The following is a 229374-nucleotide window of genomic DNA, read 5'->3' as shown; positions in this document are numbered from 1 at the left end:
GTTGCGAGAGGCAACGGCATCGCCGATCCGAAAGAGCTGGAAAGCGCCTTCGGGATTGCGCTCGACGCCCTGGGGAATGCCTGACAACAAGTCGTCATGGGAGAGTTCGCCGAAGTTCCTCGAAGCGGGCTTCAGATCAAAATAGAGTTCGTCCAAAGGAACGGTGCCGTGATTGACGACGATCTGGTCGACCGCGCGCTGCCTGAACACACCACCGTAGTCGCTGCCAACATGAGCGATGAGCTGGTTACCGCTCTTTTCTGCAGCTTCGAGCCGGTAGGTGACGGTGAACGTTACATCGAGCTTTTGCAGCGATCGCATGTAGGGAACCAGGTTCATGGCCATCACTTCCGGCGCGAACGAACGATCCGGCGTCATGATCTCGACCTTGCTGCCCGCCCTGGCAATGATCTCTGCCGCCTGCAGACCGGCATGATCGCCGGCATCGTCGTAGACGAGCACGTTGGTGCCGGGTTTCACATCACCCGAGATGATGTCCCAGGCGGAGACAACCAGTTCGTTGCCCTTCGAGAGAACCTCCGTGTGGGGCAAGCCACCGGTTGCGATGATTACGACATCGGGGTTCTCTGCCAGAACGACATCCGCATCCGCCCAGGTGTTGAAACGGAAGACCACGCCGAGCTTTTCGCACTGGCTCATGCGCCAGTCCACGATGCCGATCATCTCGCGACGGCGCTCACTCTGAGCCGTCAGACGGATTTGCCCGCCGGGATTGCTCGCCGCTTCGAAGACCACAACATCATGGCCGCGTTCACCCGCAACCCGCGCTGCCTCAAGCCCCGCAGGGCCAGCCCCGACGATCACCACTTTTCTGCGCGAATCCGATTTCGTGATCCTGTGCGGCATTGTTTCCTCGCGGCCCGTCGCCGGGTTGTGGATGCAGAACGCAAGCCCGCCCTGGTAGATGCGGTCGAGGCAGTAGTTCGCCCCGACGCACGGACGGATGTCGTCTTCGCGCCTCTCGATGATCTTGCGAACGATGTGCGGATCGGCCATGTGCGCGCGGGTCATGCCGATCATGTCGACCTTGCCGGCTGCTATCGCATGTCGGGCCGTTGCGACATCCTGGATCTTCGCGGCGTGAAAAGTCGGGAAACGCGTCGCCGTCCGGACCTCACCGGCGAAATCGAGATGCGGCGCGCTCGCCATGCCCTGGATCGGAATGACGTCCGCGAGGCCGGGATCGGTGTCGATATGACCGCGGATGACGTTCAGGTAATCGATGAGACCACTTTCCTTGAGACGGCGGGAGATTTCCAGTCCCTCTGCCTTTCCCGTCCCCCCGGGAAGGCACTCGTCGGCGGTATAGCGCACGCCGAGAATGAAGTCGTCGCCCACCCGATTGCGGATCGCCTTCAGAACGTCGAAACAGAAGCGCATACGGTTGTGGAGCGAGCCGCCGTAAGGTTCGTCGAGGTCGTTGGTGAGCGGTGAGACGAACTGGTCGATCAGGTGACCGTAGGCTTCCAGTTCTATGCCGTCCATACCGCCCGCCTTCATGCGCTCGGCAGCGTCTGCGAAATCCCTGATAATGCGCTCGATGTCCCAGTCCTCAATCTTCTTGGGAAATGCGCGGTGCGCCGCCTCACGGTGATGGGACGGAGCAAGGATGGGTAGCCAGTCGCCCTTGTCCCAACGTGTCCGCCGGCCGAGATGGGTGAGCTGGATCATGATGGCCGCGCCTTCTTGATGGACGGCATCGGTCATCTCGCGGATCCACGGGACGATCTCGTCCTTATAGGCGAGCAAGTTGTTGAAGACCGGCGGACTGTCTCTCGAAACAGCTGCAGAGCCGGCCGTCATCGTCAGCGCAACGCCGCCCTTTGCGCGCTCGACCGTGTAGGCGCGGTAGCGGCCTTTAGGCATACCATCCTCCGGATAGGCGGGCTCATGGGCCGTCACGATGATGCGGTTGCGCAGCGTCAGGTGCTTCAATTGAAAGGGCTGAAGCAGAGGATCGTTCGACATGCGACAGGCTCCGGTCGGGTGGTCTTGACGTCGATGCTAGAAGCGAATGTACACATATGTCAAGAATCAAAACACAAGAGCACAAAGCGACGACACTAGTGTACATTTCGTTGTAAGGCCGTGGCGGATTTGGTAGGACAGCCTCATGGAACAGACTACAGGCGACATCGAATGGAGAGGCTCGTACGAGGGGTGGCTTGCCGCGGCTTACGACTCTCTGCTCGAGGGAGGCGTCGATTCCGTGAAGATCCTGCCGCTCGCCAAGCGGCTCAATGTTTCCCGGACCAGCTTCTACTGGTTTTTCAAGGATCGCGAAGAGCTTTTGGACGCCCTCGTCTCGCGGTGGCGAGAAAAGAACACAGGCAATCTGGTGAAGCAGTCGGAGGCCTACGCGGAGTCGCTCGCGGAAGCCATGCTGAACGTCTTCGACTGCTGGCTGAGCCGTGAGCTGTTCGACTCGCAGTTCGAGTTTGCCGTGCGCAGCTGGGCCTTGCAGTCTCCGGCCGTGCTGACGGAAGTGCAGACGGCCGATCAGGTGAGGATGGATGCCCTTACCCGGATGTTCATGCGCTTCGGCTTCGGCGAGGAGGATGCGGATGTACGTGCACGCGCGACCTACCTGGTCCAGATCGGATACATTTCGATGCAGACCCAGGAGGACCTTGCGCTCCGCATGAAGCGCATTCCCCAGTACATCGAGATCCACACCGGACAGATCCCCGAGCAACGAGAACTCGATCGCTTCTTCGCACGACACGGATAGTGCCGCAACCATCTCGCCTCGAACGGTAGCCGGTCCGTCGGCGTCGTTGTTACCGGACCTCTATCGAAGAGTTCGGGCCGTTTCTCAGAGGCGACAAGCCCCCGCAGGTCCTTCGACAAAGCAATTCCGCCGCACAGTGCTGGGCGCCGTGAGTCCGTGCGTCATCCAGTCTGCCCCGAAAAGTTCCCGGCATTTAAGCGAGCCATAAGCTGAGCGCGCTATCAATTCCCTCGCGGCAAGAAATTCCGCGAGCATCGAAAGGAATCATAAAATGAACTTCCGCAGACATCTGATCTTGCCTGGACTGGTTTTCGCTCTTGGCGCATGGAGCGCTCCATCCTGGGCTGCAACGACCTCCCACGAGGGTCACCAGGCTGCCACTATCGAACTAACGCTGAACGGCCAGACGAAATGGCAAGGCGACGAGAACATGCTCAAAGGCATGGATGGTATTCGCAGCGCGCTCGCCACACGCCTCCCCGCCATCCACGATGCGAGCTTGCAACCGGCCGACTACAAGACGCTTGCCTCCGAGGTGCAGGCACAGGTCGACTTCATGGTGACAAACTGCAAGCTTGCACCCGAAGTGGACGAGCAGTTTCACATCGTCTTGGGTCACGTGCTCGACGGGGTGGCGGAACTGGAAGGCGACGCCGACCCGCGTAGCGGCGCAGTCCTCGTGGTGCAGGCGCTGAACGCCTATGGCACATACTTCGAGCACCCCAATTGGCAGCCGCTCGAGTGACCGTCAGCCATAGAAGGATTGTGCCAGCCTGGCGGAACTGCCAGACTGGAGAAGTGCCTGTCTGGCGGTCTTCCTCAGGCAGGCACAGTCTTGACGAACAGTGTTGCCTATGGCGGATGTGATGAGGCTCTTGCTGGTCGAAGACGACACGTTGTTGGGCCGTGGTCTCGTGGCGGGCCTTGGTCAGGGCGGCTTTGCCGTGGACTGGGTCCGCGATGGCGAAGATGCCGATGCCGCTCTTGCCACCACGAGCTATGACCTCGTGGTTCTGGATCTCGGATTGCCCGGCCTGGATGGGTTGAGCCTCCTGCGGCGGAGGCGGGCTGCAGGCGACAAGACGCCTGTTCTGGTGCTGACCGCGCGCGACACTATTGCAGAGCGCGTTTCCGGCTTGGATGCAGGCGGGGACGATTACATGATCAAGCCCGTCGACCTGGAGGAACTGCGCGCGAGACTTCGGGCGTTGCTGCGCCGGTCTGCAGGCGAGGCAACGCCAATTCTCCGATCGGGTCGCATTTCTCTCGATCCGGCGGCCCATACTGTGACGCTGGACGGAACACCGGTGCTTCTGTCGAATCGTGAATTCGCTGTCCTGCACGGGCTGATGATGCATGCAGGTCGCGTTATGACGCGTAGCCAGTTGGAAGAACAACTTTACGGCTGGGGCGAACAGATCGACAGCAATGCCGTCGAGGTGCACATTCACAATCTCAGACGCAAGCTATTCCCGGAGGTCATACGGACTATGCGCGGCATCGGCTACATCATTCCGGTCGAGTCATGACAGGTTCCTTGCGTCGTCGCCTTGTCCTGTCACTTTGTGGCAGCATGGTCACTGCCTGGCTGGCCACTGCCTTCTTTACCTATCATGATACCAGCAGCCTGATCGATCAGGTCACCGACGAGCATCTCCAGCAGTCCGCCGAGATGATGCTTGGCTTGGTTGAACACATTCCTCCGGACCTCATTCCGAAGGTTCTGACCGCCGAGCGCAGACCGGAACAGCGGCTCTCGTACCGCATCCTGACTGCAGGAGCACCCAGCGGAAACTACCCGCGGGAAGGAGACTGGCGCGCTGGTTTCAGCAACATCACGAACGATGGCGAGGATTGGCGCGTCTATCGTACGGACGACGGCGCCGCCATCGGGGTCGAGGTGGCGGTTCGACAAACTGTTCGCGAAGGTTTTGCCGCTAGCATTGCAGCCCATATTCTCCACCCGGTATGGATCGCCGCGCCGCTACTCGCTGTCGTAATATGGCTCCTAGTGCGATGGGGGCTTGGACCGCTCCAGAGGGTGACGGCAGGCGTCAGACAGCGATCGCCGACGGACCTGTCGCCACTTGCTCCTCAATCCGCTCCGATCGAAGTCCTGCCACTGGTCGAAGCACTCAATGCCCTCTTGTCGCGCCTGAAATTGGCCCGGGAGCGAGACCGGCGCTTTGCGGCCGACGCTGCCCATGAGCTGCGTACGCCGCTTGCAGCAATCCGGGCGCATGCTCAGGTGGCAAGCAGCACCGGCGATATCGCCGAATGCCACGCGGCAGTCGCGGAGGTGCTCACAGGCGTAGATCGCGGCACCCGCATCGTCGAGCAGCTTCTGGCACTGGCAAGAATCGACCACAGCACGACAGGGGAGTCAGCCCAACCGATCGACATGGTTGACCTCGTTCGCGATACGGTCGCAAGGATGGCGCCCCAGGCGGTCGCGCGCAACCTTGATCTGGCGTTTGAAGTGGAGCCGGACGTCGACGCAATCATTCGTGGGAATGCCGACCTTCTGGCTGGGATGGTGCGCAATCTCGTCGACAACGCCCTGCGGTATATTCCTGAGGGTGAGCAGGTTACAGTTCGGCTGTCACGGCGCAATGACCATTTGCTTCTACGTGTCGTGGATTCCGGACCAGGCATACCATTGGAGTTGCGTGAGCGAGTCAAGGATCGCTTCTTCCGGGTTAACGGCACTGCCGCTTCCGGAAGTGGACTCGGACTATCGATCGTCGCTGCCATCGCCGAGCATCACGGGGGGAATCTCACGCTTGGCGAACGATCCGGCGCCTCGGGTCTTGTGGCAGAGGTTTGTCTACCCCTGTCAAAGGGAGGCATCGAGGGTGTCCGCACATCGGATCCTTCTGGTTCCGTCCAATCGACCACCGGAAGCGTCGGTTTATCTTGACCGGTGAGATAATGTTCCGCCTCTGCGCCCTCGCAACCACTGGCATGGTCCGGCCGATGGAGGCGAGGCTGCGAATCGCGACCGATGTAGCGGGCGTTGAGCCTGAGCGACTGCTGAGATAGATCGTCGCGTGGACAGAATTATCCGCGGCCTGGTTCACCACCGATGGTGATGACGAGAGCGCTGCGATCGATCATGCAATCAACCCGATTGCGGCTCGATTAGACAGGTCTTTCGCCGTGTCTCAGCTGCATGTCCTGTTCGCTCGAGGCCATGCGAGGCGAGCCCTCCCGGCCGCGCGGCCACATCTGAAACGGTGTTCGCCCAAAGCCGAGGCATGCGGAAGGAAATTCCTGAAAGCACGCAAGGTTTATGAGCCTGTACCCTGCATTTTTGCGGGTCTTGCGCGATAACTACGTCAACCTTCATCCGTGTCCGGAGTGTATCCATGCGTTTTGCTTCCCTCGCCGCTCTTGCGGCTCTCACTCTTGCGATAGCCGTGCCGGCAAGCGCCGAGCGCCTGACAGAAAAGCCGCTCGTCGACGCCGCCTGGCTTCAGTCCAATCTCGGCAAGGAGGGTCTCGTCGTCATCGACGTTCGGGATGCAGCAAAGGACAAGCCGAACCCCTACATGGCCGCTCACATCCCGGGCAGCGTCAGCGCGCCTTATTCGACCTATGGCTGGCGCGCCAAGGTAAACGGCATTCCGGGCCAGTTGCCGCCGCTCGCCGACATCGAGGCAAAGATCGCCGCCCTCGGTGTTTCGAACGAGAGCCAGATCGTCATCGTCCCGGCCGGCACGGACTCCTCCGAGTTCGGTGCTGCGACCCGCGTCTACTGGACCTTCAAGGTTCTCGGCCACGATGCCGTGACCATTCTGGACGGCGGCTGGCGCGCCTGGCAGGCTGCCAACGGTGAGACGAGCGCGGACGTCGTTCAGCCGCAACCGGCCTCGTTCAAGGCCAATTTTCGCGACGAACTCTACGCCTCCACCGCCGACGTAGAGAAGGCGCGCGCGAGCGGTGATGTTCAGCTCGTCGACGGTCGCCCAGCCGAGCAGTTCGCCGGCAAAGCGAAGAGCCCGGTCGTCCGCCTCGCCGGCACCATTCCCGGTGCGGTCAATCTCGAGCAGGGCAAGCTCTATGACGCCCAGAAGGGGTCCTTTGTCAGCCCCGAAAAGGTTGCCGCCCTTGCCGGTGCGGCGGGTGTGAAGGAGGATGAACAGAGCATCGCCTTCTGCAATACCGGTCACTGGGCTTCGGTCGCCTGGTTCGGTCTCTCCGAGGTTGAAGGCAAGAAGAACGTGAAGCTCTATGACGGCTCCATGGCCGAATGGGCGTCCGATCCGGCCCGCCCCGTCACGCAGTAAGATCCTGCACAAAGGGGACCACATTCTCCGGGCGTGGTCCCCCGCCCTTCCGGGAGACAGTCCATGGCGAATGCCACAACAGCACCGACGCTGCCGTCCTTGGACCGCGCGCCGGTCTTCTTCATTTCCGCCGCCTTTGCCGCCATCGCCGTGGCGATCAGTGCGGCGGTGAGCCCGCGCCAGGCGCTCCTCTTCGTCATCGGTGGCCTTCTGGGTGTGACGCTCTACCATGCCTCCTTCGGCTTTACCGGCGGCTGGCGGCGGATGGTCGTCGAACGGCGCGGCCGCGCGATGCGAGTCCAGATGCTGATGATCGGGCTGACCGCGATCGCCTTCATTCCTTTGCTGGCGCAAGGCTCCGCCAACGGACTGGCACTCGCAGGCGCTTTCGCGCCGGTCGGCGTCTCGGTGCTGGTCGGTGCGCTGATGTTCGGCCTCGGCATGCAGCTTGGTGGCGGATGCGGCTCCGGAACCCTTTTCACGGTCGGCGGTGGTTCCGCGCGCATGCTGGTCACCTTGATCTTCTTCATCGTCGGTGCGGCTCTCGGCACCGCCCACCTGCCGTGGTGGCTGGCGCAGCCTTCCATGCCGCAGGTAAGTCTCGGCCAAGTGCTCGGTGTCCCGCTCGCGATCGCTATCACGCTCGCAGGCCTCGTCGCGGTCGCGGCGGTCACCGCATTCGTGGAGAAAAAGGCGCACGGATCGCTGGAGGCGGTGAAGGCTCCTAACGAGCCGTTCGCCGAGCGGCTCATCCGCGGTCCCTGGTCGCTGGTCGCCGCGGCACTGCTGCTTGCAGGACTCAATGTCGCTACGCTTCTCACCGCCGGCCATCCGTGGTCCGTCACCTTCGGTTTCGGCCTCTGGGGGCTAAGATCGCCCAGGCGGTCGGCGTCCCCGTCGAGACATGGACCTTCTGGAACTGGCCGGGGCCGGCACAGGCGCTCGGCGCCAGCGTTCTCGCCGACAACACCTCAGTCATGAATTTCGGCATCATCCTCGGCGCCGGCCTCGCTGCCGGTCTTGCCGGCAAGTTCGCGCCGAAGGCCGCTATCCCGATCGGCTCGCTCCTTGCCGCTGTGGTCGGTGGGATGCTGATGGGCTATGGCGCACGGCTTTCCTTCGGCTGCAATATCGGCGCGCTGTTCTCTGGTATTGCATCAGGCAGCCTGCACGGCTGGCTCTGGTTCGCGGCAGCGTTCGCCGGGAGTCATCTCGGCATCGCGGTTCGGCCGCTCTTCGGATTGGATGGCTTCAGAAAATGAGCAACCGTAATACGCTCCTCTTCGGCGCCGCCTTCGCGGTTGCCGCGGCTGCTGTCGCGGCTGACCATGCAAGCCACAGCAATAATCCGCCGGCGACACCGGCGGCAAGCCGGCCCGCAGAAGCCTCCGCTCCCGCGGCAAACCCGTGTTCAGCCGACAATCCCTGCTCGGCGTCGGCGCCCTGCGCGGCATCGGAAAACCCGTGTTCGGCGGCGGCCCCATGCGCCGCAGCAGCCCCATGCGCCGCAGCAGCCCCATGCGCGGCATCGGCACCGTGCGCCGCAGCGGCGCCTTGCTCGGCAGCCGCTCCATGTGCCGCCACCGCACCTTGCGCCGCCTCCCAACCTTGATCATGATTTCCGGCGAATAGCGCAGGAGACCGAGATGGCAAGCGACGATCAGCGGCGACAGGCCGCGCGCGAGGTCCTGTTTTGCGAGGCCGTCCTGCGCAAGACCGACGACACCGTCCTGCTCGACGTGCTGCGCGGTGCCGGAAAAATGACGGTCTGGCAGCATTATCCGCCCGGTGACGTCTTCGATCCGGAAAGCGGAGCGCAGTGGTATTATCATGCCCATCCGGAACCGGGTATCTCGGGCGAACACGGGCACTTCCACTGCTTCGTCCGGCCCGAAGGCCGTGAAGGGCCGGTCCACCACCTCGTCGCCGTCGGCGTGGACGCGCACGGCCGCCTGCTCCGCCTCTTCACCGTCAACCAGTGGGTCGTCGGAGATACGTGGCTTTCAGCCGAAGAGACGATCAATTTGTTGCCGCGCTTCGACGTCCAGCTTGGGCGCCCCTCCTATCTCGCGAACCGCTGGCTGACCGGCGTGCTGCGCCTCTACGGCCCGGAGATTGCCGAACTCATTAGAAAACGCGACAGGAAGATTGAAACGTGGCGTGGAGAGATGCCCGCGGCCGAGGTGCGCCAGGATCGGGCGCTCGAGGTTACTTCCGAGCTTACCGTCGATCTCGGCGAAACCACAAGAACGCTTCTGTCCGGCTAAGGTCCACCGTGACCGCGACCGCCGCCCCTTTTCGGACGGCGCGACGGCACGGCAAATCTCGAAGGACCGGGGTGCACGCGCACCCCGGACGCAATCAGGACAAAGATGAGCCGGGAGCGGAAGCGGCAGGGCTGACCATCGCACCGGCGAGCTGACGCAGGCTGACGGAGCCGAGTGCCTCTCCGCCCGCACCGACCACCACGGCCACATCACTTTCGGAAGCCGTGGCGATCGTGCGAACCGCTTCCTCAATGGTGGTGCCGACCGAAATCGTCGTTCCGTTCGGCGCCTGGCCCGGCGGCAGCGTCGTCATGACGGCCTCGACGGTCACGACCCGGCCACGATTAACCTCCTTGACGAAGTTCGCGACGTACTCGTCGGCCGGCGAGAGCACGATGTCCTGGCGCGTGCCCTGCTGAATCACTTCCCCGTCGCGAAGGATCGCGATCTGGTCTCCGAGCCGCAGCGCTTCGTCGAGATCGTGCGTGATGAAGACGATCGTTTTCCTGATCTCCTTTTGCAGGTCCAGGAGAACCGTCTGCATGTCGGTGCGGATCAGCGGGTCGAGCGCCGAATAGGCTTCGTCCATGAGCAGCACCGGCGCATCGTTCGAAAGCGCGCGGGCGAGACCGACGCGCTGCTGCATGCCACCGGAAAGCTGGTTCGGATACTTGCTTTCGAAACCCTTGAGGCCGACGCGTTCGATCCATTGCATGGCGATGTCGACCGCCTTGGCGCGGGGAACGCCCTGCACTTCAAGGCCGTAGAGGGTGTTGTCGAGAACCGTGCGGTGCGGAAGCAATGCAAATTTCTGAAACACCATCGCGGTCTGGTGTCGTCGAAACTCCCGGAGTTCGCGTTCGTTCATCTTCACGACGTCGATACCGTTCACCAGCAGCTCACCGGCGGTCGGATCAATCAAACGGTTGATGTGGCGGATCAGCGTCGATTTTCCGGAACCGGACAGGCCCATGATGACCTGTATGCAGCCGGACGGCATCTCGATGTTGATGTCCTTGAGACCTAGAACGTGCCCGAACTGTTCGTTCAGTTCGACTTTGGAGAGACCATTGCGGACGGCGTCGACATGCGTTGCGGCATTGGGCCCGAAGATCTTGTAAAGGTGACGGATCTTGATGCCGTCGAAATGATGATCAGCCATGGACAACCTCCAGGTGCTGCTGGAGCCGTTTGCCGAAGGCCTGGCTGACGCGATCGAAGATGATCGCGATACCGACGATGGCAAGGCCGTTGAAAATACCGAGCGTGAAATACTGGTTGGAGATGGCTTTGAGCACCGGTTGTCCAAGGCCCTGCACACCGATCATCGATGCGATCACGACCATGGCGAGCGCCATCATGATCGTCTGGTTGATCCCGGCCATGATCGTCGGTAGCGCAAGCGGCATCTGAACTTTCCTAAGCTTCTGCCAGCTCGACGACCCGAAGGCGTCGGCGGCTTCCAGCACATCCTTGTCAACCAGCCGTATACCGAGGTTCGTCAGGCGTATCATTGGCGGGATGGCATAGATGACGACGGCGATCAGGCCCGGGACCTTGCCGATGCCGAGCAGCATGACGACGGGGATCAGATAGACGAAGCTCGGCATCGTCTGCATGACGTCGAGAACCGGGTTGATCGTATTCTGCACGCGATCCGAGCGCGACATTGCGATGCCGATCGGAATGCCGATCACGATGGAGAGGACCGTGCAGACGAAAATCATCGACACAGTCTTCATTGTATCATCCCACATGTCGAAATAGCCGATGGCGAGAAGGGTGAAAACGGTGCCGGCGACGATCTTCCAGTTGCGGCTGGCGAACCAGGCGAAAGCTGCGATGAGCAGGAGGATGACCGGCCACGGCGTGCGCGTCATGAAGCGCTCCGACCAGATCAGAAAGTGCTGCAGCGGTTCGAAGACAGATTCGATGCCGTCGCCGTAGGCGCGGGTGAAGCTGCGAAAGCCTTCATCGATTGCCTTCTTGAGGTCACGCAGCGAATCCGGATTCATTGCCGGAAATTTGTTGAACCATTCCATGTCGATCCCCTTCCAGCCCCTGCCGATCTAGTGCCGACTTTTAGGCTCATAACGTCAATCCCGCTGCGAGCATTCGTTGCAACGGATCCGAGACAGACGAGAAGGACGGCACGTCGGGGACGTGCCGTCCTTTCCCGTTGGTCAGACGATCAGAGAGCCGCCTTGATCTTTTCGGCGGCTTCCGGCGAGACCCAATCCTTCCAGAGCGCTTCGTTCTCCTGGAGGAAGTGCTTGGCGCCGTCGTCACCGCTCGCTTGGTTGTCGGTCATCCACGCCATCAACTTGTTGACCGTGTCATTGCTCCAGGCGCGCTTGTTGAGATAGGCCATGACGTCGTCGCCAGCACGTTCGGCAAAAGCCTTGGTCACCAGCGTCTGCACCTTGTCCTTTGGCCAGTCGTTCTTCTTCGGATCCGGGCAATCGGCGACGGTGTTGCAGCGCTTCCATTCTGCAGCGTCGTAGGGAACGCCGTGCTCGAGCTTCACCATCTCGTACTTGCCGAGCAATGCGGTCGGGGCCCAGTAGTAGCCGAGCCAGCCTTCCTTGCGTTCGTAAGCCTTGGCAATAGAGCCGTCGAGGCCAGCCGCCGAGCCGGTGTCGACCAGCGTGAAGTTTGCAGCCTCTCCACCATAGGCCTTGTAGAGCTGACTGGTCACAACGGTGCCGCCCCAGCCCTGCGGGCCGTTGTGAACGGCGCCCTTGCTCTTGTCTTCGGGATCCGGGAACAACTCAGGATGCTTGAACGCATCGTCGATCGTCTTGATGTCCGGGTTGGCATCGGCGATGTATTTCGGGATCCACCATCCCTGAACGGCGGCATCGGAGAGTGCCACGGCGGCACCGATGAGCTTGCCTTCCTCGATACCGCGATTGACGACGTCCGGCAGCAGGTCGACCCAGCCTTCCGGCGCCAGATCCGGCTCGCCCTTCTCGGTCATCGACGTGATGGTCGGAACCGTGTCGCCCACGATGACTTCAGCGTTGCAGCCGTAACCTTCCGTCAGGATCAACTTGTCGAGTGCAGCAAGCACCTCGGCGCTTTGCCAGTTCATGCTGGCGATGGTCACGTCGCCGCATTCGGCGCGCGCAGCGCCCGTCATGGCCAAAAGGCCTGCGACGAGGCAGGTGGAAGCAAGAAGATGTTTCATGTCCGTTCCCTCTTCATTGCGGCATTTGTTTTTTTGCAACGGGGTGCCGCCTGGCCCCGTTGCTCTGCACGCGCGGAAACATTGCAGCTACGGGTCAATCTGACCCCGTCGTGCCTTCGTGTTTTGCGGGTGACCAGTGCACCACCATTGACAGGAGGTTTCAAGATAATCGAGGCGGTCGAGAAAGACCGCGCATGTGGCTTGCGCAAAGAGCTGCACGTCCGGCACATGTCCCAGCCGAGGCGTGCATGCTCCGACCGGGGGAGGAGATATGTCTGCTCGACGCTTGCCTGTTCCAGATAGAGGCTCCGAAATAAGAATTCGTATGCGGCCAGGCGACCAATTGGCAGCCGAGTTCATACATCTGCGAACAGCCTTCATAATATTCGAAATTCCCGGGCGTCGCTTGCCTGTGTTCGTCGTGTGAGGGGTAAAATTGCGACTTCGTCCCGTCAGGTGAACCCAACGGGCGGCATGCGTTTTCCCAAGATCGCGCAGAGGTGTCGTCTGTCCAAGAATAACGGCAACGCTCGGGCTAAACGACGCCTCTCGTGCCTCTTGTACCTTTGCCCGCAACGCCGATGCTGTCTGCGCCTCGACCGGGACCGCCACCGGGGTCACGCTGCCCGGTTGCAGGCCCGTGGCGAGCCCTTCTGCCCCACACGGAAGGTCTGTTGCCTCCGCGCTCGCGGCAAGCCCGGCTTCGAATTCCTCGCTCGCCTGTCGCCAATGGCGTTCGTGTTCACCGTCCGGTCGGCCCTCCTGCTCCCATATCTCGTAGGCTCGGCTACGGACGTGCTCGTCTCTGTCTTGCTTTTGCATGTCTATCTCCGATCTCCTTGGGAACAGCGGAGCGGACCGCGCTCCCCCACATCGACGCTTCGTATGTGTCCGCTCGCATCGATCGTTCTCCGTCCAATAGCGAGCATGCACAAACACGAAAGCTGAAACCTGTCTTCATGCCCCAATGTTCCCGGACCGGACTTCGTTTGGCACCGTGCCCCGCGGAACAATGAACGACGCAGAGGGTTGCCTTTGCGGCAAAGCTGCAGGGAGAAACGCGTGGCCGCACAAGGTGGATCGAGGACCGTCATCTATGCCGCTCTGGCGGGGAATGCGCTGATTGCGGCGACGAAGTTCGCCGCCGCGCTCTTCACCGGCAGTTCGGCGATGTTGAGCGAGGGCGTCCACTCTGTCGTGGACACCGGCAACCAGCTGCTAATGCTGCACGGCCTGCGCAGGGCCGCAAGCCCCCCCGACGAGACGCATCCACTCGGCTACGGGCGGGAAGTCTACTTCTGGAGCTTCGTCGTCGCGCTATTGGTCTTTGCGGTGGGTGCCGGCGTATCGTTCTACGAGGGCATCGTGCATCTGCTCCATCCGGTGCCGGCACAAAATATAACGGTCAACTATGTTGTCATTGGCCTGTCGGTGGTGTTTGAGGGATCTGCGTGGTTTTTCGCGCTGCGGCACTTCCGGCGCGAGAAGGGTCGTCAGAGCTACCTCGCTGCCGTCCGACGCAGCAAAGATCCTACCATCTTCACCGTGCTGTTTGAAGACTCCGCCGCCCTCCTCGGCTTGCTGATCGCCTTCATCGCCATCACCGCCGCGCACGTCTTCGAGATGCCTCTCCTCGACGGGATCGGCTCGATCGGTATCGCTCTTGTGCTCGCAGCAACGGCGATCTTTCTTGCGATCGAGAGCAAGGGTTTGCTGATCGGGGAGCAGGCGCTACCGGCGGTCCGGCGCCGCATATCGGAACTTGCGGCATCCGACCGCGACGTCGCCGGTGTCGTCGACATCCTCACGGTCCATCTCGGTCCGTCTGACGTGGTGGCGGCAATCGACGTTGAATTCCATGACGAACTCAGAACGCCGGAGATCGAAGCATCCGTGAACCGAATTCAGGAAAACGTTCGCTCCGAACTGCAGCAGGTTTCGTCCATCTTTATCAGACCACGTTCGCGACCATCACAGTTCGGATGATTGCGTCTCACTCTTGTGGCCCCGATGTGGCATCGGACCATTCCTGCAAAGTGCTTGGGGCATTACGCATCCTCGTCCTCAATCAGTTCCTCGCCACTCTCGGAGTCCATCGTCCGGTCGGTATCAGCTTCGGCATACCTGTTGAGAAGTCCGGCATCCTCGAGCGCCTCAATATCGGGCAGATCCCGCAGGGTCTCGAATCCGAAAGTGGAGAGGAAATGCTTGGTCGTCACATAGGTGTAAGGTGCACCCGGCGCCGGGCTTCGTGGCCCGGACGCGAGAAGACCTGCCGCCTTCAGGCCGGCAATCGTATCGCGGGAAATCTCCTTGCCGAAGATCTTCGACAGTTCACCACGTGTGACCGGCTGGAAGTAGCCGACGGCCATGATCACCGCAGCCTCGTGCTGGGAGAGCGCGGCACCGGCCGAACGGGTCGGAACGGCGGCAGCACGGATGGCCGGCGCGTAGCTCGCTCTCGTACGGTGTTGGAAACCGCCTGCGACAAAGACGATCTCGTACGGCCGATCGCGTAGTTCCTCACGAAGATCGTCAATCAGGAGATCAATGCTGCATCCGGAACCAACGACCTGCGCCAGGGTCTCGCGAGAGACCGGCTCGACCGAGGCAAAGATGACGGCTTCCACCCGCATCATCCATTCGCGCCAGCGCGCGGCCGGCGAGGTATGCGCGAGCTCTTTGTCGAACGCGGAGGCTTCGCTCCCCTTACGTCGCTTCACCGTCCGTTCGGCTGTTGTTGCGCCGGTCATCGTCACAACCCGTAGATCCGGAAGGTCGGACGACCGGAAAGCTCCCGGATCGCGCCGAACGCCTCGAGCCTTTCGAAGAGCCGACGGCCTGCCCAGCGGGAAAGACCCGTGCCCGGCAGCGACGCCGCGACAGCGTCGTCGGAAAGCAGTCGTTCAATAACGCCTTCCCGCCCTTTCGTTCGAACCTTCGGTGAAACAGTCATCAGGCTCCCGGCTCGCCGCTCAATCTCCGCTGCAAGCCGCAGCGCATCCGGTACCTGCAGGGCAAGCGCCAGACAGACGGCGCGGGCGAAACCCTCGTCACCCGGCCGGCTGCGGCCGCCGCCTGCGGCGCGGAATGCCGCCCCGTAGCGTGCCTGCGTGAAGAGCGGAACCGGCAGCTCCAGATGGATGAGCCGCGCGAGCACCCAGTCTGCCAGCCACCATGCGAGGACTTCGGCATCCGGCCGCATCGCAACGACCCGTTCAACGAGCGCGGCGATGACGATCGGCACCGCTCGTCGCGACTGCAACAATTCGTCGATGAAGGCGGGAACGTCGGCGAGCGCCTCATCCCAACGGAGGGCGAGCAGATCGGCGACTTCCCGAATTGTTGTTTCCGTCATCGCAGCCTTGCGCGATGCGAGTCTTCTATAGGCCACAAGAACCCGTCCTGCCGGTCCGGGATCTCCTCCGGGAGGACAGAGAAGCACGGCATCGCGAAGTGATGTTTCATCCTCCTTGCGTCCCATCAGGCGGACTGCGGCATGGGCCGACGCGAGCGCCAGCCGATTGCGCCAGCAACCCGCCCACGCGGGGGTTTCGCGTACGCGCTCGTAAAGCATCGTCAGTGCCGCGCCGGCCATGAAAGATGCATCCACCTCGCCATCTACCGTACCACGTGCCTGTGCCCAGATCGGCACAGCGGCGGGCCGGGACGAAGCAACGGTCGACGAATCAGTGAACGAATCCATGAAGCGCAGCATAGCGGAGATGTGCGCTTTTCAATACCGTTTGTGTTAAAAGCGCACAGCTTGCCGACGGGAAACTACGAACGATAATCGGACTTGGCTTCTTGTTTGGCCGCGCACGTGGCTGTATTCTATCCGCAACAGAGATAAACGCCCCTAAAATGCCCGAGAAAGCCACCACCACAACGAAACATAAGCCAAGCAGGAGCGACCGTCTACGCGGCGCCTGCGCACTTGACGCAGATACGGCACCGTCGTCCACAGAAGCAAACCGTGCGCACGGAATCCCGAAAGAGCCCGCATCCTCGCATACGCGTCGCGCCTATGCGTCAGACTGGAAGCATTTCGCGGCATGGTGCCGACGGGAAGCCGCCCCTCCCCTGCCCGCCGACCCACAGCTTGTCGCTCGCTATATCCGCGCCTGTGCTTCGGGTGAAGGGCGCCAGGACGGGCGAGCCAATTCCGTTGCCACGATCGAGCGGAGACTCTCGTCGCTGACATGGAACTATGCACAGCGTGGCTTAACTCTCTCCCGCCAGGACCAGACGATCATGTCCGCGCTCGCCGATGCCCGCAGCTCCGGCGGCCCGCCCGCCCCTCGCAAGGAAACGTTGACGCAGAGCGACCTTGCCTCGATGCTGGAAACCCTCGACCGTGGCAGCCTCAAGGGACTGCGTGATCGAGCCATTCTGCTGCTCGGCTTCGCTGGCCGCCTCGCCCGCGCCGAGATCACCGGGCTGGATGCCGGACCGGATGAGAGCGACGACGGGTGCGGCTGGGTTAAGTTCGGCCCCGAGGGCCTCACGATCAACGTCAATGGGAAGGCCGGTCAGCGGCAGGTCGAAATTGCATACACCTCCGACGAGGCTTCTTGTCCTGTCACGGCTCTCAGGCTCTGGATGCGGCTCGGCAGGATCACCAATGGTCCGATTTTCCGTCGGGTGCTCCGCGGAGGTAAGATCGTCGGGAAGACGCGGCTGCACGATCAGGAGGTGGCACGTCTGGTCAAACGCTCAGCCCTTGCAGCAGGCCTGAGAAACGGACGTACAGAGACCTCGTCAGCCGGGCTGTTTTCGAGCCGCTCGCTGCACCTTTGAGTAGATCCGGGCCCGCCAGATGATGCTCTATGGGCGGTACCTGTGTCGAACTCACGCCGCGGGCTCCCGCTCAAGATCGTGCTTGGCCGTCAAACGCGGCCGGCGTCTTTTCTCGTCCGAAAGACGGGAGAGGCAGACTGTCACCTTGACGTGAGCAGCCATGAACCGCTTTTTTGCTATATGAGAGCACTCGTGCTAGCGAAACGCTGTTGAAGGAATGGCAATGTCCAACGTTATCGAGTTCAAGCGGCCGCCGAAGCCAAAAGAAGAGAAGAAGGCAAAGCCGGCAGTTCGCAAGGCCTTGCTGTTTTCTGGGATTTTTCTGGCCTTCGTTGCTGTCTGGGCATACTACGCCTATCTCGCCTGACCTGGTGAACGATGGTCGCTGTTTCCGAGGTCCCTATCCCGTGGCTACCGGACACCCCATCTATACCGATGGTAGCGCTTGCAAGTCTTGCGGCCCGCCAATAGCTTGTCATCTCTTCCTCAAACCCGCCGCAGTCTCATCCCATGCAAGCCTACATCAGAAGCCTCGCCGATCGTCACCGGACAGAAGCCAGTGACCGACATCTCGCATTCTACCTGACCTTCGTCGCAGGCGCGGCCAATGCCGGCGGCTTCATGGCCGTCCAGCAATATACGTCCCATATGTCCGGCATGGTCTCGTCGATGGCCGACAACCTCGTCCTCGGCAATCTAGAGTTCTTCCTGGGTGGCCTTTCCGCGCTCGTGGCCTTTGTTCTCGGCGCCGCGACCTCGGCGATCCTGATCAACTGGGCGAAGCGCAAGGATCTCCATTCCCAGTATGCCTTGCCGCTCGCCTTCGAAGCCTTCGCCATGGCAGCCTTCGGGCTCTCGGGGCTGCTGGACGGTATCCTGACCGCGGTCACGGTCGCCCTCCTCTGCTTCATCATGGGCCTGCAGAATGCGATGATCACCAAACTTTCCGGCGCACGTATCCGGACAACCCATGTGACCGGTCTGGTGACAGACGTCGGCATTGAGATCGGCAAGCTCTTCTATCGCAACAGCCCCGAGGTGAAAGGCCGTCCGCCGGTGATAGCGGACCGGGACAAACTGCGACTGCTGTCGAGCCTGATCAGCCTTTTCTTCATCGGAGGCATCTGCGGGGCTGTTCTCTTCAAGACACTCGGCATTCCTGCCGCGGTGATCCTGGCTTTGCCGCTCATGCTCTTTGCCGCCTTCCCGCTCGTGAGCGATCTGCAGTCGATCCGGCAGCGCTGGACCTGATCGCTTCGCCCCCTGCTGGTTTGCTCTCACCGGAACCTGATCCAGGGCGGTGCTGGCCTTCGCACCTTGTCGTGACAAGAGCAGACAGCATTGGACCGACGGAGAAGACACCACGGCGCGCCTTGGCCGTCAGGTCCCTCAGATAACCACCCGCCGTATTGATGTGCCCTGCTCGTTCGAGGATGCAGGCCATGACGATCGCCGCATTCTCGGGTCCCATGGCTTCAGAGGCCTCCTGATACGCCGATGGGCTGACCCCTAGCATTGAGCGGACGACGACAGCAGCTGAAATGAGGTCGCGCCAACTGCTGATGACACCACCTTGGCCGTACATTGCGATATCCGGGCAGGCTCTGAGGACGAAACTAAGCGGAAATGTGGTCGGTCGTATCTCGGTTGGAGACGAACGGTGCGTGGATTCCTCCTCATGCGTTGTTTCAACAGCCTCTTCAGATTCATAGATGGATTCGGATTCTGGATTCTCTATGTGGCGCTCATTTTGACGATCATTGGCGCTCAAAACCTGAGAATTGAGATGAATTTCCAGCAACTTGACCACCTGAACGCGGAGTTCTTCCAATCCGTGGACCGCAGCGGTCAGTTCGTCGGCTGACGCGACGCGGCCAACCTTGGACGCGATGTTGGAGTAGTGCTGCTCAAGCGCCTGCCACCCGCCCGGAGTTTCTGCGGCGATGGCCGCGGACATGAGTTTGGCGACGTCCCTGCGCGCTAGGGAAAACCGTTCGCGCAGGACGCGGAGCCGCTGACGCTCGGTGGCTACTCGCTGGGCCAGTTGTGCGAATTCCTCGGCTCTCGTGAGAAGAGGAGCGAGGCTGAAGCCGTAGGCCTGCTCGATTGCGCCGCGGCTGTCCTTTCGCGCGAAGCGCTTGCCGTTGGGGCTGTCCTTGCGGATGACGATCCCCGCATCAACTAGGGCAGCGAGATGTCGGCGAAGCGTTGAACCTGCGATACCGTGGGCTCTGATGCTCAGCTGCGCGTTGGAGGGGAAGACGACAAGACGCCCGCATTCGCCGAGCTGCTGCTCGGGATAGAAGGAAAGCAGCGCATGCAGGATGGCAAGCGCTCGGTCGCCGAGACCCAACAATGTACGAGCCTCGCTGATGTCACGAAAGACATGCCATTTATCGACAGCGTTGTGCGCCGGGGGATTTGCCGAATCCAGCTGGCCTTTTAGCAAGGCAAGCGTCATCGGCCGCCGCCCAAAAGGCGTCGTCACACTTCCACGTTCCATTTTCTTTCACCTTTGATCAGGCAAAAGACGTCCGCTCACCAAAATCGGTGCCAAAGACTCTTGACTATGATTCGTGGAAATGAGAATCTCAGCTTGCTACACCTGAGAAGGGCTTCCACGACGGCAACGTTTGGGGGCCTTTTTCTTTTGCGCGCTAATCTCCTTCGTTCGTCATTTCGTCCATGAACTCGGCGTAGAGCCGGTCCAGGTTCTCCGACAGGTACTTGCCGAAGCGCGAGGCGTTCTTTGCCTTCATCGCGAGCGTGAACGCCTTGCCGGTATTCGATATCTGCGCGGAAACGCCTTTGTCGGCAGGCTGCCAGAGCAGCTTCGCGGCGGGCATTTCCGTCTTCTTAACGCTTTTTCCAGACCGGTTGAGAGCTGAAAACAGGGCATTGAACCGTTCGTCGCTTTCGAGGCTGGCAAAATCCGCGCCCTCAGTGAGGGATTGCACCCTCTCGCCGTTCGACGCCTTGCCAACCAACAGAGAAAGCTCGACCCAACGCTCGCGTCCAACGGACGGGGCAGGGCCAATCCGTTCGACGACCTCGCCCGGGATGCGGTCGGTGACAGACATCATCTTCGATACTGTTGCCTGATTGGCGGCAAGCGCTGAGCATATGACATTTCGGTCGTAGCCGAGATCGAAGAGCCTGCGGGCGAACAGGGCGCGTTCGATGAACGTCAAATTCGCCCGAGCGGAATTCTCCTGCCCCTGGGCGATGACGTGAGATTTGTCGTCCAGCTGTTTGACGACAGCGCGGACGGGCCGAGCGAGCTCGCGGGCTGCTCGCACACGACGGTGGCCGAAAACCACCTGGTAGCGCCCGCTGAGGGTAGGGTGCGGCCGCAGCAGAACGGGGGTATCCTGTCCCCGCTCCTCAATCGCATGCTTCAGTTCCTCGAACTGTTCGGATGCGTCTTCCAGGCGATCTGAAACGAATGAGCCCTCGATCAACTTCGGATCGATCTCGACAACCGCTTCGCCTTCAAGGAACTTGTCGGCCTGCTTTGCCAACTCGTCCAGCGACCGGATCATGTTCTTGGATGCGCCGCGCATGGGATAGGCGGTGTTGGACGGTTGCGACGTGGATGCGCTCTCGGGCGCGACCAATCCGGCCAAAAGATTTTTGCGTGCCATCTATTCTCTCCGTTTCTCGCGCATCGCTCTGAAAACAAACGCGAAAACCTCGTTTTTGTCAGCTGACAACTCAGCGGCCCCACGACTTGTGGATGAGGTCGCAGATTTCAGTGTTCACCGATTCGAGCGACTCCATTGCCCGTTCGTAGGTGGAACGGGTCATCTGGCTCTTGTCGATCTCATAGAGCGTCTGCTTGGTGATCCCGGCATCGGACACCGCCGTGGACTTGAGCATGTGGTTTTTCAGCACATATTGGTGGAAGAGCGTCTGCATGAATCCGACCATCTGGGCCTGTGGAACATCCATAGGCTCGTAGCGGGTGATCAGGTAGCGATACCATTCGAGATTGACCTCGGCGCCGGCGTCTCGGATCGGTTTCAGGATGCCACCGAGCATCAGCAGGAACTGTCCCATAGACATGACGTCGAGCATCTGGGGGTGAATGGTAATAAGAACGCTCGTTGCGGCGGTCAGGGCGGTGATGGTCAGATAGCCGAGCTGTGGCGGGCAATCGATGACTACGACGTCATAGCGATCGTCGACTTCCGATAACGCGCGGGAGATGCGCGTGAAGAAGGTCTTGCCCTCGTTCGACGAACGGTTCGACATGGCAAGTGGTGTGTCGTACTCGAATTCCTGCAGCTCGAGATTGGCCGGCACGATATCGAGGCCAGGAAAATTCGTTGGCTGGATGATGTCAGCGATCGAACGCTTTTCGTCATCGTACCGGATCGCCTCGTAGAGCGAGGGCATCTGGTCGAGTTCCGGCTGGAAGCCGTGGAGCGAAGAGAGCGAGGCCTGCGGGTCGAGGTCTACCGCAAGAACGCGGTGGCCCGTCAGTGCGAGATACTGCGCGAGATGGGCGGCAGTGGTGGTCTTGCCCGACCCGCCCTTGAAGTTCACGACGGCGATGACTTGCAGCCGCTCGCCCGGTCGCCGATGAGGAACATAGTTCTTCGATTCCGAGCGCCCATGCTGATCCAGGTAATGGCGCAGCTCGATCATCTGCTCGGCAGAGTAGGACCGTCGCCCGGAAGAAGATGTCTGGGGGAGGGGGCCTTTGCCCTCCAGGTGCAGCTTCTTCAGCGTGCTTTGCGACACGCCAATATAATTGGCGACCTCTGCCAGCGAGAATGAGCGGAGGTTCTTGCGTGCATTTGGTGGAAAACGCTGCACGCTGAGCAGGTGAAGTTTCTTGGAAATCAGGTCGCCCTGTTCGAGAATGAGATCCTCGAAGTGCAGGGAGTCGTCGGCAGCCAAGGATGGTTTGGTGCTCATTATGCGCTTGCTCTCAAATAACGGTATTCAGGCTATTCTTGCCCCTTAACCGTTATTATCTGCGATTCTCTGCCAGAGACAAGCCGGGGGGTCGGCTATCGGTGCAGGCGGACCATCGGCAACCCGGTCGGGCGTGGCGAGCGCGGCGGATTCGCCATATGTTTCCGTTCCTTAGGTCATAGCCGCACTGGAGGCTTTATCCAGGCGCGTCTCTGGTCATCGACAGCTGCGGCGCCTGGCTGCGCTGCGATTCAGCCCCGGCGTATCGAGAATCACCGCGACTCACCCGACTCACTAAGACCCGCTCTGCGGTTCCCCGCCATTGTGACGAGTTCCGTTGTTGCTTGCCAGTCACCCTCTGTCCGCCGGGCGGGAGACGCAGGGGAGATATCTCCAGGCGCCGTGCGGCGGCGGCGCCACCCCCGCGCGGATCCAGGAGAAGTATTGCCCGTCGGGTGAGCGTAAGGGGTGATACCAGGTCACCCCTTCGACGATGCTGATGGCGGACCGGGCAACGCTCTAGTGCCCGGCGCGATGGCAATTGTCCATATCGCGCAAAAACGTCGTCTCGGGACGTGTCAGCCCTTGCGGCGCCGGGCGAAAAGAGGGATGATTTTGATGCTTGCGGCGGCCGACCATCGGCTGGACTTGGCCCTTGCCTCGACCGAAGGCGAAAATCATGGAAAAGAGCACATTATCGTTCGTTAAACAGAGGCGACGGGCCGTGCGGTTTTCGTCCCGGTTTGGTGACAAACTGCACATAGTGCGCGGTACACCAGGGTGCACGCAGCACCGGTGAGGCCAGGAACGCCCATGGTCAGCCAAGGCACCAACGCCGGCTCTATCGGCGTGACCCAGCGTCGTCGACGATCGTTGTGAGCGGCGGATCGGAAGGGTTGCTGCCGATCTGCGGGCTCTTCGAGTCGGCGCACTCAAGTGATCTCGCAGCTGGGCCCGAGTGTCAGCAAGGCACGGCGGAACTCCCGTTCGCTCAACACCACTTCGCCAGCTCCGAGCGCACTGGCATGTCCGAGCGCGCGGGAGGTCAGGATCTGGGCAGTTTCGACGGCCCGGTCCAGCGCCAGGCCGTGCCCCAGTCCCGCGATGATAAGAGCCGCGAAGAGATCACCGGTCCCGGGCAGGGCGACCGGCAGGTGTCGCGTCGGATGACGGCTGATACCGTCGGAGCTGAGGATGACGCTTTCGATATGCCCGCCGGGCGTATCATCGAGAGCGCAGCCGGTGGCGATCAGTCTGCCCTGTACCGAGATGTGCAGAGCCTGCCTTGCCGCTTCGAGGTCGGCGAGCGTTGTGATCTCGCGGCCGGTGAGCCAGGTGAGCTCGAACGGGTTGGGTGTTGCAATATCTGCCATCGGCAGCAGTCGCGCGCGCATCACGTCGGCAATTGCCTCGGGTACATAGAGCCCGGGACCGGCATCACCCATGACCGGGTCGCAAAGATAAATGAGGTCGGGGTTTGCTGCCTTCGCCTCGGCCACGAAATCCGCGACCATGAGCGCCACGTCAAGCGAACCTATGTAGCCCGTCAGGATGAATGCCGCTCGCTCCGGCAGAGCCCGCTCCCGCGCGCCCTGCAACAGGTCGGAGAAGAACTCCGGCGGCAGGGCATGGCCGCGGAGCGTCGGATAATTGGGGGTGTTCGAGAAGACCACGGTGGGGATCGACGCCACCTCGAGCCCCGCTGCCTGCATTGGAAACAGGGCGGCGGAATTGCCGACGTGGCCGAAGACCACCTGGCTCTGGATCGAGATCACGAAAGGGGGGCGGGTCATGCGGTACCATCCAGTCTGTTGCTCCAGTCCTCGACCCGGCCGCTCTCCAGCCGGCGGACAGCATATTTGCGCCAGCCTTCGGCCAGCACATCGAGCGCGGCGATGCCCGCCAGTTCGCGCAGGTTCAGCCGGTCGACATAGAGCGCCTGCCAGAGTCGGCGCAGGGTCCAGTCGGGAGCGGTCCGATCGATCAGCTCCAGCCGGTCTCCGGACCGCACGACGCCGGGCTGCAGAACCCGGTAATACCAGCCGGTGCGGCCGGTCTGTTGCACTAGGCGAGCCATGTCCGGCACGTCGAACCGGCGGTTGAGTTTCCAGCAGGGTTGCCGTCCCTGGGATACCTGCAGGATGGCTGTGCCGAGCCGGAAGACGTCTCCCACTGCGACGGTGCTTTCTGTGAGACTGGTCGTTGAAATGTTCTCTCCGAAACCGCCGGGCGTGAGCAGCGGGGGCAGGGGGCCGAGCTCGTTGCGCCACGCGGCGTAGTGATCGAACGGATAGTGATGCATCGCCTTCTCGATCCCGCCATGCACGCGACGGTCAGCCTGTTCGTCGCCTTCGAGCCCTTCACGGCCGAGGGCGAGCGGCCGGTCCGGCGGTGTCTTGACGATTCCGCTGAGGGCACCGCTGCCGGGCAGGGGGCTGGCGCGGCCTGTCAGGAGTGTGGCCGTGATCATATCCGCAGCCCCCGCAACCATGTATTGAGCATGGCCTGTCCCGCGATCCGCAGGGAAGGGCCGTTCTCTTCTGCGGCGCGCCGAAGATCCTCGGGGCGGATGCCGGCGTGTGCAAGTTCCACGCTGTGGCCGATCAGCCAGCGTTCGAAGGTCGGCAATTCCCCGGCCTCCGGATGAAACTGCAATCCCAGCACGTTCGGCGCCAACGCGAAGGCCTGCGTGGCGCAGGCCGAGGTCGTCGCGAGGTTTTCCGCCATGGCTGGTGTCTCGAAGGCCTCGCCGTGCCAATGCAGGACCGAAACGCCATCAAGGGCCGCGAGCGGCCCCTTGCGTCCTGCCTCCGTCAGTTCCAGCGGAGCGAATCCGATTTCCTTGCCGGGCATGGGTGCCACCTTTGCGCCGAGCGCTGCCGCCATGAGCTGCGCGCCGAGGCAGATACCGAGCGTCGGCCGGCGGGCGGCGAGGCGCGGTGCGAGCCATTCGCGCTCCGCCGTCATGGATGGATAGGCCTGCTCGTCGTTCACGCCGATCGGACCGCCGAGAACCACGACGAGGTCGGCGTCCAGCGGATCGGGCAGGGGGTCGATGCCGGCTTCGATCAGGACAGGCCGATAGCCTTCATCCTCCAGAACAGGGGCAAAGCTGCCGAGGTCTTCGAAGGTCAGATGGCGCAGGATAAGAGCGGATTTCGACACGGATGTCCTCTTGCGTTTCCGTGCCGGTCTCGCAGATAACTGGCCCATACAGGAGTTCCAGTTTGTGGAATATTGATAGGCCGGATTGGTATGGCACGTGACCCGCTTTCCCTGGATATCGACAGGACACCTCGCGGTCCCCTCTTTCTGGCAATTGCCGACGCGATCATCCGCGATATCACTCGCGGCCGACTGGCGCCCGGTGTCCGCCTACCGGGAACGCGCGCGCTCGCGCGAGAGCTCGGGGTGCATCGCAATACCGTTGACGCCGCCTATCAGGAACTGCTGACGCAGGGGTGGCTTCGTGCCGAACCGGCACGGGGCACATATGTCGCCGAGGACCTGCCTCAGGGGATGGTGGCTTCGCGCATCGTGCCGCTTCCGCACCAGACAGCGGAAGTCCGCCCGGCATTGGCTTTTACCGATGGTGCACCCGACCCCAAATTGGTGCCGAACAAGGCGCTGGCGCGTGCCTTTCGCCGGGCGCTTTTGTCTCCGGCGTTTCGGGCCGGGGCGGACTATGGAGACGCGCGCGGCACGCTTGCCCTGCGCGAGGCGCTCGCCGCCTATCTCGCCTCCGACCGCGGCGTGGTTGCGGACCCTGCACGCGTGCTGATCGCACGCGGCAGCCAGATGGCGCTGTTTCTGGCGGCGAGAGCGGTCATCGAGCCTGGTCAGGTGATTGCCGTGGAGGAGCCCGGCTACCCGCTCGCCTGGGAGGCGTTCCGCGCCGCCGGGGCGAGCGTCCACGGCATACCGGTCGATGCCGGCGGGCTGTCAGTCTCCGCGCTGGAGGCTGCCCTGAGGTGCGATCCACGCATCAGGGCAGTCTATGTCACACCGCACCACCAGTATCCGACCACGATCACCATGGGCGCGGCACGGCGGCTGCAGCTCCTGGACCTGGCGCAGCGTCATGGTATCACGCTGATCGAAGACGATTACGACCACGAGTACCGGTTCGAGGGGCGCCCGGTCCTGCCCCTTGCGACCCGCGCGCCGGCGGACCTGCCGCTGATCTATGTCGGCTCTCTCTCCAAGCTTCTCTCTCCGGGTATCCGGCTGGGCTATGCCGTGGCGCCGGAGCCCTTGCTCTCTCGGATGGCGACGGCGCGAGCGGCGATCGACCGACAGGGCGATGCTGCGCTGGAAAGCGCACTCGCCGAGCTGATCCGTGATGGAGAACTCGGACGTCATGCCCGCAAGGCGCGCCGGATCTATCGCACCCGCCGCGATTTCCTGGCCGGGGCCTTGTCGCAAGAGTTGGGCACACGAGTGGCATTCGAACTGCCGGCCGGCGGGCTGGCGCTTTGGCTGCGGAGCGAGGACGTGAAGGTTGATGTCTGGGCCGAGCATGCCGCCCGGGCTGGCCTGGCCTTGTTGCCGGGTACGCGCTTTGCTCTCAATGGTCTCCCACCACAGGCTTTTCGTCTTGGCTTTGCGGCTCTGGACGAGGTGCAGATTCTCCGGGCGGTGCGGATCCTCGCGCGAAGTTGGCCTGGTTGAGCTGGTTAGCGGCGACCTCTTGGCGGGTGGACCATCCCGCCTGAACCGTTCGCCGCATTGTCCCACCGTGCCGGTGTTGATCTGCTCAAAAAAATAAAAAACATTTGCGCCGATCGCAGTATGTCTATAATCATAAAAAACATACTGTCTGGGAGGACAAATGAGCAGTCAATGGACATCGGTCCGTCGCATGATGAGCGGCGTGTGCGTGGAGCCGGGCGAGTTTCGTCTGCTGGAAAGAGATCTTCCGGTCGCCGCGCCCGATGGGTGGGTTCTCATCGACCTCGCCGCCGCAGGTATTTGCGGCACCGACTACCACATCTTCGAAGGAAAGCATCCCTATCTGGAATACCCGCGCGTGATTGGCCACGAGCTTTCAGGCTATGTGGCGGAAGATGCCGAGGGGTGGACGAAGGGTCAGCTCGTTACCGTCAATCCCTACATCGCCTGCGGCAAATGCCGGGCGTGCCTGCGCGGCAAGCCGAACTGCTGCATGGCGATCGGTGTCCTCGGAGTCCACCGGGACGGGGGGATGTGCGAGAGGATCGTGGTTCCGGCCGGCAATCTCTATGATGCGTCCAAGCTGTCGGAGCGAGACGCCGCCCTCGTCGAGTTTCTCGCGATCGGCGCACATGCCGTCCGCCGGTCCGAAGCGGCGCCCGGCGACCGGGTTCTCGTTACGGGTGCCGGACCCATCGGCTTGGGGGCGGCTCTCTTTGCGCGTCTGGCCGGCGCAGACGTCCACATGATGGACATGAGCGCGGAACGCCTCGAGGCGGCAAGGTCATTGGGTTTCACGCAGCTTCACCTGGCCGACCAGCCTCTCCTCGTCGGCGAACTTGAAGACGGCTTTGATGTGGTCTTCGACGCGACGGGGAATCCCAAGGCGATGGAGGCGGGTTTTCTTCACGTTGCCCATGGTGGAACCTATGTCCTTGTGTCGGTCGTCAAGGGAGATCTCACATTCTCGGACGCCGAGTTCCACAAGCGGGAAATGAAGCTCGTCGGCAGCCGCAACGCACAGGCGCCGGACTTCCTGCACGTGATCGAGGCCCTGTCCTCGGGTGCTGTCGAGGGCGGCAAGCTCGTGTCGACCGTTCTGTCTCTTGAAGAGCTGCCGGAGCGTCTGCCGGAGCTCGCGGCCGATCGGTCCGGCTTGATCAAGGCGCTGGTGGCCTTGCCGGCCTGGAGGTCGAACCATGAGTGAACTGATCAGGCTCGAGGCGATCGACAAACGTTTTCCTGGCGTGCATGCGCTGAAGGGTGTGAGCTTTGACCTCCTCGCAGGGGAAGTTCATGCTCTGATGGGCGAGAACGGCGCCGGGAAATCAACCCTGATGAAAGTACTGTCCGGTATATGGCAGCCGGACGGGGGAACGATCCGTATTGCCGGCGAAGAGGTCACCATTCCCAGTCCGCATGCCGCACAGGCGCTCGGCATCGGCATGATCCATCAGGAGCTTGCCCTGATGAACGACCTGACCGTCGCCCAGAATATCTTCATTGGCCGCGAGCCGCGCAAGCGCTTCTGGCGCCTCGACGAGGCGGCCATCAACCGGGCAGCCCAGGACATATTCTCGGCGATGAACATTTCCATCGATCCGAAGGCGGAAGTGCGGACCTTGTCGGTTGCGCAGCAACAGATGGTCGAGATTGCCAAAAGCCTCTCGCACCGGTCCCGCGTCCTTGTCATGGACGAGCCGACAGCCGCTCTGAACGACAAGGAAGTCCATGAGCTCTTCACGATCATCGAAAGGCTGAAGTCGGAGGGTGTCGGGGTCGTCTACATCAGCCACAAGATGGACGAGATCAAGAGGATCGCCGACCGGGTGACGGTCATGCGCGACGGTGCCTATGTCGGCACGGTCAGGGCTTCGGACACACCGATTTCAACGATCATTTCTATGATGGTCGGGCGCGAACTGGAAAATTCCGAGGTCGACATTCCCGACCTCACCAACGCGCCGATCGCCATGGAGGTCCGCGGGCTTTCGCGGGGAAGGGCGGTTCGGGACGTTGGCTTCTCGATCAAGGCAGGCGAGATTCTCGGCTTTGCCGGCCTGATGGGAGCTGGAAGAACCGAGGTCGCCAGACTGATCTTCGGCGCGGACCGGAGGGATGGCGGAGAGATTGTCGTTCACGGCAAAAAGGCTCCAATTAACAGTCCGAAGGATGCCGTGGCTGCCGGCATCGGCTATCTCTCGGAGGACCGCAAACACCTCGGTCTGGCGCTCGGACTCGACGTCACCGCCAATGTCGGCTTGCCCAATCTCGGACGCTTCTCCAACAGCTTCGGCGTGATCGCTGATGCCCAGCTCGGCGCGGTGACACGCGATTACGTCAAGAAGCTGAGTATCCGCACGCCCTCCGAGCGTCAGGAGGTCCGGCTGTTGTCAGGGGGCAATCAGCAGAAGGTCGTGCTCGCGAAATGGCTCCTGCGCAATTGCGACATCCTGATCTTCGATGAACCGACCCGCGGCATCGACATCGGCGCGAAATCCGAAATCTACAGACTTCTTCAGTCCCTCGCACGCGAGGGCAAGGCGATCGTCGTCATCTCCTCGGAACTTCCTGAGGTGCTCAGGCTATCGCACCGGATTGCCGTCATGTGCGAGGGGCGCCTGACGGGCATCCTCCCCGGCGGAAATGCAACGACACAAGAAGACATAATGCACCTGGCCACCCAGCGCCGGGAGGAAATGGGGGGAGAGGCAGCATGACGCTCACAGTACAGAACGGAAACGAGGCGAAGAAGCGGACATCCTCCGGCTTCCATCAGAAGCTTCTGGCTTCCGCCAGCCTGATCGTGATGCTGATTTTCTTCAGTCTGGCGTCCGACAAGTTTCTCCAAACCTCGAACCTCATCGGGATCCTTCAGGCGACGTCTGTCAATGGGGTCCTGGCCGTCGGGGTTACGATGGTCATCATCACAGGCGGTATCGATCTCTCGGTCGGGACGCTGATGACATTCACGGCGGTGATCGCCGGCGTCGTGCTGACATATCTCGGAATGCCGCTTCCGCTCGGCATCGCCGCCGCTGTCGGAGCGGGCGCGTTCTGCGGGTTCGTTTCCGGCACGCTCATCACCCGGATGAAGATCCCGCCGTTCATCGCGACCCTCGGTATGATGCTCATTCTGAAGGGATTGTCACTGGTCATCTCCGGGACGAAGCCGATCTACTTCAACGGAACCCCGGGCTTTTCGCAGATCTCGACCGGCTCGCTGATCGGCACCCTGTTTCCGTTTCTCCCAATCCCGAACGGCGTGCTCGTGCTTTTCGTCCTGGCGATCTTCGTGGCGTTCATTCTCAATCGCACGGCTCTCGGCCGCTACACCTTCGCTTTGGGTTCCAACGAAGAAGCTGCCCGGCTCTCCGGCGTGAACACCGATTTCTGGAAAACCTGCGTCTACAGCTTGTCGGGAGGGATCTGCGGGATCGCAGGCCTAATCATCGCGTCCCGTCTGAATTCAGCGCAACCTGCGCTCGGCCTCGGCTATGAGCTGGACGCCATCGCCGCGGTGGTCATCGGCGGAACGTCGCTGGCCGGGGGACGCGGGTCGATCCTCGGTACGATCATCGGCGCATTCATCATGTCCGTTCTTTTGAACGGGCTCCGGATCCTGTCGGTCGCGCAGGAATGGCAAACCGTCGTCACCGGGCTGATCATCATCCTGGCAGTCTACGCCGACATGGTTCGCCGCCAACGCATGTGAGGAGCAAGCAAATTATTTCCGAGAAGGACGATCAACGTCCCACAACGCAGTCTCAATCGTAGCAACGGCATATCGCCGAAAAATGGAGGAGTGAAATGATTACGAGACGTAGCATCATGGCAGCGCTGAGCGCGGCTGCCATCCTGAGCGCCGGAGGGGCGGCGTATGCTCAGGACAAGACCTATATTCCGCTGATTTCGAAGGGCTTCCAGCACCAGTTCTGGCAGGCCGTGAAGGCCGGCGCCGACAAGGCCGCGGCCGAATTCAACGTCGAAGTGACTTTCGAGGGCCCGGACAACGAAACCCAGGTCGACAAGCAGATCGACATGCTGTCTGCCGCACTTGCCAAGAACCCGCAGGCGATCGGCTTCGCCGCGCTCGACACCCAGGCTGCGATCCCGCTCCTGAAGCAGGCGCAGGATGCGAAGATCCCGGTTATCGCATTCGACTCGGGCGTCGACAGTGATATCCCTGCCACGACGGCAACGACCGACAACGTCGCTGCGGCAGCGCTTGCCGCCGACAAGATGGCCGAGCTGATCGGGGACGCCGGCAAGGTCGCCCTGGTGGTTCACGACCAGACCTCGCGGACCGGCATCGACCGTCGTGACGGCTTTGTGAACCAGATGAAGGCGAAGCATCCGAACATCGAGATCGTCGACATCCAGTACGGCGGTGGTGACCAGTTGCAATCGACCGAAATCGCCAAGGCGATCCTGGCTGCAAATTCGGATCTGAAGGGGTTCTTCGGCGCAAATGAAGGTTCGGCGATCGGCATCGTCAACGCCATCAAGGAAACCGGCACCAAGGGTGTGACCGTCATCGGCTACGATTCCGGTACGGCGCAGAAGCAGGCGATCAAGGACGGCGTCATGGCTGGTGCCATCACGCAGAACCCGGTCGGTATCGGCTACGAGACCGTCAAGGCAGCCGTCGCGGCGATCAAGGGAGAAAGCCTCCCGAAGACGATCGACACCGGCTTCTACTGGTACGACAAAACCAATATGGACAGCCCGGAAATCGCGGCCGTCCTCTACGATTGATCTAACCGGACCTGTCGGCCCGTCCTGTGCGGGCCGGCAGTTTCCCATTGCGGCAGAAATCTCATGAATCTCGGACTTGAAGGCAAAGTCATCGTCGTTACCGGTGGTGCGGCCGGAATCGGCGGCGCCATCACCGAAATGCTGGCGGAAGAAGGGGCTCGCCCCGTCATCTTCGCGCGGCGCCCTCCGGACCCTCAGTGGTTCGCCTCTCTCGGAGACAAAGCGTCATACGTCGAAGTCGAGCTTTCAAGCGACGACCAATGCCGCAAGGCGGTTGAAGAGACGCGCGAGCGCTTCGGCACCGTCTACGGTCTCGTCAACAATGCGGGCATCAACGACGGCGTCGGCATCGAGGCAGGGCCGGGGGCCTTCCGCGCCTCGCTCGAAAAGAACCTCATTCATTACTATACGTTGGTCCACCTTCTGGCGGACGATTTCCGCAAGTCCAGGGGTGCGATCGTCAACATCAGTTCCAAAACCGCCGTGACCGGCCAGGGCGGCACGTCGGCCTATGTCGCGGCGAAAGCTGCGCAGCTTGGTCTGACGCGCGAATGGGCCGCTGCGTTCGCAGGCGACGGTGTCCGTGTCAATGCGGTCCTCCCTGCGGAGGTGATGACGCCGCTTTACGAACGCTGGATTGCGACCTTCGACAATCCGCCGGAAAAGCTGGCGGAGATCACCTCACGCATTCCGCTCGGCCAGCGCATGACTGACGCGCGCGAAATTGCAGCCATGGTGGTCTTTGCGCTCTCGCAGCAGGCCCTGCATCTCACCGGACAGTGGCTTTTCGTCGATGGCGGCTATACCCATCTCGACCGGGCACTGGCGGGCGTGCGATAATGCGGGAGCAACCTGGAGCATGAATGGCGCGGACTGACGAACGGTTTCGAGAGGCGTTCAACGAAGCGCTCGACCTTTGCAAGACGATGACTGCAGGCGATCACCTGCCATCGGAAAACGATCTGGCCAAGCGGCTTGACGTCAGCCGCACGGTTGTGCGCGCCATTCTGGAAAAACTGCAGGACGCGAAGATCATCACCTGGGTCGGCCGGCAGAAGCAGCTTCTCAGGACACCGAGGGACAAGGATCGTCTGGAGGTCCAGACCGGCCAGATTACTGAGCAGCAACTCGAGCGGCAGTTTCTCGACTGGATCCTTCGCTTCGACGTTGCACCTGGAACGGCCCTGAACGTCGCGAAGCTCAGACGGCAATTTTCCGTCACGCCCCAGATGTTGCACGAATTCCTGGCATCGCTCAGCCGGTTCGGTCTTGTTCGGCGCCGACCGAAAGGGGGCTGGCAACTTCTCGGCTTCACGCCGGAGTTTGCGGTCGAGCTGTCGGAGTTCCGGATGATCCTGGAATTGAATGCGGTTTCTCATCTTGTGGGTCTGCCGTCTGACGATCCGATCTGGGCGCGGCTCGACGAGCTCGAGCGGAAGCATCGAGAGCTCGCCGCTGAGATCGACGAGCGGTTCCACGATTTTTCGTTGCTGGACGAAGAGTTCCACACGCTGATCGGCAGTGCGGTTCGCAACCGTTTCGCCGCGGAGTTCCAGAAGATCGTGGCGCTGATCTTCCACTACCACTTCCAGTGGGACAAGACGCTTGAACGCCAGCGAAACGAGGCTGCCATCGGCGAGCATCTGCGGCTGATTGCGGCATTGAAGGCGCGGGATGCGGCCGCCGCGCAGGCGGCGATGATCGACCATCTCAGCACCTCCAAACAAACTCTTCTTTCTTCGCTGCGCGTTCATGCGCTGGCCTGATACAGCATAGGGGGCGGAGGCTGTCCTCCGCCTTCCCTGAAGCCGGTTCAGCCGGCGAAGCGGTATTGCGAGAGCGTCTCGGCCTTCATCTCGATCGAGAAGCCGGGCAGCTTCGGCGGCATGTAGGCTGCATTCTCGATCCGGCACGGTTCGAGGAAATGCTCGTGGAGATGATCGACATACTCGATGACGCGGCCTTCCTTTGTGCCCGAGACGACGAGATAGTCGATCATCGAGAGGTGCTGGACGTATTCGCAGAGACCGACTCCGCCAGCGTGCGGCCAGACCGGTAGCTGGTACTTCGCCGCCATTAGGAGAACCGCCAGCACCTCGTTCAGCCCGCCCATACGGCAGCTGTCGATCTGGACGATGTCGATGGCGCCGCCCGCGATCATCTGCTTGAAGACGATGCGGTTCTGGCACATTTCGCCGGTGGCGACCTTGATCGGCGCGATCGCCTCGCGGATCTTCTTGTGACCGGCAATGTCGTCCGGGCTCGTCGGCTCCTCGATGAAGTACGGCTTATAGGGCGCGAGCTCCCTCATCCATTCGATTGCCTGTCCGACTTCCCAGACCTGATTGGCATCGATCATCATAAAGCGGTCGTCGCCGATCACCTCGCGGGCGATCCTGAGACGGCGTTTGTCGTCCTCGAGATCGCGGCCGACCTTCAGCTTGATGTGGGTGAAGCCCTCATCGACGGCTTCCTGGCACAGGCGGCGAAGCTTCTCATCGGAATAGCCGAGCCAGCCGGCCGAGGTCGTGTAGCAGGGATAGCCCTCCTTCTCGAGGATGGCGATGCGGTCGGCCTTTCCGGTCTCCGCCTTCCGCAGGATGTCGAGCGCCTCCTCGGGCGTCAGCGCGTCCGTCAGGTAGCGGAAGTCGACGATCGAGACGATCTCCTCCGGCGACATATCGGCGACGAGCCGCCAGACCGGCTTGCCGGCCTCCTTTGCCCAGAGATCCCAGACGGCGTTGACGACCGCGCCGATGGCGAGATGCATCGCGCCCTTGTCCGGTCCGATCCAGCGCAACTGGCTGTCGCCGGTGAGATAGTGCCAGAAGCGGCCCGGATTGGCCTTCACCCATTCGAGGTCGAGGCCGACGACGAGATGTTCCAGTGCGTCGATCGCCGCGCAGCAGATCTCGTTGCCGCGGCCGATCGTGAAGGTAAGGCCATGGCCTTCGAGTCCCGGCGTGTCGGTCCCGAGCACCACATAGGCGGCCGAGTAATCCGGATCCGGGTTCATTGCATCTGAACCGTCGAGGCTCTGCGAGGTGGGGAAGCGCAGATCGATGCTGCGCAGACTTGTGATCGTGGTCATGGCGTGCCGCCTTGTCTTTCCTGGTGCCGCTCAATCGGCTCTGAACGTCTGTTTTTGTGTACCGAGTCCCTGGATACCGAGTTCGACGGTGTCGCCGTCCCTGAGGTAGCGTGGCGGCTTCATGCCCATTCCGACGCCGGGAGGCGTGCCGGTGGAGATGACGTCGCCGGGATGGAGCGACATGAACTGGCTCAGGTAAGAGACGAGGAAGGCGACGCCGTAGACCATGGTCTTCGAGGAACCGTCCTGCATGGTCTCGCCGTTGACCTTCAGCCACATCGGGAGGTTCTGTGGGTCGGCGACCTCGTCCTTCGTGACGAGCCAGGGGCCGATCGGGCCGAAGGTGTCGCACGACTTGCCCTTGGTCCACTGGCCGGCACGTTCGGTCTGGAAGCCGCGCTCGGAAACGTCGTGGGAGACGCAGTAGCCGGCGACGTAATCGAGGGCGTCGGCCTCGGAGACATATTTTGCGGTCTTGCCGATGACGACGCCGAGCTCGACTTCCCAGTCGGTCTTTTCCGAGCCGCGGGGAATGCGCACCTCGTCATCGGGACCGCAGATGGCCGAGGTCGCCTTCATGAAGATCACCGGCTCGGGCGGGACGGTCGCACCGGTCTCGGCGGCATGGTCGGAATAGTTGAGCCCGATGCAGATGAACTTGCCGGTGCCGGCAACGCAAGCACCGATGCGGTCCACGGAAAGCTCCGGCAGCGAGGCCGGGTCGATTGCCGCGATCTTCTGCAGGCCTTCGGGGGAGATGGCCGCACCGCCGATGTCGGCGACATGGGCGGAGAGATCGCGGACCTTGCCGTCCTTGTCGAGGAGGGCCGGCTTTTCCCGGCCGGGCGGGCCGACGCGCATCAGTTTCATGGGAGTTTCCTTTCGAGAGGGGTTAGATCGTCCAGCCGCCATCGATGGCGTAGGCCTGGCCGGATGTATAGGTGGCGGTTGCGAGATAGACGGCGAGGCCGGCGATTTCTTCCGGGGTTCCGAGCCGTCCCATCGGCTGGCGGACGATGAAGGCGGCGCGTGCCGTCTCGTAGTCGCCCTGCGCCTTCATGCGCTCCTGCAGGGAGGGGCTTTCGACCGTGCCGGGGCAGATGGCGTTCACGCGGATGCCTTGTGCGACGAAGTCGGCGGCGACCGACTTGGTCAGCCCGATGACGGCGGCCTTGGTGACGGTGTAGGCGCAGCGGTTGGGCACGCCCTTCACGCTAGAGGCGACCGAGGCCATGTTGATGATCGAACCGTCACCCTTCGCGATCATGCCCGGCAGCACGGCGCGGATGGTGCGGATCATGGCGCGGACGTTGAGATCGAAGGCGAAGTCGAGGTCCTTGTCGGCCATGTCCAGCACGGTGCCGGAATGGACGAAACCGGCGCAGTTGAAGAGGACGTCGAAGGGACCGGTGGCCGAGACGACGTCTGCCACGGCGGCATCCTTCAGGACGTCGAGCACGCGGGTCTCGAGGGCCAGCCCTTCGGCCTTCGCCTCCGCGGCGAGCCCGTCGAGCGCCCCTTCATTAATGTCGGTCGCGACCACGCTTGCGCCCGCCCGCGCAAAGGCCAGCGCACTCGCTCGGCCAATCCCCTGGCCCGATGCCGTCACAAGTGCGCGTTTTGATTGAAGGGGGACGGACATATCTTCTTCCTTTTCTCTCATGGGCATTCAGGCCGCCTTCGGCCGGCGCTCGACAATGTGAATATGGTCGGCGGCGAGCACGACATCGCCCTTCTGGTTGACGACTTCGGTACGTTCGACGACGCGGCCGACCTCGGCGCGCTTGGGGTCGTCTTCCTTCGAATGGATCGTCACACGGGTATGAATCGTGTCGCCGATGAAGACCGGCCGGATGAAACGCAGCCGGTCGTAGCCGTACGAAAACGCGGCGGGGTTGATGACGCTCGCCGTCAGCCCGATGCCGATCGAGAAGATCATCGTGCCATGGGCGATGCGCTGGCCGAAGGGGGTCGTCCTGGCGAATTCGGCATCCATGTGGTGCGGAAAGAAATCGCCCGTGTGGCCGGCATGGACGACGAAGTCCGTCTCGGTGATCGTGCGGCCTGTCGTCACGCGCCGCTCGCCTAGGGTATAGTCTTCAAAGTATCTGAGCTGTTCCATCTCGGCTCCTCACTGCGGTCTGGCGGCGAGCGGGGTGGCGGGGGCGGCACTGGAGGCATAGAGCGCTTCGACAAGTGCCATGGTCATCCAAGCATCCTCGACCGAGGAGACGAGCTCGCGGTCCTCGCCGGAGGCGTAGCGTTGAAGATTGGCCATGCGACCGCCGAAGGCGTCGGGGAACCAAGTGCCTTCGAGAGGAACGGTGACCCATCCGTCGCCACCCTTCGGATAGATCTCCAGGATGTCCGGTTCGCCGCGCGGGTAGTCAAGGTTGACCCCCAACTGTATGTAGGCTGCTCCTTCCGTTCCGCAGACGCGGAACTCGCAGGCCTGATGACGGCGCCCGAACTTGTGGTCATGATTGATGGACAGGGCGCAGCGGATGCGTTCGCCGTAATCGAGGATCGCGGTCGTGCGCGTCTGGGCCATGCTATGGTTCGGGTGGCCGATCGACTTTGCATGCACGCCCTGCGGATCGCCGAGCACCTGCCGGATCAGATCGAGATAATGGATCGAGTGCATGGCGATCTCGACGCGCGGTAACCGTTCGAGAAACGCCCAGAGCTCCCAGGGCGTATCGAGTGCCAGATAGACATCGAAGTCGACGACCTCGCCCAACAGTCCCTTGGCGATCGCGTCCTTCAGCGCAAGCATCATCGGCGCGAAGCGAAGCTGGAAATTGACGGCAGCCTTGAGCCTTTTTTCCCGGCAGAGAGTGAGGATCTCGGTCGCGGCGGCCAGATCCGTACCCATCGGCTTCTGGATGAGCACTGCGGCGCCGTCGGGAAGGGCGGCGAGTACCTTGGCGTGGGCGGCCGGCGGCGTTGCGAGGTCGAAGATCGCGTTGTCGACCGCTGCCGCTTCCTCAATGGTCGGGTAGGCTTTCACGCCCCATTTGTCCGCGAGCGCTTTTGCCTTCTCGTGGTCGGGATCATAGAGACCGGCGACCGGGAAGCCGCCTTTTGCGTAGGCCGGGTAGTGTGCGTCGTCGACGATCGAACCGGCTCCGAAGGTCACGATCGGACTTAGGTTCGACGGCAGCCGCCATGACTGCGAAAGGGTCCTCGGATCGAAGGTCATCGGCTCCTCTCCCGGGTTCGGTCTCTGCGTGCGTCACGCATGGAAGAAGACCTCGGGCATCTGCGCCCACCACTCGCCTTCCTTGCGGGTGTCGAGCGGCTGCTGGCAGGGTATGCAGACCGACCACCATTCCTGGGTCTTCGGGTCGGCCGCCATCTTCGCCATGTCGGCGGCGTAGTCGGTGCCGTGATACTCGTAGAAGGAAAAGAGCAGGTTTTCCGGCTCCTTCAGGAAGATCGAGTAGTTCCTGATATTGCAGGCCTCGATCATCGACAGCACCTCGGGCCAGACGGCCGCGTGCAGGCGCTTGTATTCCTCGATCTTCTCCGGCCGTATGCCAATCACCATGCCAATACGCTGCATCTCATCCTCCCTCTAGCGAATGTCGCGACTGAATTCGGGTATGGCGCGGGCGGCGATCGCCTCCCAGTCCCACGCAATACCGAGGCCCGGCGTCGACGGGGCGAGTGCCATGCCGTTCTCGACGACGAGCCGCGACGTCGTGATGTCGTCGAGCTGCGGAATGTACTCGACATATTTGCCGTTCTGAACTGCGCAGGTGAGGCTCACATGCAGTTCCATCAGGAAATGCGGACAGACCGGCATGTCGAAGGCTTCTGCGGCATGGGCGACCTTGAGCCAGGGCGTGATGCCGCCGATCCGGCCGGCGTCGGCCTGAACGACGGAGCAGGCGCCCTTTTGCATGTATTCGCGGAAGTGACGGATCGAATAGAGCGACTCCCCGATCGCAATGGGCGTGATCGTGGAACGGTTGAGCCGCACATGGCCGTCGATGTCGTCCGCCGGCAGGGGTTCCTCGATCCAGGCGAGATCAAGCTCCTGCAGCCGCCCGGCCCGCCGGATCGCCTCGTCGACCGCAAAGCCCTGATTGGCGTCGGTCATGATCTCGTAGCTGTCGCCAACCGCCTCGCGAACGGCCGTGAGCCGTGCCAGGTCCTCTGTTCCGTGGGATCTGCCGATCTTGATCTTCGAACCGGTGAAGCCTTGGGCCCTTGCTTCCAATGCATCCTCGACAAGGGCCTCTGTCGGAATGTGCAGCCAGCCGCCCTCGGTGGTGTAGAGCGGGCAGCGGTCCTTGGCGCCACCCGCGAGCTTCCAGAGGGGCAGGTTCTGTTTGCGCGCGCGCAGGTCCCAGAGCGCGGTATCGACTGCCGCGAGCGCAATCGAGGTGATGGCGCCGATCGTGGTGGCGTGGGTCAGGAACTCGAGCTCGCGCCAGATCGCCTCGATCTGGTCGGCATCGCGGCCGAGAATGCGGGGTGCCAAATGATCCGCAAGCAGGCGCATGACCGAGGAGCCGCCGGTGCCGATCGTGTAGCTGTAGCCGGTGCCGACGGCGCCGTCGCTGTCGGTAATCGTGACGATCGGCGTTTCCTGGCTGACGAAGCTCTGGATGGCGTCGGTGCGTTCGACCTTCGGGCGAAGGTCGACCATTTTGAGTTCGATGCGCTCGATGCGTGCCATGTCAGCCTCTCAGTGTGCTGCCGGTTTCCCGGTCGAAGAGATGGGCCTGCGAGAGATCGAAGCAGAAGGCCATCGTCTCTCCGGAACGTACCGGACGCGGGTTCAGCATGCGCGCCACCCATTCGCCGGCGCCGAAATCGGCAAACACCAGCGTCTCGTTGCCAAGAGGTTCCGTGATCGTGACGCTCAGGTTCGCGGTGTGGACGTCAGTCTCATGACCCGAGTGGATGCCGTGGCCCGCCGGATAAAGGTCGTCGGGGCGCAGGCCAAAGGTCACTTTCTGGCCGGTATTCACCCTTCCGGAAAACTGTTTCGGCAGGGGCAGGCTTTCACCATTGGCGAAGACTACGCGGCCATCTGCAATCTCGGCATCCTTGAGATTCATCGGCGGGGAGCCGATGAATCCGGCGACGAATTTCGAGGCCGGGCGCTGGAAGACGTCCTCTGGCGTGCCGACCTGTTCGATATAGCCGTCGCGCATGATGACGATGCGATCGGCGAGCGTCATTGCCTCGACCTGGTCATGGGTGACGTAGATGACCGTTGACTGGACCTTGGCGTGGAGCTTCTTGATCTCGGTGCGCATCTGCGTGCGCAGCTTGGCATCGAGGTTGGAGAGCGGTTCATCGAACAGGAAGACCTCGGGATTGCGGACGATCGCCCGTCCCATGGCGACGCGCTGGCGCTGGCCGCCGGAAAGCTGCGAGGGCCTGCGGTCCAGCAACTGGGTGAGATCGAGCGTGCGCGCCGCTTCCTCCACCCGCGGAGCGATTTCGTCCGGTTTCATACCGGCGATCTTGAGCGAGAACCCCATGTTCTCGCGGACCGTCATGTGCGGGTAGAGGGCGTAGGACTGGAAGACCATCGCGAGATTGCGTGCACGTGGCGGCAGGTCGTTGACGACACGGCCACCGATCTTGAGGTTTCCGCCCGAGATCGGTTCGAGGCCCGCGATCATGCGAAGCGTGGTCGACTTGCCGCAACCGGACGGCCCGACGAGGGCAATGAATTCGCGATCGGCGACTTCGAGGTCGATGCCGTGAACCACGTCGAGGGCGCCATAGCGCTTGACCAGCTTTTCGAGGGTGACGGTTGCCATGGTCTATCCTTTGACTGCGCCGGAGGTGAGGCCGGAAACGAGATGCTTCTGCACGATGAAGGTCAGCACAAGCGCCGGGATGATCATCACGACCGCCAGCGCGCACATGCCGCGCCAGTCAATCGTGAATTCGGCGGTGTAGTCGAGCAGCCCGACGGGGAGTGTTTTGGAATTGGTGGACCGGGTGAGTTGCGATGCGAGCGCGAATTCGTTCCACGAGGTGAGGAAGGCGAAGATGCCGGCGGAAGCGATGCCCGGGCCCGCCAGCGGAAATTCGACCTGCCAGAAGGCCTGCCAGCGCGTGCAGCCGTCGATCTGTGCGGCCTCGGCGAGATCCTTCGGCACCTGGCGGAAGAAGCCGTCGATCAGCCAAATCGTGAAGGGAACGTTGAGCGCGACATAGACGAGGATCATGCCGAAATGCGTGTCGATGATGCCGAGCTTGGCATAGACGAAGAAGAGCGGAAGCGAGAGCGCGATGCCCGGCACCGTGCGCGTCAGCATGAGGCCGAGAAAGATTGCGGATTTTGCCTTGAAGCGGTAGCGGGCGAAGGCGTAGCCGCCGGCCATGCCGATCGCCAGCGAGATCGCCGTCGAGGTCACCGAGATGATCAGCGAATTGCGGAAATAGTCGATGATCGGGATGCCGCCCTGGCCAACACCGGAGAACATGGCGATGTAGGCTTCGAGCGACAGGTCCTGTGGGATCCAGACCGGCGGCTTTGCCATGATCTCGACCGTCGGGCGGAAGGAGGCGAGCACGATCCAGAGACCCGGCAGGCAGATGACGGCCATGGCGAGAAAGAGGCCGATCTTGTGGGCGGCGGAGAGCAGGCCGGCCTTTAGGCGATGTTGGGCGTTTTCGTTCATCTCACCACTCCGCGGCAATCTGGGTGCGGGCTGCCGCCAGCTTCCGGTAGAAGTAGACGGTGAAGAGAATAGAGAGCAGGATCGCGACATAGGCCATGGCGTTGGCGAGCCCCATGCGGGCGTCCGAATAGGCTGTTCGCGAAACCAGCGTCCAGAGAAGCTCCGTGCGCTTGGCCGGACCACCGTCCGTCATGATCTTCACGATATCGTAGGCGCGCGCTACGTCGAGCGAGCGGATCGTCATCGCGATGTAGGCAAACGGCATGACGAACGGCCAGGTCACGTATCGGAAGGTTTGCCAGGGCGTGCAGCCGTCCACGCGCGCAGCCTCGATCGGCTCCTTCGGCATCGCGAGCAGGCCGGCGAGGATGAGGATTGCGAAGACGGAGGTGGAGGACCAGACCTCTGCAATCGTGATCGCCCAGAAGGCGAGCTGACCATCGATCAGCCACGGGATCGCCTGGGTCGTTAGGCCGAGCGACTGCAGCGCATTGTTGATCAGCCCGACATTGTCGTTGAACATGAACTTGAACTGGAAGCCGACGAGGATCGGCGAGAACATCATCGGGAACATCATGATGGTTCGCAACACGCGTTGCCCGGACGTCGCTTTCTCGACCAGCATGGCAAGGCCGAGGCCGAGCAGCATTTCCATGTTGAGCGCGACTGTCAGCAGAAGCACGGTTCGTCCGAATGCGGTCCAGAACTCGATGTCGGTCAGGATGCGCGCATAGTTGCGGAAGCCGATGAAATTGTAGAGCGAGGCCGGCTGCGTCAGCCGGAAGGGCGTGAAGCTCGAATAGAGCGATAGCAGGAGCGGGATGACGACGACGGCTGCCAGGACGATGAATGCGGGCAGCAGAAGCAGGACGGTTGCCGGGGGTCTCCAGCCTTTCATGTAATGCCTCTCCTGTATCCTTTTGGTCTGATTATGGTCGCAGCGTCTTCCGCATGGCTTGCGAAATGCCCCTCACCCTGACCCTCTCCCCGCAAGCGGGGCGAGGGGACGACCACGGCGATGTCTCCTTCGCGGCGGGCGCGTGATCTATCCTTCTCCCCGTCTGAACGGGGAGAAGATGCTGGCAGGCGGATGAGGGGCAGTTTCTGCTTACAGCTCGCCCGCGTCCTCGAGGATTTCCGTCGCCTTCTTGGCGGCGTCGTCGAGGGCTTGTTTCGAGGTCTTGTCGCCGAGGATCGCAGCCTGGAGCTCCGGATAGACGGCGTTCGAGATCTCGATCCAGGACGGGGTCTGCGGAACCGGGAAGGCGTGCTGTGCCGCCTCCTGGAAGGCGCTCAGGACTTCCTTCTTGTAAGGATCGTTCTCGGCCTGCTTGATGTCCCATTCCCAAACCGCAGTGCGGGTCGGAAGGGGTCCGGCAGCGGCTTCGAGCTTTTGACTGTCCTCGTTGGTGAGGAACCAGACGAGGGAGGCGGCAGCGTCCTTGTTCGCGCAGCTTTCGGTGACCGAGAAGCCATGATGACCCGACCAGCCCGTCCGCTTGCCGGATGAGCCGGCCGGCTGGACCTTCACGCCGACATTGCCGGCGACCTTCGAAGACTTCGGGTCGTTGAAGAAGCTCGCCCAGCCAGGCCAATCGAGATTGACGGCGATGGTACCGGAGGCAAAGCCCTGGCCGAGATCGTCCCAGAGGTAGTTGGTGGTGCCGGCCGGGACGGCCTTGGCCTTGTAGAGGTTGACGAACCAGTCGAGCGCACGGACACCGGCTTCCGAATTGAAGGCGGGCTTGCCGTCCGCATCGAGGTACTCGCCGCCTTCGGCGACGAGCATTTCATAGAAGCGACCGTTGATCGCCTCTTCCTTGCCGGCGAACTGGGTGCCGTAGAAGTCCGGCGGGCTCGAGAAGAAAATGGCCTGATCCGTCACCTGCTGCCAGGTATCCGGCGGGGCGAGATCGTATCCGTACTTTTCCTTAAATGCCTTCTTCTTGGCTTCGTCCTGATAGAGGCCCTTCTGATAGTAGAGCGCTGAGACGTCGAACTGGGCGCGCGGCAGCATCACCAGCTTGCCGTCGAGCGTGGAGGCCTTGATGTTGGCCGGCACGAAGGCGTCGATCTCCTCCTTCGGAAGGAGCGCCGCCAGGTCGGTGTAGACGTCGGGATATTGCGGAGCGAAGGACGAGTGGTTCGATCCCACGCACCAGGTGATGTTCCCCGTTGCGATGTCTGACTTGATTTCCTTGTCGAGCTCGAAGTGATTCTTCTTCGACAGCACATTGACCTTGGCGCCGGTCAGCTTCTCCCATTCGGCGATGCGGGCATAGAGGGCTTCGTATTGCTGGCCGCCGATCAGCTTGGCGTCGATCGTCACACCGTCGAACTTGCCGGGCAGGTCGGCAGCGATGGCCAACCCCGCCGAAGCACATATCAGGGCGCCGGCTGCGACGCCGGTCAGAAATCTAGACATACTCTCCTCCCATGGGCTTATGCCTTAGCCCTCACCAATGAGAGCTTCATTCATATACAAACCAATCATTCATCCGTCGTCAAGCCGAAAGTCTTGTGAAGGGGTGACTATCCGTATATGAAGGAACGTATTCACTAGGGGGTGAAATGCGTGTCAGAAGACGAGAATGATCGCTACCGTGCGCCTGCCCTCGACAAGGGGCTCGACATTCTCGAGCTTCTTGCGGCCGTCGACGGTGGGCTGACACAGGCGGAAATCGCCAAGCGGCTCGACCGCAGCCCCAATGAATTCTACCGTATGCTCGACCGGTTAGTGAAACGCGGATATGTCACCAGGATCGATGGCGATCGGTTTACGCTGACGTTGAAGCTCTTTGGTCTTGCGCAGCTCCACGCCCCGGTTCGTCGCCTTGTGTCCTTCGCCGTCCCTTTGATGCGCGAGCTCGCCGAGGCGTCCCGCCAGGCGAACCAGCTGGTGGTCTTCGACCGCGGCAATCCGGTTGTCATCGCGCAGCAGGAGGCGCCGGGCTACTGGGGTATCTCGATCCGTGTCGGATCGCGCATCAGCCTGTTCGACACAGGTTCGGGACATGTCCTGCTCGCATTCCGCACGCCGGAAGAGCGCAAGATGATGATCGCCGAGTATCTCGGCAGTGGCGGCGATCAGAGCAAGGTGACGGCGGAATTCTTGGCCAGGCTCGACCAGATACGCTCGCGCGGCTACGAGATGATGCCGAGCGCCCAGACTGCCGGCGTCATCAACCTTTCCGCGCCTGTCCTTGGAGCCGACGGCAAGGCGATCGCCGCGCTCACCGTGCCTTATATCACATTGATCAACACCCCGGGCGCCCCGGACATTTCGAGCACCATTCATCTTCTCGCCGAGACCACCCACCGGCTTTCGGAAATGGCCGGCTCCGGTTTTCAAAAGGATTCCTGAGTCCGGGGGAATTCGTATTTGAATGGGTGATTTTTCTGTGGCATGGTCTTTGCACATAAAGAGGAGGACCCGCGGCATGATCGTCGACACCCATCTGCATCTCATCTACCGCGAACGGCTTTCCTATCCATGGCTGAAGAGCGTTCCGCCGCTCGATGCCGACTTCACCTACGAGCGCTATGCGCGGGAAGCGCGCAGGCTGGGCATCGGCGCGACTCTCCACATGGAAGTCGATGTCGCAGAGGAGGACATCGAGCGCGAAACGGCTCTCGTCGGTGATCTCGCCGGAGCGGAGAAAAGCCTCCTCGTCGGCGCGATTGCCTCCTGCCGGCCGGAACAGGCGGGCTTCGCCGACTATCTGGAGCGGGTCCGCGCCAACGGTTTCGTGAGGGGCTTCCGTCGCGTGCTGCATGTGGTGCCGGACGACGTGTCCGAGGGAAGCCTGTTTCGCGAGAATGTGAAGAGGCTCGCCGGGACGGGTCTGACCTTCGATCTCTGCGTGCTGCCGCACCAGATCGGGAAGGCGATCGCCCTTGCCGACCTCGCGCCGGACGTCCCGTTCATTCTCGACCACTGCGGCGTGCCCGACATCAAGGGCGGCGGGTTCGAAGCCTGGGAAGGACCGCTTGCGGAGATCTCCCGGCGGCCGAATGTGACGGTCAAGCTCTCCGGGCTCCCCGCCTACGGAGTGGAGGACTGGACGCTCGAGGATCTAAAGCCGTATTTCTCGCATGTGGCCGAGACGTTCGGCTTCGATCGTATGGTATGGGGCAGCGATTGGCCCGTCTGCACGCTCGGCGGGGGTCTCTCGACCTGGGTCGGGGCAACCCAGGCCCTGCTGTCCGGTGTCAGCCTCCAGGACAGGGAAAAGGTATTCTCCGCCAATGCCCGCAGGATCTGGCGTCTCACCTGAGACGGGCCGCTCCGGACCGCGTGGCCGGTAAGGGTGGGTGTCAGGGTTCATCAGCCCCGAAGCTTCGCCGGAAGTCGTCGTTCAGGCGCTCGATCGCATGCGCGACAGAGATGTCGCCCGAGACCGCAGCGTTGACGATGTGAGAGGCTTTCTCCTGGAAGGGCATGTAGCCGTTGTGGCGCGGCCGCAGCCATGCGCCCTCCAGCGTGCGGCGGGTCGCGCGATAGAAGTCGAGTGTCGCGGCATTGGCTTTGCCGTCGTCCCACGCCGCAGCGTGGCCGGGCTGGCCACCCGAGCGCCAGTAAGGACCGGCCTGGATCGCCTCGCCGGCGACCCAGTAGGCGAAGTCGATTGTTGCACCCCGATCGGCCGAGAAGGCGGAAACCGCAATGCCCGTGCCGCCGAGCGCCGAGCCGACCGGCCCGAGTGCCTCGCCGCCGGACAAATCGGCGAACGCGATGCGGTTGGCGCGGAAGCCTTCGAGCGAATAGCTGACGTAGCCGTAGATGAGTGGCGACACTGCGAAGGGTGATCCGACCTCGCCGATGAGGTCGAGGACCGCGATCGGGTCCGCGGCGAAGCAAGCCGGATCGACTAGGCTGGCAAGTTCGCGGATCATCTCCAGGGCGCGTTCGCCGATCTCAACATCCGCAAACGGTTTTTCCGCTGCGACAGAGCAGGGTCGCCCGAGTTGGCCGCAGAGCGTGAAAAAACCCATAAGCGAGTGCGGCGGAAGTAGCGGCAACAGCACTTCACCGTTACGGGCAAGATCGAGAACCTCGCTCCATTGTGTCGGCGCGATGCCGAGCCGGTCGGGGCGCCAGGCGAGCACTTGGGCTGCCGCGTCGATCGGAAGGGCCCATTGCCGGCCGCGCCAATTGTAGCTCGGAAACGAGGCGCCGACGCTGGCCTTCGCCAACTCTGCCAGGTCCCCGTGACGCCCGGGTATGTCGAGCGGTGCCAAACAGCCTTCCGCGGTGATCTGGCCGACATGCGGATGGTCGATCACGATCAGGTCGTATTGGCGGGCGAGCTCCTCGACCGGGAAACTCTCGAAATCCTGCAGCGAACGCTTGTCCCAGTCGATGGCGACGCCCGTCGTCGACAGCCAGTCGGCCGAGCAGGCGACCATCGGGTCGTAGCCGCGGGGATGGCTCCAGGTCATGCCTTTCAGGCGACGGATCATCGGTCGAACTCCGCGCGGATGGCTGCCGTGTGTTCGCCGACGAGCGGCGCGGCGCGTCCGCCCTTCGGACGCACGCCGTCTATCCGGACCGGGCAACGTGTCGTGCCGATCGAGATGTCGTCCTTTCGTGTCACGGTCTGCAGCATGTCGAGCACGGCGAAGCCTTCGCTGGACAGGAGTTCCTCCCAGTCGAGGACTTTCGAGCACCAGATGTCGGCGGGTTCGAGAATCGAAAGCCAGTGGCCGACGGTCTCCTCGGCGATCCGCCCGGCGATGATCGACTTGATCTCGTCTCGATGCGTGAACCAGGACTTCGGGTCGTCGCGGAAGGGCGACAAGGCGTCGAGGCCAATAAGATCCTGCAGGCGACCGATCGGTGTCATGGCGATCGCGAGATAACCGTCGCGCGCCGGATAGACGCCGTAGGGTGCCGAGAGATAGGCATTGGCGTTGCGGAAGGCGGCGCGCTTCGGCATCCGCCGGCCGTCGTTCAGGTGCGTCGTCAAAAGCTCGAACTGCAGGTCGATGAGGCTCTCGAGCAGGCTCGTCTGGACGTGCGCGCCCTTGCCGGACAGGCCGCGTCGGACGAGGGCGGCAAGGATCCCTTCGCAGGTATTGGCGCCCGCAAGCATGTCCGCAATCGAAAGGCCGACCGGCACGGGTCCCTGGCCATCGTCGCCGTTGAGCCACATCACGCCGGAACGGGCCTGCGCGAGAAGGTCCTGCCCCGGCCGCATCATCCACGGACCTTCCTCGCCATAGCCGCTGATCGAGGCATAGACGATGGAGGGGTTGATCGCCTTGACGGCCTCGTAGTCGAGGCCGAGCCGCTCGATGACGCCCGGCCGGAAATTCTGGATCATCACGTCGGCCTTCGCCAGCAGCTTGCGCAGGAAGGCGAGGTCCTCCGGGTTCTTGAGGTCGATGCCGAGGCTTTCCTTGCCGCGATTGATCGCATGGAAGAGGGTGGAGTCTCCGCCGACGTCGGTGTCGCTGAGATAAAGTCGTCGCGACAGATCTCCGCCGTCGGGCCGCTCCACTTTGATCACCCGGGCGCCGAGATCGAGAAGGCGCAACGAACAATAGGGACCCGAAAGGAACTGGCTCATGTCGATGACGGTGAGACCCGCCAGCAACGACTCGGATCTATCCTGCATTCCTCACTCCTCCCCGTCCAGCGGCGGGTCCTGCGGCTCTGTGTCAAAATTCTTATTTGAATTCTTCTTTCACATATGAGTAAACCCTGCAAGAGCAAACTCGATGCCAGCGAGCGAGGCGACGGTTTGACAGGGCACGCAAAACTTGGCAGCACTGACGGAGAAGAGGGGCGGAAGAGCGGATGGCGAGACGATCGGAAGGGCAGACACGGCTTGACGACGCGGCGCGGGCTGGCTGGCTCTACTACGTCGCCGGCCGCACGCAGGACGAGATTGCCGCGGCCATGGGGATTTCGCGCCAGAGTGCGCAAAGGCTCGTCTCGCTTTCCGTTGCGGAGAAGCTGATCAAGGTCCGGCTCGATCATCCGATAGCGGCCTGCATGGAGCTTGCGGAGGGGCTGAAAGACAAGTTCGGCCTGAAGCAGGTCGAAGTCGTGCCGTCATTCGACGGCGGAGGGGATTCCGCGACCGTCGGGGTGGCGGAGGCAGGCGCCGCCGAACTCGAGCGCTGGCTGAAACACACCGATCCGCTAATCCTCGGCATGGGAACCGGTCGCACGCTACGGGCGGTGATCGACCAGCTGTCGCCGATGGAGTGCCCACAGCACAAGATCGTGTCACTCACCGGCAATATCAGTCCGGACGGATCGGCGGCCTATTTCAACGTCATCTTCTCGATGGCCGATGCGGTGAAGGCGCCGCATTTCCCGATGCCGCTGCCGGTTCTCGTTTCCTCGCGCGCCGAACGCGATCTCCTGCGCAGCCAGCCGCTCGTCGCCCCGACGATCGAACTCGGATCGAAGGCCAATGTCACCTTCGTCGGCATCGGCCATATGGGGCTCGATGCACCGCTGCTGCTCGACGGCTTCCTGAAACGCCCGGAAATGGAGGCGCTCCTCGAAACCGGCGCGACCGGCGAGATCTGCGGCTGGGTCTTCGGCGCCGATGGCCGGCTTCTCGACGATCCGGTCAACGAACGTGTCGCCAGTATTTCCATCCCTCCGCGGGAGACCTCGACGGTCATCGGTCTCGCGCGTGGGCGGCGAAAGCACGCGGCAATCCTGGCGGCCGTGCGTGGCGGCCACGTGAACGGCCTCATTACGGACGAGGAGACGGCACGCTCTCTGCTGAAGGCGACTGCGGCGACGTCCTGAGTTGTAGACGCCGCCGCGCGGGACTTCGACCGGCGCCGGAGGATCAGAGTAGCGCGATCTTGCCGGTCGCGAGGTCGTACTGTGCGCCGACGACCTTCACTTTTCCGGAGCTCACATATTCCGAGAGGATCGGCGAGGCAGTCTCGAGCCGATGTGCCGCCAGACGCACGTTCTCCGCGATCGACGCGGACAGCAAGTCGGCGGGCTTCGCCTTTTCCGCCGTCTCCACCGCGGGCTTGATGTCGCGGATCATGTCCTGCAGGTGACCGGGCAGCGTGACGCCGTCCTGGATCACCTTGATCGTCGCGCCGACAGCGCCGCAATTGGAGTGACCGAGCACCATCAGAAGTGGTGTGTTGAGGTATTTCACCGCGTATTCGAAGCTCGCAAGCCCGTCATCGTTAAGGAAGTTGCCGGCAACGCGGACCACAAAAAGATCGCCCGGCCCCTGGTCGAAGGCAAGCTCCGGAGCGACGCGTGCGTCGGCGCAGCTCAGGATCGCGGCGATTGGATATTGCGCGTTCACACGCGCTGCCCGGCCGGCCGAATAGTCGTTGTTAGCCGAGGTATTTGCGGCATAACGGGCGTTACCCTCCATCAATCGCTCAAGCGCGGCATCCGGTGAGATCGCGTTCTGCGGTGTGGCCGTCTGCGACCACGCCACTGTCGGCGCAGTCATCGACATACCGGCAAGCGCCGCACCGCCGAGGAGCAGCCCGCGCCGGGACAGTTTCGTCGCATTCACGGAACACAGGTCACACATGACGACACCTCACAATGTTGGTCCATCGAAACTGAAAGGAAGTCTGCCTCGTCAACCACGACAACCAATTGTTAACCGTTTGGCGGGGATGACGCCATAACCTCTGGTTGATTATTGTCATTCGTGGCATGCAACTGCAAAGTCCAAACTTTGCAGGTATCGCCGATGAGCAGGTCATTGCCGGATGGTCGGGAGGCGGGATTTTCGCGCAGCGCCGTTGGCGTTGCGGTGCAAACGGATGTTCCGTCGCTTGCGGCGTCGCTGATTGGGCGGCCACTCTTCGGCGAAGCGCTGGTGTCCTATTGCGCGGAGATGATCCGTCCACCGGACGTGCTGTGGCCGATCAACAAGCTGTTCGGGCAGAGCATGCGCTACATTGTCTGCTTTGATCTCATCGGGAACTATGCGCGGTGGCGCCGCGATGGGACAGCTCCGCCGACCTTGACGGCCTTACAGCGGAAGGTGCCGGCGAGCGCGCGGCAGGTTGCGAGTTTCGTCGACGCACTTCGGCATCGAGGTTACGTGATTGCGGAACCCGGCGGAGACCGCCGTAGCCTTCATCTGCGTCCATCCCCGGCGCTTCTCACGGAAATCGCGCGCTCTCCGCTCGCTTTCCTTCGGGCCTGCGAGCACATTCTTCCGGCATCGCTCACCGACCGTATCCGCGACGACGAGATCCTGCTCGCCGACTGGCTCGGTCGCGCGGCGGAGCGGTTCCATGACGAGGATATCTATTTCTCGCCGTTCTCGACGATTGTTCAGTTCGCCGAACGCGACAGCGGCTATCCTCTGCTTGCCGCCGTCATGGGCGCGAATTATGCGGCACGGTCGGGGAGCACGACGTTCACGCTTCCGCTGACCTACGCGGCACTGGCGGAACGGTTTCGGGTTTCAAGGCAGCACGTGGGCAATCTCCTGATCGAAGCCAGACAGCAAGGTTGGTTCTCGGTTACCCAGGGCGGACAATCCGTTGCCGTATCCGTCGACCTGGTGCGGGAATTCGAAGGATGGGCAGCGAGCCAGATGGCCCTCTATCGCGTCATTGCCGAAGAGATCACCGGCAGGGAGTGACGACGGGGCGTTCCGCCCCAAAGAGAGGATCGTCGGACCGGTCGCCTTCGTCTTTTGTCATCGACACACCTGTCCGGCAGGCGAATTCAGGCTATGTCTGCAGACGATGACGCAAGGAGGACCTTTCGTGACCGTCAGACGCATCGTTGCCAATATTGCCTGTGTCCGACCCGAAGATGCAAAAACCTTCTACGGCGACATCCTCGGACTTGAGGTCGTCATGGATCACGGCTGGATCCGGACATTTGCAAGTGATGCCCAGGCGAGAGTGCAGGTGAGCTTCGCATCCGAAGGCGGTTCCGGCACACCAGTCCCCGACCTCTCGATAGAAGTCGACGATCTGGACGATGTGCTGGATCGCCTTTCGACGGCGGGCCTTCCCGTAGAATACGGGCCGGCGGTGGAGCCGTGGGGCGTGCGCCGGTTTTTCGTCCGCGACCCGTTCGGCCAGCTGGTGAACATCCTCGTACACGTCTAGAGTCGTACGCTGCTTGCGTCGGCCGCCAGCGGAGACAGAAGGCGCAATACCATCGCGGATTCCAGCAGCAGCAAGACGGATAACGTTGTTGAGGTTCGTGTTTCCAGGCCCGAGCGAAACTCGATGCCTCCGTCACTTGTCGTGCCGGAAGATCTTCACGATCTGGCGGCCGATCTCGTCGGGGGTCAGGCGGCCGGGGCGATACCAGCTGGAGACATTGTTGAGCAGCGTCAGCAGCAGCAGGCGGTAGACTCCGCGGTCAAGGGTCGGGTCGAGTGGCAGAGCGGCGATCAGACCGCGAAACACCAATTCGAAAGTGTCGCGCTTTTCCACCAGCCGTTCACGGATCTCCGGCGGGGCCGAGGCGAAGTCATTCATCAGTGGCATGGTCAGCGAATTGGGGTCGAGTTGGATTTCCATCATGGTGACGCAGGCCGCTTCCAGTCGTTCCCACGGATCGGAAAGCGGCGCGATGGCCGCGCGGATACGATCCTCCGCCACCTGCAGGGCGATGTCGTGGATGCGGACGAACAGCGCTTCCTTTGACTTGATGTAATGATAGAGCGAACCGCCGAGCAGCCCGACCCGCTCGCCGATATCGCGCACCGACGTCGCCGCATAGCCGCGTTCGGCAAAGAGGGTGGCGGCGGCTTCAAGGATATCGCGATGACGGTCGCTCAGGCCGCTCAGCTGCGATGCGCCCACCAGCGCGCGCCGCGGCACGCGCAGCTCCTCCCGGCGATCTCCGTCCGTCATTGCATCTCCCGGCATTCGTTCATCGTCCGACTGCAGCTCTTCAATGCTCATAGCCCAGACCGGCGCTTTTCCCAAATGCCCTTGCAACACTCTCCACTGGCTTCGCAAGCGCGAGAAGAATTTTGCACTTGCGAACTGTAACAATCGTTTGGTACATGTATCACCATCAGCTGAAGGAGGAGAGGTTGAGCGAGGCAATCAGGGAGGCCATGGACTTCGACGTGGTGATTGTGGGCGCTGGACCGGCCGGCCTTGCGACGGCGATCCGCCTCAAACAGCGCGCTCTGGAGGCGGGCCAGGAAATCTCCGTCGTCGTCGTGGAAAAGGGTTCGGAAGTCGGCGCGCATATCCTGTCGGGTGCGGTGATTGACCCTTCCGGCCTCGATGCGCTGTTGCCCGAGTGGCGGACCGACCCGGACCGGCCACTCACGACCGAAGTCACCGTCGACCGTTTCCATGTGCTCGGCCCAGCCGGCTCTGTCCGTCTGCCCAATGCGCTGATGCCGCCGTTGATGAACAACCACGGCAACTTCATTGGCTCGCTCGGCAATGTCGCCCGCTATCTCGGCGCCCAGGCCGAAGCGCTCGGCGTCGAGATCTATCCGGGCTTTGCGGCGACGGAAGTGCTTTACGACGACAATGGCGCGGTTGCCGGCATCGCCACCGGCGACATGGGGATCGGTCGTGACGGCGAGCCGAAGGACGATTTCACCCCCGGCATGGAGCTTCGGGCGAAATATACCGTGTTCGCCGAGGGCGCGCGTGGCAGCCTGACCAAGCAGCTTCTCGCCCGCTTCAACCTGACCGAGGGACGCTCGGTGCAGAAATTCGGCATCGGCATCAAGGAACTCTGGCAGGTCAAGCCGGAGACGTTCCGCAAGGGACTGGTGCAGCACTCGTTCGGCTGGCCGCTCGACATGAAGACCGGCGGCGGCTCGTTCCTCTATCATTTCGACGATCATCTCGTGACCGTCGGCTTCGTGCTGCATCTCGACTACAGGAATCCGACGCTCTCGCCCTTCGACGAGTTCCAGCGTTTCAAGACCCATCCCCTGATCCGCGACACCTTCGATGGGGCGAAGCGCATCGCCTATGGCGCTCGCGCGCTGACCGAAGGCGGCTACCAGTCGGTGCCACAGCTTGCCTTTCCCGGTGGGGTGCTCGCCGGCTGCGCGGCGGGCTTCATGAACGTGCCGCGCATCAAGGGCTCGCACAACGCCATCCATTCCGGCATGCAAGCCGCGGATGCCATGTTCGAGGCGCTCGCCGGCGGCCGCGCCAACGATACGCTCGAAGCCTATGAGGCCGGTTGGCGCACGTCGGCGATCGGGCGGGACCTGAAGCCCGTTCGCAACGTCAAGCCGCTGTGGTCGCGGTTCGGCACGGTGCTCGGTGTCGGTCTCGGCGGCATCGACATGTGGCTGCAGACGCTGTTCGGCCTTTCGCCCTTCGGCACGCTCATGCACAGGAAGGCCGATTTCGAGAGCCTGAAGCCGCTCTCGGAGGTCCCCCCGATCCGCTATCCGAAGCCGGACGGGAAGCTTACCTTCGACAAGCCGTCTTCGGTCTTCCTGTCGAACACCAACCATATCGAGGACCAGCCGGTTCATCTGAGACTTGCCGATCCCGCCATCCCGCTGACCCACAACCTGCCGCTCTATGGCGAGCCGGCGCGGCTCTACTGTCCCGCCGGGGTCTACGAGGTCGTCTATGACGACGAACCGGCGAAGACCGACCCCCGTTTCGTCGTCAACGCGCAGAACTGCGTGCACTGCAAGACCTGCGACATCAAGGACCCGTCGCAGAACATCACCTGGGTTCCGCCCGAAGGCGGCGGCGGCCCGAACTATCCCAACATGTGACGCCCAATCGCCAACAGGAAGAGAAACATGACCGCAATCTACATCGTCGACTACCTGCGCAGCCCCTTTGCACCCGCCTATCGCGGCGCCCTTGCCGGCGTACGTCCGGACGATCTCGCCGCCGGCGTCATCGAGGCGCTGGTCGACCGCTCCGGCATCGATCCGGTCGAGATTGAGGACGTGAACCTCGGCTGCGCCTTCGCCGAGGGAGAACAGGGCCTCAACATCGCCCGCTGTGCTGCGCTGATCGCCGGCCTGCCACAATCGGTCGGCGCCTCGACCGTCAACCGCTGGTGCGGCTCCTCCATGCAGGCGATCCAGATGGCGGCCGGCGCGATCGCGATAGGTGCCGGTGACGCTTTCGTCGCGGGCGGCGTGGAAAGCATGAGCCGTGTGCCGATGATGGGCTTCAACCCCATGCCGAATCCGGCCTGGAGCGACGCCCAGCGCATCGCCTTCCTAAACATGGGACTGACGGCGGAAAACCTTGCCGACCGCTATGGCATCTCGCGCGAGGAACAGGACGCCTATTCGCTGGAGAGCCAAAAGAAGGCGCTCGCCGCCCGTGCCGATGGCCGGCTGGCCGCCGAGATCGCGCCGGTTGGTGACGTCACCCAGGACGGCTGCCCGCGCGAGACGGATACGCAAAAGCTCGCCGGCCTCAAGACCGCCTTCAAGGCCGGCGGCTCGGTGACGGCCGGCAATTCCTCGCCGCTCACTGACGGTGCATCCGCGACGCTGGTCTGCTCGGAGGACTTCGTGAAGCGCCATAGCCTGACACCGCTCGCCCGCATCTCGGGCTATGCGGTCTCCGGTTGCGCGCCGGAAATCATGGGCATCGGCCCGGTCGAGGCGAGCCGCAAGGCGCTGAAGCGCGCCGGCATTTCCGCCGCCGACCTCGACGTGATCGAGATGAACGAGGCCTTCGCCGTGCAGGTGCTTTCCTGCTGCCGCGATCTCGACATCGATCCCAGCCGCGTCAACCGCGATGGCGGCGCAATTGCGCTCGGCCATCCGCTGGGTGCGACCGGCGCCCGCCTCGTCGGCAAGGCGTCCCTGCTCCTGAAGCGCGACGGCGGACGCCGCGGCCTCGCCACCCAGTGCATCGGCGGCGGTCAGGGCATCGCCATGGTTCTGGAGGCCGCGTAATCATGGCCGAGATCAGGAAAGCCGCCGTCATCGGCGCGGGCGTCATGGGTTCGGGCATCGCCGCCCATCTCGCCAATGCGGGGCTCGACGTGGTGCTGCTCGACATGGAGAAGAAATTCGCCGATGGCGGCGTCGCCCGCCAGCTCAGGGCGGGCGGCTTCATGGACCCGGCATTCGCCACGCGCGTCACTACTGGTTCGACGAAGGACGACCTCGCGCTGATCGCCGATGCCGACTGGATCGTCGAGGCTGTCGCGGAAAAGCTGGAGATCAAGCAGACGCTCTACCGCGCCATCGACGGCGTCAGGAAGAAGGGCTCGATCGTCTCCTCCAACACCTCGACCATTCCGCTGCATTTGCTGGTCGAGGGTCTCCCAGAAGATTTTGCTGCCGACTTCCTCATCACCCATTTCTTCAATCCGCCGCGCATCATGCGGCTGCTGGAACTGGTATCGGGCATGGCGACGAAACCCGAAGTCACCGCAACGATCCGTGACTTCGCGGATCGCGGCCTCGGCAAGAGCGTCGTCATCTGCAAGGACACGCCGGGTTTCATCGGCAACCGCATCGGCAACTACTGGATGGTGGTGGCGCAGAACGAGGCGATCGAACTCGGCCTCGATGTCGAGGAAGCCGACGCCATCATCGGCAAGCCGTTCGGCATCCCCTCCACCGGCGTCTTCGGACTGCTGGATCTCGTTGGCATCGACCTCATGCCGACCATCCTGCGCAGCCTGCAGAACGCGACGCCCGCCGGCGACGCGATGAAGGACTATGACGCCGAACCGGCGCTGATCGCCCGCATGATCGCGGAAAACCGTCTCGGCCGCAAAAGCGGCGCGGGTTTCGTGCGCCTTTCGCCCGACCGCAAGTCGCGCGACGTGACCGACCTCAAGACCGGCGACTACCGGCCGCAGAAGGCGGTTTCCTCCGAAAGCCTCGAGGCCGCGGGCGGCGATCCGCGCGCGCTGATGGAACATCCCGGCCTCGGCGGTCGCTATGCCTCGGTGGTTATGGAAAAGGCGCTCGCCTATGCCGCATCGCTGGTACCCGAAATCGCCGACGCGCCCGATGCCGTGGATGAGGCCATGCGCACCGGCTACGGCTGGAAGCAGGGTCCGTTCGAACTGATCGACCGGCTCGGCGCCGGCTGGCTGAAGGCGCGGCTCGAAGCGCGCGGCGTTGCCGTGCCCGCCTATCTCGCGCTTGCAGCAGAAAAGGGCGGCTTTTATTCGGTCGTCGGCGGAGAGCGCGCCAACCTTCTGCCTGACGGCAAGATCGAGCCGGTCGCCAAGGGTGACGGCGTGCTGCTCCTTTCCGACCTCAAGCTCGCCGGCAAGCCGGTCGAGGACTGGGGCGCGGCGAGCCTCTGGGATCTTGGCGACGGTGTGGCCTGCCTCGAATTCCGCACCAAGATGAACACCTTCAATCCGGCCCTGCTCGACGTCATCAACAAGGCTCTCGAACGGGCGGCGAAGGATTTCAAGGCGCTGGTCATCGGCAGCGATGCTGCCGTGTTCAGCGCGGGCGCGGATCTGCGCGTCTTCCTCGACACGGTGGAGAAGGGCGGTCGCGAGGCGCTGGGTGCCTTCATCGACCATGGCCACCGTACCTTCAAGTCCGTGAAATACGCCCCCTTCCCGGTGGTCGGTGCGGCAGCCGGTCTGGCGCTCGGCGGCGGCTGCGAGATCCTTTTGCATTGCGACGCGATCCAGGCCCATGCGGAGCTTTCCATCGGCCTCGTCGAGACCCGCATCGGCGTCGTGCCGGGCTGGGGTGGTTGCAAGGAAATGATGCTGCGCTTCTCGGCTTCCACCGCCGCCGTGCGCGGGCCGGTCGCTCCGGCGATTGCCGCCTTCAACCTGATTGCGCCGGCCAAGGTTTCGGCCAGCGCCTTCGACGCCCGCAACCTTGGCTTCCTGAAGGCCACCGACGGCATCACCATGAACCGCAGCCGGCTGATCAGCGATGCCAAGGCAAAGGCGCTCGCACTCGCGGAAGGCTATGTGCCGCCGGAACCGCCCGTGATCGCCATGTCTGGCCCGTCGGGCGCTTCGGCGATCCACAACATCATCGAAAGCGAAGCGCTCGCCGGCCGGGCCACCGTGCATGACGAGGTGGTTGGGCGCGCGCTTGCCAATGTTCTGACCGGCGGCCCTTCCGATCCGCTGAAACCGCTGACGGAAGACGATGTGATCGCGCTGGAGCGCGAGGCCTTCATCGACCTGCTCGCAACACCCGCAACCGTGGACCGCGTCAAGCACATGCTGGCGACCGGCAAGCCGCTGCGCAACTGAACAAGAAGAGGCAAGGACGCCCCATGGCTGGCTATATCCCTCCCGTCGACGACATCTCCTTCCTGCTCGGCGAGGTCTTCGACTTCGACGCGCAGGTGGCCGCCCTTCCCGGCTTTGAAGAGGTCAATACGGAACTCGCAGCGAGCGTTCTCGAAGAGGGCGGCAAGTTCTGCGCCGAAATCCTCGAACCGCTCAACCGTCCCGGCGACGAGGAAGGCTGCAGGCTGGAAAACGGGCTAGTGACGACGCCGAAGGGCGTGGCCGATGCCTACAGGGCCTTCGTCGAGGCCGGCTGGGGCGGACTTTCCGGGGATCCGGAATTCGGCGGACAAGGCCTGCCGCGCGTGCTGCAGATCCTGCTCGACGAGATGCTGTCTTCCGCCAACCTCTCCTTCGGCCTGTTTCCGGGGCTGACCCGCGGCGCGGTCGAGGCGATCGCACATCATGCGAGCGACGAACTGAAGCAGAAATATCTGCCGAAAATGATCTCCGGCGAATGGACGGGCGCCATGGCGCTCACCGAATCCTCCGCCGGCACCGACCTCGGCCTGCTCACCACCCGCGCCGAGCCGGTGGGTGACGGATCCTACGCGATCAAGGGCACGAAGATCTTCATCTCCTCCGGCGACCAGGATTTCGGCGGCAATATCGTGCATCTGGTGCTTGCCCGCCTGCCCGACGCGCCGAAGGGCGTGAAGGGCATCAGCCTTTTCCTGTCGTCCAAGTTCCTCGTCAAGGAAGACGGCTCGCTCGGTGACCGAAATCGCATGTCGGTCGGCTCGCTGGAGCACAAGATGGGCATCCACGCCCAGCCGACCTGCGTGATGAATTATGACGGCGCCATCGGCTGGCTGGTGGGCGAACCCGGCCGCGGCCTCAACGCCATGTTCACGATGATGAATGCCGAGCGCCTGTTCGTCGGCATCCAGGGGCTGGGCATCGGCGAGGCCGCAAACCAGAAGGCCGTCACTTACGCCCGCGAGCGCCTGCAGGGCCGTTCCGCCGACGGAACACGCGGTCCCGTGCCGATCATCGAGCATGCCGACGTGCGCAAGATGCTCTTGACCGGCCGCTCGCTGACCGAGGCCGGCCGCGCGCTTGCCGTCTGGACCGCGCTGCAGATGGATATCGCCGCCCGCCATCCCGATCCGGAAGCGCGCCGCAAGGCCGACGGTTTCGTCGCGCTCCTGACGCCGGTGGTGAAGGCGGCGTTTACCGATTTCGGCTTCGAGATCGCCGTCCAGTCGCAGCAGGTGTTCGGCGGCCACGGCTATATCCGTGAATGGGGCATGGAGCAGTATGTACGCGACGCCCGCATTGCCCAGATCTACGAGGGCACCAATGGCGTGCAGGCCATGGACCTCGTCGGCCGCAAGCTGCCGATGGACAACGGCAATGTGGTGCGCGGCTTCTTCGCGCTGGTGCGCAGCGAGCTTTCGGCGACGAAGGGGCGGGCCGAACTGGAAACGGTGAAGACTTCCGTCACCGAAGCCCTTGCCCGGCTGGAGAAACTGACGGAAGACTTGCTGGCCAGGGGCGCAGATCCGGTGGAGGCCGGAGCGAGCGCCACCGACTACCTGCGCTTCTTCGCGCTGGTGAGCTTCGGCTGGCTCTGGGTGCGAATGGCGGGCAAGGCCGCTGCCGATGCAACGACGCCGCTGAAGCAGCGCAAGCTTGTGCTTGCCCGCTTCTTCGCGGCCCGCCTGCTGCCACAGACTGCGAGCCTCGACGCGGCCATTCGCGCCGGCGCTGCCGATATCATGGCGCTCGACGCCGACCTGTTCTGATCGACCTTCTCCTTGGGAGGAGAAGAGCAATGTTGGCATGATGATGAGTCCGCGGCTGCTCATGTGTTCCATCGTGGGGCACATTTCCCGCCCAGATCAGCGTCAACGCGCGGGATGGCACGAATCAGAGATCAATCGGTGGATTGCAGACCCGGTCGCATGGCGCCCTCGCAACGTGTTCGATTCCTTCCATGAATATTGATCGCGAAGACAGCGACAAACAGGAGACGGTATCCGCCTCTCGCTGCACTATGAGACTTCCCACGGCGTCGGAGCAGCTTGAGGAACTTCTGGGCCATCTTGTCTCTTTCCCGGCAGGCCGCCCAAACACGACCTCGGCACATGGACCGTAGCCGACGACTGGTGTGGCCCCGTTCCGTCGCTCAGGCCGAGATCGAGATCTTCACCTGCGACGGCGGGCGATGGGCATCGGACAAGTTCACGGTATTCTCACCCGGCGGGCCTACATGGGCGAGCATGAGTTCAACAAGCGCACCAAGACCAAGCAACTGAAGCCTGTCAGCGAGACCGTTCCCGTTCCGGTCCCTCCATGGCAGTTCTGGGTCGGACGTGAATACTGAAGGTTTCCGATCCGGCGGTTTTGTTGAGCGTCCCGCAGCCGGCGTAACGAGGAATTCCCGGCGTTGATCCGCGCGGGCGACAGAGCGGCCGAAGCATTGACATCGGACGGCTCGTGTCGCTGCGATTGGCCGCCATCCATAGAGTCAGATCAGATTCGGGAGAGAGCCTGGCCGGTGTATTCCGGCCAGGCGAGTGTCGCTTCAGATGTCGCCGGAACCCATCTGTTGCGCGATGTAGTCGGCCTGGCGGATCGCCAGCGTCACGATGGTGAGCGTGGGGTTCTCAGCCGCACCGGTGGTGAATTGGCTGCCGTCGGACACGAACAGGTTCTTGATGTCGTGCGTCTGGCCATGCTTGTTGACCACGCCGTCCTTAGCCTTCTCGCTCATGCGGTTGGTGCCGAGATTGTGGGTGGACGGATAGGGCGGCGTCGGGAAGGAGCGGGTCGCCCCGACGGCTTCATATAGCGCCATGCCCTGTTTGTAGGCGTGATTGCGCATGGCCTCGTCGTTCGGATGGTCGGTGAACGAAACATCCGGGATCGGCATGCCGTACTTGTCCTTGAGTTCCTTGTGCAGGGTCACTCGGTTGCTCTCCTGCGGCATGTCCTCGCCGACGATCCATAGCCCCGCCATGTTGGCATATTGATCCATGGCCGAGGTGAAGGAGCGGCCCCAGCCGCCCGGATCGAGGAAGGCCGCCATGAACGGAATGCCGAGCGACAGCGTCTCCAGTTCGTAGCCGCCGACGAAGCCGCGTGAGGGATCATGCCTCGCCTCATCGCGGATGATGCCGGCCATGGTCGTCCCGCGGTACATGTGCACCGGCTTTTCGAACACGGCATAGACCGAACCGGTCGTATGGCGCATGTAGTTCTTGCCGACCTGGCCCGACGAGTTGGCAAGGCCGTCCGGGAACATCGAGGAATGTGAATTGAGCAGCAGGCGCGGGCTCTCGATCGAGTTGCCGGCGACGCAGACGATGCGCGCCTTCTGGCTCTTCAGATTGCCATCCTTGTCGGCATAGACGACCGCCGTCACCTTGCCCGACTTGTCGTGCTCGATCTTGACGACATGGGAATTCGGCCGCACTTCCAGCTTGCCGGTCGCTTCGCCCTTGGGGATTTCGGTGTAGAGGGTCGACCACTTGGCGCCCCATTTGCAGCCCTGGAAGCAGAAGCCGGTCTGCTGACAGCTGTTGCGGTCGTCGCGCGGCGCCGAATTGATCGCCATGTTGCCGGTGTGACATTCCTTGTAGCCGAGCTTGTCGGCGGCGGCTTTCAGGATCTTGAAATTGTTGTTGCCCGGCAGGCCCTCGATGCCGTTCGTGCGGGTCACGCCCATCTTGTCCTCGGCCTTGGCATAGTAGGGTTCGAGGTCGGAAAGCGTGATCGGCCAGTCGAGCAGATTGGCGCCTTCGACCTTTCCGTAAGTCGTCAGATCCTTGAACTCGTGCTCCTGGAAGCGCAGCGAGGCACCCGCCCAGTGGGTGGTGGTGCCGCCGACCGCCTTGACGATCCAGGCCGGCAGATTGGGGAAGTCCTTCGACACGCGCCAGCCGCCGCCGGTGGTGCGGTTGTCCAGCCAGGCGAGCTGGGCGAAGCTGTCCCATTCGTCGTTGATGAAATCCTCGTACTCATGCCGGCTGCCGGCTTCGAGAATGACGACGTCTATACCCTTTTGGGCGAGTTCGTTGCCGAGCGTTCCGCCGCCCGCACCCGAACCGATGATGACGACCACGCTGTCGTCGTTGAGATCGTAAGGCGCTGCCATGATTTCCTCCCAGGAATGTCAGATCGGCATGTGTGGAATGCGCCGCCGCTCCCATCCGCGATGGGCCTCCTCGGGCGACGATGCTGTCTCTTGGGCCGGCGTCAGAGCCACTCGAGGTCGTCGAAGCCACGCTCGATATAGCCGCCCTTGGAATAGGACTCGCCCTCGTAGCCGAAGATCGGCCACAGCTCCTTCTGGTTATAGAGGCTGACGACGAGGTCGCCGCGCACCGCCTGGAAGAAGGGGGTGGTCTCGATGTCGCGCAGGATGGCGACGCGGTCGTCCTCCCAGCCGAGGCCGCGATAGCCGCCAGCGCCCGCCCGCTTGTCGAGATCGGCGATGCCGTCCTCGATCAGCCGCTTGTGGGCTTCATCCTTGCCGGCGCGATCGTCGTGTCCCTTGACGGCGATAGCATAGAAGCGGTCGGCCAGTTGGTCGTGCGGATAGATGTCGCGGGCGAGCTTGATCAGCGTCGCCATGGTCTCGGGCTTCAGCGCCTTGGTCTCCAGCGCCCAGGCGGCCTGCGGACAGATCACTGCCGAGCCACTGATCACCAGCAGCGCGCCGGCGGTACCGCTGCGCTTCAACAGCTCGCGGCGGGAAATCCCATTCGATTTTTCGTAAAGCGTGACCACGTCATTCTCCTCCCAGGATCGTGTGGCAATGTCGGCGATGCCCTCCTCTCAGGGCCCCGTCGATGGGCGGCGCGGCTCCCCGCGCCTTCCCCTCTTGTCGGCAACGCCCATCAGGGTCCTCTAACCCGCCGGGCGATGCGCCTACTTGAAGCGCCCGTGGCGCTGCAGAACCTCGATCTTGTAGCCGTCGGGGTCGGTGATGAAGAAGAAGCGAGCCAGCAGGGCGCCGTCGCGGTTGAATTCGACGATCTTGCCGGGGTTGAGGCCGAGCGCGGTGATGCGACTGTGCTCGGCATCGAGGTCAGCGACGCTGACGGCGAGATGACCGTAGCCGGTGCCGAGGTCATAGGGCTCTTCCCGCCCCTTGTTGACGGTCAGCTCAAGCTCGAACTCGCTCTCGGCATTGCTGAGATAGATCAGCGTGAAGGTGTCGAAGTCCAGCCGTTCGGCAACGTCGAGACCGAGGGTTTTTGCGTAGAATGCCGTCGAACGCGCTTCGTCCAGGACGCGGATCATTGAGTGGATGGTTTTCGCCAAATGTGTGCTCCTTCGTTTCGCAAAGAATACGAAGAACCCGGCGGGGGCGGTAGCAGCGGATTACCGCAGCGGAAAAAATGTAGGAACGATTCTGGGCTATCCCCCGGTCGAAGACGTTTGACGGCCGCAGTGCCGAGGGCCATAGTGACAACAAAAAGCAGGAGGGAACCATGTGCGAGATCTATGCGGGCCAGGACCCTGGACGGTATCGCCCGATCAACCGTTCTGTCCGTATTGCCGGCCATTCCACCAGCATTCAATTGGAAGCGGCATTTTGGGTTCTGATCGACGAAATCGCGGAGACGCAGGGCTGTTCTACTGCCCGATTCCTGTCGGCCCTTCATGACGAGGCACTCGAGATCAATGGCTCGATTTCCAATTTCAGCTCGCTTCTGCGCACTAGTTGTCTGATTTACCTGATGAACAACAGCAAGGCGATGCCGGAACGCGTCCCATTCAAGATCATCGCGGCCAAATGATCGATGTTTCGGTTGATGGCCGGAGCGATTTAGCGCGCTGCCAGGGACTCTCTTTCGAATTGGATCCGAAGCCATCTCGATCTCGCAGTTCGTGAGTACGGCTGATCGAGCCCGCCGGCTGCCGATCTTGACGGCTACCGACCATGGCCTCTACGGGAGCGCACGTCGACTCCACCTGCCGGCGGAGGCCCTGATCGCGTGGACGGGTCGTTACGCCGGCCGCGGTGGTACGATCGGCAGGTCACGACCGACTAGGTGGTCCAGGCGCAGCCACTTTTCGAGCTGTCCTGTGATTGTACGGCTTCCGTCGAGTGTAAGCGAGCCGCACACAGCCTCTCGCCACGGACGATATCCCAGATAGACGTCGATGAGGATCGAAATTGGGCCGGCTACAATGGCATCCACGGGATGGCCCGGATCCTTGGACAGACATCCACGTCGTCAGGCTCCAGGACGAGCCAATGTAATCTCAGACCAGTCCGGCAGCGAGCGACACCTGACAAGTCGAATCGCATAACGACACGTGCGAGGGCAGCAGCGTCCGATTAATTCGCCGCCGCAGCGCCCACAGTCGACGCGTCTGCATTGGCCGTGCAGACCTCTGTCATTGCCTTAGCTGCTTATGTTCGATGTGTTTGCCAGCGCCGGGAATGGCCGCGAGGCACGCTCCGGAGCAGCGCGCCGGGGGGTAGAGCACAAGCGTCAATAGCGTGCTGCAGCCCAATATCAGAAAGACAGTTTCGGACATGTCAGCGTTTGCCTGCTGGAATGGGCGAACGCTACGGCAACGACGCGTCAGGTTCGATTGGGAAGGTGGTAGGGCGCTGCAAGAAAGTGATAATGCGCCGCGGCCGTCTGAGGAGATCGAATGACCCCTCGACAACCGCCCCGCTGTTCCAGGCCTTTTCCCACAATTGCGGTTGATTGATATAGGCCAACAACAATGTAATTATATCCGAATAGAAGAATAAAAGCGTCGTCGAGGATCGGTCCAGTAACGGGCCGACTGCGAACGAAGTTCGATGAACCGGTGGCAGGCAGCGATCGCCGGTTGATGCCGGATCGAACCGGATGGGAGGCAGGGATGGAGGTCATTGCCAAAGACCGGAGCACCGTGGAGGGCGCGAATTTCTCGAGCTACGAGGCTTTGCTCGAAGACTTCGCCTGGGACAAGGCCCGCTCCCTTCTCGACGGGCTGCCGGGTGGCGGCCTCAACATCGCCCACGAGGCGGTCGACCGCCATGTCGCTGGCGGTCTTGCTGACAAGGTCGCCATTCGTTGGATCGCCAAGGACGAGAGCCGTCACGACTTCACCTATGCCGACCTGAAGGACCGGACGAACCGCTTTGCGAATGTGCTTTCGTCGCTCGGTATCGGGAGGGGAGAGCGTGTCTACGCGCTTCTCGGGCGGGTACCCGAGCTCCACATCGCAGCGCTCGGGACGCTGAAGGCCGGCGCGGTCTTCTGTCCGATGTTCTCGCAATTCGGCCCCGAGCCGGTCAGGGCGCGCATGGAAATCGGCGACGCGCGGGTGCTGGTCACATCGGCCGCGCTCTTCAAGCGCAAGGTGGCCGGCTGGTGGCGTGAGCTTCCGGGTCTTGCCCATGTCCTCATCATCGACGGTGACGGCGAGGCGCCGCAGGGGATGTCGGACCTTCGCAAGCTGATGGCCGAGGCGTCGCCGCACTTCGAGGTGGCGCGGACCATGCCGGAAGACATGGCGCTCCTGCATTTCACGAGCGGCACCACGGGCCGGCCGAAGGGCGCGGTGCACGTGCACGAGGCGGTCGTCGCCCATCATGTCACCGGCCGGATCGCGCTCGACCTGCATCCCGACGACGTTTTCTGGTGCACGGCCGATCCGGGCTGGGTGACGGGTACCTCCTACGGCATCATCTCCCCGCTGACTAACGGCGTGACGATGATCGTCGACGAGGCGGAGTTCGACGCCGATCGCTGGTACGGCATTCTCGAGGCCGAACGGGTCAATGTCTGGTACACGGCACCGACGGCGATCCGCATGCTGATGAAGGTCGGCGCCGGGCCGGCGAAACGCCGTGATCTTTCGCGTCTTCGCTTCATGGCCAGCGTTGGCGAGCCGCTCAATCCCGAGGCGGTCGTCTGGGGCAACGAGACCTTCGGCAAGCCGTTCCATGACAACTGGTGGCAGACGGAGACCGGCGGCATCATGATCGCCAACTATGCCGCGATGGACGTAAAGCCCGGCTCCATGGGCAAGCCGCTTCCCGGGGTAACGGCCGGCATTCTCGAAAAAACTGCAACCGGCGTGCGCGAGGTGACGACTCCGATGACGATCGGACATCTGGCCCTTCGACCCGGCTGGCCATCGATGATGCGTGCCTATCTCCATGAGGAGGAGCGTTATCGCAAGTGTTTCCTCGACGGCTGGTATCTCTCCGGCGATCTCGCGATGCGGGATAGCGACGGCTATTACTGGTTCGTCGGGCGAGATGACGACGTGATCAAGAGTTCCGGCCATCTGATCGGCCCCTTCGAGGTCGAAAGCGCGTTGATGGAGCATCCGGCCGTCGCCGAAGCTGCGGTCATCGGCATTCCCGACGAGACGGCGGGGGAGGTGGTCAAGGCCTTCGTTGCGCTGAAGCACGGATACGCGCCCGGCGAGGAGCTCGAACTCGACCTGCTTGGCCATGCCCGGCGTCGTCTCGGTCCGGCCGTCGCGCCGAAACAGATCGCCTTCCGGACGAATCTTCCGAAGACCCGAAGCGGCAAGATCATGCGGCGGCTCCTGAAGGCCCGCGAACTCGGCCTTCCCGAGGGCGATATCTCCACGCTCGAGAGTGACGAAAGATGACCAGCGACAGCAGCCTCAAACCGCATCTCACCCGCGAGCATTCGCTGAACCTCCTGAAGCAGATGATTCGCATCCGACGCTTCGAGGACAAGTGTGCCGAACTCTACACCCAAGAGAAAATCCGGGGATTCCTGCACCTCTACGACGGCGAGGAGGCGGTCGCCGCCGGTGTCATTCCGCTGCTGGAGGAGAGGGATCGTCTGGTCGCCACCTATCGCGAGCACGGGCACGCACTGGTGCGCGGCGTGCCGATGGGCGCGGTGATGGCCGAAATGTACGGCAAGGCGGAGGGATGTTCCGGCGGCCGCGGGGGCTCGATGCATCTCTTTTCGAGCACCCGCAACTTCTATGGCGGAAATGCCATCGTCGGCGGCGGGTTGCCGCTTGCCGTGGGGCTCGCGCTCGCGGACCGGATGCGCGGCGAGGACCACGTCACGGCCTGCATCTTCGGAGAGGGCGCAGTCGCCGAAGGCGAGTTCCACGAGAGCCTCAACCTCGCCGCGCTCTGGGGCCTGCCGCTCCTCTTCGTCTGCGAAAACAATCGCTATGCGATGGGCACGGCGCTCGAACGGTCCGAGGCCGAGACCGACATTCATCGGAAGGCGGAAAGCTACAGGATCACGAGCGAGGCGGTCGACGGCATGGATGTGGTTGCCGCGGAGGCGGCGGCAAGGCGCGCCGTCCATGCAATCCGCGAGACCGGAAAGCCTTATTTCCTGGAGTTCAGGACTTACCGCTTCCGTGCCCATTCGATGTTCGATGCGCAGCTCTATCGCGACAAGGCCGAGGTCGAGGCATGGCGGGCCAAAGGCCCGATCGTCCGCTTCCAGTCGTGGCTCATGCAGAACGGTATCGTCCACGAGGCCGACATTGCTGCGATCGAGGCGGAGGTTGCCGGCGAGATCGCCGAGGCGGTCGCCTTTGCCGAAGCCGGCACCTGGGAGCCGCTCGAAACGTTGACGCGCGATGTCTATGCGGATGCGCGGCCGCCCGCGCCGGCTATTGTCGCGCCGTCGGCAGAAGCCGTCGAGATCAGCTACCGTGAGGCCATCAAGGCGGCGATCGTCGAGGCGCTGGAGCGGGACGAGAGAACCTTCCTGATGGGGGAAGACGTCGGGCGCTATGGCGGCTGCTATGCCGTCAGCAAGGGCCTCCTTGACCAGTTCGGGCCCGAACGCATCCGTGACACGCCGCTTTCGGAATCGGGCTTCACCGGTGCGGGGATTGGCGCGGCGATCGCCGGCATGCGGCCGATCGTCGAGGTGATGACGGTGAACTTCTCGCTGCTCGCGCTCGATCAGATCGTCAACACAGCCGCGACGCTCCGCCATATGTCGAACGGGCAATTTCCCGTCCCCGTCGTCATCCGCATGGCGACGGGCGCCGGCCGGCAGCTCGCCGCCCAGCACTCCCACAGTCTCGAGGGCTGGTATGCCCACATTCCCGGCATCCGCGTGCTCGCGCCGGCGACGCTCGAGGACGCCCGCGGCATGCTCTGGACGGCGCTTCAGGAGCCGGATCCGGTGCTGATCTTCGAAAACGTCATGCTTTACAATCGCACCGGGAAGCTTGCGGCAAATGCCGGTCCGGTCGACATCGACCGTGCCGCTGTCCGGCGTGCGGGCCGCGACGTGACGCTCGTCACCTATGGCGGGTCGCTGTTCAAGGCGCTGGGGGCCGCCGAACAACTGGCGAAAGAGGGCATCGAGGCAGAGGTGATCGACCTCAGATCGCTTCGGCCGCTCGACACGGACGCGATCCTTGCCTCGGTCGGCAAGACCCATCGGGTGCTGGTCGTCGACGAAGGCTGGAGGACGGGCAGCCTTGCCGCCGAGATCGGCATGCAGATCGCCGAGCGCGGCTTCTTCGACCTCGATGCGCCGCTTGCGCGCGTCTGCAGCGCGGAGGTGCCGATCCCCTATCCCGCCCATCTCGAGCAGGCGTCGATCCCGCAGACTGCGACGATCGTCGCGGCCGTCAAGGCAATGTTCGGAAAGGGCTGAGCATGGGCACCTTCCACATGCCTTCGCTCGGCGCCGACATGGAGGCGGGGACACTGGTCGAATGGCTCGTCAAGCCGGGCGCGACCGTCCGCCACGGCGATGTCATTGCCGTCGTCGAGACCCAGAAGGGAGCGATTGAGATCGAGGTCTTCGAAGACGGGATCTTCGAAAAGAGCCTCGCAGCGATCGGCGACCGGCTGCCGGTCGGTGCGCCGATGGCGGTGATCGCCCATCCCGGTGAGGTTGCCGTCGAAGCTCCGGCGCCGCCGGTTTCTGTGAAGGCGGCGGAGACGATCGTGACAGCCGTCGCCCCGCCGCCCGTTCCACAGGCAGTGTCCGTGGTTCCGGCGCCGCCGGGGATAACCGCACGCATTCTTGTTACGCCGGCGGCGCGACAGCGCGCGGAACAGTTGGGAATTGCGCTGGCGGAACTGCATGGCAGCGGTCCCCGGGGCGAGATCGTGCTTGCCGATGTCGAGGCCCGGAAGGGCCGGGAGGACACGCTGCGGCAAGGCGAGGCGGCCTCGACGGGCCAGGCGATGACGGGCATGCGCGCCGCGATCGCTGCGGCGATGGCGCGATCGAAACGCGAAATCCCTCACTATTACCTCGCCCACACGGCAGAGCTCACGAAGGCCGAGACATGGCTTGCCGCCTACAATGCCGGCCGGGACCCCGCAAGCCGATTGTTGCTCGGCGCTCTCTTCGTCAGGGCCGTGGCCGTCGCGGCAAAGAGTTACCCGGAGTTCAATGGCCAATATCAGAATGGCGCATTCGCGCCGGCGAGCGCAGTGCATGCCGGCGTAGCGATCAACCTCCGCGGCGGCGGGCTCGTCGCCCCGGCGATCCATGATGCCGACCGGCTGCCCCTTCCGGAGCTCATGGAGAAGTTGAAGGATCTCGTTGCCCGCGTGCGCGCCGGACGCTTCCGGGGCTCGGAACTGGCCGACCCCACAATTACGATCTCAAGCCTCGGGGACCGGGGCGTGGAGACGCTCTATGGCGTCATCTATCCGCCGCAGGTGGCGATCGTTGGTTTCGGCACTCCCGCGACGAAAGCTGTCGTCGAAGACGACAACATCGTGCCGCGACGCGTCGTCAGCCTTTCGCTCGCCGGCGATCACAGGGTCAGCGACGGTCATCGCGGCGCGCTTTTCCTCGGCACCATCACAGATCTGCTTCAGCGACCGGAGGCGTTATGACCGCACAGGACATCGAAAATGCCGTCAAGGCGGAGCTGCGGCGGATCGCTCCCGACATCGATCCGGCCGAGGTCGTCCCCGACCGTTCGTTACGGGAACAGTATGACCTCGACTCGATCGACTTCCTCAACCTGATGGCGGCGGTCGGCAAGCGGTTCGACCTGCCGATGCCCGAGGAGGACTACCCTCGTCTTGCGACCATCTCGGCCATCGTCGCCTATATCGCGGAGAAGACCGGTCAGCCGAAGTGAAAGCTCGTCCTCCGACTGAGCTGACCTCAGGTCGTCGCAGTCGAAGCTCCGATCTATGGGACAGACATTACTCGCCCGAATACGTGACTATTCCCGGCGGCAAGTGGATTGAGCGGCGGCCGTTCGTTTCCTTCAGCCAAGCGCGGCATGGGCGCAGAGTGCCTCGATCACGCCCGGAGCCTGGCTGCTGTTCAGCCCGGCGATGTTGATTCGGCCGGAGAGCGGCATGTAGATTCCACGTCGATGGCGTAGTTCGACGATGCGGGTCTCATCAATCGGCAGAAGCGAGAACATGCCCTGCTGGGTGGCAATGGCAGCGAGCGCAGGAGAGAGGCGGGAAAGGCCCTTCGCGAGGATCGTCCGCATCGAGGTAATCCGTTTGCGTGCGTCATCGAGTTCGGTCCGCCAGTCCGTCCGCAGTTCGGGATCTGTCAGAATGGTGCGGACGACGGCCGCGCCGTGGTCCGGCGGCATGGAATAGGCGCCTCGTCCGATGGTCACGAGGTGGGACTTCAGCTTGTCGCGCGTCTCCGGCGACGCAGACGTTGCATAGACCGCACCCGTCCGTTCCCGGTATAGCCCGAAGGACTTGGAAGCCGAAGCCGCAACGATCGCTTCGGGAACTCGGTCGAGCAAGCGGCGCAACGGAGCGGCATCACTTTCGATGCCGGTGCCGAAACCCTGATAGGCGCTATCGATCACCGGCACGAGACCCTTCTCGAGGGCCACTTCGGCGACCGCCGCCCAGGTGGCGTCGTCCATGACGGCTCCGGTCGGATTATGGCAGCTCGCGTGGAGGAGAATGGCGTCGCCCGGCTGCGCCTTGTCTGCAACTACAGAGATCATCTCTCCGGCGAGCAATCTCTGGCCTGCAACGTCAAACGACGGATAGGTCACCACCGATAGCCCTGCCGCCGCGAAGATCGCCGAATGGTTCGACCAAGTGGGCGTGCCGAGAAAGATCCGCGAGGAGCCGGAGCGTCGGAGCAGTTCCGCGGCCAGCCGCAGGGCGCCGGTCCCGCCGACGGTCTGGACACCGGCAGCGTGTCGTCCTTCACCAGCGACGAACGTCCAGAATGCCTCGATGAAGGTGCGGTCGCCTTCCGGCCCGACATAAGCCTTCGTCTCCTGCGTTTCCAGAAGGTGGGCTTCCGCCCGTTTGACCGCGCGGAAGACGGGGGTTCTGCCGAGCTCATCACGATAGACCCCGACGCCGAGGTCGACCTTCGCGGGGTTCGGGTCCGCCCTGAACAGGGGAGTCAGCGCCAGCAGCGGATCATCGGCTTCGCGGCTAAGGGTTTCGAACATAGGGTTTGCCTCAAAGTTGGTCTCGTGGAAATGACGGGTGCTGCGTCAAACGCGCATCCGCGGAACGTCGTTCGGATCGAGCCGCAATTCGATCAGCAGGGGTCGGGTGCGATCTTCGATTGCGGCGATGGCGGCGCCGAGCTCGTCAGCGGAGCGGACGGCGATGCCATGGCCCCCGAGGGCCTTCGCGATCTCGGCAAAGGATGGCCAGTCGAATTCGGTGAGTCCGGGGTCCATCTTGCGGTCGAGAAACTGGATGTGTTCCGCCCCGTAGGCGGAATCGTTACAGACGATGACGATCAGGTTCTGGCGCAGTCGCACAGCGGTGTTGAACTCGTTGATCCCGCCCATCATGAAACCACCGTCGCCGGTAAAGAGGACGACCGGCCTCTCGGGTGCGGCGAGCCCTGCGCCGATTGCTTCTGCGAGGCCGAGCCCGATCGAACCGAAATTGGCGGTTACCATGAAGCTCTTCGGGTCGGTCACCGATATACGGCACCAGACTTCGGTCATGAAACGTCCGCCGTCGGTCACCAGAATCCGGTCATCAGGGAGCGCCTTGTCGAGTTCTTCCATCGCCCAGACATAGTTGACGAAACCCGGTCCGGCTTTGTCGCGCTGCCCGGGCACATGGGTCGTCAGCGTTTCGGGTGTCAGTTCGCCGGTGAAGCCGCTCGGCGGAATTTCCGCCTCGTTGAGCCAATAGAGAATATTGTCCGCGGTCAGCGCACTGTCGGCCACTAGGGCCACATCCGGATGGAGGCTGCGGCCGATGAAGCGTTGTTCGACATCGACCTGAACGACCCGCTTGCCCTTCATCAGGCCGCCCTTCTCGGTGGTGAAATCATGCAGGCCGGAACCGAAGCAGAGAATGCAGTCGGACTTGGCGATCACATCATAGGCCGCTGGCGTGCTGAGCGTGCCGAAGATGTCCATGTTGTAAGGATGGCCGGAGAAGAGACCCTTTGCCTTCAATGTCGTGGCGAGCGGTGCTTCGAGCCGGTCGGCAAGCCGGATCAATTGTTCGCGTGCGCCGCAAGCGCCACCTCCGGCGAGGATCAGAGGCCGGCGGGCAGCGGCGATAACGCCGATCGCCTTGTTCAGCGCATCACCCTCCGGAACATAGGCCGGCGTTTCGAACACCTCGAAGCGATGGGGTTGATAGGGGTGTTCGTGCCACATGAAATCGACCGGCATGTTTAGGATGATCGGGCGCCGCTCGACGCGGGCGCGATAGAAGGCCCGCGCCACGTCGTATGTCGCAGTTTCGGGTGCGCGCATCTGCTCGAACCCGGCACCGGTCGCCTTCACCACTTCGCGCTGGTCGATACTCTGGACGTGGCGCGGATTCATGACGGGGGTATCGCCCGCCAGAAGCACCATCGGAATATTGCCGCGCGCGCCTTCGGTGAGTGCCGTCACGCAATTCGTGAGGGCGGGGCCATGCGTCACGGACGCCACGCCGACGCCGCCCGACACATGGGCGAAGGCGAGTGCCATGAGAACGGAACTCCCCTCATGGGCCGCCGGCACGAAGCGACCGTCGCAGCCCCGCGCGAAGTGGTCGACCATGAAGAGGTTTGCATCGCCCATGAGCCCGAACATCGTGCCGACGTCGTGGTCGCGCACCGCCCGCGCGATGGATTGATAGACATAGTCCGTCTTTGGCGTCATGGCCGATATCCTCCCGTCGCCGTTCTCCTTGGCGTGAAAGCGAGAATAGCCGCGGCGCTGTGCACGAGGTGTGCGACTTGCACGACGATCGGCGGAAAGTTCGCACAATATGTGTGAATACGACGACAAATCTGCATGGTATGTGTAATCATATCGTGAATGATGCGCGACACAGGAGAGCCGCCATGCTTATCGACCGCCATGACCGCCAGATTCTGCACGCCCTGCAGAAAGACGGCTCGCTGACCAACGGGCAGCTGTCCGAACTGATCAACCTGTCGCCGTCGCAATGTTCGAGGCGGCGGATGGCGCTCGAAGAGGCGGGTCTGGTCGCGGGCTATCACGCGAGGCTGGATGCAGCGAAACTCGGGGTCAAGGTACGTGCGATCGTGCGTGTCAACCTGCGAATGCATGACAGGGACACCGACAAGAATTTCTCGGCATGGCTGGAACGGCAGCCGGAAGTGCAGTCGGCATTTTCCGTGTCCGGCGACGCAGATTACGTCCTCGACGTGCGCGTGCGCGACCTCGAACGCTTTTCGGACTTCGTCCATGATCGCCTGCTGATCCAGCCACAGGTCGCACAGGTGCGATCTGATTTCGTGCTGAGGACGCTGAAGGACAGTGAAGTCCTCGAACTCGGAGACTGATTGCGCGAGCGAGCAGGCCGGAGGTGCCGTCCGATCACTCGTCGTCGCGCCCGGGCGGTACTTCGGCAATCAGCCTTTTCAGCAGCGCGTCGAGCTGGATCGTCAGTTCCGGACCGAGCCTGTGGCGCAGATCGCGATCATAAGCGATGGCGCGCTGACCGAGATCCGCAAAGGCGATGCGACCCTTGTCGGTAAGGCTCAGGATTTCGGCCCGCCTGTCCTCTTCACTCGGCGTGCGCAGGAGAAAGCCGTCCGCTTCCAGTGCGGAGACCGCGCGGCTGACCTTCGTCTTCTCGACATGGGAAATGACGCAGATGTCTTTTGCCGTCATCGCGCCGAACTTGCCGAGGTTGGCCATCACCCGCCATTGCGTGCGTGTCATGCCGTAGTATTCGCGGTAGATTGCCTGAAACGAACGGGATGTCACCTCTGCCGCCTGGTTCAACAGGTAGGGCAGGAATTGTTCGAGATCGAAATCCACGTCGTGTTCTTGGTCGGCCATTCCGGTTGTCCATGAGTCTGGGGCGCGAACCTGCCATAGCCCGCCGCTGAAGTCACGACAGCGGCCGGACGCGATCCGGATGGGCCGCCGCAAAGGCCGGGATCTCTTCCAAGCGAGCCGAAACAGTGTTGGTGCGTGTAAGATTTTCCAGGTTCACGCCCCACCGCCGCGCGTTGTAGATCTGCGGTACGAGGCAGATATCGGCGAGTGTCACCTGATCGCCGTAGCAGAAGCGGCTTTCCGACTGGCGCTGCAGCATGGCCTCGAAATCCGCCAGTCCTTCCGCGATGAAATGCTTCATCCACTCCTCGATGGTCGTGCTGCCAAGTGCGGCCGCGTGGCGGGCGACGCGCAGATTGCAGACCGGATGGATTTCCATGGCGATGGCGTAGCTCAGCGCTCGCACTCTGGCCTTCCCGACGGCATCGGTCGGGAGCCATCCGGCGGAGCGCGTCTCGTTCAGATATTCGAGGATTGCCAGGGACTGCGTGAGTTCGACACCGTCGATTGAAAGGGTCGGTACCAGGCCTTGCGGATTGCGCGCCAGGTTCTCTTCGCCGCGCTGCGCGCCGGAGAGAAGGTCGACCGCCTCGCCGGCGTAGGAAATGCCCAGCAGGTTGAGCCCGATCCGCACGCGGTACGCGGCGGAGGACCGCCAGTAATCAAACAGCATGACGTCGTGTTCGGCCATCCACGAAACCCCTTCTTGCGTTCCGTCAATCTTTACCTTGACAAAGTTGCGAATGCAACTATTTACTCTGGCTCCAGATACAGATCCGATCGGAGCAGACGATGAACCAGCATCCGCTCGCCGCCGACATGACCCGTGCGCTCGGCACTTCCGGCGCGCACGAAGGCTACATGCCGGGTTTCGGCAACGACTTCGAAACCGAGGCGCTGCCCGGGGCGTTGCCGCAGGGTCAGAACTCACCGCAGAAATGCAATTATGGTCTCTATGCCGAACAGCTTTCCGGCACGGCCTTCACGGCGCCGCGCGGACAGAACGAGCGCACCTGGTGCTACCGCATCCGCCCGAGCGTCAAGCACACGTCACGGTTTGCGAAAATCGATGTGCCATTTTGGAAGTCCGCCCCGCACATCCTGCCGGACGTGACTTCCCTGGGGCAATATCGCTGGGACCCGATCCCGCATGCGGACGAAAAGCTGACATGGGTCACCGGCATGCGCACGGTGACGACGGCAGGTGACGTCAACACCCAGACCGGCATGGCGAGCCATGTTTATCTCGTCACCCAATCCATGGTGGACGAGTATTTCTACTCGGCCGATGGCGAACTGCTGGTCGTGCCGCAGGAAGGCAAGCTGCGCTTCTGCACCGAGCTCGGTGTGATCGACGTCGAGCCGAAGGAAATCGCGCTCCTGCCGCGCGGGCTGGTCTATCGTGTCGAAGTCCTCGAAGGTCCTTGCCGCGGCTTCGTTTGCGAGAACTACGGCCAGAAATTCGATCTCCCCAATCGCGGACCGATCGGCGCGAACTGCCTTGCCAATCCGCGCGATTTCAAGTGCCCTGTGGCCGCTTTCGAAGACCGGGAAGTGCCGTCACGCGTCGTTCTGAAATGGTGCGGCCAGTTCCATGAGACGCATATCGACCACTCGCCGCTGGATATCGTCGCCTGGCACGGCAATTACTGTGCCTACAAATATGACCTGCGGACCTATTCGCCGGTCGGCGCGATCCTCTTCGATCATCCTGATCCGTCGATCTTCACCGTTCTGACGGCTCCTTCGGGCAGGAGGGCACAGCCAACATTGATTTCGTGCTGTTTCGTGAGCGCTGGATGGTGGCGGAGCACTCGTTCCGCCCCCCCTGGTATCACAAGAACATTATGTCGGAGTTGATGGGCAATATCTACGGTGTCTATGACGCCAAGCCCAAGGGGTTTGCGCCGGGCGGCATGAGTCTGCACAATTGCATGCTGCCGCATGGGCCGGATCGCAATGCGTTCGAGCACGGCTCGAACGAGCCGATGGTGCCGCAGTTCCAGGCGGAAACCATGAGCTTCATGTTCGAGACGCGTTTCCCGCAGCATCTCACGGAGTGGGCTGCGAAGCATGCGCCGCTGCAGGATGACTACATCGACTGCTGGGAGAGCCTCGAGAAGAAGTTCGACGGCACGCCGGGCATCAAGAATTAGACGGTCACGAGCCGGGTTGGAGGGACAATGAAGCTTGCCACCTTGAAGGACTCCACGCGCGACGGCAAACTTGTCGTCGTCTCCAGGGATCTCACGCGCTGTTCGGAAGTCGGTCATATCGCTCGCACCCTGCAGGCGGCTCTCGACGACTGGGCCCATGTCGGGCCGCGCCTTGAGCGCGTCGCGGAAGGCCTGGAGACCGGCTCGCAACCCTTCACACGCTTCCACGAGCATGATGCGGCCTCACCGCTGCCGCGCGCCTACCAATGGGCGGATGGTTCGGCCTATGTGAACCATGTCGAACTGGTGAGGAAAGCGCGCAACGCGGAAATGCCGGAGACATTCTGGACCGATCCCCTGATGTATCAGGGCGGATCCGACAGTTTCCTCGCCCCACGCGCACCCATCTTCATGCCCGAAGACGAAGGCCTCGGCATCGACTTGGAGGGCGAAGTCGCGGTTATCGTCGATGACGTCCCCATGGGTGTTTCGACAGAAGAGGCGAGACGTGCGATCCGTTTGGTGATGCTGGCCAACGATGTGTCGCTGCGGGGCCTTATCCCGGCCGAACTGGCCAAGGGGTTCGGCTTCTTCCAGTCCAAGCCTTCCTCGGCATTCTCGCCGGTCGCCGTGACACCGGATGAACTCGGCGAAGCGTGGGACGGCGGCAAGCTCCATCTGCCTCTTTCAGTGGACTACAACGGCAAGCCCTTCGGTCGCGCCAATGCCGGCATCGACATGACCTTTGATTTTGGTCAACTGATCGCCCATGCGGCGGGGACTCGATCGCTTGTCGCCGGCACCATCATCGGTTCCGGCACCGTCTCCAACAAGCTGGGCGGCGGTCCCGGAAAGCCGGTTTCGCAAGGCGGTGCCGGCTATTCCTGCATTGCCGAAATCCGCATGATCGAGACGATCGAGAGCGGCAGGCCCAAGACCCCCTTCATGAGGTTCGGCGACACTGTGCGCATCGAAATGAAGGACAAGAGCGGAAATTCCATCTTCGGCGCCATCGAGCAAACCGTCACAAAGCTTGAACATCAGCAAGGATAGACATCCATGGCAAAGGCATTCGCTTCCCAGGGCGACCTCACTGAAAAGAAGATCAGCTTTACCGAGATCGGCGACGGGCTCTATGCCTTCACGGCCGAGGGCGACCCGAATTCCGGCGTCATCATCGGCGATGACAGCGTCATGGTCGTCGAGGCGCAGGCGACGCCGCGTCTCGCCCGGAAGGTGATCGACTGCATCCGCACCGTCACCGACAAGCCGATCAGCCATGTTGTGCTGACCCACTACCATGCCGTTCGCGTGCTCGGCGCCAGTGCCTTCAATGCCGGCCAGGTGATCATGTCGGAGGCAGCGCGCAAGATGGTCGTCGAGCGCGGACAGGAGGACTGGGACAGCGAGTTCCAGCGGTTTCCCCGCCTGTTCGAGGGCCATGAATCGATTCCGGGCCTAACTTGGCCGACCACGACTTTCAATGGAAAGATGACGGTCTTTCTCGGCAAACGCCGGGTCGACATTCTCCAGCTCGGCCGCGCCCATACGGCGGGCGACGCTGTGATCCACGTGCCGGACCAGAACGTGATGTTCACGGGTGACATCGTCGAAGCGCATTCAGCCTGCTACTGCGGCGACGGACACTTTGCCGACTGGGGCGGCACGCTTGAGGCGATCCGCGCCTATGATCTGGCGGCGATCGCCCCCGGTCGCGGCGACGCCGTGGTCGGTCGCGACGCAGTAAACGGGGCGCTCGACCGGACGAAGGATTTCGTGGACTCGACCTACCGGCCGGTGGTGCGGATTGCAGCGCGGGGCGGTTCGCTAAAGGAAGCCTGGGATGCGGTTCGCGTTGAATGCGATCCGAAGTTCAAGGATTACGCGATCTACGAGCACTGCCTGCCGTTCAATGTGGCGCGCGCCTACGACGAAGCGCGCGGGATCGACCACCCGCGCATCTGGACGGCGGAGCGCGACCTGCAGATGTGGGCGGACCTGCAGGGCTGAGGCGTTTCCCGGAGGGAGGAGGGAATCATGGAAAACCCTATTACGGAGCGCTATCCGGTAGCGTTCCGCCTGTATCCTTATGTCAGATCGCCGGACCAGGATGCGGCGACGCCGGTCCGGCACAAGGTGATCGTCGTCGGTGCGGGTCCGGTGGGGCTTGCAACCGCACTCGACCTCGGCCGGCGAGGCATTCCCGTCCTTCTGCTCGACGACCACGAGGGGCCGGGGCTCGGCAGCCGCGCGATCTGCTTTGCCAAGAGGACGCTCGAAATCTGCGACCGGCTGGGCGCGGGCGAGGCCATGCTGGCGAAGGGGATACAGTGGAACATCGGCAAGGTCTTTCATGACGACCGGCTGCTTTACGAGTTCAACCTCCTGCCGGAAGACGGCCACGCTTTCCCCGCCTTCATCAATCTGCAGCAGCCATGGTTCGAAAAGTTTCTTCATGACGGCCTGGTCACGGCGCAGGAAGAGGGAGCCCCGATCGAAATCCGTGGCCGCAATCGCGTCGATACCGTCACCCGCCACCAGGATCACGTGTCCCTCGACATCATGACGCCGGACGGGCCGTACCGGATCGAGGCCGACTGGCTGGTCGCCTGTGATGGTGCGCGCTCCCCGATCCGGAACATGCTTGGTCTCGGCTTCGAGGGGCGTGTCTTCGAGGACAACTTCCTGATCGCCGATGTGAAGATGAAGGCCGATTTCCCCACCGAGCGCTGGTTCTGGTTCGAGCCGCATTTCAAGTCTGGCGACAGCGCGCTTCTGCACAAGCAACCGGACGATATCTGGCGCATCGATTTCCAGCTCGGCTGGAACATCGACCGGGCGAAGGAACTGGAGCCGGAGAACATCAAGGCCCGCGTCAGTGCGATGCTGGGCCCCGACGTCGAATACGAGCTCGACTGGTGCTCTATCTACACGTTCCAGTGCCGCCGCATGGCAAAATTCCGCCATGGGCCGGTTCTGTTTGCCGGCGACTCTGCCCATCAGGTCTCGCCCTTCGGTGCACGCGGCGCCAATTCGGGCATTCAGGATGCTGACAATCTCGGATGGAAGCTGGCTCTCGTCGTCAACGGTCTAGCGCCCGCGGCTCTGCTCGATACATATGACGAAGAACGCGTATTCGGAGCCGACGAGAACATCGCCAACTCGACGCGGTCGACAGATTTCATCACCCCCAAATCGGCGATTTCGAAGCTCTTCCGCAATGCGGTTCTCGATCTCGCGGAAACACTTCCCTTTGCCCGCACCGTGGTCAATTCCGGCCGGCTTTCGATACCCTGCACTTACGACGGCTCGCGGTTGAATGGACCGGATCTACCGGGTCTGCCTGCCCGGACGCGTCCTGGAAGCCCATGCCCTGACGCACCGGTCGGCACGGACTGGCTGCTGCGCCTGATCGGCGGTGTCTTCACGCTTCTTGCGATCAACACGGACGTTCCCGCGACATTCATAGCGCATGGCGTCGCGCTCAAGGTCCTGTCGGTCGAAGCTTCTCCCGACAGCGGGCTCCAGGAGCGCTATCTTGGGACCGCCGGAAGTGCCGTCTATCTGATCCGCCCGGATCAACATGTGGCCGCCCGATGGGATCGCTTTGATGCCGTCGCCGTCGGCGCGGCACTTGCCCGAGCCATCGCAAAGGATTGACCCATGCTGCAGACCAAGTCCAATCTTTCCCGGCCGGATGAGAGTTATGCGCTTCTGATCAAGGCGCATGAGGGGCTCTCGGAAGAAGAAAGTCATGCCATGAATGCGCGCCTGATCCTGATCCTGATGAACCAGATCGGTGATCACGGGGTGATCAGCGAAGCGCTCGAGCTCGCCAGAACAACCGGCATCAGGGCGTGACTGCGGCGGCCGCTCGCGCCGTCATGCCGCCTGACATCTGCTCCTCGTTCGAGCGTTCTCTTGGCGTCGGTCACTGGGCCTTCATGACGTCTCCGAGCGCCTCCACCAGCATGTCGGCGTTCTCGCGCGAGAACACCAGCGGCGGGCGGATCTTCAGCACGTTGGCCCGCGGGCCCGACGCACTGATGAGGACGCGACGCTCGCGAAGGCCGTTGACGATGCGGGTGGTCAGCGCCGCATCCGGGCTCTTCGTCGCCCGGTCGGCGACGATCTCGACGCCGATGAAGAGGCCGGAGCCGCGCACGTCGCCGATGGCCGAATGGCGGCCGGCAAGACCCTTCAGGCCGTCCATCAGGTAGCGGCCGACCTCCAACGCATTCTGCTGCAGTCCCTCGATACGGATGGTGTCGAGCACCGCCTTGCCGGCGGCGGCGGCGACCGGATTGCCGCCGAAGGTGTTGAAATAGCGTGCCCTCGGGCCGAAATCGGCGATGACCTCGGGGCGCAGCACGATGCCTGCCATCGGGTAGCCGTTGCCCATCGGCTTGCCGAGGGTCACCATGTCGGGCGCAATGCCGTGACGCTCGAAGCCCCACATGGCCTCGCCGGTGCGGCCGAAGCCCGGCTGGACCTCGTCGGCGACGAAGAGGCCGCCTGCTTCGTGGATGGCATCCACTGCCGGCTTGAGGAAACCCTTCGGGCCGGCAAAGATACCGTCGCTGGAAAAGATCGTGTCGGTGATCAGCATGGCCGGCTTGATGCCATGGCGCTTCAGGTCGGCGATGGCGGCGCGGACGTCGCGGCCGAACTTTTCCATCATCTCCTCGGGCGAATGGCGGTAGCTGTCCGGTGCGGGCACCGTGCGCACGTGCGGGCCGAGGGTCACGGATTCGCCGAGCGAGGGCGAAAACTCGGCAACCGCGCTGGTCAGGCCATGATAGGCGAGATCGGTGGCGATGATGCCGGTGCCGCCGGTGACGAAACGCGTGATGCGCACGGCGAGGTCGTTGGCCTCGCTGCCCGTGCAGGTGAACATGGCCTGGCTCAGGCCCTCGGGAAAGGTCGCCGTCAGCGTTTCGGCATAGTCTACGATGCCCTCGTGCAGATAGCGCGTATGGGTGTTGAGCACGGCGGTCTGTTTCGTGATCGCTTCCACGACGCGCGGGTGGCAATGGCCAAGCGAGGCGACGTTGTTGTAGGCGTCGAGATAGCGTTCGCCTGCGGCGTCATAAAGGAAGACGCCTTCGCCGCGCACGAGATGCAGCGGCTTTTCGTAAAACAGGCGGTAGGCGGGACCGAGCACCTTTTCGCGGCGGGCGATCAGCGCCCGTTCGCTTTCGCTCAGCCGTTCGAAATCCTCGCGCGAAAAAGCATTCACCATCGACATGATCAGCCCTCGGATAGGTTGGGCACAAGCCGTTTCAGCCCGGCCGCAGTGAGTTCGGCAGTGTTTTGCAGACCACGCAAGGCGGTGGCGTGGTTGCGCATGATGTAGGCGCTGTTTTCCGGGAATCGGGCCGAGCGCCACTCAGCGATGATGATCGACATGGCGAGGCGCGCCCGCGTGAGAAGTGGCAGAAGCGCCATCTCCGCCTCTTCGAGCGCGCGCGCCGACTGGTGGCCTTCAAGGAAAGCGCCGATGCGGGCGGCCCAGTTGTCGGTGGCGAGATGATAGGAGAGCGCGACCGCGAGATCGTTGACGACCGGTGCATGCACCATGTCGCCGAAATCGATGATGCCGACCACTCGTGTCGGCTCGGCCGGATCGAGGAGAATGTTGTGCGGGTTGAAGTCGTTGTGAATAATCTGCCGGCGCCTGAGCGCCGCAATCGCCGGTAGCGACCGTTCGAATTCGGCGAGCACGGCTTCGACCTTGCCCCGGCGCTCCGGTGCGACATGGTCGATGACGGCGGCGAGATCGAGCGTATGCGAGATGTCCCACATCAGCTTTCCCTCGGGTGCCCGCCCGGCATAGCCTTCCAGACCGAGCCCGAGTTCGGCCAGTGCCCGGCCGACATTGTGGCTCTGCGTCTCCGAGGCCGGCGTGCGGTATTGTAGTTCCCCGTCGAGGAAGGTGAGGAGGCGCATGATACGCGGTCCTTCCGCCGTGGACAGCGTCTCGCTGGGCTTGCCCTCAAGGGTCGGCACCAGCCGGGGGACGGGCACGGCGGGCGCTGCGGCTTCGAGGTGCAGCAGTGCGCCGTCCTGGAAAACGAGGGCGGCGGGATCTTCGGCAGGATTGGCGATCTTCAGGATGAAGGGTGTACCGTCCGTGCGGGTAAAGAGAAAGGTCTCGTCGCGCTCGCTGGACAGACGCTTGGCCGCACCCACAAGGCCATAGACGGTCGCGACGGCCTGCTGCGCATCGTCGAGCGATGTCGGTTCCCATGTCGCCGACATCGAATCGGTCTTTTTGTCGGCCGATGGATCGGTCATACTTGCTCCCATTGCATACGGCTTTCCCCGTCCCTGGACGGTTCTGCGACGGCGGGCGCTTGTGCCGGCCGACGGGGCGTTCCCCGTAGATCGCCACAATGCCATTTGTGCATACTTGAAACATGCATAAAAAGATGCATCAAGTATCTTGTTACTTTTATTTCCCGGATGAGTTCGATGGCCGAGTTTTCGACACTGGAATATGCGAACCTTAACAGCGTCGTCTACGGCGCCCTTTGCGATGCGTTGATGCAGGGGCGGTTCCAGCCGGGCGATCGCTTGAAGATCCGTGATCTTGCCGAACAGTTCGGCACCAGCGTCACGCCGATCCGCGATGCTATCCTGCGCCTTGCCAACGACGAGGCGGTCACCTTTCGCTCTCCGCGTGACATCCGCATCGCCGGGCTCAGCGAAGAGCGCTACCGCGAGATTCGCGCCATCCGCGTGCGTCTCGAGGGACTGGCGGCGGAAACGGCCGCGCAGCTGGCGACGACTGCGGATATCCAGGCGCTGGAGCAGATCTTGCGGGAAAACGAGGCGGCAATCGCCGCTGGCGACCGCCTGAAAGGCACCCAGCTCAATCAGGCCTTCCACTTCATGCTGCCGCAGATCGCCGGACTTCCGGTGCTCACCAGCATCTTGCGCCGCCTCTGGCTGCAGATGGGTCCGCATATTTCCGGGGCTTATCTCGCCGGCGGCCGGGCGATGATCGACCATCACTATCCGGTCGTCGAGGCGCTCAGGCGTCATGATCCGACGGCGGCCTCGATGGCCATCGTCGACGATATCCTTCTGGGTGGAAAGCCGATTCTCGAGTGCATCGAACGGGATGCAGGCCGGGAGGCCCGGCGCGCCTGAGGAGTGGTGAAAAGAGAGACTTGCAATTCGTCGACCGCTTATTATGATGTATCAAGCATCAAGAGGAGTTCTGTATGACCGAAGAATGCCGCTATATGTTGCTGACGGGGGCGAGCCGCGGCATCGGTCATGCGACGGTGAAGCTCTTCCAGTCGAGAGGCTGGCGCATGCTCACCGTTTCCCGCCAGCCGTTTTCCGAGGAATGCGCCTGGCCGTCCGCCCGCGAAAGTCACATTCAGGCCGATCTTGCCGATCTCTCGCAGATCGACCGTCTCGCCGCGACCGTGCGTGAACGGCTGCCGAACGGCAAGCTGCACGCGCTCGTCAACAATGCGGGCATCTCTCCGAAAGGGCCGGGCAGGAGCCGGCTCGGCGTCATGGCCACGGATGCGACTGTCTGGACGCAGGTGCTCAACGTCAATCTCGTCTCGACGGCGCTGCTCGCGCGCACGCTGATGCCGGAGCTGGAGGCGGCGAGGGGCTCGATCGTCAACGTCACCTCTATAGCCGGTTCGCGCGTGCATCCATTCGCGGGCGTTGCATATGCCGCGTCGAAGGCGGCGCTTGCGGCGCTCACGCGCGAGATGGCGCATGAATTCGGCCGTCGCGGCGTGCGCGCCAATGCGATAGCGCCGGGCGAAATCGAAACCTCGATCCTCTCGCCGGGGACCGATGCGCTGGTGGCGGCGGAAGTGCCGATGGGACGGCTGGGCGAACCGCGCGAAGTCGCGGAAACCATCTATTTCCTCTGCACCGATTCCTCCTCCTACATCAATGGAGCGGAGATCCACATCAACGGAGGGCAGCACGTTTGACAACGGTCAAGCGGGGCAAGTTACCCGTTGACCGGCGATGACCGGAATGCATCAATCGGCCGAAACGTTCAGGGGAAAGGGCGCGACGACCGGAGTGGCGGCAGCCGAAGGTGCAAAGCATCGGGTTGGCGGTCGGCGTGAATACGACACGGAGCCGGCAACGGCTCGATACAACGAAGAAAAGGGGAATGCCATGAAAACCATCTTGAAATCGGGTGTCCTGGCGGCGGCCGCCGTCGTTCTGTCGGCGAGCCTTGCTGCGCCGGTTCTCGCGCGTGACCTCACCGTCGTCTCCTGGGGCGGTAACTACCAGGACGCGCAGCGCAACATCTACTTCAAGCCGTTCTCGGAAAAGATCGGCAAGCCGGTGCTCGACGAGGCCTGGGACGGCGGGATCGGCGTCATCCAGTCGAAGGTCAAGGCGGGTGCCCCGAACTGGGATGCCGTGCAGGTGGAAGCCGAGGAGCTGGCGCTCGGCTGTGCCGACGGTCTCTATGAGAAGATCGACTGGGACAAGATGGGCGGCAAGGACAAGTACCTCGACAGCGCCGTCAATGACTGTGGTGTCGGCGCGATTGTCTGGTCGACGGCGATCGCCTATGACGGCGACAAGCTGGCCGAAGGCCCAACCTCCTGGGCGGATTTCTGGAACGTCGAGAAGTTCCCCGGCAAGCGCTCGCTGCGCAAGGGCCCGAAATACACGCTGGAATTCGCGCTGCTCGCCGACGGCGTCTCCAAGGACGAACTCTATGACGTGCTCGGCACGGAAGAGGGTGTCGCCCGCGCTTTCAAGAAGCTCGACGAATTGAAGCCGAACATCATCTGGTGGGAGTCCGGTGCCCAGCCGCTGCAGTTCCTCGCTTCGGGCGAAGTCGTCATGACCTCGGCCTATAACGGCCGCATCACCGGCATCAACCGTTCGGAGGGCAAGAACTTCAAGGTCGTCTTTCCGGGCAGCATCTATGCCGTCGACAGCTGGGTCGTGCTGAAGGACGCCGAGAACAAGGACGTCGCGCAGGACTTCATCGCCTTTGCGAGCCTGCCGGAAAACCAGGCGAAGCTGCCGGAGTTCGTTGCATACGGTCTGCCGAACAAGGAAGCGGCCGCCAAGGTGCCGGCGGAGTTCGCCAAGGATCTGCCGACCGATCCGGCGAACATGACGGACGCCATTCCGCTCAACGTTGATTTCTGGATCGACAATGCCGAAACGCTGACGCAGCGCTTCAACGCCTGGCTCGCCCAGTAAGGACATCCGTGGTGAAGGGCGCCCCGTCGGGCGCTCTTCCTGCATGGCCGGGTGCGTTCCGCAAGGTGTACCTTCGCCTCTAGCGATGGAGTCTTCCGTGGCCGAGTTCATTCGATTTGACCGCATCACGAAATTCTACGGCCCGCTCTGCGTGGTCGAGAACCTTGATCTTGCCATCGGGAAGGGCGAGTTCGTCAGCCTGCTCGGCCCGTCCGGCTCCGGCAAGACGACGCTTCTGATGATGCTCGCCGGCTTCGAGCAACCGACGTCCGGTAATATCCTGCTCGACGGAGCAGCGATCAACGCCGTGCCCACCCACAAACGGGACATGGGCGTCGTCTTCCAGAGCTACGCTCTCTTTCCCCACATGTCCGTCGGCGACAACATCGCCTTTCCGCTGCAGATGCGCGGTGTCGGCAAGGCGGAAATCGGCGAGCGCGTCAGCCGCGCGCTCGACATGGTTCAGATGTCGGCCCTGTCCGACCGGCGCCCGATACAGCTCTCCGGTGGCCAGCAGCAGCGCGTGGCGCTCGCTCGCGCCCTGGTTTTCGAACCCCGCGTCGTGCTGATGGACGAGCCGCTCGGCGCGCTCGACAAGCAGCTGCGCGAGCAGATGCAACTCGATATTCGCGATCTGCATCGCCGTCTCGGTCTCACGATCGTCTTCGTCACGCACGACCAGTCCGAAGCCCTCACCATGTCGGACCGCGTCGCCGTCTTCAACCGGGGCAAGATCGAGCAGATCGGCACGCCCCGCGAGGTCTATGATGAACCGGCGACGCGCTTCGTTGCCGAGTTCATCGGGGAGACCAACCTCTTCGAAGGTGTCGTGGAAACCGTACACGGCGCGGAGGCGACCGTGCGGCTTGCCTCGGGCGCGAAGATCGTGTCGGCCGTCTCCGGCAGCGTTGCTTCCGGCCAACCCGTCCTCCTGTCCATCCGTCCGGAGCGGGTCGATCTCAGCGAAACGCCGGGCGGGGCGCGCAATGTGCTGGAAACTGAGGTCACCGACTCCGTCTACCAGGGTGATCATCTGCGCGTGCAGCTGCAAAACCTCAGCCATCCGTTGATCGCCAAGCTTGGCCGGAGGTCGCGCGAGTTTCCGCCGGGCACCAGGGTCTTTGCGGCCTTTTCGGCGGGCGACTGTCGAGTCATCATGCCATGAGTATGGCTCCCTCCCGCACCAGGCGGTCGCTTCTCCTGCTCTCGCCGCTGATGCTCTTCCTCATCGGCTTCTTCGTGTGGCCGCTTTTCAGCATGATGTCGCAGGCCGTGTCCGATCCCGCCGTGCTGCGGCTTTTGCCACGCAGTGCGGAGGTTCTCGCCGACTGGGACCGCAAGTCACCCCCGACCATGCCGATGCAGCTCGCCATGATGGAGGACCTGAAGGCGGTAGACAACGACCAGGCGCTCGGCGACATGGTGCGTCGCCTCAATAGCGCGCGCCCCGGCTTCCGCACGCTCATGGGCAAGACCACGAGTGCGCTGAAGGATACCGAAAACCCGCACAGCGACCTCGTTTCCATCGATAAGCGCTGGGAAAAGCCGGAATTCTGGCTGGCGATTGCCGATGCGCTCTCGCCCTATACCGATCGCAACCTTCTCGCCGCCGTGGACCTTGGGCGCAATGCCGCCGGCGAGATCGAGCATTTGCCGCCGGACCAGTCGGTCAACAGTGTGATCCTCGCGCGCACCTTCTGGATCGCCGCGCTCGTCACCTTCGCCTGTGCCTGCATCGGCTATCCCTATGCCATTATCGCTGCCTCGCTGTCCGGCTGGAAGCGCGATCTGATGCTTGCCGCCGTGCTGCTGCCGCTCTGGACCTCACTCCTGGTTCGCACTGCGGCCTGGTTCATCCTGTTGCAGGAAAAGGGACTGATCAATGATCTCCTGTTGATGCTCGGCATCGTCGACGCACCGCTCGCGCTGATTTTCAACCGCACCGGCGTCATGATCGCCATGACCCATGTGCTCCTGCCCTTCATGGTGCTGCCCATCTATTCCGTGCTGATCACCATCCCGGAGAACCTGATGCCCGCCGCCGCCTCACTCGGGGCACCTCCGTTGCGCGCCTTTGTGAGCGTGCTGCTGCCGCTCAGTCTGCGCGGCGTCGCCTCGGGCGGGCTGCTCGTCTTCATCTCGGCGATCGGCTACTACATCACACCGGCGCTGATCGGCGGACCGGGCGACCAGATGATCTCGTCCATCATCGCCTTCTATGCCACCGGTTCCGCGAACTGGGGCATGGCCGGCGCGCTCGGCGTCGTCCTGCTCGTCGCGACGCTCCTGCTCTACAGCGTCTATGCACGGCTCTCCAGCGACGAGCCAGGGAGGAGCTGACGATGTCGACGAAGATCGCCAAGGCTACCTTCGCTACGCTGACGATTCTCTTCCTCGTCGCGCCGCTGATCGCCATCCTGCCGCTCGCCTTCACGTCGAGCGTCATCCTCACCTATCCGATCCCCTCCTGGTCGCTGCGCTGGTTCGAGGAATTGTTCTTCGCCGATGCCTGGCGGCGGGCGATCGTCAACAGCCTGATCATAGGAACGGGAACGACACTGCTGGCGACGGTCCTCGGCACGGCCGCCTCGCTCGGCCTGCGCAACCGGCTGCTCTTCTTCCGGGGCTCGATGCGCACGCTCTTCCTTCTGCCCATGGTCGTGCCTGCCGTCGTCCTTGGTGTCGGTTTGCAAGTGCTCCTGTCGGGATTTGGCCTCACCAACAGCTATCTTGGGGTCATCATCGCCCACACGGTCGTCGCCGTGCCCTTCGTGGTGGTGAGCGTCACGGGAGCGCTTGCGGGCATCGACGAGCGGGTGGAGCGTGCCGCCCAGAGCCTCGGCGCCTCGCCGACGACGGTCTTTCGCCGCATCACCTTGCCGCTTGCCATGCCGGGTGTGCTGTCGGGCGCCGTGCTGGCCTTCGCGACCTCGCTCGACGAGGTGGTGCTGACGCTCTTCGTCGCCGGCCCGAACCAGCGAACACTGGCGAGGCAGATGTTCTCATCGATCCGCGAGAATATCAGCCCGGCGATTGCCGCTGCCGCCTTCCTCTTTATTGCGGCGACAATCCTCTTCGGCCTCGTCGTCGTCCTGTCGCGGTCTATGCTGGCGAAGCGGCGCTAGGTCGCCCGTTGAATGTAGAGCGCCTCAGCGCGCGGCGACTGCCCTGCTCTGCGGATGGAAGCCCAGCTTTTCGGAAATTTCGCTTGCCGCCTGCAGCAGGCTCTCGAGATAGGCGCTCCGATTGCGCAGCCCGTCTTCACGCGGCGTGACGAGGCAGAGTGTTGCGATACAGGTGCCGTCGGCCTGATAGATCGGCACGGCAAAGCAATGGGTGAAATTCTCGACTTCACTGTTGAAGGTGAAGTAGCCATCACGGCTCGCCTGCCGGACCTGGGCGATGAACTCGGACGGCTGCATCTGCCGTCCGTCGGGGAGGACGAAATCCTCCGGCGGGATGAAATCGATGATCTCCTGATCGGTCAGGTGCGACACGAGCAGGCGGCCCGAGGCGGTCCAGGGGATCGAAACCAGTTCGCCGACATTGGACGAAATCCGGAAAGGCCGGATTCCCTCGCGCATCATGGCGACGGTATACTTCCTGCCTTCCAGCAGGCACATCTGTGCCGTCTCGCGGGTCTCCTCTGCGAGCCTGACCAGCATGCGGTCGCATTCGCGCATCAGGTCGAATTGCTCGGCATAGGCGGTGCCGAGGAAGTAGAGGCGACGGCCGAGATAGACGCGGCCGTCACCTCCCTGATAATCGAGCATCCCGTGGCTCAGGAGGAGATTGACGAGTTCGTAGACCGACGAACGGGGCGCCCCGATTTCGGATGCGATTTCGTTCGGCCGCATGGGCTGCCGCTTCACGCGGAGAAACTCGAGGATCTCGAAGGCGCGATCCAGTCCCCGGGTGCGTCGTGACACCATATCGCCTGCGGCCTCGGCCATGCATTTCTCCAATCGCTGTCAGGCGCGATCAGCGCGGTAAGCCACGCAATCGACCTCTACCTTGCAATCGACCATCATACGCGACTGAACACAAGCGCGTGCCGGCGGATGCTCACCGAAGTACTCGGCATAGACGCCGTTGAAACTCCAGAAGTCGCGTGGGTCGTCGAGCCAGACGCCGACGCGCACCACGTCTTCGACGCCGTAACCAGCTTCATGCAGGATGGCAATGAGGTTTTCGATCGCCTTGCGGGTCTCCGCTACGATGCCACCGCGGACGATTTCGCCCTTTTCCATCGACACCTGGCCCGAGACATAGAGCCATCCGTTCGCCTCGACGGCGCGGGCAAAGGGAAGTGGCTGACCGCCTGCACCGGTTTCGCCTGCACCGTAACGTTTGATCGTCATAGAAATCTCTCTTCTTCTTTCAGTTGAAACTGGATGTCTTCAGGAATTCGGCAAGCCGCTCCGTCTTCGGGTTGACGAACATCGTCTTCGGGTCGCCTTCTTCGCATATGACGCCCTGGTTCATGAAGATCACGCGGGTGGACACCTCGTATGCGAAGCGCATCTCGTGGGTGACGAGCAGCATGCTCATGCCGTCGGCGGCCAGACCCTTGATCACCTGCAGCACTTCGCCAACGAGTTCCGGATCGAGCGCCGATGTCACCTCGTCGAACAGCATCAGTCGCGGCGCCATGGCGATCGCGCGAGCGATGGCGACGCGCTGCTGCTGGCCGCCGGACAGCTGGCCGGGATAGTGATCGCCGCGCCTCGCCAACCCGACACGGTCCAGCCATTTCTCTGCGATGGCGCGCGCGTCGTCGCGGCTCATCTTCTTCACCTTGACGAGCCCGAGCATGATGTTTTGCAGGGCGGTCATGTGCGGAAAGAGATTGAACTGCTGGAAGGCCATGCCGGTCATCGCCCGTTGCCTTGCGATTTCCTTTTCGCTCTTGCGTTTGCGGACGCCACCGGCGTGATCGTATCCGATCTCCTCGCCGGCGAGGCGAATATGTCCGCCCTGGAAATCCTCCAGCATGTTGATGCAGCGAAGCATCGTGGTCTTGCCGGACCCGGAGGAGCCAATGATCGAGATCACCTCGCCTTCGTGCATGGTGCAGTCCACGCCCTTCAGCACTTCCAGTGTCCCGTATTGTTTGCGAAGACCCTCGATTTCGAGAAGTATCTTGCTCATGATGTGCGACCTCAGGACGGGACGGCCGTCTTGCGCTCGACGTATTTGCCGAAGCGCTCGATGCCGTAATTGATGACGAAATAGAGAAGCCCGGCGAAGAAATAGAACTGCAGGCTCATGAAATTGCGAGAGATGATCTCCTGGGTGCGCAGCAGGAGCTCTGCCACGCCTATCACGGAGAGCAGCGTCGAGGCCTTCACCATCTCGGCGGCGGTGTTGACCCAGGCCGGCAGGAATTGCCGAAGGGCTTGAGGCCAGAGCACATAGGCAAACGTCTGGCCGAAGGTCAGGCCGATCGCCTTGGCGGCTTCTGTCTGTCCCTTGGGAATGGCTTGAAGTCCGCCGCGAACGATCTCGCCGACATGCGACGAACAAAAGATCGCGAGCGCCAGGACGCCGGCCTGGAACGGCCCGAGCTCGATGCCGACGGTGGATAGCACGTAGTAGCTCGCCAGGACCAGCACGAGCACCGGCGTTCCGCGAATGACGTCGGTATAGGCGCGTACCACGAGGCGGAGCACACGGTTGCCGTAGACCAGCGACAGGCCGACGAGCACGCCGAGCAGCGAGCCGACGATGATCGACATGAGCGAGATCGAGACGGTGACGCCGAGACCCTTGAGGATCACGTAGCGCGCGAGCCAGAGTTGATCGAGGAAGGTTGAGAGATCCATCATGACTTCCACCTATCTTGGGACGGCCAGCCGCCGCTCGGCGACGCGCATGAGGGCCGCGAGCAGGGTACAGGTGGCGACGTAGAGGCCCGAGGTGACGATCCAGGTTTCGATCACACGGAAGGTTTCGACGTTGATCTTGCGCGCCTCGAAGGTGAGTTCCGGCACGGCGATTGCCGCAGCGAGCGACGTATCCTTGAACAGCGAGATCACGGTCGAGGACAGCGAGGGCAGTACGTTGCGGAACATGAGCGGTGTGATGATCGAGGTACGGATCTGCATCGGCGTGAGGCCGATGGCGAGACCGGCTTCGGTCAGACCCCTGGGGATCGACAGAAGGCCGGCGCGGAAGACTTCGGCGAGATAGGCGCCGGAGTAGATGGAGAGGACCGCGACGAAGCTCTCGATCTTACCGAGCCGTACGCCCATCTGCGGCAAAGCGAAATAGGCAAAGAGCACGAGGACCAGGATCGGCAGGTTTCGGATGACCGTCACATATGTCGCGGCCGGCGTCTTGAGCCACGCGTTTCTGGATACCAGTGCGAACGCGACCATCAGGCCGATCAGCGCGCCGATCAGAATGGAAACGAAAGCCAGGCCGAGGCTGAGAAGCAATCCTTCGAGAAGCTGGTCGAAGCTGCGCCAGACGGCGGCGAAATTGAGCGTATAACCCATGGCGGGGTCCTGCCATAGAAAGGAAACAAAGGACGAAGGGCATCGGCCCTTCGTCCCGATGACAGTGCCCGCGTCTTACTTGAACTCGACCGGGAAGCCGATCTGCGGCGGCGCCAGATCCTTGCCGAACCAGGTCTTGTAGGACTTGGCGTAGAAGTCGAATTCGACGCCGGTCATCGCCTCATGCAGTGCCGTGTTGACGAAGTTCAGCCAATCCTGGTCGCCGCGCTTGACGCCGCAGGCATAGGTCTGCGGGTTCCAGCCGTAGCCGGCATCCTTATAGCGCCCGGCATTCTGCGTCATGTACCAGGCAAGCGACGACTGGTCGGTCGCCGCAGCATCGGCACGGCCGGATTCGAGCGCCTGATAGATGAGGTCGACCGAGTCATACTGGTCGACATTCGCCTCCGGAAGCGCGGCATGCACCATGTCTTCGGCATAGACGTTCTGCAGCACCGAGATGGTAACCGAGGAGCCAGCGGCCTTCAGGGCGGCGTAGTCGGCATATTTGCCGTCGGCCTTCAGCATCAGGCCGACGCCTTCGCGGTAGTAGGGAATGGTGAAGGCGATCTGCTGGGCGCGCTCGCCGGTGACGGTCATGAACTGGCAGGTCAGGTCGACCTTGTCGGTGGTGATGTTGGGAATGCGGGCGTCGGAAGACTGGTTGACGAACTCGATCTTGTCCGGGTCGCCGAACAGGGCCTTCGCGACAATGCGGCCCATGTCGACGTCGAAGCCCTGGAGCTTGTCGTCGGCGCTCTTGAAATGCCAGGGCGCGTTCGTGCTGCCGGTGCCGAGCACGAGGTGCCCGCGCGCAAGCACTTCATCGAGCTTGCTGCCTTCGGCGAGAACTGGAGTGGAAAGGAAGGTTGCAGCGACCAGCGACATCAGGCCGGCGCGGTAGGAAATGGTCATGGCGTTCCCCTGGGAATCGAGTGCTTCTTCTGAAATCCAATATAGCGGACATATGTCTGTTTTACCGGATTGACATATCAACGCCCATGGAGGATGTCTTGTCAATAGCCATTGCGACGGAGTGCTAAGCAGTGGCACGTCCTTGCCGCGCTCCATCCATCGGAACCGAGATTCTCATGTCCTTTTCTCCCGAAGACCTGGCGGCGATCGACACGCCGGCCGTTCTGATCGACCTGGAGCTTGCCAGGCGCAACATCGATCGTTTCCAGCAGTATGCGGACAAATACGGGCTTCGGGTCCGGCCGCATATCAAGACACACAAGCTTCCGGCGATTGCCGAGATGCAGCTTGCAGCGGGCGCCGTCGGCATAACCTGCCAGAAGGTTTCCGAGGCCGAGGCCATGATTGCGGGAAGCGGTGCCATCACCGACGTCCTGATTACCTACAACATCGTTGGCGCCGAAAAGCTCGAGCACCTGAAGGCGCTCGCCAGGAAGGTGACGCTGTCGGTCGTTGCGGACAGCCGCGCCGTTGTCGACGGTCTATCCGCTGCTTTTCGAGGCGAACCGCAGCCCCTTGCGGTTCTGGTGGAGTGCGACACCGGTGCGAACCGCTGCGGCGTCCTCACGCCGGAAGCCGCTGCGGCGCTTGCTGCCAACATTCATGCGTCGCCCGGACTCGTCTTCGGAGGCCTGATGACTTATCCGCCGGCGGGCGGCGAGGCTGCCGTCGAACGGTTCATGGAAGAAGCGAAGAACCGCATCGAGGCACAGGGCATTGCCGTCCCCGTGATCACGTCCGGCGGCACCCCTTCGATGATGCATGCGGCGGAAGCTCCGGTGACGACCGAGTATCGGCCGGGAACATACGTCTACAATGACCGCTCGCTGGTATCACGCGGAGTCTGCGGGTGGGAGGATTGCGCCTTGAACGTGCTGGCAACCGTCGTTTCGGTTCCCGCACCGAACCGGGCGATCATCGATGCGGGCTCAAAGACCCTGACTTCCGATCTTCTCGGACTTGCCGGCTATGGCCATGTGCTCGGGCGCGACGATATCGCGATCGACCAGCTTTCCGAGGAGCATGGCCGATTGGTGAGCCAAGGGGCGATCGGTCTTGCGGTCGGCGACAAGGTGCGGATCGTGCCGAACCATGCCTGTGTGGTGACCAACATGGTCGACGCTGTCATCGTGAAGGGCGGCGGAGGGGCGAACCCGGAGAAATGGCCCATCGTCGCGCGTGGAAAGATCGTCTGACGCGGTCAGGGTTCGCCTCCCCCTTTGTTCTAACGGTCCGGCCGGAACACCGGCCGAACCGACTGCTCATGACCGGTTCGCGGCCGCGGCTTCAAGCGTCGCGATGTCGATCTTCTTCATCTTCATCATAGCGTCGAAGGCGCGCTTGGCCTCGCCGGGGTCCGAACTCGTCGTGAGTTCGATCAGCCGCCGTGGTGTAATCTGCCAGGAGAAGCCCCAGCGGTCCTTGCACCAGCCGCATTCGCTTTCCGCTCCTCCATTCTCGGTAACTGCACGCCAGTAGCGGTCCGTCTCCTCCTGGTTTTCGGTGAGGACCACGAAGCTGACCGCTTCGTTCGGCGTGAAGATGGGCCCGCCGTTGAGGCCAAGGAAGCGGCGGCCGAGGACCGTGAATTCGACAGTCAGTTCGGCCCCGGCCTGTCCGCCTGGAAAATCGCCGGGGGCGCTGTTCACCCTGTCGACGTGACTGTCGGGAAAGGTCGCAGCATAGAATTCTGCTGCTTTGCTTGCTTCACCATGGTCGAACCACAGGCAGGTAACGAGTTCGGTCATTTCCATTCTCCTCATCTCTTCGGGTTTCAGGTGCTGTTAGCGGTGCCGCGGCGAAGCGCAGCCTTCCTCGTCAGGCCGGCGGGGTGCCGGCATTGATCGCCAGTTGTGCGGCGAAAGCGCGTTGATAGGCGGGTCGCGCCTCGCCGCGGGCGACGTAGGCGGACAGGTTGGGATATTCATCGAGGATCCCCGACGACCTCAATCTGAGCAGGACCGATACCATCATCAGGTCGCCTGCGCTGAACGGACCGTCGAGCCAATCCGCTCTACCGAGGCATGCGGAAAGGTCGCCGAGCCGGTCGCGGATGCGATCATCGACGAGGCGCAGCCGCTCAGCGCACCAGGGCTCCTTTCGCTCGGCAATCCAGGTGGTCGCGCGATCGAGGATTGGCGGCTCTACCGTATTGAGCGCCGCAAACATCCATGTGATCGCACGGGCGCGGGCCTTTGCCTCCACCGGCAGCAGGCCCGCATGGCGCTCTGCGATATGGAAGATGATCGCTCCCGACTCGAAGAGGACAAGATCATCCTCTTCATAGGTTGGAATCTGGCCGAAAGGATTGCGGACCCGATGCGCGGGTTCCTTCATTGCACGGAAAGAGACGAGGCGGACGTCGTAGCTTTGGCCCACTTCCTCGAAAGCCCAGCGGATCCGGGTATCGCGTGCGAGCCCCTGACCTCCGTCTGGGGACCGTTCGAAGGCGGTGATGATCGGCTTCATCGGAAAGCTCCTTCATTTCGCGTGTCGGCGTCTCCGATCCTCCTCGGAGAAAACTGACCGACTGGTTTCGGGGCTACCTTGTTCAAACCCCATTCCGCTCTGCTCCGGCGCCGAAGAGCATCCGGATATAGCGACAGAGGTGATCGATGCTGTCCGCGGCAATGTCGGCCCCACCGGTGGCCTTCGCCAGGATGAAGGCGCCCTGGATAACGGCCTGGAAGTGCAGCGCGAGGGATTTCGCGGTCCAGTCGGGTGTCAGGTTGCTCTCGCTTATCGCCGCTTCGATGTCGGCCTCGAGCGTTGCCGCATGACTGGTGATACTGCTTGCGCACGCGTCACGGATGGTCGGAGCCGTCTCGTAGGTTTCCTGCACCATTGTGCCGACGAGGCAGGTGAAGTCCGGCACACCACCCTTGAGAAGTGCCTTGCGAAATTCGAGATAGCCGAGAACGCGGTCGAGAGGGGCTGCGAGTTTGTGATAGGGGGCACCGGCGAACAGCGCCCCGGTCGTTTCAGACCAGTGGTTTGCCGCGGCGACGCCGAGCTCGTCCTTGCTCTTGAAGTGGTGAAAGAAGGCGCCTTTGGTCACGCCGGCGGCGGCGCAAAGTTCGTCCACCGTGGTCGCGGAATAGCCCTTTGTGCGGATGACCGACAAAGCCGCATTCAGCAGCTTGGTTCTGGCATCCGGTTTGATCGCTGACTTGGGCATGTTTTTCTCCTCTGAGAAGGAGACATACCGACTAGTTGGTATGTTGTCAACAGCCGTCTCATTCGATTGCAGCTGGATCGCGCAAGTCACTTTCCACGACTTCAGAAGATCGCCCCATGTGCGGAGAGCCTGGAAACGGTTCTCGGTGGTGTAGGTGAAGAGATGAGAGATCGACGACGGAGGAACATCTCCGTGGCCGCTTGGTTAGGGCCGCGTACCTGGAACACGAAGATGGAGGAGCCTTCCATGCACGTCAAAGAGATGATTTCGACGCATCCTCAAGTTCAGGACGACGCGTCCGATTCCTTATTGCACTGCGTCGAGGAATGCTACGCTTGTGCGCAGACCTGCACGAGTTGCGCCGATGCGTGCCTGGCCGAGGACAACGTCAAGGACCTGATGCAGTGCATTCGGCGCAATCTGGATTGCGCCGATATATGCGCGGCGACCGGTTCAATGGCGTCACGTCGGACGGGCTCGAATATCGATGTCCTGCGTGCGGCAGTCCACGCTTGTGCGGAGGCGTGCCGGGTTTGCGCCGAGGAGTGCCGCAAGCACGCTTCGCGACATGAGCATTGCCGCATCTGCGCGGATGCCTGCCGGAGCTGCGAAGAGGCCTGCCGCAACGCCTTGCCACAGATCCACTGATCCTGCCGCCGGCGGCAGGGCACTGTCAGCGTATGTCGAAACGAACCGGCGCGACGATCGTCGTGCTGGCGCCCGGCGGCGGCGGAGGGACGGGAGAGGCGCGTCGAACAAGGTCCAGAACCGCCTGGTCGAGGGTGGAATGACCTGACGACCTCGAAAGTGACACGGACAGCACATTCCCGGAGGAGTCGATCCGGAAACGCACATAGGCCGTGCCTTCCTGATGAGCCGATCGTGCCGCCGCAGGATAGCGTTTTCTGCGTTCGAGATGTGCCATGAGCCGAGATTGCCAGCGCGCGGGAGAGATTGCCGCGCCCAGGCCGGTGGTGGTCTCGGAACCTGCGGTGCGTTCGGACTTGGTGACGTCGATCTTGGCTTTGCGGGTCGCCTGTGACGGCGGCGGTGCCTTGCGGGCGGGCGCCGGCTTCGGGGGCGCAGGGCGGGCGAGAGGCAGGGGAACTTCGACGTTCTCGAGAGCCGTAAGAACCTGTTGTTCGACCGGATTCGACTCGACCTGCCGCGGTGGCGCCGTCGTCGGTTCGAGGCTGGGGATGGCTTTCTCCGCCGGTGTGACCGGTTCCGGCGCCGTCGTATCGGTTGTCTCCAACGGTTTCAGTTCGTCGGGCGCGGGATCTGCTGCAGGGGAGATGATCTCCTCCGCGTCCACATTATCGGGAGCGATCTCTTCTTCCCGGCTTTCCGTCGCTTCCGGTTCTGCGGCGAGCTCGATCATGATCGCCGCCTGCGGGCCCGGATCGGCGCCGATCTCCGGGGGCGTATGCATCATGACGGCAAGAGCGGCTGCGTGAGCGGATGCAACGATCAGTGCCGCAGCGCCCCAGGCGAGACTGTCTCCGGCGAGACTGCGGCGAAAGTCGTTGTGCAAGACGGTCACGGCGCCTTTGCCTCATTGCGCGGCGCTGCACCGGCGCCTTCCGCGGGTGCAACTACGCTCTCGAGGCCAACGAGCGCAATCTTCAGGTAGCCGGCATCGCGCACGATGTTCATGACCTCCATGAAGTGCCCGTAATCGACGACCTTGTCCGCCCGAAGAAAAATGCGGCTTTCGCGATCTCCCTCGGTCAGTCGTTCGAGGTCCGCCCCCAGCCGGTCCCGGCTGACGGGATCGTCGCCGAGCATCAGCGAAAGATCGTCCTTGAGCGTCAGGTAGATCGGCTTTTCGGGCCGCGGAGCGGCCTTCGCCGTCGATGCCGGCAGGTCGACATTGACGTCGACGGTGGCGAGCGGTGCGGCGACCATGAAAATGATCAGAAGCACGAGGATTACGTCGATGAAGGGCGTGACGTTGATCTCGTGGTTCTCCGAAAGTTCGTCGCCATGGCTTTCGCGGATTCCTCCGGCCATCGACCTATTCTCCTGCGAATGTAGGCTTCGCGCGGCCGGCACCGGAGAGCCTGCGAAAATCGAGGTCGCGACTGACGATCCGTTCTATCCCGGCGGACGCATCGGCCAGCAGATGCCGGTAGCCCGTGACCGATCGCGCGAAGACGTTATAGATGACGACAGCGGGAATGGCCGCCACGAGGCCGATCGCTGTCGCGAGCAGTGCTTCGGCGATCCCGGGAGCCACGACGGCAAGATTGGTCGTCTGAGCCTGCGAAATGCCGATGAAGGAGTTCATGACGCCCCAGACGGTGCCGAACAGGCCGACGAACGGAGCCGTGGAGCCGATTGTCGCCAGCACGCCGGTGCCCTTTGCCATGCGGCGGCCCGCTCGTGCTTCGGTCCGCTCGAGAGCGGAGCCGACGCGGGCCTTCAGGCCCTCGCTGCCCACATGATCGATCGCCGGATCAGAGAGTTCGATTTCCCGCTGAGCAGCGAGGAGCATCTCGGCGATCGTGCCGCTGCGTCCCGCAAGCGCGGTGAGTGCGCCCGCCATCGTGGGGTTTTCCGACAGGAGACGCAGACCGCGGCTGGCACGATATCTTGCGGCTGCGAGCTGCAGCGTCTTCGCAAGCCATATGGTCCAGGTCACGACGGACGCGAAGACCAGAGAAATCATCACGGCTTTGACCACGTTGTCAGCGGCCAGGAACATTCCCCAGGGCGAGAGATTATGCGGCAGAGCGGAAGGAGGAACCTCGGTCATGGCGCCTTCCACGGACGGCTGCGCAGGCGAAGGCAGCGACTGCACGATGTCCGTCGATGTCGGACCACTCTGTTGCTGCGCGCGGGCTGTCGTCATTGCGCCATCGTTCCATAGAGCAAGACACGTGATGAGAAGAGCCATAGCGGCAAATGGGAGGGAACGGGTCCGCACCGTCAGGTCCTTTCACAAAAGCAGGTCGGTGACGCAATGGTCCAAAGGCGGGCCGTGCGACGGCCTCTGGAGACCTGATAATAAACATGAGTAAAAAAGACAAGTAATAACTCGAAAGAAACCACGAGCAGCCCCCGGGCGCTTCGGGCGGCTCTCCGCCATGATCACGATGCGCGAAAAGCTCGCGTTTCTAGGCCACGAGCCTGTTCAGCCGGGAAGCGCGATTCCACGCCGGGAGACGAGAAGTGAACTCGGTGAGCCGGCGATTTGGAGATCAGCGGCAACCGTAATAGCGTTCCCACTGCTCTATGAGGTTGACGCGCCGTGTTTCGCTGCGCGTGAGCTTGCCGAAGGGTGGGAAACATCCCCGTCCAAAAACGCTGCGCGCGCGGTCGGTTTTGAAACAATATCCTTTGGCGGCATAAATGGCATTCCTCTCGTACCAGAGTTCGTCACAACTCATCCGGCGATAATCCTGCGCGAACGCCTGTGCGGAGGGGATGGCATAAAGCGGAACGAGAATTGTGAGCATCGAGACTGCGGCGAATACTTTCTCCCGTGTCATGGCGAGATCCTCTTGGAGCCGATAGCAAGTGTATATTAGCACGGCCGCTCGAATGGCGACTGACACAGGTCAAGGCGAATAGTGGAGACAGGTCGCACAGGCGATCGGGTTCCCATCTCGCATTCAGACCAGCTGAGGATGCACGTCCACGTATTGCTCGAAACCGCGTCGCTTACGAGGGGTTTGCATCGCTCGGCCGCCGCGATTTGGTTTCTCGCGGCGGTCATGGTGCGTTTTGCCCGACTTCTTCACAGATCGACGATCTCGACCTTGAGTGAACTGACCATGCCGAGGATCTCTGCGCGCGACCCTTCATCGATGTTATTCCGCTCAAGCGTCGCGAGGACGTCGTTGACGGCGGCTGCAAATTCTTCTTCGGTAATGTTCATACCGCGATGAGCATCGGGCATCGTACGTCCCTTGTAACATTCAGGCCCGCCGCTCGCGGTTCCGAGGAAATCGCAGGTATGGCGCTTGACCTCCGCGACGACATCGGGGCGATCTAGGTAGGGTAGGAATCGCGCTCTTATAGTCGGGTTCGACAAGTGCGCCTCAACGAGGTCATCGACGATCTTGGTGATGCCGGCAGCGCCGCCAAGACGCTCATACAGTGATCTTTCCATTTTTGCCTCCCTGACAATCAGCGCTGTTTGCGTCCTCACTCTTACGTCCTGCACCGGAATCGTGACAACTTCAGAGTCTGAAGCTATTCTTTGCCGCCAGTCCGAAAGGTCCAGTGATGGCGGAGAAAAGAGGATACGGGCAATTTTGCCCGGTCGCGCTCGCAGCCGAAGTCCTTGCAGAGCGGTGGACGCCACTTGTCGTTCGTGAATTGCTGTGCGGAAGCGTGCGCTTCAACGACCTTCAGCGCGGACTGCCGCGGATGTCGCCGGCCCTGCTCGGGCAACGCCTCAGGAAGCTTCAGCTTGATGGTGTGATTGAACGGCGGCAGGCGGGCGGGCGGTGGGAATACACCCTGACCCCGTCTGGCAGAGAGCTCTCTTCGATCATCGAGGCGATGGGATCGTGGGCGCAACGTTGGCTGCGCCATGATCTCGTTGATCCGAGGAACCTCGACCCCGATCTCCTGATGTGGGACATCCGGCGAAATGTCGTGGGGCACATGCCGGACAGGGGTCGGCGGTATGTTACAGAGTTCGACCTCTCGGGCGTACCGATCAAGAAGCGCGCGTACTGGCTGGTTGTCGAGGGCGGCAATGTCGACCTTTGTTACAAACCGCCCGGCTTCGATGTCGACCTTTTCGTTACCGCGACATTGCTGTCCCTCACGGAAATCTGGCTGGGCCATCTTTCGATTTCCGATGCGACCGCGGATGGTCGCCTGCAGCTTGACGGGACAAAGGAAGATGTGGCGGCCTTCCGCTCCTGGTTCGTTCTGAGCACCTTTGCACCGATCGGCCGGCAGCCGATGGGCCAATCGGGACTGTTGGGCGGGGCTGTGCAACCTGGTTCGGCCAAGAGGCGGGATGACGGGTACGGACAGATACCCCGGTAGTCGGTGCGCAGACGCCCCGCCTCGCAGCGCTCGTTCATAGATGCCGTTATGTGGATCTCTGACGACACAGGCTGTCCTTCCTGCGGGCAATTATCAATGCACCGTACGGCCGAGCCGCAGTCTGGGGAAGCCGTATCGACGCTGGCGGGGAGCGATCGCGTCTGGTGCAGTACGGTGAGGGAATGGGCGGATAGCGGCGTCCGCCGCGGCTGAAGCCCATCAGATTGTCACATTCGTTAGTGGGTAACGCTGGTCACGAGCCAGTCGGTGTCCTCGACCGCTGCGAGCATCGCGCGCGCGTCGTCGATCGCTCCGCTTTCGCGAAGGGCGGTCAGGCTTTCTCGAACCGCGGGAGGCGTCTGACGGTCGGTTGCTGTCGCGAGGCGCATGAGTTGAGGCTCGAGCGATCTCAAGTCCGTCCCGAAGGTCCAGCCGCCTGTCTCGCGAAACTTGCTTGCCGTGTACTCATGGGGAGCGCTCGAATACCGGGCGAGCATGAGCTCGATCGGGTCCCCGTGGACCAAAAGTTGCACCTCTCTCTCGTTCCAGCCGAGCACTGGCAGATGCGTTGTAAGCAGGTAGTGGTTCGTATCGCTGCGACCGCTGAGGGATGGTATCGGCACAAAACTGTCGGCAAGCAGGACCAGGGCAGCGAGCCCGGGGCTCACGATCTGCGGCTGAAGCCATGAAGGAACCGCGCCGTCCGGATCGAGGCGGAACGCCGCCTGGATATCCGCGCGATCCGCGATCCGGGGAAGGCATCGCAGCGCCGTCGCGGAGAGTTTTTCGCGGTCGCCGGCATCCCACGCCGACAACACCTCTCGGACCACTTCTTCAAGTGGCGGGGTGACGGGACAACGAAAGGCATGATGCAGTACGGCCATGTCTTGCACGCTCCTCTGGCAAGGGCCGCCGGGCCGAGACCCGACGGTGATTGCATTGATCGCTGCGTTATGCTCAGCGCAATCTTACCGCTCCGACCTTACGGACCGCAATTGCCAAGCGTTCCGTTGACGATCGTCACGCCAGATCCAATGGCATTCGCGAGCGCCTGAAACCCGGCGGCAGCAACCCGGCTGGCCGCATTGTTTGCGGGCGCGGTCGTGATCTGGGCCTTCGGAATGCTCCAGTGACCGGGGGGCACGTTGTCGAAAACGATCTGCCAGGGGAACGGCAAGGGTTGGTCAGCCGGATTGGCTCCCACCGGGATCCCCGCATTGCCGACCAGATCTTGGTTGCCCGGAACCGGAGCGACCGTGTTCGGGAGGTCGACCTTCACGAAGCACTGTCTGGTCGGGAATGCCGCCTGTGCCGCGGCGTCGTTCGCGAAGTAGAAGAACGAGAGGGTCGAAGGGTTGCCACCCACGCCGAAGTTTGCGGCATTCCAGGTGACCGCGCCGGTCGTCGCATCCGCGTTGACGGCGCGGTAGACCGAATAAGCCATCGCGGGACTGGCGAGCCCGAGGGCTGCAAGTGCGGCAAAGGCGACGGCGAGGTGGTGGCGGAAACGAAGTCTGCTGGTTTTCATGACTGCATTCCTTTTCGCAACAGGGAGGATGGGCGTTCCCCGCACCATGCGAGAAGCGCTGACCGGCGAGGCCTCTCGCCGGCTTTCAATCCGGCGGCCCTCGTCGAAGGCGGCCGTATCTGTGGGGGTGTAGGGACGGCTTCAGGCCGTCCCGGTCTCGGGCTGGACGCGTTTGCCGATGCCAACACGGTCACTGCCGGACCGATTTGCCGCTGCGCGGCCTCGTTGCCGGCGATGCCGAGGGGTGCCCCCGGCATCGCCTCTCCTGGCGTCTAGTTTGACCGACGGCGGGGAGGAGCGCCGCCTCAGGACGTCAGGAGACGGTGATCAGGTTGTCGATGGCGAGAGTGGCACTGCGCGTCGTCAGGGCGCCGCCATAGGTCACTTCGACGGCATTGGTGACATCCTCGATGTCGATGACATCCCCGGTTACGAAATTGCCGAAGATGACCCAGTAGTTCGGGTGAGGCGTGAACACGGCCGTCATGTTCGGTGCCGCCTGCACGGCAAATGTGCCCGAACCGGACATGCCGACGCCGACGGAGGTCTGGTTCGGCGCGACATTCGGGAGCTGCTGAATGGTCAGGGAGCCGATGGCTCCACTGGCGCTCGGGTTCGCAAAGGTCGTCGCACCGTAGTTGTCCTGGGTCAGCTGGATGAGGTTCTGGCCGTTCGGATCTGCCGGCATGGTCTGCGACGCCGAGAAGTTGATCCCCGGCTGGAGCAGCCCGGTCTCGGACCAGACGAAGCTGTATTCGAGATTCCAGGTGAAGGTCACCTTGCTTTTCGGAGCGGTCGGGCGGGCAAACCAGGCGAGCGAGAAAACGTTGCCCGGAATGGTCATCGGCGGTGCCTTCTGGAACACGGCGAAGCTTCCGGAAAGCTGGGAGTTGTTGACGCACGTCAGAGAGTAGGTGGTCATTGGCTTTGCCTTTCTTCGAGGAACATCCCCCGGGGTTGAATGGGCCGGTACCGCCTCGGGGGCTGAAGCGATACCGGCCTTTGCCTCGCCGCTCGTGGATCAGGCGGGGAATCGGGAGTGGCGAGGATCTGCCCGGCAGGAGGCGGGCGCCGGGCAAGCTGGTTCGCCGTCAACCGGTCTCGACGATCTGGTTGTCGAGGCCGACCGAGATGGCCGCGGTTGCCGTCGGGCTCGTGCTCGTCGGGTCCGTCTTGAAGGTGACGGTCTGTGCCTGGCTCTCGTCCGAGATGGCGGGTGCCGGCAATTGGAAAGCAGTGCCGAACATCACCGTGACGGTGGGCGATAGATCTGGTTCGAGCGTCAAAGGTGAGAGGCTGACGGGGATCGGCACGAGAACCGGGGCGGGGCCTATGACAAGACCCACCGAACCGCCTACGGGAATGCCCGGGGCGAAGGTCACGGTGAGGACCCCTGCGGGTCCGCCGGGCGAGGGCGTGATCGTGAACGCTCCGTTGGCCCAGGCGACGGCGACGGTGTCGCCGAGCGCGACCGGCGTTTTCTCGGCGCTCGCCAGCTCAGCACCGGCGGTAAGCACGAGCATGCTCAGCGCGCCGGCTCCGCCGTTCCAGGTGAGGTTCACCGGCGGGGATGTATTGGTCGTCGCGGGGGACACGAGCGCGGTGATGGTCTGTCCGCTCGTCGGAATGTTCTTCAGAGCCGGCGGGAAGATGTTGAAATAGACGGAACCGGGAACGCTCGAAGTGTTCGTCGCGCTCAACTGGAAGGAGACTGCCCCGGTTGCGGGTGGGTCGTTCACGGCGATGCTGGAGTCGGTACTGGCCACCTGTGTTGACATTTTCGGGTCTCCTTTCGGCGAAGGGGGCTGATGGGCTGGCTACTACTTCCTTCAGTTCTCTCGTGTTGTGTGTGCTTAGCCTATGACTGTCCGCTATGGTTGTCCTTGGATGGGCGTCCCGAAAACTTGGACGTGCGTCCAAAATCTCAACCGCTGATAAGTGCAAGCAGCCAGTCGGAAAGGGATGAATCGGCGGCACCCGCCGGTGAGGGGCCCGGATGACGGCCGTCGCGGACGGAGGCGCGAGCCTCGCGCGGTGATATCCCGAACCGTTGCCGAAAGAGCCTGCTGAAGTGGGCCTCGTCGGCGAAGCCGGCGTCGTAGGCGATTTCGCCGATCCGGCGATCAGGGTGTCTCGGATCACAAAGGGCGGTCAGGCTTCGCCGCAGTCGCCTGCGGCGGATGTAGGTCCGCACCCCGCCGACATTCTCGAATTGTCTGTAAAGTTGGCTGCGCGAGACACCCAGATCCCGGGCGATCGTGTACGGCGTGAGATCGTCGCGATGGAGGTTCTCTTCGATGTGGCGGCGCAGGCGTTGCCCGATGCTTCTGCTTGGTCCGGGATGAGGGGTCGACACGGTCGAGGCGAGACAGGTCGCCAGCAGTTCTGGTATCGCGCCTGAAAGCGCCAGAGTCTCTCCGGAGGCCAGGCGACGCACGGCCGGTGCCAGCGCTTCCAGCATGCCGCGGACGATGATGCCCATGGCGCTGCCGCGGAAGAGGACGCGAAGTGACGCGGGTTGCTGGTCCGCAATGGAGGCCGGCAATGCCCATCTCGGCAGGATGAGATGAAGTGCGTCGGCCTCGGTCGTTGCGAAGGCGAACGATGCCGACAGGTCGAGGATAGCGATATCGCCCGGACGCAGCCGCTTGGCGGCAGGATGGGCGAGAGCGATCCCGCCGTTGAGCAGACACGAGACGACGATGTGGTCGAGGTCGTCGCGGGCGAGACCGGCCTGGTTCCGTCGGTAGCGACCGCCGGTGGCTCTGCTCCTGCACAGCAGGAATGTGCCGAAGTGATACACGGCAAGGTTGCCGTTGAAGAAGAGCGACTCCGGTCGCCGCGGCGGGACACACTCAAAGAGCACATCGAGAGCCGATCTCCATGCGCCGAAGGGGTCGTCTGTGTCGGCGGTTGTGAAGACCAGACTCCGCACCGCGCCATTCCCGCCGTCGGGAGGCGTCAAATCGTCGGCTGTCTTCTCGCCACTGCCCCTCATGGTTGCAGTGAAGGGCAGTTTCGCGAATCAAGCTACGACTTATAGAAGCAAGAGCTAACAGAAATTTGCGGGCGATCGCATGTGCCTGCTCACGGACGCCTGTTGCCGGGGAATGTCCGTATCCGCAATCGGCCGTCAGTCGCGGGGATAGCAGCAGCGTAGTGCTGTCTTGATGCATGCACGCGGCGAGGGAACAAAATCCCGGTCGCTTCGGTTCTCCGAACCGGAGGAGGATCAAACATGAACAAATCTGCATTGGTTTCTGTGCTCGGCGCCCTCGGCGTCGCGCTGCTCGCCGGCTCCGTTCAGGCCCAGACCGAACTCTCGCTCTGGTATCATGGTGCGGGCAATGCCGAGGAACGGAAGATCGTGACCGGCATAATCGACGACTTCAACGCGTCACAGAAGGATTGGCGGGTCAGTCTACAGGAATTTCCGCAGGCGGCCTACAACGAGTCGGTGACCGCCGCCGCGCTGTCGAACAAGCTTCCCGACATTCTCGACGTCGACGGGCCGAACATGCCGAACTGGGCCTGGGCCGGCTATCTCCAGCCGCTGCAGATATCGGAGGAGAAGCTGAAGAACTTTCTGCCAGGTGCGATCGGGAAATGGAACGGCAAGCTCTACTCGGTCGGGTTGTGGGATGCGGCGCTAGCCGTCTTCGCGCGCAAATCCGTGCTCGAGAAGAACGGCATCCGTGTGCCTACGCTGGAGAAACCCTGGACAGGCGAGGAGTTCACCGCGATCCTCGAAAAGCTGAAGGCGACGGGCGACTTCGAATATGCGATCGACCTCGGTATGGCGGACAAGACGGAATGGTACAGCTATGCCTTCACGCCATTCCTGGAGAGTTTCGGTGGTGGGCTGATCGACGCCAAGTCCTATGAGACCGCCGAGGGTGTTCTGAACGGAGATGCGGCGATCAGCTTCGGCGACTGGTGGCAGTCGCTGTTCGAAAAGAAACTTGCGCCCGGTACGTCGCAGTCCCCTGCCGACCACGAGACGGGCTTTCTCGATGGCCGCTACGCACTCCAGTGGATGGGCAACTGGGTTGCGGTCAAGGCCCTCGAAAAGTACGGCGACGACCTTCTCTTCCTGCCTGCGCCCGACTTCGGCAAAGGGCCTAAGATCGGAGCCGCGTCCTGGCAGTTCGGTGTTTCCGCCACGAGCGAACACCCGGAAGGAGCGTCCGCCTTCATCGAGTTTGCCATACAGGACAAGTACCTCGCACAATTCTCCGATGCGATCGGCCTCGTTCCCGCCACCTCGACCGCGGCCGAGATGACGAAGAACTACAAGCAGGGCGGACCGCTTTCAGTCTTCTTCTCGCTTTCGGAAAAGCAGGCGACGCTCCGGCCCGTGACGCCCGCCTACGCCTTTATCTCACCGGTCTTCCAAAAGGTGCTTGCCGATATTGCGAACGGCGCCGACGTCACCACGACGCTCGACAATGCGACCGACGAGATCAATGCGAACATCGAGCGCAACGGCGGATACAAGCCGAAATAGAGTATGGGTCCGGGGATGAGGGAACAGCCACGATCAGGCAAGCTGACCCGACAGAACATGGCGGGCTGGCTGATGGCCGGCCCTGCACTGGTCTTGATAGGCTTCTTTCTGGCTGCGCCCTTTCTGCTTGGTGTCGGGCTGTCCTTTACCGATCAGAGGCTGACGTCTCCCAACCCGACCGAATTCGTGGGGTTGGCCAATTTCTCGCGGCTGCTCGGTGTCGGGATTCTCCGTCTCGAGCCCGAGCGAACGGCGGATGGGGAAGTCCGCCGCGGCCCTGATGGTGCGCTTCAATTTCGGAGCGTGCGCAGTCTTACGCGCAACAATCCGGACTACCCGCAATACCGTGGCATGCGGGAAGTCAAAGACTTCGATTGGGGCGAGACGCGATACGTCGTGCTGGCCCGCGACCCTGTTTTTCTGAAGGCGCTCGCAAACACCTTTCTCTTCGTATTGGTGGTGACACCGGTTCAGGCTTCGCTGGCTTTGGCTCTTGCACTCCTCGTTAATCAGAGACGGCCGGGCATCAGCATCTTTCGGGCCATCTATTTCATGCCCGTGGTTCTCTCGGTGGTGGTCGTGGCCTTGCTTTGGCGCTTCATCTATGCATCGGACCACGGGCTTCTGAACAGCGTTCTCGGCCATCTCAGCTTTGCGCTCTTTCAACCGATCGACTGGCTCGGGCGTACCGATACGGCGCTCTGGGCGATCCTCGTCATGTCGGTCTGGCAGGGTGTCGGATTCCACATGGTCATTTGGCTTTCGGGCCTTCAGACTATTCCTCCGACGCTTTACGAGGCGGCGGACATTGAGGGCGCCAATTCCTGGCAAAAGTTTGCAATGATCACCTGGCCGATGCTGCGCAACACGGCGGTGCTCGTCTTCGTCGTGATCACCATGCAGGGCTTTGCTCTTTTTGCCCAGATCGATGTGATGACGCGGGGTGGCCCGCTGGATTCCACGCAAACGTTGGTTTTTCAGGCGGTGGAGCGAGGATATCGCCGGCAGGATATCGCTGCCGGTTCGGCGATTTCCGTCATTCTCTTCGTCATCGTCCTCAGCATCACGCTCGTACAGAGATACCTGACCCGGGAGCGCTCACCATGACACCAGGAAGACAGAAGAGCCGGTTGCTGATTGCTCTCGATTACCTTTTGCTGGTCGCGATCGCGGCCGTCTTTGTACTGCCGCTGCTCTTCATGGTCTTCTCGTCGCTGAAGCCGGACGACCAGCTTTTGCGTGATGCAACTTCAGTCAGGGCCTTCCTGCCCGTCGGTGACATCTCGTTCGACAATTATGCGGCGGCATTTGCGCGCGCGCCCATTGCGACCTTTGTCTTCAACTCCGTGATCGTCACCGCTACGACCGTGTTTCTGGCGCTCGCGCTCGGTTCTCTTGCCGGGTTTGCCTTCGTCTTTCTGAACTGGCGGGGTCGCGACGTTGTCTTTTCCGTAATCCTCGCGACCCTGATCATACCCTTCGAGACGATCGCCGTGCCGCTCCTGCTCGAGGTGAACAACCTCCCCTGGATCGGCGCAGACGGGCTGCAATGGGGATGGCTGAACTCGTGGCGCGTTCAAATCATTCCTTGGATCGCCGATGGTCTGACGATCTTTCTCTTCGTCCAGTATTTCAAGGACCTGCCGCACGACCTGATTGAGGCGGCGCGGATCGACGGGGCGAGTTGGTTGCAGATTTATTCAAGGGTGGTCATGCCGCTCTCCGGCCCGGTCATCGCGACGGCGGCGATCCTCAAATTCCTGGTGATGTACAGCCAGCAATATCTCTGGCCGCTTCTGGTGACGCAGTCGGAGACGTACAGGCCCGTCATGGTCGGCCTGCAATACTTCTTCCAGTTGCAAACACCCTGGGGAGAAGTGATGGCGTATCTGACGCTGATCAGCGTTCCGGTTCTGATTTTCTATCTGCTCCTGCAGCGCTTCTTTATCGCAAGCGTCGCCTCGACCGGCATCAAGGGGTAGAGCCCGCTTGAATGCAGCGAAGATCTCGCCTCGCGTCGCTTGCGGTCATATGATGGAGGTGGCGTACGCCCACTGGCGCGAACGGCGCGGTCGTGCATCTGGCAAGTTTTTGCCAGGCGCACGAATGATGTTGGCGGAAAATTGCCTGCCGTCGCCGGATTGTCGCGTGCAGCGTCAATGATTTCAAATGGTTGGAACTGGCCCATCAATTGCTACGGGTCTTACGTGCGGTTCGATCCGAGGAGGGCGGCTGCATCGTTGTCAAACTTGAACGGGAGGATTCTCAGGTGAACCCTAGACTGAAACGCGCTGCCATTGCGGCGATCGCCGGTACGTCCATCATGTTTTCCGCGGCTTCGGCCGGCGCGAGCGAATTCATAAATATTCTGACGGGCGGCACGTCGGGCGTCTACTATCCGCTTGGCGTTGCTCTTTCGAAGATCTACGGCGAGAAGATCGAGGGTGTACGCACGCAGGTTCAGGCGACCAAGGCATCGGTCGAGAACCTCAACCTTCTGCAGCAGGGTCGCGGCGAAATCGCCTTTGCCCTCGGCGATAGCGTCAAGCTCGCATGGGAAGGCAATGCCGACGCCGGTTTCAAGGCACCGCTCGACAAGTTGCGCGGGATTGCCGCGATCTATCCGAACTACATCCAGATCATGTCGTCGAAGGAGTCCGGCATCAAGACGATCGCCGATTTCAAGGGCAAGAGTCTTTCCGTCGGTGCGCCGAAATCCGGCACGGAACTGAATGCCCGCGCAATTCTCGCCGCTGCCGGCATGAGCTACGACGACCTTGCGAAGACCGAGTATCTGCCTTTCGCGGAATCGGTCGAGTTGATGAAGAACCGCCAGCTCGATGCCACTTTGCAGTCGGCAGGCCTCGGCGTTTCCTCATTCAAGGATCTGGCGACCTCGGTCGATGTGCAGATGGTCGCGGTGCCGGAAGAAATCGCCGGTAAGCTCGGTGCGCCCTATATCGCTGCGACAGTTCCGGCTGGTACTTACCAGGGACAGGATGCTGACGTGCCGACGGTTGCAGTCGTCAACTTTCTCGTGACCCATTCCGACGTCTCTGACGAGACGGCCTACCAGATGACGAAGCAGCTCTTCGAGAACCTTCCGGAGATGGAAGCGGCGCACAAGGCGGCGGCCCAGATCAAGCTCGAGAATGCGCTCAAGGGAATGCCGGTGCCCCTGCATCCGGGTGCCGAGCGCTACTACAAGGAAAAAGGCCTGCTCTGATAGCTGCGGGCGGCGGCGAACGCGACGATGGCCCGGCTCTGCCGGTGTCGCGCGTGCCGCCGCTCGACACGCTCGGATTTTCGGGAGGAATCCATGCACGACACGATCAATACACAAGAGCAGGCCGCATCGGCGGAACTGCACGGGCACGCCGCCGCAACCCAGGCGTTTCCAAAGACCTGGGACGGTCGCCTCCTTTTCGGGATTGCGCTCGCCTTTTCGGTTTTCCAGATCGCGACCGCTGCGCATCTGGTTGACCTGCCGAGCCAGATCGTGCGCGCCGTCCACGTCGGCTTCGTCACGGTACTGGTCTTTCCGTTGCTGGCCGTGGTTTCGCGGCGCGGGGGCATCGCCAAGGCGATTGCCTGGGCTATGGCCCTCCTCGGTGCGACAGTCGCCTTCTACCAATGCTATGAGTACAGTGAACTGATCATTCGCGCCGGTGATCCGCTACCGCGCGACATCGTGGTCGGCGTCGTTGCGCTCGGAGTTGTGTTTGCTGCTGCCTGGGCGCTTATGGGTCCGGCCTTGCCGATCATAACCGGCCTGTTCCTCGCCTACGCCCTGTTCGGAGAGTACCTGCCGCCGCCGCTCGACCATCGTGGTTACGACTTTACGCAGGTGATCGACCACATGGCCTATGGAACCGAAGGCATCTACGGAATTCCGACCTTTGTGTCCTCGACCTACATCTTCCTGTTCATTCTTTTCGGCGCTTTCCTCGAAAGGGCGGGGATGATCAAGCTCTTCAACGACGTCTCACTGAGCTTCGTCGGTGACAAGCGGGGTGGTGCAGCGAAAGTCGCGATCATTTCCTCAGGGCTGATGGGCACGATCTCGGGATCCGGAGTGGCCAATGTCGTGACGACCGGGCAGTTCACCATCCCTCTTATGAAGAAGTTCGGCTATCGCGCCGCCTTTGCCGGCGGTGTCGAGGCGACAGCCTCGATGGGCGGGCAGATCATGCCGCCGGTGATGGGCGCGGTTGCCTTCATCATGGCCGAAACGCTCGGCGTCGAGTATCACGAGATCGTCAAGGCGGCGATCATTCCGGCAATCCTCTATTTCGCATCGGCCTTCTGGATGGTTCATCTCGAGGCGGGCAAGTACGGCCTTCTCGGCCTTCCAAAAATGGAATTGCCATCGGCAAGGGCCGCGATCGTTGAACAGTGGTACCTGATCCTGCCCTTGGCGGCGCTCGTCTGGTTGCTGTTTTCGGGTTATACGCCATTGTTTGCAGGAACGGTCGGTCTTGCCTTCACCGTTCTGCTCATCCTCGGCAGTTCGGTGGCGCTCGGTCTTCCCTCTAGCGTGATCCGGGTCGTCTTCTGGGTGGGGCTCGGTCTTGTCGCGGCAGCCTTCTTCCAGTTCGGCATGGGTGTCGTACTCGCCGCTCTCGCCGTACTGATCGCCATCAACGCCTTCTCGCAGGGCGGTCGGGAGACGCTCGTCACCTGTCGGGATGCGCTGGCGGAGGGCGCAAAAACCGCCTTGCCCGTGGCGACGGCCTGTGCGCTTGTCGGTATCATCATCGGAACGATGACTTTGACGGGAGCCGCCAACACATTCGGCCAATTCATCGTCTCGGTCGGTGACAAGAGCCTGTTCCTTTCGCTCTTGCTTACCATGGTAACCTGTCTCGTGCTCGGCATGGGCATACCGACGATCCCGAACTACATCATCACGTCGTCGATCGCCGGCCCGGCTCTTCTGGAACTCGGTGTCCCGCTCATCGTCAGCCACATGTTCGTCTTCTACTTCGGCATTCTCGCCGACCTCACGCCACCGGTCGCGCTCGCCTGCTTTGCAGCGGCTCCGATTGCGCGTGAAAGTGGACTGAAGATCGCAATTCAGGCGATCAAGGTCGCGGCGGCCGGTTTCGTCATCCCGTTCATGGCGGTCTATTCGCCGGCACTCATGCTTCAGGACGGTGGAGCCATGGCGGCAGCAGTCGGCTATCCGGTAGCGGTCGCCTATGTCGTCGCGAAAACCGGCCTTGCGATCGGACTTTGGGGGGCGGCGGTCATCGGCTTCGTCGTCGTGCGGCTATCGGCAATGGAAAGACTTCTGGCTGCTGCCGCGGCGTTCACCCTTCTGGCCGCCTTGCCGATGACAGACGAGGTCGGTTTTGCTCTCTCGGCATTGTTCGCTGTCTGGATCTGGCGTCGAGGCCGGCAGGTGGCGGCAAGGTCGCTGTCGGGTGCGGCATGACCACATCGGTCTGCCTCATTGCTGGCGGGAAGGCGATGGTCGTTGCCGCCGGTGTCTTTACGCTCGGCTGGACCCACTCGGTCGAAAAGACCGAGTGGCAGGAACGCTGGTCGGCAACGGAAAAGGGGCTGGTTCTCCAGGAAGCCCGCGTCCAAGGTTCGGGCGCCGGAATGGAGCCCGGTGACGGCGCTCGCCGCGAGGGAAAATGGTGGGTGTGGACGCCGACCCTCCAACCACTTCCCGAACTGGTCCTCGCAGCTTCGGGGGCGACTGTCTCGGGTTGGCGGCTTTGCGATGCCGATGGGTGCCGTGAGCTCGCACGACGGGCGCAGGAGCCGATCGTTCTGCGACCTTGCGACTGACCAGGGTGCCCGGTTGTCCCACGTGCCGTGCTGACGAGAAGGATAGACGCAGCGGCTGTTCTCTATTGAGCGAGGAAACGCTACACTCGATGCAACAGACAGGTTCCAATCACGTCGGCTCGGTGATGGCGCGTAACATCGGCAGAATGACTGCCTTCATGCTGGTGGTGACCTTCACCGCACCCTTTGCCGCCTATTACGTGGCGAGTGGTGCGGCGGTCAGCGCACTGGAGTCACAGCTCCAGCGCAGCCTGGTGCTGACGAACAGGGCGATCGCCACCGAAGTCGAGCGGTTCCGTTATCTCCCGCTGGTGGTCGGGGAGGATGCGCGCGTCCGTGCGCTGGCGAGTTCAGGGCAGGACCACGCCGTTCTCGACGCGGCAAACTCCTATCTGCAGACCGTCGTCGCGCAGGCAGGCGCGTCCGAGCTTTACGTGCTCGATAGCCACGGCGTGACGCTTGCCGCCAGTAACTTTGCGACCCCCGAGAGCTTCATCAGTCATAACTATAGCTTTCGCCCTTATTTTCAGGATGCGCTCCGCACGGGAGAAGGCAGATACTATGCAATCGGCGTCACGACAAAGAAGCCCGGCTACTTCCTGAGCTCCCGGATCGATATCCCCGGCGGCCCGCCGATCATCGTCGTCGTGAAGGCCGATCTTCAACCACTCGAGGTGACCTGGGAAGCCGCCGGCGTCCAGACTGCCATCGCTGACCGCTGGGGTATTGTCTTTCTTTCCGGTAACCCGGACTGGAAATACCGTCCTCTTTCGCCGCTTTCAGGGGAGGCCGCAAAGCGGGTCGCGGCGGAGAGAACCTATGACGGGGCGAACCTGGACGAGGCCAGGCCGATCCTTCCTACAGGAGTCGTCCCGCCGGCGAATGGGGCCGAGGCGCCGGCGCTTCGCGTCGACGGCGAAGGACAAAGGCTCCTCGCCAAGTTCTCGTCGATCGAGCCGGACAGCTGGACCGTACTCGCGGCCACCAGCACCGCCGACATTGCCAAGCTCGCCGGTTTCTGGGCCCTTGCCGCACTCATCGCCGGTCTCATCGCAACGGGCGCCCTTTATTTTCTCCATCAGCGGGCGCTGCTGATCCGGATGCGCCTGCGCCAGGGCGAAATCCTGGAGCTCAAGGTCGCGGAACGAACGCAGGACCTTGCTCGGGAGATCGACATCCGCAAGCGGACCGAGGACGAACTGCGCCGCACACAGGAGGGGCTCATCCATTCCGAGAAGATGGCAGCGCTCGGGCGGATGTCGACGGCCATCGTGCATGAAGTGAGCCAGCCGCTCGCGGCACTCGAGGCGACACTGGCGACGGCCGGCGTCCTGGCCGAAAAGGAGGACGCGGGGAAGGTCGGAGAACGGATCCTTGATGCGCGTGCACTCGTCAAGCGCATGCAGCGGACGGTCAAGCATCTGAAGACCTTCGGCCGGAAGGGTGCTTCCGAACTCGAGGCGGTCGATGTCGACGCCGTCATCCGCAATGCGATCGATCTCGCAATGCCGCGAGCAAAGGCGATCGGCGTCGTACCGACAATCGAGGCTCGAGGTCAAGCGCCCGTCGTCACCGCGGTTGGCGTCAAGCTGGAGCAGGTGATGCTGAACCTGCTCCTCAACGCACTCGACGCCGTCGAAGGCCGGCCCGCGCCGTCAATCACCGTCAGGCGGGCCGCCGATGCGACGGCAGTGTCTGTTACTGTTATCGACAACGGGACTGGTATCGCACCAGAACATCGAGATCGTGTTGCCGAGCCGTTCTTTACCACCAAGCTGACAGGCGAGGGGCTCGGGCTGGGGCTTTCCATTGCGACGGCGATCGTGCGGGAATTCGGCGGTGAAATCACCTTTTCCGAGGCCACGGGAGGCGGAACCATGGCGACGATGTCGATGCCGGTGAGCAAGCGGTCGGCGCCTCCGCTCGAGGCCGCACAATGAGCCGCGGGCACGTTCTGCTGGTCGACGACGACCGCGATCTCCTTAAGGCGGCGACTGACTGGCTGGAGGTCAGCGGATTCTCCGTTAGCGCCTTCCATCGACCCGAAGAAGCCTATCAGCAACTCTTGCGCACCGACCCGGATGTCCTGGTGAGCGACATCCGTATGCCGGGCATTGACGGCATGACGCTCCTGAATTCGGTGATCAAGGCGCGTGGCGAGGTGCCCGTCATCCTGATGACTGGCCATGGCGACGTGACGCTGGCGGTCAAGGCAATGAAGCAGGGTGCGGAGGACTTCATCGAGAAGCCATACGATGCGGAGTACCTCCTTTCCGTTCTCGACAAGGCCGTCGAAAAACGCCGGATGAAGCGGGAGATCGCCCGTCTCCAGAAGCTGGTGCAGGAGGATGGCGGGGGTTCGCAAATCGTCGGCGACAGTTCCGCCATGCGAGAGCTTCGCCGCCGCGTCGCGACGCTGGCCGATGTCGATATCGACGTGCTGATCATCGGCGAAACCGGCTCCGGCAAGGAGCTCGTCGCGCAGGCCCTGCATCGGCAAGGCCGCCGTTGCTCAGGTCCGTTCGTCGCGATCAACTGTGCGGCCCTGCCCGAGAGCATTTTCGAGAGCGAGGTCTTCGGCCATGCAAAGGGTGCTTTCACAGGTGCGCTTTCTGACCGCGAGGGGAAGTTCGAGTATGCGGCCGGCGGGACCGTTTTCCTCGACGAGATCGAATCCATGCCTCTTTCGTTGCAGGCGAAGATCCTGCGGGTTTTGCAGGAGCGGGTGATAGAGCGGCTTGGGGAAAACCGTTTGCGGCCGGTCGACGTCCGGATCATTGCCGCGGCAAAAAGCGATCTTTCCGGCGAGATCGCTGCCGGACGGTTCCGCGAGGACCTGTTCTATCGGCTTGCAACTGTCGACATTCGCATTCCGCCCCTGCGTCAGCGTCGCGAGGACATCGGTTTGCTGTTCAGCCATTTCGCCTCTCTCGCCGCACACCGCTATGGGCGAGCCGAGCGTGCCGTGTCAGCCGATCTCCTGGCGCGGCTGCACCAGGAGGAATGGAGAGGAAATGTTCGCGAGCTCAAGGCGCGGGCAGAACGATTCGCCATCGGGCTTGACGAAACGAACGCGAGCGTCGCTGCGTCAAGAAACCCGGACAGCGATACGGCCTTGCCGGACCAGCTCGCAGCCTACGAGATGCAGTTGATCCGCGCCGCGCTGGATCAGCACGACGGCAATACGGCGCGCGCGGCGTCGAGCCTCGGCATTCCCCACCGTACCCTGAACGAGAAGATCGCGCGGTATGGACTGAGAGGCCGTGGGGAGAAGTCATCGGACCTGTAGCGGACAACGCAACGGCGTGTTCTGCATTCCAAGGTTGAGACGATGTCCGTACTTGCCGACACTCCCGCCGCACCAAGCGCGTTTCGGAATTGAGCGTATGGCTCCAGCCGAGGGGCTCCCGTTTCAATCTTACCCCAGCTGGCTGAACGGACCATTGTAGACAGTCCGGGGAGGGATCAATTCCGGGTCCACCTGTATCAGCACCGGGTCGGTAACACCGCTGTCGGCCAATTCGAAAGCGGCGGCGATGAGCTGGTTCGAGTTCTGCCGCACCATGTGCACGGGAAATTCCAGGAATGCCGCAAACGGGTCATAGTCGTAGCAGCCGAAGACGCTCTTCTCGAATGATTCCGAGGGAAGGTGAACAAATTCGCTGACGATACCCTCGAACGCTCTGATCGAGTTGACGAACAATCCAGCGGGTAATCCGCCGATACGGTCGCAGAGCGCCGAGACTTCGCGAGCGGCGCTACCGGGTGCGTATCCGCAGGTAATGATCTGGTCTTCGTCGAACGATCCACGCAGCTCCAGGACCGTCGATCGAAATGCGGAAATTCGATGCGCAGAGGCGAAGTCGGTTTCCAGGCCGCCGATCAGATACGGCTTTGCCCGGGCCGGATCGTCCACCTGCGGCATGAGCTCCAGGAGCTTCCGCGTCAACAGTTCGGCGCCGAGATAGTTGTTGCTGACGACAGAGGGGGCGTCCTTTCCCGGAAGGTCGACATAGATATGCGGCACTTGCGCCGCCCTGCAGATTTCGCTGAGGGCGGCCGGATCGGTCACGCCCGCAATGAACAGATAGTCGACTGCGTAAGAAATCAGCGTCTCGACCGTTCGGATTTCCTCGGCCGGATTGCGCAAGGTGGATACGATCACCGGGCACCAGCCGCGTTCGCGTGCCTGAGCCTCGAAGCTCTGGCTCATCGACGCAAAGAAGCGGTTGTCGTGGACCGGGAGAATGAGGCCGACGAGACCGGATTGCGCGCGCCTCAACCCCCGCGCCTGCAGGTTTGTCGTATATCCGTGCTCGGCCGCTATCTTCTGGATCTTTCTCGCGGTTGCCTCGCCGACCCGGCGCTTCTTCCACGTCCCGTTCAGCACCGCACTGACGGTCGAAGGAGAGGAGCCGCTAAGCTGCGCGATATCGTAGATCGTGAGTTTTTGCCTGGTATCGGGCATGGGTCGAAACGGTCTCGATGGTCAGGGCTGACAATTGCTCTTGACGAGAAGCTTGTTTCTTGATGTCATAGCACGATCGATTGTGCAAGCGCTATTCCGGCAATTCGCGTGGGTGCGGCTTTGATGCTCTGTCTGCACAGGGGTCCAAAGCCGCTTTAAGTTGCCGCTCTGCACAATCGATTGTTCAAACAAGTCCGCCCAACTGGGCGGCGCTCTGGGAGGAGTGACATGATCAAGGCAGTAACCGCAGCTCTGGCGGGCGTTGCATTCGCCGCATTACTGGCAGCCGGCGCGCATGCGCAGGACAAGCCAACCATGGGGATCGTCGTGAAGATCGGCGGCATTCCGTGGTTCAACGCGATGGAAATGGGCATCAAGGAACGGGGCGAGAAGCTCGGTGTGGATGCTACGATGGTCGGACCGACCAGCGCCGATCCGGCGCTTCAGGTTCGCGCGATCGAAGACCTGATTGCCAAGGGTGTGGATGTCATCGGCGTTGTTCCCAACGACGAGGCGGCGCTCGAGCCCGTGCTCGAGAAGGCGCGTGCGGCAGGGATCAAGGTTGTTGCCCATGAAGGACCCGGCCTCAAGAATGTCGACTGGGATTTCGAGCTGGCTTCGGTCAAGGGCTTCGGCGAGACCCATGCCGAGTTGCTGGCGCAGAAGATGGGCGGCAAGGGCGAATACGCGGTCTATGTCGGGTCGCTCACCGTGCCGTTGCACAACGCCTGGGCCGACGCCGCGATCGCCTACCTCAAGGAAAAATATCCGGAAATGACGCTTGTCGGCGAGCGCTACGGGGTCGCCGAAAGCGTCGACGACAGCCGCAAGACGACGCTCGACCTTCTGGCGGCGCATCCCAACATGACTGGTATCCTGGCCTTCGGCAGCCAGGGTCCGATCGGCGCGGGGCGTGCCTTCGAGGAGCGCCGGCTGATCGGCAAGGTGCATGTCCTCGGGCCGTTCTCGCCCGGCCAGGGCCTGAAGCTCGTGAAAGAGGGAGCGATCACCGGCGGCTTCATGTGGAACCCCGCCGAGGCCGGCAGGGTCTTCGTGAGTATGGGCAAGATGCTCGTGGACGGCACGGAGATCAAGGACGGCACCGAGATCGAGGGCCTGGGTGTGGTGAAGCCGGACGTCGAAGGTCGTGACATCATCACCGACAACCTGATCCCGATCAATGCAGAGACGGTTCAGGGCCTGGCAGACCTCGGACTCTGACCGCAATCGCGCAAGGAGGGGTGGCGAAACTGCCCCTCCTTACTTCGCCAGACCTTTCCGTCTGGCCGTGTCCAAATCACAATCAGGGTTTTACCATGAGCACCTTGTACAAGGCGGCCTTGTCCGAACTTGAGAATACGTTCAATCGTCTGGATGATGCCGAGGTCGACAAGGCGGTCGGGATGATTGCCGCTGCCCGAAAGATCGTGGTCTTCGCAGGAGGACGCGAGAAACTCCAGATCATGGGCTTCGCAATGCGCCTCTTTCACATGGGGCTGGCCGTCGCAGTCGAAGGAGACATGACCACACCGCCGGTCGGCAAGGGCGATCTCTTCATCGTGAGTGTCGGCCCCGGCGAAATTTCGACAGCGCTTGCGCTTCTCGGCGTGGCGAAGGCGGCGGGTGCGAGCATTCTCGTGCTGACGGCCCAGCCTCAGGGTCGTGCCGCCAAATACGCGGATTTCGTCCTGCATCTGCCGGCCCAGACGATGGCCGATGACCAGGGGGAGAAGAAGACCTCTGTTTTGCCGATGGGCTCGCTTTACGAAGGCGCTCTCTTCGTCCTGTTCGAAGTGATGGTCCTCAAGTTGATCGACAAGCTCGGCATCACCCCCGAAGCGATGCGCTCCAACCACACCAATCTCGAATAGCTGGCGCCGATGAACCCGGTTGCAACAACCACTTCAACGCCTGCGGCGATCCGCCTCGAGCACGTCTCGAAGAAATTCGGGGGTGTACAGGCCCTGGACGATGTCTCCTTCGAGGTCGATCAGGGCGAGGTGCATTGCCTCGCCGGAGAAAACGGCTGCGGAAAGAGCACTCTGATCAAGATCATCGCAGGCGCCTACACGCCCGAACCCGGGGCCCGGATGGAGTATTTCGGGGACGTGGAAACGACCGTCTCGCCGGGTATCGCCCGCAACCGCGGCATTGCCGTGATCTGGCAGGATTTGGCGCTGTTCCCGGAAATGAGCGTTGCCGAAAATATCGCATTCGAGACGGTTCTCGGTTCGCGCCCACGCCTGGTTAACCACCGCGCCCTGAAGGAAAGGGCGGCTGCGGCCCTCGCACAGCTGGGAGTGGAACTGGATCTGGACGCCCGACTGAACACGCTGCCGATTGCCGGCCGGCAGGTCGTGGCAATTGCCCGTGCGCTGGTGGGAGACGCCCGGCTCATCTTCATGGACGAGCCGACGGCATCGCTCACTCAATCGGAAACAAACCGGCTGCTCGAAATCGTCCGTACCTTGTCGGCGCGTGGCGTGGCCATCGTCTTCGTCAGCCATCGTCTCGCAGAGGTTCTTGCGATTTCGAGCCGCGTGACGGTCCTGCGCGACGGACGTCTGGTCGGCGTCTATCCGACGGAAGGGATGAGCCAGTCACGTCTGACCGAATTGATGACCGGCAAGATGTTCGAGACCAAGGTAACCGCGCGGGACAAGGCGGGTGAACGCGACGTTCTGGAGGTTGAGCACCTCAGCCGTCGTGGGGAATTTGACGACATCAGTCTCAAGATCCGTGCAGGTGAGATCGTCGGCCTGACCGGGCTCATCGGAGCTGGACGCACAGAACTCGGGCACAGCTTGTTCGGCATGACGAGGCCTGACAGCGGCGTGATCCGCCTTGATGGCAAGATCCTTGATCTCAGGTCCAACCGGGATGCCGTCGCTGCAGGTATCGCCTACGTATCGGAAGATCGCCTGTCTCTGGGGCTCGTGCAGCAGCAGTCGATCGCCGACAACATCGCACTGGCGGTCCTGCCGCGGATTTCAGGCCCGGATGGGCTGATCTCGCGGCGCAGGAAACAGCAACTGGTGTCGAAATGGCTGGCGGACCTGGCGATCAAGATCGGGCAGCCGACGGATCCCGTTTCGACATTGTCCGGCGGCAACCAGCAGCGGGTCGTGCTCGCCAAATGGCTGGCGACCGAACCGAAGGTTCTCATCCTCGATGCGCCGACGGTCGGGGTGGATGTCGGCGCGCGGGCGGGAATTTTCGCGATTGTCCGGCGACTGGCCGAACAAGGCCTGGCTATCCTGTTGATCTCCGACGAGGTGCCGGAGGTCTATCTGAACGCCGACCGAGTCCTGCACATGGCTGGTGGTGGCATCGTCAACGAATTCGATCCGAACAGGATTGATCTCCGTGCGATGGAAGAGGCTGTCTATGGCTAGGTTCATCCGCAATCACCCGACGGAAATGCGGCTGTCGATCGTACTGATCTCGCTCTGCGTCGGCCTGTCTTTCGCATCGGGAAGTTTCTTCACGCTGCCGAACCTCACGGCACTCTTGAACAATAATGCAGTCAATCTCATCTGGGCTGCGGGGTTGCTCGTGGTGCTGATCGCGGGCGGGATCGACATCTCGTTCGCGGTCGCCGCGTCGATCGTCCAGTATCTGGCGGTCTACGTCTTTTCCGCGATCGGCGGCGGCAACTGGCTTATCGGGTTCCTGGTCGCCGGAGGTCTCGGGATCGGGCTTGGCTTCATAAACGCCATCCTCATTCATTACTTCCGCATCATCTCCATCGTCGTGACCATATCGACGTTCAACGCCTTCTTCGGATTGTTGATGTTCTTCACGAGCGGAAAGTACCTCTACAACTTGCCCGACTGGTGGACGGGACGGGTCGTTCTCTTCGAACGGCAGGTGGCGGATGGAACCTGGGCCGAGATCACCCTTCCGGTTGCCGTGATGGTGGCAGCGCTTGCGGCGACCTGGGTTCTGATCCGCCACACCACCACGGGACGTCAGCTCTATGCGTTCGGCGACAACCCGGAAGGCGCGCGCCGGCTCGGCATCAATCTCGGCCTCATGCAGTTCATTGCCTTTGGCTGGTGCGGATTGATGGCGGGGATCGGCGGGTTGATGCAGGCGCACATCGTCCAGGAAGTCGTGCCGAACGCACTGATAGGCCGCGAGCTGGATGTCCTGGCGGCGGTGGTGCTGGGCGGTGCGCGCCTTGGAGGTGGACGGGGATCGGTGCTCGGTTGCGTCCTCGGTGTCTTGCTGGTCGCCGTCACCCAGAACGGACTGAACCTGCTGGGTATCTCGCCCTTCGCCTTCAAGATGGTGGTCGGCGCGATCATTCTGATCGCCATTTCGACCTCAAATCTCAATCTTGCCGGCCTTGCCGCAAGCAGACACCGCAAGGACTAGCATGAACACGCTCGTTGCATGGCTGAACAAACATCTCGGCGCCGAGATTGCAGGGCTCTTCGTCTTCCTGTTCGCCGTCATTGTCATCTTCGGAGTGGCTTCGCCGCAATTCCTGACGATGGCAAATTTCGGATCCATAGCGTTTCAGCTGCCGGAACTGGGCTTGCTGACCCTGGCGATGCTGATGCCGATCATTTCTGGCGGCTTCAATCTGGCGATTATCTACACGGCCAATATCTGCGGCTTGACACTGGCCTATGTGCTGCAGATCCACGGCGGCCCGGATGCGCCGATGTGGGCCTTCATCCTCGGGAGCGGTGCAGCGCTCATCGTCGGTGCGGCTGCCGGATGCTTCATGGGCCTGGTCATCGCCTATATCGGTGCCCACCCCATCCTCGTGTCCCTGGCCATGATGATCTTTCTGCGGGGGCTTGGCGAATTCCTGACCAAGGGCGGTGATATTTCCAACTTTCCCGCCTATCTGCACCCCATCGGACACGGATTTGTCCTCGGTGTACCAGTTCCGCTCCTGATATTCGCCCTGGCGGCTCTTGTCTGGCACATACTGCTCGGTCGTTCCCGTCACGGCTTCTCGGTCTACATGACAGGATCGAACGTCAGGGCGACCGCCTATTCCGGGGTCCACACCAAGCGAACATTGACGCTGATCTATACCCTGTCGGGGCTCATGTGCGCCGTCGCCGGCATCCTGATGCTGGCCCGGTTCAATTCGGTCCGGGTCGGCCACGGGGAAGCGCTGCTTCTCGTCACCGTTCTTGCGTGCTTCCTGGGCGGGGTCGATCCCTTCGGAGGCTTCGGTCGCGTGGTCCCGGTCGTGCTGGCCCTCGTCATACTCCAGGTCCTGTCGTCCGGTCTCAATCTGCTCGGCGCCAACCAGCATCTGTCGACTGCGGTCTGGGGCATCTTCCTGATCGCGGTGATGGTCCTGCGCTGGCTCGCCGGGAAAACAAAACTCTTCAGCAATGGGAAAGGCTAGGATCATGCAAGGATTTGGTGTGCACACCAGCATGTGGACCATGAACTGGGATCGCGCTGGCGCTGAAAAGGCGATTGCCGCGGCGGTCGACTACAAGATGGACTTCATCGAGATTGCGCTTCTCGACGCCCCTTCGGTCGATGCCGGTCATACACGTGCGCTGCTGGAAAAGCATGGTCTTCGGGCCGTATGCTCCCTCGGTCTGCCCAAACCGGCCTGGGCCTCGCAGCGGCCCGAGGCTGCCATTGCCCATCTGGAGACTGCGATCGAGAAAACGGCTGAAATTGGGGCGCTGGCGCTGACCGGCGTGACCTATGGCGGCATCGGAGAACGGACGGGCGTCCCGCCGACGAAGGCCGAACTCGACAATGTGGCTCGTGTTCTCGGTGCCGCTGCCAGGCGCGCGAAGTCGCTCGGCATCGACCTCGGTATCGAGCCGGTCAATCGTTACGAAACCCATCTCATCAACACGGGCTGGCAGGCGGTCGAGATGATCGAGCGGGTTGGTGCGGAAAATGTCTTCATCCACCTCGACACCTACCACATGAACATCGAGGAAAAGGGCGCGGCCAACGGGATTCTCGATGCGCGAGACCACCTGAGATACATCCATCTTTCGGAGAGCGACCGAGGCACGCCCGGTTGCGGTACCTGCGACTGGGACGAGATCTTCGCGACGCTTGCGGCCATCGGCTTCAAGGGTGGCCTGGCCATGGAGAGTTTCATCAACATGCCGCAGGAATTGGCATTCGGCCTTTCGGTGTGGCGGCCCGTCGCCAGGGACGAGGCGGAGGTGATGGGGAACGGGCTGCCCTTCCTGCGCAACAAGGCCAGACAGTACAAGCTGATCTGAACGTTTAGCTGCCGGCTCGCGCGGCGGCATTTCTTACGGGGCATCCATGCAGACGATAACTTTGCCGGAATTGGCCGATCTTCTCGCCTCGCGTCCACGCGGCAGGCGCCTCCTCGTCGCGGTGGCGGGGGCGCCGGCATCCGGCAAATCCAGACTGTCGGAGGAGCTGGTAGAAAGGCTGGAGCAGAGCCAGCCGGGGCGTGCCGCTATCCTGCCGATGGACGGCTATCACTATGACGATGCGCTGCTGAAGCAGCTTGGTCGCCACGCCCGGAAGGGAGCGCCGGACACCTTTGATGTCGGCGGGCTGTGCCACATGCTTCGGCGCCTGCGGGAGAACGCCGATGACGCGATCGCCGTCCCCGTCTTTGACCGCGACATCGAGACAGCGCAGGCGGGCGGGCGCCTCATTCCGGCGGCGGTCGACATCGTTGTGGTCGAAGGCAATTACCTGCTGCTCCGCCAACCGCCGTGGTCCGCGTTGAGGCCCTTCTTCGATCTCACCGTCATGGTGCTCACACCTGAGACCATTCTTCGGCAACGGCTGGCGAGGAGATGGGCGTTCTATGATCTCCCGCCGTCGGAGATTGAACGCAAGATCGAGGAAGTAGACCTGCCCAACGGCCGCTTTGTGGTACAGGAAAGCGCTGCCGCCGAGTACCGGATCGACAACGATGGTTCGATCTAGGGCCGGCAGCCGCGCTGCCTCCGAAATTGTACCCGATACAATGTTCCCGTTGACCCGGAGATCAGTCCTGACTTGAACTGCCGATCTCAGTCGGGAGACATTCATGCGCGTTCCCATGTTTCAGGTCGATGCGTTCACCAACCGCCGGTTTGCGGGGAATCCGGCGGCTGTCATGCTGCTCGACGACTTCCTCGAGGACGCGGCGCTGCAGGCGATCGCTGCCGAAAACAATCTCGCGGAGACCGCCTTTCTCGTGCCGTACGGCGACGATTACCGTCTGCGCTGGTTTACGCCGACCGTGGAGGTGCCGTTGTGCGGGCACGCCACCCTCGCGAGCGCCGCTGTCGTAATGGAGCGCTTGTCGCCCCAAAGGCGGCGCGTCGTCTTTCATTCAACCAGTGGGGCACTGACCGTCGATCGCCGGTCCGACGTCTACGTGATGAATTTTCCGGCCCGTCCGACCGAGCCTGTAGAGCCGCCTCCGGGACTGACCGAAGCGCTCGGAGCGCGGCCGGTCGAGGCCGTGACGGACCACTTCAATTACCTCGTGCTACTCGAGACTGCCGGGCAGGTGCGGCGTCTCGCCCCCGATATGGCAGCCATCAACCGGCTCGACCGTACGGGCGTGATTGTTACAGCCCCGGGCGATGACGGCTACGACTTTGTCAGCCGCTACTTCGCGCCCGCCAAGGGGATTCCCGAAGATCCGGTTACCGGCGGGGCGCATTGCGCGCTGACGCCCTACTGGGCAGAGCGTCTGGGCAAGACGGACTTTCGGGCCTTTCAGGCGTCCAGGCGCGGCGGCGAAATCGGCTGCCGCCTTCTCGGCGAGAGGGTCGAGCTCGCGGGCGGCTGCGTCTTCTATCACAAAGGGCAAGCAGAGGTCTGATGCCACATCTCGATGACCGCACCTGACCCCTAACGTTCGCGAAGTTCTCTGGAGCAATGCGGAAATGGGCCCTGCTGACTCGGGCCGAGGTGTGGCGGACATCAGAGCAAACCGTATGACATTATGGCGCCGCTGCAGGGGCGATCGGATCACTTCTGCGCCGATACGTCGCCGGAGAGACGCCGAACGCTCGCTTGAACGCCTTGCTGAACGAGGAGGCGGTGTCGTATCCGCAGCGCTCCGCCACCTGATCGAGTGTCACGGCGGTTTCCTTCAACCAACGGGCGGCGATCTGCATTCGCCAGTCCGTAAGGTATTCGATGGGTGACATGCCGATCCGGGAGGCGAATCTCTCGGCGAGAACGGTCTTGGAAATGCCGGCGCGCCCGCACAGTTCGGCAATGGACCACCGATGCCACGGCTCGCGGTGAATGAGTTCCAGAACCGTGGCGATCCGGCGATCCTTCATCGCCGCGAACACGCCGTCGCGCACCAGGTCTGCCTCGATGCAATGTCGGACCAACAGAATGAAGAAGCCGTCACAGAGGCGCTCGATCACCGCCTCGCCGCCGAAACGGGCATGCTCGGACTCGGCGATAACCAGTTCGATCAGGCTTGAAAGGCTGTCGCCGGCATCCTTCTTCCGGATGACGATTTCGGCGGGCAGGGCATGCCACAGCGGCGACTGCGGCGCAGTGAGCTCGATCTCGCCGCAGATGAAGCCCGTCTCGCCTGCCGCCCAAGTGCTCAGATTGCCGGTCGTATCGCCCAGCGGCACATGGTCGGGACTGTAGGACAGGTAGTGCTGCGCGGCATGGGGCAGGAATACCATCACGTCGCCCTCGACCAGTTCCAGCGGGCCGTCGAGTGCGGGGGAGTGGACCCATCCGTTCCCTTTGCCGACGAGGTGAAACCAGATCGACCGGTCCGAATTGTGGTCCATCGTCCATTGTCCGCACACGCCGCCGGCATAGGCAAGCTTTGCGCGCATGTTGAGGCCATTGGCCAAGGCTGTCAGTGCGTCCAACGTCATCTCCCGGACAGGCGGACATGAATTCCGGAATCCCTCACATGGGGTCCTGTGCTCGCCATCGCTACAGTCTCCGGGCGATCACGGGGTGCGTTTGCCACAGCGCTCTTCCGAGGTTTCGCAAATAAAACCTGTGTTGACAATGGAGACTGGACGATGGCCGAGATAGCACGATTGACACTTGAAGGCGTGGACGCCGATGCCGCCGAACCCACTGTGAAGGTCCTGCTCGACGGGACCCGGAAGTCCCTCGGCTTTGTGCCGAACATGTATGCCAACATGGCCAACTCGTCCGGCCTGCTGGACACCTACATGGTCGGTTACAAGCATTTTCGGGCGGAGAGTCATCTCGCTCCCGCCGAGCAGGAGGTCGTGCTCCTGACCATCAGCCATGAAAATCGCTGCCAGTATTGTATGGCCGCGCACAGCATGGTCGGCGAGAAGATGTCCAACGTACCGGCGGCGGTACTCAGCGCGCTGCGCGCCGGAAACATCCTGCCCGATGCCCGGTTGCAGGCGCTTTCGGTGTTCACGCGACTGATGGTGAAGGGCCGCGGGAATCCGTCGCCCGGGGAGCTTCAGGCCTTTCTTGCTGCCGGCTTCAGCGAACGCCACGTCCTGGAAATCATTCTTGCGATTGCGGTGAAGACCATCAGCAACTACGCCAACCATCTCTTCCATACCGAATTGGATGCGGTTTTCTCCGGCTACCGCTGGGATGCCTGACGGCGGTTCGAGAACATGGCGCGGGCGGCCTTTTGCCGCCCCGCTGCCCGCCAACACGGCTTATTTCCTCTGGGCTCTCAATACGGATATCCGATCATGACGTCGAAATGGAGAAGGATCTGGGCCTCCCTTACGGGCCTGCCGCTCTGGGTCAGGCTGTGGCTTGTCGTTCTGGCCCTGACGAATATGTCGTCGCTGGCGCTTCTTGACACGGACAGCGGCCGCTGGACAGCGGTGGCATTCGCGGCTGTGGGCGTGTTCAACATGCCCATGGTCTATATTCAGGGCGGGCTGACGCGGTTGCTGTCGGTTCCGCACGTCATCTGGATTCCTCTGCTCATCCATCTCATCGGCAAGCTGCTGGCCGATCACGCCATCGCGCCGGGAAGCAGCGAGTACATTCTTGCTGTGTCGGTCGTCGTGGTGAACGGGATCTCCCTCCTGTTCGATGCGCTCGAGAGTTGGCGCTGGCTGGCGGGACGCCGGGAGATCCTGGGGTTACACAAGGCCGGACGCGACACTGTCCGATAGGCTACAACAGGAGCCGTCTTCCACCGGCAGACGCCGCGTCGGCCTCGTCATGGGTGACCATCAGAACCGGAAGCCTCTGCTCTTTTCCATGTGCAAAGACGAACGCACGAACGTCATCCCTGAGGCCATTGTCCAACTTCGAAAAAGGTTCATCGAGAAGCAGGGCATCGGGCCGGGCCAGCAAGGTGCGCATCAACGCCACACGCGCACGCTGTCCTCCGGACAGCGTCGCCGGATCCCGGTCTGCGAAACCATCAAGGCCGGCGCTTTCGAGGGCGCACTCGACGCATCTCCTGCGTTCCTTACGTCCCCCTACGTCCGCAGAAAGGCCAAAGGCAAGGTTGTCGCCAACCGAGAGATGCGGAAACAAGAGATCGTCCTGAAACAGAATGCCGATCTTGCGCTTCTCTGCCGGCGTGTCGGTGATATCTCTTCCCCCGATGCGCACCGTGCCGCTCGCGCTGAAACCTCGGTCCAGATGTCCGCCGATGAAGGAGAGCAGCGTTGATTTGCCGATGCCGCTCTTGCCCATGATGGTGACGATCTCACCGGGAGCGACGGTCAGGCTGAGGTCCGAGATCAACGATGACGTCGCGCCGGGTGCGGCTATCGAAATCTCTTCGAGTACGAGCTGGTTCATACTGTCACTCCGTTGAGTTCGCGGCGGTCGGCGTAGACCATTCCGGGAAGAGCGAAGGCGACGCCGTAGACGAGCAAGGGGACCAGGGCCTGAAGGGCTGCATAGACACCTATGATCCTGCGATCCCCGCCGGACGAGAGCGTTACCGCCTCGGTTGTGAGCGTGGCAATGCGCCCGGCTCCCAGAAAAAGCGTCGGCAGATATTGGGCGGCGCTCACGGCAAAGCCGATGGCTGTGGCGGCCAGCAGTGGACGCAGGAGAAGTGGGAGCTTCAGGCGGAACAAGGTTCTGAGCGGCGACGCGCCGAGCGCTGCCGCTGTTCGTACATAGCGGCGGTCCAGTGCTCGCCATGGATCGCTGAGCGCCAGCATCACGTAGGGAAAGACAAAAAGCGTGTGGCCCCAGAGAACCGTGGTCGGGGAGCCATCTATCCCTGCGCGCAGGAAAGTGACTTGGAGCCCGTAGAGGAAGCCGATCTGCGGCAGAAGAAGAGGCAGATAGAGTATGACCGGCGCACCAGGCAGAAGCCTGCGTCCACTCCGGTCCTCGCCTTCGAGCCAGAGGATTGCCAGGAGGAGCGAAAGCAGGGTCGAACCGAACCCGAGGCCTGCGGTGTTGGCGAGTGCGTGGAGCCAGCCGCTGGCTGATCGCACCCAGATGGACGTCGTGAAGGATGAGGGCAAGGCGTCCGGAAAGGACCACCGCCAGGTGAAAGACCACACGATCAGCGAGAGGATGGCCGCAAAGCCGGCCGCCAGAAGCGCCAGGACGCAGACGGTTGCGAACCGGATCAGCGGCTCGCTTTCGAGGCCACGACCGCCGCGCCGGATCACCGCCCGACCCGCGGCGGCGACCAGCTTTTCGCCGAGCCACCAGCCCGATATTCCCGCCACGACGACGGCGATCTGAAGGATCGAGGCCGCGGCCGCCGGCAACAGCAAATCGACATCCGCCGACATGAACCACCGCATGGCCGCGACGGAGAGAACCGGCGGATTTGACGGCCCCAAGATGATCGCCATGTCGACGACGGAGAGGGCAAAGGCAAGCACGGCGTAAACCGGCAGCCGGATCTGGCGGTAGACTTGGGGGAAGATGATCTTGATCCAGATGACGCCGTGGCCGTAGCCGAGCGCGCGTCCCGCGGCCAGTTGCTGTCGGGCGGAGATCTGGTTGAGTGCGGCAATGATCACGAGGAGCAGGAACGGCACCTCCTTGACCACGAGGCCGAAGACCAGCGACAGGCCCGCCGCATCGTGAACCGTCGTAATGGCGGGAGGTGCTCCCCACGTCGTCGCCCAGGGACTGAAGAGCCGTGCCAGCCAGCCCGACGGCGCGATCAGGAATGCGGCCCCGATCGCCATCGCCGCATGGGGAACCGCCAGCAGGGGGGAGAGCATGCGCTCGGCTCGCCGCGCGCCGACGCGTCCATGGACGGAGGCGCAAAAGGCCACGGCAAGTCCGAGCGACAGCAGTGTCGACAGAAGTCCGGTGAACACCGTCAGGCGAAGGCTGGTCCACACGCCTGGCAAGGCGGCAAGTGCAGTCCAGGCATTCAGGCTAAACGTGTCGGCGCCGATGGCCGGAAGGATCCCGAATGCCGGGAGCAGCGTCTCCCAGAAACCAAGGGCAATGGGAGCGACGAAGCCGCCACAAAGAATGGCGACTCCACAGAACTGCAACCAGATGCCGGTGCGACCGCTCATTTCGTGTAGCGCTTTGTCCATTCCTCCGAAAGCCGGGTCATCCAGGAGGCATGGGGCTCGAGCAAGGTTTCTCCGAGTTCTGCGTTGCCGGGCAGGGCAGGGGATTTCGGCAGAGAGGCAAAGAGCGCCTTCTGTTGTTCGTCGAGCCTGTTCTGATCCAGAACAGAGAAGCTGCCGAGGACGGAAATATCCTGCGCATGGGCCTGGGTTTCGGGCTCGAGCAGGAAGTTCGCGACGACCTCGGCTCCTTCCTTGTGTGCGGCATTGAAGGGGATTGCGACGAAACCGATATTGCCGATGGTGCCGCCCTCGAGCGAATAGGTCCGGATCGTGTCGGGCAGTTGACCCTCGGCGATTGCCGCAGCGGCGCTGGCCGGATCGAAGGACATCGACATGTCGATCTCTCCATCGTTCAGCAATTGTTGTTGGGCGGAACCATTGGCGGGAAAGGTCTTTCCGCCCTGCCAGAGGTTCGGACGCAACGCGTCATACCACGCCCAGAGCGGCGCGGATACCGTGTCGAAGCTGGCATCGGTCACGGGGTTCTGCAAAACGCTGCGGTCAGGTGTGAGTTCGATCAGGGCCTGTTTGAGAAATGTGGCACCCATGAAGTTGCTGACATCCGGGTGGGTAAAACGTCCCGGATTCGCCTTTGCCCATTCGAGCAGCGCCTTCATCGACTTCGGGGGCGCCTGGACCCGCGCGGAATCATAATTGAAGACGAACTTGGCGAGCCGCCAAGGGGATTCGTAACCCTCCACCGGCACCGTGAAATCCACCGATGCCGCGGAGCTTGTGCTTAGGTCGAGGAACCGCGCATTGGGCAGCCCCGCCACGAAGGGGCCGTGCAGAAGCTCTTTCTCTTTCATCGACAGAAAGTTGGGACCGTTTATCCAGATCAGGTCGACGGAACCGCCTTGCGCCTTGCCTGCAGCCTTCTCCGCAATAACGCGGGTTACGGCTTCCGCCGTATCAGTCAGCTTGACCTGTTGAACGGTCACGCCATAGCGCGCCTTGACCTGTTCGCCCGCCCAGGAGATGAAGGCGTTGGTTCGTTCGTCGCCAGCCCACGCGTTCCAATAGACGGTTTGTCCGCGCGCCTTGGCGAGTGTATCGTCCCAGCCGCTGTCGGCGAGGGCGCTTCCTGCCGAGATCAACAGCGCTGCGGTCACCAGAAGAACGTTTTTCATGCAGTCTCCCATGGAAAAGATAGGCCTATGCGCGTTGGTCGCCGGAGCGGCTAAGTTCTTACATTCGCATCGATGTCTTTTTGCGCGAAGGCGACCCATCCCTGACGCCAGCGGGTCACCGCGGTCGTCAGGCAGATCGCGGCGTAGGAAAACGCGATGAGCGGAAAATGATCTGGCCAGAGGCACATCGCGACGAACACGGCAATCGTCTCCGCCCCCTCTGCAAGACCGCCCAGATAATAGATCCCCTTTTGCGGGTAGTCCGCGGCCGTCAATCCACGCTTCGCGGCGATGACGGCAAATGCGAGGAAGCTCGACGCCGTTCCCATGAACGAGGTAACCAGGATTGCCGCGGGCAGGGCATTCGCGGCCGGATCGGCGATCGCGAAGCCTATTGGCACCGCGGCATAGAAGAAGAAGTCGAAGGCAATGTCGATGAACGCGCCCCGGTCGGTCGGCCCGGCCGCCCGGGCAACCGCTCCGTCAAGGCCATCGAACAGTCGATTGAGCAGGATGGCGAGAAGTGCCCAAGGGTACAAATCGAGAGCGAGGAGTGGAACTGCCGATAAGCCGATCGCGAAGCCCGTCAGAGTTATGAGATCCGCTCGAACCCCATAGCTCACCAACTGGTTCGCGACGGGCTGCAGGATTCGCTTTTGCAAAGGCAGGATGTGGCGATCAATCATGCCCGCTCTCCACGCATGTACCGGTGGAAGCCTTCCAGAAACGACTGCACCCTGGGTGAGACATGCGCTCGTCGCCATTCGCCTGCGACATGTTTGTTGGCCTCGGCCAGCGTCGGGTAGGTATGGATCGTGGACAGGATCTTGTTGAGGCCGAGCCCGTGCTTCATCGCCAGCACGAACTCGGCGAGAAGATCGCCGGCATGTTCGCCGACGATGGTCACCCCGAGCACAGTGTCCTTGCCGGGAACCGTCAGCACCTTGACGAAGCCGCGCGCCGTTCCATCGGCGATCGCCCGATCGAGGTCATCGATACCGTAACGTGTCACCTCGAAAGGAATGCCCTGTTCGCGGGCTTCCTGCTCGTTCAGACCAACGCGCGCCACTTCCGGATCGATGAAGGTCGTCCATGGAATGACCCGGTAGTCGGCCTTGAATTTCCTGAACGTCCCAAACAGCGCGTTGACCGCGGCAAACCAGGCCTGGTGTCCTGCGGTATGCGTGAACTGATAGGGTCCTGCGACATCGCCGGCGGCCAGGATGTTGGGGTAGATCGTTTCGAGATAGGCATTTGTCTCGACGGTGCGCCCGACCGGTATTCCCAGTTCCTCCAGGCCGAAGCCTTTCAGGCGCGGCGATCTGCCGACCGCGCAGATCAGTTCATCGAATGCGATCCGCTGCCGCACGCCATCCTTCTCGACGATGATTGCCTTTTCGCCGCCATGGACTTCGCAGGAAAGCGCCTTGTGCCCCGTGAGAACATGAACGCCGTCGGCCTGCAGCGCCTCGCGTGCATAGTCCGATACGTCGCTGTCCTCGCGGACGAGCAATCTCGGCGCCATTTCGATTTGTGTCACGCTGGACCCGAGCCGGGCGAAGCTCTGGGCGAGCTCGCAGCCGATCGGGCCTCCGCCCAGGACCACCAGGCGTTTGGGCGGGGCGTCCAGACCGGAAAATCGTTTCCACAAGGTATCGGAGGTCAGGTAGCTGACGTCGTCGATTCCCGGGAGCGGCGGGACGAACGGACTGGCGCCGGTTGCGATGATGATGGCGCGTGTCGTGAGCGCCCGGATATTTCCGTCCGGTAGCGTGATTTCGACGGTCCACGGATCCTTGATACGCGCGTGACCTTGCAGCACCTCGACGCCGAGCCCTTCATACCGCTCGACGCTGTCGTGGGGTGCGACTTCCGCGATGACATCGTGAATTCGCTGCATGACGCGCCGGAAGGAAAAGGCCGGTTCGGCGGCGAGCAGACCATATCGATCGGCGTTGCGCATCTGATGGGCGAGCTTGGCGCTCCTGATCAGGGCTTTGCTCGGCACGCAGCCGTAGTTCAGGCAGTCGCCGCCCATCTTGTGGGCTTCGACGAGCGTGACCTTGGCCTTGACGGCCGCGGCGATATAGGCGCTGACGAGGCCCGCGGCGCCGGCGCCGATGACGACCAGATTGCGATCGAAGCTCACCGGTCTACGCCACCGGCGATAGACCTTGCGCTGCTTCCAGAAGGCGAGCGTCCGCCTGGCGATCCAGGGAAAGATGCCGATCAGGGCGAACGAGGCGAGGATGCGCGGCGACAGGACATCACCAGCATCGTCGAGTTGCGCCAGTTGCGTCCCCGCGTTCACATACACGGCGGTCGCCGGCAGCATGCCCAGTTGGCTGACCCAGTAGAAGGTCCGGGCACGAACCGGGGTGAGGCCCATGACCAGGTTCATGACGAAGAAGGGGAACACCGGAATGAGGCGCAGCGTGAACAGGTAGAATGCGCCGTCCTTTTCGAGGCCATCGTTGAACCGTGCAAGACGGGAACCGTATCGTCGCTGCACGGCGTCGTGGAGAAGGAGCCTCGACACAAGAAAGGCGAGGAGTGCGCCGAGACTCGAGGCAAAAGAGACGATCAGCAGACCGCCCCAGAAGCCGAAAAGCGCACCGCCGGCCAAGGTCATCAACGCGCCGGCGGGGATCGAAAACGCCGCAATGGCGACATAAGTACCGAAGTACAGAAGGGCCGAGGTCGGCGGCCTGTCTTCGACGGCCGCGGTGAGGAAGGCCAGATTCGCCTTCAGCTCGGGCAAGGAGGGAATTCGCTCGCTGCCGTATATGTAGAAGATGACCGTGACCATTCCGATGAGAGCGAGAGCAATTGCGCGTTTCAAGTTCCACCCCGGAGAAAGAGCTTTCATGCCCTTTCGTCGTGAAACTTTGCCAAATCTTACAGCCGGCCGAACTCAGTCTGGCTTTTTCGGGCTTTCGTCCTGCCGCGCTCCGGAGCAATAAAGGCGGGACATTTGCCGCAGGTCGCGAACCTGAGACGTGAAATTGCGACAGCCGGAGCACATCGCAATGTGTGCCTTCAGCTTGAGACGCTCCATCATCGTCAGTTTTCGGTCCATCGCCTGCGAGGCGAGCCCGGTTGCCTTCCGACAGTTCAGCATTCAGCGGCTTCCTTTGCGAACCAGTGGTTTTCGAGGCAGCCGCGCAGGCGGAGCCTCGCCCTGTGAAGCAGGACGTTGAGGTTCGAGATCGTGATGTCGGCTTCGGCGCATATTTCCGTCGTCGCCATGTCGAGGAATTCGCGCATCATGAAGACCCGCCCCTGTTGCGCGGGCAGGTGATTGAGGCAGGCGTCGAATACGCGCCAGAATTCCTTGCCGAGCAGGTCGTCTTCCGGGTTTCCCCAATCCGTCGGCCGGTTCTCCGGTCGCCACACGCCTCGGCGATCAAAGAGTTCCGTTGTCTCTTCGTCGTCGGATTCGGCGTCCAGGATCGGCTGGATTTCGGCGCGTCGTTGACGTTGCCGGATCATGTCGACGATCTTGTTCTTCAGGATCGCGAAAACCCAGGTTCGTAGGGCGGAGCGACCGCCGAAGGACGTGGCATTGCGCAGAGCGCCGGTGAGTGCCTCCTGAACGGCATCTTCCGCGGCGATCGGATCCGAAAGCTGCAGGGTCGCGAACTTCAGCATCTGGGCCCGAAGATCCGTGAGAAACGCAGGGTCGTTGAGAGTAACGGCAGCCAAATTCATTATTCCCCCATGCGCTTCATCTCGATAAGCACTGCGCTGTACGTTGCTACACAATACGGCACGGCGTAGTTCAAGACTATGTGCGGCCAGGATGGGGCATCTCCGGACAATACGGCTCCTCCCTGGTTGATGAGATTGAGGACCGTGCCGACAAAAAGGGAGATCCGGAGCGCACTCGCCACGATGGAACGCTGCAGGGCCACGGCAAAGAATTCCTGCATCCTCGAGACCCTGTCTCGTTCACCTCGGTGAAAACGCTTGATGAAATTGCGGTCGATACGGTCTTTCCAGAGCCGCGCCCATCGCCCGGCAGCCCCCAGGTCTCCCCAGGAGACGATCGCCTTGTCCGGTCCTGAGACAATAAGATAGAGCGACCGTCTTCTGGGCCTGTAGGGTCTAAGCGGGAGGCTCCTGGTCGCGGCGATCAGGTTGTGCGCCAATATCGGTCCCGCCCGCACTGCATGCACACCGGACCTGGTCGTGGCGCCGTCCAGACGGGTCGACACGTCTCCTGCCGCAAAGACATTCGGATGCGACAGGCTTCTGTGGAAGCTGTCGACGGCGACAAAGCCGTCGTCGCTGAGAGCAAGCCGCGACTGGGCCAGAAACGCCGAGGGACGAGCTCCGGTCGCGGCGATCACCAAATCCGCCTTGACGAGTTCTCCGCCCGGTAGGAGGACGCCGTCCTCGACCCCTGCGGCGCGCTCGCGCAGGACCCGGATCCCGGCGGCATCGAGCGCCGACTGCATGCGTCGCCGGACCACGGGATTGTGGCCGGAAAGCAATCCGGAATTGCCCGCGACCAAGGTGACCGAGCATTTCCCATCGGCCGCCGACAGAGCTGACTTCACGGCGATCGACAATTCGGCCCCGGCCGCTCCGCCTCCAACGACGACGATGCTCGGACACGGGCGCGCCGTGAGCGGATTGACGACCTCCTGCCACAGGGCAAAGAACTGCTCGACCGGCTTGACGGTCAGCAGGCGTTCCGACAGGCTCGCCAGCCATTCGACATTGGTTTCACTGCCGGTATCGAGCGACAGCAGATCGTATTCGAGATGCCGGCCATCCTGCAGACACAGAAGGTTGCGGTCGGCATTCATGGCGACGACACGGCCGAGAACCAGGTTTGCACCGGCCCGGGATGCCAGAGGATGGAGGTCCACACGGCAATCGTCTTCGCCGTAGCGACCCATGATCCAGCCGGGAAGCATGCCCGAATAGTATTGCCACCGAGACGGCGTCACCAGCGTAACGTCGAGCGTGGCGTCGCGCCGCTCCGCCAGGGCCTCTAGCACGATCAGATGGGCGTGGCCGCCGCCGACAAGAACCAAACGCATGGCGGTCAGACAAAATGCTTTACAAGGAGCGTCCGCGCCTTGCTGCTTCGTGCGGCGTCGGAGAGATCATCTTTCGACACGTAGAGGAATGTCCTGCCGCCACCAAGGAAGGGCGAACCAGCGCCCTGATCCGTGCCGGCAACGGTTCCCGCGATGCCGAGGCCCTGAAGCAGGCGTTCTATCTCCGGCCTGATCTGCGCATAGGGCCGGAGCGCTGCAAACAGGATCGGCAGGGACGGATTTGCCTGCCTGACAATCTTGAGAACGTCCGCTGCGCCAGCGGTGATCGATGATGAAACGGCGAGCGAAATGACTGCCCCGACACTGGCGCGCGCATGGCTGGCAAGATCACTAACGTTGTCGGGCCGCTGGACCGAATACCCGCCCTGTTCCAGCCAGGGCTTCATTTCGCTGACAATGAAGGGGTGGGGCCTCGCCAGCAATACCTGTCTGCTCATGACCTAATTCTCTCCCAAGATGGTCGTTGCATCTGACAGGTTTGTCGTGAGAGGTCGGCGTTTCTTACACGCCGATCAGGAAAACATGTGGCGGAGCTTCTTGCTTGCCGCGGTGTGAAGGGGGTCGGTGGCGCATTCGGCTGTTCGATGCCCCTCGCATAGGCACGGTTCACAGTCTTGCCGCCTGTCTCACGCTGCGGAGATAGTCCGGGATCGCGACGCAGCGACAGATCGTAAAATGGCTCGGCTCTCCCATGACCTTTGCTGGCTTGCGGCCATTCTGAATACTGGCTCGACAAGCGAGCACCCTGGAGACGAGGGCGACCGGCCGCTATGTCGGTGATCAATAGGTTACGGTGACGACGATGGTATCCGTATAGGTACCAGGTGCCGGCGTGCTCTGGGCGGGCACTCGGCCGTAGACGCTGACGTTTTCCGTAAGACCGGTCCCCGTACCCGTCACGAGATCACCCCCGAACTGCCCCAGGGCTGCGACCGCGCCGCATCCTTGTAGAGGCCATAAGTGACGTATGCGCCGGAAAGTGTCATCCGGCGTGCCGTCGGTCCGGTGCCGGTCAGGCCGTTGTCGAGCGAAATCGTGTAGGCGGTGCCGGTGGTACAGGTTGCCGCGACATTGCCGCTGGCGTCCACTGCCGTGTCGAGGACACCCTGGCTTCCGAAGTCAATGTCCTCAGCGCTGACCAGACAGTTCGGGTTGACCATCGCCTGCGCCGTAAAGCTCGGCCTTGTCGTGTTGCCGGTCACGGTCGAGCAATCGGGCGGACTGCCGATGATGAGATAGGTGGCGTAGTTGAAGCTGACTTCGGCGCCGGAAAACGTGGAGGTGTAGGTGCCGGTCGGAGCCGTCTGCTGGTTCGCCAGCACGCGTCCATAGATGGTCCTGGTCAGCTCGACGGTACCGAGGAGCTGAGTGAAATCGATCGCGACGGGCGAGCCGAGGCTCGGCATCTCCCGCGAACCCCAGGGGGTGGTTCGGGCGGCGTCGCTGTAGAGATTGTAGTCGAGCTGATCGAGTGCGGTGTTCAGCATATGACGCGTGCCGGATGTCGAACCGCCTGATCCGGCATTGATGTTCAGGCAGACCCGGACGTTTGTCAGAATGCCGCTGAAGCAGCTTGCTGTGACCGTACCGCTGGAATCGGCGGCCGCTCCCGACAGGGAATCGACACTCCCGAAGTTCACGTCGGAGACGGAGAACGAGCAGGTCTGCGCCAGGGCCGGGAAGGACGCCGTCGAGAGCAGGCATGCGAGAACCGGAGCACGTAGCGACATCCCGAACCTCATTGGGTTGCCCGACAGACGACGTCGGGAATGGTGACCTGCTCCCCGGCCCTGGGGCGGAAGCCGAATTCGGCGATACAGTGACCGCCCTGCGGCCGTTCGAGCGTGACGCGATTTCGAGCCTTCAGATGCGTCAGGAAGGCCTGCCCGTCATAGCCGACGAAGAATTCCTCGCCGCTGTCCTCGACACGGCCCGTGGAGCCGATCTCGACATAGGAGCCGCCTTCATCGCGTAGCGTGACGAGGGCTGCGGCCGCCTGGGTCTCGACGTTGAAACGGATTACGGTCCCGCTGCGGTCTGCCGGGACCGTCGTGCTTTTCGTCTCGGCGACCACAGCGTCGACCGGCAGATTGGTGGGATCGATCGTCACACGGTTCGGCTCGTAGGAGCGCAGATTCGGCAACAGAAGCTTTCCCCGGCCGTTGCTTCGCCCGGCCGGCCTGTTCTCGTAGAGGACATCGACACCCGGAGCGCCCGTATCGACGACGGCAAACGCGTCGTCGATCCTGTTGGAGAGGAAAACGTCGCCACCTGCGAAGACGACGGCTCCTTCGACCTGCCCTGTTGCCTGCATGTGTTCGCCGTGCTGGCTGGCCCCCGCTTCGAGACGGGCGGTCTCCGTGCGATAGGTGACGGTGGCGGAGCGGTGCGTCCGCGTTCCTTCCGAATTGCGCAGGCGCCAGCCGATACTGCCGCTCTCGGTGCCGGCGGACTTTGCGATGTCGGCTGTGAAGGCGGTCTCGTCCGAACCCGAGGAGACACTCGTCGTGCCGTAGATGTCCTTGCCGAGTTGCACCGACAGGCCGGCGAACAGGCCGAAGGAACCGCGATCCGCAAGATCGGTGAAGCCGCTCGCGAAGAACGAGACGCGATTGTTGATCTGCCGGCTGTAGGAGAAGCCGACCAGCTTCGAGCGGTCTCCGTCGACGGTTTCCACATTGGTGAAGCTCAGATTGAGCGTCGAGGGGTCGAAGCTCAGGGGAAAGGAGAGAGCGATCTGGTCGAGTGCGCGGGGCGGCGAGGATCGAAATCTCTCCTCCGGCGTCGCCGGATCGAAGGTGATCGCGGCGATGTCGTCGTAGTCGCCGAACGTGTGCTGGCTGCGGGCGTAGAGACGCCAGTCTCCGAATTCCATCTCGACGCTTCCGGCGAGCTGGAAGCCTGCCCTGTCCCGATAGCTGCTGGCGGACCCGGCAAGCGAGGCGACGCCGTAGGAGCCCAGCCCGAACGCAGCGCCGCCGCCGCCGTTCAGGAGCCCTCCGCCACCCTCTGCGTGGGCCTCGACCGTCAGCCAGTCGTCGACGCCGTAGCGCAACGTGCCCGACCCCACGAGATCGCTGCTGTAGTCATTGGATTCCGTTCCGTAGAAACGCCGCGCATAGCCGGACTCCAGCGAGTAGTCCGCCAGCCCCGTTGCGAGCAGGTTGGAGGACGCAAAGAACGGCGTGTCGGACGTCGTCTCTCGCCCGAGCGCATCGCGTACCACGACACGTGCCATGCCGGCGCCGGTGACGACCGGCAGATTGATGATTTCGAAGGGCCCTTCCGGAACGGTTTCGCTGAGGCGGCGTGCGTTGTCGATGTAGACGTCGACCGTCGAGGGGACGGCGGCCGATCCCGAGAGTTGCGGCAGCGGCATCGTCACGAGGTCCGGCCGCAGCCCGAAATTGCGCTTTACCTGGACACCGCCCATGCGGATCGGACGCGTCCAGCCGAGTCCGCCGGTGATGAGATCGCCGACCTGATAGGTCATCATCGTGTCGGGGTCCGAATAGGACCAGCTCGTTTCCAGGCGCGTGGAATCGTAGCGATCGTCCGTCGAGGTGCTCAGCAGCTGCGAGCTCGACAACACCCCGTAAGGGCTGAAGACGCGCCCCTCGAACCAGCCGGAAAGGCCCTGGAAATCCCAGATCTTCCCGGCATCCCCTCCGCCGGTATTGCCGTAGATTGTGTAGTTGATGAGTCCTCCGAAGCTGCTGTCCGCCTTCTCCTCCCCCGGGTCGCTTCTCGTGAGCTTGTGGGCGTCGATGACGCGTGCGGATATGCTGTCGAACTGGACATCGAAATAGATGGCCTGCAATGTCGCATCATAGCGGTGGGCGACTCCAGGCAGTTTCGAGATGTCGACGAGGCCGTCAGCACGGAGGGCTTCAGCTGCCGGGATGATCCCGACATTGCGAAGCTGGTCGGGGGCGATCGCGAGTGCTCCATTGCCGTCGCGCGTGAATGCCGCGATCAGCCTGGTCGACCGCCCGTTGATGAAGACCTCCAGCTGCAGGTCGAGGGGTGCCGCAAGCGACGTATCCGCGTCGACACCGGCACCGGCCGGTGGCAGCTGCTGGGCACGCGCCCGGGAGGCGCTGGGGTCGACAGCGAGTGAAACAGACAGCGAGAACAGAATGCTAGCCGCCCCGCATGCGCGCTTGCGCATTCAGGCGTCCTCCTTCGCTGTCGGCGCTGATCGTCACGGTTCCCCCGGAGGGGGCGCCTTTTGCCGGCACGAACCAGGCGACCGAGGACTTTCCGAGCACGTAACCGACGAGCCCCCCGCGGCGGGCGAGCGTTCTTCCCTTGTTACTCAGGACGAGGTTGGAGACCCGCAGGCGCTGAGTTCCATCGTTGCGAACCGTCACGACATAGCCTCCACGCCCCCGCTCGATTGTCCACGATGTGGCTGGAGAGGAGTCGGGCGGCGTGAAGAAGACCGGAATGGAGTGCCGCACGACGAGATTCACCACGCCCGCCTGCCGTCTCGATGGCTCGGGAAGCTCGTCGACGATAAGACGGTAGCTTTCCTCCTTACCGATCGCTCTCTTGGATGTGCGGACGACGCGGATCAGGTTCTCGCCTCCCGGATTGAGGGCGATGATCGGCGGGCTCGCGGCGACGTCGTTCGTCGGCGTATAGACGTCCTCCCCGTTCCTCTGGTCCCAGCGGAAAACCCGGACCTGCACGTGGATTGCACGCGGTGCGTCGTTCCAGATGCGGATGGTCGAGGCGGCCTGCGGGACCTTCATGTCGAGGATGACCGGCGCGACCCGTAACGAGGCCGCGTGCGACGACGGACCGAAGAGAACGAAAGCTGTCAGGCATACGATGAGCGAGATGATCGGCTGCATAATTCCTCCCAACACGATCAAGGGCAATGGGTCCGAGGGCTCGGCACCGTGTCCCGACATCACGCGTTGATATCGCGCGTGGTTTCAGTAGGTCACGGTCACCGTAATCGTGTCCGAGTAGGTACCCGCCGCCGGCGTCGACTGGGCAGGCACCTGGCCGTAAACGGTGTAGACCTGCGACGCACCTGTTCCGGTGCCGGAGACGGTATCCGTTCCGATCGTCTGACCCCAAACGGTGGTGTGGGCGACATCCGAGTAGAGAGAATATGTGACGGTTGCAGATCCAGGCCCGGTCATCCTGCGCGAAGCCACGGTCGCCCCGATACCGAGGCCCTCGTTCAGGCCGACATTGTAGGTCGTCCCGTTCGTGCACTGGACAGTGATTTCACTGGTCCCGGTCGTGGCAGACGACAGAACGCCAGATGCGCCGAAGTTGAGCGTAGTGGTGGAGTTGATCAGGCATTCGGCGGTGATCTGGATTCGCACAGTAAAGATGTCGGTCGCAGTTTGCGCTTGGGCGGGGCCCGCAAGCAGCGGCACGCCGGCGAGAAGCGCAAAGGCAGTCAAGAAGCTGAGACGCATCTGACCTCCGAATCGATTTCGGTAATATGCATTTATCATCATACGCTCATATGCTTGGTCTGACTACGCGAGTTGTCTGAAGGTGCTCCCGCCGGAACCTGCGAGCTTTGCAGGCACCGGCGGGCTTCTTCTGTTTCGGAGACGAGCGACATGGGTGGTCACACCTTCTATTGCACCGGTGGCAGCAGTCGGAGCAGCGGCGGGATCGTCTCGCGGGGCTTCGGAGCCGTCTGGCCCGGAACCGGCTCTACGGACCGGAGGAGCGGTACGCAGCGCTGGCGTCTGGCATCCCACCGCGTGTTGCGCGGGCAGACGCAGGCCTGCTGCTTCGCGCTCCAAGTCCGTCCGCCCGTGCAGGCCGGGGGTTTGGTGGTCGGCGGCACGACGATGTCGCCGGGCCGTCCGCAGGTCAAACTACCGACGCGCCTGATCTGCCAACCCTGCCGGGAGAGAGATGCGGCACGGTCCGGGTCGATCTGCTTCCAGCCGCGCGGGCAGCTTTCGGTCGTCGCTTGCGGGCGGGCACAATAGAGCACCTGGTCGCCACTGCGGCGCACGACCACTTCGAAGCCGTCGGGTATCCGGCTGCGACTCGGATAGGCCTTGTAACCGGTCGGGCAGACGAGTTGCGGCGGGCGGGCACAGTAGAGGACTTGCCCGCCGCTACGGCGTGCGACCACCTCCCAGCCCTTCGGTATCCGGTTCTGGCTCTGGAAGGCCTGATAGCCCGACGGACAGCTGACCGGTTGCGGGCGGGCGCAGAAGAGTACCTGACCGCCACGTTCCCGACGCACTACCTCGGAGTTCGGCGGAATCTGGTCCTTGTCGCGATAGGCGGTGTAGCCGGAGGGACATGTGAGCGGGGGAGGAGCGACACCGCACAGGATCGTGCGTCCGCCGCGGCTGACGGATGTGATCCTCCAGCCCTGGGCGCGCAGGGCGTCGGCGCGGGCGGGGTCCACCGGCGTCTGGCCTGCCTTGCAGACCGGCGGCGGCACGACGGGTTCACGAACGACAACTGTCGCGCAGGCGTTGTCGTTTGCCGCGTTGGCATCGCCCTCGCCCCAGGAGGTGAAGAGCCGCCGGACGAGTGCCGTGTCGATCACGCCGCTTGCAGGCAGTCCGGCGCTTCGCTGGAAATCGGCGATCGCCTTGCGCGTCCTGCTGCCGGCCTGCCCGTCGACGTCCCCTGCGGCAAGCCCGAGCTGGTTCAACGCCTGCTGGACCGCCATGACGAGTGCCGCATCATTCCATTCGAGACGGGCACAATTGCGTGCCGATCCGGAACCGGTGCGGACCGGCTCGAGTGCCAGGGCGAGCGTGCGCGACTCTCCCGGCCGGAGCGTCGTGCGGGGATAACTGCAGAGGAATGTTCCGCGGCTTTCGCGGCACGTCCAGGGGGAGGGTTCGAAGCCGGCGAGCCTTGCGCTTCCGGGCGTAAAGACGTCGCTGACCCTGAGCGGCCCGACATAGGTTGTGCGGCTGGTATTGGTGACGGTGATCAGGAAGTCGCACGGCGAGCCGGCGACACAGGTGTCGCGACCGGCCGACTTGGTGACCGCGAGATCCGCAGCCGCGACATTTGCCGGCGGTGGAGACGTCTGCGTCGCCGGAGGCGGGGTCGTCGGCTCCTGCGGCTGCAGGATGGTGATCACGCTGGTGTGACGGTCATTCTCCGGCTTGCGGTCCTTCACCTGCGTGTCGGGCCACAGCATCTCCTTGCGATGCACGATGCGCCGGTCAGGGAAACCGGCCGGGATGTCGAGGACCATGTGGATTTCGGCTGCGGCACCCGGCTTCAGGACCATCTCCCTGCTATCACATTGATAACGTCCGGTTCCCGTCACCCGGCAGGTGAGACCGGAGGTCCGGCTCTCGATGCTGCTGATCGTGACGCCGGGATCGAGCGTGCCGCGCAAGCCGGCGGCACCCTTGAACAGCTTTCCGCCGCGGTTCTCGATCCTGACGTCGATCGGGCAGGCGGTTCCGAGCTCGCAGGTCGTGGCGCCCCAGGGCGCGAGATCGGCGGCAAGCACCGGCACGGTGGCGCAGGCGGGTCCGTCATTGGCGGCATTGTCGTCGCCGGTATAGGTCGACCCAATGTACCAGTCCGGCGGTGGCGCGTCCCAGTTCATCGCGGCACAGTTCTCGACCACATCGCCGGCAACGGGATCTGGCAGGCGAACATGCAAAGATGTCTCCTGCACCAGGCCGGGCGGCAGCACGGCGCCGCCCGTCACGCAGGTCACGCTGCCCGGAATTGCGGTATTACAGGTGAAGACACCACCGGCGACCCCCTCCAGCGTCGAGCCGGCGGGCATTTCGTCGGTAAAGGTCATCAGCCCGGCAAAGGGCACAGGACCATTGTTGGTGACACGGACAGTGAAATCGCAGGCGCCGCCCTCGTAGCATTCGGCGGGGCCGGTCTTGGCAATTTCCAGATCGAAGCCTTCGCCGATGAATGTAGGCACGCAGGTCGCGTCGCTCTTCTCGGCTGCGCCGTCCGCCGGATTGTCGCCCGGAGGCATGCCGGGTGCCGCCCAGTCGAATGCGATGCAGTTGAACATCGGGTCGGCCGGCGCCGGATCGGGGATCGCGACCGTGAGCGTCAGATTGCGGCTGTCGCCCGGATGGAGCGTGTGCGGGCCACCGTTGAGGGTACAAGTGATCGGAGGTCCCGCGACGCAGGCCCATTCGGGATTGGCCGCGACGAAGGTGACACCGGCTTCGGGCGTGTCTTCCACGACCACCTGGCCGGTATAATCGTCCGGTCCGCTATTGGCGACCGTCATCTGATAGGTGCAGTTGCCGCCAGCGTCGCAATGGGCCGGTCCCTGTTTGGCGACGGCAAGGTCGAAGAAGCCTGCACTGTCGATCACATTGACGGTCACGCAGGCGAGGTCCGGATGCATGTCGGCGGCGCCGTCGTTCGCGGTCATGGCGCCCCAGTTGATCTCGGCACAGTTCTCGATCGTGCCGCCGGCAATCCCATCCGGCAGTTTCATCCGGACGAAGATGTGAACGACACCGGCGACGGGAAGTGTCATGTCGGGTGTCTGGCAGAGGATGTCGTTGCCGCTCGGAGCGCAGGTGACCGTGCCGGGGTCAAAGCCGGCGGCGACGTATGTCGCCCCGGCCGGCAACGGATCGCGGACGGCGATCACGCCGTCGAATGCCGCGGGGCCATGATTGACGACCTGGACGAGGAAGGTGCAGTCGGCATTCTCGACGCAGTTGACCGGCCCTTCCTTGGTGATGCCGAGGTCGAAGCCGTCGGTCACCGGTGTGTCGACGCAGTCTTCGTCATTGCCGTCCCCGGGTCCGTCATCGGTGCCCATCTCGAACCAGTCGATGGCCGCGCAATTCTCGATCGTCGGACCGGGAATGTCGGCCGGCAGCAGCAGGTTGACCTCGATCGCCGCGGTGGCACCGGGCGCGAGCAGCGCAAAGGCATTGGTGACACAGGAGAAGGATCCTCCGCCCGGTACGCAGTTCCAGCCGGGTGATGTGGAGGCGAGGGTCGCCCCCGCGGGCATCATGTCGGTGATCGCCAGCGGGCCGACATAGGCGATCGCCCCGACGTTGCGGATCGTCACCGTATAGGTGCATTCGACCCCTTCCTGGCATTCGGCAGGCCCGGTCTTGCGGATCGCCAGATCGGTCTCGATCGGCCAGGGCGGCGGCGGGAACCAGCCATCCTCGGGTGGCGGCGCAGGCAGCCAGCCTTCCGGCGGCAGGCCTTCCGGCCATGCGGAGGTGATCTCTTCCTCGGTGACTGCGGCAGACGACGCACGCCCCGCGTTCACGGCCTCACCTGCGCCCGGCAGTGGCTGGAAGACTGCGATGTCGCCCACTTTGGTCGCGTCGTTACGCTGCAGGTCCGCGGCAATGAGATTGCCGGCGGCGTCGGTGTTGACGTCTGCATCGACCATGAAGGAGGCATCCGGGCCTTGCGGCGGTGAGGCGGGACCCGGCGATGGATAGGGCTGGAAGGCGGTGACCGGCTCGAAAGCCTCATAGGGCTGGGAGGAGCGGCCCTCGACGCCGGTCACCTGAGAGGAGTCGGTGTGTTCGCCGACGCTGCCGTCCAGACAGAGTCCACGCGGCGAGCAAAGGCCGTCTCCGCTCATCCAGACGAAGCCGTCCGCCTCGGCCTGGTCTGTCTGCCAGTTCGCGCCGTAGCCGGGTCCGAAGGACACGCCGCCGGCGGCATTCGCACGTATATAGGGCGGACCGTCTTCACCGCGGTCGTAATAGCCGACGTCGTAGCGCCCGGCTCCGCGCCAGGTGCCCGCCGCCGTCAACTCGTAGCGCAGGACGCGCGCCTCGTGGGGATAGGCGAAGGCGTTGTCGGCGGCGAGACCCAGATTGCGCATCCCGCCACGTTCGGCGACAAGCATAACGGTCTGGTCGCCAGACGTCGGGAAAGCGATGTCGGCAACCGGATGGCTGCGACCGGCCCGGGCGATGGCCTCGGGAGAGCGGAAGAAATCGGGCAGGAAGAACTCGCGGCGCACGCTTCCACCATCGAAGCTGCCATCTGTAGCGACGCCGACCGACCAGATGGCATTGCGTCGATCTTCGTCGTCGGCTGTCGCGTAGTCTGCATTGCCGAAGCCCTGGCTGCCCCACACTGCATAGTAGAGCCGTGCGGAGCCGCTCTCCGGCTCGATGCGGACGCCTAGACCCCATATCCGGCGACGGAAATCGGCAAGGTTCCAGCAGGACGGCGTGCGGGAGAAATCGCCGCTCGAACAGTCGGTAACATGAGCTGAGGTCGTCGGGTCGAAGGAGACCTCGGGCAACGAACGGAATTCGCCCGTTGTTACGTCGAGGAAGCCCGTCCGCCCGGAAATGCCATGGTCGAACGTGCCGAGATCGGCACCGTCAGTGAGCCGCAGCCGGTGGATCATGCCCGTCTCGAGATCGGAAACGTAAAACTGACGATTTTGCGGATCGAAGGCGATGTTGCCGAGGGCTGCTGCGGAGTTCGCGCGCCCGTTGAGGGTGATCTCGGCAAAAACCTGCGGCCGATAGCCGTTGGCGGCATCGAGTTTCCAGACGGTGCCGGGGCCACCGTTGGCGCCCCACATGCCCGCCATCCAGCCGGAGTTGTCGGTATTGCGATGGAGGCCGAAAGCGGCCGTGGCGGTCAGATAGATGTTCGGCGGCGTGGCGTCATCGAGGGCCACGCCGAAGACCTGCCCGACGTCGTCGGCGGTGGCGGCCACGCGCTGGGCTTCGTTGAACCAGTGTGCCCCGATCGGGGCGCCGCCCGGCTGTCGCAGGTCGAGGATGCTGGCCGCGGGCCCGTTCGTGTCGATGATCCGTCGGCCGGCGTCATCGACGGTTCCGGAGAAGTGTGTGACGATTGCCTCGCCCGGCTGTAGAGCTTCCTGTGCGGCGGCTCCGGAGGCAGCGAGCCCGGCCGAACCGATCGCGAGCGCCGCGATCAGCGAAAGCGTACGTCGCCATCGCGAGACGAGGGATGAGTGGGAGGACACGCATGCGTCGGAGACTGGAGGCCCAAGCCTGTCCGCAAGACATGAGCCATCATTTGCACTGAGTGCTTTCTTCGGTGCCATCTGCCATTCCTCCCTCTGGCACAGCGCATGCGTCAGTCATACGGCTCGCTCGTGCTGTCTGTCCGGGCAGGAGAGCGTCTCCGCTGGCGCTTTTCGCTTTCGCAATCGCTAAAATATACAGCGCGGTTGCTCACAATGTTTTGATGCAAGTCAAACGGGAATGAGGGCTGGACCCGGAAGCTGCGTAGCCAGCCATGGCAAAAAAAAAGACGCGCGCGGCAGATCGGTCTGCGGCGCGCGTCTATGGTTTCGGATACGATCGTCCTGTCTTAAATCGCTTCGGCCGGCTGGGGTCTCGAGGGCGCGCCGCCGTTGGCTGCATCCTCGGTGCCGTGTGGCGCCTGCTGAAGGAAATCGGCATGGATCTCGTGGTGAATGAGAGGCCGATTACCGGTCAACCTGCGGACCAGCACGTAGAAGACGGGCGTCATGAAAATGCCGAAGAAGGTGACCCCGATCATGCCGGAGAAGACGGCGATCCCCATTGCGGCTCGCATCTCGGCACCGGCGCCCGTCGAGACGACGAGGGGCACGACGCCCATGATGAAGGCCATCGACGTCATCAGGATCGGGCGAAGCCGGAGCCGGCTCGCCTCGATCGCCGCCTGAACCGGCGTTCGGCCGTGCAGTTCAAGTTCGCGGGCGAATTCCACGATCAGGATTGCGTTCTTCGCTGACAGCCCGACGAGCACGACAAGACCGATCTGCGTGAAGATGTTGTTGTCTCCACCGGTGAGCCACACGCCCGTGAGGGCCGCAAGGATCCCCATCGGCACGATCATGATGATCGCGATCGGCAGGGTCAGGCTCTCGTACTGCGCCGCGAGAACCAGGAAGACGAGAAGCAGCGCGAGCGGGAACACGACCACGCTCGAATTGCCGGCGAGAATCTCCTGGTAGGTCAGGTCCGTCCATTCGAAATCGATGCCCTGCGGGACGGTCTCCCGGACGATCTTCTCGATTGCGGCCTGTGCCTGGCCCGAGGAGAAGCCCGGTGCCGGTCCGCCGTTGACGTCGGCTGCGAGGAAGCCGTTGTAGCGGGTCGTGCGCTCAGGGCCGGTCGTTTCGTCGACATTGAGCAATGCCGACAGCGGGATCATCTCACCCGATCGGGACCGGACCTTCAGCGCACCGATGTCGGCGGCCTCGGCACGGAAGTTTGCATCCGCCTGTACGCGGACGCTGTAGGTTCGCCCGAAGGCGTTGAAGTCGTTAACATAGAGAGAGCCGAGATAGATCTGCAGCGTCTCGAAGATGTCGGTGACGGCGACGCCAAGTTGCTCTGCTTTGGCGCGATCGACGTCCGCGTAGAGCTGGGGCACGTTGATCTGGAAGCTCGAGAAGATCCCCGCCAGTTCCGGTGTCTGGTACGCCTTGGCGAGGACTGCCTTGGCGGCTTCGTCCAGAGCCTGATATCCGTAACCCGCACGATCTTCGATCTGCAGCTTGAAGCCGCCGGTCTGGCCGAGCCCGTTCACGGGCGGGGGCGGGAACATGGCGATGAAAGCGTCCTGGATTCCGGCATATTTCTGGTTCAGGGCCATGGCGATTGCGCCGCCCGATAATTCGGGAGTCTTGCGTTTCTCGAAATCGTCGAGAACGGCAAAGACGATGCCGGCATTGGAGCCGATGGTGAAACCGTTGATCGAAAGGCCCGGGAAGGCGATCGCGTGTTCGACGCCCGGCTGTTCGAGAGCGATGTCACTCATCTTGCGGATCACCTGCTCCGTCCGGTCGAGGGTGGCGCCGTCGGGAAGCTGTGCGAAGCCGATCAGGTACTGCTTGTCCTGTGCCGGCACGAAGCCGCCGGGCACGGTGGTGAACATGCTGTAGGTCGCACCGACGAGGACGAGATACAAAGCCATGACGAGAGTCTTGCGCGACAGGAGCCCGCCCACCGAGCGGCCGTAACCGTTGGAGGCTGCCCCGAAGGCGCGGTTGAAGCCGCGGAAGATCCAGCCGAGGAGCCCGTCCATGATCCGCGTGAGCCGGTCCTTCGGCGCATTATGACCCTTCAGGAGAAGGGCCGAAAGTGCAGGCGACAAGGTCAGCGAGTTGATGGCGGAGATCACCGTCGAGATGGCGATGGTCAGCGCAAACTGTCGGTAGAACTGGCCCGACAGGCCGGTGATGAAGGCGAGCGGCACGAAGACTGCCACCAGCACCAATGCGATCGCGATGATCGGGCCTGACACTTCGCGCATGGCCCGGTACGTTGCCTCGCGGGGCGACAGCCCGTTTTCGATGTTTCGCTCGACATTCTCGACGACCACGATGGCGTCGTCGACGACGATACCGATCGCCAGCACCAGGCCGAAGAGCGTCAGAGCGTTGATCGAAAAACCGAAGGCATACATCACGGCGAAGGTGCCGATGATCGAGACAGGGACGGCAATCAGCGGAATGATCGATGCTCGCCAGGTCTGCAGGAAGAGGATCACCACCAGGACGACCAGTCCGACGGCTTCGAGAAGGGTCTCGATGACCTTCTCGATCGAGGCTCGCACGAATTTCGTGGTGTCGTAGACGATCTCATACCGCACGCCCTCGGGCATTGCGAGCTGCAACTGATCCATCGTTGCCCGTACGTTGTCCGCGATCTCGATGGCGTTGGAGCCAGGCGCCTGGAGGACCGCGATAGCGACGGCGGGTTTGCCGTCGAGAAGCGAACGCAAGGTGTAGTCGGCGGCGCCGAGCTCGATGCGGGCGACGTCACGTAGGCGCGTGATCTCACCATTCTCGCCGCTCTTGACGATGATGTTGCCGAATTCTTCTGGCGTCTGCAGGCGGCCGCGGGCGTTGACATTGAGCTGAAGACCGGTGCCCGGCACGCTCGGCGATGCGCCAATGATCCCTGCCGCCGCCTGTACGTTCTGGCCGCGGATCGCGTTGGTGATGTCGCTTGCTGCCAGCGAGTGCTCTGCGGCCTTCTGCGGGTCGACCCAAATGCGCATCGAATAGTCGCCCGCGCCGAAGACCTGGACCTGACCGGCGCCTTCGATCCGCGCCAGGCGGTCCTTCACGTTCAGCGTCGCATAATTGCGCAGATAGGTGATGTCGTAATTGTCGTCGTCGGACACGAGATTGACGACCATGATGAAGTCGGGCGAGCTCTTGGCCGTCGTCAGGCCGAGCGCGCGTACCTCTGCCGGCAGGCGTGGCTCGGCCTGGGCGACGCGGTTCTGGACGAGTTGCTGGGCCTTGTCCGGATCCGTTCCGAGTTTGAACGTGACTGTGACAGTCAGCACACCATCGGACGTCGCCTGGCTTGACATGTAGAGCATGTCTTCGACGCCGTTGATCTGTTCTTCAAGGGGCGTGGCCACAGTTTCGGCGATGACGGTCGGATTCGCGCCGGGATAGCTGGCCCGCACGATGATGGAGGGGGGCACGACTTCCGGATATTCGGAAATCGGAAGAGAGCGCACGCCGATCAGGCCTGCGACGAGGATAAGGATGGACAGGACGGCTGCAAAGACCGGCCGATCGACGAAGAAGCGGGATATATTCATGGCGGGATCTCCGGCATTGCGCCGCGAGCAGGGCGGCGGGGCGTCTCCGGTCGTGCGAACCGGAGACGGAATCGAACCGATGGTTGGGGAGCGGCGGAGTCGCCGCTCTCGTCTTTACTGGCTGGCGACCTTGGACTCGTCTTCGGGGGCGACCGTCATCCCCGGCCGGATTCTCTGCAGGCCGTTGACGACAACCCGTTCGCCGGGGGCGATCCCGGATTCGATGATCCGATCGCCGTCCACGCGGGCGCCAAGCTCCACCGGACGGTAGGCGGCGACGTTGTCGTCTCCCACCACCATGACGAACTTCTTGTCCTGGTCCGTTCCGATCGCCTGTTCGCTGACCAGCAGATGTTCCTCGGGTGTGGGTTCTCCCACCCGAATGCGGACGAACTGCCCGGGAATCAGCCGGCCGTCCGTATTGTCGAAGACGGCCCGAACGCGGATGGTGCCGCTCGACCGCTCGACCTCGTTGTCGATGAGCTGCAGCTTGCCGCGGATCGGGCTGGCGTCATCGGCTGCGGCCGTGATCTCGACGGGAACCTGTTCGAGTGCCGGTGCGCCCTGGTGCATGGGCAGTCGCGCCAAGAGACGGGTCACGAGTTCCTCGTCCGCACTGAAGCTCGCATAGATCGGGTCCACGGAAACGATCGTGGTCAGTTCCGGCGAGCTGGAGCCGGCGGAAACGAGGTTGCCCTGAGTAACCTCGAGGCGGCCGATGCGTCCTGAGATCGGAGCGCGTAGTTCGGTATATCCGAGATCGAGGCGGGCGATCTTCAGTGCGGCCTCGGCGGCTTTGAGCGTCGCTTCCGCCTGGGCAAATTCGCTCTCGCGCTGGGCGAGTTCGCTTTGCGATATCGTCCTGTTCGCCGAGAGCGTCTTGCCACGCTGGAGCTCGACCTTAGCGAGATCGAGGCGGGCGCGTGCGGACGTGACCTGGCTTTCCGCCTGGGCGACGGCTGCCTCGTAGGGTGCCGGATCAATGGTGACGAGCAGATCGCCAGCCTTGACCAGGCCGCCTTCCCGGAAATGCACTGCCTGGATGGTGCCGGCCACGCGCGGACGGATCAGCACGCGGTCGACCGCCTCGAGGCGGCCGGAAAACTGTTGCCAGGTGGTGACGCTCCGCGGCTTCAAGGTGGCTACGGTAACGGGAACAGCAGGCGGGGCGGCCTGTTCCGCGGGCGCGGCGTTGGCGCCCGTCGGCATGTCGAGATGGACGGTTGCTGCGATCGCCGACAAAACAACGGCTGTGCCGGCAGCCCAGAGGGCCCAGCGGGTCTTCTTCACGGTCATGACTTGCTCTCCTTGGCTCCCTTGGGGGAGGAACCGTCAGGTGGACTAAATATGCTTATTTCAATGCGTTACTTCGTCGGAGAAGGCGGCAAACGCATCGCGCACCGCGTCGAGCCAGGCGCCTTCCTCATTTCGGTAGATGCCCGTCCAGCCGGAGCCGGACGGCAGAACTTTCAAATGCACCCGAACACCTGCAGCGGCGAGGCGTTTCGAGTAGGCCGACACCTCATCGTGCAAGGGGTCGTCTTCAGCAGTCATCAGGAGCGCCGGTGCAACTCCTGCAAGTCTCGAGCACAGACATGGCGCCGCATAGGGGTGCATCATGTATCTTGCGGAATGCAGATACCGGCTCCAACCCTCCGACCAGCGCCTACGCATTCCAATCCGGTCGGCATCGCGGATCGAGCCGCTCGCCATCAGCGGATCGATCATCGGGGACAGCAGGATCTGCCCGCGAAGTTCGCCCGACATCTGGTCTCGCGCCTTCAGCGCCAGCCCTGCTGCGACGTTGCCGCCTGCTTCATCGCCGGCGATAAACAAAGTCGACTTTGAACCACCGTATTGACGGCGGCGCTTGCGAATGCCGGTGAGCACCGCGAAAGCCCGATCGAGTGCACCTGGAAAGGTGTTTTCCTGCCAGCCGCCGAGATCCACCTCCATGACGATGGCGCCACCTTCGGCAAGGGCGCGCGCCACAGGGGTTTCCTCAGCAGGCGCGGCCCGACTTTGAAAGGCGCCACCTGCGAGATAGAGGACGATCGGCGGTTCCTTGGCGTGGGCGCCGCGATCGTAAATCCGGACGGACGTTGCCTCCGACGGATCGAACGCGATTTCCTGCCAGTATGCAGACATCACAACTTTTCCTGTTCCGGTGTTGAAACGCTCTTGCTGCGAAGTTGCAATGGAATATTATTATTCGGCATTCGATGCACAAGCATGCTGATTTCGTAAACACTATTCCAAAATCGCGGATAATCGCGACACGCGAGGACAGGCAGATGGATCAGCTTTCCGCAATGCGGGTATTCGTACGCGTCGTGGAGATGGGCAACTTCACCCGTGCCGCGGCATCGCTCAACATGCCGAAGACAACAGTGACCAACCTCGTGCAGTCGCTCGAGGCACGTCTTTCGACCAAGCTCCTGAACCGGACCACGCGCCGCGTCATGGTGACCACAGACGGCGCGCTCTACTATGAGCGGGCACTGCAGATCATCGGCGACGTGGACGAGTTGGACAACAGCCTCTCCACGTCACAGGCGCAGCCGTCGGGCCGGCTGAGAGTCGAGATGGCGGGCATCTTTGCCGATCTGGTCGTGCTGCCGGGCATGTGCGACTTCCATAGCCGTTTTCCCCAGATTCAGCTCGATATCGGCGTCGGGGACCGTCTGGTCGACTATATTGCCGAGAACGTTGATTGCGCCCTTCGCGGGGGCACGCCGGCCGACCAATCGTTGATCGCGCGCAAGGTCGGCGACCTCAAGCTACAGTGCTATGCGGCGCCCCGTTACCTGGAGCGTTTCGGCCCTCCGGAACATCCCGAAGATCTCGCCACGTCCCATTACTGTGTCGGTTATCTGCATGCCCAGTCCGGACGAGTCTGGACGATGGACTTCACCCGTGGCGAGGAGTTCTGCCAGGTGGATCCGCGCTACATCATCTCGGTCAACGACAGCCGCACCTACCTGAACGCTGCGATCTCGGGACTCGGCGTCGTGCAGTCGGCGCCCTTTTTCGTGAGAGATGCGCTTGCAAAGGGTGAACTCGTGCCGATCCTGACCGACTGGCAATGTGAGCGGCTGCCGCTCTACATCGTCTATCCGCGCACGCGTCACTTGAGCAACAAGGTGCGGGTGTTCATCGACTGGCTTGCCGGCCAGCTCCAGATCATAGACAGAATTCCCTTCGACTTCGACGTCACGGACTTCCAGCGCAAGGCATCGTAGGCATTGGCTTGGCGACTTGAGCCTGTTTGCTGCGCCGAGGGCACCAGGACGGGCAGGCGCGGGCTCGGAGCGTTCGGACTGCAAGGAACGTCAAAATCGGCGAAGTCTCACGGGAATAAAAGGGTGCGCGCGAAGGGATAGGCGACGCCATGGAACTCGCCAAATATGCCGACGGGGATCTTTTCGTTCCACGAAAGATTGCCGCGGCGTTGCACACAACCAGAATGGAAATCGCGTACGCTGCCGGTCTGACCGGGCCCGCCGTTCAGCGTGAGGAGTGCATCCGTTCCGACAGGACTCAGCGGCGCCTGGGCGAAATGATCGCAGTCGTCAACAAGGTCGAGCCTTATCTTGGTTCGGCCCTGATGGCCTTCGCCTGGTACAAATCGGAGCCGCTGTCCGGCTTCTCCGGTTTCACGGCCATGCAACTCGTGCGTAACGGGAGGTCGGATGAGGTGCTCGCCTACATCAACGCCGTCGGCGCTGGCGTCCACGCGTGATGTGGCCACGCGGTTCGATTGCGCAGGGCCTCATTGCCCGGAAGCCACGCCATGTGTGCCTTGTTCGACGCGGCGTGCCTTCTCTGCCTTTGCCTCGTTCAGCGCCAGTCCGATGAGGTGGGCGAGACGCTCCTTCTTCTGAAGCTTGGTTAAGTCGAGCAGCGCCGCAAGCTCATTGGCGATGTGATCGATCTGCTCTGTCATGTGATTCCCTCGTGTTCCGGACTATTCGGTTGCGTACGCGCTGTTTCTCAATGCGTACCAGAAATTGTAGGGATTTTCCATTCCCGATAGCGGGTCCGGGCGAAACTGCCTTTGTGGTTGCGCACGATCATGCAAGGTAGCCGACTTGACGGGCGTCATGTTTCTCAGTTAAGGAAATGAACGTTCATTCAATTAGGGAGCGCGGCCGTGGCGCGTCAGGCGGGATCGGCGGGTGAAAAGACGGCAGCCGCAATCCGAGAACAAAGCCTTCGGCTGTTCGCCCAGCACGGCTATGATGCCGTTTCCATGCGCATGATCGCGCACGCCGTCGGTGTACAACCAGGAGCCCTCTACCAGTATTTTCCGACCAAACAGCAGATACTCATGACTCTTATGCGCGAGCATATGGAGGAGCTTCTGGCGTCGTTTAAGGCACAAGGAATCGAGAGCGAGCCGCCTGCTGCGGCGCTTGAACATTTCGCACGCTTCCACATCCGCTATCACCTGACGCGTGCCGACGAGGTCTTCATTTCATACATGGAACTCCGCGCGCTGGAGCCGGCCGGTTTTCAGGAAGTCGAGAGTCTGCGTAAGACCTACGAAACCGAGCTGAAGGCGATTCTCGTTCGCGGAAGCGAGCAGGGCATATTTCGGATCGAGGACTCCCACGTCAGCGCGATGGCGATCATCGCGATGCTCACGGGGGTCAATACCTGGTACCGCAGCGGCGGAAGACTCTCTGAAAAGAAGATCGAAGAGATCTACGCTGAAATGGTGCTACGCAGCGTCGGCTGCGTGGACTGACATTATTGGTTTCTCCTGGGAGGCGGGAATGTTCAACAGCACGATGAGATTCGGTTTTGACGAGGAAACCGAAGCACTGCGCGAAACGGTTTTTCGCTTCGCCCAGGAACGCGTGAAGCCGATGGCCGCGGAGATTGACCGCAGTAATGCCTTTCCAAACGAGCTCTGGCGAGAAATGGGCGATCTCGGGCTACTGGGTGTCACCGTGCCGGAGGAATATGGCGGGGTAGGGCTGACCTATCTTGCCCATACGATCGTGGTGGAGGAGTTGGCGCGAGCGTCGGCGTCCGTCTCGCTCTCCTACGGTGCCCATTCCAATCTCTGCGTCAACCAGATCAAGCTCAACGGAACAGATGAGCAGAAGCGGAAATATCTGCCGAAGCTTGTTTCGGGCGAACATGTCGGCGCGCTTGCCATGTCGGAGGCAGGAGCCGGTTCCGACGTCGTGTCGATGAAATTGCGCGCAGAGAGACGCAATGACCACTACCGCCTGAACGGGACGAAGTACTGGATCACCAATGGTCCGGATGCCGACACGCTGGTCGTCTACGCCAAGACGGACCCAGAGGCCGGCCCCAAGGGAATCACGGCCTTTATCGTCGAGAAGACCATGCGAGGTTTTTCGACCTCCAGGCATTTCGACAAGCTCGGCATGCGCGGATCGAACACAGCCGAACTGATCTTCGAGGACGTCGAGGTGCCGTTTGAGAATGTGCTGGGCTCGGAGGGTCGAGGCGTCAACGTGCTGATGTCCGGCCTCGATTACGAGCGCGTCGTCCTATCGGGGATCGGTTGTGGCATCATGGCTGCCTGTCTCGACGAGATCATGCCGTACATGGCCAGCCGCAAGCAGTTCGGCCAGTCCATCGGTGATTTTCAGCTGATGCAGGGCAAGATCGCTGACATCTACACGAAAATGAATTCCGCCCGCGCCTATGTCTATGCCGTTGCTGCCGCCTGCGACCGGGGTGAGGTGACGCGGCAGGATGCGGCGGCCTGCGTCCTCTACGCATCCGAGAAGGCAATGGAGGTCGCCCATCAGGCTGTCCAGGCCATGGGCGGGGCCGGCTTCCTCAATGACAGTGCCGTCAGCCGCATCTTCCGCGACGCCAAGCTCATGGAAATCGGCGCCGGGACCTCGGAAATCCGCCGGATGCTGATCGGCCGTGAAATGATGAATGTGATGCGCTGAGGCGTCTGCCCTGCATGAGATGCGTGAAGTCTTTCAGAGGCCCTCGATGAGATACCTGCTCGCATTGCCCTTCTTTCTCGCAGCGCCGGTAGCTGCATCCGACCATTCAGAGCTGGCAGCCGAGGAGATTGCCTCCTGTCTCGGTGCGGCGGCAGCCGGGGCAGCCCGCGACTGTATCGGTAAAATTGCAAACCCCTGTCAGAAGGGGATGAACGTCGGAGACAAGGGTTCGCCCGCCGATTGCCTGAAGAAGGAAGCCGAAGCCTGGATGACGGTTGCCGAGAGCCGGTTCGAAGCTCTGCGTAAGAAGTTGAAGCCTGCGCTCGTTGATGCGGTCGAGGCGTCACAGCGGGCGTTCACGGCCTACCGGACCGCGCAGTGCGACGCGACCGGAGAATTCTTCTCCCTGTATTCGGGAACCGCCTCTGCCGAATGGGAGGCGACCTGTCTCCGGGACACCGCGGCGGAGCGGGCGATATCTCTCGACGACTGGGCCATGCGCATGGAGGATTTTGAGTAATGACGATTCTGAAATCGGCAATCGCTCCTGCATCTCCCGAGTTCGTCAGCAACAGGGCAGCGATGATCGCACAGCGGGAAGCAATTGCGCAGGAGGCTCGACGTATCCTCCAGGGAGGTTCCGCAGCGTCGCGTGATCGCCATGTCAAGCGTGGAAAGCTGTTGCCGCGCGACCGCGTGGCCGGGCTCCTCGACGTCGGTTCGCCCTTTCTGGAGGTCGGGCTTTTTGCGGCAAGTGGTGTCTATGACGACGACATCCCGGCCGCGGGTCTGATCGCCGGCATCGGCCGTGTCGAAGGTCGCGATTGCATGATCGTCTGCAACGATGCCACCGTCAAAGGCGGCACCTACTATCCGCTGACGGTGAAGAAGCACCTGCGTGCGCAGGAAATCGCCGAGGAAAACCGTCTTCCCTGTCTCTATCTCGTCGACTCGGGGGGTGCAAACCTGCCGAACCAGGATGAGGTCTTTCCCGATCGCGATCATTTCGGCCGGATCTTCTACAATCAGGCGCGGATGAGCGCAAAGGGCATCGCGCAGATCGCCGTCGTCATGGGCTCGTGCACGGCCGGCGGGGCCTATGTCCCGGCCATGTGCGACCAGACCGTCATCGTCAGGAACCAGGGGACGATCTTTCTGGCCGGTCCACCGCTGGTGAAGGAGGCGACCGGCGAGGTGATCGATGCCGAGACGCTCGGCGGTGGCGATACCCATACGCGTCTTTCCGGCGTCGCCGACTATCTCGCCGACAACGATGACCACGCACTGGCGCTCGCCCGTCAGATCGTCCGGAACCTCGGGCCGGCCCCGCAGCCAACCATCACGCTGGCCCCGCCGCGCCCGTCCCTCTATCCGGCCTCCGAGATCATGGGTGTCGTGCCGGCCGATCCGAAGGTGCCCTATGATGTCCGCGAGGTGATTGCTCGCATCATCGACGGCTCGGATTTCGACGAGTTCAAGCCGCGCTACGGCACGACGCTGGTCACCGGCTTTGCCCATGTCGACGGCGTGCCCGTCGGGATTATCGCCAACAACGGGGTTCTGTTTTCCGAAAGCGCGCTCAAGGGCGCTCATTTCATCGAGCTCTGCTGCCAGCGCAAGATCCCGCTTCTTTTCCTCCAGAACATTACCGGCTTCATGGTCGGCTCGAAATATGAGGCGGGCGGCATCGCCAAGGACGGCGCCAAGCTGGTGACGGCGGTCTCGACCGCCGCCGTGCCGAAGGTGACGGTGATTATCGGTGGTTCCTATGGCGCCGGAAATTACGGAATGTGCGGGCGCGCCTTCGGCCCGCGCTTCGTCTGGATGTGGCCGAACGCCCGGATCGCCGTCATGGGAGGACCACAGGCGGCGGGCGTATTGGCCAATGTCAGGCGTGCCGGCATCGAAGCGCGCGGTGGCACGTGGTCGGTCGAAGAGGAAGCCGAGTTCAAGCGGCCGACGCTGGACCTGTTCGAACGGCAGTCCGCTCCGCTCTATGCCTCGGCCCGGCTCTGGGACGACGGCATCATCGACCCGGAAAAGACGCGCGAGGTGGTGGCCCTTTCTCTCCGTGCCGTGCTCAACGCGCCGATCGAAGAGACGAAATTCGGCCTGTTCAGGATGTGAGGCGTGACGATGTTTTCCAAGATCCTCATTGCCAACCGTGGCGAAATCGCTGTTCGCGTCATCAAGACGGCGAGACGGCTCGGAATTCGGACCGTCGCTGTCTATTCGGAAGCTGACCGCGCCGCATTGCACGTCGCGCTCGCCGACGAGGCGGTCCTCCTCGGGCCCGCGGCGGCCACCGAAAGCTATCTCGACATCGGCAAGGTCGTCGCGGCCGCCCTCGCTAGCGGTGCCGAAGCAATCCACCCCGGCTACGGATTCCTGTCGGAAAACCCGGCTTTCGTCGAGGCGGTGCGGAATGCGGGACTTGTCTTCATCGGTCCCGATGCCGCGTCGATCCGCGCAATGGGGCTGAAGGACGCCGCCAAGCGGCTGATGGAGGAAGCGGGCGTGCCGGTGGTGCCCGGCTATCACGGGGACAATCAGGACGCAGCCTTCCTGAAGGTCGAAGCCGGCAAGATCGGCTATCCCGTGCTGATCAAGGCGTCGGCGGGCGGCGGCGGCAAGGGGATGCGACGCGTCAACACCGACGATGATTTCGACGCCGCGCTTCAAAGCTGCCGGCGTGAGGCAAAGGCTGCTTTCGGCGATGATCGTGTTCTGGTCGAGAAGTACGTCGCCTCGCCGCGCCATATCGAAGTGCAGGTCTTCGGCGACGGCCGTGGCAATGTCGTCAATTTGTTCGAGCGCGATTGCTCGCTGCAGCGTCGGCACCAGAAGGTGATCGAGGAAGCGCCGGCACCGGGCATGACGGACGCCGTACGGGCTGCAATGACCGGGGCTGCGATCGCGGCAGCGAAAGCCGTTGCTTACAAAGGCGCCGGGACGGTGGAGTTCATCGCCGATGGTTCGGGACCGCTCCGGCCGGACGGCTTCTGGTTCATGGAGATGAACACGCGTCTGCAGGTCGAGCATCCGGTGACCGAAATGGTGACCGGTTTCGACCTTGTCGAATGGCAACTGCGGGTGGCGGCGGGCGAACCGCTGCCGGTGCAGCAGAGTGACATCCGGCTTCTCGGCCACGCCCTCGAGGCGCGGCTCTATGCCGAAGATCCGGCGAACGGTTTCCTGCCGCAGGCCGGCCGCATCGATCACCTGGAATTTGGAGGCGGCGAGGGCATCCGCATCGACGCGGGCGTTCGCTCGGGCGACCGGGTGTCGCCCTATTACGATCCGATGATCGCCAAGGTGATTGCCCATGGCCGGTCGCGCGACGAGGCGATCGACCGGCTGAAGAAAGCGCTCGATGGCACACACGTTACCGGACTCACCAGCAACCGAGACTTTCTGCGCGCGCTTTGCAGGGACGAGACCTTCCGGCAGGGACGTATGGACACCGGGCTGATCGATCGCAATCTGGAGCGCCTCACCGCCATACCGCGGCTTTCGGAAGAGGCCATCCTGATCGCAGCGCTTACCGGTTCGGATGTCGACGTTGCCGGGCCTCATTGCGGCTTCCGGCTCTGGGGCGAGGCCAGTCATCGCGTGACGTCGCATGCAGGCGAAGAAGTGATCGAGCGGCGTCTCGTCCTCGGAAGCGGGCAAGTTAGGCTCTCCGGCGGCGCAGAGGACGTGCTGTTCGAAGATTTCGCCTTCAATGGTCGGGACTTTTCGGCCCGTCTGGTGCGAGAGAACGGAAGTGCCGGGATCAACGCCCATGTTGCCGTAGACGCCTCCGGCGGCCGGCAGTACATCTCGGTTCTGCTCGATGGCGAGACTTATGACTTCGAGAGACCGGATCTGCTGGAAGGGGAGGACGCGGTGCACCACCACTCCGGCGAAATCCTGGCGCCGATGACGGGCGTCGTCCGATTGGTCGACGTCGAGGCAGGTGTTGCCGTGAAGGCCGGTGACCGGCTCGTCGTCATGGAGGCGATGAAGATGGAATATACGCTGAGGAGCCCGCGCGACGGCCTCGTCGACGCCGTCTTCTGCACCGAGGGCGGGCAGGCGGAGGGCGGCGCCGTGCTCATCCGGATGACGGAGGGCGCGGTGGATGGCTGAATTCGTCACGGTCTACGAAGTCGGTCCGCGCGACGGCCTGCAGAACGAGAGGGAGATCATTCCGGTCGCCGACAAGATCACGTTGGTCGACTATCTCTCGGAAGCCGGCTTTCGCAAGATCGAGGTCACGAGCTTCGTCTCGCCGAAATGGGTGCCGCAGCTTGCGGACGCTGCCGAGGTGCTGGCCGGCATCGTGCGCCAGCCGGGCGTGGTCTACAGCGCGCTGACGCCGAACCTCAAAGGGCTGGAGGCGGCGCTTGCCGCAAAGGTCGACGAAGTTGCGGTCTTCGCCTCTGCCTCCGAAACCTTCAGCCAGAGGAATATCAACTGTTCCATCGCCGAGAGCTTTGAGCGTTTTGCGCCTGTCATGGAGGCGGCAAAAGTGGCCGGCGTTCCGGTGCGCGGCTACGTCTCCTGCGTCGTCGCCTGCCCCTATGAGGGTTCCGTCGTGCCAGAGGCTGTTCGTCTGGTTGCGGAGCGTCTGGTCGGGCTCGGCTGTCGCGAGATCTCGCTCGGCGACACGATCGGCGCGGGCACGCCGGACACAGTATCCGCCATGCTGGACGAGGTCCTGCGGTCGGTGCCGGTCCAGCAACTGGCGGGGCATTTCCACGACACCGGCGATCGTGCGCTCGCCAATGTCGAAGCCGCCCTTGATCGCGGACTGCGGACCTTCGATTCCGCGGTTGGTGGGCTCGGCGGCTGCCCTTATGCGCCGGGCGCCAAAGGCAATGTCGCAACCGGACCGCTTTTGGACTTGCTCGAACGTCGCGGGTTTGAAACCGGGATCGATCCGGAGAAACTGAAACGCGCCGAGGCTTTCATCAAGGAGCGGATCGGGCGTCTTTCCGGGAGGAACGCATGACGGAATTCGAAACGATCCTGATCGACACCGACGAGCGTGGCATCGCGCGCCTGACGCTGAACCGTCCCGACAAGCACAATGCTTTGAACGCCCGGATGATCGCCGAACTCACGAAAGCCGCAGACATCCTCGGCGCGGATGAGAGTGTCCGCTCCGTCGTGCTCGCCGGCAACGGGGCAAGTTTCTGCGCCGGCGGCGATCTCGGCTGGATGCGGGAGCAGCGGGACAAGGACCGTGCCGGAAAGATGCAGGAAAGCCGGGCGCTTTCGGCCATGTTTTCGGCACTCGATGCCCTGCCGAAACCGCTGATCGGCCGGGTTCACGGGAACGCCTATGGCGGCGGTATTGGGCTGATGGCAGTCTGCGACATCGTCATTTCGGTGGGAACCGCCCGTTTTGCCCTCACCGAGACCCGCCTCGGGCTCATCCCGGCCACCATCGGCCCCTTCGTCGTTCGCCGTACCGGCGAGGGCTACGCCCGGCAGTTTTTTTTCACGGCCAAACCGTTCGATGCCACTTTCGCCCTGAGATGCGGCCTCGTCTCCACCGTGACGGAAGCAGAACAACTGGATGCCTGTGTCGAGGCTGAAATCGCGGAGATCCTGAAAACGCGGCCGGGGGCGGTCGCAGCGGCAAAGGCGCTTTGCCTGGAACTCGGCGGCCATAGCCTCTCGGGACTTTCCGAGCGGACCGCCGAATTGCTCGCGGACCGGTGGGAAAGCGCGGAAGCCGCGGAAGGCATCGAGGCCTTCCTCGCGAGATAGTAGAAACTAGACGCCTGAGGAGGAATGTCCTCATCCTTCCCCGGGCGTCTATGAGTTCCAGGTGAATGCCGGTGACGGCCCGGCCTCTGCGCCGCCTATCAGGCTGCGCCGCTGTCCACGCCGGCCTCGGCGAAAGTGGCCATGCCGAGGTGGCATCGTAGGGCGGCTTTCGCGAGAATCGCGCCCAGCACCGCGCCGGTTCCTTCCCCAAGCCTGAGGTCGAGATCGAGAAGCGGTCTGAGGCCGAGGTGGGCGAGAAGTCGCCGGTGGCCCGGCTCCATGGACGCATGTCCCACCATACAATGCGCAAGAGGGTCGACGCCGCTGCAATACAGGGCAAGGGCGGCGGCGGAGCATATGAATCCGTCGAGCATGACCGGGATCGAGAGCAGACGCGCGGCGAGAATGGCCCCGGCCATGGCGGCGATCTCACGTCCACCGAGTATCCGCAGGGCATCCAGACCGTCATCGATGGATTCCCGATGACGTTCGACAGCCTCGGAAATGATCTCGGCCTTTCGTTTTAGGACGTCATCGGAGACGCCTGAGCCGCGGCCACACCATTCGACGGCAGGGCCGCCGAGGAGCGCAAGGCACAGAGCCGAAGCCGACGTCGTGTTTCCGATGCCCATCTCTCCGGGGCACAGGATGCTGGCATCCGGCCGAACGGCGTGCATTCCCGCGTTGAACGCTTTCAGGAACTCGCTTTCCGTCATGGCGGGCGCGTGCAGGAAGTTTTTGACCGGTCGGGCAAGGTCCAGGGGAATGACCGTCATGCTGGCTCCCAGCTCGGCACTCAACTGGTTGATCGCAGCGCCGCCTCTCTCGAAGTTGAGGACCATCTGCTCGGTGACGACCGGCGGATAGGCGGAGACGCCTGCCTCGGCGATACCGTGATTGCCGGCGAAGACGCAGGTTTGCGGCCGGTCCATGGCCGGCGGGTAGCGACCTTGCCAGCGGGCAAGCCAGGCGACGGTCTGCTCGAGCCGCCCGAGGCTTCCGGGTGGCTTGGTCAGCATGCCCTCGCGGGCGGCGGCGGCCTCTGCGGCTCGCGTGTCACCTTGCGGAAGCTGGCTTAGCGCCTTTCGCAAGGAGGCGAGGGTTTCAAAAGACGGGATTGGTTGTTGCCCCGAGGCGAGGCTCATTTCTGCAGACATACGGGTCCTCCACGTGACGCCGATCATTCCACCCTTTGCCATCGGGCGGATTTCGGTTGCGGATCAACTCGTCTTCTGACTTCCAGCATGGCCGGGTTCAGGCACCTTCCCGTCCGGGACCGGACAGTGGCGGACAAAGCCTCCTGAGACTCGTATCTGGTTACAGCGGCGGGACCGTCTCGGAATTTCACCGAGTTCCGTTAGTTGTCGAGACGGCTGTAACCTGCGCGTTGCCTTCAGGCAACGGATGCCGCGGCCATCGTGGGTGGAACGTGGGCGCTTCAGAAGGAAAAATGCCGCGGATCTTTGATCCGACGCAAAGAGACTGCTCTACGTTCCGGCTTCTCGTGCTTTCCCTGGCCGCCATAAGCGATCGTTTACGGAGGACATAGGGGACGCCCATCGAATGATGTCAGAGAACCGACTATTCGCGACTTGTCATCCTCACGAATCTTGGTAGATCGGAATTCCGGCCAACTCGAAGGGAAACGATATGCCGGATTTCTCCACTATCATACTTTTTGCCCTCGCGTGCGTCGTGCTGACCGCCACGCCCGGACCCGACATGCTTCTCATTGCGTCACGCAGCTTAAGCCAGGGGCGAGCTGCGGGATTCCTGACCTATGCCGGTATAGCACTCGGCACATATTGCCATGCCCTCGCAGCAGCGTTGGGACTTTCACAGCTTTTTGTCGCAGTTCCGACGGCATACGAGGTCGTTCGTTGGGCCGGGTGCGCCTATTTGATGTACCTCGCGTGGAAAACCATTCGTTCCGAGGGCGCACATTTCTCTCCTGAGTCGGCCTTAAAGCGATTTTCAATGAAGCGGATCCTCGGCGAAGGTCTGGCAACAAATCTTCTAAATCCGAAAATGGCCCTCTTTGTCTTGGCGTTGTTCCCTCAGTTTGTGCGCCCAGAGGCAGGATCGCTTACTGTCCAAATGCTGGTCCTCGCTACCGTGCTGAATGGAATAGGCCTCATCGTAAATGGTTCGGTTGTCCTTTTGAGCGGGCATATCCGCAGGCGCGTCACGAGTCTGGTCCGATTCAGGAAGCTGCCGCAGTATCTTCTCGCGACAGTTCTTGCAGGTCTGGCTTGCCGCCTCGCATTGGGAGCCAGAAACTAACTGCACCGCACCCGACGAAGTCTGCCGGGAGGTCGAGGTTCGTACTCGCCCCTCCGGCAAGCAAGCTCACAAGTGCATCTTTGGTTCATCCTGACCTGACACGGGAAGGGGCAGGTGGCGACGCGAGCAGTGAGAAAGCCGAGGACGTTACAGCCGGCGCGACCGCGTGGCTCTTCAAAGGCCACCCCGGAAGAGGTTCGCGCGCAGTGCACTGGGGCTGACGCCGAGCTTCTGTCGAAGCACAGTCGTGAGGTGCGCATGGGAGGAAAAGCCGGACACCAGTGCGACTGCGCTCAAATCCTCGGCCCCGGCGGCAATCAGCGCCCGGGCCCGCGCGATCCGCCGGTCGAGAATATAGGCGTGAGGCGAGCGGCCGGTGGCTTGCCTGAAGGTTCGGGAAAAGAAGCCGGCGGAAAGGCCGAGCTCATCGGCGAGGTCCTGCACCGTCAGCATTCGGTCGAGACGGGCCTCGATAATCTCGTCGACCCGCTGCCGACGCTGCGCGGTCATCCATCGTGCGCCGCCCCTTGACGACTGACGGGACTGCATTTGGCAGGAAAGCCGCTCGATCAGAACGTTCATCAACGCTTCGCAACGCACGGGTTCGGCAACCGGAACGGCGAGAAGCAGGCCTCTCATCGCATGCGCGGCCGCAATCGCGGCTGGATCCATGCGATCGCTGAAGGGCACGTCGACAGCCTCGTCGAGATCAAAGCCTTTCACGGCAAGATACTCTCCGCCCGCAGGCGACCGCGAGTAGACGTCGCAGCCCTCCGGCACATAGGCAAGACCGTTCGGTGTCGCGCGAAACGGCCGGATGCGATCGCCGGCATAGGCATGCACGCCCTTCTGGCTGTCGAAGGCAAAGCCGAGCAGAGCGCGGTCTGCCGTGTAGCGGGCCTCGTAGGGTTGGCGCGGCAGCAACTCCGCCGACCAGCGTCCGACCGTCACTCGCCGCGTCGGCTCGGTCTTCAAGGTCGCGGTGCCTTCCATACCCTCATCCATCCTTAATCAGGTCCAGAGACCTTTTACGTCAGGAATCTGAAAGCGTCACCCGTCCGGGCATGCCAGTCTTGCGGTCACGGACAGAAACGGAGCGACACATGAAGCAGTTTACCCGCAAGGACCTCGAAGAGGCAGCCGCGCTCGTCCATCGCCATATGCCGCCTACGCCGCAATATGCGTGGCCGCAGCTTTCAAGCGAGGTCGGGGCGACTGTCTGGGTGAAACACGAAAATCACACGCCGGCGGGTGCGTTCAAGGTTCGGGGCGGCATCACCTTTCTGGACTGGCTCCGCCGCGCATTCCCGGAGACCCGGGGAATCGTCACCGCTACGCGTGGCAATCACGGCCAGAGCCAGGCGCGTGCAGCGCGGGCCTGCGGCCTCGAAGTGCGGATCGTCGTGCCGCACGGCAATTCCGTTGAGAAGAACGCAGCCATGCGCGCATGGGGCGGTGAGGTCATCGAATTCGGCCGCGATTTCGACGAGGCACGAACCGAAGCACGGCGGCTTGCTGCCGAAACGGGGCATCTTCTTGTGCCGCCCTTCCACGAGGAGATCGTCCGCGGCGTCGCGAGCTACGCCCTGGAGTTCTTCACGGCCGTGCCCGATCTCGATGCGGTCTATGTCCCGATCGGTTGCGGTTCCGGTATCTGCGGCGTCATCGCCGCGCGCGATGTACTCGGCCTGAATACCGAGGTGATCGGCGTCGTATCCGCCCATGCGCCGGCCGCGAAGCTTTCCTTCGAAGCGGGACGACTGATCGAGACGGAGACGGCGTTGACCTTCGCCGACGGCATGGCGGTTCGCGTGCCCGTGGAGGAAGCGTTTGCGGTTTACGCGAACGGAGCGTCCCGCATCGTCGCCGTCACGGACGATGAGGTGGCCGAAGCCATGCGCCTCATCTATCTCACCACCCATAACCTCGCCGAGGGGGCCGGTGCCGCGCCGCTCGCCGCCGTCCTCCAGGAGCGCAAGACCGTGCGAGGGAAGAGGATCGGGATCATCCTCAGTGGCGCCAATGTGGATGCCGACCTCTTCCGGGCGGTGCTGGCGGGAGAGACGCCGCGGGTCGCGTGATCTCCGTTCACGGCAACGGGACGGCGAGCCCGCGTTTCAACGTCTTCAGCACGACATGGGTGGTGAACTTGCGAACATTTGGGTTCTCGTTCACCAGCCGCTCGGCGAGCGTATCGAAATCGTCGATCGATCCGCAGACGACGACGAGCGTGTAGTCGCCACGGCCGGTGATGCACCAGGCTTCCTGGACCTCGGGGGTCTTCGCGATCCATTGGTGAAGGTTTGCCATGAGTTCCGGCCGATCCCGCTCGAGCTCGAGCTCGACAAGAAGGGTAACGCCTAATCCGACCTTCCTCGGGTCGACGATCGAGACGTCGCCGAGAATGACCTTGTTTTCCCGCAGCCGCTGAAGGCGCCTCTGTGCCGAGGACGGTGAAAGCCCGGTGCGGACCGCAATGTCCTCGATGGTGGCACGGGCATCCTCCTGCAGGATTGCCAGAATTTCCCGATCGACGGCGGTGACATGTTCGGGTGATCCGCTCGAAGTTGCGCGCCTTCTGGGTAGACTATCCATTTGACCGATCATGTTTGAGGAATCTTCCCGTTTCGGACAGCTATGCTGCCCGCATGACTGATTTGCAACATCGCCCCGGCGTCGCCGGCATCCTCTCCGCCTATGACGCCATCGACCCGGTCTTTCTCGACACACCGCTCGTGCGGCATGCCGCAGCCGATGCCGAACTTGGGCTTGCCCTTCACGCGAAGGTGGAGACGCTGAACCCGATCCGCTCCTTCAAGGGGCGCGGAACCGACTGGCTTCTCCGGACGATGCCTTCCTCCGGCGTTCCGATCGTTACGGCCTCTGCCGGAAACTTCGGCCAGGGGCTCGCCTATGCGGCTGCCAAGCGGAGACGCAAGGCGATCATCTTTGCGGCGACGAACGCCAACCCGCTGAAGATCGCCGCCATGCGCGGGCTTGGAGCCGATGTGCGCCTCCATGGCGAGGATTTTGACGCGGCGAAGGGGGAGGCGCGCCAGTTCTCTGCCGAAAAGGGCTATGTCTTCGTCGAGGACGGGGCTGAGGCGGCCATTGCCGAGGGCGCCGGCACCATCGCACTTGAGACCACGCGGCAGACCGACATGCGAGGTATCCCTCTCGACATCGTCCTCGTGCCCCTCGGCAACGGTGCCCTTCTGACAGGTGTCGGCACGTGGATGAAGGCGAAGATGCCGTCTTGCCGCGTGATCGGCGTCGTCGCGGCAGAAGCCCCGGCGATGCTTCTTTCCTGGCAGCGCGGCACGTATGTCGCGACTCCGTCTGCGCCGACGATCGCCGACGGGATCGCCGTGCGCGAGCCAGTCCCTCATGCACTCGAAACGATGAAGACCACGGTGGACGAGGTGTGGACGGTCGGCGAAGAGACGATCCGGTCGGCGATGCGATTCTGCCTGCAGCATTACGGTCTGGTCGTCGAGCCCGCCGGTGCGGCGGGCGTTGCCGCCACACTGGAACACCGGGAGAGGCTGCAGGGAGGATCCGTGGCGACGATCCTCTGCGGCGGCAACGTGGTCCGCTAGCGGTACGTGCCCGCTCACCTGTTGCCGACGAGCATGCGGTAGCGGAACTGGTCGATGACGACGGCGAGGATCAGCAGCGAGCCGAGCAGCACCATCTGCATGTAGGAACCGATCTGCATCAAGTTCATGCCGTTCTGGACGAGCACGATGAAGAAGGCGCCCAGCACCACGCTCTCAACCCGGCCGATGCCGCCCCTCAGCGAGACGCCGGCGATAACGCAGGCCGCGATCGATTCGAGCGCGATCGTGCCGCCGAGATTGGTTTCTCCGCTTTCGACCCGCGCCGTCAGCAGAACGCCGGCGACCGAGGCGAGAAGTGCGCAGAGGATATAGGCGAGAAAGAGTGTCCGCTTGGTGTTGATGCCGGAGAGATTGGCGGCCTTGATGTTGCCGCCGATCGCGTAGATGCGCGCGCCGCTGCGGGTGCGGTTCATCAACATCCACATGGCGGCGATGGCGACCGCCGCGATCAGGACCGGGACGGGCACGCCGAAAACGCGGCCGAAACCGAACAAATCGCCGAATTCGAAGGGCAGGTTGCCGATCGGCACGCCGCCGGTCAGGAAGAGCGCGATGCCGGCACCGACGGATTGCACGCCCAGCGTCATGATGAAGGGAGAAACCCCGAACTGTGCGATGCCGATACCGCTCAGCATGCCGAGTGCCAGAGCCGCGAGGAAGCCCGCCGACACGCCTAGAACGATGACGAGCCAGACCGTGTCAGGAAACTGGGCTGCAAAATACACCATGACCGAAGCCGAGACGACCGAGGTGAGCGCGATCGAGGTGCCAACGGCGAGATCGAAGCCGCCCGTCACCAGAACCAGCATCTGGCCGAGGGAGACGAGGACGAGATAAACCGACTGACGGGCGACGTTGGTGAGGTTGTCGAGCGTCAGGAACTGTTTTGAAGCGAGTGTGAAGAGGATGAGGGCTGCCACGAGGAAGAAGGGCAGGACACCGAGCCTGATGAAGACCGCCTTCACTGCGGCCGTCGAGGAGAGGGTCTGCTTGGTGTCCGAGACCGACACGGTTTCGAGCTTGCTGGTCATGCCGATTTTCTTTCCTGATCGAAGAAGGCGCCGAGGACTGCCTGTTCCTGAATGGCCTCGCCTTCCAGCTCGGCCGAGATGCGACCGTTGCGGAAAACGATCAGCCGGTGGGCGAGGTGCATGGCCTCTGGCAGGTCGGAGGAGATCACCACGACCGCCTTGCCGGCCTCGGCTATGGATTTGATGATGCGGTAGAGGGCGGCGCGGGTGCCCATATCCACACCGACTGTCGGTTCGTCGAAGATGTAGATGTCGTAGTCCCGGCCGAAGCTCTTGCCGAAGAGGATCTTCTGCTGGTTGCCGCCGGAGAGCTTGGATGTGACGCGCTCGAGGAAGGCCTCGCTGAGGTCCACCTTTTGCCCGATGTCGCTCGATTGCTTGCGCAGCGCGGTGGGCGAGACGAGGCCGAGCGGATTGCGCGTGTCGCGCCGGTCGAGAATGGAAAGCGCGATATTGGCGCGCGCACTCGCCCCGAGCAGGAGGCCTTCTTCCTTTCGGTCGGAGGGAAGAAAGAAGACGCCGCTTTGCATCATTTGGGGCGTTGCCGCACCGGTCTTGTCGCGTCCCATCAGCGTGACCGTACCGTCCGCTGTCGGCAGCAGGCCCATGACGGCGCGGAAGGTACGCGATTTTCCGGAACCGACGAGGCCGGCAACGCCGAGGACCTCGCCGCGGCGGACGTCGATATCGACGCCGTCGACGCCCCAGGCCCTCAGGCCGCGGATCGTCAGGACAGTTTCCGGTTGCGGGCTACGCACGATGTGTGGGTAGATCTCGTCGATCTTGCGGCCCGTCATCATTTCGACGAGCGCCTTTTCCGACAGGTTCTCGGCGCTGATCGTACCGATCAGGCGACCGTCGCGCAGGACGGTAATGCGGTCGGCGACCGCCTTGAATTCCTGAATGCGGTGGGAGATGTAGACAACGCCGACGCCGCGCCCCTTGGCGCGCTCGATAAATTCGAAGAGTTTCTGCGTCTCTCGCTCGGTGAGTGAGGCGGTCGGCTCGTCCAGGATGAGGATTCGGGCCTGCTGATGCAGTGCCTTGGCGATCTCGACCATCTGCTGTTCGGCGCGCGACAGTGAAATCACGGGCCGGCGGACGTCGATCGGGAAGCCGAGTCCGGTGAAGAGGATATGCGCCTCGGCATACATGCGCCGGCGCTGAACGAGGCCCATCTTCCGCGGTTCCTGACCGAGAAAGATGTTCTCCGCGACCGTCATCGTTGGTACCAGCGAAAATTCCTGGAACACCGCGCCGATGCCGGCGGCCCGCGCATCATTGACCGAATGGAAGAGCTTCTTCTCGCCGTCGATCCGGACCTCGCCTTCGGTCGGAGTGGTGACTCCGGCGAGGATGGAGATCAGCGTCGATTTGCCGGCGCCGTTCTCGCCGAAGAGGACGTGCACTTCGCCGGCTTGCAGCGTGAAGTCGACACCATCGAGCGCTCGCACGCCGGGATAGGATTTGGCAATGCCGGTCATTTCCACCAGCGGTGGCCGCGAAGTCATTTTCGTATCAGTCCAATCTAGACGCTGGGAGATGGCCCCGGCGTGTGTCCAACGCCGGAGCCCGCTCGGTCAGTTGACCGAGAAGACCGGCTTGTACCCATCCGGGGCAGGATGTTGGTCTGCGGCACGGTCTTTACGTTGGACGGATCGACCACGAAGATCTTCGGTCCGACATGCTTGACAAACTCCTTGCCTTCCAGCGCACGGACGGCCTGGTCGATGGCGATACGACCCTGGACGACCATGGAGTCCGCCGGGGCGGCGAGAATGAAGCCCCGCTTGATGCCTTCGTAGACACCGGGCGTCATGTAGAAGGCAAGAAGGTCGACCTTGCCCTTGAGTCCGCGCTCGCGGATAAGGCCCTGGGCGGCTTCCGCCGTCACCGCCGTGCCGGCGACATAGCGGATGTCGGGCTCGGCCTGCAGCACGTCCTCGACCAGCTTCAGCTGGGCTTCCTTGCCGGTGTCTCCGTATTTCGGCTCGAGAGCCTTGACGGCCGAGCCCTTGATCGCTTCGAGGAAGCCCTTGTTGGCGGCTTCTACCCAGCCTGCGCCGGCCGGGCCCGGGAACCAGCCGACCTTCACTTCCTCGGAGCCTGCGGGATGCTTCTTGGCGAGGTAGGAGCCGGTCTCAAAGCCCATGGTGTAGAAGGAGACGAGCGACTTGGCGGTAACGTCGGGAGAAGAAATGCCGTTGATGACGTCGATCACCGGAATGTTCTTCTTCTTGATCTCGCTGACGAGATTGTTGAGGCCGTCAAAGGAGATGGCGCCGATGACGACGGCCTGGGCGCCGCCGGCGACGCAGTCCTCGATCTGGCTGATTTGCTTGGAGAGCTCGGTATAGCCGCCAGCTTCCACGAGGTTCATCTTGACGCCGAGGTCCTTTGCCTCTTCCGCGACGCCGTAGTCGACGCCGAGCCAGTAGGCGTCCTTCATGTGCGGGAAGGAAACGCAGATGTTCCAGGGCTTCTCTGCTTTTTCGAGCGGCGAATAGGACATGTCGACGGCCTTGCCGTCGGCCGAAAACGCCGGCTCGACGGCTTGCGCCGGATAAGGATACCAGGCTTCTGCGAGCGCGGGCGTCGCCAGCGTCAGGGCGAGTGCGGAGCTCGCCAGTGTGAGTGCAATTCTGTTTTTCATTGTTGTTCCCCTTTTATGGAGTTGGTTGCTGCGGGTCAGAAGAGATTGCGGATCTGGTTGATCAGGGCGGCGCGGTCCTTTCTCGCGGAAAGCGCGGTTTCCATGTCGACTTTCACGAAGCGGGTCGGCGTATGCGGCTGAAGCTGGCCGATCAAATCCATGTCGGCGGAGATGACGGTTCCGAGCATGAAGTAGCCGCCGCCGGAAACGGCATCGCGATGCAGGATGATCGGCTCGGTGCCACCCGGAACCTGGATGGAGCCGTAGGGATAACAGCTGTCGACGATGTTCGACGGATCGGAGCCGGCGCCGAACGGCGGCGTGCGCGGAACGAAATCGAGCTTGCGCCCGCCCCGGAAGCGGTAACCCATGCGATCGGCTTCCGGCGCCACCTTCCATGTGTCTTCGAAGAAGTTCTTCCCCGACTCCTCGGTAATACGGTGCCAGTAGAGACCCGGCAGGACCCGCAGCTCGGCCGGCATGCCGGGACGACGACGGAGCGCTTCCGGGATCGACTTGCCTTCGACGGCCGTGCCTGCGGCACCGACCGGCAGTTCGTCGCCGGCGGCGATCGGCCGTCCCTTGAAGCCGCCGAGTGCCCCGATCGCGTAGGTCGAGCGGGAGCCGAGCGCGAGCGGCACGTCGATGCCGCCGGAGACGGCAATATAGATACGTGCGCCGGTCTTCAGAAAATCGAAGGAGAGCACCTGGCCGGCCTGGACCTTGAAGGCAGTCCAGCCCGGCTTCTCTTCGCCGTCGACCCGGATCGGCATCTCGGCTCCGGTCACGGCGACCATCGCATCTTCGGTGAATTCGAGCTTTGGTCCGACGAAGACCGCCTCAAGGCCGGCAGCCCCTTCCTCATTGCCGACGAGGAGGTTTGCGGCCTTGAGCGCAAGGCGGTCCATGGCGCCGCCGAGCGGGATGCCGAGATGGAAATAGCCGGGCCGACCGAGATCCTGGACGGTGGTGGCGAGACCTGGATGTTGAACCTTAATGGCCATGGAGAACGCCCTCCAGCTTTGCGTTGTAGCCGTCGATGTCCTTTTGGAATTCCCTGAGGTCGAACTTCACCTCGCGAATCGGCGGGGCAAAGCGTCCCTTGTCGACGTCTTCCACCGCCTGGTCGTAGCCGTCGCGGTCGACCGGCTTGAACTTGACGATGTCGCCGGGGCGGAAGAAGACCATGAAGTCCTTGAGGTAGGACGTCGTCTGGGTCGGATCGTAGATCGGCATCGGGGTGATGCCGAACATCTGGTAGCCGCCGGCGCCACGCACCGAGTAGATGCAGCCGAAACAGCCGCCATGGCCGACGGTGAGCTTCGGCGTGTCGGTGCGCGGCCGCAGATACTTCGGCACCTCGATCTGCCTCTGGCGTTCGACCATCTGATACATGAACGGCAGGCCCGAAACGAAGCCGACCATTGAGACGAACCAGGGAGAGCCGGAGTGGGCGGCGACGAAATCGTCGACCGAGCCGTAGTCGTTGATCCGGGCGGCATATTCGAGGTCGGTGCTTTGCGGATCCTGATGGCGTTCGCGGAAACGCATCAGCGTCTCGTGCGTCCACGGATCGTTGTAGAAGACCGGGATCTCGATGATGCGGGTGGTGATCACCGGCTCCGACTTCGCAGCCGCTGCCTCGATCGCCTGGACTTCCTTCAGGATGTCGTTCGGGTGAATGACGTCCGGGTCGAACTTAATCTGGAAGGAGGCGTTTGCCGGGCAGATTTCGGTGACGCCCTTGATCTTCGCCTGCTTGATGCCCGTCGTCATCGACAGCGAATTGAAGAATGCCTCGAGCGACATTTCCTCGGAGCATTCGACGAAGAGGTGTTCGTCACCTCCGAATGTATAGCGCATGGGCATCAGGCAACCTCCTTGGATGCGACAAAGGCCTTGAACTCCGTCTCCAGCCACGGTTCGAGGAAGCGGGTGTGGACGTCACCGGCGGCCACCGACGGATCGGATGCCAGTGCCTTGTGGAGAGGAATGGTCGTTGCGAGCCCGCGGATCTCGAAATTGTCGAGGGCCTCTCCGAGCCGGTCGAGGCAGTGGTCGCGGCTTTCACCCCAGACGATCAGCTTGCCGAGGAGCGAATCGTAGAAGGGCGGGACCTGGTAGCCGTCGTAGAGCATGGTGTCGAAACGGACGCCGTCGCCTTCCGGAACGCCGAGCGCCTCGACCAGGCCGGGACCCGGCAGAAAACCGCGCATGGGGTCCTCGGCGTTGATCCGGCACTCGATTGCGTGACCGCGGATCGCGACATCTTCCTGGCGGATCGAAAGCTCGGCGCCGCCGGCGATGCGGATCATTTCCTGGACCAGGTCGATACCCGTGATCATTTCGGTCACAGGATGCTCGACCTGAATGCGGGTGTTCACCTCGATGAAGTAGAACGCGCGCGTTTCGTCGTCATAGAGGTACTCAACGGTACCCGCCCCGCGATAGCCGACCTCCCGGGCGAGCGCGACGGCGCTCTCGCAGAGTGCCTTGCGGACGGTCTCCGGCAGGCGGAAGGAAGGGGCCTCTTCCCACACCTTCTGGCGGCGTCGCTGGAGGGAGCACTCACGCTCGAAACAGTGGATGGCGTTCTTGCCGTCTCCGAGGATCTGGACCTCGACGTGGCGGGCGCGGGTGATGACTTTCTCGACATAGAGGCCACCATCGCCGAAGGCGGCGAGTGCTTCGGCGGAGGCCTGCGGGAAATGCCGCTCGAAATCCTCCATGCTTTCGGCGATGCGGATACCGCGGCCACCGCCGCCCGCCGCCGCCTTGATCATCACGGGAAAGCCGATTTCCTCGACGATTTCGCGCGCGGCGGCGATGTCATCGATCCGGCTTTTGGAGCCGGGCACGGTCGGGACGCCGGCACGGCTTGCGACCTTGCGCGCCTCGACCTTGTCGCCGAGCAGGCTGATCGCATCATGGCGCGGCCCGATGAAGATCAGGCCAGCCTCTTCAACGGCCTTCGCGAAGGCGGCGTTTTCCGAGAGGAAGCCATAGCCGGGATGAATGGCGTCGACGCCGGTTTCTCGTGCGGCCTTCAGCACAGCCTCGATGTTGAGATAGGACTTCGCCGCGGACGGCGGCCCGATTTCGACCGCCTGGTCGGCGAGCCTCACGGCCAGCATGTCACGGTCTGCAGCGGAATGGACCTGCACGGTCCTGATCCCTAGTGCCTGGGCGGCGCGAATGATCCGGACTGCAATCTCGCCCCGGTTGGCGACGAGGATCGACGAAATGCTCATGCCTCGACCTCGGCGATGACCTGGCCGGCCATGATCGGCTCATTGTCCTCGGCGACGAAGGTGATCGCGCTTCCGCTCGCGTCGGCGCGGACTTCGTGGAAGGTCTTCATCACTTCGATAAGGCCGATGACGTCGCCGGCCGCGACGCTCTCCCCATCCTGCTTGTAGGGCGCGGCGTCGGGAGACGACCGGCGGTAGAAGGTTCCCGGCAGGGGCGATTTGATCTCGAGCTTGCTCATCGTGGTCTCCCGTTATCTGACGATTTCTGAAATGGGGGCGATGCGGATGCCGGCGGCGATCAGGGCTTCGCGCATGTGGCGGACGATCTCGAGGGCGCCAAGCGTATCTGAATGGAAGCAGATACTCTCGAAGGGAACCTCGATGTCCTTGCCGGTGACGGCCGTCACGCGACCCTCGGTGCAGGCGCGCACCACCTTGCGGGCGATTGCCGCCGGATCGGGACGTCCCGCGTCGCGGGTGAAGACGATGGAGCCGCTCTCGTCGTAGTCTCGGTCCGCATAGAATTCCCGGACGACGGGATGACCGGCCTCGATTGCAGCCTTCTCGGTTGCGGACCCTGCCATGCAGAAGACGTAGGCGTTTGGCGCGACGGTGCGCATATAGGTGACGAAGAGCTGCGCCAGCTCCGGGTTGACCGCCATCTCCATGTAGAGCGCGCCGTGCGGCTTCACATGCTGCAGGTTGGTGCCGTGGCGACGGGCGAACTCGCGTAACGCGCCCACCTGGTAGACAATGTCGTTGACGAGCTCGCGGGCGGTGCCGTTGATCTTTCTCCGGCCGAAGCCCTGGAGGTCATGATAGCCGGGATGGGCTCCGACGCCGACGCCATGTTCGACCGCGAGGCGCACGGTGTGATCCATCAGATTCGGATCACCACCATGGAAGCCGGCCGCAATGTTGGCCGAGCTGATTAGTCCCATCAGGGCGGCGTCGTCGGTGTCTCCGACATGCCAACGGCCGAACGCCTCGCCCAGATCACAATTGATGTCCACGACCTCGAGTGCCACTTTTCTTCCCTGTTCTGCCCGCATTTTGTGCAATGCAGCGCAATGCCTTCTTTCGTGTCAGAAAACGGTATTAAGAAAAGGTCCATTTGAAAAATTCTATTTTTGGAAACTCAATATCTGAATAAACGATATCATGTTCGCAGACGCTACAGTTGTGAGGTCAAAGAAGATCAATATGTTACCCTGTGTCATATAGGGTGCGTCCGAAACCGGGTACAATCTAGGCGCTTCTCATTCTGATAAATTGATGTAGATTATCGTGAATTCAGATCCTATGGATATCCGATGTCGCTGAGCCTGCGCCAAATTCGATATTTCGTCGCCACCGCTGAATCCGGTCAGGTTTCGCAGGCCGCAGTGAACCTTGCGATCTCCCAATCGGCGGTGACGACGGCGATCAAGGACCTCGAGGCGACGGTCGGCGCCAGCCTTTTCGAGCGGACGCCCCACGGCATGGACCTGACGGTCGCCGGTCGGCGCTTCCTTTCTCAGGCCTACGAGATTCTGCAGAAGATCGATGAGGCGACACAGCTCAACCTGGTGTCTGCGGAGGTCAAGGGGACGCTCACGATCGCCGCCACCTACACCGTCATCGGCTATTTCCTGCCCTTTCACATCGAGCGCATGCGGCGGCAGTTTCCAGGCATCGAGATCCAGCTTTTCGAACTCAACCGCGAATCCGTCGAAGAGGGGCTCCTGACTAACCGCTACGATCTGGCGGTGATGTTGACGTCCAACATTCTCAATCCGGAGCTCTCGACAGAAAAACTTCTGAGTTCTCAGCGGCGGCTCTGGGTTTCCGCCCGCCATCGCCTGCTCGAGCAGGAAAGCATCGGGTTCAAGGAGGTAGCGGAAGAGAATTACATCATGCTGACCGTTGACGAGGCGTCCCACACTTCGCTGCGCTACTGGAGCCAGACACCCTATCTGCCGAGGATCACGCTTCGAACCTCTTCCGTCGAGGCTGTGCGCTCGCTGGTCGCCAACGGGCAGGGCGTGGCGATCCTTTCGGACATGGTCCATCGGCCCTGGTCGCTCGAAGGGCGCCGCATCGAGACGATCGCGCTCAAGGATCCGATCCCCTCGATGGATGTCGGTCTCGCCTGGCGCCGGAATGCCGAGTTCACGCCGGCGATGGAGGCGGTGCGCTCCTATTTCCGCCGCTCCTTCAATATCCCGGAATAGTGGTGGGATGCCGGCCCGTCCGGCCGGTGCCACTGCAAGAACCCACTTGTCAGGATTGCTGCGATGCACCATCAATAGGGGATGTCGCATCCTGACCTGACCATCCTTGTGATTGACGAGAACGCCGTTCGCGGCGCGATCATCGAGGAAGGTTTGCGTGAGGCCGGGCACACGCGGGTTACCGTCGCGCATGAGATGCACGGCATCGCCCGGGTGGTCGAGACATTGGCGCCCGACGTCATCATCATCGATATCGAAAACCCGAACCGCGATATGATGGAGCACCTTTTCCAGCTGACGCGGACCGTCAGCCGGCCGATCGCCATGTTCGTCGACCGCTCCGACACGGCCTCGATCGAGGCTGCGGTCGATGCGGGCGTCTCGGCTTATGTGGTCGACGGGCTCAGGAAGGAGCGGGTGAAGCCGATCCTGGACATGGCGGTGAGCCGTTTCAACGCCTTCAGCCGGTTACAACGCGAACTTGCCGACGCGCGCACGGCGCTTGAAGAGCGCAAGGTCATTGAACGCGCGAAGGGCATTCTCATGAAGATGCGCGGGCTCTCCGAAGACGAGGCGTTCGCATTGATGCGCCAGACCGCGATGAACGAGAAGAAGAAGCTTGCCGAAATCGCTCAGAGCGTCGTTACCGCAGCGGGGCTCCTGCTGTGATGGTTGGCGCTGTCCGGAGGAACCGGAGTGAATGACATGACGACAGGTCGGAAAGACACGGGTTCGAAAGGCATGGGATTGCAGGCCTCGCCGGCACTCGGGCGCTCGCCGGATCCGAAGGTTCTGCGCGCCGGCTTCATTCCGCTGATGGACGCATCCGTGCTGATCGTCGCGTCGGAGTGCGGGTTTGCAGCGCGCGAAGGCCTCGGTCTCGATCTTGTCCGCGACGTCTCCTGGGCGAATGTCAGGGACCGGCTTGCGTTCCGACAGTTCGATGTGGCCCACATGCTCTCGCCGATGCCGGTCGCATCGATGGTGGGGCTGGGCTCCAATCCGTCCCCGACGGTCGCGCCCTTTTCGCTCGGCCGCGGTGGTAATGCGATCACGCTGTCGCTCCGGCTCTTCGAGCGCATGCAGGTGCTGGCGGGACTCGGCGATGGTGCTTCCGCGCTCGACAATGCCCGCGCGCTGGCGACCGTGCTCGCCGATATGCGCACGAAGGGGGAGCAGCCTCCCACGCTCGGCATGACCTATCCCTTTTCCTCGCACAATTACGAGTTCCGCTATTGGCTCGCCGCCGGCGGCATCGACCCGGACCGTGATGTGAAGCTGGTCGTCGTACCACCGCCGCTCACGTCCGATGCGCTCGCGGCGGGAGCGATCGATGGCTTCTGCGTGGGCGCGCCATGGAACATGGTCGCCTCCGGGCGAGGCGTCGGTCGCATCGTCGCGGCCAAGCAGGACATTTGGCCGTCGGCACCCGAGAAGGTACTCGGCATGCGGCCGGAATGGGCAGAGGCGCATCCCGAGACGGTGTCGCGCCTCATCGTGGCACTCGATGCGTCGGCCCGCTGGTGCGACGACCCGGAAAACCATGACGCGCTCGCCAACCTGCTCGCCGATCCCCGTTACATCGCCGCACCGGTCGACATCATCCGCCACGTGCTTGCGGGCGAATTCAGCCTCGACGCCAAAGGCAATCGTCGCGTCATCAAGGACTATTTCCGATTCCATAGTGGCTATGCGAATTATCCACGACCTGGCGAAGCGCTCTGGATCTACAGCCAGATGATCCGCTGGGGGCAGGTCGCCTTCTCCAAGGAGGGCATGGAGGCTGCCGCTTCGGCCTTCCGACCAGATCTCTATCGCCTCACGCTCGGGACCGAGGCGGCGCCGCCGGCGGATGCGGATTTTCGCATGGAAGGCGCCGATCCAGCGGATCGTTTCATGGATGGTCACGTCTTCGATCCCACCCGCATCGCCGAATACGTTGCGGGCTTTGCCGTGCGCAGCGCGCTGCCCGTGACTGCTGCACGGGACGAGGTGTAGTCGGCATCCTCGGCCGAGAATTGCCTGTCTTCGTGGCGACGGCGTTTCCGCCGTCATGTACATTCGTCTTTAGAAGTGCGGCGACGACGGTATGTACCCCGGCGGGTGGATCGGACACCTGGGGGCTCGCTGTTCTGGGGTAATCACATGGTCCACAGAACGGAGAGCGGTGCCGCCTGTAGTTTCTCTCCGAATGGGGTCACCCGGTCGTGATCATGTAAGACTAACCCTCTGATGAAGCGGTCCCCAACGGTTGCCTGCAACTGCCGCAATCCCCTGAAATCATCAGCCCTGACTGTCGCCGAGGCCTTAATTTCAACGCCAACGATCCGGCCACGGCGGTCCTCAATCACGAGGTCGACTTCGTCTTTGTCCTTCGTCCGGTAGTGAGAGAACGTCAGGCGGCGTTCGGACCAAGACGCCAGCTTCAAAAACTCGGAGAAGACAAAGCTCTCCAACAATGCACCGAACCGCGTTCGGTTGTCGCGCAGAGCATCCACCTCGTCTTCGCGCAAGGCCGCCAACAATCCGGAGTCGAGGAAGTGTAATTTCGGCGTCTTTATCAATCGGCTCAAACGATTATTTGACCATGGCGGCAGTGTCTTGACTAGAAAGAGGCGCTCGAGAATGGCGAGGTATTTTTGCGCGGTCACACTCGATAATCCCAATGCTGCGCCAAAACTGCTGTGGTTCACCAACTGGCCGGCATGTTCGGCAAGTACGTCCAGCAACCGTGGCAGGCGATCGAGTTGGTCTATATTGGCAATATCGCGAACATCTCGGTCGAGGATCAATGCCACGTAGTCTTCTAGCCAGGCAACTCGCCGGGCGGGCGTTGTTCGGCGCAATACCTCAGGATAGCCGCCGCGTACCACGATATTCAAGAGATCACTGCCGAACACGGCATTCCCGTCGGCCACGGGCTCCTCACCTGCAAACAGCCGGTCAAGGAGGCGTCCCGGCGTGGAGCGAATTTCAGCTTGGGCGAACGGCAGAAGCGAGACTACCGCCATGCGGCCCGCCAGGGAATCTGCGATTGCTGGAACGGTGGCTAGATTGGCAGACCCGGTGAGGAGGAAGCGGCCAGGCGTGTCGTTACGATCAACACTTTCTTTGATGGCCAGTATCAACTCGGGCGCGCGTTGGACTTCATCTATGACCGCGCGGTTGATTCCTCGGATGAAGCCGACCGGATCGGTTTTCGCTGCGTCTAATGTGCCAGCGTCGTCAAGCGTGAAGTAGGTGCGATCGGGGCCGGCGAACTGTCGCGCAAGGGTAGTCTTTCCGGCTTGTCGCGGGCCCGCTACCAGAACCACTCTGGTGTCGGCAAGTGCGGTTTCGACGATCGGGCATACCTTGCGATCGATCAGTGGTTTTGGCGGTAACTTGTCCATAGTGCGTCCCACCTTAATCGAAGTTGCGTCCAATCTCAATCGCACATCCGTCTGATTTAAATTTATAATCCGTCTAGAACTCATCGTGGGTGACATTCTGGTTCCAGTCCGCCGCGGATGTCTGAAAAGGAAGTCGGAGTTGCGTGCCCACCGCAATGCACAATAGTCCGGCGTGAACGATACCGCATTGCAAGCAATCGCCCACGAAATAGGCGGTGGCAAATTATGACTAAAAATTGGCCTGAACGATACAATCAGAATTATCCTAATAATTTCAACGATATGAGTTTTTCACTGGAGTGTGGCACGCCACTTGCGTGTCATCTGTCGCACCGGTCAACGGCGACCGGAAAGCAGATGAGCGCCAAACGCGCCTCCACATCAGACACCGACGTCGCAAGGGTTTTCGCAGCCCGGGATTTCTCATCCCGAGAGCGCAAATCTCCGAGCGGCGTTTTTTATTGCTCATTTTCTCCGTAGCCGAGGGAAGGGACCGTTCAATGACCAGGAAAACGACTGACGCCATGAAAGTGGTACGCAACGGAGTGGTGAGTATCTGTTCCGCGTTGGCAATTGGTGCTTTCGCGACGCATGCAGCCGCGGAGACGTTGGACCTCGAAAAGGACGAGTTGAAGCTCGGCTTCATCAAGCTGACCGACATGGCGCCGCTCGCGATCGCATACGAAAAAGGCTTCTTCGAAGATGAAGGCCTCTACGTGACGCTCGAGCCTCAGGCGAATTGGAAGGTACTGCTCGATCGTGTCATCACCGGCGAACTCGACGGGGCCCACATGCTGGCGGGCCAACCACTCGCGGCGACGATCGGTTATGGTACCAAGGCCCACATCGTCACGCCCTTTTCCATGGATCTGAACGGAAACGGGATTACCGTCTCGAACGCCGTCTGGGACATGATGAAGGCGAACGTGGCGACGGACGCCGACGGAAAGATCGTGCATCCGATCAAAGCCGACGCTCTGAAGCCGGTCGTTGAAAAGTTCAGGGCGGACGGCAAGCCCTTCAACCTCGGTATGGTCTTCCCCGTCTCCACGCACAATTATGAGCTGCGTTATTGGCTGGCGTCCGGAAACATCAATCCCGGTTTCTACTCGCCGGCGGATGTTTCCGGACAGATCAAGGGCGACGCGCTCCTCTCCGTCACGCCGCCGCCGCAGATGCCGGCCACGCTCGAAGCGGGCACCATCGTCGGCTATTCGGTCGGTGAGCCCTGGAACCAGGCGGCGGTTTTCAAGGGCATCGGGGTGCCGGTCGTGACCGACTACGAGATCTGGAAGAACAATCCGGAGAAGGTCTTCGGTCTGACGCAGGAATTTGTCGACCAGAACCCCAATACGACGCTTGCTTTGACCAAGGCTCTGATCCGCGCGGCGATGTGGCTTGACGAGAACAACAACGCCAATCGCGCCGAAGCCGTCGAGATCCTGTCTCGCAAGGAATATGTCGGAGCCGACGCCAAGGTCATCGCCAACTCGATGACCGGGACGTTCGAATATGAAAAGGGCGACAAGCGGGACGTTCCAGACTTCAATGTCTTCTTCCGCTACAACGCGACCTTCCCCTTCTACTCCGACGCGGTCTGGTATCTGACGCAGATGCGCCGCTGGGGGCAGATCCCCGAATTCAAGGACGACGCCTGGTACGCAGAGACGGCCAAGTCGGTCTACAAGCCGGACATCTACCTGAAGGCTGCGAAGATGCTGGTCGAGGAGGGTAAGGCCAAGGACGCCGACTTCCCCTGGAACAGCGACGGCTACAAGGCGCCGACCGCGGATTTCATCGACGCGATCAACTACGACGGCAAGAGCCCGAACGCCTACATCGACTCTTTGAAAATCGGCCTCAAGGGTCACCAGAAGATCGAAGGCGCGGAAGTCGTCGGCGGCTGATCTCCCCCACACGCACGACAAAGATGAGGCAAGCATAGATGGCGCACGCAACTGAAACCATCGGAACCGCCAAGGTCGATAGTGCAATCCGAAGAGAACGGCTCTTCCAGCGGATCGACAAGGCCGCCGTATGGCTCAATATTCTCGGGCTCGGCTGGGTCACACCGATCCTGAGGATGGCTGCCGGCGACAGCGTTCGCGAACAGGTGGCGGAGATACGCAAGACCCTGGTCGTACCGCTTGCGGGCATCCTGTTCTTCCTCGTGGCCTGGGGTGCTCTCGCGCCGATGGTCAAGACGTCGCTCGGGGCTGTCCCCGGTCCGACCGAGGTCCTCGAACAGGCAGGCTCGCTCTGGCGGGATCATCTCGCCGAACGCGAGAAGGCGGCTGCGTTCTACCAGCGCCAGGATGACCGCAACGCCAAGCTCGTCGCCGACGGCAAGGCGGATGAGGTCAAGCATCGCGTCTACACCGGCAAGCCGACCTATCTCGATCAGATCCTGACCTCGTTGATGACGGTCGGCCTCGGCTTCCTGATTGGCAGTGTCATCGCCATTCCGCTGGGAATTGCCTCCGGTCTATCGCGCACGATCAATGGAGCGATCAACCCGCTCATCCAGATCTTCAAGCCGGTTTCGCCGCTCGCGTGGCTACCGATCGTCACCATGATTGTGTCGGCACTCTATGCGAACCCATCCGACATGCTGCCGAAGTCGCTGGTGATCTCGGCGGTGACCGTCACGCTCTGTTCGTTGTGGCCGACGCTCGTCAACACCGCGCTCGGCGTCGCCTCGATTGACAAGGATCTCGTCAACGTCGGCAAGGTGCTGCAGCTTTCGACGGCGACGACGATCCGCAAGCTGGTTCTGCCCTCGGCCTTGCCGTTGATCTTCACGGGCCTGCGGTTGGCGCTGGGCGTGGGCTGGATGGTGCTGATCGCAGCCGAGATGCTGGCGCAGAATCCGGGTCTTGGAAAGTTTGTCTGGGACGAATTCCAGAACGGCTCGGAGACTTCGCTCGCCCGTATCATGGTCGCGGTTCTTACCATCGGCATCATCGGCTTTGTGCTGGACCGCATCATGTTTGCGCTTCAGTCGGCCTTCACCTTTTCGGCCACGCGGTGAGGGGGATGGCGATGACGATCCTCGAACTAAGCGACATCTCGAAATCCTACGGCCACGGAAATAGCCGAAACGACGTCCTGGCCAACATCGACCTCACGGTAAAGGAAGGTGAATTCATCGCGATCGTCGGCTTCTCCGGTGCCGGGAAGACGACGTTGATTTCACTTCTCGCCGGTCTCGCGAAGCCGGATACAGGCGCGGTACTCTTCCGTGGGGGGAAGTGACCGGTCCCGGCCCCGAACGCGGCGTGGTGTTCCAGTCGTACTCCCTGATGCCTTGGCTGACGGTCGAAGCCAATGTCTCGCTGGCGGTCGACAGTGTCTTCAAGACGAAGAGCAGGGCCGAACGCCGGGAGATCGTGTCGCGCTATGTCGGCATGGTTGGCCTTGAGCATGCGAAGGATCGCAGACCTGCGGAGCTTTCCGGAGGCATGCGCCAACGCGTTGCCGTGGCGCGGGCTCTCGCAATGCAGCCCGACGTCCTGCTGATGGACGAGCCCCTTTCGGCACTGGATGCGCTGACCCGTTCGAAGCTGCAGGACGAGTTCGCGGCCATTTCCGAACAGGAGAAGAGGACGATCATTCTCGTCACCAATGACGTCGACGAGGCGATCCTGCTCGCCGACCGTATCGTTCCTCTGACACCGGGCCCGAATGCACGGCTCGGTCCCAGTTTCGACGTCACTCTGCCGCGGCCGCGTGCTTGCGCGGACATGAACTCAGACCCGGAATTCATTCGCCTGCGCGCTGCTGTCACGGCATACCTGATGGATGTCGGCGCCGATCGTAACGCATCGGCCGGCCGCGTCATCGAACTGCCGAACGTCGTTCCGATCACGCAGAAACCCAGAGTGGAGACGTTGCCGGCGGCGTACGAGCGCGCCGCCCGCACCGTCGTCGAGCGCCGCTTCGTCGAGTTTTCGGAGGTCCGCAAGACCTACGCCACGCCCAAGGGGCCGCTGACCGTCGTCGACGGGTTCGACCTCAAGATCAACAAGGGCGAGTTCATCTCGGTGATCGGCCATTCCGGCTGCGGCAAGTCGACGGTCCTGTCGATGGCAGCCGGACTGAACTCGATCTCGGGCGGCGGCATCATTCTCGACGGAAAGGAAATCTCCGGTGCGGGGCCGGACCGTGCCGTGGTGTTCCAGTCCCCCTCGCTGATGCCTTGGCTGACGGCGCGCGAGAATGTCGCCCTCGGCGTCGACCGCGTCTATCCGAATGCCTCTCCGGCCGAACGCACGGACATCGTCGAATACTATCTCGAAAAGGTAGGCCTCGGCGATTCCATGCACCGAATGGCTGCGGACCTGTCGAGCGGCATGAAACAGCGTGTCGGCATCGCTCGCGCCTTTGCCCTCTCCCCCAAGCTTCTGCTTCTCGATGAGCCGTTCGGCATGCTCGACAGCCTGACGCGCTGGCAACTGCAGGAAGTGCTCATGGATGTCTGGGCACGCACCAAGGTCACGGCCGTCTGCGTAACGCATGACGTCGACGAAGCGATCCTGCTCGCCGATCGCGTGGTGATGATGTCGAATGGCCCGAACGCGCGCATCGGCAACATCATGGATGTGCATTTGCCGCGTCCGCGAAGCCGCAAGGCCCTGCTCGCCCACCGCGACTACTACGCCTATCGCGAAGAACTCATTGATTTCCTCGAGGCCTACGAGGGCGGGGCAAATCCATCGCCCGAGCGCCTCGAAACAATCCGGCAGAAGCGCGCCGCTCGTCTCGAAGAGACCGGCGCGGCTCTTACCAGAACCGCAGCGGAGTAAGAACCATGGCAGAAAAACTCGTCATCATCGGCAATGGCATGGCTCCTGGCCGCATGCTGGAGCACCTGCTCGAACAGGCGCCGGACCGTTACCAGGTCACGATCTTCAACGCCGAGCCGCGGGTCAATTACGACCGCATCATGCTCTCCCCGGTCCTCTCGGGCGAGAAGACCTACGAGCAGATCGTCATTCACGGCGACGGCTGGTACATCGCTCACGGCATTACCCTCTACAAGGGCCACAAGATCGTCGCGATTGACCGCGCGGCGAAGACGGTGACCTCCGACCACGGCGTGACCGAGAGCTACGACAAGCTGGTGATCGCCACTGGCTCGGTCCCCTTCATTCTTCCCCTGCCGGGCAAGGAACTGCCAGGTGTCCTCACCTATCGTGACCTCGACGACGTGAATGCGATGCTTCTCGCAGCGCAGTCACGTGAAAAGGCGATCGTCATCGGCGGTGGCCTTCTCGGTCTCGAGGCGGCAGCGGGTCTTGCCGAGCGCGGCATGGACGTCACCGTGCTGCATGTCATGCCGACGCTGATGGAGCGCCAGCTCGACCCGGCTGCCGGCTATCTTTTGCAAAAGGCAGTGGAAGAGCGCGGCATCAAGGTGATCTGCAAGGCCAATACCAAGGCGATCCTCGGAGAAGACAAGGTGGAGGGCGTCGAGCTCGAGGACGGCCGCGTCATTCCCGCGACCCTCGTCGTAATGGCGGTCGGGATCCGCCCGAGCGTCGGGCTGGCCAAGGATGCGGGGCTTGCAATCAATCGCGGCATCGTCGTCGACGGGGGGATGAGGACCTCGGACGGCAACATTCTTGCGCTCGGAGAATGCGCCGAGGTCGGCGGCATGGTCTACGGGCTGGTGGCGCCGCTCTACGAGATGGCGCGTGTGGCGGCCGCTCACCTTGCCGGCGACAGTACGCCCGCCTTCGTCCATTCGGACACACCGACGAAACTGAAGGTGACAGGCATCGACCTCTATTCACTCGGGGACTTCGCCGACGGGGACGATCGGGAGGAGATTGTCCTGCGGGACGCCTCGGCAGGCGTCTACAAGCGGTTGGTCATCAAGGACGACCGTATCATCGGCACGGTTCTCTACGGCGACACCGGTGACGGGCCCTGGTTCAACGATCTCAAGAAGAAGGGCTCAGACATCTCCGAGATGCGCGAGACCCTGATCTTCGGTCAGGCGTACCAAGGGGGTGTCCCGCTGGACCCTATGGCGGCCGTTGCAGCCTTGCCGGATGATGCGGAGATCTGCGGCTGCAACGGCGTCTGTAAGGGAAAGATCGTCTCGACAATTACCGGAAAAGGCCTGACCACGCTCGATGGTGTGCGCGCCCACACCAAGGCCTCGGCCTCATGCGGCAACTGCACCGGTCTGGTGGAGCAGCTGATGGCACTGACACTGGGCGATGCCTACAACCCTGCGGCCGTGACGCCGATGTGCGGCTGTACGGATTTCGGACACGACGATGTCCGCCGGCTGATCAAGGCGAAGAAGCTGAAGACCATTCCGGCGGTGATGCAGGAACTCGAGTGGAAGACCTCGTGCGGCTGCGCCAAGTGCCGGCCGGCGCTCAACTACTATCTCGTTTGTGACTGGCCGGACGAATACGCCGATGACTACCAGTCGCGCTTCGTCAACGAGCGCGTGCACGCCAATATCCAGAAGGACGGTACCTATTCGGTCGTTCCGCGCATGTGGGGTGGCGTGACGTCATCGAGCGAGTTGCGGGCGATCGCCGACGTGGTCGACCGGTTCGAGATTCCAATGGTCAAGGTGACCGGCGGCCAGCGCATCGACATGCTGGGCATCAAGAAGGAGGACCTTCCTGCCGTATGGGCCGAACTCGGCAAGGCGGGCTTCGTCTCGGGTCAAGCTTACGCCAAGGGGCTGCGCACGGTGAAGACCTGCGTCGGTTCGGACTGGTGCCGGTTCGGTACCCAGGATTCGACCGGTCTCGGCATCCGCATCGAGAAGTTCATGTGGGGGTCCTGGACGCCTGCCAAGGTGAAGATGGCGGTCTCAGGTTGCCCGCGCAACTGCGCGGAAGCGACCTGCAAGGATGTCGGCGTGATCTGCGTCGACTCCGGCTTCGAAATCCATTTCGCCGGTGCGGCCGGCCTCGACATCAAGGGCACCGAAGTGCTCGGTCTCGTGAGGACCGAGGACGAAGCGCTGGAGGTGATCGCCGCCCTCACGCAAATGTATCGCGAGCAAGCCCGGTACCTCGAGCGCATCTACAAATGGGCGAAACGTGTCGGTGTCGACGAGGTGCGTCGGCAGGTTCTCGACGATCCCGACAAGCGCCGCGCCTACTTCGACCGGTTTGTCTTCTCGCAGAAATTCGCACAGGTCGACCCCTGGTCCGAGCGTGTGTCCGGCAAGGACAAACATGAGTTCCGGCCGATGGCGAGCGTCGGGTTCAACGCGGCGGCAGAGTAGCCGTCTTCTCTTCTCCCGGCCGCAGGGAGGGATGATGAAGTTTTCAAAGAAAGGAAAGCCATGACCTGGATTGCTATCGGCCACATCGACGACATTCCCGTGCGCGGCGCGCGCTGCGTGAAGACGCCTGAGGGCAAGATCGCCGTGTTCCGGACCGCCGAAAACGAGGTTTTTGCCATCGACGATCATTGCCCGCACAAGGGTGGACCGCTTTCGGAGGGCATCGTGCACGGCAAGGCGGTGACTTGCCCCCTGCACAACTGGGTGATCTCGCTGGAAAGCGGCGAGGCTCTCGGTGCCGACGAAGGATCTGTTCGCACGATCTCCGTCCGCAACGAAGACGGCAAACTCTCGATCTCGCTTGAAAGCGCAGTCCTGGCAGCCGCGGAGTAGCGAGAAGCCCAACTTTTCCAGCAACAAGGAAACACGGCCATGTCATATGTTCAACCGACCGATTTCGTAACCAAGATGATCGACGCCGGTGAAGCGAAGGTCTTCATGTCGACCAGGGACACGCTGATCCGGGCGTTCATGGCCGGCGCGATCCTCGCGCTCGCCGCAGCGTTCGCCGTGACGATCAATGTCCAGACGGGCCAGCCGCTCGCCGGGGCGATCCTCTTTCCGGTGGGCTTTTGCCTGCTCTATCTCATGGGCTTCGATCTTCTGACCGGCGTCTTCACGCTCGTGCCGCTTGCGCTGATCGACAAGCGTCCGGGAGTGACGATCGGTGGGGTGCTGCGCAATTGGGGCCTGGTCTTCGCAGGAAATTTCGCCGGCGCGCTGGTTGTTGCAGTGATGATGGCGATCATTTTCACGTTCGGCTTCACGGTCGAGCCGAACGAGGTCGGTCAGAAAATCGGCCATATCGGCGAGGGTCGTACGCTCGGCTATGCGGCGCATGGTGCCGCCGGCATGCTGACGCTGTTCATCCGCGGCGTGCTCTGCAACTGGATGGTATCGACGGGCGTAGTTGCGGCGATGATGTCGACCTCGGTATCGGGTAAGGTGATCGGTATGTGGATGCCGATCATGCTGTTTTTCTACATGGGTTTCGAGCACTCCATCGTGAACATGTTCCTGTTCCCGTCGGGTCTGATGCTCGGTGGCCAGTTTTCGATCATGGATTATTTCATCTGGAACGAGATTCCGACCGTTCTCGGCAATCTCGTCGGTGGTCTCACTTTCGTCGGTCTGACGCTCTACTCGACCCACGCTCGCACCGGCTCCAAACGCACCGCAAAAATAGACCGGATGGCCGACGTGGCCGGTGCCCCGGCGGAGTAGGCCCGTGAAACCTGAATTCAGCGGAATAGAGCTGGGCGGGTGTGCGAGATCCGGCGCCACCAGGACCACTTGTCCCTATTGTGGCGTCGGCTGCGGTGTCATTGCAACGGCGGGCGATGACGGCCAGTTCAGTATCAAGGGCGATCCGGATCACCCGGCGAATTTAGGGCGACTGTGCTCCAAGGGTTCGGCGCTCGCCGAGACTCTCGGGTCCGAGGGGCGGCTTCTTTACCCTGAAATCGGCGGCGTGCGGACCGATTGGAACAGTGCCCTCGATCTGGTCGCTGAAACCTTCCGTCAGACAGTCGCGGAGCACGGCCCGGACTCTGTCGCCTTTTACGTTTCCGGGCAGCTACTGACCGAGGACTATTACGTCGCCAACAAGCTGATGAAGGGCTTCATTGGCTCGGCGAACATCGATACGAACTCGCGCCTGTGCATGGCCTCGTCCGTCGCGGGCCACCGGCGTGCCTTCGGCGCCGACGTCGTGCCCTGCAGCTACGATGACCTCGAATGCGCTGATCTCGTCGTGCTCGTCGGCTCCAATACGGCCTGGTGTCATCCGGTACTCTATCAAAGGCTTGCCGCCGCCAAGGCGGCCCGGCCCGAGATGAAGGTCGTCGTCATCGACCCCCGCCGAACCGCAACTTGCGAGATCGCAGACCTGCATCTGCCGGTGCGAACCGATGGTGACGTGGCGCTCTTCAACGGCCTTCTCGCCCACTTGGCCGAGACGGGTACGCTCGACCACGCCTATATCGCGGCACACACCGACGGATTCGCCGAGGTCCGCGGGGCTGTCAATGGGGTCTCGGTCAGCGACGTGGCACGGCAAACAGGACTTTCCGCCGTCGCGATCCGCCGCTTCTTCTCGCTATTCGAGAGAACGGAGAAAGTGGTGACCTGTTACAGCCAGGGGGTCAACCAATCGTCGCTCGGCACCGACAAGGTCAACGCCATCATCAACTGCCACCTCGCGACGGGCCGGATCGGCCGGCCCGGTATGGGGCCATTCTCGTTGACCGGACAGCCGAACGCCATGGGCGGTCGCGAGGTCGGCGGCCTTGCAAACATGCTTGCGGCCCATATGGCGATCGAGAACCCGAACGATCGCGAGCGCGTCCAGCGCTTCTGGGATTCTCCGGTGATCGCCCACAAGCCGGGGCTGAAGGCGGTCGACATGTTCGACGCAGTCGCGGATGGACGCATCAAGGCGCTCTGGATCATGTCCACCAACCCGGTCGTTTCGATGCCGGACGCCGATCGCGTTCGCGCAGCGATCGAGGCCTGCCCGTTCGTCGTCGTTTCCGACATCGAGAAGCGGACCGACACCACTCGCCTCGCGGACGTGCTTTTGCCGGCGGCGGGCTGGAGCGAAAAGGCCGGAACGGTCACCAATTCGGAGCGCCGCATCTCCCGACAGCGGCCGTTCCGTCTTGCTCCGGGTGAAGCCCGTCCCGATTGGTGGCAGCTTGCCGAAGTCGGGAGGCGCATGGGGTTTGCCGAGGCCTTCGCCTGGAGTTCCCCGGCCGAGATATTCGCTGAGCACGCCGCGCTCTCCGCCTTCGAGAACGAGGGTGGTCGCGCGTTCGACATCGGCGCCCATGCCGGGATCGATACGGAAGCCTATGACGCCCTTGCGCCATTCAAATGGCCGCAACGGTCCGACGAGGCTTCCGCGGAGCGCCGCCTCTTCGCGGACGGGCGGTATTTCCACCCCGATGCACGCGCCCGCTTCGTAGCCGTGCAGTCGACAGCCCCGTTGCGTGTCAGCCCCGACTTTCCTCTTGTCCTCAACACCGGGCGTGTCCGTGACCACTGGCACACGATGACACGGACCGGCAGGAGTGCACGGCTTTCCGCTCATACGGCCGAGCCGTTCGCCGAATTGCATCCGCTGGATGCCGTCGAGCACGGGATCTCCGACGCCGACCTCGTCGAGCTTTCTGCCGAGAACGGCGCGCGGGTCGTTCTTCGGGCCCTGCTTTCGGACCGCCAGTCGCGCGGTTGCGTCTTCGTGCCGATGCACTGGACAGGCGAAACCGCATCCCTCGGGCGCGTCGACACCCTGGTCTCTCCGGTAACCGATCCGGTCTCCGGGCAGCCGGCGTCGAAACATGTGGCGGTCACGGCGCGGCGCTATGTGGCTCGAGCCTACGGTTTCGCGGTCAGTGCGGAGCGGCCCGAAGGACTGGATACCGCCTATTGGGCGGAGGCGCGTGCCGATGGCGGCTGGAGGGTCGAGCTCGGCTTCGACGCGACCGTTTCCGATTGGGAGAGCTGGGCGCGGCGGGTCTTCGCGATACCGGCGGAGGCCGAGATTGCGCGCTATGTCGATCTCAGGGGCGGGGACTACCGGATCGCCTTCTTCGCGGAGGGGCGGCTTCTCGCTGCGCTCTTTATCTCCGCCGAGCCGGTTGCCGTGTCACGGAGCTGGGCGGTCTCGCAGCTCTCATGTCCACACACTGACGCCGCGAGGCGCCAGGCGATCGTCGCTGGCCGGCCCGGCGCCGACCGTCCGGATAAGGGCGCCATCGTCTGCTCCTGCTTTGCGGTCGGCGTCAATCAGATTGCCGCGGCCGCCCGCAAGGGGTGCCGCAGCGTAGAAGCGATCGGCGTAGAGCTTTCTGCGGGTACGAATTGCGGCTCCTGCCGCTCTGAAATCGGAAGGATTATCGATGGCACGCAGACACTTGCAGCCGAGTGAGGAAGGTTGCCGTGGCCGGATTGCGCCGCTTGCGGCGCTTCCGGTGTTCTGGGAGCTTCGCGGCAGGAGGGTCATGGTCGCCGGCGGTTCGGATGGCGCGGCGTGGAAGGCCGAGCTTATGGCGGCCGCCGGGGCGGAGGTACACGTTTTCGCCGATGAGGAGCAAATGAGTGAGGCGATGCGGGAGCTGACTGGTTCTTGTGAGCATCGACCGGCGTCCCGGATCGTCCATCACCCGCGCACTTGGTCCCCTGACAATTTCGCCGGCATGGCGCTCGCAATTGCGGACTGTGCAGACGAGACCGAGGCCGAAGCCTTCTGCCATGCCGCGGACGCGATGGGCGTTCCCGCGAATGTCATCGATCGGCCGGCCTTCTGCCGGTTTCGCTTCGGCTCGATCGTCAACCGGTCGCCGGTGATCGTCTCGATCTCGACCGACGGCGCCGCTCCGATTCTCGCGCAGGCGATCCGTCGTCGTATCGAGACGCTGCTTCCGGCCACACTCGGCGCCTGGACCGACATCGCGCAAAAGATCCGTGACCGCTTGCACGAGCGCCTGTCGCATGGGCCCCTGCGCCGTGCCTTCTGGGAAGGCTTCGTCGACCGGGCTCTTGCCGGCGGCGAGCCTCCGGAGGAGGGGACGGCGCATGCGCTTCTCAACGAGGCGGACACCCTCGCCGCAGAGCCGTCCGGTGGCCATCTTGCCTTTGTCGGCGCGCATCCGTCCGACCCCGAGCTTCTCACGCTGAAGGCGGTGCATGCCCTGCAATCCGCCGATGTCATTTTCTTCGACGACAATATCGCCGGCGGCGTGCTGGAGCTGGCGCGGAGGGAGGCAAGGCGCGTCCCCGTCGATACGCGCGAAGCTGGCAAGCCGGCGTTGTCCGACGAGGCTCTCGCCCTGGTGCTCGCCGGAAAGCGGATTGTGTGGCTCTGCTCTGCCGGTGTTGTGGATCCGGTTCTTGAGGCGGCGCAGGCCGGCTGGTTGCAGCAAAGGGGCGTGACGGTGGAAGCGATACCCGGCGTTGCGACAACGGGGCAGGAGGTCGGGTGGTTCGGTGCCAATTGCAATGTCGCCTACGGTACGCTGCAGCTTCGCGCGTGAGCGCGCTCGAAGCCGGGCACAATGGAGGCCGGGGTTCCGGCCGAGATCCCGCCGGTCTGACAACCGGAACATGGGGCCATAGCTGAGATTGTTGCGCCACGATGCTCCCCGGCCCTGTCAATCGGCATCCGCTTGCATTGTTTGCCAGCGCAAACGGGCGAACGAGACTTTGCCGATCATCCGTCCTGCTTGACAGCGTCGAACTCTTGTCGGCCTGACCGAGAGAAGGTACGTCGCTACGCGGTCGTGTCGCCTGACAGGTTCATTTGTCTTCTGCAGCTTCAATCATAACTTCGGCGGTCCTCGATGACCTTCCCGTCATTCGGGAGCGCACCAGGCGGCAACAGTTCCACGGTTCCCCGCATTTTCAGCGTCGCCATGATGCTCTGCTCGTAAAGTGCGGGATTGGTCGCGCGGGTCTCGATCTGAACCGTCATCGTATCCATTTCCCCGACGCGGCTCGCGATGACGCGTGCCCGGACGATTTCATCATGCCGACCAACCAGTTGTGCCACCTGTTCCGGTCGCACGAACATGCCCTTGATTTTCGTTGTTTGGTCAGCGCGGCCCATCCAGCCCTTGATGCGGCGATTGGTGCGCCCGCAGGGGCTGGTGCCGGGCAGAATGGCGGAGAGGTCACCCGTCGCGAAGCGGACGAGCGGATAATCCGGATTGAGCGAGGTCACGATTACTTCGCCGACCTCGCCGTCCGGAACAGGCCGATCAGAGCCGGGGCGCACGATCTCGACGATCACGCCCTCATCCATGATCAGACCGTCCATCGCGGACGATTCATAGGCGATGTTTCCGAGATCCGCCGTTGCGTAGACCTGCAGGCAGGCAATGCCGCGATCGGTGTAGTATTGCCTCAAGCTCGGGAACAACGCGCCACCGGAGACGGCCGCACGGCTGATCTTGAGGCGCTCGCCCAGTTCATCGGCTTTCTCCAGAATCACCTTGAGATAATCCGGCGTTCCAGCATAGACCGTCGAACCGATATCGGCAGCGGCGCGCACCTGCAGTTCGGTCTGGCCCGTGCCGGCGGGCAGGATGGCGGCCCCGACCGCACGCGCACCATTCTCGAAAATCATGCCGGCCGGTGTCAGGTGATAGCCGAAGCAATTGTGCACGATGTCACCCCGGCCGACACCGAGTGCATGGAGAAAGCGGCCCATGCGCCACCAGTCATGGCTGATGCCGCCCGGCTCGTAGATCGGTCCCGGCGACTGGAAATAGTGCACGACATTGGCGACGGGCAGGCCGCCGAAAGGGGGCTGCGCCTTCTGGTGCTCGGAAAGTTCCGCCTTACGCAAGACCGGCAGCGCCGCAAGTTCCGAAAGATCGGCGAGGGGATTCCGTCCCCACCGAGGCAGCAAGGCGTTGAGTGCCGCCAGTTGGCCGGCGTCGCGTTCGTCGCGGGAGCGCGTTTCCAAAGAGTCGAAATGGCTCATGATGTCTTTCCTTGCTTCCGCTGCCCTCATGCCAACCACCGTTTGCGGCGGCGGTAGCTTCGGACATCACGGAAGCTGTTGCGTCCTTTGTCCGACATGCCGAGATAGAATTCCTTGACGTCCGGGTTTTCGCGCAGATCCCTGGCGGAGCCGTCCATCACCACGCGACCGCTTTCCAGAATGTAGCCGTAGTGGGCATAGCGCAGCGCCACATTGGTGTTCTGTTCGGCCAGCAGGAAAGTGACGCCTTCGCCCTCGTTCACGTTCTTCACGATCTCGAAGATCTGCTCGACCAGCTGTGGCGCGAGTCCCATGCTGGGCTCGTCGAGGAGAATGGTTTCCGGGCGGCTCATGAGCGCGCGGCCAATCGCCGTCATCTGCTGTTCGCCACCCGAAGTATAGCCGGCCTGCGATTTGCGCCGCTCTTTCAGGCGCGGAAAATAGGTGTAGACCATATCGAGATCGCGGCGGATATCGGCTTTGCTGTCCCGGCGGATATACGCGCCGGTCAAAAGGTTCTCCTCCACCGTCAGATGCTCGAAACAATGACGCCCTTCCATCACCTGGACCACGCCGCGGCGTACCAGATCTGCCGGTGAAAGATCCTGAACGCGATCGCCGCGATAGACGATGCTGCCCTTGGTGACTTCACCACGCTCCGACTTCAGAAGATTGGAGATGGCTTTCAAGGTGGTGGTCTTGCCGGCGCCGTTACCTCCGAGCAGCGCCGTCACGCCGCCCTTCGGGACGGAGAGGCTCACGCCCTTCAAGACGAGGATCACGTGATTGTAGATCACCTCGATATTGTTGACCTCCAGCAAGGTCCCATTCGCGTTGGTCGCATTCAGCATGAGTGTCGTCCCGGCAAGAGTGAAGGGATGCCCCGGGCGTTCAGCCGGGGCACCCTCCGGTTCATTTGCAGCGTTCTGCGATCTTGTTTTCCGCAGCGTAAGCGGCGGAATCTTCCATGATCAGCGGCGTCAGGACCTCGTCGTCCGGCGCTATGAAGTCCGTGATGAGGTTCCACTTCTTCGCCGACGCATCCCATTGTTGGAGCAGCGCGGCGCCGGGGCCGCCATGGTCGGAGCAGGAGGCCTTGAATGGCTGGCCGAACTTCGGAAGGCCGAGCTCCGTCATGCGCGCCTCGGTGATCTCCAACTGCTCGAAGCCGTCACGCAGGTCTGCGGCGGTGATGTTCGACTTGCCGGTGATCTGCTGCGCCTTGCGGATGGCTTCGGAAATCACCAATGCAGCATACATTCCGCGCGAGTAGAGAACGGAGCCGAATTGGTCACCGGCGCCGCTCGCCTTGCCGGCATCGATCACGTATTTCTTGAGGTCGCCGTAGAGCGGATAATCCATGCCCGTGCCGTGCATGGCGAGCGACTTGTAGCCGTTGGCGCCCATGCCCGCAGGCAGAACGTCGTTTTCCGAACCGGACCACCAGACGCCGATGAAATTCTCCATCGGATAGTTGATGTTGGCGGCCTCCTGGATCGCCACCGCGTTCATCACGCCCCACCCCCACATCAGCACGTAATCAGGTTTTTCGCGGCGGATCTGCAGCCACTGGCTCTTCTGCTCCTGGCCCGGATGATCGACTGGGATCTGCAACAGATCGTAGCCGTGCTTCTTGGATAGCTCCGTGAGCGTGCGGATCGGCTCCTTGCCATAGGCCGAGTTATGGTAGACCAGCGCGATCTTCTTGCCCTTCAGGTCGCCACCGTTCTGGTCGAGCAGGTAGCGGATGGCGACGCTGGCGCCGTCCCAATAATTCGCCGGGTAGTTGAAGACCCATTCGAAGACCTTGCCATTTGCCGCCGAGGTGCGGCCATAACCGGGCGTGTAGAGCGGGATGCCGTCGGCCGAGACCTTGGGGATCAGCTGATAGGTGATCCCGGTCGAGAGCGGGTTGTAGACCAGCGCCCCTTGACCCTTCGTGGCCTCGTAGCACTCCACCCCCTTCTCGGTATTGTATGCGGTCTCGCATTCGGGAACCTGGATCTTCTCACCGCCGATGCCGCCGTCGCGCTCGTTGAGCAAGGTGAAATAGTCATTGAAACCGTCAGCATAGGGTATGCCACCCGGTGCATAGGGGCCCGTCCGATAGGACAGGTTCGGCACGATCAGATCGGCAGAGGCCGGCATACTGCTCATCAGCATGGTGGCCGCCGCAAAGGCTGCAAGCATCTTCTTCATCTCATTTCCTCCCAGACAAAGACGAATTCACAACAAGGCCGCAGTTCCCCGCCGCGGCATTCGGGACCGGCCCCCTAATGAGGGAAGGGCCATAGACGCAGTTTCTCCTTCGCAACCCGCCACAGCTGATTGAGCCCGTGCGGTTCCACGATGAGGAAGATGATGATCAGTCCGCCAACGATGATCAGCTCGAGATTTGCCGCGAGGTCCGTCGGCCAGCCCAACCGACCGACGAGCACGTTCTTGAGGAGTACCGGCAGCAGCACGAGGAAGGCCGCTCCGGCGAAGCTTCCGAAGATCGATCCAAGCCCGCCGATGATGACCATGAACAGCACGAGGAAGCTCTTCTGGATGCCGAAAGCCTCGCCGACCTCGACGGCGCCGAGGTAGACCGTAAAGAAGAGAGCGCCCGCGATGCCGATGTAGAAGGATGAGACGGCGAAGGCCGAAAGCTTGGCCGTCAGCGGATTCACGCCAATGATCTCGGCGGCGATATCCATATCGCGGATCGCCATCCAGCGACGGCCGACGGAACCGCGCGTCAGATTGCGGGCAAGCCAGGCGAGGGTGAAGAGTATGATGAGGCAGAAGAGGTACTTGGCCCAGGCCGGCGTGCTGGCGCCCGTCACTGCAATACCGAAGAGACTGCGTTCCGGTGCCGTGATCTGGCCGGAGGCCGAATAGTTGAAAAACCACGGCACCTTGTTGAAGAGCCAGACCAGGAAGAATTGCGCGGCAAGGGTCGCGACGGCGAGATAGAAGCCCTTGATCCTGAGGCTGGGCAATCCGAACAGGACACCGACGAAGGCCGTGATGAGACCTGCCAGCAGGACATGCACGATGATCGGCACATCGGGCATCGCCGTCATCAGCTTGTAGCAGGCATAGGCGCCGACCGCCATGAATCCGCCGGTGCCGAGGCTTACCTGACCGCAATAGCCGGTCAGGATGTTGAGGCCGATGGCCGCGATGGCGTAGATCAGGAAAGGCACGAAGACCGCATTTGCCCAGTAGTCGTCGATCACGAAGGGGATGACCCCGAAGGCGATCGCCACCACGATGTAATAGCGGATCCGGTCGAATTTGATCGGAAAGGTCTGGCTGTCGGCCACATAGGTTGTCTTGAAGTCACCGGCCTCGCGGTAGAGCATGTCTCAGACCCTTTCGATGATGCGTTCGCCGAACAGGCCCTGCGGCCTGAAGACGAGGAAGACCAGCGCGAGCACATAGGCGAACCAGTTTTCTGTCGCGCCGCCGACCAGCGGGCCGACGAAGAACTCGAAGAGTTTTTCGCCCATGCCGATGATGAGTCCGCCAACGATGGCGCCGGGAATGGAGGTGAAGCCGCCGAGCATCAGGACCGGCAGGGCCTTCAGCGCGATCAGGGACAGGCTGAACTGGACCCCCGATTTCGAGCCCCACATGATGCCCGCAACCAGGGCCACGACGCCGGCGATGGACCAGACGAGGGCCCAGATGAAACGCAGCGAAATACCGACGGACAGCGCCGCTTGATGGTCATCCGCAACTGCACGCAACGCCCGGCCCTGCTTGGAGTATTGCGAGAAGACGGTGAGCGCGAGTACGAGCAGGGCCGCGATAACGGTCGCGACGATATCCAGCCGGTCGATAAAGAAGCCGTAGCCGAACCAGTCGTTCGTGACACTTTCGATCGTCTCGTCGATGCCCTTCGGCAGGCCGATGTCGAGCGTTTTAATGTCGGAGCCCCACATCGCGTCGCCAAGGCCCTCGAGGAAGTAGGCAAGACCGATCGTTGCCATGAACAGGATGATCGGCTCCTGGTTGACGAGGTGCTTGAGCACATAGCGCTCTACCAGGACGGCGAGCAGGGTCATGACGCCTGCGGTGATCAGGATGGCGATCAGCGCCGGCACCTTGAAGCCGAAATGATGGAGGCTCGTGCCAAAGAGTGCATTGATGAGGTGCGCGAAGGGGACTTGGCCGTCCATGATGCCGACGAGCGTCAACGCGGCGAACAGCGCAAGAACGCCCTGCGCATAGTTGAAGATGCCGCTCGCCTTGAAGATCAGCACGAAGCCCAGCGCTACAAGCGCATACATGACGCCGGACATCAAACCGTTCAGCGTGACCTCGAGCGCGTAATAGACGGTGTCGGGCATCAGGCAGCTCTCCTTGCCTTCTTTCGATTTCTACTCATGGGAGACCCCCAGATAGGCGTCGATCACCGCTTGGCTGTTGCGCACCTCGTCCGGTGTGCCGTCACCGATCTTCTTGCCGTAATCCATCACGACGACGCGGTCGGAGAGGTCCATGACGACCCCCATGTCGTGTTCGATGAGCACGATCGTCGTTCCGAACTCATCGTTCACGTCGAGGATGAAGCGGCACATGTCCTCCTTTTCCTCGACATTCATCCCCGCCATCGGCTCGTCGAGCAGCAGAAGTTTCGGTTCGGCAGCCAATGCGCGCGCCAGTTCCACCCGCTTCTTCAGGCCATAGGGAAGCCGTCCGACGGACGTCTTGCGGATTGCCTGGATTTCCAGAAAGTCGATGATCTTTTCGACCTTCTCCCGATGAGCGGTTTCCTCTCTCTCCGCCGCCCCCCACCAGAGCGCCTGTCGCAGCAGGCCGGTCTTCATCAACGTCAACCGGCCGGTCATGATGTTGTCGAGAACGCTCATGCCGTCGAAGAGTGCGATGTTCTGAAATGTACGGGCAATGCCCTGGCGGGCGACCTTGTAGGGTTTTATCGCCGGCCGACGCGCGCCACGAAACCAGACTTCGCCCTCCTGTGGTACGTAGAAACCCGAAATGACGTTCAGCATCGAGGACTTGCCCGCGCCATTCGGACCGATGATCGAACGAATTTCACCCTCGCGGATATCGAAACTGATGTCGGTGACGGCCTTCACCCCGCCAAAGCGAAGAGTGATGTTCTTCATCTCCATCAGAATGTCGCCGATCTTCCGGCCATCGGCGGTGGTGGTGAAGGTGGTGAGGGGGGTCTGCGCATTCATGCGGCGGCCCTCCGTTCGGGAATGGGAACGGTCGCCGCATCCGCGATCTGCAGCGTCGCTCTCAGCAGCCCCTTGCGACCATCTTCGTAGGTGACTTCCGTCTGCGTGCTGATGCTCGTCGAGCCGTCGTAAAGTGCGGCGATGAGGTCGTGGTATTTCTCGGCGATGATGTTGCGGCGGACCTTTCTCGTGCGGGTCAGTTCGCCGTCATCGGCATCCAGCTCCTTGTGCAGGATCAGGAAGCGGTGGATCTGGCAGCCGGCGAGCATGCTGTCGGCGGCGAGTGACCGGTTCACCTCCTCGACGTGGCCGCGGATCATGTCGTAAACCAGCGGGTGGCCCGCGAGTTCCTGATAACTGGAATAGGCGATGTTGTTGCGCTCGGCCCAATTGCCGACAGCCGTCAGGTCGATGTTGATGAAGGCGCAACACCGTTCCAGACCGGCGCCGAAGACGACGGCTTCCAGGATGCTCGGGTAGAACTTTAGCTTGTTCTCGACATATTTCGGGGCAAACAGATGGCCGTTGGCCATCTTGCCGACGTCCTTGGCCCGGTCGATGATGCGCAAGTGCCCGGTTTCCTCATCGAAGAAACCCGCGTCGCCGGTTGCAACCCAGCCATCAAGGTCCTTGACGGAGGCCGTGCTTTCCGGATTCCGGTAATATTCCAGGAAGGTTCCGGGGCTTCGATAGAAGACCTCTCCACTCTCGGCGATCTTCACCTCGACGCCGGGCGAAGGCACGCCGACGGTATCGGAACGCACCTGGCCGTCCGGCTGTTGTGTGATGAAAACGCTGGCCTCCGTCTGGCCGTAGAGCTGCTTCAGGTTGATGCCGAGCGAGCGGTAAAAGTCGAAGATCTCAGGCCCGATGGCCTCGCCGGCCGTGTAACCCACACGAATGCGGCTGAAGCCCAGCGTGTTTTTCAGCGGACCGTAGATCACGAGATCGCCCAACAGGTATTTCAATCGGTCCAAGGTCGGGACAGGCCGTCCGTCAAGGATCGCGGGACCCACCTTGCGGGCATGGTCCATGAAGATGCGGAACAGCCATCGCTTCAAAGGTGCCGCATCTTCCATGCGGATCATTACGTTGGTCAGCTGGCTTTCGAAGACGCGAGGCGGTGCGAAGAAATAGGTCGGTCCGATTTCCCGCAGATCGTTCATCATGGTGGCCGGGCTTTCGGGACAATTGACGCAAAAGCCGGCCCAAATCGCCTGCCCCATCGAGAAGATGAAATCGCCCACCCAGGCCATCGGCAGGTAGGCCAGAATTTCCTCAGAAGGGCCGAGGTGATCGAATTCGCAGGAATTGCGCGATGTCTCGATAATATTCCGATTGGAGAGAACAACGCCCTTGGGCTTGGCCGTCGTGCCCGACGTATAGAGCATCACACAGGGGTCGTCATAGGTGAGCGCCGCGATACGCTGGTCAAGCTCTGCCTCGAACCGGTGGTGCGCCGCCCTGCCTTCCGACAGCACATCGGCAAGAGCGTTCATCCGTGAATGGTCGTATTTGCGCATTCCGCGCTTGTCGACATACACGACTTGATCGATGGACTTGATGCGTTCCTGAACCTCGATCACCTTGTCGACCTGCTCCTGGTCACCGCACACGACGAGCCGCGCACCGCAGTGTTCCAGCACGTATTCCGCCTCGTCGGCGACGGCGTCCTGGTAAAGCGGCACCGGGACGGCACCGCACATCTGCGCGGCGACGATCGACCAGTAGAGGGAAGGGCGGTTGCGTCCTACGACTGCGATGAAGTCACCGCGTTTCAGCCCGAGCGCCAGGAAGCCCATGGCCAGTGCCCGCGTCTCCGCATACGCTTCGGCCCAGGTCCAGGTCTGCCAGATGCCGAACTCCTTTTCCCGATAGGCCGGGCGCCGCGACAGCATTTGCGCGTTCCTCGCCATCAGTGCCGGAATAGACGCAAGCCCCGAGCCGGGCTGCCGGTCTGTCATGTCGTTCCTCCCCTTGACCCGTGCAGGGCTGGACGGCGCCTGATCTACCGTCCGGCTACCGTTCATTCACAACTCTCGCCGCAAAGCTTTTCGTCATTTTTTCTGAAATCTTACGAATTGTGACAGCGATGATTGCCCCTTCCCCAGTCCCTCCGCGGATGGTAGCCATGCAGGAGGGAGAAGGATCGGATGCCGCTTTCCGAGGAGGAGCACAAAGGCCTCATCAAGACGGGCCTGAACCTGATCAGTCAGGCGTTGTCGATCTTCGACAGCGATTTGAAACTTGCCGTCTGCAACCGTCGTTATCAGGATATGTTCGACTTTCCGGATGCCTTCGTGTCACCGGGGGTGAGCTTCGAGGAGACGATCCGATATCTGGTGCTGAGGGGCGAGTATGGCTCGGTCGACGATGCGGAAGAGGCGGTTCGCACGCGCGTGAAGGCTGCGCAGGCCTTCGTTCCGCACTACCTCGAACGCATGCGGCCAAACGGCCGCTGGGTTTCGGTCGAGGGGTTTCCCTTGCCGCAGGGCGGCTGGGTTACGGTCTACACGGATATCACCGAAGTACGGATACAGCAGCAGATGCTGCGGACCCGCTCTGCCGAGCTTTCGGAGCAGCTTCTGTCCAACACCGAACGCCTTTCCGAGACGAACAGGGCTCTTTCTGCGGCCAACACGGCGCTCGAGGCGGCCAAGAACCAGTTGGCTGAAATGGAGGCGCGCATCCGCCTGACAACGGAAATGATCCCGCGCACATTGCCCATGTCGATTGCAATTTTCGCTACACCTATACCAACCGACGTCTCTCATCGGTCATTCCCGGGCGCCCCTCGCAGATCGTCGGGCTCACGGGGCGCGATGTGCTGGGCGAAAGCTCATTTGCCAAGATCAAACCCTATCTCGTCCGCGCGCTGGCGGGTGTTTCCTCCATTTGCGAATTCACGGACGACGACTCGGGCCGGAGAATTCGAACAGCCTTTACTCCGGATCGAAATGATGACGGGCCAATTCATGGCGTCTACATTCTGTCGACGGACATTACTGAGGAGAGCCAGGCGCGTGCCGCGCTTGCGCAGACGCGCAAGCGGGAACTTGCCGCACAGTTGACGTCCGGGCTGGCGCATGACTTCGCCAATCTCTTGACGATTATTCTTGGACTGCAGAGCAGGCTGGAACAGATGTCTTTGCCGCCGGGGGCGAAGGATCTGGTGACTTCGACGCTCGCTGCGGCACGTCGCGGCGGCAACCTCACCGACCGGATTGCATCCATTTCAGGTCGGCGCGAGCTCAGGCCGGCGCCAGTCAATCTCTGCGATTTTATCAAGGACTTGATGCGTCTCGCGGGACCGGCGCTGGCCGACAATATCCGGTTGGACGTCGACATCCCTTCGATCGGCATTCCGCTCATTCTCGACGCCGGCTCGTTACAGGATTCGCTACTGAACCTGATCCTGAACGCCAAGGACGCCATCGGCGCGAAACCGGGCACCATCACGCTGCGCGTCCGCACAGTGCATGAAACCTGGATCGAGTTCTCTGTTTTGGACACCGGGGCCGGCTTTTCGCCCGAAGCGCTTGAGCACGCGCTTAACCCCTTCTTCACCACGAAGGGTGGCGAAGGTTCCGGTCTCGGCCTTTCCATGGTCTATGATCAGGCAACGATGTCCGGCGGAAGCGTGCGCCTGGAGAACCGTCCGGAAGGCGGTGCGCGTGTCGAGCTTCGGCTTCCTTATCGACCAGCAAGCAAGGAGGAGCCGCTGCACACGGTGTTGCTGGTCGAAGACAGCGACGACATCCGCGAGACCGTGCGCGATATGCTCTGCTCGCTCGGACATTCGGTTATTGAGGCGGCGAGTGCTGAGGAAGCAGAAAGTCTCGTCGATCTTCCGCAACTCGATCTCGTGCTGGCCGACATTCACTTGAAGGGCGGACGTACGGGCCTCGATCTTGCCGAAACGCTTCTGGCAAGAGGAGGAATGCCGATCGCCCTCATGAGCTCCCTTCCTGCCTCAGCGTCTTTGCGGATCGCGGCCGAAGAACGGTTCCCGCTGCTGCCCAAGCCCTTCGACAGCCAGACGCTTGCACGGTTCCTGCCGACGGTGACCAAATGACCCAACCGCTTGTCGCCATTCTCGATGATGAACCACAGATCCGCCAGGTTCTCTCGGATGCGCTTACGGAAGCCGGGTTCAAGACGGCGACTTTTGCCCGCGCGACAGAATTCGAGGCGGCGCTGAAGCGATGCGTCCCGGACGTTTGCCTTGTCGACCTCGGTTTACCGGATCGTGACGGCCTACTGCTGGTGCATCGGTTGGCGCTGGATTCGGGTGCGGCCATCATCATCATTTCAGGACGCGCCCAAGTGCAGGACCGTGTCATGGGCCTTGAGCTCGGCGCCGATGACTACATCATCAAGCCTTTCGAACCGGCCGAGATCGTGGCCCGTGTCCGCGCCCGCCTGCGCAAGGGGCGTCCGACCGGCGAGCGCACCAGCCAGATCGCGCGGTTCGATGGATGGACTGCGCTCTTCGACAGCTACACGCTTGTCTCGGCCACCGGGGAGCAGGTGTCCTTTTCCAATGCGGAGGGGCAGGTGCTGCGACTTTTCCTCGAGAGACCCCGCCGACTGATCTCCCGCACGCAGATGCAGGAAGCCTTGGGCGGGATTGCGGGCGAGAGCTTTGACCGTGCGATGGACGTGCGCATTTCGCGCCTGCGCACCAAGCTCGGCGAAGATCCGAAAAATCCGGCATTGATCAAGACGATCTACGGAGCCGGCTATATCTTTCTCGGGGATGTGCGCTGGGAATGAGAAGGAATGTCGTTGGGGAGACAGCATCCGGTTCGATAAGGCAGAGATCGCGGATTTTCTCTGACGACTGTAAGCATGGCGCATCACCACGTGTTCGCTGCGCCACTATCTTGCGGGAAGGTTGGCGTTCGACTTTCGCGCCTATCGCAATACACGCCTATTCGACGGTGCTGAACACCCTCTGGAGCGCCGTAAAGTCCTAGACTTATCGACATATAGATCGGGACAGCCCTTCGGGCCGATGCGCTGATGTCGGACCGGCTGCGGCCTTCCTATCGGCGAGCAGGGGTCACAATGTCTGGTCACTCAGGCATGTGATTGGACATGTGCGCATCGTGGCTGCTGTGCTCGTTGCCCGCCGGTGCTGCGGTGAAGATATCGGACCGTTCGTCGCCCTCGACGATCAGCTTTCCAACGAGGCCGCGCGCCGCCCTGGAGAGGGCGTGGTCGACCAGCGTGTATTCCCCGGGGACGTCCAGGGTGAGATCGACCACCGAGGCGCCGCCCGGCGGCACGGTGATCGTCTGCACGTCGGTCAAGGGGCTGGAAGTCACCGACGCGAGGTCGTAGACCCTGTCGAAGATCTCGCCGATCACGTGGAAGCTCGAAGTTTTGTTCGGTCCGCCGACTCCAAAATAGATGCGGACGGTTTCGCCGGCTTTCGCTCTCAGAGCGTTTTCGTTGGTCAGTGCCTTGTCTGCGCCGTTGAAGACATAGTATTCCGGCTGCTCGTCGAGCAGCTTCTCGCTGCTTGCAGTAAGCTTTCCTTTCGTGCCGAAGGCCTCTTCCGTGTAGAGCTCTCCCTGCATGACGTAGAACTCACGATCGACCAGGGGCAGGCCTTCCTCCGGTTCGACGAGGATAAGTCCGTACATGCCGTTTGCGATGTGCTGGGCCGCAAGCGGCACCGCGCAGTGATAGACGTAGAGGCCGGGCTTCGCGGCCTTGAACGAGAATCCCCTGGTTTCTCCGGGCGCGGCATCCGTGGCCACTGCACCGCCGCCGGGTCCGGTCACCGCATGGAAGTCGACGCTGTGGCGCTCGCTGCTGTCGGACACATTTGTCAGCTCGACCTTCACCGTGTCTCCGACGCGGACGCGGACGAAGGGGCCCGGTACTTTCCTGTTGAACGTCCAGTAATGATAGGTCGTCCCGTCGGCGACCGCTCCGGTCACTTCGACCGTTTCCAGGTTCACGGTAACGGTTTCTGGTCCCTTCCGATGAACCGGCGCGGGAAGGTCGGTCGATTGCCGGACGATGGCGAGCGGCTTCTCGGCGGTTCCGTTTTCTGTCGGATGCTGGTGATTGCCTGCTGCCATCGAGGGCTGACCCGTGGTGAGGGCGAGCCCCGAGACTGCGGCGGCGAAGAGTGCGTTGCGGAAGCCCGAGATCATGGTGTCCTCTTGAGATGTACCGGTCACGAGTTAGCCGTACGCTGGCCTTGTCCTCTTTGTGGAAGCGCAACCAAGCCGCGGGCTCTCAAACTTGTGAGGAAGCGTGAGCCTGCTCGGCACTCGAGAACGGCAGTGCCATGATCGGCGCGCGAGTCCTGCGGGCGCCGGTGCCCTGCCGGATTGGGCTGGCAAAGGCGGTTGCCTCTTTGCTGGGCGACAAAGAACGCAACGTCAACTGCTGTGCAAATGGCCGCTGGGCCGGGAACCGGAATCAAGGCGGATGAGATTGGATAGCGGAATGAACCCCAATGAGGCGCAATCGCCCGACGGCCAGGAAACCGACTGGGATCCCAGACGGGAGGATGTGCAGAGGAATCAGATCCGCGCTTACGACCATATGCGCGGGACCTGTCCAGTTGCACACAGCGATTATCTCGGCTGGTCCCTCTTTCGGCATGCAGACGTTTTGCAGATTGTGACGGACCATCACGGGTTCAGCAATGTTGTTTCACGGCACCCGTCCGTGCCGAACGGGATGGATCCTCCCGAACACACCGGCTACAGGCAGTTGATCGAACGCTATTTCACGCAGCAGAGGGTGGACGCCTTCGAGCCGGTATGTCGCCAGATTGCCGGCGAACTCGTCGGATCGCTGAAGGCGAGCTCGACCTGGGAAGTGATGTCGAACCTTGCCGAGCCCTACGCCGTCCGGGTTCAGTGTGGTTTTCTCGGTTGGCCAGAGGGGCTGCACGGGCCGTTGCGCCAATGGGTCCGAAAGAATCAGGAGGCGACACTTGCCCGTGATACAGAGGCGATGGCGTCGATCGCGCTCGAGTTCGACAGCTACATCCGCGCGCAGCTTGATGCGCGCAAATCCGCGGATGGAGCCGCACCGGAGGATATCACCACCGAGCTATTGCGACAGACGATCGGCGGTGAAAGGCTTGCCTACGCCGACATCGTCAGCATCCTGCGCAACTGGACTGTCGGGGAGCTTGGAACGATTGCGGCCTGTGTCGAGATCATCATGCATTTTCTGGCGCAGAACCAGGAGGTACAGTCGCGATTGCGCAAGGATCGCGCACGCCTTCCGCTCGCGATCGAGGAGATTCTCCGCCTCAATGGTCCTCTGATATCCAATCGACGCACCGCCAGGAGATCCGTCGTTATCGGCGATCGCCAGGTCGAGGCGGGCGACAGGGTGACTGTGATATGGGCATCGGCGAACCGCGATCCGGCCGTTTTCGAGGACGCTGACCAATACCGCCCCGATCGCGACCAGTCGTCGAACCTGCTCTATGGCGCCGGAATCCACGTGTGCCCCGGCGCGGCCCTGGCGAGGATGCAGTTGCGGGTGATGATCAGCGAGGTGCTGAGCGGTATCTCGCAGTTCACGCTGGCTTCCGATTGTGAACCCGTGCACGCCATCTATCCCGCAGGCGGCCTGGCGTCACTCGAAATCCAGACGGACGGTGCGTCTCCACAAGTCGCGTGAGCAGAGGATTGATATTGCCGTTTGCTGGTTGGCGGTCGCGCCTCTTGAGGGATGTACAAGGGCATATTTCGTGTCGAGGTCAGGCAATTCGGCAGGACTCAAGCGAACGTCGGTGCAACCTCGATCAGCGCCTGCTCCGAGCCGCCCTTGTCGATGATCGAGAAGACGGCGTTGAGCATGCCCTTCACGTCCTGCCGGACCATTTCGATGTCATGACCGAGAAGTGCGACGAAGGGATCCCAGTCAAAGCAGCCGATGATCGGCGAGCGGCCTTCGAAATGGTGGGAGGTCTTGATCCAGCGCATCACCCCTTCGAGCGAGATCGTCGAGTTGGCGAACATACCGCGAGGCAGGGGACCTTCGGAGGTGGCGAGCGCAGCCAGCGAGCTTTCCGCTTTCTCCGGTGCGTAGCCGCAGGTGAGGATGTGTCGCTCGTCGATTGGAACGCCCATGTCGTCGTGCGCGGCGCGAAACCCGCGAACGCGCTCGGCCGTATTGTGATCGGATCCGCGACCGCCGATGAAGAGCAGCGGGGAGGCCTCGCCGAGCTTGTTGCGGCAATTGACGAGGGTTCGCCGGGTCAATTCCCGCGCGCCGGCGAAGTTGTCGGAGATGACCGACGGTGCTTTCGAGCCGGGCAGGTCGAGATTGATGCTGTGGGCACCGGATGAGAGGCAGATATCCGTGATGCGGTCGGGATTTGTCGCGCCGGTCGCGATCAACCACTCCACCTGATAGGAGAGCATGGTCCGCGCTGCTTCCACCTCCAGGTCGGGGTCGCGCCGGGTGCAGGTGACGATCGGGAACAGCCCCCGCGCGCGCGCCATCGCTTCGAACGTTTCGACGATCGACCCAAAATAGCGATTGTCATATTTGGGCACGATCATGCCAATGATCTTTGACTTCTCCCGCCTCAGCAGGCTTGCCTGCATGTTGACGGCATAGCCCTGTTCCTCGGCAATGCGGCCGATCTTCTCGGCGAGCTGGCTGCTGATCCGGCGCTTCTTCCAGGTGCCGTTGAGCACCGCGCTGACTGCGCTCGCCGAGGTCCCGGCAAGCTCGGCAAGATCGTAGATCGTGGTCTTTTTTGCTGGTCGTCTCTGATTCACGAAGTCCTCCTGTGAAAGCCACCTTGACATCAAAGAGTGATGGTGGCAATTGTTGCTTCATCGATTGAGCAGCGATGCGCAATCGATGAAGTTGGTTGACTAAGGAGGGTCGACCGGGAGTTGTCCGGCACAAGCCGTCACCGAGAACGGCGTCGAGAGGATCGGCGACGAACGCAGAATTGCGGCCGTCCGGCACTCTCCGGTCCGTCGTGACGAAAGCAGGGGCAAATGCCTGGATTGTGTCTCTCGAAACGGGTTCGCCCATTCAAGGAGGAGAGTAAGATGAAATTTCGTTCGATGCTCATGGCAACGGTCGGCGCTGCCGCGATGTTTGCCGGTTCCGCGTCGGCGCAGGAAGCTGCGACGGTCGCCTTTCTGATGCCCGATCAGGCGTCAACCCGTTACGAGGAGCACGACTATCCGGGCTTCAAGGCCGAGATGGAAAAGCTGTGCGCGAGTTGCACCGTAATCTACCAGAACGCCAATGCTGACGCGGCCCTGCAGCAGCAGCAATTCAACTCGGTGATTGCCCAGGGCGCTAAGGTCGTCGTGCTTGACCCGGTCGACTCCTCGGCCGCCGCGGCTCTCGTCGAGATCGCTCATTCCCAGGACGTCAAGGTCATCGCTTATGACCGCCCGATCCCGGACAAACCCGCCGATTTCTACGTCTCCTTCGACAATGAAGGCATCGGCTATGCGATCGCCAAATCGCTCGTCGACCACTTGAAGGCCTCCAGTGTTCCGGAAGGCTCGGGCGTGCTGCAGATCAACGGCTCGCCGACCGACGCTGCCGCCGGCCTTATCCGCGACGGCATCCACCGCGGCCTGAAGGACTCCGGTTACAAGACGCTTGCCGAGTTCGACACGCCGGAATGGGCGCCGCCGAAAGCGCAGGAATGGGCGGCCGGCCAGATCACTCGTTTCGGCGCCGACATCAAGGGCGTGGTTGCAGCCAATGACGGCACGGGCGGCGGCGCGATCGCTGCCTTCAAGGCTGCCGGCGTCAACCCCGTTCCGCCGGTTACCGGCAACGACGCGACTATTGCGGCGCTGCAGCTGATCATCTCGCGCGACCAGTACAACACGATTTCGAAGCCGTCCGAAATCGTCGCTGCTGCCGCGGCGAATGTTGCCGTCAAGCTGCTGAAGGGGGAGACCCCCGAAGCCAAGACGACGCTCTACGACACCGCCTCCGAACTCTTCGTGCCGGCGGTCGTCACGGCGGAGAACATCAAGGCGGAGATCTTCGACAAGGGCATCCAGAAGCCCGAGGAAGTCTGCACCGGCGAATATGCCGAGGGTTGCAAGAAGCTCGGTATTACCCAGTAATGTAACCTCCCAAGGCGCCCGGTCGGGGTTCGCTCCGGCCGGGTGCAACCGGTATCTGAAAAGAGCGTCTTGTCATGGTGCGAAACGATAGAGGCCTGCCCGCAAAGGGTGAGGTCATCCTGAAACTGAGCAATGTCTCGAAGAATTTCGGCGCGGTTTCCGCCCTCACCGACATCGAGCTCGAGGTCAAGGCCGGCGAGGTCGTGGCGCTTGTTGGCGACAACGGCGCCGGCAAGTCCACGCTGATCAAGATTCTCGCCGGCGTTCACCAGCCGAGCTCCGGGCGGATCGAATTCTGCGGCAGGGAAGTCTCGCTCGACAGCCCGAGCAGCGCGCTCGAACTCGGCATTGCGACCGTGTTCCAGGATCTTGCCTTGTGCGAAAACCTGGACGTCGTCGCCAACCTTTTCCTCGGTCACGAAATGTCGCCATGGAGCCTCGACGAGGTTTCGATGGAAGTTCGCGCCTGGACTTTGCTCAGGGAGCTTGCGGCGCGGATTCCTTCCGTTCGCGAGCCCATCGCTTCGCTCTCGGGCGGTCAGCGCCAGACGGTCGCCATCGCCCGTTCCCTGCTGCTCGACCCCAAGATCATCATGCTCGACGAGCCGACGGCAGCGCTCGGCGTCGCCCAGACGGCCGAGGTGCTGAACCTCATCGAGCGGGTGCGCGAGCGGGGTCTCGGGGTCATCATCATCAGCCACAACATGGAGGATGTTCGCGCGGTGGCGGACCGCGTCGTCGTTCTCCGGCTCGGACGCAACAACGGTGTCTTCAGCCCGGACGCTTCGAACCACGAACTGGTGGCGGCCATCACAGGCGCCACAGAGAACGCCGTCTCGCGCCGCATCGACCGAAAGTCCGGCGAGCGCGCCGACCTCGGCGGAAACCAAGCATGAGTACCGACATGTCCAATCAAAGCCACACGCCTTCAACGGCACTCGATCGCAGTGACGAGCGCGTGACGCATGCCGAGGGTATTTCCGGCATGCTGCGCGCTTTCGTCGGGCGGGTGCGTTCCGGTGACCTCGGAATGCTGCCCGTGGCGGTCGGGCTCATCGTCATCTCGACGGTGTTCAGTATCCTCAATCCGATCTTCCTGGCGCCGAACAATCTGGTCAACCTGCTGTTCGACTGTGCGACCGTCGGCATCATATCGCTCGGGATTGTCTGCGTCCTGCTGCTCGGGGAAATTGATCTTTCGGTCGGCTCGATGAGCGGATTGGCATCGGCCATCATCGGCGTGCTCTGGGTGAACACGGGCGTGCCGCTGCCGCTTGCCATTTTTGCGGCGCTGGTGACGGGCGCGGCCGTCGGAGCGCTCTATGCCCTTCTCTACACCCGTCTCGGGATGCCGAGTTTCGTCGCGACACTCGCCGGCCTGCTCGCGCTTCTCGGGATGCAGCTCTATATTCTCGGACCGACGGGCAGCATCAATCTGCCCTACGCCTCGCCGCTCGTCCGCTTCGGCCAGATCCTGGTGATGCCGGCATGGCTTTCGCACATGTTGGCGCTGGTGCCCGGAGCGGTTCTCATCGTCGCGGGGCTTGCCATCCGCCGCCGCAGGCAGACCGTCAATCTTTCCTCCCGGCCCGTCAGCACGCTCGTCTTCAAGGCCGCGGTTCTGACGCTCGCGCTCGAAGGCGCCATCTACTACCTCAACATCGGTCGAGGCGTGCCGTGGATGTTCGGCCTCTTCGTTCTGCTGGTCGTCGTCCTGAACTATGCGCTCACCAGGACCAAATGGGGTCGCTCGATATTCGCCGTCGGTGGAAACCGGGAAGCCGCGCGCCGCTCGGGCATCAATGTGCGTCGCATCTACCTCAGCGCATTCATGCTGTGCTCGACGCTTGCGACGCTCGGCGGCATCCTTTCGGCATCGAGACTTGCCTCGTCCAGCCAGCAGGCCGGGACGGGCGACGTAAACCTGAATGCGATTGCCGCGGCGGTCATCGGGGAACGAGCCTGTTTGGCGGCCGCGGAAGCGCCTATTCGGCGCTCCTCGGCATCATCGTCATCCAGGCGATCTCGAACGGCCTGACGCTTCTGAACCTCAGCTCGTCATTGCGTTACATGATCACCGGCGCCGTGCTCGCGATTGCTGTCATCGTCGACTCGCTTGCCCGCCGCTCGCGCGTCAGCCATGGCCGCGCCTGAACAGAAAGACTGGAGAATAACCATGACTGATCTCATGAAGGGCAAGATCGTTGCGATCACCGGGGCGGCGTCGGGAATCGGGCTCGCCTGCGCCCGGGGACTCATCGATGAAGGCGCGACGGTAGTGCTGATCGATCGTGCCAGGGAGAAGCTCGACGCGCTGTGCGCCGAACTCGGCGAAAGGGCCCGACCGCTGGTCGTCGACCTCCTGAACGGAGCGGAAGTCTCCGGCATGCTGCCGCGGATCCTCGACGTCGCCGGCGGCCTGGATGTCTTCCACGCCAATGCGGGTGCTTATATCGGCGGAGCTGTCGCGGAAGGCGATCCGGACGCCTGGGACCGGATGCTGAACCTCAACATCAATGCTGCCTTCCGCTCGGTCCACGCGGTCCTGCCGCATATGATCGCGCAGAAGTCCGGCGATATCCTGTTTACCAGTTCGATCGCGGGCGTTGTGCCGGTGGTCTGGGAGCCGATCTATACGGCCTCCAAGTTCGCCGTGCAGGCCTTCGTCCATTCGACCCGTCGCCAGGTGGCGCAACATGGCGTGCGCGTCGGGGCCGTCCTGCCGGGTCCCGTCGTCACTGCACTTCTCGACGACTGGCCGAAGGCCAAGATGGAGGAGGCGCTTGCCAACGGTAGCCTTATGCAGCCGAAGGAGGTGGCGGATGCCGTCCTCTTCATGCTGACGCGCCCGCGTAACGTGACGATCCGCGATCTTGTGATCCTGCCGAACAGCGTCGACCTTTGACCGGCAGCAGCTTCAGAGTCCTGTGATCATTCGATGTTTCGAGCCATGACGATGACCGAGGAGGAAACCATGTCAGCGACAGGAGAGGTGCGCCACGTCATCGGCATCGATGTCGGTACCGGTAGCGCGCGCGCCGGGCTCTTCGATCTTTCCGGCAGCATGCTCGCCGTCGCCAAACGCGACATTTCGCTTTTCCGCGAAGCGGGCGCGATCGTCGAACAATCGAGCACGGAGATCTGGGAGGTGGTGTGTGCCATTGTTCGCGAGGTCGTCGCCTCTGCCAGGATCGATCCTGCAACGGTGATCGGCATCGGTTTTGATGCGACATGCTCGCTGGTCGTGCTTGGCGAAGGTGGTGTTCCGCTTGCCGTTGGTCCGTCCGAGGATGCAGACCGCGATATCATCGTGTGGATGGATCACCGGGCGGTGGAGCAGGCGGAACGCATCAATGCTCTCGGCCACGAGGTCCTTCGCTATGTCGGGGGGCGCATCTCGCCGGAAATGGAAACGCCGAAGATCCTGTGGTTGAAAGAGAACAGGCCGGAGGTCTTCGCACGTGCCTGGCAGTTCTTCGACCTCGCCGACTTCCTCTCGTGGAAGGCGACGGGTGATCTGGCGCGTTCGACCTGCACCGTCACCTGCAAATGGACCTATCTCGCGCACGAGGAGCGCTGGGATGCGAGCTATTTCGATCAAATCGGACTTGGTGAACTCGCGGCAGAAGGCTTCGGCCGTATCGGTACGCGGATCGTCGATCCCGGTACGCGACTTGGCCAGGGGCTTACGGAAGACGCCGCCCGCACAATGGGGCTGAAGGCGGGTACCGCTGTCGCTGCGGGCATGATCGACGCCCATGCCGGCGGCATCGGCACGGTCGGTATCGGCGGGCGTCCCACCGAAAACCTCGCCTATGTCTTCGGCACCTCCTCCTGCACAATGACATCGACCGAGGCACCGGTCTTCGTGCCCGGCGTCTGGGGTCCCTATTATTCGGCGATGGTCCCCGGCATGTGGCTGAACGAGGGCGGCCAGAGTGCGGCCGGCGCGGCCATCGATCAGCTGCTTTCCTTCCATCCGGCCGCTGCGGAGGCGAATGCTGAAGCGCGCGAGCGCGGGATCGCTCTTCCCGTTTTGATGGCCGAAGCGGCGGCGGACAAGGTGACGCGGCTGTCCGATGCAGTCCATCTCACTCGGGATATCCATGTGGTGCCGGAATTCCTCGGCAACCGGGCGCCGTTCGCCGATCCGCATGCGCGTGCGGTGATCGCAGGGCTTGGCATGGAACGGGATCTCGACAACCTCATCGCGCTCTATGTGGCCGGCCTCTGCGGGATCGGCTATGGGCTTCGGCAGATCATCGAGACCCAGGCGCGGGCCGGCGCTGATGTCGAGCGCGTGGTGATTAGCGGTGGAGCGGGCCAGAGCGAACTCGTGCGCCAGCTTCTCGCCGATGCCTGCGGCAAGCCGGTCGTGGCGCCGCGAGCCGAGGAGCCCGTGCTCCTCGGTTCTGCGATCCTCGGCGCGGTCGCTTCCGGCGCATTCATCGACATGACAGCTGCGATGCAGGCGCTGAGCGGCGTCTCCGGAACGTACGAACCGGCTGTGAGCACGATTGCCGAGGCACACGAAAGGCGCTTCCGGGCCTTCGAACAGCTTCAGGCCTGTGCGCGTGCAATAAGAGCCGGCTGAGACGCCGGTCAGCAGAGTTCCTGCGCGAGGCCGATGAGGAGACCTTCCGGCCCGCGGATGTAGCAGAGCCGATAGATGTCCTTGTAATCGACGACTTCGCCGACGAGTTCAGCGCCGCGTGTGCGGAGCCTTTCCACCGTTTCGTCGATATCATCGACGGCGAACATGACACGGAGATAGCCGAGAGCGTAGACCGGTGCGTTTCGGTGATCCGCGACGACCGACGGCGTGATGAAGCGGGAAAGCTCAAGCCGGCTGTGGCCGTCGGGTATTCGCGTCATCGCGATCTCGACACGCTGGTCACGAAGGCCGGTGACACGTCCGGCCCATTCCCACTCGATAGTCAATAGGCTTCAGTTCGTATTGTGATTGTTGAGCTTTCTGCTCACACACTAAATCCATACCAACTACAATCCACCAAGTCGCCGGGACAGGATTTGCATACCATATATGGCGATCGTTCCTGCCATTACCGCGCACGCATCATAAACGAGCGCCGCGAGAATACAGATCAAAAGAGTCTGAATCGCCACTGCATCATATGCGAAAGTCCGCCTCAAACGCGGATTCACAGGGATGATCAGGAATGGAATCATGTTAAAAAATCCGCGCTAAAAGCGGATATTGAGATATGATTCTTACGATCCGCCTATCGAGCTTTCATTCGGAGTAGAGAATCCGTGGTTCACCGGTGAGGCCGCAACCCCGACCTTCTCGCGAGAAGAAATGCTCGCGACCAAGCTACGGGCTTTGCTTCAGCGCAACAAGGGCCGCGATCTATTTGACCTCGATCACTCGCTCACTGTGTTCGAGGGGGTGGACCCGGCCCGAATCGTCGAGTGTTTTCAGCTCTACCTCGAAAAGGCTGAACAAGCTATTTCGAGGGCTGAGGCGCAGCAGCGGATGTTTCAGAAACTCGCCAATCCCGCCTTCTTCACCGATATGCGCCCGCTGCTTCCGACCGATCGCGCGAGAGCACTGAACGATAGAACACTCAAAGCCGCATTTGCCAAGGTGATGAAAGAACTTATCGACCGGATACCAGGTGACGAGTGGGCGAAGGCCGGAGACATGCGGGAGCGTTTTGGTGTCTAGTCAGTCTTGTGGGTTCGATGTTGCGAACGCAATTCCTTCAGTCGATTCAGGTTTGACCGCATTGCCGAGTCGGACGTGACCGGCAAGAGTTGCCGGGCTCCTTGGGGGTCCTCTGTTGCGAGAGTCCGTTGCGCAGAAGGTCACGGAGCGGGAGGCGCGAACTGCCAGCCAATGACCGGCCGCATAAAGGCACGTTTCTGTTCGTCCCGTTGTTTCGTTGTCTTTGCCCAGCGCTGCCGCGTAATGGCGGGCAGCGCTGCTATATATGGGATCTCCGCGCCGCCCGCCATCGTTCCTGTACCATTCTACAATTCCCGCCCGACGATAGGTTTGCCGCATTTTCCATCCGCCTCGAACGCCAGCTTCTCGCCGATGCCTGCGGCAAGTCGGTCGTGGCGCCGCGAGCCGAGGAGCCCGTGCTCCTCGGTTCTGCGATCCTCGGCGCGGTCGCTTCCGGCGCATTCATCGACATGACAGTTGCGATGCAGGCGCTGAGCGGCGTCTCCGGGACCTATGAACCGGCCACGAGCGGGGTTGCCGAGACGCATGAAAGGCCCTTCCGGGCGTTCGAGCAGCTTCAGGCATGCGCGCGCGCAATACGAACCGGCTGACGCGCCGGTCAGCCGAGTTCTTGCGCGAGGCCGATGAGAAGGCCTTCTGGGCCGCGGATGTAACAGAGGCGGTACGCGTCCTTGTACTGGACCACTTCACCGACGAGCTCGGCGCCGCGCGTGCGGAGCCTTTCGAGTGTTTGGTCGATATCGTCCACGGTGAACATGGCGCGGAGATAGCCGAGAGCGTTGACCGGCGCCTTGCGATGATCCGCGATAACCGTCGGCCTGATGAAACGGGAAAGTTCGAGCCGGCTGTGACCGTCCGGTGTCCGCATCATCGCGACTTCGACGCTCTGGTCGCCGAGCCCGGTGACGCGTCCGGCCCACTCCCCTTCGATCATCGCTCCACCTTCGAACTCGAGCCCGAGCGCGCGAAAGAACTCGACCGCGCCTTCGAGGTCTTCGACGACGATGCCGATATTATCCATTCGCTTGAGCGCCATGCTTCCAGTCTCCCAAGGTGTCGTGCCAGTCTATAGGCCGTGACCCGGTCTGCCAACCGGAAGGGTAGGGGCCGCCGTTTTGCCGCTGTCAGAGCCGCCGTTCCGTGTCGGCATCGAAGAGGTGAATCTGCGACGACGCAAACTTGAGACCGACAACGTCGCCGGGGGAAACATGCGTCCGTCCGTTGAGGACGACCACAAGCTCCGGTGAGGTGGCGGTGGTGAGGTAGGTTGCCGACCCGGTGGATTCGACAATCGCGACCGGTACCTCCAGCGCCCCTTCACCTCGCGGAACGATCGTCACGTGCTCGGGTCGCAGACCCAACGTCACCTCTTTTCCGGGAACGACGGGAACGTCGATTGCCATATGCTGTCGTCCGTTGAGTTCAAGAACGAGGGAGTGCCCATCGACGTCGCCGGTTGCAGGCATGAAGTTCATTGCCGGCGAGCCGATGAAACCGGCGACGAATTTGTTGACGGGCCTGTCATAGAGATCGAGCGGCCGGCCCTGCTGTTCGATGACGCCGGCGCGCATGACGACCACGTGGTCAGCCATGGTCATCGCCTCGATCTGGTCGTGGGTTACGTAGACAGAGGTTGCGCCGAGACGATCGTGGAGTGCGCGAATTTCCTTGCGCATGTGCACGCGCAGCGCCGCGTCGAGGTTCGAAAGCGGCTCGTCGAAGAGAAAGGCTTTCGGATGGCGGATGATGGCACGGCTCATCGCGACGCGCTGGCGCTGGCCGCCTGAGAGCTCGCGCGGGTACCGCCCGAGCAGGTTGGAAAGACCGGTCGTTGCGGCGACCTCCTCGGCAGCCTTCTTCGCTTGTGCCTTCGGTGTGCCGCGGATGCGCAGGCTGTAGGTGAGGTTCTGCTCGACGGTCATGTGCGGGTAAAGCGCGTAGGACTGGAAGACCATCGCGACGTCGCGCTTGCGCGGGGGTACTGTGTTCATGACCTCGCCGGCAATCCTCAGTGTTCCGGTCGAAATGCTCTCGAGGCCCGCGAGCGAGCGCAGGAGCGTGGACTTGCCGCAGCCCGACGGGCCGACAAGCGCGGTGAAGCTTCCCTTGCGGATGGAAAGGTCGATGTTCTTGAGGGCGTGGTAAGCGCCGTAATGTTTGTTCACACCGGAGAGCTCGATCTGGGCAGTCATTTCAAGGCTCCCGAAGTCAGGCCGGAAACGATCCGGCGTTGCATGAGGACGAAGACGGCGAGGATTGGCGTCACATACATGGTCGCGTAGGCCATGATCTTGTTCCACTCGTTGGTGTTCGGGCCCATGAAGCTGTTGAGGCCGACGCTGGCTGGCTGGAGCTCCACCGTCTGGATCATTGACTTCGAATAGACGAACTCCCCGAAGGCCTGCATGAAGATGAGGATGGCGCTGACCAGGATGCCGTTCTTTGCAAGCGGCAGGACGATGTTGAAGAAGGCGCCGATGCGGGAATTGCCGTCGACGAGTGCGGCCTCCTCCAGTTCCTGCGGCACGCTCATGAAGGTCGCGCGCACGAGCACGATGAAGAAAGGCATGCTTTTGGCGGCGATCGCCAGAATGACGGCAAGCCGTGGATAGGAGAGTAGCCCGACCTGTGAGAAGCCAACGAAGATCGGCGTGATCATCAAGGACGCTGGCAGGACCTGCAGCATCAGGACGAGGAAAAGGCCGATATCGATCCAGACATTGCGGTAGCGTGCAAGCACATAGGCACAACCGGTGCCGAGCAGCGCGATGACGGAAACCGCGCCGCAGGCGATCACCAGAGAGTTCCAGATGTAACGGCCCATCAACCGGCTTTTCCAGACCTCGCCGTAAATCTGCCACTGCGGATCACGTGGCCAGAAATCCGGAGGATTGGCAAACATTGCCGAGCCGGATTTCAGCGCGGTGACATACATCCAGTAGAGCGGGAAGAGATAGATCGCGGCAAGCACGACCGCGACGCCGAGCATTACTCTTTCGCGAAGGGTGTCGTTCATCCCCGCACCTCGTGACGTGTCGATCTGACGTAGACGACGGAGGCGACCATCACGAAGACGATCATGATGACGGAGATCGTCGCACCCTTGGCGAAGTCGTACTGGCGGAATGACATGTCCCATGCCCAGTACTGCGTGACGTTCGAGGAATTGTTCGGCCCGCCTGAGGTGATCGCCGCGAAGAGATCGAATTGCTGCAGCGTGAAAATGAGGCCGAGCGCGATGATCGCACCGATCGACGAGCGCATCATCGGCAGCGTGATCGTCCAGAACCGCTGCCAGGCATTGGCCCCGTCGAGTTCGGCTGCCTCGTAGAGGTCTCCCGGAATTGAGGACAACCCGACCGAGAGCAGGATCATGTTGAAGGAGGTCCCGAGCCAGATATTGGCGAGGATCACTGCCCAGAGCGAGTAGTTCGGGTCTGAGCGCCAGAAGATGTTGCCGGAGATGAGGCCGCTTTCGCGGAGAAGGAAGTTCAGGACGCCGAAGTCACCCGATAGGATCCAGTTCCAGATCGCACCGACGACGAGGCCCGGCATGACCCAGGAAACCAGGAAGAGGCCGCGCAACCAGGACGCACCCGGAAAATTCGTCCAGAAGAAGAGTGCCAGCCCGAAACCGATGGCGAACTGCCCGGCGATCGAGGCCGTGACGAAGACGGCGGTATTGGCGAGGATTGGCCACGTCTCGGGCTGCGCGAAAAGTTCGCGATAGTTCCTCAGGCCGACGAAGGGGCGCCAGAGCGTACCGAGGCTGAACATGTCGACCTCCTGGAAGCTCATGAGAACGTTGTAGAGAAGCGGGATGCCGGAGAGCGCAAGCAGGAATGTGAGCGGCAGCGCCACGAGGACGATGTCGAAGCCCCGACCATCGATGGTGCTGGAAAGGAGTCTCTTCATTTCGTTCTCCGCCTCCGCCGGGAGCATCCCGCATTCGCGCGGGACGACCCTCCGGGAGGAACGCGTTGCAAGACTGGTTTCAGAGGCTCTCCGGCTCCCGGAGCATGGAGAACCCGAGCGGAACAATCAGCCGAGAACGGCCTTTATTTTCTCCGCCGCCTGGTCGAGAGCATCTTTCGACGACATCTGTCCGGTGAGTGCCGCCTGGATTGCGTCCTGGATTGCTTTCGAGATTTTCGGCCATTCCGGATGCGGGCCGCGGGGCTTTGCGTATTTGAGTTGCTCGACGAAGACCTTGAGAGCGGCATCCTTCTTTGGCTCGCCGGTTTCGGGAATCGCGATGTCCGAGCGTGCGGGCAACTGGCCGAAATCCTTGAACATCCGGTCATCCTGCGAAACGAAGTATTCGAGCACCTTGAATGCTTCCTGCGGATGCTTGGTGCTTGCGAAGATCGCCCAGTTGAAGTCGCCCATGGCGGACGAGCGCTCGGCGCCCTCCTGCGGAATCGGCAGCAGCGCGACGCCCCAGTCGAATTTCGCTTCCGCGATCATGCGGTCGAGTTCCCAGGGACCGGAGATCGCCATGGCGGCATTGCCCGAGTTGAAGGTGCCGGTCGAATCCCACTGGCTGCGTGTCAGCGTGTCCGGCGACGCGAGCTTTTCGTCGATGATCGTCTTCCAGGTGTCGAGCGCCTTAACGGCGCCGTCGGCGTTGATGTTCTCGTAGCTGGCGCCTGCCATCTGCGCCCAGGGCAGGAACTGGAAGGTGCCCTCCTCGTTGGCCTTTGCCGAGAAGGCGAGGCCGTAGACGTTTGCTGAGGGATCGGTGAGCTTGCGGGCGGCTTCCACGAGCTCGTCCCATGTCTGCGGCGGCTTGTCGGGATCGAGGCCCTTCGCCCGGAACATGTCCTTGTTGTAGTAAAGCGCAATCGTGTTGGTGGCTTTGGGGATGCCGTAGTTCTTGCCATCCCACATGGTCGAGGCGAGCGGCCCGGGGAAGTAGTTCTCGACCTTCACCACGTCCGACTTTGCGATCATGTCGGTCAGGTCGAGGAATGCGCCGCGCGAAGCGAAAAGCGCGTGCTCCGGGTTGTCGACCGCGATGATGTCGGGTGCCTGGCCGGTGGAAAATGCGCGCATGGCTTCACTCACCACGTCGTCGAACTGGATCTGGCGGTATTCGACCTTGATGCCGGTGTCCAGCGCGTTGAAGTCCTTGATGAGGTTCGGCGCCGGCTGGATGTCGCGGTCGAGTGACCAGACGCTGATGGTGACGTCTTCTGCCGAAGCGGGCAGGCCCGACACCGACACGGAAGCCAATGCGACTGCGGCGAGCATTGCATATTTTCGGATACCCATGATCTCCTCCCTTGGTTATCCCGTCCGCCCCTCATCCTCCATGCGGGGCGACATGCTTGTCTCATGCCGGGTCGGAGACGAAATCGCCGCCCCGGCAGGTCTTCAGGTAATTAAGTGCATGGACCTGGCCGGTCATTTCGAGCGCATCGCGATAGACCGGATCGTGCCAGCCTTCGATGTCGATTGCGCCGGACCAGCCGGCGAGCCGGAGTTCGGAAACCACGTCCGTCCAGTTGGTGTCGCCGAAGCCCGGCGTGCGCATGAAGACGAATTTCTCCTTGCCGAAGATGCCGTGCTCGCGGATGACGTCCCAGCGGATCGTCGCGTCCTTGCCGTGAACGTGGAAGATCTTTGGCGCCCATTTTCGGATCTGCGGGATCGGCTCGATCAGGTAGACCATCTGGTGACAGGGTTCCCATTCAAGTCCGACATGGTCGTCCGGCGTTTCGTTGAAGATGAGCTCCCAGGCATCGGGATTATGGGCGATGTTCCAGTCGCCGGTCTGCCAGTTGCCGTCCATGGCGCAGTTTTCGAAGGCGATCTTGACGCCCCTGTCGGCGGCGCGCCGGGAAAGTTCGCTCCAGATCTCGCGATAACGGGGAAGGCTCTCGGGGATCGGCTTGCCACGCAGGCGGCCGGTGAAGCCGGCAACGCAGGTAGCCCCGAAATGATGGGCATTGTCGATGCAGTCCTTCCATCCCTGCAGGGTCTGGCGGTCGATGTCGGTTTCCTCGAGCGGATTGCCGAACATGCCGAGCGTGGAAATGGTGATATCGCGGTCGCCAATCGCCTCGCGGCAGCGCTTGCCGAGCTCGGCGAGGTTCTGGCCGTTGGTCGTCTGCCAGAAGAATGGCTCGAAACTCTCGAAGCCCAGGTCGGCGATCTGGCCGATGCGGCTTGCGGCATCCCCTTGGTCGCGCTGACCATGGTGCCGATGCGGATGGATTTGGCCGGGTTGGTCATGCCTGCTCCCTATGCTGCGATTGTGATGCGTCGCCGGTCGCGGGCGCTGTCAATGGCGCCGAACACCATGGCGAGGCTCTTGATGTTGTCGCTCCCATCGGTCTCGGGACGGCTGCCATTGCGGACCGCCGCGACGAAACTCTGAAGAACGCTGGCATGGCCGTGGGTGTCCGCCTCGCTCGAGGCCGGCGGCACGCTTACCGGCTCGACGGCGCGCAGAAAGCCGTCCGTTCCTGCGACGACCTTCGCCTCGAACCTGTCCGCACCGTCCCAGAGAAGAGTGCCTTTGGTGCCGACGATCCGCCATGCGCTTTCCCAGCTCGTCGGCCCGCCTTCTGCACACCACGAGCCGCGATAGGTGAAGACCACCTCATCGGAGAATTCGAAGATGGCGTTTGCCGCAGCGCCGTGTCGATACCAGGAACCGGGCGGATTGTATTCGTGGCAATAGACGGCGAGCGGATCCTTGCCGGACATGAAACGCGCGGCATCGAAGGTGTGGATCGCCATGTCGAGGAGCAGGACGTGGTCCATCTCCTCACGGAAGCCGCCAAAATGGGGCCCGAGGAAGAAATCGCAGTGAAGGCCGGTCAGGCGGCCGAGCGCGTTCTCTTCGATCATGCGGCGAATGCGGCGAACGCCAGCGATGAAGCGGCGGTTCTGCACGACGGCGTGCAGACGATCGGCTCGATCGGCAAGTGCGCGCAGTTCCCGGGCTTCCGCGATCGATGTCGCCATGGGCTTTTCGCTCAGCACATGGCAGCCATGGGCAAGGCCGACGGCGACGACGGCGCGCCGCGCCGATGGGACGACGACGTCGAAGAGGAGGTCAGGGGAGGTGCGGCGGAGCATGGTCTCCAGATCGGTGTCGATCGCGACGCCGGCCAGGCCGAACTCGGCGGCGAGCGCCTCGGCGGCCAAACGGTCGATGTCGACGAGACCGACGACCGTTACGCTGTCGCTGAGATTGGGGGTGTCGCGAAGAGCTCTCAGCCAGCCTTTGGCCATGCTTCCGCACCCGCACAAGACGGCCTTGTACGTCACAGGTTTCCTCCCGAGTTCGAAAGCCGGAAACTCCTCGGTTGGCTTCCGTAAACGTTTACGATACTATGCGTGAGAATTGTTTTATGTCAATAGGGCACGGGGGCGGCCTTCGAGCCGACGGGGGAAGGATCCGGAAAATGAAGGGAATTCGCCAGCTTGCGGACCAGCTCGGCATCTCGATCGGCACGGTTTCCCGCGCGCTGAACGGCAAGCCGGATGTTGCGGAAGAGACCCGCAGACGCGTGCTTCAGGCGGCGGAGAGCCTGGGCTATGTCGCCAATCAGTCGGGGCGGGCGCTGCGCAAGGGATCGACCGGCGTCATCGGCTTCATGATGCAGACTGGGCCGGAAATCACCGGCCAGGGCGACACCTTCTTCATGAGCGTCTTCGACGGCGTACAGACGGTCTTTGCCCGTCACGGACTCGATCTCGTTGCGCTGTTGTGTTCCTCCGAGGAAGACCCGCGCGACTACCTGAAACGCGTCGTGGCGCGTGGCTTTGCCGATGGCATCATTCTCTCTGCGACCCGGCGCCACGACGCCCGCTTCGAACTGCTCGCCAAACGCAAGATCCCCTTCATCACGCTCGGGCGAAGCCTGACCGATGTCGGACAGCCGTGGATCGACCTCGACTTTGAAGGGATGGCGGAGACGGCGGTGGAGCGGCTGGTCGAGAAGGGGCACCGCCGTATTGCCGTCAGCCGGCCCCATGACGACGCAAACCTCGGATATGTCTTCGTCGACCGCTGCCGGGAGGTGCTTGGGCGGCACGGACTTGAGCTTGCCGAGGAACACATCTTCCGTTCGACCCCGAACGAGGCGGGTGGCTATCAGATCGCCCGTGATCTTTTGGCGTGCAAGGAGCGGCCGACGGCGATCCTGCTTGTCAACGAGGTCAGTTCGACCGGCCTTTATCGCGGGCTCAACGAGGCCGGGCTGGTGCCGGGACGCGACATCGCCGTAATTGGTCGTCAGAGCCCGCATTCGCATTTCCTGTCACCGCGGCTTACGGCCTTCACCCTGTCGCTGCGCGACCTCGGCATAGCGCTTGCCGAGACGCTGCTCGCTGCAATGCCTGCGTATGCGGAGCCTTATGCCGGGCGTCCGGCACGCCTGCTCTGGCCGATGACGCTCGTGCCCGGCGAGAGCGACGGCGAGGTGCCGGGAGGCGCCCGATGATGTCCTCTACGCCGAGATCGGACAGTACGATCAGCCGGCCGGGACGGCTTGCCGTCGCTTTTGCGCCGCCGGGCTTGCGACGCTCGCATACATGCCGCTGGTTCTGAAATCGCTTGGGCTGGTGCCGTAAAGACGGCGGAAGACTTTTGAGAAGTAGTTCGGGTCGTCAAAGCCGCAGAGGGCGGAGACCTCCTTGATCGGCATGTCCGCAGTCTTGGTCAGGAGCTTGGCTGCGCGCCGAAGGCGTTTCTGCAGGACGAACTCCGCCGGCGGCAGACCCTCGCTGGCGGTGAAAATGCGCGAGAAGTGCGCGCGGCTCAGGCCGGCGACGGCTGCGAGCTCGCCGACCGCGAGACGCTGGTCAAGGTGCGCCTCGATGTGGCTCAGGACATGTTGCAGGGCACGGTATTCCTGGGCGAACGTCGGATGGGAGCCGAAGACGTCGTCATAGAGCGCCATTGCAGCCTCGTAAGCGATCGCAGAGGCCGCCCCCGGCGTTTCCGCGCCGGTGACCAGTCGGTGGCAGCAATGTGCCAACTGGTCGATCGTCTCGGTCTTCAGTCGCAGGACGGGACCCGTCATTGCAAGGATCGAGCGGTGGATGCGCAGCGCCTCCTCGCCGTTCATGGAAATCCAGAAGAACGCCCAGGTCTCGTCCCTTTCCAGCCAGTAGCGGTGGTTGTGTGGAACGATGAGGAGCAGCGTCTCACCCGGACGAACCTGCACGGTGCGGTTCTCGTAGCGCAGGTTCCCCCGTCCGCCGACGGTGTGCTGCAGGACAGTGAAGGGAGCGAGGCCGCGCTTGCGTCCGTCCCAGTCATAATTTCCCCCGCGCCGGATCTCGTAACCGCCGCTGGTCGGCATTGTGTGCAGGCTCTGGCGCCCTCTGGGCAGCGACACGGTGCGGCTTGCTGGCCCGAAATCGAGAAGATTTTGCAGCACAAAATTACCCATGATAGCACAATCCTTCTCTGGCCCAGCTCGGGAATATACGCATAATCGCCGTCACAGGAGAAGTCGGAGAGCGAATTTTCGGAGAGGAACAGCGCGAAAACGGCCGGATTTCTGGCCTGTTTGCGGTACGCCGCCAATAGAATCTCATCGTGCAATACTCGCCGTCGGTTGTGGTACGAACTCCGCAAGAAGGGTCTGACGAATGGGTTTCAAAATCGCTATTATCGGTGCCGGCAGCATCGGTTTCACCAAGAAGCTTGCAACCGATATTCTGTGTGTTCCCGAGTTCCATGACGTGGAATTCGCCCTAACCGACATCAGCAAGCGCAATCTCGGCATGATCCGCGACATTCTCCAAAGAATGATCGAGGCCAACCGGCTGCCGGCGCGTGTGACCGCGACCACAGACCGGCGCCGGGCGCTCGAAGGTGCGCGCTATGTCATCAGCTGCGTGCGCGTGGGCGGGCTGGAAGCCTATGCCGACGACATCGCGATCCCGCTCAAATACGGGATCGACCAGTGCGTCGGAGACACCATCTGCGCCGGTGGCATTCTCTACGGCCAGCGCAACATTCCGGTCATTCTGGATTTCTGCAAGGACATCCGCGAAGTTGCCGCGCCGGGCGCGAAGTTCCTGAACTACGCCAACCCGATGGCCATGAACACCTGGGCGGCGATCGAGTACGGCAAGGTCGATACCGTGGGGCTGTGCCATGGCGTACAGCACGGCGCCGAGCAGATCGCCGAAGTGCTCGGTGCGGGGTCGGTAGCCGAACTCGACTATGTCTGTTCCGGTATCAACCACCAGACCTGGTTCATCGACCTGCGGCTGAACGGCCGCAAGATCGGCAAGGATGAACTGGTGGCGGCCTTTGAGGGGCATCCCGTCTATTCGCAGCAGGAGAAGCTTCGCATCGACGTGCTGAAGCGCTTCGGCGTCTATTCCACCGAAAGCAACGGCCATCTTTCGGAATACCTGCCGTGGTATCGCAAGCGCCCGGAGGAGATTGCCCGGTGGATCGACATGTCCGACTGGATCCATGGTGAGACCGGCGGTTACCTCCGGTATTCGATCGAGACCCGCAACTGGTTCGAGAGCGATTTCCCGCAGTTTCTGGAGTCGGCGGGCAAGCCGATCGACGCGACGAGGCGCTCGAACGAGCACGCCAGCCACATTCTCGAGGCGTTGGAGACCGGACGGGTCTATCGCGGCCACTTCAACGTCAAGAACAATGGCGTCATCGCCAACCTGCCGGCGGATGCCATTATCGAGTCGCCGGGTTTCGTCGATCGTTTCGGCATCAACATGGTTTCGGGCATCACATTGCCGGAGGCCTGCGCGGCTACCTGCATGGCCTCGATCAACGTCCAGCGGATGGCGGTCCACGCGGCGATCTCGGGGGATATAGACCTCCTGAAACTTGCCGTCTTGCATGATCCGCTGGTCGGTGCCGTCGCCACCCCGGAGGAGGTCTGGCAGATGGTTGACGAGATGGTCGTCGCTGGGGCGCGCTGGTTGCCGCAATACGCGCATGCGGTTCAGGCGGCGCGGGAGCGGCTGGCGAACGCAAAGGTCAAGACACGGGAGTGGGCCGGCTCCGCACGGCGTGAGGTTCGCTCGCTCGACGAGATCCGGGCGGAAAAGGCTGCGATGAAGAAGGCAGGCTGAGGCGGGAAGTACAGGGCGACGAGGGGAGTCGGCGCCTTCGCCTCGGTGCGGTCGGTCGGTGCTTGGTGCATTTGCCAAAGAGGGAGGAACGGGACGATGTACGATCGAAAGAAGTTCGGAAAATTTGCGTTGCTGAGTGTCGGCGTTTCGACATTCGCGCTGACGGCGCATGCCTTCGAGACCACGACGCCACCGGAGCCGCCGGCATTTCCGGCGGAAGCCAAAGTCACCTATGTCGCGCGGGATTCGATCCTCGAGTTCAAGGCGCTGCCCGCATACTCTGAGCCGGAATGGGTCTCCGAGAAGTTCGAGAAGGCCGGCAAGCTGCCGCCGTTGAAAGACCGCCTGCCGGAGCAGCCGCTGGTCTACAAGGTGGCCAACATGCCCGACGGGATCGGCGTCTACGGCGATACGCTGAGGCACGTGATCGGCGGCCGGCCTGAAGGCTGGAATTATATGGCCGGGCAGAGCCAGGGCTGGGGCGGGATCGACATCGGGCTTTCCGAATGTTTGACGCGCACAGCGCCGCTCTTCCAGGTCAATGCCGAGGACACCGAGCCGCTGCCGAACCTCGCCAGGAGCTGGGAATGGTCGAAGGACGGCCACAAGCTGACCATGCATCTGGTCAAGGGCGCCAAATGGTCGGACGGCCATCCGTTCACCGCCGAAGACGTCATGTTCTACTGGGAGGATGCGGTCCTCGATCCGAAGGTTTCCCCGCTTGGCGGCGGTGCCTCTCCGGAGGCCTTCGGCGAGGGGACGACGCTCGTCAAGATCGACGATTACACCGTCGAATGGAGCTTCAAAGGGGCCTTCCCGAAGCAGTACCTCTATACGATGGCCTATCCGAGCTTCTGTCCGGGTCCGGCGCATGTGCTGAAACCGCAGCACCCGAAGTACTCCGACAACAGCTATGACCAGTTCAAGAACGCCTTCCCGCCGGAATACATGAACATGCCGGTGATGGGTGCCTGGGTGCCGGTCGAGTACCGCCCGGACGACATCATCGTCATGCGTCGCAATCCGTATTACTGGAAAGTGGACGAGAAGGGCCAGCAGTTGCCCTATCTCGACGAGGTGCATTACAAGCTCTCGACCTGGGCGGACCGTGACGTGCAGGCGGTGGCCGGTTCGGGGGATATCTCCAATCTCGAGCAGCCGGAAAACTTCGTGGCGGCGCTGAAGCGGGCTGCGGAGCCCGACGCACCGGCGCGCCTGGCCTTCGGACCGCGTCTGATCGGGTACAATCTCCTCATGAACTTCTCGGCTAACGGCTGGGGCAATCCGGACGAGCGGGAACAGGCTGTCCGGGAGCTCAATCGCAACCCCGAATTCCGCAAGGCGGTGACCTCGGCGCTCGATCGCAAGGCAATCGGCGACAGTCTGGTGAAAGGGCCATTTGCGGCGATCTATCCGGGCGGACTGTCGTCCGGGACGAGCTTTTACGATCGCAATTCCACTGTCTACTATCCCTATGACCTCGAGGCGGCGAAGTCAGCGCTTGGAAAGATCGGCCTGGTTGACACCGACTCCGATGGCATCGTCAATTTCCCGGCCGGCACCGCCGGCGGGCGGAACGTCGAGATCGTGGTTCTGGTCAACAACGGATACACGACCGACAAGAGTCTCGCTGAGGGTCTCGTCGGACAGATGGCAAAGCTCGGGATTCGCGTCGTGATCAACGCGCTCGACTCCAACCAGCGCGATGCGGCCCACTATTCCGGCCGCTTCGACTGGGCCGTGCGCCGGAATACGACCGAGCTTTCCTCGGTGGTGCAGAACACGGAGCAACTGGCACCTGTCGGGCCGCGTACGAGCTGGAACCATCGTGCGCCCGAGGGCAAGGACGTCGACATCATGCCGTTCGAGGCCGAAATGGTCTCGCTTGTCGATCGCTTCATCACCTCGCAGGATAATGCCGAGCGGGCGGAGCTGATGAAGAAGTACCAGAAGGTCTATACCGAGAACCTCTATACGATCGGACTGACGGAATATCCCGGGGCACTCATCATCAACAAGCGGTTCTCGAACGTCCCCGCCGGCACGCCGATCTACATGTTCAACTGGGCCGAAGATTCGATCATGCGCGAGCGGATGTGGGTCGCGGCCGACCGTCAGGGCAAGTACGAGCTCTATCCGGAGCAGTTGCCCGGCAAGCCGGGTGACGGTGGCCCGATGAACTGACTTTCCTCCCCGAAGCCCCTACCGGCCGCGCGTGAGGCGCGGCCGGGCAGCACAAGGGGTCAACCGGAGGGGTCGTTGTCGCAACGGAGAGAGTGGCAATGGTGAGATTTCTTCTGACACGGATCGGTTCGGCCGTGCCGGTGCTCCTGATCCTGAGCGTCGTGACCTTTGCGATCATCCAAGCCCCGCCCGGCGATTATGCCGACTACATCCGCTCGCAGCTGATGAACCAGGGGGGCGCATCCTTCGAGCAGGCGGAGGCGCAGGCCCAGGCCTACCGGGTGGAACACGGCCTCGACAAGCCGATGGTCGTCCAATACCTCAACTGGGTTTCGGGCATCGTGACGCGCGGCGATTTCGGCTACAGTTTCTATTACAACAAGCCCGTCGCCGAGGTCGTCGGCGAACGACTGCCGCGAACGCTGGCGTTGGCTCTCGTCTGCCATATCCTTGCCTCGCTCTTCGGCATCGGTTTCGGGATCTGGGCTGCGACGCGACAGTATTCCTGGGTCGACAATCTGCTGTCGACGGTGTCCTTTCTCGGCATGACGATCCCGCGCTTCCTGATGGCTCTGGTGCTCGTCTACCTGATGGTCTTCCACTATGACGTCTCGGAGATCGGAAGCTTCTTTTCTCCCCAATATGGCGGCACACGCTGGTCCTGGGCAAAGTTCGCTGATCTCGTCAGCCATGTCTGGCCGGTGGTCGCGATCGCCGTGTTTGGCGGGCTCGCATACAATATGCGTGTCATGCGCGGCAATCTCCTCGACACGTTGAATGCGCAGTATATCGAGACGGCGCGTGC

At 62.5% G+C, this 229374-nt stretch carries 203 protein-coding genes, 9 pseudogenes and 1 riboswitch (2 of these 213 only partly in view); of the genes and pseudogenes, 105 read left to right on the top strand and 107 right to left on the bottom strand.

What is annotated here, in order from left to right:
* Positions 1-1989, bottom strand: the 5' portion of a protein-coding gene (locus H4I97_RS20140) for an NADH:flavin oxidoreductase (protein ID WP_182308715.1). The gene continues 48 nt to the left of window position 1, outside the view; only the first 1989 of its 2037 coding nucleotides appear in the window; its start codon is at positions 1987-1989; its stop codon lies beyond the left edge, outside the window.
* Positions 1990-2134: 145 nt separating this feature from the next.
* Here H4I97_RS20140 and H4I97_RS20135 point away from each other — a divergent pair, with 145 nt between their 5' ends.
* The 8 genes and pseudogenes from H4I97_RS20135 to H4I97_RS20100 all read left to right on the top strand — a co-directional run bounded on the left by H4I97_RS20135 (position 2135) and on the right by H4I97_RS20100 (position 9308).
* Entirely contained in the window at positions 2135-2752 is a 618-nt protein-coding gene (locus H4I97_RS20135) for a TetR/AcrR family transcriptional regulator (RefSeq protein ID WP_182308713.1), read from the top strand.
* A 271-nt stretch (positions 2753-3023) separates the two neighbouring features.
* Positions 3024-3497 (top strand): hypothetical protein, encoded by a 474-nt coding sequence (locus tag H4I97_RS20130; RefSeq protein WP_182308711.1) that lies wholly within the window; start codon positions 3024-3026, stop codon positions 3495-3497.
* A gap of 121 nt (positions 3498-3618) precedes the next feature.
* Positions 3619-4281, top strand: a complete 663-nt coding sequence (locus tag H4I97_RS20125; RefSeq protein WP_182308709.1) for a response regulator — start codon at positions 3619-3621, stop codon at positions 4279-4281.
* A gap of 44 nt (positions 4282-4325) precedes the next feature.
* On the top strand, positions 4326-5672 hold the full coding sequence (locus tag H4I97_RS20120; RefSeq protein ID WP_182308707.1) for an ATP-binding protein: 1347 nt from the start codon (positions 4326-4328) through the stop codon (positions 5670-5672).
* Positions 5673-6120: 448 nt separating this feature from the next.
* Positions 6121-7041 carry a sulfurtransferase gene (locus H4I97_RS20115; protein WP_182308705.1) on the top strand — a complete coding sequence of 307 codons (921 nt, stop codon included), beginning with the start codon at positions 6121-6123 and terminating at the stop codon, positions 7039-7041.
* Positions 7042-7104: 63 nt separating this feature from the next.
* A pseudogene (locus H4I97_RS20110) lies at positions 7105-8303 on the top strand (YeeE/YedE family protein).
* Between the two features lie 145 nt (positions 8304-8448).
* The gene (locus H4I97_RS20105) at positions 8449-8673 is read left to right on the top strand and encodes a hypothetical protein (RefSeq protein ID WP_182308703.1); all 225 of its coding nucleotides are present in this window, start codon (positions 8449-8451) and stop codon (positions 8671-8673) included.
* Positions 8674-8687: 14 nt separating this feature from the next.
* Complete coding sequence (locus tag H4I97_RS20100) at positions 8688-9308, top strand: DUF6969 family protein (protein WP_182308701.1); 621 nt, start codon at positions 8688-8690, stop codon at positions 9306-9308.
* A 94-nt stretch (positions 9309-9402) separates the two neighbouring features.
* On the opposite strand, the gene H4I97_RS20095 is transcribed toward H4I97_RS20100, so the two are convergent.
* The 4 genes from H4I97_RS20095 to H4I97_RS20080 form a co-directional block, all read right to left on the bottom strand.
* Entirely contained in the window at positions 9403-10470 is a 1068-nt protein-coding gene (locus tag H4I97_RS20095; RefSeq protein WP_182308699.1) for a quaternary amine ABC transporter ATP-binding protein, read from the bottom strand.
* A complete protein-coding gene (locus H4I97_RS20090) occupies positions 10463-11350 on the bottom strand; it encodes an ABC transporter permease (RefSeq protein WP_182308697.1) in 888 nt (295 codons plus the stop codon). Before H4I97_RS20090 ends, H4I97_RS20095 begins: the two co-directional genes overlap by 8 nt.
* Before the next feature lie 149 nt (positions 11351-11499).
* The gene (locus tag H4I97_RS20085) at positions 11500-12498 is read right to left on the bottom strand and encodes an ABC transporter substrate-binding protein (RefSeq protein ID WP_182308696.1); all 999 of its coding nucleotides are present in this window, start codon (positions 12496-12498) and stop codon (positions 11500-11502) included.
* Positions 12499-12585: 87 nt separating this feature from the next.
* Positions 12586-13320, bottom strand: a complete 735-nt coding sequence (locus H4I97_RS20080; protein WP_182308694.1) for a DUF2934 domain-containing protein — start codon at positions 13318-13320, stop codon at positions 12586-12588.
* Positions 13321-13560: 240 nt separating this feature from the next.
* Here H4I97_RS20080 and H4I97_RS20075 point away from each other — a divergent pair, with 240 nt between their 5' ends.
* The gene (locus H4I97_RS20075; RefSeq protein ID WP_182308692.1) at positions 13561-14484 is read left to right on the top strand and encodes a cation diffusion facilitator family transporter; all 924 of its coding nucleotides are present in this window, start codon (positions 13561-13563) and stop codon (positions 14482-14484) included.
* Between the two features lie 62 nt (positions 14485-14546).
* On the opposite strand, the gene scpB is transcribed toward H4I97_RS20075, so the two are convergent.
* Entirely contained in the window at positions 14547-15251 is a 705-nt protein-coding gene (scpB, locus tag H4I97_RS20070) for an SMC-Scp complex subunit ScpB (RefSeq protein ID WP_182308690.1), read from the bottom strand.
* A gap of 2 nt (positions 15252-15253) precedes the next feature.
* Positions 15254-16204: a DUF1403 family protein gene (locus H4I97_RS20065; protein WP_244658880.1), complete on the bottom strand. Its 951-nt coding sequence runs from the start codon at positions 16202-16204 to the stop codon at positions 15254-15256.
* A gap of 548 nt (positions 16205-16752) precedes the next feature.
* Here H4I97_RS20065 and H4I97_RS20060 point away from each other — a divergent pair.
* The 3 genes from H4I97_RS20060 (at position 16753) to H4I97_RS20050 (ending at position 18549) form a co-directional block, all read left to right on the top strand.
* Positions 16753-17298, top strand: a complete 546-nt coding sequence (locus H4I97_RS20060) for a site-specific integrase (protein WP_182308686.1) — start codon at positions 16753-16755, stop codon at positions 17296-17298.
* 223 nt (positions 17299-17521) lie between these two features.
* Positions 17522-17665 carry a hypothetical protein gene (locus H4I97_RS20055; RefSeq protein ID WP_182308684.1) on the top strand — a complete coding sequence of 48 codons (144 nt, stop codon included), beginning with the start codon at positions 17522-17524 and terminating at the stop codon, positions 17663-17665.
* Between the two features lie 143 nt (positions 17666-17808).
* Positions 17809-18549: a YoaK family protein gene (locus H4I97_RS20050; protein ID WP_182308682.1), complete on the top strand. Its 741-nt coding sequence runs from the start codon at positions 17809-17811 to the stop codon at positions 18547-18549.
* Here the strand turns inward: H4I97_RS20050 and repC are convergent.
* The 6 genes from repC to H4I97_RS20020 form a co-directional block, all read right to left on the bottom strand.
* Positions 18485-19759 (bottom strand): plasmid replication protein RepC, encoded by a 1275-nt coding sequence (gene repC, locus H4I97_RS20045; RefSeq protein ID WP_342344145.1) that lies wholly within the window; start codon positions 19757-19759, stop codon positions 18485-18487. The genes H4I97_RS20050 and repC overlap by 65 nt on opposite strands.
* Positions 19760-19955: 196 nt before the next feature.
* Positions 19956-20942, bottom strand: a complete 987-nt coding sequence (gene repB / locus H4I97_RS20040) for a plasmid partitioning protein RepB (protein ID WP_182308678.1) — start codon at positions 20940-20942, stop codon at positions 19956-19958.
* Positions 20943-21012: 70 nt separating this feature from the next.
* A complete protein-coding gene (repA, locus tag H4I97_RS20035) occupies positions 21013-22221 on the bottom strand; it encodes a plasmid partitioning protein RepA (RefSeq protein ID WP_182308676.1) in 1209 nt (402 codons plus the stop codon).
* Positions 22222-23153: 932 nt separating this feature from the next.
* Positions 23154-24014, bottom strand: a complete 861-nt coding sequence (gene pdxY, locus H4I97_RS20030; RefSeq protein WP_182308674.1) for a pyridoxal kinase — start codon at positions 24012-24014, stop codon at positions 23154-23156.
* Entirely contained in the window at positions 24011-24691 is a 681-nt protein-coding gene (locus tag H4I97_RS20025) for an MOSC domain-containing protein (protein WP_182308672.1), read from the bottom strand. Before H4I97_RS20025 ends, pdxY begins: the two co-directional genes overlap by 4 nt.
* A complete protein-coding gene (locus H4I97_RS20020; protein WP_182308670.1) occupies positions 24688-25386 on the bottom strand; it encodes a glutamine amidotransferase in 699 nt (232 codons plus the stop codon). Before H4I97_RS20020 ends, H4I97_RS20025 begins: the two co-directional genes overlap by 4 nt.
* Before the next feature lie 90 nt (positions 25387-25476).
* Here H4I97_RS20020 and pdxR point away from each other — a divergent pair, with 90 nt between their 5' ends.
* From pdxR to H4I97_RS19985, 7 genes are all read left to right on the top strand, one after another.
* The gene (pdxR, locus tag H4I97_RS20015; protein ID WP_182308668.1) at positions 25477-26892 is read left to right on the top strand and encodes a MocR-like pyridoxine biosynthesis transcription factor PdxR; all 1416 of its coding nucleotides are present in this window, start codon (positions 25477-25479) and stop codon (positions 26890-26892) included.
* 190 nt (positions 26893-27082) lie between these two features.
* Entirely contained in the window at positions 27083-28099 is a 1017-nt protein-coding gene (locus H4I97_RS20010) for a zinc-binding alcohol dehydrogenase family protein (protein ID WP_182309005.1), read from the top strand.
* Entirely contained in the window at positions 28092-29612 is a 1521-nt protein-coding gene (locus tag H4I97_RS20005) for a sugar ABC transporter ATP-binding protein (RefSeq protein WP_182308666.1), read from the top strand. Before H4I97_RS20010 ends, H4I97_RS20005 begins: the two co-directional genes overlap by 8 nt.
* Positions 29609-30607, top strand: coding sequence for an ABC transporter permease (locus H4I97_RS20000; RefSeq protein WP_182308664.1), 999 nt, complete (start codon positions 29609-29611; stop codon positions 30605-30607). The genes H4I97_RS20005 and H4I97_RS20000 overlap by 4 nt, the downstream gene beginning before the upstream one ends.
* A gap of 95 nt (positions 30608-30702) precedes the next feature.
* Positions 30703-31650: an ABC transporter substrate-binding protein gene (locus H4I97_RS19995; protein WP_182308662.1), complete on the top strand. Its 948-nt coding sequence runs from the start codon at positions 30703-30705 to the stop codon at positions 31648-31650.
* Between the two features lie 63 nt (positions 31651-31713).
* Positions 31714-32490 (top strand): L-fucose dehydrogenase, encoded by a 777-nt coding sequence (locus H4I97_RS19990; RefSeq protein WP_182308660.1) that lies wholly within the window; start codon positions 31714-31716, stop codon positions 32488-32490.
* 23 nt (positions 32491-32513) lie between these two features.
* A complete protein-coding gene (locus tag H4I97_RS19985) occupies positions 32514-33416 on the top strand; it encodes a GntR family transcriptional regulator (RefSeq protein ID WP_182308658.1) in 903 nt (300 codons plus the stop codon).
* 47 nt (positions 33417-33463) lie between these two features.
* Here the strand turns inward: H4I97_RS19985 and H4I97_RS19980 are convergent, their stop codons facing one another.
* From H4I97_RS19980 to H4I97_RS19930, 11 genes are all read right to left on the bottom strand, one after another.
* Positions 33464-34741 carry an L-fuconate dehydratase gene (locus H4I97_RS19980; RefSeq protein ID WP_182308656.1) on the bottom strand — a complete coding sequence of 426 codons (1278 nt, stop codon included), beginning with the start codon at positions 34739-34741 and terminating at the stop codon, positions 33464-33466.
* Between the two features lie 30 nt (positions 34742-34771).
* Complete coding sequence (locus H4I97_RS19975; RefSeq protein ID WP_182308654.1) at positions 34772-35611, bottom strand: fumarylacetoacetate hydrolase family protein; 840 nt, start codon at positions 35609-35611, stop codon at positions 34772-34774.
* Positions 35612-35633: 22 nt separating this feature from the next.
* On the bottom strand, positions 35634-36383 hold the full coding sequence (locus H4I97_RS19970) for an SDR family oxidoreductase (protein WP_182308652.1): 750 nt from the start codon (positions 36381-36383) through the stop codon (positions 35634-35636).
* Positions 36384-36410: 27 nt separating this feature from the next.
* On the bottom strand, positions 36411-36863 hold the full coding sequence (locus tag H4I97_RS19965; protein ID WP_182308650.1) for a MaoC/PaaZ C-terminal domain-containing protein: 453 nt from the start codon (positions 36861-36863) through the stop codon (positions 36411-36413).
* A 9-nt stretch (positions 36864-36872) separates the two neighbouring features.
* Entirely contained in the window at positions 36873-37943 is a 1071-nt protein-coding gene (locus H4I97_RS19960) for a Gfo/Idh/MocA family protein (RefSeq protein ID WP_182308648.1), read from the bottom strand.
* A 33-nt stretch (positions 37944-37976) separates the two neighbouring features.
* Positions 37977-38306 (bottom strand): L-rhamnose mutarotase, encoded by a 330-nt coding sequence (locus H4I97_RS19955; protein ID WP_148155464.1) that lies wholly within the window; start codon positions 38304-38306, stop codon positions 37977-37979.
* Between the two features lie 12 nt (positions 38307-38318).
* Positions 38319-39428: a mandelate racemase/muconate lactonizing enzyme family protein gene (locus tag H4I97_RS19950; protein ID WP_182308646.1), complete on the bottom strand. Its 1110-nt coding sequence runs from the start codon at positions 39426-39428 to the stop codon at positions 38319-38321.
* Between the two features lies 1 nt (position 39429).
* Positions 39430-40527, bottom strand: coding sequence for an ABC transporter ATP-binding protein (locus H4I97_RS19945; protein ID WP_182308644.1), 1098 nt, complete (start codon positions 40525-40527; stop codon positions 39430-39432).
* A 3-nt stretch (positions 40528-40530) separates the two neighbouring features.
* Positions 40531-41397 (bottom strand): carbohydrate ABC transporter permease, encoded by an 867-nt coding sequence (locus H4I97_RS19940; RefSeq protein WP_182308642.1) that lies wholly within the window; start codon positions 41395-41397, stop codon positions 40531-40533.
* 1 nt (position 41398) lies between these two features.
* Positions 41399-42295: a carbohydrate ABC transporter permease gene (locus H4I97_RS19935; protein WP_182308640.1), complete on the bottom strand. Its 897-nt coding sequence runs from the start codon at positions 42293-42295 to the stop codon at positions 41399-41401.
* Positions 42296-42505: 210 nt separating this feature from the next.
* The gene (locus H4I97_RS19930) at positions 42506-43822 is read right to left on the bottom strand and encodes a type 2 periplasmic-binding domain-containing protein (protein ID WP_182308638.1); all 1317 of its coding nucleotides are present in this window, start codon (positions 43820-43822) and stop codon (positions 42506-42508) included.
* Between the two features lie 150 nt (positions 43823-43972).
* Here H4I97_RS19930 and H4I97_RS19925 point away from each other — a divergent pair, with 150 nt between their 5' ends.
* The gene (locus H4I97_RS19925; protein ID WP_182308636.1) at positions 43973-44761 is read left to right on the top strand and encodes an IclR family transcriptional regulator; all 789 of its coding nucleotides are present in this window, start codon (positions 43973-43975) and stop codon (positions 44759-44761) included.
* A 76-nt stretch (positions 44762-44837) separates the two neighbouring features.
* Positions 44838-45674, top strand: coding sequence for an amidohydrolase family protein (locus H4I97_RS19920; protein WP_182308634.1), 837 nt, complete (start codon positions 44838-44840; stop codon positions 45672-45674).
* A gap of 40 nt (positions 45675-45714) precedes the next feature.
* Here H4I97_RS19920 and H4I97_RS19915 read toward each other — a convergent pair whose 3' ends face one another.
* Together H4I97_RS19915 and H4I97_RS19910 are read right to left on the bottom strand one after the other, a co-directional pair.
* A complete protein-coding gene (locus H4I97_RS19915; protein ID WP_182308632.1) occupies positions 45715-46860 on the bottom strand; it encodes an ABC transporter substrate-binding protein in 1146 nt (381 codons plus the stop codon).
* A complete protein-coding gene (locus tag H4I97_RS19910; RefSeq protein ID WP_182308630.1) occupies positions 46857-48017 on the bottom strand; it encodes a CaiB/BaiF CoA transferase family protein in 1161 nt (386 codons plus the stop codon). Before H4I97_RS19910 ends, H4I97_RS19915 begins: the two co-directional genes overlap by 4 nt.
* A 182-nt stretch (positions 48018-48199) precedes the next feature.
* Here H4I97_RS19910 and H4I97_RS19905 point away from each other — a divergent pair, with 182 nt between their 5' ends.
* Positions 48200-49171, top strand: a complete 972-nt coding sequence (locus tag H4I97_RS19905; RefSeq protein ID WP_182308628.1) for a sugar-binding transcriptional regulator — start codon at positions 48200-48202, stop codon at positions 49169-49171.
* Positions 49172-49214: 43 nt separating this feature from the next.
* Here H4I97_RS19905 and H4I97_RS19900 read toward each other — a convergent pair whose 3' ends face one another.
* Entirely contained in the window at positions 49215-49934 is a 720-nt protein-coding gene (locus H4I97_RS19900) for a carbonic anhydrase (RefSeq protein WP_182308626.1), read from the bottom strand.
* A 165-nt stretch (positions 49935-50099) separates the two neighbouring features.
* Here H4I97_RS19900 and H4I97_RS19895 point away from each other — a divergent pair, with 165 nt between their 5' ends.
* Both H4I97_RS19895 and H4I97_RS19890 read left to right on the top strand, forming a co-directional pair.
* Positions 50100-51005, top strand: a complete 906-nt coding sequence (locus H4I97_RS19895) for a MarR family transcriptional regulator (RefSeq protein WP_244658879.1) — start codon at positions 50100-50102, stop codon at positions 51003-51005.
* 127 nt (positions 51006-51132) lie between these two features.
* Positions 51133-51483 (top strand): VOC family protein, encoded by a 351-nt coding sequence (locus tag H4I97_RS19890; RefSeq protein ID WP_182308624.1) that lies wholly within the window; start codon positions 51133-51135, stop codon positions 51481-51483.
* A 132-nt stretch (positions 51484-51615) separates the two neighbouring features.
* On the opposite strand, the gene H4I97_RS19885 is transcribed toward H4I97_RS19890, so the two are convergent.
* Positions 51616-52239: a TetR/AcrR family transcriptional regulator gene (locus H4I97_RS19885; RefSeq protein ID WP_182308622.1), complete on the bottom strand. Its 624-nt coding sequence runs from the start codon at positions 52237-52239 to the stop codon at positions 51616-51618.
* A 209-nt stretch (positions 52240-52448) separates the two neighbouring features.
* Here H4I97_RS19885 and H4I97_RS19880 point away from each other — a divergent pair, with 209 nt between their 5' ends.
* From H4I97_RS19880 to H4I97_RS19860, 6 genes and pseudogenes are all read left to right on the top strand, one after another.
* A complete protein-coding gene (locus H4I97_RS19880; RefSeq protein WP_378144459.1) occupies positions 52449-54101 on the top strand; it encodes an electron transfer flavoprotein-ubiquinone oxidoreductase in 1653 nt (550 codons plus the stop codon).
* Positions 54102-54128: 27 nt separating this feature from the next.
* Positions 54129-55250 carry a thiolase family protein gene (locus H4I97_RS19875; protein ID WP_182308618.1) on the top strand — a complete coding sequence of 374 codons (1122 nt, stop codon included), beginning with the start codon at positions 54129-54131 and terminating at the stop codon, positions 55248-55250.
* Between the two features lie 2 nt (positions 55251-55252).
* Positions 55253-57547 carry a 3-hydroxyacyl-CoA dehydrogenase/enoyl-CoA hydratase family protein gene (locus H4I97_RS19870; RefSeq protein WP_182308617.1) on the top strand — a complete coding sequence of 765 codons (2295 nt, stop codon included), beginning with the start codon at positions 55253-55255 and terminating at the stop codon, positions 57545-57547.
* A gap of 23 nt (positions 57548-57570) precedes the next feature.
* A complete protein-coding gene (locus tag H4I97_RS19865) occupies positions 57571-59334 on the top strand; it encodes an acyl-CoA dehydrogenase C-terminal domain-containing protein (RefSeq protein WP_182308615.1) in 1764 nt (587 codons plus the stop codon).
* A 77-nt stretch (positions 59335-59411) separates the two neighbouring features.
* Positions 59412-59536: pseudogene (locus tag H4I97_RS24625) on the top strand (DNA-binding protein); the annotation flags it as partial.
* 220 nt (positions 59537-59756) lie between these two features.
* Positions 59757-59915 (top strand): recombinase family protein, encoded by a 159-nt coding sequence (locus H4I97_RS19860; protein ID WP_378144152.1) that lies wholly within the window; start codon positions 59757-59759, stop codon positions 59913-59915.
* 201 nt (positions 59916-60116) lie between these two features.
* On the opposite strand, the gene H4I97_RS19855 is transcribed toward H4I97_RS19860, so the two are convergent.
* From H4I97_RS19855 to H4I97_RS19845, 3 genes are all read right to left on the bottom strand, one after another.
* Complete coding sequence (locus H4I97_RS19855) at positions 60117-61688, bottom strand: GMC family oxidoreductase (RefSeq protein WP_182308613.1); 1572 nt, start codon at positions 61686-61688, stop codon at positions 60117-60119.
* A 101-nt stretch (positions 61689-61789) separates the two neighbouring features.
* The gene (locus H4I97_RS19850; protein WP_182308611.1) at positions 61790-62323 is read right to left on the bottom strand and encodes a twin-arginine translocation signal domain-containing protein; all 534 of its coding nucleotides are present in this window, start codon (positions 62321-62323) and stop codon (positions 61790-61792) included.
* A gap of 141 nt (positions 62324-62464) precedes the next feature.
* Complete coding sequence (locus tag H4I97_RS19845) at positions 62465-62860, bottom strand: VOC family protein (RefSeq protein ID WP_182308609.1); 396 nt, start codon at positions 62858-62860, stop codon at positions 62465-62467.
* 170 nt (positions 62861-63030) lie between these two features.
* Between H4I97_RS19845 and H4I97_RS19840 the strand changes: the two genes are divergently transcribed.
* The 5 genes from H4I97_RS19840 to H4I97_RS19820 all read left to right on the top strand — a co-directional run bounded on the left by H4I97_RS19840 (position 63031) and on the right by H4I97_RS19820 (position 69628).
* Positions 63031-63339 carry a ribbon-helix-helix domain-containing protein gene (locus H4I97_RS19840; protein ID WP_182308607.1) on the top strand — a complete coding sequence of 103 codons (309 nt, stop codon included), beginning with the start codon at positions 63031-63033 and terminating at the stop codon, positions 63337-63339.
* 1084 nt (positions 63340-64423) lie between these two features.
* Complete coding sequence (acsA, locus tag H4I97_RS19835) at positions 64424-66172, top strand: acetate--CoA ligase (protein ID WP_182308605.1); 1749 nt, start codon at positions 64424-64426, stop codon at positions 66170-66172.
* Positions 66169-68175, top strand: a complete 2007-nt coding sequence (pdhA, locus tag H4I97_RS19830; protein ID WP_182308603.1) for a pyruvate dehydrogenase (acetyl-transferring) E1 component subunit alpha — start codon at positions 66169-66171, stop codon at positions 68173-68175. Before acsA ends, pdhA begins: the two co-directional genes overlap by 4 nt.
* Positions 68176-68177: 2 nt before the next feature.
* Complete coding sequence (locus tag H4I97_RS19825; protein WP_182308601.1) at positions 68178-69377, top strand: dihydrolipoamide acetyltransferase family protein; 1200 nt, start codon at positions 68178-68180, stop codon at positions 69375-69377.
* Positions 69374-69628, top strand: coding sequence for an acyl carrier protein (locus H4I97_RS19820; protein WP_182308599.1), 255 nt, complete (start codon positions 69374-69376; stop codon positions 69626-69628). Before H4I97_RS19825 ends, H4I97_RS19820 begins: the two co-directional genes overlap by 4 nt.
* 132 nt (positions 69629-69760) lie before the next feature.
* Here H4I97_RS19820 and H4I97_RS19815 read toward each other — a convergent pair whose 3' ends face one another.
* Positions 69761-70936: an aromatic amino acid transaminase gene (locus H4I97_RS19815; RefSeq protein ID WP_182308597.1), complete on the bottom strand. Its 1176-nt coding sequence runs from the start codon at positions 70934-70936 to the stop codon at positions 69761-69763.
* Positions 70937-70981: 45 nt separating this feature from the next.
* Positions 70982-72610, bottom strand: coding sequence for a thiamine pyrophosphate-binding protein (locus H4I97_RS19810; RefSeq protein ID WP_182308595.1), 1629 nt, complete (start codon positions 72608-72610; stop codon positions 70982-70984).
* A 185-nt stretch (positions 72611-72795) separates the two neighbouring features.
* Here H4I97_RS19810 and H4I97_RS19805 point away from each other — a divergent pair, with 185 nt between their 5' ends.
* Entirely contained in the window at positions 72796-73260 is a 465-nt protein-coding gene (locus H4I97_RS19805; RefSeq protein ID WP_182308593.1) for an Lrp/AsnC family transcriptional regulator, read from the top strand.
* 34 nt (positions 73261-73294) lie between these two features.
* Here H4I97_RS19805 and H4I97_RS19800 read toward each other — a convergent pair whose 3' ends face one another.
* Together H4I97_RS19800 and maiA are read right to left on the bottom strand one after the other, a co-directional pair.
* Positions 73295-73762 carry a MarR family winged helix-turn-helix transcriptional regulator gene (locus H4I97_RS19800; RefSeq protein WP_182308591.1) on the bottom strand — a complete coding sequence of 156 codons (468 nt, stop codon included), beginning with the start codon at positions 73760-73762 and terminating at the stop codon, positions 73295-73297.
* Positions 73763-73814: 52 nt separating this feature from the next.
* Complete coding sequence (gene maiA / locus H4I97_RS19795) at positions 73815-74453, bottom strand: maleylacetoacetate isomerase (RefSeq protein ID WP_182308589.1); 639 nt, start codon at positions 74451-74453, stop codon at positions 73815-73817.
* Between the two features lie 101 nt (positions 74454-74554).
* Between maiA and hmgA the strand changes: the two are divergent.
* From hmgA to H4I97_RS19770, 5 genes and pseudogenes are all read left to right on the top strand, one after another.
* Positions 74555-75918 (top strand): annotated as a pseudogene (hmgA, locus tag H4I97_RS19790) (homogentisate 1,2-dioxygenase).
* Between the two features lie 27 nt (positions 75919-75945).
* Positions 75946-76971: a fumarylacetoacetate hydrolase family protein gene (locus H4I97_RS19785; RefSeq protein WP_182308587.1), complete on the top strand. Its 1026-nt coding sequence runs from the start codon at positions 75946-75948 to the stop codon at positions 76969-76971.
* A 6-nt stretch (positions 76972-76977) separates the two neighbouring features.
* Positions 76978-77928: an MBL fold metallo-hydrolase gene (locus tag H4I97_RS19780; protein WP_182308585.1), complete on the top strand. Its 951-nt coding sequence runs from the start codon at positions 76978-76980 to the stop codon at positions 77926-77928.
* Positions 77929-77955: 27 nt separating this feature from the next.
* Positions 77956-79578 (top strand): FAD-dependent oxidoreductase, encoded by a 1623-nt coding sequence (locus tag H4I97_RS19775; protein ID WP_182308583.1) that lies wholly within the window; start codon positions 77956-77958, stop codon positions 79576-79578.
* A 3-nt stretch (positions 79579-79581) separates the two neighbouring features.
* Positions 79582-79779: a DUF2783 domain-containing protein gene (locus H4I97_RS19770; protein ID WP_182308581.1), complete on the top strand. Its 198-nt coding sequence runs from the start codon at positions 79582-79584 to the stop codon at positions 79777-79779.
* 70 nt (positions 79780-79849) lie between these two features.
* On the opposite strand, the gene H4I97_RS19765 is transcribed toward H4I97_RS19770, so the two are convergent.
* Together H4I97_RS19765 and H4I97_RS19760 are read right to left on the bottom strand one after the other, a co-directional pair.
* Complete coding sequence (locus tag H4I97_RS19765; RefSeq protein WP_182308579.1) at positions 79850-81166, bottom strand: aspartate aminotransferase family protein; 1317 nt, start codon at positions 81164-81166, stop codon at positions 79850-79852.
* A 2-nt stretch (positions 81167-81168) separates the two neighbouring features.
* Positions 81169-82215, bottom strand: a complete 1047-nt coding sequence (locus H4I97_RS19760) for a phosphotransferase (protein ID WP_182308577.1) — start codon at positions 82213-82215, stop codon at positions 81169-81171.
* A gap of 177 nt (positions 82216-82392) precedes the next feature.
* Between H4I97_RS19760 and H4I97_RS19755 the strand changes: the two genes are divergently transcribed.
* The 6 genes from H4I97_RS19755 to H4I97_RS19730 all read left to right on the top strand — a co-directional run bounded on the left by H4I97_RS19755 (position 82393) and on the right by H4I97_RS19730 (position 88259).
* Positions 82393-83073 (top strand): GntR family transcriptional regulator, encoded by a 681-nt coding sequence (locus tag H4I97_RS19755; protein WP_182308575.1) that lies wholly within the window; start codon positions 82393-82395, stop codon positions 83071-83073.
* 74 nt (positions 83074-83147) lie between these two features.
* Positions 83148-83888 (top strand): SDR family NAD(P)-dependent oxidoreductase, encoded by a 741-nt coding sequence (locus H4I97_RS19750; protein ID WP_182308573.1) that lies wholly within the window; start codon positions 83148-83150, stop codon positions 83886-83888.
* A gap of 193 nt (positions 83889-84081) precedes the next feature.
* Positions 84082-85134: an ABC transporter substrate-binding protein gene (locus H4I97_RS19745; protein ID WP_182308571.1), complete on the top strand. Its 1053-nt coding sequence runs from the start codon at positions 84082-84084 to the stop codon at positions 85132-85134.
* 85 nt (positions 85135-85219) lie between these two features.
* The gene (locus H4I97_RS19740) at positions 85220-86299 is read left to right on the top strand and encodes an ABC transporter ATP-binding protein (RefSeq protein ID WP_378144136.1); all 1080 of its coding nucleotides are present in this window, start codon (positions 85220-85222) and stop codon (positions 86297-86299) included.
* A complete protein-coding gene (locus tag H4I97_RS19735; RefSeq protein ID WP_182308567.1) occupies positions 86296-87474 on the top strand; it encodes an ABC transporter permease in 1179 nt (392 codons plus the stop codon). Before H4I97_RS19740 ends, H4I97_RS19735 begins: the two co-directional genes overlap by 4 nt.
* Before the next feature lie 2 nt (positions 87475-87476).
* Positions 87477-88259 (top strand): ABC transporter permease, encoded by a 783-nt coding sequence (locus H4I97_RS19730; protein ID WP_182308565.1) that lies wholly within the window; start codon positions 87477-87479, stop codon positions 88257-88259.
* Positions 88260-88283: 24 nt separating this feature from the next.
* Here H4I97_RS19730 and H4I97_RS19725 read toward each other — a convergent pair whose 3' ends face one another.
* The 6 genes from H4I97_RS19725 to H4I97_RS19700 form a co-directional block, all read right to left on the bottom strand.
* Entirely contained in the window at positions 88284-89087 is an 804-nt protein-coding gene (locus H4I97_RS19725) for an IclR family transcriptional regulator (protein WP_182308563.1), read from the bottom strand.
* An 18-nt stretch (positions 89088-89105) separates the two neighbouring features.
* Positions 89106-89495 (bottom strand): RidA family protein, encoded by a 390-nt coding sequence (locus tag H4I97_RS19720; protein WP_182308561.1) that lies wholly within the window; start codon positions 89493-89495, stop codon positions 89106-89108.
* Positions 89496-89514: 19 nt separating this feature from the next.
* Positions 89515-90285 (bottom strand): amino acid ABC transporter ATP-binding protein, encoded by a 771-nt coding sequence (locus H4I97_RS19715; protein ID WP_182308559.1) that lies wholly within the window; start codon positions 90283-90285, stop codon positions 89515-89517.
* Between the two features lie 11 nt (positions 90286-90296).
* Entirely contained in the window at positions 90297-90962 is a 666-nt protein-coding gene (locus H4I97_RS19710) for an amino acid ABC transporter permease (protein WP_378144131.1), read from the bottom strand.
* A 9-nt stretch (positions 90963-90971) separates the two neighbouring features.
* Entirely contained in the window at positions 90972-91634 is a 663-nt protein-coding gene (locus H4I97_RS19705) for an amino acid ABC transporter permease (protein WP_182308557.1), read from the bottom strand.
* Between the two features lie 75 nt (positions 91635-91709).
* A complete protein-coding gene (locus H4I97_RS19700) occupies positions 91710-92549 on the bottom strand; it encodes a transporter substrate-binding protein (RefSeq protein WP_182308555.1) in 840 nt (279 codons plus the stop codon).
* A 176-nt stretch (positions 92550-92725) separates the two neighbouring features.
* Here H4I97_RS19700 and H4I97_RS19695 point away from each other — a divergent pair, with 176 nt between their 5' ends.
* Positions 92726-93805, top strand: coding sequence for a D-TA family PLP-dependent enzyme (locus H4I97_RS19695; protein WP_182308553.1), 1080 nt, complete (start codon positions 92726-92728; stop codon positions 93803-93805).
* Positions 93806-93871: 66 nt separating this feature from the next.
* Here the strand turns inward: H4I97_RS19695 and H4I97_RS19690 are convergent, their stop codons facing one another.
* The 3 genes from H4I97_RS19690 to H4I97_RS19680 all read right to left on the bottom strand — a co-directional run bounded on the left by H4I97_RS19690 (position 93872) and on the right by H4I97_RS19680 (position 95787).
* Positions 93872-94357, bottom strand: a complete 486-nt coding sequence (locus H4I97_RS19690; RefSeq protein ID WP_182308552.1) for a VOC family protein — start codon at positions 94355-94357, stop codon at positions 93872-93874.
* 70 nt (positions 94358-94427) lie between these two features.
* Positions 94428-95078: a glutathione S-transferase family protein gene (locus H4I97_RS19685; protein WP_182308550.1), complete on the bottom strand. Its 651-nt coding sequence runs from the start codon at positions 95076-95078 to the stop codon at positions 94428-94430.
* 82 nt (positions 95079-95160) lie between these two features.
* On the bottom strand, positions 95161-95787 hold the full coding sequence (locus tag H4I97_RS19680; protein ID WP_182308548.1) for a TetR/AcrR family transcriptional regulator: 627 nt from the start codon (positions 95785-95787) through the stop codon (positions 95161-95163).
* Positions 95788-96033: 246 nt separating this feature from the next.
* Here H4I97_RS19680 and H4I97_RS19675 point away from each other — a divergent pair, with 246 nt between their 5' ends.
* Entirely contained in the window at positions 96034-96435 is a 402-nt protein-coding gene (locus tag H4I97_RS19675; protein ID WP_182308546.1) for a four-helix bundle copper-binding protein, read from the top strand.
* 25 nt (positions 96436-96460) lie between these two features.
* Here the strand turns inward: H4I97_RS19675 and H4I97_RS19670 are convergent, their stop codons facing one another.
* The 5 genes from H4I97_RS19670 to H4I97_RS19650 form a co-directional block, all read right to left on the bottom strand.
* Positions 96461-97330 carry a TonB family protein gene (locus tag H4I97_RS19670; RefSeq protein ID WP_244658878.1) on the bottom strand — a complete coding sequence of 290 codons (870 nt, stop codon included), beginning with the start codon at positions 97328-97330 and terminating at the stop codon, positions 96461-96463.
* The gene (gene exbD / locus H4I97_RS19665; RefSeq protein WP_182308544.1) at positions 97327-97800 is read right to left on the bottom strand and encodes a TonB system transport protein ExbD; all 474 of its coding nucleotides are present in this window, start codon (positions 97798-97800) and stop codon (positions 97327-97329) included. The genes H4I97_RS19670 and exbD overlap by 4 nt, the downstream gene beginning before the upstream one ends.
* 4 nt (positions 97801-97804) lie before the next feature.
* Positions 97805-98641, bottom strand: coding sequence for a tonB-system energizer ExbB (gene exbB, locus H4I97_RS19660; protein ID WP_244658877.1), 837 nt, complete (start codon positions 98639-98641; stop codon positions 97805-97807).
* A gap of 349 nt (positions 98642-98990) precedes the next feature.
* Entirely contained in the window at positions 98991-99281 is a 291-nt protein-coding gene (locus tag H4I97_RS19655) for a YARHG domain-containing protein (RefSeq protein WP_182308539.1), read from the bottom strand.
* 248 nt (positions 99282-99529) lie between these two features.
* Positions 99530-99904, bottom strand: a complete 375-nt coding sequence (locus H4I97_RS19650) for a group I truncated hemoglobin (protein ID WP_182308537.1) — start codon at positions 99902-99904, stop codon at positions 99530-99532.
* A gap of 116 nt (positions 99905-100020) precedes the next feature.
* Here H4I97_RS19650 and H4I97_RS19645 point away from each other — a divergent pair, with 116 nt between their 5' ends.
* Positions 100021-100797 carry a winged helix-turn-helix transcriptional regulator gene (locus H4I97_RS19645; RefSeq protein ID WP_182308535.1) on the top strand — a complete coding sequence of 259 codons (777 nt, stop codon included), beginning with the start codon at positions 100021-100023 and terminating at the stop codon, positions 100795-100797.
* A 236-nt stretch (positions 100798-101033) separates the two neighbouring features.
* Here H4I97_RS19645 and H4I97_RS19640 read toward each other — a convergent pair whose 3' ends face one another.
* From H4I97_RS19640 to H4I97_RS19620, 5 genes are all read right to left on the bottom strand, one after another.
* Positions 101034-101681 (bottom strand): hypothetical protein, encoded by a 648-nt coding sequence (locus tag H4I97_RS19640; protein ID WP_182308533.1) that lies wholly within the window; start codon positions 101679-101681, stop codon positions 101034-101036.
* 98 nt (positions 101682-101779) lie between these two features.
* Complete coding sequence (locus H4I97_RS19635) at positions 101780-102325, bottom strand: hypothetical protein (RefSeq protein WP_182308531.1); 546 nt, start codon at positions 102323-102325, stop codon at positions 101780-101782.
* Positions 102326-102638: 313 nt separating this feature from the next.
* Positions 102639-103247: a protein rhiA gene (locus tag H4I97_RS19630; protein ID WP_182308529.1), complete on the bottom strand. Its 609-nt coding sequence runs from the start codon at positions 103245-103247 to the stop codon at positions 102639-102641.
* A gap of 169 nt (positions 103248-103416) precedes the next feature.
* The gene (locus H4I97_RS19625) at positions 103417-104103 is read right to left on the bottom strand and encodes a hypothetical protein (protein ID WP_182308526.1); all 687 of its coding nucleotides are present in this window, start codon (positions 104101-104103) and stop codon (positions 103417-103419) included.
* Positions 104104-104249: 146 nt separating this feature from the next.
* On the bottom strand, positions 104250-105260 hold the full coding sequence (locus tag H4I97_RS19620; protein WP_182308525.1) for a helix-turn-helix domain-containing protein: 1011 nt from the start codon (positions 105258-105260) through the stop codon (positions 104250-104252).
* A gap of 303 nt (positions 105261-105563) precedes the next feature.
* On the opposite strand from H4I97_RS19620, the gene H4I97_RS19615 reads away from it, so the two are divergent.
* The 8 genes from H4I97_RS19615 (at position 105564) to H4I97_RS19580 (ending at position 115920) form a co-directional block, all read left to right on the top strand.
* On the top strand, positions 105564-106832 hold the full coding sequence (locus tag H4I97_RS19615) for a sugar ABC transporter substrate-binding protein (protein ID WP_182308524.1): 1269 nt from the start codon (positions 105564-105566) through the stop codon (positions 106830-106832).
* 15 nt (positions 106833-106847) lie between these two features.
* The gene (locus H4I97_RS19610) at positions 106848-107939 is read left to right on the top strand and encodes a carbohydrate ABC transporter permease (protein ID WP_244658876.1); all 1092 of its coding nucleotides are present in this window, start codon (positions 106848-106850) and stop codon (positions 107937-107939) included.
* Positions 107936-108814, top strand: coding sequence for a carbohydrate ABC transporter permease (locus H4I97_RS19605; protein ID WP_182308523.1), 879 nt, complete (start codon positions 107936-107938; stop codon positions 108812-108814). The genes H4I97_RS19610 and H4I97_RS19605 overlap by 4 nt, the downstream gene beginning before the upstream one ends.
* 299 nt (positions 108815-109113) lie before the next feature.
* Positions 109114-110058: a TAXI family TRAP transporter solute-binding subunit gene (locus H4I97_RS19600; RefSeq protein ID WP_182309000.1), complete on the top strand. Its 945-nt coding sequence runs from the start codon at positions 109114-109116 to the stop codon at positions 110056-110058.
* Positions 110059-110151: 93 nt separating this feature from the next.
* On the top strand, positions 110152-112269 hold the full coding sequence (locus H4I97_RS19595; RefSeq protein WP_182308522.1) for a TRAP transporter permease: 2118 nt from the start codon (positions 110152-110154) through the stop codon (positions 112267-112269).
* The gene (locus H4I97_RS19590) at positions 112266-112631 is read left to right on the top strand and encodes a DUF1850 domain-containing protein (protein ID WP_182308521.1); all 366 of its coding nucleotides are present in this window, start codon (positions 112266-112268) and stop codon (positions 112629-112631) included. Before H4I97_RS19595 ends, H4I97_RS19590 begins: the two co-directional genes overlap by 4 nt.
* 89 nt (positions 112632-112720) lie before the next feature.
* Complete coding sequence (locus H4I97_RS19585; RefSeq protein ID WP_244658875.1) at positions 112721-114571, top strand: ATP-binding protein; 1851 nt, start codon at positions 112721-112723, stop codon at positions 114569-114571.
* The gene (locus tag H4I97_RS19580; protein ID WP_182308520.1) at positions 114568-115920 is read left to right on the top strand and encodes a sigma-54-dependent transcriptional regulator; all 1353 of its coding nucleotides are present in this window, start codon (positions 114568-114570) and stop codon (positions 115918-115920) included. Before H4I97_RS19585 ends, H4I97_RS19580 begins: the two co-directional genes overlap by 4 nt.
* 129 nt (positions 115921-116049) lie before the next feature.
* Here the strand turns inward: H4I97_RS19580 and H4I97_RS19575 are convergent, their stop codons facing one another.
* On the bottom strand, positions 116050-117099 hold the full coding sequence (locus H4I97_RS19575) for a LacI family DNA-binding transcriptional regulator (RefSeq protein ID WP_182308519.1): 1050 nt from the start codon (positions 117097-117099) through the stop codon (positions 116050-116052).
* 228 nt (positions 117100-117327) lie between these two features.
* Between H4I97_RS19575 and H4I97_RS19570 the strand changes: the two genes are divergently transcribed.
* The 8 genes from H4I97_RS19570 to H4I97_RS19535 all read left to right on the top strand — a co-directional run bounded on the left by H4I97_RS19570 (position 117328) and on the right by H4I97_RS19535 (position 124906).
* Positions 117328-118320, top strand: coding sequence for a substrate-binding domain-containing protein (locus H4I97_RS19570; protein ID WP_182308518.1), 993 nt, complete (start codon positions 117328-117330; stop codon positions 118318-118320).
* 95 nt (positions 118321-118415) lie between these two features.
* Positions 118416-118970, top strand: a complete 555-nt coding sequence (locus tag H4I97_RS19565; protein ID WP_182308517.1) for an SIS domain-containing protein — start codon at positions 118416-118418, stop codon at positions 118968-118970.
* A gap of 9 nt (positions 118971-118979) precedes the next feature.
* Positions 118980-120494 (top strand): sugar ABC transporter ATP-binding protein, encoded by a 1515-nt coding sequence (locus H4I97_RS19560; protein ID WP_182308516.1) that lies wholly within the window; start codon positions 118980-118982, stop codon positions 120492-120494.
* The gene (locus H4I97_RS19555) at positions 120487-121479 is read left to right on the top strand and encodes an ABC transporter permease (protein WP_182308515.1); all 993 of its coding nucleotides are present in this window, start codon (positions 120487-120489) and stop codon (positions 121477-121479) included. Before H4I97_RS19560 ends, H4I97_RS19555 begins: the two co-directional genes overlap by 8 nt.
* Position 121480: 1 nt before the next feature.
* Positions 121481-122476 (top strand): ABC transporter permease, encoded by a 996-nt coding sequence (locus H4I97_RS19550; RefSeq protein WP_182308514.1) that lies wholly within the window; start codon positions 121481-121483, stop codon positions 122474-122476.
* Positions 122477-122480: 4 nt separating this feature from the next.
* Positions 122481-123329, top strand: coding sequence for a sugar phosphate isomerase/epimerase family protein (locus tag H4I97_RS19545; RefSeq protein ID WP_182308513.1), 849 nt, complete (start codon positions 122481-122483; stop codon positions 123327-123329).
* Between the two features lie 46 nt (positions 123330-123375).
* Positions 123376-124017, top strand: coding sequence for a nucleoside/nucleotide kinase family protein (locus tag H4I97_RS19540; RefSeq protein ID WP_182308512.1), 642 nt, complete (start codon positions 123376-123378; stop codon positions 124015-124017).
* A 103-nt stretch (positions 124018-124120) separates the two neighbouring features.
* Entirely contained in the window at positions 124121-124906 is a 786-nt protein-coding gene (locus H4I97_RS19535; protein ID WP_182308511.1) for a PhzF family phenazine biosynthesis protein, read from the top strand.
* Between the two features lie 121 nt (positions 124907-125027).
* Here the strand turns inward: H4I97_RS19535 and H4I97_RS19530 are convergent, their stop codons facing one another.
* Complete coding sequence (locus tag H4I97_RS19530) at positions 125028-125933, bottom strand: AraC family transcriptional regulator (protein WP_182308510.1); 906 nt, start codon at positions 125931-125933, stop codon at positions 125028-125030.
* A gap of 159 nt (positions 125934-126092) precedes the next feature.
* Here H4I97_RS19530 and H4I97_RS19525 point away from each other — a divergent pair, with 159 nt between their 5' ends.
* Positions 126093-126662: a carboxymuconolactone decarboxylase family protein gene (locus tag H4I97_RS19525; protein WP_182308509.1), complete on the top strand. Its 570-nt coding sequence runs from the start codon at positions 126093-126095 to the stop codon at positions 126660-126662.
* A 96-nt stretch (positions 126663-126758) separates the two neighbouring features.
* Entirely contained in the window at positions 126759-127193 is a 435-nt protein-coding gene (locus H4I97_RS19520; RefSeq protein WP_182308508.1) for a hypothetical protein, read from the top strand.
* 1 nt (position 127194) lies between these two features.
* On the opposite strand, the gene H4I97_RS19515 is transcribed toward H4I97_RS19520, so the two are convergent.
* From H4I97_RS19515 to H4I97_RS19435, 18 genes are all read right to left on the bottom strand, one after another.
* A complete protein-coding gene (locus H4I97_RS19515) occupies positions 127195-127833 on the bottom strand; it encodes an ATP-binding cassette domain-containing protein (RefSeq protein ID WP_182308507.1) in 639 nt (212 codons plus the stop codon).
* Complete coding sequence (locus tag H4I97_RS19510; protein ID WP_182308998.1) at positions 127830-129539, bottom strand: ABC transporter permease; 1710 nt, start codon at positions 129537-129539, stop codon at positions 127830-127832. The genes H4I97_RS19515 and H4I97_RS19510 overlap by 4 nt, the downstream gene beginning before the upstream one ends.
* Positions 129536-130741, bottom strand: a complete 1206-nt coding sequence (locus H4I97_RS19505; RefSeq protein ID WP_425306246.1) for an ABC transporter substrate-binding protein — start codon at positions 130739-130741, stop codon at positions 129536-129538. Before H4I97_RS19505 ends, H4I97_RS19510 begins: the two co-directional genes overlap by 4 nt.
* A gap of 38 nt (positions 130742-130779) precedes the next feature.
* Positions 130780-131415 carry a CDP-alcohol phosphatidyltransferase family protein gene (locus tag H4I97_RS19500; RefSeq protein ID WP_182308506.1) on the bottom strand — a complete coding sequence of 212 codons (636 nt, stop codon included), beginning with the start codon at positions 131413-131415 and terminating at the stop codon, positions 130780-130782.
* Entirely contained in the window at positions 131412-133571 is a 2160-nt protein-coding gene (locus tag H4I97_RS19495; protein WP_244658874.1) for an FAD-dependent oxidoreductase, read from the bottom strand. Before H4I97_RS19495 ends, H4I97_RS19500 begins: the two co-directional genes overlap by 4 nt.
* Before the next feature lie 72 nt (positions 133572-133643).
* Positions 133644-133850 (bottom strand): zf-HC2 domain-containing protein, encoded by a 207-nt coding sequence (locus H4I97_RS19490; protein WP_182308505.1) that lies wholly within the window; start codon positions 133848-133850, stop codon positions 133644-133646.
* Positions 133844-134440, bottom strand: a complete 597-nt coding sequence (locus tag H4I97_RS19485; RefSeq protein ID WP_182308504.1) for an RNA polymerase factor sigma-70 — start codon at positions 134438-134440, stop codon at positions 133844-133846. Before H4I97_RS19485 ends, H4I97_RS19490 begins: the two co-directional genes overlap by 7 nt.
* Positions 134440-135780, bottom strand: a complete 1341-nt coding sequence (gene nrtS, locus H4I97_RS19480; RefSeq protein WP_182308503.1) for a nitrate/nitrite transporter NrtS — start codon at positions 135778-135780, stop codon at positions 134440-134442. The genes H4I97_RS19485 and nrtS overlap by 1 nt, the downstream gene beginning before the upstream one ends.
* A 5-nt stretch (positions 135781-135785) precedes the next feature.
* Positions 135786-136238 (bottom strand): hypothetical protein, encoded by a 453-nt coding sequence (locus H4I97_RS19475; RefSeq protein WP_182308502.1) that lies wholly within the window; start codon positions 136236-136238, stop codon positions 135786-135788.
* Positions 136239-136581: 343 nt separating this feature from the next.
* Positions 136582-136701 (bottom strand): spore coat protein U domain-containing protein, encoded by a 120-nt coding sequence (locus H4I97_RS24810; RefSeq protein WP_280527698.1) that lies wholly within the window; start codon positions 136699-136701, stop codon positions 136582-136584.
* Positions 136698-137531, bottom strand: a complete 834-nt coding sequence (locus tag H4I97_RS19470) for a Csu type fimbrial protein (protein ID WP_280527697.1) — start codon at positions 137529-137531, stop codon at positions 136698-136700. Before H4I97_RS19470 ends, H4I97_RS24810 begins: the two co-directional genes overlap by 4 nt.
* An 8-nt stretch (positions 137532-137539) precedes the next feature.
* Complete coding sequence (locus tag H4I97_RS19465) at positions 137540-139972, bottom strand: fimbria/pilus outer membrane usher protein (protein ID WP_182308501.1); 2433 nt, start codon at positions 139970-139972, stop codon at positions 137540-137542.
* The gene (locus tag H4I97_RS19460; protein ID WP_182308500.1) at positions 139944-140660 is read right to left on the bottom strand and encodes a fimbrial biogenesis chaperone; all 717 of its coding nucleotides are present in this window, start codon (positions 140658-140660) and stop codon (positions 139944-139946) included. Before H4I97_RS19460 ends, H4I97_RS19465 begins: the two co-directional genes overlap by 29 nt.
* Positions 140661-140744: 84 nt before the next feature.
* Positions 140745-141242 (bottom strand): Csu type fimbrial protein, encoded by a 498-nt coding sequence (locus tag H4I97_RS19455; RefSeq protein ID WP_182308499.1) that lies wholly within the window; start codon positions 141240-141242, stop codon positions 140745-140747.
* Between the two features lie 167 nt (positions 141243-141409).
* Positions 141410-146746, bottom strand: a complete 5337-nt coding sequence (locus H4I97_RS19450; protein ID WP_182308498.1) for a peptidoglycan-binding protein — start codon at positions 146744-146746, stop codon at positions 141410-141412.
* 350 nt (positions 146747-147096) lie between these two features.
* Positions 147097-150339, bottom strand: coding sequence for an efflux RND transporter permease subunit (locus H4I97_RS19445; protein WP_182308497.1), 3243 nt, complete (start codon positions 150337-150339; stop codon positions 147097-147099).
* 114 nt (positions 150340-150453) lie between these two features.
* A complete protein-coding gene (locus H4I97_RS19440; RefSeq protein WP_182308496.1) occupies positions 150454-151635 on the bottom strand; it encodes an efflux RND transporter periplasmic adaptor subunit in 1182 nt (393 codons plus the stop codon).
* Positions 151636-151695: 60 nt separating this feature from the next.
* On the bottom strand, positions 151696-152487 hold the full coding sequence (locus H4I97_RS19435; protein ID WP_182308495.1) for an alpha/beta hydrolase fold domain-containing protein: 792 nt from the start codon (positions 152485-152487) through the stop codon (positions 151696-151698).
* A gap of 146 nt (positions 152488-152633) precedes the next feature.
* Between H4I97_RS19435 and H4I97_RS19430 the strand changes: the two genes are divergently transcribed.
* On the top strand, positions 152634-153581 hold the full coding sequence (locus H4I97_RS19430) for a LysR family transcriptional regulator (protein WP_182308494.1): 948 nt from the start codon (positions 152634-152636) through the stop codon (positions 153579-153581).
* Positions 153582-153730: 149 nt separating this feature from the next.
* Positions 153731-154081, top strand: coding sequence for a hypothetical protein (locus H4I97_RS19425; protein WP_182308493.1), 351 nt, complete (start codon positions 153731-153733; stop codon positions 154079-154081).
* Between the two features lie 30 nt (positions 154082-154111).
* Here H4I97_RS19425 and H4I97_RS19420 read toward each other — a convergent pair whose 3' ends face one another.
* Positions 154112-154285 (bottom strand): hypothetical protein, encoded by a 174-nt coding sequence (locus H4I97_RS19420; RefSeq protein ID WP_182308492.1) that lies wholly within the window; start codon positions 154283-154285, stop codon positions 154112-154114.
* Positions 154286-154492: 207 nt separating this feature from the next.
* Between H4I97_RS19420 and H4I97_RS19415 the strand changes: the two genes are divergently transcribed.
* The 7 genes from H4I97_RS19415 to H4I97_RS19385 are packed head-to-tail and all read left to right on the top strand — an operon-like array spanning position 154493 to position 162041.
* A complete protein-coding gene (locus H4I97_RS19415) occupies positions 154493-155089 on the top strand; it encodes a TetR/AcrR family transcriptional regulator (protein ID WP_182308491.1) in 597 nt (198 codons plus the stop codon).
* 28 nt (positions 155090-155117) lie between these two features.
* Positions 155118-156281, top strand: a complete 1164-nt coding sequence (locus H4I97_RS19410) for an isovaleryl-CoA dehydrogenase (protein WP_182308490.1) — start codon at positions 155118-155120, stop codon at positions 156279-156281.
* A gap of 46 nt (positions 156282-156327) precedes the next feature.
* Positions 156328-156801, top strand: coding sequence for a lysozyme inhibitor LprI family protein (locus H4I97_RS19405; protein ID WP_182308489.1), 474 nt, complete (start codon positions 156328-156330; stop codon positions 156799-156801).
* The gene (locus H4I97_RS19400; protein WP_182308488.1) at positions 156801-158408 is read left to right on the top strand and encodes a carboxyl transferase domain-containing protein; all 1608 of its coding nucleotides are present in this window, start codon (positions 156801-156803) and stop codon (positions 158406-158408) included. The genes H4I97_RS19405 and H4I97_RS19400 overlap by 1 nt, the downstream gene beginning before the upstream one ends.
* Positions 158409-158417: 9 nt before the next feature.
* Positions 158418-160412: an acetyl/propionyl/methylcrotonyl-CoA carboxylase subunit alpha gene (locus tag H4I97_RS19395; protein ID WP_182308995.1), complete on the top strand. Its 1995-nt coding sequence runs from the start codon at positions 158418-158420 to the stop codon at positions 160410-160412.
* On the top strand, positions 160405-161277 hold the full coding sequence (locus tag H4I97_RS19390; protein ID WP_182308487.1) for a hydroxymethylglutaryl-CoA lyase: 873 nt from the start codon (positions 160405-160407) through the stop codon (positions 161275-161277). The genes H4I97_RS19395 and H4I97_RS19390 overlap by 8 nt, the downstream gene beginning before the upstream one ends.
* Positions 161274-162041 carry a crotonase/enoyl-CoA hydratase family protein gene (locus tag H4I97_RS19385; protein WP_182308486.1) on the top strand — a complete coding sequence of 256 codons (768 nt, stop codon included), beginning with the start codon at positions 161274-161276 and terminating at the stop codon, positions 162039-162041. Before H4I97_RS19390 ends, H4I97_RS19385 begins: the two co-directional genes overlap by 4 nt.
* 98 nt (positions 162042-162139) lie before the next feature.
* Here the strand turns inward: H4I97_RS19385 and cobT are convergent, their stop codons facing one another.
* Entirely contained in the window at positions 162140-163198 is a 1059-nt protein-coding gene (cobT, locus tag H4I97_RS19380; RefSeq protein ID WP_244658873.1) for a nicotinate-nucleotide--dimethylbenzimidazole phosphoribosyltransferase, read from the bottom strand.
* 70 nt (positions 163199-163268) lie between these two features.
* A riboswitch (cobalamin riboswitch) is annotated at positions 163269-163397 on the bottom strand.
* Positions 163398-163691: 294 nt separating this feature from the next.
* Between cobT and H4I97_RS19375 the strand changes: the two genes are divergently transcribed.
* Positions 163692-164324 carry a LysE family translocator gene (locus H4I97_RS19375; protein WP_182308485.1) on the top strand — a complete coding sequence of 211 codons (633 nt, stop codon included), beginning with the start codon at positions 163692-163694 and terminating at the stop codon, positions 164322-164324.
* Between the two features lie 174 nt (positions 164325-164498).
* Here H4I97_RS19375 and H4I97_RS19370 read toward each other — a convergent pair whose 3' ends face one another.
* Positions 164499-165317: a helix-turn-helix domain-containing protein gene (locus tag H4I97_RS19370; protein ID WP_244658872.1), complete on the bottom strand. Its 819-nt coding sequence runs from the start codon at positions 165315-165317 to the stop codon at positions 164499-164501.
* Positions 165318-165427: 110 nt separating this feature from the next.
* Here H4I97_RS19370 and H4I97_RS19365 point away from each other — a divergent pair, with 110 nt between their 5' ends.
* Positions 165428-166405, top strand: a complete 978-nt coding sequence (locus H4I97_RS19365) for a threonine dehydratase (protein WP_182308483.1) — start codon at positions 165428-165430, stop codon at positions 166403-166405.
* Positions 166406-166412: 7 nt separating this feature from the next.
* On the opposite strand, the gene H4I97_RS19360 is transcribed toward H4I97_RS19365, so the two are convergent.
* A complete protein-coding gene (locus H4I97_RS19360) occupies positions 166413-166919 on the bottom strand; it encodes an Lrp/AsnC family transcriptional regulator (protein WP_182308482.1) in 507 nt (168 codons plus the stop codon).
* A 53-nt stretch (positions 166920-166972) separates the two neighbouring features.
* Here H4I97_RS19360 and H4I97_RS19355 point away from each other — a divergent pair, with 53 nt between their 5' ends.
* Positions 166973-167923 (top strand): threonine ammonia-lyase, encoded by a 951-nt coding sequence (locus H4I97_RS19355; RefSeq protein ID WP_182308481.1) that lies wholly within the window; start codon positions 166973-166975, stop codon positions 167921-167923.
* Positions 167924-167937: 14 nt separating this feature from the next.
* Here the strand turns inward: H4I97_RS19355 and H4I97_RS19350 are convergent, their stop codons facing one another.
* The 8 genes and pseudogenes from H4I97_RS19350 to H4I97_RS19315 all read right to left on the bottom strand — a co-directional run bounded on the left by H4I97_RS19350 (position 167938) and on the right by H4I97_RS19315 (position 175931).
* Positions 167938-168975: an ABC transporter permease gene (locus tag H4I97_RS19350; protein WP_182308480.1), complete on the bottom strand. Its 1038-nt coding sequence runs from the start codon at positions 168973-168975 to the stop codon at positions 167938-167940.
* Complete coding sequence (locus tag H4I97_RS19345; RefSeq protein WP_182308479.1) at positions 168972-170486, bottom strand: sugar ABC transporter ATP-binding protein; 1515 nt, start codon at positions 170484-170486, stop codon at positions 168972-168974. Before H4I97_RS19345 ends, H4I97_RS19350 begins: the two co-directional genes overlap by 4 nt.
* A 69-nt stretch (positions 170487-170555) precedes the next feature.
* Positions 170556-171628: pseudogene (gene torT / locus H4I97_RS19340) on the bottom strand (TMAO reductase system periplasmic protein TorT).
* 35 nt (positions 171629-171663) lie between these two features.
* The gene (locus H4I97_RS19335) at positions 171664-172632 is read right to left on the bottom strand and encodes a 5-oxoprolinase subunit C family protein (RefSeq protein WP_182308478.1); all 969 of its coding nucleotides are present in this window, start codon (positions 172630-172632) and stop codon (positions 171664-171666) included.
* Positions 172622-173497 (bottom strand): 5-oxoprolinase subunit B family protein, encoded by an 876-nt coding sequence (locus H4I97_RS19330; protein ID WP_182308477.1) that lies wholly within the window; start codon positions 173495-173497, stop codon positions 172622-172624. Before H4I97_RS19330 ends, H4I97_RS19335 begins: the two co-directional genes overlap by 11 nt.
* A complete protein-coding gene (locus tag H4I97_RS19325; protein WP_182308476.1) occupies positions 173497-174879 on the bottom strand; it encodes an acetyl-CoA carboxylase biotin carboxylase subunit in 1383 nt (460 codons plus the stop codon). The genes H4I97_RS19330 and H4I97_RS19325 overlap by 1 nt, the downstream gene beginning before the upstream one ends.
* On the bottom strand, positions 174876-175118 hold the full coding sequence (locus H4I97_RS19320; protein ID WP_182308475.1) for an acetyl-CoA carboxylase: 243 nt from the start codon (positions 175116-175118) through the stop codon (positions 174876-174878). The genes H4I97_RS19325 and H4I97_RS19320 overlap by 4 nt, the downstream gene beginning before the upstream one ends.
* 12 nt (positions 175119-175130) lie before the next feature.
* Entirely contained in the window at positions 175131-175931 is an 801-nt protein-coding gene (locus H4I97_RS19315) for a 5-oxoprolinase subunit PxpA (protein ID WP_182308474.1), read from the bottom strand.
* Positions 175932-176192: 261 nt separating this feature from the next.
* Between H4I97_RS19315 and H4I97_RS19310 the strand changes: the two genes are divergently transcribed.
* The 3 genes from H4I97_RS19310 (at position 176193) to H4I97_RS19300 (ending at position 179090) form a co-directional block, all read left to right on the top strand.
* Positions 176193-177092 (top strand): LysR family transcriptional regulator, encoded by a 900-nt coding sequence (locus tag H4I97_RS19310; RefSeq protein WP_182308473.1) that lies wholly within the window; start codon positions 176193-176195, stop codon positions 177090-177092.
* An 81-nt stretch (positions 177093-177173) separates the two neighbouring features.
* Positions 177174-177761: an ANTAR domain-containing response regulator gene (locus H4I97_RS19305; protein WP_182308472.1), complete on the top strand. Its 588-nt coding sequence runs from the start codon at positions 177174-177176 to the stop codon at positions 177759-177761.
* A 36-nt stretch (positions 177762-177797) separates the two neighbouring features.
* The gene (locus H4I97_RS19300) at positions 177798-179090 is read left to right on the top strand and encodes a CmpA/NrtA family ABC transporter substrate-binding protein (RefSeq protein ID WP_182308471.1); all 1293 of its coding nucleotides are present in this window, start codon (positions 177798-177800) and stop codon (positions 179088-179090) included.
* Positions 179091-179233: 143 nt separating this feature from the next.
* Here the strand turns inward: H4I97_RS19300 and H4I97_RS19295 are convergent, their stop codons facing one another.
* Positions 179234-180484: an ATP-binding protein gene (locus tag H4I97_RS19295; RefSeq protein WP_182308470.1), complete on the bottom strand. Its 1251-nt coding sequence runs from the start codon at positions 180482-180484 to the stop codon at positions 179234-179236.
* 524 nt (positions 180485-181008) lie between these two features.
* Between H4I97_RS19295 and H4I97_RS19290 the strand changes: the two genes are divergently transcribed.
* The 8 genes and pseudogenes from H4I97_RS19290 to H4I97_RS19255 all read left to right on the top strand — a co-directional run bounded on the left by H4I97_RS19290 (position 181009) and on the right by H4I97_RS19255 (position 192841).
* Positions 181009-182391 carry a CmpA/NrtA family ABC transporter substrate-binding protein gene (locus H4I97_RS19290; RefSeq protein ID WP_378144087.1) on the top strand — a complete coding sequence of 461 codons (1383 nt, stop codon included), beginning with the start codon at positions 181009-181011 and terminating at the stop codon, positions 182389-182391.
* Positions 182392-182429: 38 nt separating this feature from the next.
* Positions 182430-183515: an ABC transporter permease gene (locus H4I97_RS19285; protein ID WP_182308468.1), complete on the top strand. Its 1086-nt coding sequence runs from the start codon at positions 182430-182432 to the stop codon at positions 183513-183515.
* Between the two features lie 11 nt (positions 183516-183526).
* Positions 183527-185289 (top strand): annotated as a pseudogene (locus H4I97_RS19280) (ABC transporter ATP-binding protein).
* Between the two features lie 5 nt (positions 185290-185294).
* Positions 185295-187745 carry a nitrite reductase large subunit NirB gene (gene nirB, locus H4I97_RS19275; protein ID WP_182308467.1) on the top strand — a complete coding sequence of 817 codons (2451 nt, stop codon included), beginning with the start codon at positions 185295-185297 and terminating at the stop codon, positions 187743-187745.
* A 60-nt stretch (positions 187746-187805) separates the two neighbouring features.
* Positions 187806-188138 (top strand): nitrite reductase small subunit NirD, encoded by a 333-nt coding sequence (nirD, locus tag H4I97_RS19270; RefSeq protein WP_182308466.1) that lies wholly within the window; start codon positions 187806-187808, stop codon positions 188136-188138.
* A 39-nt stretch (positions 188139-188177) separates the two neighbouring features.
* Positions 188178-189029, top strand: a complete 852-nt coding sequence (locus H4I97_RS19265; RefSeq protein ID WP_182308465.1) for a formate/nitrite transporter family protein — start codon at positions 188178-188180, stop codon at positions 189027-189029.
* A gap of 4 nt (positions 189030-189033) precedes the next feature.
* Positions 189034-191736 (top strand): nitrate reductase, encoded by a 2703-nt coding sequence (locus H4I97_RS19260; protein WP_244658871.1) that lies wholly within the window; start codon positions 189034-189036, stop codon positions 191734-191736.
* Positions 191708-192841 (top strand): NAD(P)-dependent oxidoreductase, encoded by a 1134-nt coding sequence (locus H4I97_RS19255; RefSeq protein WP_182308464.1) that lies wholly within the window; start codon positions 191708-191710, stop codon positions 192839-192841. Before H4I97_RS19260 ends, H4I97_RS19255 begins: the two co-directional genes overlap by 29 nt.
* Positions 192842-193122: 281 nt before the next feature.
* On the opposite strand, the gene H4I97_RS19250 is transcribed toward H4I97_RS19255, so the two are convergent.
* The 7 genes from H4I97_RS19250 to H4I97_RS19220 all read right to left on the bottom strand — a co-directional run bounded on the left by H4I97_RS19250 (position 193123) and on the right by H4I97_RS19220 (position 201454).
* Positions 193123-194292, bottom strand: coding sequence for a phenylacetate--CoA ligase family protein (locus H4I97_RS19250; RefSeq protein WP_182308463.1), 1170 nt, complete (start codon positions 194290-194292; stop codon positions 193123-193125).
* A gap of 26 nt (positions 194293-194318) precedes the next feature.
* Positions 194319-195143, bottom strand: coding sequence for an ABC transporter ATP-binding protein (locus H4I97_RS19245; RefSeq protein WP_182308462.1), 825 nt, complete (start codon positions 195141-195143; stop codon positions 194319-194321).
* 61 nt (positions 195144-195204) lie between these two features.
* Positions 195205-196491, bottom strand: a complete 1287-nt coding sequence (locus tag H4I97_RS19240) for an ABC transporter substrate-binding protein (RefSeq protein ID WP_182308461.1) — start codon at positions 196489-196491, stop codon at positions 195205-195207.
* A gap of 74 nt (positions 196492-196565) precedes the next feature.
* Positions 196566-197642 carry a branched-chain amino acid ABC transporter permease gene (locus H4I97_RS19235; protein ID WP_182308460.1) on the bottom strand — a complete coding sequence of 359 codons (1077 nt, stop codon included), beginning with the start codon at positions 197640-197642 and terminating at the stop codon, positions 196566-196568.
* Between the two features lie 3 nt (positions 197643-197645).
* The gene (locus H4I97_RS19230; protein ID WP_182308459.1) at positions 197646-198632 is read right to left on the bottom strand and encodes a branched-chain amino acid ABC transporter permease; all 987 of its coding nucleotides are present in this window, start codon (positions 198630-198632) and stop codon (positions 197646-197648) included.
* 30 nt (positions 198633-198662) lie between these two features.
* On the bottom strand, positions 198663-199490 hold the full coding sequence (locus H4I97_RS19225; protein ID WP_182308458.1) for an ABC transporter ATP-binding protein: 828 nt from the start codon (positions 199488-199490) through the stop codon (positions 198663-198665).
* Positions 199487-201454, bottom strand: coding sequence for a long-chain fatty acid--CoA ligase (locus tag H4I97_RS19220; RefSeq protein WP_182308457.1), 1968 nt, complete (start codon positions 201452-201454; stop codon positions 199487-199489). The genes H4I97_RS19225 and H4I97_RS19220 overlap by 4 nt, the downstream gene beginning before the upstream one ends.
* Positions 201455-201643: 189 nt before the next feature.
* Between H4I97_RS19220 and H4I97_RS19215 the strand changes: the two are divergent.
* Positions 201644-203565 (top strand): annotated as a pseudogene (locus H4I97_RS19215) (PAS-domain containing protein).
* A complete protein-coding gene (locus H4I97_RS19210) occupies positions 203562-204266 on the top strand; it encodes a response regulator transcription factor (RefSeq protein ID WP_112687707.1) in 705 nt (234 codons plus the stop codon). The pseudogene H4I97_RS19215 and the gene H4I97_RS19210 overlap by 4 nt, the downstream one beginning before the upstream one ends.
* Before the next feature lie 302 nt (positions 204267-204568).
* Here the strand turns inward: H4I97_RS19210 and nirK are convergent, their stop codons facing one another.
* The gene (gene nirK / locus H4I97_RS19205; RefSeq protein WP_182308456.1) at positions 204569-205660 is read right to left on the bottom strand and encodes a copper-containing nitrite reductase; all 1092 of its coding nucleotides are present in this window, start codon (positions 205658-205660) and stop codon (positions 204569-204571) included.
* A gap of 298 nt (positions 205661-205958) precedes the next feature.
* Here nirK and H4I97_RS19200 point away from each other — a divergent pair, with 298 nt between their 5' ends.
* Entirely contained in the window at positions 205959-207155 is a 1197-nt protein-coding gene (locus H4I97_RS19200) for a cytochrome P450 (protein ID WP_182308991.1), read from the top strand.
* Between the two features lie 98 nt (positions 207156-207253).
* On the opposite strand, the gene H4I97_RS19195 is transcribed toward H4I97_RS19200, so the two are convergent.
* The gene (locus H4I97_RS19195; protein ID WP_182308455.1) at positions 207254-208264 is read right to left on the bottom strand and encodes a LacI family DNA-binding transcriptional regulator; all 1011 of its coding nucleotides are present in this window, start codon (positions 208262-208264) and stop codon (positions 207254-207256) included.
* A 282-nt stretch (positions 208265-208546) separates the two neighbouring features.
* Here H4I97_RS19195 and H4I97_RS19190 point away from each other — a divergent pair, with 282 nt between their 5' ends.
* The 5 genes and pseudogenes from H4I97_RS19190 to H4I97_RS19170 all read left to right on the top strand — a co-directional run bounded on the left by H4I97_RS19190 (position 208547) and on the right by H4I97_RS19170 (position 214187).
* Positions 208547-209593: an ABC transporter substrate-binding protein gene (locus tag H4I97_RS19190; RefSeq protein ID WP_182308454.1), complete on the top strand. Its 1047-nt coding sequence runs from the start codon at positions 208547-208549 to the stop codon at positions 209591-209593.
* Between the two features lie 74 nt (positions 209594-209667).
* Entirely contained in the window at positions 209668-210489 is an 822-nt protein-coding gene (locus tag H4I97_RS19185) for an ATP-binding cassette domain-containing protein (protein ID WP_182308453.1), read from the top strand.
* A gap of 8 nt (positions 210490-210497) precedes the next feature.
* Positions 210498-211747, top strand: a pseudogene (locus H4I97_RS19180) (sugar ABC transporter permease).
* Between the two features lie 22 nt (positions 211748-211769).
* Positions 211770-212498, top strand: a complete 729-nt coding sequence (locus tag H4I97_RS19175; RefSeq protein WP_182308452.1) for an SDR family oxidoreductase — start codon at positions 211770-211772, stop codon at positions 212496-212498.
* 69 nt (positions 212499-212567) lie between these two features.
* Positions 212568-214187, top strand: a complete 1620-nt coding sequence (locus H4I97_RS19170; RefSeq protein WP_244658870.1) for an FGGY-family carbohydrate kinase — start codon at positions 212568-212570, stop codon at positions 214185-214187.
* 8 nt (positions 214188-214195) lie between these two features.
* Here H4I97_RS19170 and H4I97_RS19165 read toward each other — a convergent pair.
* Positions 214196-214534: pseudogene (locus H4I97_RS19165) on the bottom strand (VOC family protein); the annotation flags it as partial.
* 277 nt (positions 214535-214811) lie between these two features.
* On the opposite strand from H4I97_RS19165, the gene H4I97_RS19160 reads away from it, so the two are divergent.
* The gene (locus H4I97_RS19160) at positions 214812-215282 is read left to right on the top strand and encodes a nucleotidyl transferase AbiEii/AbiGii toxin family protein (protein WP_244658869.1); all 471 of its coding nucleotides are present in this window, start codon (positions 214812-214814) and stop codon (positions 215280-215282) included.
* Positions 215283-215698: 416 nt separating this feature from the next.
* On the top strand, positions 215699-215893 hold the full coding sequence (locus tag H4I97_RS24615; protein ID WP_244658927.1) for a hypothetical protein: 195 nt from the start codon (positions 215699-215701) through the stop codon (positions 215891-215893).
* Positions 215894-215901: 8 nt separating this feature from the next.
* Here H4I97_RS24615 and H4I97_RS19150 read toward each other — a convergent pair whose 3' ends face one another.
* The 7 genes and pseudogenes from H4I97_RS19150 to H4I97_RS19120 form a co-directional block, all read right to left on the bottom strand.
* Complete coding sequence (locus tag H4I97_RS19150; RefSeq protein ID WP_182308450.1) at positions 215902-216339, bottom strand: VOC family protein; 438 nt, start codon at positions 216337-216339, stop codon at positions 215902-215904.
* Between the two features lie 88 nt (positions 216340-216427).
* Positions 216428-217495, bottom strand: coding sequence for an ABC transporter ATP-binding protein (locus H4I97_RS19145; RefSeq protein WP_182308449.1), 1068 nt, complete (start codon positions 217493-217495; stop codon positions 216428-216430).
* A complete protein-coding gene (locus H4I97_RS19140; protein ID WP_182308448.1) occupies positions 217492-218319 on the bottom strand; it encodes a carbohydrate ABC transporter permease in 828 nt (275 codons plus the stop codon). The genes H4I97_RS19145 and H4I97_RS19140 overlap by 4 nt, the downstream gene beginning before the upstream one ends.
* Positions 218316-219218 carry a carbohydrate ABC transporter permease gene (locus tag H4I97_RS19135; RefSeq protein WP_148175879.1) on the bottom strand — a complete coding sequence of 301 codons (903 nt, stop codon included), beginning with the start codon at positions 219216-219218 and terminating at the stop codon, positions 218316-218318. The genes H4I97_RS19140 and H4I97_RS19135 overlap by 4 nt, the downstream gene beginning before the upstream one ends.
* A 126-nt stretch (positions 219219-219344) precedes the next feature.
* A complete protein-coding gene (locus H4I97_RS19130) occupies positions 219345-220577 on the bottom strand; it encodes an ABC transporter substrate-binding protein (protein WP_182308447.1) in 1233 nt (410 codons plus the stop codon).
* Positions 220578-220638: 61 nt separating this feature from the next.
* Positions 220639-221540: pseudogene (locus tag H4I97_RS19125) on the bottom strand (sugar phosphate isomerase/epimerase family protein).
* A 9-nt stretch (positions 221541-221549) separates the two neighbouring features.
* Positions 221550-222548, bottom strand: a complete 999-nt coding sequence (locus H4I97_RS19120; RefSeq protein ID WP_244658868.1) for a Gfo/Idh/MocA family protein — start codon at positions 222546-222548, stop codon at positions 221550-221552.
* 173 nt (positions 222549-222721) lie between these two features.
* Here H4I97_RS19120 and H4I97_RS19115 point away from each other — a divergent pair, with 173 nt between their 5' ends.
* Positions 222722-223762, top strand: coding sequence for a LacI family DNA-binding transcriptional regulator (locus H4I97_RS19115; RefSeq protein WP_182308445.1), 1041 nt, complete (start codon positions 222722-222724; stop codon positions 223760-223762).
* A gap of 30 nt (positions 223763-223792) precedes the next feature.
* Here H4I97_RS19115 and H4I97_RS19110 read toward each other — a convergent pair whose 3' ends face one another.
* Positions 223793-224716 carry an AraC family transcriptional regulator gene (locus H4I97_RS19110; protein ID WP_182308444.1) on the bottom strand — a complete coding sequence of 308 codons (924 nt, stop codon included), beginning with the start codon at positions 224714-224716 and terminating at the stop codon, positions 223793-223795.
* Between the two features lie 202 nt (positions 224717-224918).
* Between H4I97_RS19110 and melA the strand changes: the two genes are divergently transcribed.
* The 3 genes from melA to H4I97_RS19095 all read left to right on the top strand — a co-directional run.
* Positions 224919-226385, top strand: coding sequence for an alpha-glucosidase/alpha-galactosidase (melA, locus tag H4I97_RS19105; protein WP_182308443.1), 1467 nt, complete (start codon positions 224919-224921; stop codon positions 226383-226385).
* A 96-nt stretch (positions 226386-226481) separates the two neighbouring features.
* Entirely contained in the window at positions 226482-228569 is a 2088-nt protein-coding gene (locus tag H4I97_RS19100) for an ABC transporter substrate-binding protein (RefSeq protein WP_182308442.1), read from the top strand.
* 98 nt (positions 228570-228667) lie between these two features.
* Positions 228668-229374, top strand: partial view of an ABC transporter permease gene (locus H4I97_RS19095; RefSeq protein WP_182308441.1) — the 5' portion only. 301 nt of this gene lie beyond the right edge of the window; only the first 707 of its 1008 coding nucleotides appear in the window; it begins with the start codon at positions 228668-228670; its stop codon lies off the right edge, out of view.

It is taken from the genome of Ciceribacter thiooxidans, assembly GCF_014126615.1.
GTDB classification, from domain to species: Bacteria; Pseudomonadota; Alphaproteobacteria; order Rhizobiales; family Rhizobiaceae; genus Allorhizobium; species Allorhizobium thiooxidans.
This window is presented reverse-complemented; position numbering and strand designations above follow the sequence as displayed.

Bases quoted from the DNA above. Each gene is read 5' to 3' on its own strand.
- H4I97_RS19615 (WP_182308524.1), top strand. From the start codon at position 105,564: ATGAACAAATCTGCATTGGTTTCTGTGCTCGGCGCCCTCGGCGTCGCG.
- H4I97_RS19485 (WP_182308504.1), bottom strand. From the start codon at position 134,440: ATGAATTTGGCTGCCGTTACTCTCAACGACCCTGCGTTTCTCACGGAT.
- H4I97_RS19940 (WP_182308642.1), bottom strand. From the start codon at position 41,397: ATGAACGAAAACGCCCAACATCGCCTAAAGGCCGGCCTGCTCTCCGCC.
- H4I97_RS19905 (WP_182308628.1), top strand. From the start codon at position 48,200: ATGGCGAGACGATCGGAAGGGCAGACACGGCTTGACGACGCGGCGCGG.
- H4I97_RS19440 (WP_182308496.1), bottom strand. From the start codon at position 151,635: ATGACCGTGAAGAAGACCCGCTGGGCCCTCTGGGCTGCCGGCACAGCC.
- H4I97_RS19120 (WP_244658868.1), bottom strand. From the start codon at position 222,548: ATGGCCAAAGGCTGGCTGAGAGCTCTTCGCGACACCCCCAATCTCAGC.
- H4I97_RS19710 (WP_378144131.1), bottom strand. From the start codon at position 90,962: ATGATGGATCTCTCAACCTTCCTCGATCAACTCTGGCTCGCGCGCTAC.
- H4I97_RS19680 (WP_182308548.1), bottom strand. From the start codon at position 95,787: ATGCCCAAGTCAGCGATCAAACCGGATGCCAGAACCAAGCTGCTGAAT.
- H4I97_RS19345 (WP_182308479.1), bottom strand. From the start codon at position 170,486: ATGACTTCGCGGCCACCGCTGGTGGAAATGACCGGCATTGCCAAATCC.
- H4I97_RS19675 (WP_182308546.1), top strand. From the start codon at position 96,034: ATGCACGTCAAAGAGATGATTTCGACGCATCCTCAAGTTCAGGACGAC.
- H4I97_RS19430 (WP_182308494.1), top strand. From the start codon at position 152,634: ATGGATCAGCTTTCCGCAATGCGGGTATTCGTACGCGTCGTGGAGATG.
- H4I97_RS19975 (WP_182308654.1), bottom strand. From the start codon at position 35,611: ATGAAACTGATGCGCGTCGGCCCGCCCGGCCGGGAAAAGCCGGCCCTC.
- H4I97_RS19640 (WP_182308533.1), bottom strand. From the start codon at position 101,681: ATGGCCGTACTGCATCATGCCTTTCGTTGTCCCGTCACCCCGCCACTT.
- H4I97_RS19475 (WP_182308502.1), bottom strand. From the start codon at position 136,238: ATGAGCAGACAGGTATTGCTGGCGAGGCCCCACCCCTTCATTGTCAGC.
- H4I97_RS19840 (WP_182308607.1), top strand. From the start codon at position 63,031: ATGTGCGAGATCTATGCGGGCCAGGACCCTGGACGGTATCGCCCGATC.
- H4I97_RS19900 (WP_182308626.1), bottom strand. From the start codon at position 49,934: ATGTGTGACCTGTGTTCCGTGAATGCGACGAAACTGTCCCGGCGCGGG.
- H4I97_RS19575 (WP_182308519.1), bottom strand. From the start codon at position 117,099: ATGCCCGATACCAGGCAAAAACTCACGATCTACGATATCGCGCAGCTT.
- H4I97_RS19410 (WP_182308490.1), top strand. From the start codon at position 155,118: ATGTTCAACAGCACGATGAGATTCGGTTTTGACGAGGAAACCGAAGCA.
- H4I97_RS19330 (WP_182308477.1), bottom strand. From the start codon at position 173,497: ATGCCCATGCGCTATACATTCGGAGGTGACGAACACCTCTTCGTCGAA.
- H4I97_RS20005 (WP_182308666.1), top strand. From the start codon at position 28,092: ATGAGTGAACTGATCAGGCTCGAGGCGATCGACAAACGTTTTCCTGGC.
- H4I97_RS20130 (WP_182308711.1), top strand. From the start codon at position 3,024: ATGAACTTCCGCAGACATCTGATCTTGCCTGGACTGGTTTTCGCTCTT.
- H4I97_RS19375 (WP_182308485.1), top strand. From the start codon at position 163,692: ATGCCGGATTTCTCCACTATCATACTTTTTGCCCTCGCGTGCGTCGTG.
- H4I97_RS19965 (WP_182308650.1), bottom strand. From the start codon at position 36,863: ATGGAACAGCTCAGATACTTTGAAGACTATACCCTAGGCGAGCGGCGC.
- pdxR (WP_182308668.1), top strand. From the start codon at position 25,477: ATGGCACGTGACCCGCTTTCCCTGGATATCGACAGGACACCTCGCGGT.
- pdxY (WP_182308674.1), bottom strand. From the start codon at position 24,014: ATGACCCGCCCCCCTTTCGTGATCTCGATCCAGAGCCAGGTGGTCTTC.
- H4I97_RS20055 (WP_182308684.1), top strand. From the start codon at position 17,522: ATGTCCAACGTTATCGAGTTCAAGCGGCCGCCGAAGCCAAAAGAAGAG.
- H4I97_RS20080 (WP_182308694.1), bottom strand. From the start codon at position 13,320: ATGCAAAAGCAAGACAGAGACGAGCACGTCCGTAGCCGAGCCTACGAG.
- H4I97_RS19370 (WP_244658872.1), bottom strand. From the start codon at position 165,317: ATGGAAGGCACCGCGACCTTGAAGACCGAGCCGACGCGGCGAGTGACG.
- H4I97_RS19305 (WP_182308472.1), top strand. From the start codon at position 177,174: ATGTCGCATCCTGACCTGACCATCCTTGTGATTGACGAGAACGCCGTT.
- H4I97_RS19630 (WP_182308529.1), bottom strand. From the start codon at position 103,247: ATGACCACCTACTCTCTGACGTGCGTCAACAACTCCCAGCTTTCCGGA.
- H4I97_RS19365 (WP_182308483.1), top strand. From the start codon at position 165,428: ATGAAGCAGTTTACCCGCAAGGACCTCGAAGAGGCAGCCGCGCTCGTC.
- H4I97_RS19510 (WP_182308998.1), bottom strand. From the start codon at position 129,539: ATGAGCGGTCGCACCGGCATCTGGTTGCAGTTCTGTGGAGTCGCCATT.
- H4I97_RS19540 (WP_182308512.1), top strand. From the start codon at position 123,376: ATGCAGACGATAACTTTGCCGGAATTGGCCGATCTTCTCGCCTCGCGT.
- H4I97_RS19780 (WP_182308585.1), top strand. From the start codon at position 76,978: ATGGCAAAGGCATTCGCTTCCCAGGGCGACCTCACTGAAAAGAAGATC.
- H4I97_RS19240 (WP_182308461.1), bottom strand. From the start codon at position 196,491: ATGAAGAAGATGCTTGCAGCCTTTGCGGCGGCCACCATGCTGATGAGC.
- exbD (WP_182308544.1), bottom strand. From the start codon at position 97,800: ATGGCCGGAGGAATCCGCGAAAGCCATGGCGACGAACTTTCGGAGAAC.
- H4I97_RS19325 (WP_182308476.1), bottom strand. From the start codon at position 174,879: ATGAGCATTTCGTCGATCCTCGTCGCCAACCGGGGCGAGATTGCAGTC.
- H4I97_RS19360 (WP_182308482.1), bottom strand. From the start codon at position 166,919: ATGGATAGTCTACCCAGAAGGCGCGCAACTTCGAGCGGATCACCCGAA.
- H4I97_RS19960 (WP_182308648.1), bottom strand. From the start codon at position 37,943: ATGACCTTCGATCCGAGGACCCTTTCGCAGTCATGGCGGCTGCCGTCG.
- H4I97_RS19865 (WP_182308615.1), top strand. From the start codon at position 57,571: ATGGCTGGCTATATCCCTCCCGTCGACGACATCTCCTTCCTGCTCGGC.
- H4I97_RS19295 (WP_182308470.1), bottom strand. From the start codon at position 180,484: ATGGACAAGTTACCGCCAAAACCACTGATCGATCGCAAGGTATGCCCG.
- H4I97_RS19650 (WP_182308537.1), bottom strand. From the start codon at position 99,904: ATGGAAAGATCACTGTATGAGCGTCTTGGCGGCGCTGCCGGCATCACC.
- H4I97_RS19935 (WP_182308640.1), bottom strand. From the start codon at position 42,295: ATGAAAGGCTGGAGACCCCCGGCAACCGTCCTGCTTCTGCTGCCCGCA.
- H4I97_RS19130 (WP_182308447.1), bottom strand. From the start codon at position 220,577: ATGGGTATCCGAAAATATGCAATGCTCGCCGCAGTCGCATTGGCTTCC.
- H4I97_RS19585 (WP_244658875.1), top strand. From the start codon at position 112,721: ATGCAACAGACAGGTTCCAATCACGTCGGCTCGGTGATGGCGCGTAAC.
- H4I97_RS19535 (WP_182308511.1), top strand. From the start codon at position 124,121: ATGCGCGTTCCCATGTTTCAGGTCGATGCGTTCACCAACCGCCGGTTT.
- H4I97_RS19695 (WP_182308553.1), top strand. From the start codon at position 92,726: ATGTCCTTTTCTCCCGAAGACCTGGCGGCGATCGACACGCCGGCCGTT.
- H4I97_RS20085 (WP_182308696.1), bottom strand. From the start codon at position 12,498: ATGAAACATCTTCTTGCTTCCACCTGCCTCGTCGCAGGCCTTTTGGCC.
- H4I97_RS19335 (WP_182308478.1), bottom strand. From the start codon at position 172,632: ATGGCCATTAAGGTTCAACATCCAGGTCTCGCCACCACCGTCCAGGAT.
- H4I97_RS19590 (WP_182308521.1), top strand. From the start codon at position 112,266: ATGACCACATCGGTCTGCCTCATTGCTGGCGGGAAGGCGATGGTCGTT.
- H4I97_RS19230 (WP_182308459.1), bottom strand. From the start codon at position 198,632: ATGCCCGACACCGTCTATTACGCGCTCGAGGTCACGCTGAACGGTTTG.
- H4I97_RS19515 (WP_182308507.1), bottom strand. From the start codon at position 127,833: ATGAACCAGCTCGTACTCGAAGAGATTTCGATAGCCGCACCCGGCGCG.
- nirK (WP_182308456.1), bottom strand. From the start codon at position 205,660: ATGATCTCGGGCTTCCGCAACGCACTCTTCGCCGCCGCAGTCTCGGGG.
- H4I97_RS19785 (WP_182308587.1), top strand. From the start codon at position 75,946: ATGAAGCTTGCCACCTTGAAGGACTCCACGCGCGACGGCAAACTTGTC.
- H4I97_RS19740 (WP_378144136.1), top strand. From the start codon at position 85,220: ATGGAGTCTTCCGTGGCCGAGTTCATTCGATTTGACCGCATCACGAAA.
- H4I97_RS19860 (WP_378144152.1), top strand. From the start codon at position 59,757: ATGGGCATCGGACAAGTTCACGGTATTCTCACCCGGCGGGCCTACATG.
- H4I97_RS19985 (WP_182308658.1), top strand. From the start codon at position 32,514: ATGGCGCGGACTGACGAACGGTTTCGAGAGGCGTTCAACGAAGCGCTC.
- H4I97_RS19290 (WP_378144087.1), top strand. From the start codon at position 181,009: ATGAAAGTGGTACGCAACGGAGTGGTGAGTATCTGTTCCGCGTTGGCA.
- H4I97_RS19815 (WP_182308597.1), bottom strand. From the start codon at position 70,936: ATGTTCGAAACCCTTAGCCGCGAAGCCGATGATCCGCTGCTGGCGCTG.
- H4I97_RS19200 (WP_182308991.1), top strand. From the start codon at position 205,959: ATGAACCCCAATGAGGCGCAATCGCCCGACGGCCAGGAAACCGACTGG.
- H4I97_RS20060 (WP_182308686.1), top strand. From the start codon at position 16,753: ATGTCCGCGCTCGCCGATGCCCGCAGCTCCGGCGGCCCGCCCGCCCCT.
- H4I97_RS19520 (WP_182308508.1), top strand. From the start codon at position 126,759: ATGACGTCGAAATGGAGAAGGATCTGGGCCTCCCTTACGGGCCTGCCG.
- H4I97_RS19920 (WP_182308634.1), top strand. From the start codon at position 44,838: ATGATCGTCGACACCCATCTGCATCTCATCTACCGCGAACGGCTTTCC.
- H4I97_RS19140 (WP_182308448.1), bottom strand. From the start codon at position 218,319: ATGAACGACACCCTTCGCGAAAGAGTAATGCTCGGCGTCGCGGTCGTG.
- H4I97_RS19245 (WP_182308462.1), bottom strand. From the start codon at position 195,143: ATGCTGAATGCGACCAACGCGAATGGGACCTTGCTGGAGGTCAACAAT.
- H4I97_RS19190 (WP_182308454.1), top strand. From the start codon at position 208,547: ATGAAATTTCGTTCGATGCTCATGGCAACGGTCGGCGCTGCCGCGATG.
- melA (WP_182308443.1), top strand. From the start codon at position 224,919: ATGGGTTTCAAAATCGCTATTATCGGTGCCGGCAGCATCGGTTTCACC.
- H4I97_RS19930 (WP_182308638.1), bottom strand. From the start codon at position 43,822: ATGTCTAGATTTCTGACCGGCGTCGCAGCCGGCGCCCTGATATGTGCT.
- H4I97_RS19635 (WP_182308531.1), bottom strand. From the start codon at position 102,325: ATGAAAACCAGCAGACTTCGTTTCCGCCACCACCTCGCCGTCGCCTTT.
- H4I97_RS19420 (WP_182308492.1), bottom strand. From the start codon at position 154,285: ATGACAGAGCAGATCGATCACATCGCCAATGAGCTTGCGGCGCTGCTC.
- H4I97_RS19425 (WP_182308493.1), top strand. From the start codon at position 153,731: ATGGAACTCGCCAAATATGCCGACGGGGATCTTTTCGTTCCACGAAAG.
- H4I97_RS19725 (WP_182308563.1), bottom strand. From the start codon at position 89,087: ATGGCCGAGGCCGCAGGCGATATGGTGTCACGACGCACCCGGGGACTG.
- H4I97_RS19700 (WP_182308555.1), bottom strand. From the start codon at position 92,549: ATGACCATTTCCTACCGCGCCGGCCTGATGTCGCTGGTCGCTGCAACC.
- H4I97_RS19885 (WP_182308622.1), bottom strand. From the start codon at position 52,239: ATGACGGACGGAGATCGCCGGGAGGAGCTGCGCGTGCCGCGGCGCGCG.
- H4I97_RS19880 (WP_378144459.1), top strand. From the start codon at position 52,449: ATGGACTTCGACGTGGTGATTGTGGGCGCTGGACCGGCCGGCCTTGCG.
- H4I97_RS19910 (WP_182308630.1), bottom strand. From the start codon at position 48,017: ATGCAGGATAGATCCGAGTCGTTGCTGGCGGGTCTCACCGTCATCGAC.
- H4I97_RS19955 (WP_148155464.1), bottom strand. From the start codon at position 38,306: ATGCAGCGTATTGGCATGGTGATTGGCATACGGCCGGAGAAGATCGAG.
- nirD (WP_182308466.1), top strand. From the start codon at position 187,806: ATGACCTGGATTGCTATCGGCCACATCGACGACATTCCCGTGCGCGGC.
- H4I97_RS19320 (WP_182308475.1), bottom strand. From the start codon at position 175,118: ATGAGCAAGCTCGAGATCAAATCGCCCCTGCCGGGAACCTTCTACCGC.
- H4I97_RS19995 (WP_182308662.1), top strand. From the start codon at position 30,703: ATGATTACGAGACGTAGCATCATGGCAGCGCTGAGCGCGGCTGCCATC.
- H4I97_RS19870 (WP_182308617.1), top strand. From the start codon at position 55,253: ATGGCCGAGATCAGGAAAGCCGCCGTCATCGGCGCGGGCGTCATGGGT.
- H4I97_RS19730 (WP_182308565.1), top strand. From the start codon at position 87,477: ATGTCGACGAAGATCGCCAAGGCTACCTTCGCTACGCTGACGATTCTC.
- H4I97_RS19745 (WP_182308571.1), top strand. From the start codon at position 84,082: ATGAAAACCATCTTGAAATCGGGTGTCCTGGCGGCGGCCGCCGTCGTT.
- H4I97_RS20065 (WP_244658880.1), bottom strand. From the start codon at position 16,204: ATGGATTCGTTCACTGATTCGTCGACCGTTGCTTCGTCCCGGCCCGCC.
- H4I97_RS19755 (WP_182308575.1), top strand. From the start codon at position 82,393: ATGGCCGAGTTTTCGACACTGGAATATGCGAACCTTAACAGCGTCGTC.
- nrtS (WP_182308503.1), bottom strand. From the start codon at position 135,780: ATGCGTTTGGTTCTTGTCGGCGGCGGCCACGCCCATCTGATCGTGCTA.
- H4I97_RS19235 (WP_182308460.1), bottom strand. From the start codon at position 197,642: ATGCTCTACCGCGAGGCCGGTGACTTCAAGACAACCTATGTGGCCGAC.
- H4I97_RS19505 (WP_425306246.1), bottom strand. From the start codon at position 130,741: ATGGGAGACTGCATGAAAAACGTTCTTCTGGTGACCGCAGCGCTGTTG.
- H4I97_RS19445 (WP_182308497.1), bottom strand. From the start codon at position 150,339: ATGAATATATCCCGCTTCTTCGTCGATCGGCCGGTCTTTGCAGCCGTC.
- acsA (WP_182308605.1), top strand. From the start codon at position 64,424: ATGGAGGTCATTGCCAAAGACCGGAGCACCGTGGAGGGCGCGAATTTC.
- H4I97_RS19705 (WP_182308557.1), bottom strand. From the start codon at position 91,634: ATGGGTTATACGCTCAATTTCGCCGCCGTCTGGCGCAGCTTCGACCAG.
- H4I97_RS19145 (WP_182308449.1), bottom strand. From the start codon at position 217,495: ATGACTGCCCAGATCGAGCTCTCCGGTGTGAACAAACATTACGGCGCT.
- H4I97_RS19950 (WP_182308646.1), bottom strand. From the start codon at position 39,428: ATGGCACGCATCGAGCGCATCGAACTCAAAATGGTCGACCTTCGCCCG.
- H4I97_RS19285 (WP_182308468.1), top strand. From the start codon at position 182,430: ATGGCGCACGCAACTGAAACCATCGGAACCGCCAAGGTCGATAGTGCA.
- H4I97_RS19655 (WP_182308539.1), bottom strand. From the start codon at position 99,281: ATGACACGGGAGAAAGTATTCGCCGCAGTCTCGATGCTCACAATTCTC.
- H4I97_RS19760 (WP_182308577.1), bottom strand. From the start codon at position 82,215: ATGACCGATCCATCGGCCGACAAAAAGACCGATTCGATGTCGGCGACA.
- H4I97_RS19825 (WP_182308601.1), top strand. From the start codon at position 68,178: ATGGGCACCTTCCACATGCCTTCGCTCGGCGCCGACATGGAGGCGGGG.
- scpB (WP_182308690.1), bottom strand. From the start codon at position 15,251: ATGACCGGCGCAACAACAGCCGAACGGACGGTGAAGCGACGTAAGGGG.
- H4I97_RS19500 (WP_182308506.1), bottom strand. From the start codon at position 131,415: ATGATTGATCGCCACATCCTGCCTTTGCAAAAGCGAATCCTGCAGCCC.
- H4I97_RS19150 (WP_182308450.1), bottom strand. From the start codon at position 216,339: ATGGCGCTCAAGCGAATGGATAATATCGGCATCGTCGTCGAAGACCTC.
- H4I97_RS19560 (WP_182308516.1), top strand. From the start codon at position 118,980: ATGAACCCGGTTGCAACAACCACTTCAACGCCTGCGGCGATCCGCCTC.
- H4I97_RS19110 (WP_182308444.1), bottom strand. From the start codon at position 224,716: ATGGGTAATTTTGTGCTGCAAAATCTTCTCGATTTCGGGCCAGCAAGC.
- repC (WP_342344145.1), bottom strand. From the start codon at position 19,759: ATGACGCTTGCCTTGCTAAAAGGCCAGCTGGATTCGGCAAATCCCCCG.
- H4I97_RS19875 (WP_182308618.1), top strand. From the start codon at position 54,129: ATGACCGCAATCTACATCGTCGACTACCTGCGCAGCCCCTTTGCACCC.
- H4I97_RS19895 (WP_244658879.1), top strand. From the start codon at position 50,100: ATGAGCAGGTCATTGCCGGATGGTCGGGAGGCGGGATTTTCGCGCAGC.
- H4I97_RS20000 (WP_182308664.1), top strand. From the start codon at position 29,609: ATGACGCTCACAGTACAGAACGGAAACGAGGCGAAGAAGCGGACATCC.
- H4I97_RS19350 (WP_182308480.1), bottom strand. From the start codon at position 168,975: ATGACCAGCAAGCTCGAAACCGTGTCGGTCTCGGACACCAAGCAGACC.
- H4I97_RS19400 (WP_182308488.1), top strand. From the start codon at position 156,801: ATGACGATTCTGAAATCGGCAATCGCTCCTGCATCTCCCGAGTTCGTC.
- H4I97_RS19460 (WP_182308500.1), bottom strand. From the start codon at position 140,660: ATGCAGCCGATCATCTCGCTCATCGTATGCCTGACAGCTTTCGTTCTC.
- H4I97_RS19970 (WP_182308652.1), bottom strand. From the start codon at position 36,383: ATGTCCGTCCCCCTTCAATCAAAACGCGCACTTGTGACGGCATCGGGC.
- H4I97_RS19385 (WP_182308486.1), top strand. From the start codon at position 161,274: ATGACGGAATTCGAAACGATCCTGATCGACACCGACGAGCGTGGCATC.
- repA (WP_182308676.1), bottom strand. From the start codon at position 22,221: ATGAGCACCAAACCATCCTTGGCTGCCGACGACTCCCTGCACTTCGAG.
- exbB (WP_244658877.1), bottom strand. From the start codon at position 98,641: ATGACGACAGCCCGCGCGCAGCAACAGAGTGGTCCGACATCGACGGAC.
- H4I97_RS19945 (WP_182308644.1), bottom strand. From the start codon at position 40,527: ATGGCAACCGTCACCCTCGAAAAGCTGGTCAAGCGCTATGGCGCCCTC.
- H4I97_RS19565 (WP_182308517.1), top strand. From the start codon at position 118,416: ATGAGCACCTTGTACAAGGCGGCCTTGTCCGAACTTGAGAATACGTTC.
- H4I97_RS19265 (WP_182308465.1), top strand. From the start codon at position 188,178: ATGTCATATGTTCAACCGACCGATTTCGTAACCAAGATGATCGACGCC.
- H4I97_RS19580 (WP_182308520.1), top strand. From the start codon at position 114,568: ATGAGCCGCGGGCACGTTCTGCTGGTCGACGACGACCGCGATCTCCTT.
- H4I97_RS20050 (WP_182308682.1), top strand. From the start codon at position 17,809: ATGCAAGCCTACATCAGAAGCCTCGCCGATCGTCACCGGACAGAAGCC.
- H4I97_RS20135 (WP_182308713.1), top strand. From the start codon at position 2,135: ATGGAACAGACTACAGGCGACATCGAATGGAGAGGCTCGTACGAGGGG.
- H4I97_RS19390 (WP_182308487.1), top strand. From the start codon at position 160,405: ATGGCTGAATTCGTCACGGTCTACGAAGTCGGTCCGCGCGACGGCCTG.
- H4I97_RS19800 (WP_182308591.1), bottom strand. From the start codon at position 73,762: ATGGCCGACCAAGAACACGACGTGGATTTCGATCTCGAACAATTCCTG.
- H4I97_RS19300 (WP_182308471.1), top strand. From the start codon at position 177,798: ATGACGACAGGTCGGAAAGACACGGGTTCGAAAGGCATGGGATTGCAG.
- H4I97_RS19210 (WP_112687707.1), top strand. From the start codon at position 203,562: ATGACCCAACCGCTTGTCGCCATTCTCGATGATGAACCACAGATCCGC.
- H4I97_RS19525 (WP_182308509.1), top strand. From the start codon at position 126,093: ATGGCCGAGATAGCACGATTGACACTTGAAGGCGTGGACGCCGATGCC.
- H4I97_RS19720 (WP_182308561.1), bottom strand. From the start codon at position 89,495: ATGACGATCAAACGTTACGGTGCAGGCGAAACCGGTGCAGGCGGTCAG.
- H4I97_RS19255 (WP_182308464.1), top strand. From the start codon at position 191,708: ATGGCACGCAGACACTTGCAGCCGAGTGAGGAAGGTTGCCGTGGCCGG.
- maiA (WP_182308589.1), bottom strand. From the start codon at position 74,453: ATGGCCGAACACGACGTCATGCTGTTTGATTACTGGCGGTCCTCCGCC.
- H4I97_RS19550 (WP_182308514.1), top strand. From the start codon at position 121,481: ATGAACACGCTCGTTGCATGGCTGAACAAACATCTCGGCGCCGAGATT.
- H4I97_RS19185 (WP_182308453.1), top strand. From the start codon at position 209,668: ATGGTGCGAAACGATAGAGGCCTGCCCGCAAAGGGTGAGGTCATCCTG.
- H4I97_RS19170 (WP_244658870.1), top strand. From the start codon at position 212,568: ATGTCAGCGACAGGAGAGGTGCGCCACGTCATCGGCATCGATGTCGGT.
- H4I97_RS19545 (WP_182308513.1), top strand. From the start codon at position 122,481: ATGCAAGGATTTGGTGTGCACACCAGCATGTGGACCATGAACTGGGAT.
- H4I97_RS19595 (WP_182308522.1), top strand. From the start codon at position 110,152: ATGCACGACACGATCAATACACAAGAGCAGGCCGCATCGGCGGAACTG.
- H4I97_RS19435 (WP_182308495.1), bottom strand. From the start codon at position 152,487: ATGTCTGCATACTGGCAGGAAATCGCGTTCGATCCGTCGGAGGCAACG.
- H4I97_RS19310 (WP_182308473.1), top strand. From the start codon at position 176,193: ATGTCGCTGAGCCTGCGCCAAATTCGATATTTCGTCGCCACCGCTGAA.
- H4I97_RS19490 (WP_182308505.1), bottom strand. From the start codon at position 133,850: ATGCTGAACTGTCGGAAGGCAACCGGGCTCGCCTCGCAGGCGATGGAC.
- H4I97_RS20090 (WP_182308697.1), bottom strand. From the start codon at position 11,350: ATGGAATGGTTCAACAAATTTCCGGCAATGAATCCGGATTCGCTGCGT.
- pdhA (WP_182308603.1), top strand. From the start codon at position 66,169: ATGACCAGCGACAGCAGCCTCAAACCGCATCTCACCCGCGAGCATTCG.
- H4I97_RS19250 (WP_182308463.1), bottom strand. From the start codon at position 194,292: ATGAGCCATTTCGACTCTTTGGAAACGCGCTCCCGCGACGAACGCGAC.
- H4I97_RS19135 (WP_148175879.1), bottom strand. From the start codon at position 219,218: ATGAAGAGACTCCTTTCCAGCACCATCGATGGTCGGGGCTTCGACATC.
- H4I97_RS19775 (WP_182308583.1), top strand. From the start codon at position 77,956: ATGGAAAACCCTATTACGGAGCGCTATCCGGTAGCGTTCCGCCTGTAT.
- H4I97_RS19770 (WP_182308581.1), top strand. From the start codon at position 79,582: ATGCTGCAGACCAAGTCCAATCTTTCCCGGCCGGATGAGAGTTATGCG.
- H4I97_RS19715 (WP_182308559.1), bottom strand. From the start codon at position 90,285: ATGAGCAAGATACTTCTCGAAATCGAGGGTCTTCGCAAACAATACGGG.
- H4I97_RS19555 (WP_182308515.1), top strand. From the start codon at position 120,487: ATGGCTAGGTTCATCCGCAATCACCCGACGGAAATGCGGCTGTCGATC.
- nirB (WP_182308467.1), top strand. From the start codon at position 185,295: ATGGCAGAAAAACTCGTCATCATCGGCAATGGCATGGCTCCTGGCCGC.
- H4I97_RS19465 (WP_182308501.1), bottom strand. From the start codon at position 139,972: ATGCGCAAGCGCGCATGCGGGGCGGCTAGCATTCTGTTCTCGCTGTCT.
- H4I97_RS20010 (WP_182309005.1), top strand. From the start codon at position 27,083: ATGATGAGCGGCGTGTGCGTGGAGCCGGGCGAGTTTCGTCTGCTGGAA.
- H4I97_RS19610 (WP_244658876.1), top strand. From the start codon at position 106,848: ATGAGGGAACAGCCACGATCAGGCAAGCTGACCCGACAGAACATGGCG.
- H4I97_RS19570 (WP_182308518.1), top strand. From the start codon at position 117,328: ATGATCAAGGCAGTAACCGCAGCTCTGGCGGGCGTTGCATTCGCCGCA.
- H4I97_RS19220 (WP_182308457.1), bottom strand. From the start codon at position 201,454: ATGACAGACCGGCAGCCCGGCTCGGGGCTTGCGTCTATTCCGGCACTG.
- H4I97_RS19805 (WP_182308593.1), top strand. From the start codon at position 72,796: ATGCTTATCGACCGCCATGACCGCCAGATTCTGCACGCCCTGCAGAAA.
- H4I97_RS19915 (WP_182308632.1), bottom strand. From the start codon at position 46,860: ATGATCCGTCGCCTGAAAGGCATGACCTGGAGCCATCCCCGCGGCTAC.
- H4I97_RS19685 (WP_182308550.1), bottom strand. From the start codon at position 95,078: ATGAAGCCGATCATCACCGCCTTCGAACGGTCCCCAGACGGAGGTCAG.
- H4I97_RS19990 (WP_182308660.1), top strand. From the start codon at position 31,714: ATGAATCTCGGACTTGAAGGCAAAGTCATCGTCGTTACCGGTGGTGCG.
- H4I97_RS19115 (WP_182308445.1), top strand. From the start codon at position 222,722: ATGAAGGGAATTCGCCAGCTTGCGGACCAGCTCGGCATCTCGATCGGC.
- H4I97_RS19455 (WP_182308499.1), bottom strand. From the start codon at position 141,242: ATGCGTCTCAGCTTCTTGACTGCCTTTGCGCTTCTCGCCGGCGTGCCG.
- H4I97_RS20100 (WP_182308701.1), top strand. From the start codon at position 8,688: ATGGCAAGCGACGATCAGCGGCGACAGGCCGCGCGCGAGGTCCTGTTT.
- H4I97_RS19225 (WP_182308458.1), bottom strand. From the start codon at position 199,490: ATGAATGCGCAGACCCCCCTCACCACCTTCACCACCACCGCCGATGGC.
- H4I97_RS19750 (WP_182308573.1), top strand. From the start codon at position 83,148: ATGACCGAAGAATGCCGCTATATGTTGCTGACGGGGGCGAGCCGCGGC.
- H4I97_RS19405 (WP_182308489.1), top strand. From the start codon at position 156,328: ATGAGATACCTGCTCGCATTGCCCTTCTTTCTCGCAGCGCCGGTAGCT.
- H4I97_RS19175 (WP_182308452.1), top strand. From the start codon at position 211,770: ATGACTGATCTCATGAAGGGCAAGATCGTTGCGATCACCGGGGCGGCG.
- H4I97_RS19100 (WP_182308442.1), top strand. From the start codon at position 226,482: ATGTACGATCGAAAGAAGTTCGGAAAATTTGCGTTGCTGAGTGTCGGC.
- H4I97_RS19690 (WP_182308552.1), bottom strand. From the start codon at position 94,357: ATGACCGAACTCGTTACCTGCCTGTGGTTCGACCATGGTGAAGCAAGC.
- H4I97_RS19315 (WP_182308474.1), bottom strand. From the start codon at position 175,931: ATGCGGGCAGAACAGGGAAGAAAAGTGGCACTCGAGGTCGTGGACATC.
- H4I97_RS20120 (WP_182308707.1), top strand. From the start codon at position 4,326: ATGGTCACTGCCTGGCTGGCCACTGCCTTCTTTACCTATCATGATACC.
- H4I97_RS20025 (WP_182308672.1), bottom strand. From the start codon at position 24,691: ATGATCACGGCCACACTCCTGACAGGCCGCGCCAGCCCCCTGCCCGGC.
- H4I97_RS19980 (WP_182308656.1), bottom strand. From the start codon at position 34,741: ATGACCACGATCACAAGTCTGCGCAGCATCGATCTGCGCTTCCCCACC.
- H4I97_RS19855 (WP_182308613.1), bottom strand. From the start codon at position 61,688: ATGGCAGCGCCTTACGATCTCAACGACGACAGCGTGGTCGTCATCATC.
- H4I97_RS20115 (WP_182308705.1), top strand. From the start codon at position 6,121: ATGCGTTTTGCTTCCCTCGCCGCTCTTGCGGCTCTCACTCTTGCGATA.
- H4I97_RS19645 (WP_182308535.1), top strand. From the start codon at position 100,021: ATGGCGGAGAAAAGAGGATACGGGCAATTTTGCCCGGTCGCGCTCGCA.
- H4I97_RS19765 (WP_182308579.1), bottom strand. From the start codon at position 81,166: ATGTCGATGGTGAATGCTTTTTCGCGCGAGGATTTCGAACGGCTGAGC.
- H4I97_RS19820 (WP_182308599.1), top strand. From the start codon at position 69,374: ATGACCGCACAGGACATCGAAAATGCCGTCAAGGCGGAGCTGCGGCGG.
- H4I97_RS19810 (WP_182308595.1), bottom strand. From the start codon at position 72,610: ATGACGCCAAAGACGGACTATGTCTATCAATCCATCGCGCGGGCGGTG.
- H4I97_RS19735 (WP_182308567.1), top strand. From the start codon at position 86,296: ATGAGTATGGCTCCCTCCCGCACCAGGCGGTCGCTTCTCCTGCTCTCG.
- H4I97_RS19470 (WP_280527697.1), bottom strand. From the start codon at position 137,531: ATGTCGCTACGTGCTCCGGTTCTCGCATGCCTGCTCTCGACGGCGTCC.
- H4I97_RS19625 (WP_182308526.1), bottom strand. From the start codon at position 104,103: ATGTCAACACAGGTGGCCAGTACCGACTCCAGCATCGCCGTGAACGAC.
- H4I97_RS20095 (WP_182308699.1), bottom strand. From the start codon at position 10,470: ATGGCTGATCATCATTTCGACGGCATCAAGATCCGTCACCTTTACAAG.
- repB (WP_182308678.1), bottom strand. From the start codon at position 20,942: ATGGCACGCAAAAATCTTTTGGCCGGATTGGTCGCGCCCGAGAGCGCA.
- H4I97_RS20125 (WP_182308709.1), top strand. From the start codon at position 3,619: ATGAGGCTCTTGCTGGTCGAAGACGACACGTTGTTGGGCCGTGGTCTC.
- H4I97_RS19605 (WP_182308523.1), top strand. From the start codon at position 107,936: ATGACACCAGGAAGACAGAAGAGCCGGTTGCTGATTGCTCTCGATTAC.
- cobT (WP_244658873.1), bottom strand. From the start codon at position 163,198: ATGTCTGCAGAAATGAGCCTCGCCTCGGGGCAACAACCAATCCCGTCT.
- H4I97_RS19355 (WP_182308481.1), top strand. From the start codon at position 166,973: ATGACTGATTTGCAACATCGCCCCGGCGTCGCCGGCATCCTCTCCGCC.
- H4I97_RS19395 (WP_182308995.1), top strand. From the start codon at position 158,418: ATGTTTTCCAAGATCCTCATTGCCAACCGTGGCGAAATCGCTGTTCGC.